This is a genomic window from Bradyrhizobium sp. U531 (genome assembly GCF_051710265.1).
In the GTDB taxonomy this organism is placed as follows: Bacteria; Pseudomonadota; Alphaproteobacteria; order Rhizobiales; family Xanthobacteraceae; genus Bradyrhizobium.
Genome location: NZ_JASVEN010000010.1, coordinates 114,136 through 290,389 on the forward strand (window position 1 = coordinate 114,136; position 176,254 = coordinate 290,389).

The 176,254-nt window shown below is 65.5% G+C and carries 153 protein-coding genes (1 of these 153 cut by a window edge); 84 read left to right on the forward strand and 69 right to left on the reverse strand.

The genetic code is table 11. From position 1 onward, the window contains the following. Together QRQ56_RS32640 and QRQ56_RS32645 are read right to left on the reverse strand one after the other, a co-directional pair. On the reverse strand, positions 1–463 hold the 5' portion of the coding sequence (locus QRQ56_RS32640; RefSeq protein WP_438745522.1) for an IclR family transcriptional regulator. It extends 380 nt beyond the left edge of the window; 463 of the gene's 843 nt are visible here — the first part of the coding sequence; the start codon lies at positions 461–463; the stop codon falls past the left edge of the window. Positions 464–591: 128 nt separating this feature from the next. Then, a complete protein-coding gene (locus QRQ56_RS32645; RefSeq protein WP_438745523.1) occupies positions 592–2,721 on the reverse strand; it encodes an acetate--CoA ligase family protein in 2,130 nt (709 codons plus the stop codon). 350 nt (positions 2,722–3,071) lie between these two features. Here QRQ56_RS32645 and QRQ56_RS32650 point away from each other — a divergent pair, with 350 nt between their 5' ends. The 3 genes from QRQ56_RS32650 (at position 3,072) to frc (ending at position 6,925) form a co-directional block, all read left to right on the forward strand. Further along, positions 3,072–3,767 (forward strand): GntR family transcriptional regulator, encoded by a 696-nt coding sequence (locus QRQ56_RS32650; protein ID WP_438745665.1) that lies wholly within the window; start codon positions 3,072–3,074, stop codon positions 3,765–3,767. An 84-nt stretch (positions 3,768–3,851) separates the two neighbouring features. Beyond that, a complete protein-coding gene (gene oxc, locus QRQ56_RS32655) occupies positions 3,852–5,582 on the forward strand; it encodes an oxalyl-CoA decarboxylase (RefSeq protein ID WP_438745524.1) in 1,731 nt (576 codons plus the stop codon). 65 nt (positions 5,583–5,647) lie between these two features. Beyond that, positions 5,648–6,925, forward strand: coding sequence for a formyl-CoA transferase (frc, locus tag QRQ56_RS32660; RefSeq protein WP_438745525.1), 1,278 nt, complete (start codon positions 5,648–5,650; stop codon positions 6,923–6,925). Positions 6,926–7,232: 307 nt separating this feature from the next. Here frc and QRQ56_RS32665 read toward each other — a convergent pair whose 3' ends face one another. Both QRQ56_RS32665 and QRQ56_RS32670 read right to left on the reverse strand, forming a co-directional pair. Further along, positions 7,233–8,366: an alpha/beta hydrolase family protein gene (locus QRQ56_RS32665; protein ID WP_438745526.1), complete on the reverse strand. Its 1,134-nt coding sequence runs from the start codon at positions 8,364–8,366 to the stop codon at positions 7,233–7,235. Continuing rightward, positions 8,363–9,331 carry an alpha/beta hydrolase family protein gene (locus QRQ56_RS32670; protein WP_438745527.1) on the reverse strand — a complete coding sequence of 323 codons (969 nt, stop codon included), beginning with the start codon at positions 9,329–9,331 and terminating at the stop codon, positions 8,363–8,365. The genes QRQ56_RS32665 and QRQ56_RS32670 overlap by 4 nt, the downstream gene beginning before the upstream one ends. 119 nt (positions 9,332–9,450) lie before the next feature. Between QRQ56_RS32670 and QRQ56_RS32675 the strand changes: the two genes are divergently transcribed. Together QRQ56_RS32675 and QRQ56_RS32680 are read left to right on the forward strand one after the other, a co-directional pair. Further along, the gene (locus tag QRQ56_RS32675; RefSeq protein ID WP_438745528.1) at positions 9,451–10,140 is read left to right on the forward strand and encodes a hypothetical protein; all 690 of its coding nucleotides are present in this window, start codon (positions 9,451–9,453) and stop codon (positions 10,138–10,140) included. A gap of 129 nt (positions 10,141–10,269) precedes the next feature. Then, the gene (locus QRQ56_RS32680; RefSeq protein ID WP_438745529.1) at positions 10,270–10,713 is read left to right on the forward strand and encodes an SRPBCC family protein; all 444 of its coding nucleotides are present in this window, start codon (positions 10,270–10,272) and stop codon (positions 10,711–10,713) included. A gap of 158 nt (positions 10,714–10,871) precedes the next feature. Here QRQ56_RS32680 and QRQ56_RS32685 read toward each other — a convergent pair whose 3' ends face one another. Beyond that, positions 10,872–12,197, reverse strand: coding sequence for an Hsp70 family protein (locus QRQ56_RS32685; protein ID WP_438745530.1), 1,326 nt, complete (start codon positions 12,195–12,197; stop codon positions 10,872–10,874). Between the two features lie 337 nt (positions 12,198–12,534). On the opposite strand from QRQ56_RS32685, the gene QRQ56_RS32690 reads away from it, so the two are divergent. From QRQ56_RS32690 to QRQ56_RS32750, 13 genes are all read left to right on the forward strand, one after another. Further along, positions 12,535–12,672, forward strand: a complete 138-nt coding sequence (locus QRQ56_RS32690) for a hypothetical protein (RefSeq protein WP_174718928.1) — start codon at positions 12,535–12,537, stop codon at positions 12,670–12,672. A 246-nt stretch (positions 12,673–12,918) separates the two neighbouring features. Continuing rightward, entirely contained in the window at positions 12,919–14,208 is a 1,290-nt protein-coding gene (gene oxlT, locus QRQ56_RS32695; protein WP_438745531.1) for an oxalate/formate MFS antiporter, read from the forward strand. A 259-nt stretch (positions 14,209–14,467) separates the two neighbouring features. Next, a complete protein-coding gene (gene oxlT, locus QRQ56_RS32700; RefSeq protein ID WP_438745532.1) occupies positions 14,468–15,790 on the forward strand; it encodes an oxalate/formate MFS antiporter in 1,323 nt (440 codons plus the stop codon). A gap of 180 nt (positions 15,791–15,970) precedes the next feature. Next, the gene (locus QRQ56_RS32705) at positions 15,971–16,399 is read left to right on the forward strand and encodes a CBS domain-containing protein (RefSeq protein WP_438745533.1); all 429 of its coding nucleotides are present in this window, start codon (positions 15,971–15,973) and stop codon (positions 16,397–16,399) included. A 118-nt stretch (positions 16,400–16,517) separates the two neighbouring features. Next, a complete protein-coding gene (locus QRQ56_RS32710) occupies positions 16,518–17,537 on the forward strand; it encodes a 2-dehydropantoate 2-reductase (RefSeq protein WP_438745534.1) in 1,020 nt (339 codons plus the stop codon). Next, positions 17,537–18,322 carry a fumarylacetoacetate hydrolase family protein gene (locus QRQ56_RS32715; RefSeq protein ID WP_438745535.1) on the forward strand — a complete coding sequence of 262 codons (786 nt, stop codon included), beginning with the start codon at positions 17,537–17,539 and terminating at the stop codon, positions 18,320–18,322. Before QRQ56_RS32710 ends, QRQ56_RS32715 begins: the two co-directional genes overlap by 1 nt. A 627-nt stretch (positions 18,323–18,949) precedes the next feature. Then, positions 18,950–20,356 carry a hypothetical protein gene (locus QRQ56_RS32720; RefSeq protein WP_438745536.1) on the forward strand — a complete coding sequence of 469 codons (1,407 nt, stop codon included), beginning with the start codon at positions 18,950–18,952 and terminating at the stop codon, positions 20,354–20,356. A 256-nt stretch (positions 20,357–20,612) separates the two neighbouring features. Then, positions 20,613–20,813, forward strand: a complete 201-nt coding sequence (locus QRQ56_RS32725) for a hypothetical protein (protein WP_438745666.1) — start codon at positions 20,613–20,615, stop codon at positions 20,811–20,813. Positions 20,814–20,867: 54 nt separating this feature from the next. Continuing rightward, positions 20,868–21,515 carry a hypothetical protein gene (locus QRQ56_RS32730; protein ID WP_438745537.1) on the forward strand — a complete coding sequence of 216 codons (648 nt, stop codon included), beginning with the start codon at positions 20,868–20,870 and terminating at the stop codon, positions 21,513–21,515. Positions 21,516–22,013: 498 nt separating this feature from the next. Further along, entirely contained in the window at positions 22,014–23,009 is a 996-nt protein-coding gene (locus QRQ56_RS32735; RefSeq protein WP_438745538.1) for an NAD(P)H-dependent flavin oxidoreductase, read from the forward strand. Positions 23,010–23,034: 25 nt separating this feature from the next. Further along, complete coding sequence (locus QRQ56_RS32740; protein ID WP_438745539.1) at positions 23,035–24,003, forward strand: zinc-binding dehydrogenase; 969 nt, start codon at positions 23,035–23,037, stop codon at positions 24,001–24,003. Positions 24,004–24,185: 182 nt separating this feature from the next. Further along, positions 24,186–25,559, forward strand: coding sequence for a cation-efflux pump (locus QRQ56_RS32745; protein ID WP_438745540.1), 1,374 nt, complete (start codon positions 24,186–24,188; stop codon positions 25,557–25,559). Positions 25,560–25,799: 240 nt separating this feature from the next. After that, the gene (locus QRQ56_RS32750) at positions 25,800–28,127 is read left to right on the forward strand and encodes a PAS domain-containing sensor histidine kinase (RefSeq protein WP_438745541.1); all 2,328 of its coding nucleotides are present in this window, start codon (positions 25,800–25,802) and stop codon (positions 28,125–28,127) included. Between the two features lie 173 nt (positions 28,128–28,300). On the opposite strand, the gene QRQ56_RS32755 is transcribed toward QRQ56_RS32750, so the two are convergent. Continuing rightward, positions 28,301–29,194: a LysR family transcriptional regulator gene (locus tag QRQ56_RS32755; protein WP_438745542.1), complete on the reverse strand. Its 894-nt coding sequence runs from the start codon at positions 29,192–29,194 to the stop codon at positions 28,301–28,303. Between the two features lie 224 nt (positions 29,195–29,418). On the opposite strand from QRQ56_RS32755, the gene QRQ56_RS32760 reads away from it, so the two are divergent. Genes QRQ56_RS32760 through QRQ56_RS32780 form a run of 5 tightly spaced genes read left to right on the forward strand, consistent with a single transcriptional unit; the run spans position 29,419 to position 35,399 of the window. Then, a complete protein-coding gene (locus tag QRQ56_RS32760; protein ID WP_438745543.1) occupies positions 29,419–29,895 on the forward strand; it encodes a formate dehydrogenase subunit gamma in 477 nt (158 codons plus the stop codon). Then, the gene (locus QRQ56_RS32765) at positions 29,892–31,448 is read left to right on the forward strand and encodes a formate dehydrogenase beta subunit (protein WP_438745544.1); all 1,557 of its coding nucleotides are present in this window, start codon (positions 29,892–29,894) and stop codon (positions 31,446–31,448) included. Before QRQ56_RS32760 ends, QRQ56_RS32765 begins: the two co-directional genes overlap by 4 nt. 10 nt (positions 31,449–31,458) lie before the next feature. Then, positions 31,459–34,344, forward strand: a complete 2,886-nt coding sequence (fdhF, locus tag QRQ56_RS32770; protein ID WP_438745545.1) for a formate dehydrogenase subunit alpha — start codon at positions 31,459–31,461, stop codon at positions 34,342–34,344. Positions 34,345–34,348: 4 nt separating this feature from the next. Continuing rightward, the gene (fdhD, locus tag QRQ56_RS32775; protein ID WP_438745546.1) at positions 34,349–35,176 is read left to right on the forward strand and encodes a formate dehydrogenase accessory sulfurtransferase FdhD; all 828 of its coding nucleotides are present in this window, start codon (positions 34,349–34,351) and stop codon (positions 35,174–35,176) included. Further along, on the forward strand, positions 35,166–35,399 hold the full coding sequence (locus QRQ56_RS32780) for a formate dehydrogenase subunit delta (RefSeq protein WP_438745547.1): 234 nt from the start codon (positions 35,166–35,168) through the stop codon (positions 35,397–35,399). The genes fdhD and QRQ56_RS32780 overlap by 11 nt, the downstream gene beginning before the upstream one ends. Here the strand turns inward: QRQ56_RS32780 and QRQ56_RS32785 are convergent. The 14 genes from QRQ56_RS32785 to QRQ56_RS32850 form a co-directional block, all read right to left on the reverse strand. Next, positions 35,374–38,340, reverse strand: a complete 2,967-nt coding sequence (locus tag QRQ56_RS32785) for a bifunctional [glutamine synthetase] adenylyltransferase/[glutamine synthetase]-adenylyl-L-tyrosine phosphorylase (RefSeq protein WP_438745548.1) — start codon at positions 38,338–38,340, stop codon at positions 35,374–35,376. The two genes, QRQ56_RS32780 and QRQ56_RS32785, sit on opposite strands and share 26 nt — an antisense overlap. After that, complete coding sequence (locus tag QRQ56_RS32790; RefSeq protein ID WP_438745549.1) at positions 38,337–39,797, reverse strand: sensor histidine kinase; 1,461 nt, start codon at positions 39,795–39,797, stop codon at positions 38,337–38,339. Before QRQ56_RS32790 ends, QRQ56_RS32785 begins: the two co-directional genes overlap by 4 nt. Then, the gene (locus tag QRQ56_RS32795; protein ID WP_438745550.1) at positions 39,781–40,461 is read right to left on the reverse strand and encodes a winged helix-turn-helix domain-containing protein; all 681 of its coding nucleotides are present in this window, start codon (positions 40,459–40,461) and stop codon (positions 39,781–39,783) included. Before QRQ56_RS32795 ends, QRQ56_RS32790 begins: the two co-directional genes overlap by 17 nt. 274 nt (positions 40,462–40,735) lie before the next feature. Further along, complete coding sequence (locus QRQ56_RS32800) at positions 40,736–42,313, reverse strand: Do family serine endopeptidase (protein WP_438745551.1); 1,578 nt, start codon at positions 42,311–42,313, stop codon at positions 40,736–40,738. A gap of 224 nt (positions 42,314–42,537) precedes the next feature. After that, a complete protein-coding gene (locus QRQ56_RS32805; protein WP_438745552.1) occupies positions 42,538–43,881 on the reverse strand; it encodes a methyl-accepting chemotaxis protein in 1,344 nt (447 codons plus the stop codon). A 126-nt stretch (positions 43,882–44,007) separates the two neighbouring features. Beyond that, positions 44,008–44,490 (reverse strand): cytochrome c-type biogenesis protein, encoded by a 483-nt coding sequence (locus QRQ56_RS32810; protein ID WP_438745553.1) that lies wholly within the window; start codon positions 44,488–44,490, stop codon positions 44,008–44,010. Between the two features lie 4 nt (positions 44,491–44,494). Further along, positions 44,495–46,477 carry a heme lyase CcmF/NrfE family subunit gene (locus QRQ56_RS32815; protein ID WP_438745554.1) on the reverse strand — a complete coding sequence of 661 codons (1,983 nt, stop codon included), beginning with the start codon at positions 46,475–46,477 and terminating at the stop codon, positions 44,495–44,497. Further along, positions 46,474–47,001, reverse strand: a complete 528-nt coding sequence (ccmE, locus tag QRQ56_RS32820) for a cytochrome c maturation protein CcmE (protein ID WP_438745555.1) — start codon at positions 46,999–47,001, stop codon at positions 46,474–46,476. The genes QRQ56_RS32815 and ccmE overlap by 4 nt, the downstream gene beginning before the upstream one ends. A gap of 37 nt (positions 47,002–47,038) precedes the next feature. Then, positions 47,039–48,151, reverse strand: coding sequence for a c-type cytochrome biogenesis protein CcmI (gene ccmI, locus QRQ56_RS32825; RefSeq protein ID WP_438745556.1), 1,113 nt, complete (start codon positions 48,149–48,151; stop codon positions 47,039–47,041). 131 nt (positions 48,152–48,282) lie between these two features. Then, complete coding sequence (locus QRQ56_RS32830; protein WP_438745557.1) at positions 48,283–48,552, reverse strand: hypothetical protein; 270 nt, start codon at positions 48,550–48,552, stop codon at positions 48,283–48,285. 100 nt (positions 48,553–48,652) lie between these two features. Then, positions 48,653–50,053 carry a hypothetical protein gene (locus QRQ56_RS32835; RefSeq protein WP_438745558.1) on the reverse strand — a complete coding sequence of 467 codons (1,401 nt, stop codon included), beginning with the start codon at positions 50,051–50,053 and terminating at the stop codon, positions 48,653–48,655. 161 nt (positions 50,054–50,214) lie between these two features. Next, positions 50,215–51,591 (reverse strand): ATP-binding protein, encoded by a 1,377-nt coding sequence (locus QRQ56_RS32840; protein ID WP_438745559.1) that lies wholly within the window; start codon positions 51,589–51,591, stop codon positions 50,215–50,217. 94 nt (positions 51,592–51,685) lie between these two features. Continuing rightward, on the reverse strand, positions 51,686–52,351 hold the full coding sequence (locus QRQ56_RS32845) for a response regulator transcription factor (RefSeq protein WP_018315821.1): 666 nt from the start codon (positions 52,349–52,351) through the stop codon (positions 51,686–51,688). A 230-nt stretch (positions 52,352–52,581) separates the two neighbouring features. Further along, on the reverse strand, positions 52,582–52,737 hold the full coding sequence (locus QRQ56_RS32850; RefSeq protein WP_438745560.1) for a hypothetical protein: 156 nt from the start codon (positions 52,735–52,737) through the stop codon (positions 52,582–52,584). A gap of 235 nt (positions 52,738–52,972) precedes the next feature. Here QRQ56_RS32850 and QRQ56_RS32855 point away from each other — a divergent pair, with 235 nt between their 5' ends. The 9 genes from QRQ56_RS32855 to QRQ56_RS32895 all read left to right on the forward strand — a co-directional run bounded on the left by QRQ56_RS32855 (position 52,973) and on the right by QRQ56_RS32895 (position 63,801). Further along, positions 52,973–53,950, forward strand: a complete 978-nt coding sequence (locus tag QRQ56_RS32855; protein ID WP_438745561.1) for a Ku protein — start codon at positions 52,973–52,975, stop codon at positions 53,948–53,950. 57 nt (positions 53,951–54,007) lie between these two features. Beyond that, positions 54,008–54,244 carry a hypothetical protein gene (locus tag QRQ56_RS32860; protein WP_438745562.1) on the forward strand — a complete coding sequence of 79 codons (237 nt, stop codon included), beginning with the start codon at positions 54,008–54,010 and terminating at the stop codon, positions 54,242–54,244. Between the two features lie 171 nt (positions 54,245–54,415). Beyond that, positions 54,416–54,598 carry a hypothetical protein gene (locus tag QRQ56_RS32865; RefSeq protein WP_438745563.1) on the forward strand — a complete coding sequence of 61 codons (183 nt, stop codon included), beginning with the start codon at positions 54,416–54,418 and terminating at the stop codon, positions 54,596–54,598. Between the two features lie 187 nt (positions 54,599–54,785). Continuing rightward, on the forward strand, positions 54,786–54,950 hold the full coding sequence (locus tag QRQ56_RS32870; protein WP_438745564.1) for a Flp family type IVb pilin: 165 nt from the start codon (positions 54,786–54,788) through the stop codon (positions 54,948–54,950). A gap of 180 nt (positions 54,951–55,130) precedes the next feature. Then, on the forward strand, positions 55,131–56,672 hold the full coding sequence (locus tag QRQ56_RS32875; RefSeq protein ID WP_438745565.1) for a thymidine phosphorylase family protein: 1,542 nt from the start codon (positions 55,131–55,133) through the stop codon (positions 56,670–56,672). Beyond that, a complete protein-coding gene (locus tag QRQ56_RS32880; RefSeq protein ID WP_438745566.1) occupies positions 56,669–57,589 on the forward strand; it encodes a ribose-phosphate pyrophosphokinase in 921 nt (306 codons plus the stop codon). The genes QRQ56_RS32875 and QRQ56_RS32880 overlap by 4 nt, the downstream gene beginning before the upstream one ends. Then, positions 57,586–59,181 (forward strand): MBL fold metallo-hydrolase, encoded by a 1,596-nt coding sequence (locus tag QRQ56_RS32885; protein ID WP_438745567.1) that lies wholly within the window; start codon positions 57,586–57,588, stop codon positions 59,179–59,181. Before QRQ56_RS32880 ends, QRQ56_RS32885 begins: the two co-directional genes overlap by 4 nt. 1,300 nt (positions 59,182–60,481) lie before the next feature. Continuing rightward, positions 60,482–63,235 (forward strand): beta strand repeat-containing protein, encoded by a 2,754-nt coding sequence (locus QRQ56_RS32890; protein WP_438745568.1) that lies wholly within the window; start codon positions 60,482–60,484, stop codon positions 63,233–63,235. A 161-nt stretch (positions 63,236–63,396) separates the two neighbouring features. Beyond that, complete coding sequence (locus tag QRQ56_RS32895) at positions 63,397–63,801, forward strand: hypothetical protein (RefSeq protein ID WP_438745569.1); 405 nt, start codon at positions 63,397–63,399, stop codon at positions 63,799–63,801. Between the two features lie 4 nt (positions 63,802–63,805). Here QRQ56_RS32895 and QRQ56_RS32900 read toward each other — a convergent pair whose 3' ends face one another. The 4 genes from QRQ56_RS32900 to QRQ56_RS32915 all read right to left on the reverse strand — a co-directional run bounded on the left by QRQ56_RS32900 (position 63,806) and on the right by QRQ56_RS32915 (position 68,071). Beyond that, entirely contained in the window at positions 63,806–64,441 is a 636-nt protein-coding gene (locus QRQ56_RS32900; protein WP_438745570.1) for a hypothetical protein, read from the reverse strand. A gap of 5 nt (positions 64,442–64,446) precedes the next feature. Next, a complete protein-coding gene (locus tag QRQ56_RS32905; protein ID WP_438745571.1) occupies positions 64,447–66,702 on the reverse strand; it encodes a xanthine dehydrogenase family protein molybdopterin-binding subunit in 2,256 nt (751 codons plus the stop codon). Between the two features lies 1 nt (position 66,703). Further along, positions 66,704–67,168: a (2Fe-2S)-binding protein gene (locus tag QRQ56_RS32910; protein ID WP_438745572.1), complete on the reverse strand. Its 465-nt coding sequence runs from the start codon at positions 67,166–67,168 to the stop codon at positions 66,704–66,706. A gap of 264 nt (positions 67,169–67,432) precedes the next feature. Further along, complete coding sequence (locus QRQ56_RS32915; protein ID WP_438745667.1) at positions 67,433–68,071, reverse strand: VOC family protein; 639 nt, start codon at positions 68,069–68,071, stop codon at positions 67,433–67,435. A 208-nt stretch (positions 68,072–68,279) separates the two neighbouring features. On the opposite strand from QRQ56_RS32915, the gene QRQ56_RS32920 reads away from it, so the two are divergent. Continuing rightward, positions 68,280–69,914: a thiamine pyrophosphate-requiring protein gene (locus QRQ56_RS32920; RefSeq protein ID WP_438745573.1), complete on the forward strand. Its 1,635-nt coding sequence runs from the start codon at positions 68,280–68,282 to the stop codon at positions 69,912–69,914. Between the two features lie 6 nt (positions 69,915–69,920). On the opposite strand, the gene QRQ56_RS32925 is transcribed toward QRQ56_RS32920, so the two are convergent. Together QRQ56_RS32925 and QRQ56_RS32930 are read right to left on the reverse strand one after the other, a co-directional pair. Then, on the reverse strand, positions 69,921–71,504 hold the full coding sequence (locus QRQ56_RS32925; protein WP_438745574.1) for an MDR family MFS transporter: 1,584 nt from the start codon (positions 71,502–71,504) through the stop codon (positions 69,921–69,923). Positions 71,505–71,892: 388 nt separating this feature from the next. Next, the gene (locus tag QRQ56_RS32930) at positions 71,893–72,408 is read right to left on the reverse strand and encodes a YcgN family cysteine cluster protein (RefSeq protein ID WP_438745575.1); all 516 of its coding nucleotides are present in this window, start codon (positions 72,406–72,408) and stop codon (positions 71,893–71,895) included. Positions 72,409–72,701: 293 nt separating this feature from the next. Here QRQ56_RS32930 and QRQ56_RS32935 point away from each other — a divergent pair, with 293 nt between their 5' ends. Genes QRQ56_RS32935 through QRQ56_RS32945 form a run of 3 tightly spaced genes read left to right on the forward strand, consistent with a single transcriptional unit; the run spans position 72,702 to position 76,156 of the window. Then, on the forward strand, positions 72,702–74,987 hold the full coding sequence (locus QRQ56_RS32935; protein WP_438745576.1) for a transglycosylase domain-containing protein: 2,286 nt from the start codon (positions 72,702–72,704) through the stop codon (positions 74,985–74,987). 9 nt (positions 74,988–74,996) lie between these two features. Continuing rightward, entirely contained in the window at positions 74,997–75,575 is a 579-nt protein-coding gene (locus QRQ56_RS32940; RefSeq protein ID WP_438745577.1) for a DUF1214 domain-containing protein, read from the forward strand. Next, positions 75,572–76,156: a DUF1254 domain-containing protein gene (locus QRQ56_RS32945; RefSeq protein ID WP_438745578.1), complete on the forward strand. Its 585-nt coding sequence runs from the start codon at positions 75,572–75,574 to the stop codon at positions 76,154–76,156. Before QRQ56_RS32940 ends, QRQ56_RS32945 begins: the two co-directional genes overlap by 4 nt. A 184-nt stretch (positions 76,157–76,340) precedes the next feature. On the opposite strand, the gene QRQ56_RS32950 is transcribed toward QRQ56_RS32945, so the two are convergent. From QRQ56_RS32950 to QRQ56_RS32970, 5 genes are all read right to left on the reverse strand, one after another. Continuing rightward, a complete protein-coding gene (locus QRQ56_RS32950) occupies positions 76,341–77,111 on the reverse strand; it encodes an amino acid ABC transporter ATP-binding protein (protein WP_438745579.1) in 771 nt (256 codons plus the stop codon). A gap of 38 nt (positions 77,112–77,149) precedes the next feature. Next, positions 77,150–77,845, reverse strand: a complete 696-nt coding sequence (locus tag QRQ56_RS32955; protein ID WP_438745580.1) for an amino acid ABC transporter permease — start codon at positions 77,843–77,845, stop codon at positions 77,150–77,152. Next, positions 77,842–78,636, reverse strand: a complete 795-nt coding sequence (locus tag QRQ56_RS32960) for an amino acid ABC transporter permease (protein WP_438745581.1) — start codon at positions 78,634–78,636, stop codon at positions 77,842–77,844. The genes QRQ56_RS32955 and QRQ56_RS32960 overlap by 4 nt, the downstream gene beginning before the upstream one ends. Positions 78,637–78,700: 64 nt before the next feature. Further along, positions 78,701–79,609 (reverse strand): amino acid ABC transporter substrate-binding protein, encoded by a 909-nt coding sequence (locus QRQ56_RS32965; RefSeq protein ID WP_438745582.1) that lies wholly within the window; start codon positions 79,607–79,609, stop codon positions 78,701–78,703. Positions 79,610–79,629: 20 nt separating this feature from the next. After that, entirely contained in the window at positions 79,630–80,787 is a 1,158-nt protein-coding gene (locus QRQ56_RS32970) for an aminotransferase class V-fold PLP-dependent enzyme (protein WP_438745583.1), read from the reverse strand. Positions 80,788–80,962: 175 nt separating this feature from the next. Between QRQ56_RS32970 and QRQ56_RS32975 the strand changes: the two genes are divergently transcribed. Beyond that, a complete protein-coding gene (locus tag QRQ56_RS32975) occupies positions 80,963–81,760 on the forward strand; it encodes an IclR family transcriptional regulator (RefSeq protein ID WP_438745584.1) in 798 nt (265 codons plus the stop codon). 31 nt (positions 81,761–81,791) lie between these two features. On the opposite strand, the gene QRQ56_RS32980 is transcribed toward QRQ56_RS32975, so the two are convergent. The 10 genes from QRQ56_RS32980 to QRQ56_RS33025 all read right to left on the reverse strand — a co-directional run bounded on the left by QRQ56_RS32980 (position 81,792) and on the right by QRQ56_RS33025 (position 92,689). After that, entirely contained in the window at positions 81,792–82,766 is a 975-nt protein-coding gene (locus QRQ56_RS32980; protein WP_438745585.1) for a phosphatase PAP2 family protein, read from the reverse strand. A 205-nt stretch (positions 82,767–82,971) separates the two neighbouring features. Then, the gene (locus QRQ56_RS32985; protein ID WP_438745586.1) at positions 82,972–83,253 is read right to left on the reverse strand and encodes a hypothetical protein; all 282 of its coding nucleotides are present in this window, start codon (positions 83,251–83,253) and stop codon (positions 82,972–82,974) included. Between the two features lie 74 nt (positions 83,254–83,327). After that, positions 83,328–83,753, reverse strand: coding sequence for a hypothetical protein (locus tag QRQ56_RS32990; protein ID WP_438745587.1), 426 nt, complete (start codon positions 83,751–83,753; stop codon positions 83,328–83,330). A gap of 326 nt (positions 83,754–84,079) precedes the next feature. Next, positions 84,080–87,259, reverse strand: a complete 3,180-nt coding sequence (locus QRQ56_RS32995; protein WP_438745588.1) for an efflux RND transporter permease subunit — start codon at positions 87,257–87,259, stop codon at positions 84,080–84,082. Next, positions 87,256–88,644, reverse strand: coding sequence for an efflux RND transporter periplasmic adaptor subunit (locus QRQ56_RS33000; protein ID WP_438745589.1), 1,389 nt, complete (start codon positions 88,642–88,644; stop codon positions 87,256–87,258). Before QRQ56_RS33000 ends, QRQ56_RS32995 begins: the two co-directional genes overlap by 4 nt. A gap of 79 nt (positions 88,645–88,723) precedes the next feature. Then, positions 88,724–89,116 carry a FixH family protein gene (locus QRQ56_RS33005; RefSeq protein ID WP_438745590.1) on the reverse strand — a complete coding sequence of 131 codons (393 nt, stop codon included), beginning with the start codon at positions 89,114–89,116 and terminating at the stop codon, positions 88,724–88,726. Between the two features lie 101 nt (positions 89,117–89,217). Then, positions 89,218–89,583: a hypothetical protein gene (locus QRQ56_RS33010; protein ID WP_438745668.1), complete on the reverse strand. Its 366-nt coding sequence runs from the start codon at positions 89,581–89,583 to the stop codon at positions 89,218–89,220. Between the two features lie 127 nt (positions 89,584–89,710). Then, positions 89,711–90,700 (reverse strand): tripartite tricarboxylate transporter substrate binding protein, encoded by a 990-nt coding sequence (locus QRQ56_RS33015; RefSeq protein ID WP_438745591.1) that lies wholly within the window; start codon positions 90,698–90,700, stop codon positions 89,711–89,713. 74 nt (positions 90,701–90,774) lie between these two features. After that, a complete protein-coding gene (locus tag QRQ56_RS33020) occupies positions 90,775–91,680 on the reverse strand; it encodes a VOC family protein (protein ID WP_438745592.1) in 906 nt (301 codons plus the stop codon). Positions 91,681–91,696: 16 nt separating this feature from the next. Continuing rightward, a complete protein-coding gene (locus tag QRQ56_RS33025; RefSeq protein ID WP_438745593.1) occupies positions 91,697–92,689 on the reverse strand; it encodes a zinc-dependent alcohol dehydrogenase family protein in 993 nt (330 codons plus the stop codon). Positions 92,690–92,794: 105 nt separating this feature from the next. Between QRQ56_RS33025 and QRQ56_RS33030 the strand changes: the two genes are divergently transcribed. From QRQ56_RS33030 to QRQ56_RS33040, 3 genes are all read left to right on the forward strand, one after another. Then, the gene (locus tag QRQ56_RS33030) at positions 92,795–93,496 is read left to right on the forward strand and encodes an FCD domain-containing protein (RefSeq protein ID WP_438745594.1); all 702 of its coding nucleotides are present in this window, start codon (positions 92,795–92,797) and stop codon (positions 93,494–93,496) included. A gap of 93 nt (positions 93,497–93,589) precedes the next feature. Further along, complete coding sequence (locus tag QRQ56_RS33035; RefSeq protein WP_438745595.1) at positions 93,590–94,453, forward strand: fumarylacetoacetate hydrolase family protein; 864 nt, start codon at positions 93,590–93,592, stop codon at positions 94,451–94,453. A 7-nt stretch (positions 94,454–94,460) separates the two neighbouring features. Then, complete coding sequence (locus tag QRQ56_RS33040; protein ID WP_438745596.1) at positions 94,461–95,039, forward strand: amino acid synthesis family protein; 579 nt, start codon at positions 94,461–94,463, stop codon at positions 95,037–95,039. Between the two features lie 9 nt (positions 95,040–95,048). Here the strand turns inward: QRQ56_RS33040 and QRQ56_RS33045 are convergent, their stop codons facing one another. Then, positions 95,049–95,876 (reverse strand): MBL fold metallo-hydrolase, encoded by an 828-nt coding sequence (locus QRQ56_RS33045; RefSeq protein WP_438745597.1) that lies wholly within the window; start codon positions 95,874–95,876, stop codon positions 95,049–95,051. Between the two features lie 94 nt (positions 95,877–95,970). Here QRQ56_RS33045 and QRQ56_RS33050 point away from each other — a divergent pair, with 94 nt between their 5' ends. After that, a complete protein-coding gene (locus QRQ56_RS33050; protein WP_438745598.1) occupies positions 95,971–96,843 on the forward strand; it encodes a LysR family transcriptional regulator in 873 nt (290 codons plus the stop codon). Here QRQ56_RS33050 and QRQ56_RS33055 read toward each other — a convergent pair. Both QRQ56_RS33055 and QRQ56_RS33060 read right to left on the reverse strand, forming a co-directional pair. Next, complete coding sequence (locus QRQ56_RS33055; RefSeq protein WP_438745599.1) at positions 96,827–97,588, reverse strand: hypothetical protein; 762 nt, start codon at positions 97,586–97,588, stop codon at positions 96,827–96,829. The genes QRQ56_RS33050 and QRQ56_RS33055 overlap by 17 nt on opposite strands. A gap of 16 nt (positions 97,589–97,604) precedes the next feature. Beyond that, positions 97,605–97,793 (reverse strand): hypothetical protein, encoded by a 189-nt coding sequence (locus QRQ56_RS33060; RefSeq protein ID WP_128918928.1) that lies wholly within the window; start codon positions 97,791–97,793, stop codon positions 97,605–97,607. A 252-nt stretch (positions 97,794–98,045) separates the two neighbouring features. Here QRQ56_RS33060 and QRQ56_RS33065 point away from each other — a divergent pair, with 252 nt between their 5' ends. After that, a complete protein-coding gene (locus QRQ56_RS33065) occupies positions 98,046–99,029 on the forward strand; it encodes a DUF2336 domain-containing protein (protein WP_438745600.1) in 984 nt (327 codons plus the stop codon). Between the two features lie 68 nt (positions 99,030–99,097). Here the strand turns inward: QRQ56_RS33065 and QRQ56_RS33070 are convergent, their stop codons facing one another. The 4 genes from QRQ56_RS33070 to QRQ56_RS33085 all read right to left on the reverse strand — a co-directional run bounded on the left by QRQ56_RS33070 (position 99,098) and on the right by QRQ56_RS33085 (position 102,435). Beyond that, positions 99,098–99,442, reverse strand: coding sequence for a DUF1491 family protein (locus QRQ56_RS33070; RefSeq protein WP_438745601.1), 345 nt, complete (start codon positions 99,440–99,442; stop codon positions 99,098–99,100). 53 nt (positions 99,443–99,495) lie between these two features. After that, complete coding sequence (locus tag QRQ56_RS33075) at positions 99,496–99,705, reverse strand: hypothetical protein (protein WP_438745602.1); 210 nt, start codon at positions 99,703–99,705, stop codon at positions 99,496–99,498. A 134-nt stretch (positions 99,706–99,839) separates the two neighbouring features. Continuing rightward, positions 99,840–100,562 carry a peptidoglycan-binding protein gene (locus tag QRQ56_RS33080; protein WP_438745603.1) on the reverse strand — a complete coding sequence of 241 codons (723 nt, stop codon included), beginning with the start codon at positions 100,560–100,562 and terminating at the stop codon, positions 99,840–99,842. After that, a complete protein-coding gene (locus QRQ56_RS33085) occupies positions 100,555–102,435 on the reverse strand; it encodes an ATP-binding protein (protein WP_438745604.1) in 1,881 nt (626 codons plus the stop codon). The genes QRQ56_RS33080 and QRQ56_RS33085 overlap by 8 nt, the downstream gene beginning before the upstream one ends. A 411-nt stretch (positions 102,436–102,846) precedes the next feature. Here QRQ56_RS33085 and QRQ56_RS33090 point away from each other — a divergent pair, with 411 nt between their 5' ends. Continuing rightward, the gene (locus QRQ56_RS33090) at positions 102,847–103,281 is read left to right on the forward strand and encodes a DUF5330 domain-containing protein (RefSeq protein ID WP_438745605.1); all 435 of its coding nucleotides are present in this window, start codon (positions 102,847–102,849) and stop codon (positions 103,279–103,281) included. Between the two features lie 70 nt (positions 103,282–103,351). Further along, positions 103,352–103,780, forward strand: a complete 429-nt coding sequence (locus QRQ56_RS33095; protein ID WP_438745606.1) for a SufE family protein — start codon at positions 103,352–103,354, stop codon at positions 103,778–103,780. 114 nt (positions 103,781–103,894) lie between these two features. Here QRQ56_RS33095 and QRQ56_RS33100 read toward each other — a convergent pair whose 3' ends face one another. Both QRQ56_RS33100 and QRQ56_RS33105 read right to left on the reverse strand, forming a co-directional pair. Next, entirely contained in the window at positions 103,895–104,314 is a 420-nt protein-coding gene (locus QRQ56_RS33100) for a MucR family transcriptional regulator (protein WP_298241668.1), read from the reverse strand. Between the two features lie 153 nt (positions 104,315–104,467). Beyond that, positions 104,468–105,343, reverse strand: coding sequence for a DUF308 domain-containing protein (locus tag QRQ56_RS33105; RefSeq protein WP_438745607.1), 876 nt, complete (start codon positions 105,341–105,343; stop codon positions 104,468–104,470). A gap of 309 nt (positions 105,344–105,652) precedes the next feature. Here QRQ56_RS33105 and QRQ56_RS33110 point away from each other — a divergent pair, with 309 nt between their 5' ends. Both QRQ56_RS33110 and QRQ56_RS33115 read left to right on the forward strand, forming a co-directional pair. Then, positions 105,653–107,302 carry a glycosyltransferase family 39 protein gene (locus QRQ56_RS33110; protein WP_438745608.1) on the forward strand — a complete coding sequence of 550 codons (1,650 nt, stop codon included), beginning with the start codon at positions 105,653–105,655 and terminating at the stop codon, positions 107,300–107,302. A gap of 215 nt (positions 107,303–107,517) precedes the next feature. After that, positions 107,518–108,297: a class II aldolase/adducin family protein gene (locus QRQ56_RS33115; protein WP_438745609.1), complete on the forward strand. Its 780-nt coding sequence runs from the start codon at positions 107,518–107,520 to the stop codon at positions 108,295–108,297. Between the two features lie 261 nt (positions 108,298–108,558). Here the strand turns inward: QRQ56_RS33115 and QRQ56_RS33120 are convergent, their stop codons facing one another. From QRQ56_RS33120 to QRQ56_RS33130, 3 genes are all read right to left on the reverse strand, one after another. Beyond that, positions 108,559–109,953, reverse strand: coding sequence for a M20/M25/M40 family metallo-hydrolase (locus tag QRQ56_RS33120; RefSeq protein ID WP_438745610.1), 1,395 nt, complete (start codon positions 109,951–109,953; stop codon positions 108,559–108,561). Positions 109,954–109,977: 24 nt separating this feature from the next. Further along, a complete protein-coding gene (locus QRQ56_RS33125) occupies positions 109,978–111,318 on the reverse strand; it encodes a glycosyltransferase family 87 protein (RefSeq protein ID WP_438745611.1) in 1,341 nt (446 codons plus the stop codon). A gap of 91 nt (positions 111,319–111,409) precedes the next feature. Further along, a complete protein-coding gene (locus QRQ56_RS33130) occupies positions 111,410–113,032 on the reverse strand; it encodes a helicase HerA-like domain-containing protein (RefSeq protein ID WP_438745669.1) in 1,623 nt (540 codons plus the stop codon). 358 nt (positions 113,033–113,390) lie between these two features. Between QRQ56_RS33130 and QRQ56_RS33135 the strand changes: the two genes are divergently transcribed. The 10 genes from QRQ56_RS33135 to QRQ56_RS33180 all read left to right on the forward strand — a co-directional run bounded on the left by QRQ56_RS33135 (position 113,391) and on the right by QRQ56_RS33180 (position 121,988). Further along, a complete protein-coding gene (locus tag QRQ56_RS33135; protein ID WP_438745612.1) occupies positions 113,391–113,756 on the forward strand; it encodes a DUF2267 domain-containing protein in 366 nt (121 codons plus the stop codon). A 26-nt stretch (positions 113,757–113,782) separates the two neighbouring features. Beyond that, positions 113,783–114,190 carry a DUF4332 domain-containing protein gene (locus QRQ56_RS33140; protein ID WP_438745613.1) on the forward strand — a complete coding sequence of 136 codons (408 nt, stop codon included), beginning with the start codon at positions 113,783–113,785 and terminating at the stop codon, positions 114,188–114,190. 343 nt (positions 114,191–114,533) lie between these two features. After that, positions 114,534–115,406: a dihydropteroate synthase gene (gene folP, locus QRQ56_RS33145; protein ID WP_438745670.1), complete on the forward strand. Its 873-nt coding sequence runs from the start codon at positions 114,534–114,536 to the stop codon at positions 115,404–115,406. Then, entirely contained in the window at positions 115,403–115,771 is a 369-nt protein-coding gene (gene folB / locus QRQ56_RS33150; RefSeq protein WP_129269276.1) for a dihydroneopterin aldolase, read from the forward strand. The genes folP and folB overlap by 4 nt, the downstream gene beginning before the upstream one ends. Before the next feature lies 1 nt (position 115,772). Continuing rightward, entirely contained in the window at positions 115,773–116,264 is a 492-nt protein-coding gene (gene folK, locus QRQ56_RS33155; protein WP_438745614.1) for a 2-amino-4-hydroxy-6-hydroxymethyldihydropteridine diphosphokinase, read from the forward strand. A gap of 82 nt (positions 116,265–116,346) precedes the next feature. Continuing rightward, complete coding sequence (locus tag QRQ56_RS33160) at positions 116,347–118,218, forward strand: methylmalonyl-CoA mutase family protein (RefSeq protein WP_438745615.1); 1,872 nt, start codon at positions 116,347–116,349, stop codon at positions 118,216–118,218. Then, positions 118,215–118,679: a GFA family protein gene (locus tag QRQ56_RS33165; protein ID WP_438745616.1), complete on the forward strand. Its 465-nt coding sequence runs from the start codon at positions 118,215–118,217 to the stop codon at positions 118,677–118,679. The genes QRQ56_RS33160 and QRQ56_RS33165 overlap by 4 nt, the downstream gene beginning before the upstream one ends. A 16-nt stretch (positions 118,680–118,695) precedes the next feature. After that, complete coding sequence (gene scpA, locus QRQ56_RS33170) at positions 118,696–120,852, forward strand: methylmalonyl-CoA mutase (RefSeq protein WP_438745617.1); 2,157 nt, start codon at positions 118,696–118,698, stop codon at positions 120,850–120,852. A gap of 37 nt (positions 120,853–120,889) precedes the next feature. Beyond that, complete coding sequence (locus tag QRQ56_RS33175; RefSeq protein WP_438745618.1) at positions 120,890–121,186, forward strand: nucleotidyltransferase family protein; 297 nt, start codon at positions 120,890–120,892, stop codon at positions 121,184–121,186. Positions 121,187–121,217: 31 nt separating this feature from the next. Next, positions 121,218–121,988 carry an RsiV family protein gene (locus QRQ56_RS33180; RefSeq protein WP_438745619.1) on the forward strand — a complete coding sequence of 257 codons (771 nt, stop codon included), beginning with the start codon at positions 121,218–121,220 and terminating at the stop codon, positions 121,986–121,988. A gap of 110 nt (positions 121,989–122,098) precedes the next feature. Here QRQ56_RS33180 and QRQ56_RS33185 read toward each other — a convergent pair whose 3' ends face one another. After that, positions 122,099–122,566, reverse strand: a complete 468-nt coding sequence (locus tag QRQ56_RS33185; protein WP_438745620.1) for an SRPBCC family protein — start codon at positions 122,564–122,566, stop codon at positions 122,099–122,101. Positions 122,567–122,780: 214 nt separating this feature from the next. Between QRQ56_RS33185 and QRQ56_RS33190 the strand changes: the two genes are divergently transcribed. The 6 genes from QRQ56_RS33190 to QRQ56_RS33215 all read left to right on the forward strand — a co-directional run bounded on the left by QRQ56_RS33190 (position 122,781) and on the right by QRQ56_RS33215 (position 129,217). Continuing rightward, positions 122,781–123,773 carry a tripartite tricarboxylate transporter substrate binding protein gene (locus tag QRQ56_RS33190; protein WP_438745621.1) on the forward strand — a complete coding sequence of 331 codons (993 nt, stop codon included), beginning with the start codon at positions 122,781–122,783 and terminating at the stop codon, positions 123,771–123,773. A gap of 192 nt (positions 123,774–123,965) precedes the next feature. After that, entirely contained in the window at positions 123,966–124,457 is a 492-nt protein-coding gene (locus QRQ56_RS33195) for a tripartite tricarboxylate transporter TctB family protein (protein ID WP_438745622.1), read from the forward strand. 6 nt (positions 124,458–124,463) lie between these two features. Next, positions 124,464–125,975, forward strand: coding sequence for a tripartite tricarboxylate transporter permease (locus tag QRQ56_RS33200; protein ID WP_438745623.1), 1,512 nt, complete (start codon positions 124,464–124,466; stop codon positions 125,973–125,975). A gap of 51 nt (positions 125,976–126,026) precedes the next feature. Further along, positions 126,027–127,016 carry a methylmalonyl Co-A mutase-associated GTPase MeaB gene (gene meaB / locus QRQ56_RS33205; protein ID WP_438745624.1) on the forward strand — a complete coding sequence of 330 codons (990 nt, stop codon included), beginning with the start codon at positions 126,027–126,029 and terminating at the stop codon, positions 127,014–127,016. Next, on the forward strand, positions 127,013–127,657 hold the full coding sequence (locus QRQ56_RS33210; protein WP_438745625.1) for a pyroglutamyl-peptidase I: 645 nt from the start codon (positions 127,013–127,015) through the stop codon (positions 127,655–127,657). The genes meaB and QRQ56_RS33210 overlap by 4 nt, the downstream gene beginning before the upstream one ends. A 189-nt stretch (positions 127,658–127,846) precedes the next feature. Then, a complete protein-coding gene (locus QRQ56_RS33215) occupies positions 127,847–129,217 on the forward strand; it encodes a TIGR03808 family TAT-translocated repetitive protein (RefSeq protein ID WP_438745626.1) in 1,371 nt (456 codons plus the stop codon). A gap of 110 nt (positions 129,218–129,327) precedes the next feature. Here the strand turns inward: QRQ56_RS33215 and QRQ56_RS33220 are convergent, their stop codons facing one another. From QRQ56_RS33220 to QRQ56_RS33235, 4 genes are all read right to left on the reverse strand, one after another. After that, the gene (locus QRQ56_RS33220; RefSeq protein WP_438745627.1) at positions 129,328–130,083 is read right to left on the reverse strand and encodes a TIGR03809 family protein; all 756 of its coding nucleotides are present in this window, start codon (positions 130,081–130,083) and stop codon (positions 129,328–129,330) included. Positions 130,084–130,702: 619 nt separating this feature from the next. Beyond that, a complete protein-coding gene (locus tag QRQ56_RS33225) occupies positions 130,703–132,415 on the reverse strand; it encodes a S8 family serine peptidase (protein ID WP_438745628.1) in 1,713 nt (570 codons plus the stop codon). A gap of 14 nt (positions 132,416–132,429) precedes the next feature. Next, on the reverse strand, positions 132,430–133,125 hold the full coding sequence (locus tag QRQ56_RS33230; RefSeq protein ID WP_438745629.1) for a hypothetical protein: 696 nt from the start codon (positions 133,123–133,125) through the stop codon (positions 132,430–132,432). After that, positions 133,122–133,691, reverse strand: coding sequence for a sigma-70 family RNA polymerase sigma factor (locus QRQ56_RS33235; protein WP_438745630.1), 570 nt, complete (start codon positions 133,689–133,691; stop codon positions 133,122–133,124). The genes QRQ56_RS33230 and QRQ56_RS33235 overlap by 4 nt, the downstream gene beginning before the upstream one ends. Positions 133,692–134,131: 440 nt before the next feature. On the opposite strand from QRQ56_RS33235, the gene QRQ56_RS33240 reads away from it, so the two are divergent. After that, positions 134,132–135,289 (forward strand): GGDEF domain-containing protein, encoded by a 1,158-nt coding sequence (locus tag QRQ56_RS33240; RefSeq protein WP_438745631.1) that lies wholly within the window; start codon positions 134,132–134,134, stop codon positions 135,287–135,289. A gap of 63 nt (positions 135,290–135,352) precedes the next feature. Then, the gene (locus tag QRQ56_RS33245) at positions 135,353–136,450 is read left to right on the forward strand and encodes a DUF2336 domain-containing protein (RefSeq protein WP_438745632.1); all 1,098 of its coding nucleotides are present in this window, start codon (positions 135,353–135,355) and stop codon (positions 136,448–136,450) included. A 118-nt stretch (positions 136,451–136,568) separates the two neighbouring features. On the opposite strand, the gene QRQ56_RS33250 is transcribed toward QRQ56_RS33245, so the two are convergent. Both QRQ56_RS33250 and QRQ56_RS33255 read right to left on the reverse strand, forming a co-directional pair. Then, the gene (locus QRQ56_RS33250) at positions 136,569–137,207 is read right to left on the reverse strand and encodes an NrsF family protein (RefSeq protein ID WP_438745633.1); all 639 of its coding nucleotides are present in this window, start codon (positions 137,205–137,207) and stop codon (positions 136,569–136,571) included. Positions 137,208–137,209: 2 nt separating this feature from the next. Further along, positions 137,210–137,755, reverse strand: a complete 546-nt coding sequence (locus QRQ56_RS33255; RefSeq protein ID WP_438745634.1) for a sigma-70 family RNA polymerase sigma factor — start codon at positions 137,753–137,755, stop codon at positions 137,210–137,212. 290 nt (positions 137,756–138,045) lie between these two features. Between QRQ56_RS33255 and QRQ56_RS33260 the strand changes: the two genes are divergently transcribed. The 5 genes from QRQ56_RS33260 to QRQ56_RS33280 all read left to right on the forward strand — a co-directional run bounded on the left by QRQ56_RS33260 (position 138,046) and on the right by QRQ56_RS33280 (position 143,267). Beyond that, positions 138,046–138,759 (forward strand): hypothetical protein, encoded by a 714-nt coding sequence (locus tag QRQ56_RS33260; protein WP_438745635.1) that lies wholly within the window; start codon positions 138,046–138,048, stop codon positions 138,757–138,759. A 160-nt stretch (positions 138,760–138,919) separates the two neighbouring features. Next, positions 138,920–139,699, forward strand: a complete 780-nt coding sequence (locus QRQ56_RS33265) for an enoyl-CoA hydratase (RefSeq protein WP_438745636.1) — start codon at positions 138,920–138,922, stop codon at positions 139,697–139,699. 188 nt (positions 139,700–139,887) lie between these two features. Then, positions 139,888–141,333: a TolC family outer membrane protein gene (locus QRQ56_RS33270; RefSeq protein WP_438745637.1), complete on the forward strand. Its 1,446-nt coding sequence runs from the start codon at positions 139,888–139,890 to the stop codon at positions 141,331–141,333. Positions 141,334–141,475: 142 nt separating this feature from the next. Further along, positions 141,476–142,438 (forward strand): amidohydrolase family protein, encoded by a 963-nt coding sequence (locus QRQ56_RS33275; RefSeq protein WP_438745638.1) that lies wholly within the window; start codon positions 141,476–141,478, stop codon positions 142,436–142,438. 199 nt (positions 142,439–142,637) lie between these two features. Next, positions 142,638–143,267, forward strand: coding sequence for a LysE family translocator (locus QRQ56_RS33280; protein WP_438745671.1), 630 nt, complete (start codon positions 142,638–142,640; stop codon positions 143,265–143,267). Between the two features lie 10 nt (positions 143,268–143,277). Here QRQ56_RS33280 and QRQ56_RS33285 read toward each other — a convergent pair whose 3' ends face one another. The 3 genes from QRQ56_RS33285 to QRQ56_RS33295 form a co-directional block, all read right to left on the reverse strand. Next, positions 143,278–146,394 carry an efflux RND transporter permease subunit gene (locus QRQ56_RS33285; RefSeq protein WP_438745639.1) on the reverse strand — a complete coding sequence of 1,039 codons (3,117 nt, stop codon included), beginning with the start codon at positions 146,392–146,394 and terminating at the stop codon, positions 143,278–143,280. A 37-nt stretch (positions 146,395–146,431) separates the two neighbouring features. Continuing rightward, a complete protein-coding gene (locus QRQ56_RS33290) occupies positions 146,432–147,673 on the reverse strand; it encodes an efflux RND transporter periplasmic adaptor subunit (protein ID WP_438745640.1) in 1,242 nt (413 codons plus the stop codon). Between the two features lie 145 nt (positions 147,674–147,818). Continuing rightward, on the reverse strand, positions 147,819–149,231 hold the full coding sequence (locus tag QRQ56_RS33295) for a CoA transferase (protein ID WP_438745641.1): 1,413 nt from the start codon (positions 149,229–149,231) through the stop codon (positions 147,819–147,821). Between the two features lie 68 nt (positions 149,232–149,299). Here QRQ56_RS33295 and QRQ56_RS33300 point away from each other — a divergent pair, with 68 nt between their 5' ends. Then, positions 149,300–149,587 carry a hypothetical protein gene (locus QRQ56_RS33300; protein WP_438745672.1) on the forward strand — a complete coding sequence of 96 codons (288 nt, stop codon included), beginning with the start codon at positions 149,300–149,302 and terminating at the stop codon, positions 149,585–149,587. A 178-nt stretch (positions 149,588–149,765) separates the two neighbouring features. Further along, entirely contained in the window at positions 149,766–150,536 is a 771-nt protein-coding gene (locus QRQ56_RS33305) for an SDR family NAD(P)-dependent oxidoreductase (RefSeq protein ID WP_438745642.1), read from the forward strand. Between the two features lie 290 nt (positions 150,537–150,826). Here the strand turns inward: QRQ56_RS33305 and QRQ56_RS33310 are convergent, their stop codons facing one another. The 3 genes from QRQ56_RS33310 to QRQ56_RS33320 are packed head-to-tail and all read right to left on the reverse strand — an operon-like array spanning position 150,827 to position 156,556. Then, on the reverse strand, positions 150,827–154,288 hold the full coding sequence (locus QRQ56_RS33310; protein WP_438745643.1) for an error-prone DNA polymerase: 3,462 nt from the start codon (positions 154,286–154,288) through the stop codon (positions 150,827–150,829). Then, positions 154,285–155,871, reverse strand: a complete 1,587-nt coding sequence (locus QRQ56_RS33315) for a Y-family DNA polymerase (protein ID WP_438745644.1) — start codon at positions 155,869–155,871, stop codon at positions 154,285–154,287. The genes QRQ56_RS33310 and QRQ56_RS33315 overlap by 4 nt, the downstream gene beginning before the upstream one ends. Further along, positions 155,774–156,556: an ImuA family protein gene (locus tag QRQ56_RS33320; RefSeq protein ID WP_438745645.1), complete on the reverse strand. Its 783-nt coding sequence runs from the start codon at positions 156,554–156,556 to the stop codon at positions 155,774–155,776. Before QRQ56_RS33320 ends, QRQ56_RS33315 begins: the two co-directional genes overlap by 98 nt. A 164-nt stretch (positions 156,557–156,720) precedes the next feature. On the opposite strand from QRQ56_RS33320, the gene QRQ56_RS33325 reads away from it, so the two are divergent. The 3 genes from QRQ56_RS33325 (at position 156,721) to QRQ56_RS33335 (ending at position 161,122) form a co-directional block, all read left to right on the forward strand. Next, complete coding sequence (locus QRQ56_RS33325) at positions 156,721–157,956, forward strand: putative DNA modification/repair radical SAM protein (RefSeq protein WP_438745646.1); 1,236 nt, start codon at positions 156,721–156,723, stop codon at positions 157,954–157,956. Next, on the forward strand, positions 157,956–159,395 hold the full coding sequence (locus QRQ56_RS33330; RefSeq protein WP_438745647.1) for a UdgX family uracil-DNA binding protein: 1,440 nt from the start codon (positions 157,956–157,958) through the stop codon (positions 159,393–159,395). The genes QRQ56_RS33325 and QRQ56_RS33330 overlap by 1 nt, the downstream gene beginning before the upstream one ends. Positions 159,396–159,493: 98 nt before the next feature. Next, a complete protein-coding gene (locus QRQ56_RS33335) occupies positions 159,494–161,122 on the forward strand; it encodes an inorganic phosphate transporter (protein ID WP_438745648.1) in 1,629 nt (542 codons plus the stop codon). 193 nt (positions 161,123–161,315) lie between these two features. Here the strand turns inward: QRQ56_RS33335 and QRQ56_RS33340 are convergent, their stop codons facing one another. Beyond that, on the reverse strand, positions 161,316–162,488 hold the full coding sequence (locus QRQ56_RS33340; RefSeq protein WP_438745649.1) for a M20 aminoacylase family protein: 1,173 nt from the start codon (positions 162,486–162,488) through the stop codon (positions 161,316–161,318). A gap of 214 nt (positions 162,489–162,702) precedes the next feature. Here QRQ56_RS33340 and QRQ56_RS33345 point away from each other — a divergent pair, with 214 nt between their 5' ends. The 7 genes from QRQ56_RS33345 (at position 162,703) to QRQ56_RS33375 (ending at position 168,482) form a co-directional block, all read left to right on the forward strand. Further along, positions 162,703–164,322 (forward strand): GMC family oxidoreductase, encoded by a 1,620-nt coding sequence (locus QRQ56_RS33345; protein WP_438745650.1) that lies wholly within the window; start codon positions 162,703–162,705, stop codon positions 164,320–164,322. 12 nt (positions 164,323–164,334) lie between these two features. Beyond that, positions 164,335–165,216: an alpha/beta fold hydrolase gene (locus QRQ56_RS33350; RefSeq protein ID WP_438745651.1), complete on the forward strand. Its 882-nt coding sequence runs from the start codon at positions 164,335–164,337 to the stop codon at positions 165,214–165,216. Between the two features lie 237 nt (positions 165,217–165,453). After that, entirely contained in the window at positions 165,454–166,398 is a 945-nt protein-coding gene (locus QRQ56_RS33355) for a metallophosphoesterase family protein (RefSeq protein WP_438745652.1), read from the forward strand. 14 nt (positions 166,399–166,412) lie between these two features. Next, entirely contained in the window at positions 166,413–166,748 is a 336-nt protein-coding gene (locus QRQ56_RS33360) for a cupredoxin domain-containing protein (protein ID WP_438745653.1), read from the forward strand. A gap of 142 nt (positions 166,749–166,890) precedes the next feature. Next, positions 166,891–167,439 (forward strand): sigma-70 family RNA polymerase sigma factor, encoded by a 549-nt coding sequence (locus QRQ56_RS33365; protein ID WP_438745654.1) that lies wholly within the window; start codon positions 166,891–166,893, stop codon positions 167,437–167,439. Beyond that, entirely contained in the window at positions 167,436–168,203 is a 768-nt protein-coding gene (locus tag QRQ56_RS33370; RefSeq protein WP_438745655.1) for an anti-sigma factor family protein, read from the forward strand. Before QRQ56_RS33365 ends, QRQ56_RS33370 begins: the two co-directional genes overlap by 4 nt. Positions 168,204–168,296: 93 nt before the next feature. Beyond that, positions 168,297–168,482 (forward strand): hypothetical protein, encoded by a 186-nt coding sequence (locus QRQ56_RS33375; RefSeq protein ID WP_438745656.1) that lies wholly within the window; start codon positions 168,297–168,299, stop codon positions 168,480–168,482. 37 nt (positions 168,483–168,519) lie between these two features. Here QRQ56_RS33375 and hpnO read toward each other — a convergent pair whose 3' ends face one another. Continuing rightward, positions 168,520–169,911, reverse strand: coding sequence for an aminobacteriohopanetriol synthase HpnO (gene hpnO / locus QRQ56_RS33380; RefSeq protein ID WP_438745657.1), 1,392 nt, complete (start codon positions 169,909–169,911; stop codon positions 168,520–168,522). Positions 169,912–170,052: 141 nt separating this feature from the next. Here hpnO and QRQ56_RS33385 point away from each other — a divergent pair, with 141 nt between their 5' ends. Next, positions 170,053–170,685: a DUF2147 domain-containing protein gene (locus tag QRQ56_RS33385; RefSeq protein WP_438745658.1), complete on the forward strand. Its 633-nt coding sequence runs from the start codon at positions 170,053–170,055 to the stop codon at positions 170,683–170,685. Here QRQ56_RS33385 and QRQ56_RS33390 read toward each other — a convergent pair. Then, a complete protein-coding gene (locus tag QRQ56_RS33390) occupies positions 170,653–173,241 on the reverse strand; it encodes an MMPL family transporter (protein ID WP_438745659.1) in 2,589 nt (862 codons plus the stop codon). The genes QRQ56_RS33385 and QRQ56_RS33390 overlap by 33 nt on opposite strands. Before the next feature lie 461 nt (positions 173,242–173,702). Here QRQ56_RS33390 and ispH point away from each other — a divergent pair, with 461 nt between their 5' ends. Continuing rightward, entirely contained in the window at positions 173,703–174,629 is a 927-nt protein-coding gene (ispH, locus tag QRQ56_RS33395; RefSeq protein WP_438745673.1) for a 4-hydroxy-3-methylbut-2-enyl diphosphate reductase, read from the forward strand. A gap of 36 nt (positions 174,630–174,665) precedes the next feature. After that, complete coding sequence (gene hpnH / locus QRQ56_RS33400) at positions 174,666–175,826, forward strand: adenosyl-hopene transferase HpnH (protein ID WP_438745660.1); 1,161 nt, start codon at positions 174,666–174,668, stop codon at positions 175,824–175,826. Positions 175,827–176,254: the final 428 nt, after the last annotated feature.

The following is a 176,254-nucleotide window of genomic DNA, read 5'->3' on the forward strand; positions in this document are numbered from 1 at the left end:
GGCCCCCGACCTGGGTCAGCGAGCGCATGATCTCGCGGCTCTCCATCCGGGTCAGAACGATGATAAACTCGTCGTCGACGACGGCGAGATTGGCCGTCTCGCGGGTGAGGTCGCGCAGCTTGCGCAAATAGGGAATGGCTTGCGTGGTGAAATTGCGCCGCCGCGCAAACGTCGCGCCGACCGAGAAGGCGCGCGAGCCGACATGCCATTTGGATTGGGCACGATCGAACTGGACGAAACGGCGGCCTTCCAGCGTTGCGAGCAGGCGATGTACGGTCGAGGTGGATAGTCCGGTGCGGATCGCCAGATCGCTGAGGCGATAGCCCTCGTCGTCCTCGGCCAGCGTTGCCAGGATCGACAGCGCGCGATCGACGGATTGCACGCCGCCGTCGCGGGTGTCAGGCTCCTGGTCGACCGCGGATTTCGGCTCGACGGTCCTGCGGCGGATCACGTTTTTCCTCATCGCGACCTGCATATCAGCCAGTCAGACGATTGACGTTCGTGCCGTGAAACTTTCCCGCATCGTGGGAAATGTCGCCCCGGTCTGCACCGGAGCGACGTTTTTTGTTGACGGCTCAGGGCAGGCTCTACTCAGAGCAGCCCTGCCCCGCGCGCCCACTTGTACTTGGCACCGAGCACCTCGACCGGCAGTTCGGTCGAGTAGGCATAGGCCGGGATGCCGTTCTGGTAGAGATATTCGGCGGCTTCCTCGACCTCGACGTCGCCGGCCAGCGAGGCCACGATCGGCTTCACGAAGCCCTTGGCCTCCATCTCCTTCTTCACCTCGACCATGTTGCGGGCGAACACCATCGGCGGCGTGACGATGGTGTGCCAGTAGCCGAGGATCAGCGAGTGGATGCGCTCGTCCGACAGGCCGAGCTTCACCGTGTTGACGTAGGTGATCGGGGGCTCGCCGCCGGTGATGTCCACAGGATTTCCAGCCGCGCCGAACGGCGGAATGAACTTGCGGAAGGCAGCATCCAGATCCGGCGGCATCGACATCAGCGACAGGCCGTTGTCGACGCAGGAATCCGACAGCAGCACGCCCGATCCGCCGGCACCGGTGATGATCAGCACGTTCTCGCCCTTCGGCGTCGGCAGCACCGGCACGCCACGGGCGAACTCGAGCAGCTGCCTCAGGCTGCGGGCGCGGATCACGCCCGACTGCGCCAGCACGTCCTCGTAGATCTTGTCATTACCGGCCAGCGCGCCGGTGTGCGACGAGGCCGCCTTCGCGCCGGCCGAGGTGCGGCCGGCCTTGAGCACGACGACCGGCTTCTTCTTGGAGACGCGCTTGGCGGCTTCCGCGAAGGCGCGGCCGTCCTTCAGGTCTTCGCAATGCTGCGCGATAATCGCCGTGTTCGGATCCTGCTCGAAAAAGGCGAGCAGATCGTCCTCGTCGATATCGGACTTGTTGCCGAGGCCGACGATCGCCGACACGCCCATCTTCGCCGAGCGCGAGAAGCCGATGATCGCCATGCCGATGCCGCCGGACTGCGACGACAGCGCCGCCGAGCCCTTGACGTCGTAGGCGGTGCAGAAGGTCGCGCAGAGATTGGCGGGCGTATAATAGAAGCCGTAGATGTTCGGCCCCATCAGGCGGATGTCGTACTTCTTGCCGACCTCGACGATCTCGGCCTGCAGCTCCGGCGCGCCGGCTTCGGCGAAGCCCGACGGAATCAGCACCGCACCCGGGATTTTCTTCTCGCCGCACTCGGTCAGCGCCGCCGCGACGAACTTGGCGGGAATCGCGAACACGGCCGTGTCGATCACGCCCGGCACGTCCTTGACGCTCTTGTAGGCCTTGTAGCCGAGGATCTCGGAGGCCTTCGGATGGATCGGATAGATGTCGCCCTTGTAGCCGCCGTTGATGAGGTTCTTCATCACGGAGTTGCCGATCTTGCCGTCCTCGGCCGAGGCGCCGACCACGGCAACCGCCTTCGGCTGCATGATGCGGTTCATCGCCGCGACGATCTCTTCGGTCGGGCGGGGCTTGGGCTTCGGCACAAAGGCGAAATCGACGACGATGCGGACGTCGGCGGCGGTCGCGCCCTTCGGGGTCGCGAACACCGGATTGAGATCGAGCTCGACAATCTCAGGGAAATCGGTGACGAGCTGCGAGACCTTGACGATGACGTCGGCGAGCGCCGTACGATTCACCGGCTCGCCGCCCCGCACGCCCTTCAGGATCTCGTGGGCCTGGATGCCGTCGAGCATCGAGAGCGCGTCTTCTTTGGTCGCGGGCGCGAGGCGGAAGGTGATGTCCTTGAGCACTTCGACCAGCACGCCGCCAAGACCGAAGGCGACCAGCTTGCCGAACGAGCCGTCGGTGATCGAGCCGACGATGACTTCGGTGCCCCCGGCCAGCATCTGCTGTACCTGGACGCCCTCGATCTTGGCGTCGGCCTTGTACTTCTTGGCGTTACCAAGAATGGTCTCGTAGGCCTTCTCGGCGTCCTCGGCATTCTTGAGGCCGACGATGACGCCGCCGGCTTCGGTCTTGTGAAGGATGTCCGGCGAGACGATCTTCATCACGACGGGGAAACCCATCGACGAGGCCATCTTGCCGGCCTCGCCTGCCGACTTCGCCACGCCTTCCTTCGGCACCGGAATGCCATAGGCGTCGCAGACCAGCTTGCCTTCCGGGGCCGTCAGGCTGGTGCGGTTGTCCGCCTTGACCAGGTCAAGCACCTTGCGGACGGCATCTTTGGAATTGGACATGTGGCTTCTCCCTTGACCTCAGTTCGTTCTTTTCAAAGCGCGCGCGTGTTTGCGGCTGCCCGTGATGCTTGCCATTCGCCGCGCTCTGCTCCATGTCGCGGGCCGGAGCGGCATAAAGCCTGAGAATACTCCGCCGCCTTGGATCAAAAATGGCTGGCGATGGCATTTGGTATGCCAGAAGCCAACTTGTCAAGCTGCAGCATCGCTTAGAACGCCGCAAAAAATAGCCGCCTTGACATTCTGGCATGTGGTATGCCAAAAACTTTCCCGTTAATAATCCTGTAAAAGACGACTCCCACTGGAGGAGATTCGTCGTGTCACTACGGAAACCAACCAAGGCGTTGCCGAACATGGCCGAGGCAGACATCGCAATCGTTCGCATTGCCCCGGAGAGCAGCTTCAAGAACAAGGCGTATGACGCCTTGAAGGAAGCCATCCTCAAGATGGACATCTATTCGACGCCCGAGCCGGTGATGCTGGACGAGCGGGCGCTGTCCGAGCGCCTGGGTGTGAGCCGCACGCCGATCCGCGAAGCGATCGCGATGCTCGAGCAGGATGGTTTCGTCAAGACGGTTCCACGCCGCGGCATCATGGTGGTGCGAAGGACCAAGAGCGAGATCGTCGACATGATCCGCGCCTGGGCGGCGCTGGAGAGCATGGCGGCGCGCCTGATCACCACCACCGCGCGCAAGAAGGACATCACGGCGCTGCGCGACTTCTTCAAGGATTTCGGCAAGGACCGCCTGCCCGAGGATCACGTCGAGGAATATTCCAAGGCCAACATCGCCTTCCATCAGGCGCTGATCTCGCTGTCGGAATCCCCTGTCCTGGTCGACCTCACCAACGACCTGCTGCTCCACGTCCGCGGCTATCGCCAGCTGACGATCGGGCGCAAGGACCGTACCGCGACCTCGCTGCCCGAGCATCTCGGCATGATCGAAGCGCTGGAAGCACGCGACACCGAGCTCGCCGAGAAGCGCGCCCGCGACCACACCCTTGGCCTTGCCGCTTACGTCGAAGCGCATGGCCAGGAATTGTTCAACTAACTGCTTACGTAACTGTTCACCCAGCAAAGTTCACCAGAAGGGCGAAAAACTCGCCCCAGTATTGAGACCAGGGAGACAAGGCCCATGCTGAACACCGCGACCAAGTCCGAGGCACCGGGCACCGAGCAGGAACTGACGGATGGCTTCCATCTCGTCATCGACGCGCTCAAGCTGAACGGCATCAACACCATCTATAATGTGCCGGGCATCCCGATCACGGATTTGGGCCGCATGGCGCAGGCGGAGGGCATTCGCATGATCTCATTCCGCCACGAGCAGAATGCGGGTTATGCGGCGGGCATCGCCGGCTATCTCACCAAGAAACCCGGCATCTGCCTCACTGTCTCCGCGCCCGGCTTCCTCAACGGTCTCACCGCGCTCGCGCACGCCACCACCAACTGCTATCCGATGATCCTGATCTCGGGCTCCTCCGAGCGCGAGATCGTCGACCTGCAGCAGGGCGACTACGAGGAAATGGATCAGCTCGCGATTGCCAAGCCGCTGTGCAAGGCGGCCTATCGCGTGCTGCACGCCCAGGACATCGGCATCGGCCTTGCCCGCGCCATCCGCGCTGCGGTCTCGGGCCGTCCGGGCGGCGTCTATCTCGACCTGCCGGCAAAGCTGTTCGGCCAGGTGATGAGCGCCGAGGCCGGTCAGAAATCGCTGGTCAAGGTGATCGACGCTGCGCCTGCACAGCTCCCCTCGCCCGCTTCGATCAAGCGCGCGCTCGACGTGCTCAAGAGCGCAAAGCGTCCGCTCATCATCCTCGGCAAGGGTGCGGCCTACGCGCAGGCCGATGAAGAGATCAAGAATTTCGTCGAGAAGAGCGGCGTGCCGTTCCTGCCGATGAGCATGGCCAAGGGCCTCCTCCCCGACACCCATCCGCAGTGCGCCGGCGCAGCCCGCTCGACCGTGCTGAAGGATTCCGACGTCGTCATGCTGATCGGCGCGCGGCTCAACTGGCTGCTCTCGCACGGCAAGGGCAAGAGCTGGGGCGAGACGCCGAAGAAGTTCATCCAGGTCGACATCGAGCCGCGCGAGATGGACTCCAACGTCGAGATCGTCGCGCCCGTCGTGGGCGACATCGGCTCGGTCGTCGCCGCCTTCAACCAGGCCATCGGTACGGGCTGGACCGCGCCCGCCGACTGGACCAAGGCCGTCTCGACCAAGCGCGAAGAGAACGTCGCCAAGATGGCGCCGAAGCTCATGAACAACAAGTCGCCGATGGACTATCACGGCGCGCTCGGCGTGCTGAAGAACGTCATCAAGGAGTACCCCGAGGCGATCCTCGTCAACGAAGGCGCCAACACCCTCGATCTCGCCCGCGGCGTCATCGACATGTACCGCCCGCGCAAGCGTCTCGACGTCGGCACCTGGGGCGTGATGGGCATCGGCATGGGCCAGGCGATCGCCGCCGCGCTCGAAACCGGTCACCCCGTGCTGGCGGTGGAAGGCGACTCCGCCTTCGGCTTCTCCGGCATGGAGGTCGAGACCATCTGCCGCTACAACCTTCCGATCTGCGTCGTCATCTTCAACAATGACGGCATCTATCGCGGCACCGACGTCAACGGCGCGAACGCCGATCCCGCTACGACCGTGTTCGTCAAGGGCGCGCGCTACGACAAGATGATGGAAGCCTTCGGCGGCGTCGGCGTGAACGCCACCTCGCCCGACGAGCTCAAGCGCGCCGTCAACGAAGCCATGAAGTCCGGCAAGCCGACGCTCATCAACGCGGTGATCGATCCGGCCGCCGGCTCTGAGAGCGGCCGCATCGGCAACCTCAATCCGCAGAGCGTTCTGCAGAAGAAGAAGTAAGTCCACCCCTCAACCCTTTATTCCCTGCCGGGTGCAGGGGCAGACACAGAGTACGGAGCAACACCATGACCAAAGCGCTCGAGGGCGTTCGCATTCTCGACTTCACCCACGTTCAATCCGGTCCGACCTGCACGCAGCTGCTCGCCTGGTTCGGCGCCGACGTGATCAAGGTGGAACGCCCGGGCGTGGGTGACATCACCCGCGGCCAGCTGCAGGACATCCCGAACGTGGACAGCCTGTATTTCACCATGCTCAACCACAACAAGCGCTCGATCACGCTCGACACCAAGAACCCCAAGGGCAAGGAAGTCCTCACCGAGCTGATCAAGAAGTGCGACGTGCTGGTCGAGAATTTCGGCCCCGGCGTGCTCGACCGCATGGGCTTCCCCTGGGAGAAGATCCAGGCGATCAACCCGAAGATGATCGTCGCCTCGATCAAGGGCTTCGGCCCCGGACCGTACGAAGACTGCAAGGTCTATGAGAACGTCGCGCAGTGCACCGGCGGCGCCGCTTCCACCACCGGCTTCCGCGACGGCCTGCCGCTCGTCACCGGCGCGCAGATCGGCGATTCCGGCACCGGCCTGCATCTGGCGCTCGGCATCGTCACCGCGCTCTACCAGCGCACGCATTCGGGCAAGGGCCAGAAGGTCACCGCCGCGATGCAGGACGGCGTGCTCAACCTCGCCCGCGTCAAGCTGCGCGACCAGCAGCGCCTCGCCCACGGTCCGCTCAAGGAATACAGCCAGTTCGGCGAAGGCATTCCGTTCGGCGATGCCGTGCCGCGCGCCGGCAACGACTCCGGCGGCGGCCAGCCCGGCCGCATCCTGAAGTGCAAGGGCTGGGAGACCGATCCCAACGCCTACATCTACTTCATCACCCAGGCCCCGGTCTGGGAGAAGATCTGCGACGTGATCGGCGAGCCCACCTGGAAGACCGACCCGAACTATTCCAAGCCGGCCGTCCGCCTGCCGCGCCTCAACGAGATCTTCGCCCGCATCGAGCAGTGGACGATGACCAAGACCAAGTTCGAGGCGATGGAAATCCTCAACAAGGACGACATCCCCTGCGGCCCGATCCTGTCGATGAAGGAGATCGCCGAGGACCAGTCGCTGCGCGCGACCGGCACCGTGGTCGAGGTCGACCACCCCACCCGCGGCAAGTACATCTCGGTCGGCAACCCGATCAAGCTGTCGGACAGCGCGAGCGACGTCACCCGCTCCCCGCTGCTCGGCGAGCACACCGACGAGATCCTGCGCGCCGTGCTCGGCTTCAGCGATCACCAGGTCGCCGAGATCCACAAGTCCGGCGCCCTCGACCCGCCGCAGAAGCAGGCCGCCGAGTAAGCGGAAGCACATCACGTGAAGCGAAAGGGCCGCCCGTTGAGGCGGCCCTTTTTCATGAGAACGCCAACGAGCACAGGTCCAGACTCAAAAACTGAAAAACAACCCCATGCACAGTAGCCAAGTCCTTGGTCTCAAACGTGATTTCTGATGTCCCGAAAAGCAATTCGAGGCGTCATGCAAAACAGGGGTATGATGCCATCATCCGAATAGCGAACGACCTGGCCTGACGATCCAAGCACGAGATCGATTGTTCGTTAAGAACAGCAGCCGGGTTGGCCAGTTCTCAATCCTTTGGAGAGAAACAGCCCTACCCAGGCGCCAGCGCCTGTCCGACCGCGTAGAGCGAGCACTCCTTCCATGCGGCCACGCATTGGCGCAACGCCTCGTTCTTTGCGTCGTCGATCGTCCGCTGGGTGACGGTGACCGAGCTGCAATGCCCGTCACGATTCCAGGCATAGGCTTTGACGTCGGTCCACGCCTTCACGTAAGCTTCGAAATAGCCCGTGCACGCCGCATTGAGCGGCGTCGGCGGCGGAATGGCAGCGGGCGGAGGCAGCTCGACGACCAGCGAGGTCGGCAAGTGCAGACGGTTCAGGAAGCTCTCCACCGGGGGCCACCAGAGGTCGGCGGGGCCCATCGGCAACATGGCATGCCCCTCGACGCCGAAGGGCGGCAATATCTGCAACTGCGCCGGCGCGCCCGAGGCGACGTAGGCGTCGAACATGCGACGGCCCAAAGCCGGCGGGACATAATGATCGTTCTCCGAATAGATCCATAGAGCCGGGATCCGCGCCGTGCGGCCGAAGATGCCGGCATCCGCAACGAGACGATCCGCGCTGCAGGTTCGGCCGGGGACCGAGCCATGAGCCCCCTCGAAATTCAGGACGCCGACGAGTCCGGCAGAATTGCTCGCCGCCGCAGCCGTCACCGCAAAGCCGCCGGTCGAATGCCCCATCAACAGAACCTGATCGGGCTGGACCCAGGGCTCATGCCGGAGCGTGCCGACGGCGCCGATGACGTCTTCAGCCGCGATCCGCCCGACGGTCAGATAGTCCCGATCATCGCATGATCCGGAAAGCGTCTCGGCAAACGGCCCTTCCGACCGTCCGAACCCCCGCCGCATGATCGACGCGGCGGCATAACCATGCTGTGCAAACGCGACGGCGGCATTGAGGAGATCGGCCGGCGATTGTCGCACCGCCGCTGCGCGAAACGCTTGCCCTGTGGCGGGGTTTGTACCGTGAACCAGCAGGATGAGCGGAAAGCGCCCTGGCCGATCCGGGCGGATGACCATGGTCTCGAGCTTGACCTGGCTTCCATCACCAAGCGTGATCGGTATCAGCCGATCTTGCCGAACAAGACCCGGCAAAGCCGGATCGGCCGCGGCGGGCGAAAGCAGGAGCACGAGCAGCGCGACCGTGCAGCCAAGTCGCCTCATCATTGCTCTCCGAGCTGCTCGCGAAGATACTTCACCACCGCCGCGTTGAACTCGCGATGGAAGCCAGCGCGATCGAAGTCCGCCGGCGTGTCCACGCAGATGCGCGGAACGGCTGCGGCCTGCTCCGGCGTGCACGGTGCGAGAAACGCGAAGTGGCCGGCCGGAACCACGTGCGTCTCGGGCTTGCCGGCCAGCCACCCCGCGACGCGCGCCACGGGCGAACCGTCGCCCACGCCGGGACCGCCGAACTGCGATCGCCATAGCTGGAACGGGATCTTGATCGCGGCGAGGTTCTTGCGCGTCAGAACTGCGGGTGCAGGATCGACGATCACTGCCGTGCGGATCCGGGCATCCTGCGGCGGGTCAGGCAGCGTTTCTCCGTTATGGAGTTGGGCGCATACTCCGGTTGTCTCCTTGCAATTTTCCGCAAGCCAGGAGAAATCCGGCCGGGTCCCCATCAGCGCCAGACCGGTATAACCGCCCAGCGAAAAACCAAAGAAGCCGACCTTGGCGGGATCGATCACCGCCCTGTCCTTCCAGTCCGTCAACATGAAGTCGAGCAGGCGCACCATGTCCGCCGGACGCGATCCCCACACCGGCAGCGTATCGCGCCGCGACGAATCGTTGGTGGTGTCACCGGGATGGTTGATGGCGGCGACGATGAAGCCGGCATTGGCCAGCGCCTCCTCGGTGTCATGGTTCGCACCGAACCACCCGCCCCGTCCGTGCGAGAAGATGACGAGCGGCAGCTTCGCCCCCGTAACGGGACAGTCCTTCACACCCTTCAGGTCGAAATCGGCGCCGACCGAGAGACTGCCCAGCGCCACATGGGTCGGCTCCCCCGCGCAGGGATACCAGATCGCGCCTGAAAGCGCCGGATCGGACTGCAGAAGCTGAATGCCTGCCGCCTGCACGGGCGAGCCCAGACAAACAAGGATGGCGGCAAGAGCCCACAGCGTGCTGCGCAACGACAATTCCCCCCGATTTCCCGCAGGAGCTGAACGGGGAACCATAGCGGAATTGTGTCTTGGATTGATCGGGCGCGGCTCCTGAAGCAATCTGCCGGACAACAAAGAGGGAGGTCAGCATGGCACTGCTCGGCAAAGCCGCCGTCGCGATGTGGTGGAGAGTTCGCCCCGAGCAGCGCACCGAGTTCGGCGACTGGCATTCGCATGAGCACTTTCCGGAGCGGATGAGCATTCCGGGCTTTCGGCGCGGCTCGCGCTGGAGCAGCACGACGGACCCGGAAGGCTTCTTCGTGCTCTACGAACTCGCCGAGTACGAGGTTCTCACCTCGAAATTCTATCTCGACCGGCTCAACGCGCCGACGCCATGGTCGACCAAGATGATGCCGCATCATCTCGGCATGGTCCGTAGCCAGTGCCGCGTGATCGAAAGCTTTGGCGGCGGCGTTGCGACCTCGCTCGCAACGATCAGGCTGTCACCGCAGGCCGGACGCGAGGCGGACCTGCAGGCGAACCTTTCGACCACGCTCGGCACATTGGCGCACAAGCCGGGGCTGACCGGCGCTCATCTCTTGCGCACCGACACGCCGCGGACAAGCGCGCCCACAACGGAACAACAGATCCGCGGCAAGGACGGCGCCGCCGACTGGATCGTGCTGCTCTCAGGTTACGATGAAGATGCCGTCGAGGCTGTGATCGCCAGCCCGCTATCGCCAGGGTCGCTCGGCGCTCTGGGCGCGCAGGACAATCCGACGATCGGCCGCTATCGGCTGGCGTTCACGATGACGGCGCAGGATGTCGCAGGGGTCTAGCAACTCTGCCCGGCGACCCGCGAATAATTTGCGATTGCCGTGTCGGATCGGCGAGGTCCCCGTCGTCCTCGTGACATGAATGGGTCAGAGACGTGGAGTCGGCCCGTCAATTCAGAAGGATCAACGAACATGCCCGGCACCGTCCGTCTGCACCGCGTTCTCGCCACCAGCCCGCAGAAGGTCTATCGCGCCTTCGTCGAAGCGGATGCGATGGCGAAATGGCTTCCGCCGAACGGCTTCACCTGCACCGTGCACCATTTCGAGCCGAAGGTCGGCGGCACATTCAAGATGTCGTTCCGGAACTTCACGACGGGCAACGGCCATTCGTTTGGCGGCGAATTTCTCGAGCTCGTGCCCGGCGAACGTCTCCGCTACACCGACAGGTTCGACGACCCCAATCTGCCCGGCGAGATCGAGGTCACCGTGCTCCTGAGGAAGGTCTCGGTCGGGACCGAGATCGACATCACGCAGTCGGGTCTGCCCGACGTCATCCCCGTCGAAGCCTGCTATCTCGGCTGGCAGGAATCGCTACGCAATCTGGCGAAGCTGGTCGAGCCCGAGATCAATCAGTAGCGGCGACGGCGGCGTCGTAGGGTGAGCAAAGGCGCACTTGCGTCGTGCCCATGATCTCTCCGATACGGCGACAGGCGCGTGGGCACGCTTCGCTTTGCCCACCCTACGGCACCGTTCGATTGGACGCACAGATCGCTCGCAACGACGGCGAGCGATCGCTACGCGCTCTTCGCCAGCCCGCCGTCCGCGGTCCACTTGTCCGGATCGGGACTGTGCCCGATCAGCGCAAGGCCGTAGGCGATCGACTCGAACTGGTCGCCGGACATCAGCCGTTCGTTGCCGAACCGGTCGGCGAACAGCTTTCTCACCGCGGGCACGAACGAGGTGCCGCCGGTCAGGAACACCTTCTCCACCTCGCGCGCGGTGATGCCGGCTTCGGCCAACACCTTGTCCACGGTAGCGCCGAGCCGGGCGATATCGTCGGCGATCCAGGCGTCAAAGTTCTTCCGCGTGATGGCCGCGCCGATGTCGACGCCGCCGCCCTTGAAGCGGAAGTCCACCTCGTCGTTGCCCGACAGTGCGACCTTAGCGTCGGACACCGCGCGGTAGAGCGAAAAGCCGAGATCGAAATCGACGATGGTGATGAAGTCCTCGAGCAGCTTCGGCTTCAGCGCAGTCTTGGCGAGGTCGCGAAGCTCGCGCAGGTCGCCGTTGCTCTTCATCATCGCCAACTGATGCCAGCGCGCGAGGTTGGTATAGTGGCCAGTCGGAACGGGGAGTACCTTGTCGAACGAGCGAAAGCTGGAGCCCTTGCCGAGCCGTGGCGAGACCACATGATCGACGATGCGATAGTCGAAGGTGTCGCCGGCGATGCCGATGCCGGCATGCCCGAGCGGCTCGGCGCGCAGGGCGCCGCCGGCGCGCGAAAAGCGCATCACGGAGAAGTCGCTGGTGCCGCCGCCGAAATCGGCCACCAGCACGGTGGCATCGCGCTCCAGCCGGCGGGCAAACGAGAACGCCGCGCCCACGGGCTCATAGACATAGCGCGCGTGACCGGCTCCCAGGCGCTCGAAGGCGGCGCGATAGCGCTGCATCGCCAGCGCCTCGTCCGGATTGCCGCCGGCAAAACGCACGGGCCGGCCGACCGTGATGTTGGAGGTCTCGAAGCCGAACTTCTCGCCGCCATGGCGCGCCAAGGTCCGCAGGAACGCCGCCAGGATGTCCTCGAACTTGAAGCGCTGGCGGAACACCTGGGTGGTTTGGAAGCTGCTGCTGGCGGCAAACGTCTTGAAGGACTGGAGGAAGCGATAGACATGGCGTCCCTCGAGAAACGTCTCGATCGCCCACGGGCCGCCTTCGGCCTGGGCGCCAGCGCCCGGCCGCTCCTCCCAGAAGCACAGGGCGGACACGAAGACGCTATGGCGCTGTCCGCCGTGGTCGAAGCGGATGGCCTCGACCCGGCGGTCGTCTGCCGCCAGGGCGACGACGGTATTGCTGGTCCCAAAATCGATGCCGATCGAGACGGCGGGCGGGGCGCTCGACATGAACCACTCTGACAGATGATTGGAAGGGGGCAGACCACTAGCGGCTTTGACTTGGCCTGCCAAGGCCTCGGTCGTGGCCGCCATTGGTCGGAGATCCACCCGCCCGCTCCCCTGATTCCGCGGGATTTCGAGCCTGAACGGGCTTTCGGGCAGGTTTCGGCTGCTTTTGCGGGGCCATTTTAAGCCCGAAACGGGCGCATTAACCCAGCATTATGCTGCAATGCGGGGTAGCGTATGCTGCTATGCAAACAAATGCGTAGACGCTGGCATCTGGTATACATAGATTGTCCTTCGAAACGAGACACCAGCACTGACCGTCTCGAGAAAAGGATTTCCAATGGCCAAGACCGCTTCCGTCGCTTTCGCTCCCTCCGCCTCGCTGTTCAGCCGCTTCCTGGCTGCGGTCGACCGCTTCCTGATGGCGAGCGCCGAGATCTCGAACCACAACGGCGACCTTCCCCGTTTCGGCCTGTAAGCCGGCTTTCCTGCTCTGACCCGCAACTCGGCGGGGTTTCAGAACAGTGCACATACGACTTTTGATGAATGGCCCCGCACGACGGGGCCATTTCTACTTGTGCTGTCCTGAGTCACAGCCGCGGCCGGGAAACGGCCTGCGGCATTTGCGCACGGTGACCGGACCAGCGCTTGAAGCTTGGCATAATGCATACAAGAATGCCTCTCCAGCGCTCGCTTAAAAATTAGAGGCGCCACGGGAGGCTTTATGACGGACATGGTGCAGGCAACCGCCCCTACAACAGCGCGCGTTAGCGACACGTATCGCTGGGCGCAACTGGCGATCGGTGTAGGCGCGATGGTGATGATCGCAAACTATCAATACGGCTGGACGTTCTTCGTCCCCGACATCCAGAAGAAATTCGGCTGGGATCGCGCGTCGATCCAATGGGCCTTCACGCTATTCGTGCTGTTCGAGACCTGGCTCGTGCCGATCGAAGGATGGTTCGTCGACAAATACGGCCCGCGCCTCGTCGTACTGATCGGCGGCGTGCTCTGCGCCGTCGGCTGGGCGATCAACGCGCAGGCCACCACGCTCAACGGCTTCTATCTCGGCATGATCATCGCGGGCATCGGCGCGGGCGGCGTCTACGGCACCTGCGTCGGCAACGCGCTGAAGTGGTTTCCGGACAAGCGCGGTCTTGCCGCGGGCATCACGGCCGCGGGCTTCGGTGCAGGCTCGGCACTGACCGTCGCGCCGATCCAGGCCATGATCAAGGACAGCGGTTTCCAGACCACCTTCCTCTATTTCGGCCTTGGCCAGGGCATCATCATCTGCATCCTCGCCTTCTTCCTGCTGTCGCCGAAAGCGGGCCAGGTGCCGAACGTCGTTGCGAACGCCAATCTGCTGCAGACGCGCCGTAACTATCAGCCGACCGAAGTTCTGCGTCAGCCGATCTTCTGGCTGATGTACTTCATGTTCGTGATCGTCGGCGCCGGCGGCCTGATGGTGACGGCCAACCTGAAGCCGATCGCGGCCGACTGGAAGGTCGACAACGTGCCGGTCACGCTGATGGCGGTGACGATGACGGCCGTGACCTTCGCGGCGACCATCGACCGCGTGCTCAACGGCCTGACGCGTCCGTTCTTCGGCTGGATCTCCGACATGATCGGCCGCGAGAACACGATGTTCATCGCCTTCGGCATGGAAGGCTTCGGCATCTGGATGCTCTACCTCTGGGGCCACGATCCGATCTGGTTCGTGCTGCTCTCGGGCTTCGTGTTCTTCGCCTGGGGTGAGATCTACTCGCTGTTTCCCTCGACCTGCACCGACACGTTCGGCGCCAAGTTCGCGACAACCAATGCCGGCCTGCTCTACACCGCGAAGGGCACCGCCGCGCTACTGGTACCGATCGCCAACTACATGCAGCAGTCGTCGGGCACGTGGGACAGCGTGTTCATCATCGCAGCCGGCGCCAACATCCTGGCCTCGCTGCTGGCGATCGCGGTGCTCAAGCCCTGGCGCAAGGTCGTGGTCGCGAAATCGACCGTCGCCTGACGCGCCCACAACTCTTCACCAAGCAGACGCCCGGCCTCACGGCCGGGCGTTTTCGTTTTGGCGAGGTTTTGCGAGTGCCCCACCCCATCGAAACGGAACCTCAGAATTTGTGACAATCCGCCGCAGTTAGGACTTGCTTTCTGGAATATGGTATACCAAGCTGCCCTCCGCGCTTGCGACGATAAGCCACAACATTTGCGACACTGGGTCATCTTGCAATCCCAGGTCGTAAGCAATCAGGCGCGTTGGGAGGTTATTGATGATTTCCAGCACGGATGGCGCCGTCACGGCCGCGCCTCTTCGTACCGGCTTCCGTTGGCTCCAGCTCGCCATGGGCATCGTCTGCATGGCGATGATCGCCAACCTGCAATACGGCTGGACGCTGTTCGTCGATCCGATCGATGCCGCCCATCATTGGGGACGCGCCGCGATCCAGCTCGCCTTCACCGTCTTCGTCGTCACCGAGACCTGGCTGGTGCCGGTCGAGGCATGGTTCGTCGACAAATACGGCCCGCGCATCGTCATCATGTTCGGCGGCGTGATGATCGCGCTATCCTGGATCCTCAACTCCTATGCCGACTCGCTCACGCTGCTCTACACGGCGGCGGTCATCGGCGGCATCGGCGCGGGCGCGGTGTATGGCACCTGCGTCGGCAACGCGCTGAAGTGGTTTCCCGATCGCCGCGGCCTTGCCGCCGGCGCGACCGCCGCGGGCTTCGGCGCGGGCGCTGCGCTCACCATCGTGCCGATCGCAGCCATGATCGCGTCCAGCGGCTATCAGCACGCCTTCCTCACCTTCGGCATCGGCCAGGGCGTGATCGTGTTCTTGCTAGCTTTCTTCATCCAGCCGCCGCGGCTCTCGATCCCGCCGAAGAAGAAGCAGCTCAATCTGCCGCAGACCAAGATCGACTTCACCCCGCCGCAAGTGCTGCGGACGCCTATTTTCTGGGTGATGTACCTCGTCTTCGTCATGGTCGCCTCGGGCGGGCTGATGACCGCGGCGCAGATCGCCCCGATCGCGCACGACTTCAAGATCGCGAGCACGCCGGTCACGCTCGCCGGCTTCCAGATGGCGGCGTTGACCTTCGCGATATCGCTCGACCGCATCTTCGACGGTTTCGGCCGCCCGTTCTTCGGCTTCGTCTCCGATACGATCGGCCGCGAGAACACCATGTTCATCGCCTTCGGCACGGCGGCGCTGATGCTGCTGACGCTGTCGGCCTACGGCCACATCCCCGTCGTCTTCGTGCTCGCGACCGCCGTTTATTTCGGCGTGTTCGGCGAGATCTACTCGCTATTCCCCGCAACCTGCGGCGACACGTTCGGCTCGAAATTCGCGACCACCAACAACGGCATGCTCTACACCGCCAAGGGCACCGCTTCCCTGCTCGTCCCGCTCGCCAGCGTGATCTCGGCGGCCTATGGCTGGAAGGCCGTGTTCGTGGTCGCGGTGGCCTTGAACGCGACAGCCGCGCTGATGGCGCTGTTCGTGATCAAGCCGCTGCGCCGCTCCTTCATCCTCGGCAAGGAGGCCGAGAGCGAGGCTACCGCAACCGGCAGCGCCAAGACCGAGACGGCCTAGCCGCCACGGATACATCGCAGGGTTCGGACAGGGGCGCAGCGATGCGCCCCTTTCTTTTTTGGTCGGCCGCAAACGTCAGTATTGCTGTCGCAAGATTTTTCGGATCCGCCAAATGCAGCGCTTGACGATTGGCATTATGTATACCACACTTCCCTCAACGTTCACCCCAGGGAGGTTGCAATGCTGGTCGGAGACATTCTGCGCAAGAAGACGCCGCGCGTTGTCACGGTGCGAATGAACGAAACGGTGGGTATCGCCGCAAAGCTGATGCGCGCCAACAACATCAGCGCGCTGGTGGTCAAGGACGTGGTCCGCTCGGAAGGCAACACCGCCGTCGGCATGTTCACCGAACGCGACGTGGTGCGCGCCGTCGCCGAGCACGGGGCCAACGCCGTCAACGTGAAGGTCTCGCAGCTCGTCCTGGTGCAGCAGCTGGTGTCCTGCACCTCTGCGGACACGATCGAGCATGTCCGCCATCTCATGAACCGGCATCACATCCGCCACCTGCCGGTCATCGACGATTACAGCCTCGTCTCCGTCATCAGCATGCGCGACATCGCAGCTGCCATGGACGAGGCCCTCAACGGCACGCCGCAAGCCGCCGCCTAGACCGTACGACATTTCCCCTGCGACTGCCGGCCCCGGCTCGGATCCTTCCGAGCCGGACCGGATCTTTCGTCCCAAATTTTGGCTTCGGCTCCCATTCGGCTCCCTTGGCGAGGATTCCATGAAGATCTGCATCTACGGCGCCGGCGCGATCGGCGGATATCTCGGAGTTCAGCTCGCGCGCGCAGGCGCCGATGTCAGCCTGATCGCACGCGGCGCACACCTTGCCGCGATGCGCGAGCACGGCCTGACCCTGCTCGCCGGCGACGAAAAGCATACCGTTCGCCCGCGCTCCACCGACGATCCCAACGAGCTCGGGGTGCAGGACTACATCATCATCACGCTGAAGGCGCATTCGATCACCGGCGTGATCGAGAAAATGCAGCCGCTGCTGGGGCCGCATACCCGCATCGTCACCGCGGTCAACGGCATCCCCTATTGGTACTTCTACAAGCACGGCGGCCAATACGAGAACGCGACGCTGGAAAGCATCGATCCCGGCGGGCGGCAATGGCGCGAGATCGGCGCCGAGCGCGCCATCGGATGCATCGTCTATCCCGCCACCGAGATCGAAGCGCCCGGCGTGATCCGTCACGTCTACGGCAATAATTTCCCGCTCGGCGAGCCCTCCGGCGAGATCACGCCCGACGTGCAGCGCCTCGCCGATCTCTTCGTCGCCGCCGGGCTGAAGGCGCCGGTGCTCGACCGCATCCGCGACGAGATCTGGCTGAAGCTCTGGGGCAATGTCTGCTTCAACCCGATCAGCGCCCTGACCCATGCGACGCTCGATGTGATCTGCACCGATCCTTCCACCCGCGCGCTGTCGCGTGCGATCATGATGGAGACGCAGGCGATCGCCGAAACGTTTGGCGTCAAGTTCCGTGTCGACGTCGAGCGCCGCATCGAGGGCGCCCGCAAGGTCGGCGCCCACAAGACCTCGATGCTGCAGGACCTCGAGCGCGGCCGCCCCATGGAGATCGACCCACTCGTCACCGTCGTGCAGGAGATGGGCCGCCTCACCGCCATCCCCACCCCCGCCCTCGACTCGGTGCTGGCGATGGTGACCCAGCGCGCCCGCATCGCCGGGCTCTACGACGGCGTCACGACGCCTGCGGATCCCCGCGCACTGGCGGTGGCGTGATGACGGGCGAAACGAGGAAATGGCTGCGCTTCCGCCACGCCGGAACAACCGGTTTCGGCACGCTGACGCCATCGGGCATCAATGTGCATGAGGGCGAGATGCTCGGCCGCAACGCGGCCACAGGCAAGATTCTGGCGCTGTCGGAGGTCGAGCTGCTCGCCCCGTGCGTGCCCAGCAAGATCATCGCGCTCTGGAATAATTTCCACGCGCTCGCGGCCAAGCTGAACCAGCCCGAGCCGCCGGAGCCGCTCTATCTGCTCAAGGCCACCACCACCATCACGACGCCGGGCGCCGTGATCCGCCGCCCCTCTTATTACGACGGCAAGACCACCTATGAGGGCGAGCTCGGCATCGTCATCGGCAAGACCTGCGCACGGGTCTCGCCTGATGAGGCCGACAGCTTCATCTTCGGCTACACCTGCGTCAACGACATCACCGCCAACGACATCCTGACCAGCGACCCCACCTTCCCGCAATGGGCCCGCGCCAAGGGCATTGACGATTACGGCCCGTTCGGCCCCGTCATCGCGACCGGCCTCGATCCGGCGAAGCTCGTGGTCCGCACGATCCTCAACGGCGCGGAGCGGCAGAACTATCCGATCTCCGACATGATCTTCTCGGCGCAGCAATTGGTCAGCAGGATCTCCCACGACATGACGCTCCTCCCCGGCGACCTCATCGCCGTCGGCACGTCCGTCGGCGTCGGCGTGATGAAGGAGCCGGTGAACACGGTCACCGTCGCCATCGACGGCATCGGCGAGCTCACCAACGAGTTTCGGCTCTAGCCGCGAGCGAGGTGCCGTAGCTCGGGCTCGACCGCCATCGTTGCGGCAGCGCGGCAAAATTGATCTCGCGCAAATCGCGCCGTCCCGGCCGCCACTATCCTTCCTGGCAAAAGATCAATTTCCGTAGCCAGGGAGGACACCATGTCGAATGCCGGTAATGCGCTTTTGTGGACGGCCCTGTACTTTGCTCTCGCGTTCGGTGCGATCTTCGTCATCTGGTTCGCCGACAAGATGCGCTCGAACATCGTCGGCAAATGATGGCGCGCACGCCATAGCCCGGATAAGCGTAGCGACATCCGCGACGGCTCTTCGCGTGGTCCCGCATGTCGCTACGCTCATGCGGGCTACGAGCGCGGCTCGCTCCGTCATGGCTTATCCGAGCCATCCGCATCTTCGTTGACCGCACTGGAATCGTGGATGCCCGGGACAAGCCCCAGCCTGACGCGTGCGTAGGACGACCTGTCCGGGAAAATCCGGCACTCTCCCGCACCGCCTCTCCCCACAGGCTAGACGCAACCAGCCGTGGATCGCGCAGCCCGAAACAGCCCACGAAACGCCCGTCCCCCTTGCGCTCGGTTCCACTCTTCGCGATCATGGCGAAAATGTGCGCAGGCGTGAGGATTCACGATGTGGCTGGCCTTCCTGGGTGCCTGGTTCGTGCTGCTGGCTGCCATCGCGTTTCTCGCCCAGCATACGCTTGGGTACGACATGGCCCACCTGCCCGCATGGTTCGCGGGCCTGCCCATGCCGCAACGCATCACCGCCGGCGCGATCGTGGCGGGGACGCTGGCGCTAATCGGGGCGAGCGTCTGGCGCCTGTCACGGCAGGACAGGCGCCTGGACACCCTGCGTAACCGCCTGAAGAAGACCCGCGAGGACGTCGTCGTCGCCCACGCCCTGCAGAACCATCTCGACGCCACCGTCCAGCATTTGATCGAGAGCGATCCCCGGGAGGCGGTCTCCGCCCTCCACGACAAGCTCGGCGAGACCGAGCAACGCGCGCTGCTCCAGCAGGGCCGCAACGAATCCACCGACATGCATGACCAGCTCGCCGAGATCCGCCGCCGCCAGCAGGCGCTGCGCGAGATGGTCGGCAAAGTCGCCGATCAGCGCCGCGCGGTCGAACCCGTCTTCACCGAGATCCGCGACCGCCAGAACCAGCTCGAACGCTCGCTGCATGATCTCGAGACCGACGACCGCAAGAACAATCTCGCCGACCGCCAGCGAGACATCGCGCGCGACGTGGCGGCGCTGCTGGGGCGGGTGAACGCGGTCCAGGACACGTTCGCGACGCTGAACCAGCACAAGGAGGATCTGGCGAAATCCCACGCTGAGCTAGCGCCGCTGCGCGCCTCGGACGCCGGCATCAATGCCCTGATCGGCGAGCTCAGCCTCAGCCATGACCGCCTCGCCAAGACCATCGAGGAGCTCGAGACCGGCGGCGAGGCGCCGCTGTCCACCCGCGTGGAGACGCTGTCGAAAAACAAGATCGAGATCGAGCAGCGCCTTGCCGGCATCGACGACAGCTTCAACATCCTCAAGACCATCGGGCTCGATTTCGAGGAGCTCGGCCAGCGCCGGGCCCAGCTCGAACGCGCGCTTGCTGACGTCGAGACCGACGCCGACGGCAAGACCCTCGCCGAGCGCCAGAACGCGCTGAACGCGTTCGTCCTGCAGTCGCGCCAGCGCCTCGGCGCCCTGCAGGAGACGCTGGCGACACTGAACGCCTTCAAGACGGAGCTGTCGAAATCGCAGGCCGATCTCGTGCCTCTCAAAGCCCCGGTGTTCGGCATCGAGGCGCTGATCGCCGACGTCGGCGCCACGCGCGATCTCCTCGCCAAGACCGTCAGCGAGATCGAAGCGAATGGCGACGTCACGCTGGCCTCGCGCGTCGAGACGCTGGCCGAAAGCAAGCGCGAGGTTGAAGACCGCCTCGCCCGCATCTTCGAGAATTTCAACGCGCTCGACGCCCTGCGCAAGGACATCGGCGGCATCTTCGCAACGATCCGGAACAGCCTCAACCGGATCGGGTAAGTTGCCGTAGGATGGGTAGAGCGCAGCGAAACCCATCATCTCTCCTCGAGCAAATGCCCCGATGGGTTTCGCTGCGCTCTACCCATCCTACGCACCGAAAGCCCCGAAACATCCAGACACATCACATCTGCGCGCGTCAGAGATATGCCGCTGACATGCCCCGGGCGCGCCGCAACTTGGTCGCATTCGGCCGCCCTTCTGGGAGGCGTGTCTGGGGGCACGGTTCAGCCGTGTTTGGACCAAACCTTCTAGGGGTATCGCTGTGAAGAAGATTGTAATTGCTCTGGGTGCCACGCTTGCTCTGGTGACGGCTGCCAACGCTGCGGATCTGCCGCGTCGCCAGCCCGTGCCGGTCTATTCGGAGCAAGCTCCGATCGGCAAGATGCCGATTGGCAAGAGCCCGGTTGGAAAGGCCCCGATCGGCAAGGCGCCGGGCCCGGTCGCCGCGCGCTACTGAGCGTAGCGACACGCGCAGAGTTTGCGTAAGCGGCCAACAGTCGAGGGGCACAGCGTGACGAACAAACCGGATCGATCGGGACCCTGCATCCTTGCGGGGGTTGCCCTCGCGGCGATGATCGCATGCACGACGCCCTCGGCCTCGGCCCACGAAGCCAACAAGCGCGTTGCCGACGCCAATGCGCTTGCCACCACCGACTCCACGTCGCGGCCGGCGTCGCAATCGCGGCGCTCCGTCGCGCGCGCGGAGAAAGGTCCCTATTACGTCGACTTCCGCGCCCGCACGGCCGCGAGCTGGGGTCACGCCTTCGTCTGGTATGGCAAGACCAGCGAAAAGGCGGTCGAGGTCGCAGGGCTCACGCCGGCCGGCGATACGCTCGCTTACGTGCTCGGCCATGTCACCTTCGTGCCGTCGGAGACCGGCGCCAGCTACGGCGATCTCGATCCGGAATATCTGACCGCGAGCTATCGCGTGTACCTCAACGAAGCCGACGCCAGGCGTGTCTTCGCCTACATCAAGAAGAAGCAGGCGAACTCACCGGTGTGGAACGCCGAGACCATGAACTGCACCGGCTTCATCGGCGACATCGCCGAGTTCATGGGCCTAGAGGTCCCCAACCGCTGGCAGCGCCCGGAAAACTTCGTCAACCGCCTCAAGGAAATGAACGGCGGCCGCCCGATGGTACGGCTGTCGGCGGAATAGCCGACGTCTTTACAGCGGCGACTTTGTAGCCCGGATGGAGCGAAAGCGAAATCCGGGACCGCTGCTGCTTGCCGCACGAGCCCTCAACTCCGCCGTCATTGCGAGGAGCGCAGCGACGAAGCAATCCAGAGTCCCTCCGCGAAAAGATTCTGGATTGCTTCCGCCTTCGCCAAAGGCTTCGGCGGACAAGTCGCTGCGCTCGCAATGACGCTGAGACAGCCGCTGGCCCAAACCACGACCGTCACCCTGAGGTGCGCGCTCAGGGGCGCATCGCGCCGCTGAGCGAGCCTCGAAGGGCGACAGCCCGGCTCTCGCAGCGTCGTCATTCATCCCTCGAGGAGCGATCGCCCAATTGTCCGCCTCGCGGAATCCTCTCACCCGCGCGCATAATCGACCCGCCCTCACCGCAAGCCGATCCAATAGACATTTCCCGACCCGGGCGGCATCCTGCCGCCATCAACCGATAACAGAGCGCCGCAACGGGCGGGGGAAACACATATGCTGCAGACACGGTTCACCAAACTCGTCGGCGTCGAGCATCCAATCGTCCAGGGCGGCATGCAATGGGTCGGCCGCGCCGAGCTGGTTGCCGCCGTTGCCAATGCCGGCGCGCTCGGCTTCATCACGGCGCTGACCCAGCCGACGCCGGAGGACCTCACCAGGGAGATCGCGCGCTGCCGCGACCTCACCGACAAGCCGTTCGGCGTCAACCTCACCATCCTGCCCGCGATCAGGCCGCCGCCTTATGCCGAATACCGCGCCGCCATCATCGAGGCCGGCATCACGGTGGTCGAGACCGCCGGCAACAAGCCGCAGGAGCATGTCGACGAGTTCAAAAAGCACGGCGTCAAGGTCGTGCACAAATGCACCAGCGTCCGCCACGCCCTCTCCGCCGAGCGCATGGGTGTCGACGCGATCTCGATCGACGGCTTCGAATGCGCCGGCCATCCCGGCGAGGACGACACGCCCGGCCTGATCCTGATCCCGGCTGCCGCCAACAAGGTCAAGATTCCCATGATCGCCTCCGGCGGCTTCGCCGACGCCCGCGGCCTCGTGGCGGCGTTGGCGCTCGGTGCCGAGGGCATCAACATGGGCACCCGCTTCATGGCGACCAAGGAGAGCCCGATCCACCAGCTCATCAAGGAGAAGATCGTCGCCAATGACGAGCGCGAGACCGAGCTGATCTTCCGCACTATGCGCAACACTTCCCGCGTCGCCAGGAACGAGATCTCGACCAAGGTCGTCGCCATGGAGAAGGAAGGCGCCAAGTTCGAGGACATCCGCGAGCTCGTCGCAGGCGCCCGCGGCAAGATGGTCTACGCGACCGGCAACTCGGACGAAGGCATCTGGTCGGCCGGCCAGGTGCAGGGCCTGATTCAGGACATCCCGACCTGCGGCGAACTCATCTCGCGCATCGTGCGCGAAGCCGAGGCCATCATCCGCAGCCGGCTCGAAGGCATGATCGCTCAACCGAGCGCGCAAGCCGCCGAATGATCACTGCAAGAAGCGAGAGCAATACATGAAAGCCTACGTCTACGGTCCTGAAGGCGCTCGGATTTCCGACGTCGCTCAACCAAAACCCAAGGGCACGCAGGTCCTCGTCAAGGTGCGGGCCTGCGGCCTCAACCGCGCCGACACCGGCATGCGCAAGGGTCACGCGCATGGTGCAGCCGGCGGCGTCGGCACCGTGCTCGGCATGGAATGGGCCGGCGAGGTCGCCGAGCTCGGACCGGATGCGAAAGGCGTGAAGGTCGGCGATCGCGTCATGGGCTCGGGCGGCGCGGCGTTTGCCGAGTACACGCTGGCCGACCACGGCCGGCTGTTCCACGCGCCCTCGAACATGAACTTCGAGGAAGCCGCGACCCTGCCCGTCGCGCTCGCGACCATGTACAACGCCGTCGTCATGGTCGGCGGCGTGCAGCCGGGCCAGGCCGTGCTGATCCAGGGCGCCAGCTCCGGCGTCGGCCTGATGGCGATGCAGATTGCAAAGCTCAAGGGCGCCAAGCTGGTGATCGGCTCCTCGACCGATGCCTATCGCCGCGGCCGCCTGAAGGAATACGGCGCCGACCTTGCGGTCGACTCTTCCGATCCCAAATGGGTCGACGAGGTGCTGGCGGCGACGAACGGCGAAGGCGTCGACCTCATCGTCGACCAGGTCTCGGGCAAGGTTGCAAACCAGAACCTCGCCGCGACGAAAGTCCTCGGCCGCATCGTCAATGTCGGCCGGCTCGGCGGCACCCATGCCGACTTCAATTTCGACCTGCATGCCGCGCGCCGCATCGACTATGTCGGCGTTACCTTCCGCACCCGCACCCTCGAGGAGGTCCGCGAGATCTTCGCGGGGGTCAGGAAGGACATCTGGGGAGCCGTCGAGTCGCGAAAACTGCAGCTGCCGATCGACAAGGTCTATCCGTTCGACCAGATCGACCAGGCGTTCGAGCACATGGAAGCGAACAAGCACCTCGGGAAGATCGTGGTGACGGTGTAAGCGTCATTCCGGGGCGGTCCGCAGGACCGAGCTCCGGTGCGCCATTGCGCACCTGAGAATCTCGAGATTCCGGGTTCGCCTTCGGCGCCCCGGAATGACTGCTGTTCGCTCCTGCAACTCACTCGCGACTACGGCTGTGGATCGCCGCTTGATGTTCGCGGGCGCCCTGCTAAATCCCCGCCATGACCTCCCATCACGACAAAACCTCGGTCGCGGCCATCTCGATCTTCGCCAGCGGCGGCATGGCGGCGGCCAAATTCGCGGTCGGCATCGCGATCGGCTCGCTCGCGCTGATCTCCGAGGCCCTGCATTCCTCGATCGACCTCGTCGCCACCATCATCACCTGGGCGGTGGTGCGGGTGTCCGACAAGCCGGCGGACGACGAGCACCATTACGGCCATGGCAAGCTAGAGAGCATCTCCGCGCTCGGGGTCACCGCCCTGCTGTACGTGCTCGCCGGCGGCATCCTGGTCGAGTCCTATAGCCGGTTGAGCGAGGGAACCCCGCCGCCGACCATCTCGGCCGTGCCCTTCGTGGTGCTGGTGATCGACATCGTCGTCAATCTCTGGCGCGCCCGCGCCCTGCACCGCGCCGCGCGCGAGACGCGGAGCCAGGCGCTGGCGGCCGACGCGCTGCATTTCGCCTCCGACGTGATGGGCTCGTGCGCCGTGATCGTGGGCCTGATCCTCGCCGGGCTCGGCTTCTGGTGGGGTGACGCCGCAGCGGCCGCCGCGGTCGCCGTGATGATCGCAGGTCTCGGCCTGCGCATGGCCGGCTCGACCGTGCAGACGCTGCTCGACCGTGCCCCGGAGGGCGCGCAGGAAAAGGCCACGGCCGCGATCCGAAGCGTGCCCGGCGTGATCGACGTCGAGCGGCTGCGGGTCCGCATGGTCGGTGCCACCACCTTCATCGACACCATCGCAAAAGTCCCGCGGACCTATCCGATCGACCGCGTCGAGGAGATCAAGCGCAAGGCGCATGCCGCCGTCGACCAGGCATTCGGCGATGCCGACCTTTCCTTCACTCCCGTCCCGGTCGCGCGCGACAACGAGACCGTGCGCGACCGCATCATGGTGATCGCCCGCAATTCGGGCCTCGCGATCCACCATGTCACGGTGCACGATCTGGGCGCCAAGCTGATCGTCAGCATCGACCTCGAGGTCGACGGCGCGATGCAGCTGGAGGCCGCCCACGACATCGCCAACACGCTGGAGCGCAACATCCAGGAGGAGTTCGGCGAGGACGTCGAGGTGGACGTCCATATCGAGCCGCTGGAACCGGAACTTCCCTTCGGCGTCGATGCCGCGCCCGAGCGGGTGCAGACCATCGCGGCCGCGCTGACGGAATATGCCGCCGGCGGCGAGATCCACGACATCCATAATGTGCGCGTCCGGAACACCGATGCCGGCGAGATCGTCAACTTCCACTGCCGCGCGACACCGTCGATGAGCGTGATCAAGGTGCACGAGCAGGTCGACGCGATCGAGCGTGCGTTGCGGCGCGCGTTCCCGAGCGTGAAGCGTGTGATCAGCCACGCCGAACCCCCGCGCGCGTGACGAGGCGAACGCGACGAAGAACGTGCGCGGAGTCACACGTTCTCGTTTCGGACTCCTCCCGCCCGTGCGTTTGCGGACGCGCGATGCACAAACTGCGCGTTGGATAAGAATAAATCCGCGTTAACGATTCGTTGACTCTCGACAGCCCGCGAAAACTGGATTCAAATCGCTGTGATTCGGAAGCGATGTGGGGCTGCTTCCGGACTTCAGTTGCAAGCTGGTTTTCAGGGGGCCGAAGGCATGTCGCGTGCAGACGCCGCGAACGCGTGCGTCCAATCCGATTCGATCAAAGGATTGGCGCAATCGATCGCGAAACCTGCCTATCATCGGCTCTTGATCGCGGAGCCGGCGCTTCGTCGCGCCGTGCCGACGCTCATCATCGCGTTCCTGATCACGATCTGCCTCGGCGCGTTCGTGCAGGTCGTCGATCAGACGCGCCAGAAGCGGCAGGTGATCCGCCACGACATCTCCGCGCTCGCCGATTTCCTGGCCGAACGCATCGACCGCCTCACCTTCGTACGGCAGGAGCGGCTCAAGAACATCGAGAACCTGCCGACGCTGCTGCCGGACCTGATCCCGTCCTGGGGCACGGCCAATGGCCGCCACGTCATCGTCACCTCGGCCGGCATCGACCGCCGCGTCCTCGCCCGCATTCCGGTCGACAACGACCCGGCCGGCAATGATCACCTGCTCGACGCCATCACGACCGCACAATTGCTCGCAGCACCGACGCGCGACGGCAACATCTCCGACATGACATTGCCGAACGGCAACGCCGCGATGGCGACCTCGCGCCAGATCAAGTCGCTGCCCGGCTTCGTCACCGTGATCCAGGAGCGCAACGAGCCGATCTGGGGCTCGGACGCCGCGCTCTCGGTGACGCTGTCGGCGACGACGGGCTTCGTCGTCCTGATCCTCGGCTTCGCCTTCCACTGGCAGTCCACCCGCGCCCGTGAAGGCGACCTCATCAACGACGCCGTGCGCGGCCGGATCGACACCGCGCTGAACCGCGGCCGCTGCGGCCTGTGGGATTGGGACCTGTCGCGCGGCCGGATCTTCTGGTCGCAATCGATGTTCTCGATGCTGGGCCTCGACGGCCGCCACGAGCTCCTCACCTTCGGCGAGGTCAACGCGCTGGTGAAGTCCGACGACATCGACCTGTTCGAGATCGCCGACCAGCTCATCTCCGAGAAGATCGACCACATCGACCAGACCTTCCGCATGCAGCATGTCGACGGCCACTGGATCTGGCTCCGCGTCCGCTGCGAGAAGACCCGCGGCGCGACCGATTCCAGCGTGCACCTGATCGGCATCGCCGTCGACATCACCGAACAGAAGAGCCTCGCCGAGAAGACGGTGGAAGCCGACCTCCGTCTCCGCGACGCGATCGAGACCATTCCGGAAGCCTTCGTGCTTTGGGACGCCAGCGACCGCCTCGTGCTCTGCAACTCGCACTTCCAACGTCTGCACAAGCTGCCCGACACCGCCGTCATTCCCGGCACCTCCTACGAGACCGTGCTCGAAGTCGGCCGCATGCCGGAGGTGCGCACCCGCCACAACGAGACCGCGGCCCAAGGCCCGGGCGCGCGCACCTTCGAGGCCCAGCTCGACGACGGCAGCTGGCTGCACATCAGCGAGCGTCGCACCAAGGACGGCGGCTACGTCTCGGTCGGCACCGACATCACGCGCATCAAGGAGCACGAGCAGAAGCTGGTCGACAACGATCTGCGCCTGCGCGCTACCGTCATCGACCTGAAGCGCTCCCAGGCCGCCCTCGAGCGCCAGACCAACGAGCTCGCCGACCTCGCCGAGAAGTACCAGCGCGAGAAGACCCGCGCCGAGGAAGCCAACCAGACCAAGTCGAAATTCCTCGCCAATATGAGCCACGAGCTGCGCACGCCGCTCAACGCCATCATCGGCTTCTCCGAGATCATGGGCTCGGGCATGTTCGGCGAGCTCGGGAGCGAGAAGTACCAGGAATATTGCAAGGACATCCTGACCAGCGGCCACTATCTGCTCGAGGTCATCAACGACATCCTCGACATGTCCAAGATCGAGGCCGGCCGCATGAAGCTCGACATGGAAGAGCTCGACCTGTCGCGGACGCTGGCGGAATCCCTGCGCGTCGTCACCGGCCGGGCCCAGGACAAGAACATCACGCTCGACGCCGACATCGAAAAATCGATCTCCCTCGTCGCCGACCGCCGCGCCACCAAGCAGATCATCGTCAACCTGCTCTCCAACGCCGTGAAGTTCACCCCGGACGGCGGACGCGTCGTGGTGCGCAGCCGGCAGCTCGACGACCGGATCGTGCTGATGATCGCCGACACCGGCATCGGCATCGCGCCGCATTCGCTGGCGCGGCTCGGCCGGCCGTTCGAGCAGGTCGAGAGCCAGCTCACCAAGACCTATCACGGCTCCGGCCTCGGCCTCGCCATCGCCCGCTCGCTGGCCCAGCTGCACGGCGGCTCGATGCGCCTGCGCTCCAGGCTCGAGGTCGGCACCGTCGTCCGCGTGACCCTGCCGCGCGACGCGATCAAGGCGGCCAAGATATCGGCTGCAGCTTGAGGCGGTGCCAGCTCCGTGCTTGCGGCCATCCTTCGAGACGCCCGCCTGCGGCGGGCCCTCAGGATGAGGGCGGAATGCGTGGCGGCCGCTTCAGCAAACCCCGATGCAACGGAAGCCTCATCCTGGGGAGCGCGCCCTGCGCGCGTCTCGAAGGACGAGGCGCTTGCTCGAATCTACAGCTGCAGCGACGGCGCGACCTCGCGCGCCACGTTGACCAGCGCCGCGATCAGCGGCGTCATGGGGTCGCGCTGCGGGATCACCATGCCGATGCTGTAATTGACCTCGGGGTCGACGATCGGGATCGAGCGCACGGTGTCGGACAGGCCGAGCGTTTCGGCGAGCTTGGCCGGCATCACGCTGGCCCAGCGTCCCGTCTTCACATGCGTGAACAGCACCAGCAGCGAGTTCGAGGTCAGTGTCGGCGTTGCCTCCGCCCCGACCGAGCGCAACGCGCGGTCGATGATGCGGCGGTTCTGCATGTCGGGCGTCAGCAGGCACAGCGGCACCTGCCCGACCTCCGTCCAGGTCACCGTCTCGCGATCGCCGAACATTCCGTCCGGCGACGTCAGCAAACGATAGCTCTCATTGTAGAGCGGAATGGTGCGTACCTTGCCGATCGGCTCGTTCTCGATATAGGTCAACCCCGCATCGACCTCGAGATTTTCGAGCAATCCCAGCACCTCCGACGAGGTCGTCGAGCGGATGCTGAAACGCACCTCGGGATGCCGGGCGCGGAACGGCGTCGTCAGCGCGGCCACCATGCCGAGCACGGTCGGGATCGCCGCAATCCGGATCTCGCCGGAGAGCTGATGCTTCAGCCCGTTGATCTCGTCGCGCATCGCGCGGGCATCGCCGACGATCCGCCGCGCCCAGTCGAGCGCGCGCTCGCCTTCGGGCGTAAAGCCCTGGAAGCGGGACCCGCGCTGGACCAGCATCACGCCGAGGATCTCCTCGAGCTGCTTCAATCCGGTCGACATGGTCGGCTGCGTCACGCCGCAGACCTCCGCCGCGCGTCCGAAATGCCGCTCCTTTGCCAGCGCCAGCAATAGTTCAAGCTTGTCGATCAACCGGTCGTCCCCTCGAATTCTCGTCTGGCATGCAAGCTAGCACGCCGGCCCTGCACCAACACGCAAAAACCGGCAGCCGATCCGGCCTTCATTTCCATTCCGTATCGACCGATTGCGGTTGTAAATCGATCGGAATTCGCAATCGCAGCATGAGACGGCTTTATTGATCTTCGAATGATTCCAATTAGTTTGCGGCCAGGAAACGCTCAGGTTGAGAACGACGAATGACAGCGGTTTTTGAGCCTTGGAACGAGACGCGCGGCGCCGAGATCATCGCCGAACATGCCAACCAGGAGGGCGCGACGCTGGTCATCCTGCATGCGTTGCAGGAGGCGTTCGGTTACGTGCCGGAGGCCGCCATTCCCATGGTGGCGCAAGCGCTCAATCTGTCGCGCGCCGAAGTGCATGGCGTGTTCACATTTTACCATGATTTCCGCCACAAGCCGGCCGGCCGCCATGTGCTGAAGCTGTGCCGCGCGGAGGCCTGCCAGGCCGCAGGCGGTGATGCGCTGGCGGCGCACGCCGAAGCAAAGCTCGGCGTGTCGCTCGGCAACACCACGCCCGACGATCGCGTCACGCTGGAGCCGATCTACTGCCTCGGCCTGTGCGCGACCGCACCGTCCGCGATGCTCGACGGCCGCCTGATCGGACGGCTGGATCAGAAGCGCCTCGACGCCCTCGTTGCGGAGGCACAGCGATGAGCATGCGTCTATTTGTTGCACGTGATGCCGGCGCGATTGCCGTCGGTGCCGATGAGGTTGCGCTGGCGCTGGAGCAGAACGCGGCCAAGCGCGGCATTGCGCTCGATATCGTCAGAACCGGATCGCGCGGGATGTACTGGCTGGAGCCGCTGGTCGAGGTGGCGACGCCGCAAGGCCGCATCGCCTTCGGTCCGGTCACGGAAGCCGACGTGCCTTCCCTGCTCGATGCGCTCGCCAACAACACGCCGCATTTGCTGCGGCTGGGCGCGACCGAGGAGATCCCCTGGCTGAAGCGCCAGACCCGCCTCACCTTCGCCCGCTGCGGCGTGATCGACCCGCGCTCGCTCGACGATTACCGCGCCCATGGCGGCTACAAGGGGCTGGAGCGCGCACTCTCGCTCGGCACGGACGCGATCCTGAACGAAGTCACGGCATCGGGCCTGCGCGGCCGCGGCGGCGCCGGCTTCCCGACCGGGATCAAGTGGAAGACCGTCGCGCAGGCCAAGGCCGACCGCAAATTCGTCGTCTGCAACGCCGACGAGGGCGACAGCGGCACTTTCGCGGATCGCATGATCATGGAAGGCGATCCCTTCCTGGTGATCGAAGGCATGACCATCGCCGGAATCACCGTCGGCGCGACCAAGGGCTACATCTACACCCGCAGCGAATATCCGCACGCCATCGATGCGATGAATGCCGCGATCCTGGCGGCGCGACGCGGCGGCTATCTCGGCAACAATATTGGCGGCTCGACCTACAGCTTCGATCTCGAGGTGCGCGTCGGGGCCGGCGCCTATGTCTGCGGCGAGGAGACCGCGCTGCTGGAGAGCCTCGAAGGCCGCCGCGGCGTCGTGCGCGCCAAGCCGCCGCTGCCGGCGCATCACGGCCTGTTCGGCAAGCCGACCGCCATCAACAACATCCTGTCGCTGGCCGCGATTCCCTTCATCCTGGCCGAAGGTGCCAAGACCTACGCGGATTACGGCATGGGCCGCTCGCGCGGCACGATGCCGATCCAGCTCGCCGGCAATCTCCGCTACGGCGGCCTGTTCGAGACCGCCTTCGGCGTGACGCTCGGCGAACTCGTCGACGACATCGGCGGCGGCACGTTCACGGGCCGCCCGGTCCGCGCCGTGCAGGTCGGTGGCCCCTTGGGGGCCTATTTCCCCCGCGCCCTGTTCGACACGCCGTTCGACTACGAGGCGTTCGCGGCACGCGACGGCCTGATCGGCCATGGCGGCATCGTCGTGTTCGACGACAGCGTCGACATGCGCAGGCAGGCCCGCTTCGCGATGGAGTTCTGCGCGATCGAATCCTGCGGCAAGTGCACGCCCTGCCGGATCGGCTCGACGCGCGGCGCCGAGACCATCGAGAAGATCATCAACGGCGAACGCGTCCATGAAAACATCGCGCTCGTCGAGGACCTCTGCAGCACCATGAAATTCGGCTCGCTCTGCGCACTCGGCGGCTTCACGCCCTACCCCGTGCTCAGCGCATTGAAGCACTTCCGGGAAGACTTCATCCCGGCGCCGACCACGCTTCAGGCCGCGGAATAGGAGAACGACGATGTCTCTGATCGAAGAAATCGACTACGGAACGCCGTGTTCGAAGTCGGAAACGATGGTGACGCTCACCATCGACGGAAACCAGATCTCGGTGCCCGAGGGCACCTCGATCATGCGTGCCGCGATGGACGCCGGTCACCAGATCCCAAAACTCTGCGCGACCGACATGGTCGACGCGTACGGCTCCTGCCGCCTCTGCCTGGTCGAGATCGAGGGCCGCGCCGGTACGCCGGCCTCCTGCACCACGCCGGTCATGAACGGGCTCGTCGTGCACACCCAGACCGAGCGGCTGAAGAAGCTGCGCAAGGGCGTAATGGAGCTCTACATCTCCGACCATCCGCTCGACTGCCTCACCTGCGGCGCCAACGGTGATTGCGAGCTGCAGGACATGGCCGGCGCCGTGGGCCTGCGCGACGTTCGCTACGGTTATGAGGGCGAGAACCATGTTTTCGCCAAGACGCCCGGCAAGTCCCATGGCTGCGACAACGACCACTGGATGCCGAAGGACGAGTCCAACCCGTACTTCACCTACGATCCTTCCAAGTGCATCGTGTGCTCGCGCTGCGTCCGCGCCTGCGAGGAGGTGCAAGGCACCTTCGCGCTGACGATCTCCGGCCGCGGCTTCGACAGCCGCGTCTCGCCCGGCATGAGCGAGAGCTTCCTCGGCTCCGAATGCGTCTCCTGCGGCGCCTGCGTGCAGGCCTGCCCGACCGCGACGCTGACGGAGAAGTCCGTGATCGAGATCGGCCAGCCCGAGCACTCCGTCGTCACCACATGCGCCTATTGCGGCGTCGGCTGCGCCTTCAAGGCGGAGATGCGCGGCGAGGAAGTCGTGCGCATGGTGCCCTACAAGGACGGCAAGGCCAATCGCGGCCATTCCTGCGTCAAGGGCCGCTTTGCCTGGGGCTACACCAACCACAAGGAACGTATCCTCAAGCCGATGATCCGCGACCGGATCGAGGATCCGTGGAAGGAAGTGTCCTGGGACGAGGCGTTCTCCTTCGCCGCGGCCAAAATGCGCGGCATCCAGCAGAAATACGGCCGCGACGCCATCGGCGGCATCACCTCGTCCCGCTGCACCAATGAAGAGACCTATCTGGTACAGAAGCTGATCCGCGGCGGCTTCGGCAACAACAACGTCGACACCTGCGCCCGCGTCTGCCACTCGCCGACCGGCTATGGCCTGTCGCAAACCTTCGGCACCTCGGCCGGCACCCAGGACTTCGACTCGGTCGAGGACACCGACGTCGCCGTCATCATCGGCGCCAATCCGGCTTCTGCTCATCCCGTCTTCGCTTCACGCCTGAAGAAGCGGCTGCGCCAGGGCGCCAAGCTGATCGTGATCGACCCGCGCCGCACCGAGATGGTGGAATCGCCGCATGTGAAGGCGCTGCACCTGCCCCTGATGCCCGGCACCAACGTTGCCGTCGTCACCGCGCTGGCGCATGTCATCGTCACCGAGGGCCTTGCCAACGAAGCCTTTATTCGTGAGCGCTGCGACTGGAGCGAGTTCGAGGAGTGGGCCGCCTTCGTCGCCCAGCCCAAGAACAGCCCCGAAGCAACCGCGATCCTCACCGGCGTCGACCCGAAGGTGCTGCGTGAAGCCGCCCGCGTCTACGCCACCGGCGGCAACGGCGCGATCTATTACGGCCTCGGCGTCACCGAGCACAGCCAGGGCTCGACCACGGTCATCGCGATCGCCAACCTTGCGATGGTAACGGGCAATATCGGCCGTCCCGGCGTCGGCGTGAACCCGCTGCGCGGCCAGAACAACGTGCAGGGCTCGTGCGACATGGGCTCGTTCCCGCACGAGCTGCCCGGCTATCGCCACATCTCGGGTGATGCCGTGCGCGAGCAGTTCGAGGCGCTGTGGGAGGTCAAGCTCAATCCCGAGCCGGGCCTGCGCATTCCCAACATGTTCGATGCCGCGATCGAAGGCACGTTCATGGGGCTCTACGTCCAGGGCGAGGACATCCTGCAGTCCGATCCCAACACCAAGCACGTGGTCGCGGCGCTGTCGGCGATGGAATGCGTCATCGTCCACGACCTCTTCCTGAACGAGACCGCCAACTACGCGCACGTCTTCCTGCCCGGCTCGAGCTTCCTCGAGAAGGACGGCACCTTCACCAACGCCGAACGCCGCATCCAGCGCGTCCGCAAGGTGATGTCGCCGAAGAACGGCATGGCCGACTGGGAAGTCACCATCGCGCTCGCCAAGGCGATGGGCTTCGAGATGAACTACAGCCATCCGTCCGAGATCATGGACGAGATCGCCGCGCTCACGCCGACCTTCACGGGCGTCTCCTACGCCAAGCTCGAGGAGCTCGGCTCGGTGCAGTGGCCCTGCAACGAGAAGGCGCCCGAGGGTACGCCGGTGATGCATATCGGCGGCTTCGTTCGCGGCAAGGGCAAGTTCATCGTCACCGAATACGTCGCGACGGACGAGCGCACCGGCCCCCGCTTCCCGCTGCTGCTCACCACGGGCCGCATTCTCAGCCAGTACAATGTCGGCGCGCAGACGCGTCGCACCGAGAACGTGGTCTGGCATGCCGAGGATCGGCTCGAGATCCATCCGCACGACGCCGAGATGCGCGGCGTGCGCGACGGCGACTGGGTAAGGCTGCAGAGCCGCGCCGGCGAGACCACGCTGCGCGCGGAGATCACCGACCGCGTCTCGCCGGGCGTCGTCTACACAACGTTCCACCATCCGGACACGCAGGCCAACGTGATCACGACCGACTTCTCGGACTGGGCCACCAACTGCCCGGAATACAAGGTCACGGCGGTGCAGATCTCACCGTCGAACGGCCCGTCCGACTGGCAGAAGTCCTACGACGAGCAGGCGCGGCAATCCCGCCGCATCGTGCCGGCCGAAGCCGCGGAGTAACCGCATGCACGTGCCCGTCCAGGCCATCGACCGCGAAATCTGGCGCGACGGCGTCGCGTCGGAAGGCGTGCGGCTGATCCCGGAGGAGACACCGCTGGCGCTGACCTACAATGGCGGCACCTATGCCGTCATGATGGGAACGCCGCAAAATCTGGAAGATTTCGCCGTCGGCTTCAGCCTGGACGAGGGCGTCATCAAGTCGGTCGACGACATCAAGTCGCTCGACGTCGTTCGCCTCGACGACGGCATCGAGCTCAGGATGTGGCTTGCACCGGAAGATGCGGCGCTCATCAGCGAGCGCCGCCGCCATGTCGCCGGCCCCACCGGCTGCGGCATCTGCGGGATCGAATCCATCGCCGAAGCCGTCCGTCCCGCAGCAATCGTGCCGCACGGGCAGACCTTCACGCCCGGGCAGATCATGGCGGCGATGCAGGCCATCGCGCCGCTGCAATCGATCAACCTGCAGACCCGCGCGGTTCACGCCGCCGCGTTCTGGTCCCCTGCCGGCAACATCGTCGCGCTGCGCGAGGACGTCGGCCGCCACAACGCGCTCGACAAGCTCGCCGGCGCGCTCGCGCGCAGCCGCACCGACGCGAGCGGCGGCATGGTTCTGCTGACCAGCCGCGTCTCGGTCGAGATGGTGCAGAAGGCCGCTGCGATCGGCGCGCCTGTCATGGTCGCGGTCTCCGCGCCCACCGCGCTCGCGGTGCGCACCGCGGAAGCCGCCGGCATCACGCTGATCGCCATTGCCCGCCAGGACGGGTTCGAAGTGTTCTCGCATGGTGACCGGGTCGTCCCCCGCCATGCCACGGAGGTTGCCGATGTCGCCTGACCGCCTGATCTACATGGCCAACCAGATCGGCAAGTTCTTCCAGAGCCAGGGCCATGGCAAGGCCGTGCCGGGGATTGCCGACCACATCAAGAAGTTCTGGGATCCCCGGATGAAGCGCGCGATCTTCGCCCATCTCGACGGCGGCGGCGCGGGACTGGAGCCCGACGTGCGCGAGGCGCTCATTTCGCTGAAGCAGACTACGACGCTTCCAGCAGCGCCCTGAACACGCGCCGCACTTCGCCCTGCGTCTCCTTCACGCGTGCCTCCAGCGAGGAGAAGTCCGGCGCATCGCCGGCGCGCGCCATCACGCGCTGCAGGTCCGTGCCGGCGGTTTCCGGCTTGAAACCGTCGCTGACGCACAGCCGCAGGATCTGCGTCAGATCGTGATAGAGCCGCGCGGCGGCACGCAGGATCTCGGTCTCCGATTGCGGCAGCACCCCGAGCCTGCAGGCGTTGTCGAGCACCTGCATGGTGCCGACGTCGAGGATCTCCGGCATCTGGTGCGCGTGCACGAGCTGGAGATATTGCGCGATGAAGTCGATGTCGACCATGCCGCCGGCGGCGTATTTGAGATCCCAGCAATCGCCCTCGCCCTTCTCCTGAGCGATCGCGCGCCGCATGTCGGCGACGTCGTTGGCCGTGATGGCGGGATCGCGATGCCGGGTCAGGACCTCGCGGATGACGCGCTCGATCCGCATCCGGAATTCGGGCGAAGCCGACACCACACGCGCGCGTGTCAGAGCCATGTGCTCCCAGGTCCAGGCCTCGTTGGCCTGGTAGTCCGCGAACGAGAGCAGGCTCGAGGCCACGGGGCCGGCGCGCCCCGAAGGACGCAAGCGCATGTCGATCTCGTAGAGCACGCCGTAATTGGTGCGCGTCGTGAACGCGCTAATCAGGCGCTGGGTCAGGCGGGCGAAGTAATGCGCGCCCTGCAGCGATTTCGGCCCGTCGGAGTCGGGTTCATCGGCGTCGAAATCATAGAGCAGGATCAGGTCGAGATCGGACGAGGCCGTCATCTCGCGGCTGCCGAGCCGGCCCATGGCGATGATCGCGGTCTCCTGGCCCTTGATGCGGCCGTGCTGGGCGGCGAAGCGCTCGGCGACGAGTCCGTGCACGGTGTGGACGATACCCTCAGCGACGTCGGCAAAGGCCGTGCTTGCCTGCTGCGCCGAGACGGTGCCGGACAGGATGCGCGTGCCGATCAGGAACAGGCTCTCCTGCCCGAACAGGCGCAGGCGATCGAGGAACTCCTCGTATGAGCCGGCATCCTGCACGGTCGCGGCCAGCCGTTCCGACAATTCCTGCCGGTCCGGCATGGCGCCGAAGAAGCGCGGATCGATCAAGCCGTCCATGAGCTGCGGCTGCCGCGCCAGCATCTCCCCGAGCCGCGGCGCCGCGCCCAGCACCAGCGCCACCAGCGCGACGAGATCACGGTTCTGGCCGAGCAGCGTGATCAGCCGGCCGCCGCGCTGCAGCGCCTTCAGGAAATCGTCGAAGGCCACGACGGCGCGATCAGGCTCCTCGGCATGGGCCAGCCCGTCGATCAAAGCCGGCACGAATTCGATGAAGGCGTTGCGTGTCGCCTCGACGCGGAACACGCGATAGTCGCCGGTGACCCAGTCGCGCACGGTCTGCGCCACCGCGGCGGGCTTCTTGAAGCCGAGCGTGGTGAGGTACTGCAGCAGCCGCGGATCGTCGGCCCCCGCCCCGTAGTCGAGCGCGGGCAGCTTGGCGGTGCCGGTCGGATCGTCGCCCTCGAACAGCTTTTCGTAGTGGCCCTGCACGATCTTGAGCTGCCGCAGCAGGTCGTTCGCAAAGGCCTCGCGATCCCGATAGCCGAAGAAGCGCGCGAAGCGTTCGACAGCGTCCTTGTCTTCGGGCAGCGTGTGGGTCTGCTCGTCGGCGATCATCTGAATGCGATGCTCGACCCGGCGCAGGAACTCGTAGGCCGTGGTCAGCTCGTCGCGCGCCACTGACGTGATCCAGTTGCTGGCGGCGAGAATGTCGAGCGCGCGAAGCGTCGGCCGCACCCGCAACTCTGGATGGCGACCGCCCGCGATCAGCTGCTGGGTCTGGGCGAAGAACTCGATCTCGCGGATGCCGCCGCGGCCGACCTTGACGTTGTGTCCCTCGACCGCGACCTCGCTCTGGCCGCGATAGGTCTGCATCTGCCGCTTCATGTCGTGGACGTCGGCGAGCGCGGCGAAGTCGAGATGCTTGCGCCAGACGAAGGGCGCGATCTCGGCCAGCAGCGCCTCGCCTGCTTTGGCATCGCCGGCGCAGGCCCGCGCCTTGATCATCGCCGCGCGCTCCCAGGTGCGCCCTTCCCGCTCGTAATAGTTCAGCGCGGCGTCCCTGGAGATCGCCACCTGCGTCGAGGACGGATCGGGCCGCAGGCGCAGATCGACGCGGAACACGTAGCCGTCATAGGTGCGCTGCTGCAGGATGCGCGCCATGCCCTGCGTCACCCGGACGAAGAACGGCTGCGGCTCGATGTCCGGCGCCAGCGTCGTCGCATCGGGATCGAAGAACACGATGAGATCGATGTCGCTGGAATAGTTCAGCTCGCCCGCGCCCATCTTGCCCATCGCGAGCACGATCAGCCCGCAGCCCTCTTCGGGAGCGTCAGGGTTGGGCGGCGAGATCTTGCCGCGTGCGGCTTCCTGCCGCAGCAGGTATTGGAGCGCCGCCTGCACCGAGGACACCGCAACGTCGGTCAGCGCCGCCGTCACCCGCATCACCGGCCAGACCCCGCCGATGTCGCACAGGGCTGTCAGCAGCGCCGCCTCCGCCTTCATGCGGCGAAGCAGCCGCATCACCTCGGCCTCGTCCACCGCCGCGAGCACCGCGCCCCGGGCATCCGCGATCAGGGCCGCCAGATGCGCATCCGGATCGCATTCGAGCAGCCGGACCAGGCGCACGGCATCTGCGCGCACCAGATCGAACAGATAAGGCGAGAATTCCGCGATGCCGGCCAGGATATCCCTCGCGAAGGGATGAACCAGCAGCGCCTCGAGACGGGCCGATTGAGCCGGCTCGAGCTCGCTCAGCCAGCTTTCAAGACGTCGTTCGTCGGTTGTGGAAGCGGCAATATGGGGAGCTTCCGCAAAGCGCGCGGCCAGCCTCTCATGCTTGTCCGCGTTTCCCGGCGCGGAGTGGTTCATGCCACCTTCTGTGGCACATCCTGCATTGGCGGAGCAACCCTGTCGCCGGCGCCGGCGCGCGCGGGAAGCACCAGCGTGGCGACGAGGCCGGGCTGGGCATCACCCAACTTCAGCTCGCCCCCGTGCAAGGTCGCAACCGCCGAGGCGAGGCTGAGACCAAGGCCAGAGCCCGGCAGCGTGCGACTCGCTTCCAGGCGGACGAATCGTTCCACCGCATGCGCCCGGTCGGCCTCGGGGATACCCGGACCGCGATCGGCGACGCTGAGCAGCACCTTGTCGCCGTCGCGCCTGGCCTCGATCAAAATTGGCCGGGCCTCCATGCTGACCACGGTTCCGCTCGTCTGCGCGACCGGCTTGCCATATTTGATCGCATTCTCGACCAGATTGGCGAGCGCCTGGCTGACCAGTTCGCGGTTGGCGTGAACAGGCGTCGGATCGGCCTTGACCTTCAAGGTCATGCCGTCGTCCTCGGCGAGCGGCTCGTAGAGCTCGTGGATGCCATTGGCGACGTCGGCTGCGTCGAAATCATCCATGTTGCCGCGCGCCTGCCCGGACTCGGCGCGCGCGATCATCAGAAGCGCGTTGAAGGTGCGGATCAGACCGTCGGACTCTTCGATGGTCCGCTCCAGCGCCGCCCGGTAGTCGGCCTCGCAGCCGGATTTCGCCAAGGCTTCCTCGGCGCGGTTGCGCAGCCGCGTCAGCGGTGTCTTGAGATCATGGGCGATGTTGTCGGAGACCTCCTTCAGCCCCGCCATCAACGCCTCGATCCGCTCCAGCATCGCATTGAGGTTTTCGGCGAGGCGATCGAGCTCGTCGCCGCTGCGCCCGACCGGCAGACGCCCGCTGAGGTCGCCGGTCATGATGCGCTGCGCGGTCCCGGTCATGGCGTCGATGCGTCTCAGCACACGGCGCGCGACGAAGATGCCGCCGCCGAGACCGAGCACGACGACGATCAGGATCGACCATTGCGCCGCCTTGGCGACGATGCCGAACAGGCGACGCCGCTCGGCGAGGTCGCGGCCGATCAGGAGCCGGAAGCCGTTCTCAAGTTCGGTGACGCGCACCAGCGCGCGATGGTCACGGTCGTCGGCGTCTTCGATGCGGCGGTAGGCGGTCTCCGACCAGCCCCGCGTCGCCATCACGCCGGGCGCGAGCGAGCCGACATTGCCGGCGATCGCCTGCCCGGTCGGCGTGGTCACGAGATAGAGGTTGGCGCCGGGCCGCAACGCGCGGTACTCGATCGCGAGCACCAGGCCGCGCAAGCCGCGTCTGTCGTAGAGATCGGAGATCTCCGAGGTCTCGGCATTGACCGTCTGCGTGATTTCCTCGGTGATCAGCCGCCGCGTGTTCCAGGCGAAATAGGCCAGCAGCGAGGCCGCGAACATCGCGAACAGCAGCAGATAGACCAGCGTCAGCCGGAACGCCGTGGTGCGGACGAGTTTACCGAATGCCGTCACGGATCATGTACCCCGCGCCGCGGATCGTGTGCAGCAGCGGCCGCTCGAATCCCTTGTCGATCTTGGAGCGCAGCCGCGAGATGTGCACATCGATCACGTTGGTCTGCGGATCGAAATGGTAATCCCAGACGTTCTCCAGCAGCATGGTGCGCGTCACCACCTGGCCGGCATGCTTCATGAGATATTCGAGCAGGCGGAATTCGCGCGGCTGCAGCGTCAGCTCGTCCTTGCCCCGGGCGACGCGATGGGAGAGCCGGTCTAGCTCGAGATCGCCGACGCGGTAGAGGGTGTCCTCGGCGGGACCGCCGCGGCGGCGCGACAGCACCTCGACGCGGGCCAGCAGCTCGGCGAAGGAATAGGGTTTTGGCAGATAATCGTCGCCGCCGGCGCGCAGGCCCTTGATGCGGTCGTCGACCTGCCCGAGCGCGGAGAGAATCAGCACCGGCGTGGTGTTGCCCTTGTCGCGCAGCAGGCCGATCAGGGACAGGCCGTCGCGCTTGGGCAGCATGCGGTCCACCACCAGCACGTCGTAATCGCCGCTCTCGGCCATGGCGAGGCCCTCCTCGCCGTCTGCGGCGTGGTCGGCAACGTGTCCGACCTCGCGAAACGCCTTCACGAGGTAGTCGGCGGATTCGCGGTCGTCTTCAATGATGAGGAGGCGCATCGTGCGTTCGGCGGCGGTCAAGGAGGTCAACCTTCTCTAAACATGGCGCGAGCGGCAATCCCATGCAAGCCGAGTGGGAGACGCCGGCATGGAGAAAAAGGGCGGGCGGTGAAGCTGGGGGGACTCCACCGCCCTAGGCCTTCCGACGGAGGGGGGCGTAATTCCACCGGAAGGTAGCAAGGGGAAGCGACGTTACGCTGCTTCCCCGAGGGGCGCCGGCGGCGGGGGCGACTGATGCCGACGACACCCCTCATCTCTTGAGGCCTCCCGAGGCTTACCCCTTGGCGAGGGGCACCGCGACGAAGCGCGACTGGCCGCCGCTCTTCACGCGCATCAGGACGCTGTTCTTGTTGTCGGTCCGCGCCGCGTTGATGGCATCGCGAACCTCGCCGGCGGTGGCCACGCTCTTGCCGCCGACCTCGAGAATCACGTCGCCTTCCTTGAAGCCGCGTTCGGCCGCGGCGCTCTTCGGATCGACTTCGGTGACCACGACGCCTTCCTTGCCGGCGCCGGCCACCGAATTGGCGGGCGCGACGGTCATGCCGAGCTTGGGCACATCGGTGCCCTTGCTGGCACCCTTGCCGCTGTCATTGTCGTTGTCGGCCTTGGCCTCGACCGTGTTCGGCAACTGGCCGAGCGTCATGTTCACGACCTTGTCCTGGCCCTTGTGCAGCACGTTGAGCTTCACGGTCGCGCCGGGAGCCATGCCGCCGATAGTGCGGGCCAGCTCACGGGCGTCCTTGACGGTCTCTCCGTTGACCGCGGTGATCACGTCGCCGGATTCGATGCCGGCCTTGGCGGCCGGACCGTTCGCCTGCGGCTCCGCGACCAGCGCGCCCTCGGCCTTCTTCATGCCGAGGCTGTCGGCGATGTCAGAGGTGACGGGTTGGATCTGCACGCCGATCCAGCCGCGGCTGACCGAGCCCTTGTCCTTGAGCTGGGCGACCACGCTCTTCACCGTGCTCGCGGGAATCGAGAACGCGATGCCGACGCTGCCGCCGGAGGGCGAGTAGATCGCGGTGTTGACGCCCATCACCTCGCCATTGGTGTCGAAGGCCGGACCGCCGGAATTGCCCTTGTTCACGGGCGCGTCGATCTGGATGAAGTCGTCATACGGACCATTGCCGATGTCGCGGCCGCTCGCCGAAACGATGCCCGCGGTCACGGTGCCGCCGAGACCGAAGGGATTGCCGACCGCGAGCACCCAGTCGCCGATCCGCGGCTTGGCGTCAGCGAGCTTGGCGAACGGGAAATTCGAGCTGCCCTCGACCTTGATCAAGGCGAGGTCGGTGCGCTGGTCGGTGCCGATCACCTTGGCGGTATAGGTCTTGCCGTCGTCGGTGGTGACCTCGACCTTGTCGGCGCCGTCGACCACGTGGTTGTTGGTCACGGCAAAGCCGTCGGCCGAGATGAAGAAGCCGGAGCCCTGGCCCTGCACAACGCGGCCGCGGCCGCCCTTCATGCCCGGCATTCCATCCGGACCGCCGAAGCGGCGGAAGAAGCGCTCCATCGGCGAGCCCGGCTGGAACGGCGAGGACGAATCATCGCCGTCGTCGTTGCTCGAGGTCTTCTCCTTGATGTTGACCTTCACCGAGATCACCGACGGCTTCACGCGCTCGACGATGTCGGCGAAGCCGACGGGGCGCTCGACCTTGCGGACCTCGTTGTTGACCTGCGCATGCGCCGGGGTCGAGAACAAATCGGCCGGCGAGGTCGAGGGGCTGAAGCCATAGAGGGCCGCGCCGAGACCGGCGACGACTGAGGCCATCAACGCGAACTTGCGCGCGGAGAACACCGACCGGCGGGGCTGCCGGTAGGACGGAAGGTTCGACAGGTCGATACGGTCGCTCATGCAGAGATCTCCAGGGCCTTGAAATCCTTGTGGTGCCCTAAGGGGACGGCACCTTACGGACCTGAAGATGGGGACTCCCGCCTTACCGCGCGCTGGCGGCGGGGTTAAACTTTTGTAATGAAGGGATGGAGCCGATGCGGCCGTTTAGCGCAGGCCGAAAATTCTGTTTTCACAGGAACTTAAAGCGAGTTCCGTGACGGCGCGGCAGGTGGGTTTTGACGCGCTCAGCTGGCCCTGACGCTGACGATGAATTCGTCGACTTCGCGCTTCAGGGTTTCCGCCTGTTGCGACAGGTCGACCGCGGAATCCCGCGCTTCTGCCGCCATGCGGCCGGTCTCGGCGGAGGTCGAGGTGATCTGCACGATATGGTTGGAGACATCGAGGGTGCCGTGCGCGGCGTCCTGGGCGCTCCGCGTGATCTCCTGCGTCGCGGTGCGCTGCTGGGCGGTGTCGACCTCGATGCCGGACATGATCGACGAGATCTCGGACAGCGTCCTCGAAATGGCGTCGATCGCGCCGCGCGTCTCCGCGGTGATGCCCTGGATGCTGGCGACATGGGAGGTGATCTCCTCCGTCGCCTTGCTGGTCTGATGCGCCAGATTCTTCACCTCAGAGGCGACCACCGCAAAACCCTTGCCGGCTTCGCCGGCCCGCGCCGCCTCGATGGTGGCGTTCAGCGCCAGGAGATTGGTCTGCGATGCGATCGCCTGCACGAGCTGGACGACCTCCCCGATCTTGTCGGCGGCATCGGACAGCGTGTGGATGGTGTCGCGGCTCTTCTCGGCTTGCGACGCCGCACCCTCGGCGCGCTGGGTCGCGTCCGTGACGCGGCGGCTGATCGTGCCGATCGAATTCGTCATCTCCTCGGCCGATCCCGCCACCGTCTGCACGCTGGCGCTGGCCTGGTTCGCGGCGCTCGCCACGGCGTTGGCCTTGCTGCTGGTGTCATTGGCGGTCCGCGACAGCGTCTCGGCGTTGCTCTTCAGATGCACCGCCGACGAGGCCACGCTGTCGACGACGCTGGCGACGAGGTCGTTGAAGCGCTTGATCCGGTCGTCCAGGAATTTCGATCGCTCGGCCTGGTGCTGCGCTTCGTGCAGTTGCTCGTCGGTGAGGCGTCGCCGCTCGAGGCCGTTGGTCTTGAAGACCTCCAGCGCGCCGGCGAGCAGGCCGATCTCGTTGGTGCGGCCGAGTCCCGGCACCTGCGTCTCGAACTTCTGGTTCGCGACCTCGCGCATGGCATGCACGATCGCCGCCAGCGGGCTGAGGATGCCGTTGCGCACGGCGAACCAGGTGGTGACGCAGATTGCGACGGCGACGATTGCGATCACACCGCAGGCAGCCAGGAAGTAGGAGAACGCGGCCTGCGCCTCCCGATAGGTCTGCATGGCATGATCGCGCGCAGGACCGCTCAGCGCGGCGAAGTCCGAGGACAGGCTCGTGATCTCGTTGTTGAGATACAGCACCGCAACGAAGCCGGTGCCGCCGCCGATGCCCAGTAGAAACAATAAAGCAGCGACGACGGCGCCAACCAGGAAGCGGATCGTCAGATTGCTGTTCGCGAACATCAGGAGGACTCGGAGTCTGGAATCAAAGCTCGCGACAAGCTTCCAGACAAAGGTCAAAATACCATGAACCGCGCGGGCCGGCGCGGCAGGCTACGTATGATTACGTAGCCGGACGACGTCGCCTCGCTAGGACGATTTGGCCTCGTCCGACATCAGGGCGCGGAGCTTCGCCTGCTCATCGGGCGTCAGCGGCGACAATGGTACATCGACACCATTCTTCGCACGACGCCGGATCTGCAGCCACAACGCCACGCCGCCGCCGATCAGCAGCAGCGGCCCGAGCAGCCACAACACCAGCGTCTGCAGCTCGAAGCGAGGCTTCAGCAGCACGAACTCGCCATAGCGCGCGACGAGGAAGTCGAGCACCTGCGAGTTGCTGTCGCCGGCGCCGATGCGCTCGCGCACCAGAAGGCGCAGGTCGCGCGCCAGCGGCGCATCGGAATCGTCGATCGACTGGTTTTGGCAGACCATGCAGCGCAGCTCGCGCGACAGCTCGCGCGCACGGGCTTCCTTGGCGGGATCCGCCATGATCTCGTCGGGCTGCACCGCGTGCGCCGCAGGCAAGGCCAGCAGCACCAGCGCGATGAGCGCAACCATCATCCGGCGCATCGGATCACTCCGCCGGCTGGAGGCGCTGCTTGGCCCGCGCCGGCTTCGGCGCGCCGACCCGCAGGCGCCGGTCGGACAGCGACAGCATGCCGCCGAACGCCATCAGCACCGGTCCCCACCAGATCATGAGCACCATCGGCTTGTAATAGATGCGCACGGCGATGGCGCCCTCGGCATTGGCGTCGCCGAGCGAAATGTAGAGCTGGCTGGCGCCGCGCGTCAGCAGCGCCGCTTCGGTGGTCGACGAGCCGCGGGTGGTGAAGCTGCGCTTGGAGGGCGTCATGACGCTGACGGGCTGGCCGTCGCGGCTGACGTTGAACTGGGCGATCATCTCGCGAAAGTTCGGGCCCTGACGCTGCAGCAGTCCGTCGAGCTTGACGTCGAAGCCGGCGATCTGCGCGACGTCATTCTGCTTCATCGTTGCGATATGTTCGCTGTTCCAGGTGGTCTCGCAGACGATCCCGATCAGCGCCACGCCGAGGCCGGCATGCGCGAACGCGGTGCCCCAGGCCGAGCGCGGCAGGCCGCGTGCCCGGTGCAGCACTGTGGCGAACGGCAGCCGCACGAGGCCGGTGCGCTCGACGATGTCGGTGACGGCGCCGGCGATGACGAAGACGCCAAGCCCGATCGCGAGCGGCGCCAGTGTGCTGCCGCCCGTGGCCCAGCCCCAGACGATGGCGACGGCGACGAGCCCGGCAACGCCCGCCGCGAGCAGACGCTGCGTCACGCCGAGCAGATCGCCGCGCTTCCACGCCAGCATCGGGCCGAACGGCACCGCGAGCAGCAGCAGCGTGAACAGCGGCGCAAAGGTCAGATTGTAGAAGGGCGCGCCGACCGACATCTTGAAGTCGGCGAGCATCTCCATCGCCAGCGGATAGAGCGTGCCGAACAGCACGACCGCGCAGGCGACGGTGAGCAGCAGATTGTTCAGGACCAGCGCCCCCTCTCGCGAGATCGGCGCAAACAGGCCGCCCTGCTTCAACGACGTGGCTCTCCCTGCGAACAGCGACAGGCTGCCGCCGATGAACAGGCAGAGGATCATCAGAATGAACACGCCGCGGGTGGGATCGGTTGCGAAGGCGTGCACGGAGGTGATGACACCCGAGCGCACCAGGAACGTGCCGAGCAGCGACAGCGAGAAGGTCAGGATCGAGAGCAGGATGGTCCAGACCTTCAGCGCGTTGCGCTTCTCCATCACGAGAGCCGAATGCAGCAGCGCGGTGCCGGAGAGCCACGGCATCAGCGAAGCGTTCTCGACCGGATCCCAGAACCACCAGCCGCCCCAGCCGAGCTCGTAATAGGCCCAGTAGGAGCCCATGGCGATGCCGAGCGTCAGGAAGATCCAGGCGACCAGCGTCCACGGCCGCACCCAGCGCGCCCAGGCCGCGTCGATGCGGCCCTCCATCAGCGCGGCGATCGCGAAGGAGAACGAGATCGAGAAGCCGACATAGCCGAGATAGAGCATCGGCGGATGCACGGCGAGCCCGATGTCCTGCAGCACCGGATTGAGATCGCGTCCCTCGATCGGCGGGGATGCGATGCGCAGGAACGGATTCGAGGTCACGAGGATGAAGAGATAGAAGGCGCTGGCGACCCAGGCCTGCACGGCCAGCACATGCGCGCGCAGGGAGAGCGGCAGATTGTTGCCGAACGCCGCGACCAGCCCGCCGAACAAAGCGAGGATCGACACCCAGAGCAGCATCGAGCCTTCATGGTTTCCCCACACGCCCGTGATCTTGTAGAGCAGCGGCTTCATCGAGTGGGAGTTCTCGTAGACGTTGGCGACCGAGAAGTCCGAGTTCACGTGCAGCATCACGAGGGCCGTGAACGAGGCGCCGACGAACAGAAGCTGGGCCAGTGCCGCGGAGCGCGCCACGTTCATCAGCGCGGCGTCGCGCAGGCGCGCGCCGATCAGGGGCACGATGGACTGGATCAGTGCGAGCCCCAGCGCCAGCACCAGCGCGTAATGTCCGGATTCTGCGATCACCGCACTGCTCCCACCGGATTGCCCTGCGCGGTCGTCGCCGCGGGCTTGCCTGCATCGGACGTCTTGCCGCCGTCGGCGGGCTTGCCGCCGTAATCGTCCTTCCAATGGCCCTGCTTCTTCAGGGCATCGGCGACGTCCTTTGGCATATAGGTCTCGTCATGCTTGGCAAGCACGGTATCGGCCTTGAAGACACCGTGGGCATCGAGCGCGCCTTCGGCGACGACGCCCTGCCCTTCGCGGAACAGGTCCGGCAGGATGCCCTTGTAAGCCACCGGCAGCTTGGCGTTGCCGTCGGCGACCTCGAAGGTCACCGCGAGATTGTCGCCACGCTGCAGCGAGCCGGGCTGCACCAGCCCGCCGAGGCGAAACCGCTTGCCGGGCTCGACATGCTTCTCGGCGACCATGGACGGGGTCGAGAAGAACACGATGGAGTCGCGAAGTGCGTTGAGCACCAGCGCGGCCGCGAGCGCGAGCACGGCGAGCGAGCCGCCGATGATGGTCATACGTCGCTGCTTGCGCGTCATGGCGTATCCGTTCTCCGCTGCTCTCGTCCCGACATCGTCATCCGCCGAGTCCCAGAGTCTTAAGGCCGTCATTGAGCTGGCGAAGCCGCTCGGCATCGCTGGCAACGGCCTGCCGGGCATCGACCGATGCGCCCATCGCCTTGTCCCGCTCGCCCATCACGAGATAGGCACGCACCAGGCGCAGCCATCCGTCGACGTCTTCGCCGTTCTGCTTCAACCGCGTGGCCAGACGATCGACCATGCCGCGCACCATCGCGTTGCGATCGCCCTCGGCCATGTCCTTGGAAGCCGCAACCGTCTCATCGGACAGCGCCGGCATCGTTCCGCCGCCACCGACCCGCGCCAGCGAGGTCTGCACCAGCGAACGCCACGGCGCATCCGCGGGTGCTTTGCCAAGCAGCGTGCGCCAGATCTTGGCTGCATCGTCATTGCGGCCGTCCTGCTCGGCGGCAAGGCCGAGGAAGTAGTTGGCCTTGGGATCGTCGGCGTCGAGGGCGTACGCGCGCTCGAATTCAGACTTGGCCTCGGCGGTCACGACACCGCCGGCTGCGGCCGATATCGCTTCGCCGAGGTCGGCCCGGCGCTCGGCGCTCTCGCCATTGTAGGTGAGCGAATTGCGATAGGCGCGTACCGCGTCGTCGAAGCGGCCGAGCCGCTGCAGCACAGGCGCGAGCACGTTCCAGCCGCGACCGTCGGTCGGATTCTTTTCCAGATGCTGCTGGACCTGCTCGACCATGTTCTCGAGCGACTGCGCCATATTGGTGTTGGATGCGCGCTCCCGCTGCGCCAGCGGAGCGTCCTGAAGCCGGGGCGAGCCGAGCGGCATGTAGACGGCGATCGCAACGAGCGGCAGACCCGCGAGCGCGAGCACGGCCGCCGCGCGGCGCCATTTGAGATTCGACTGCGGCGCTAGTGCGGGCTCGCTGGCGGCCGCGGCGAGCAGCCGGCGGCTGATCTCGACCCGCGCGGCCTCGGCGTCCGGCGCGGGAATCAGGCCCGCGGCGAGATCACGCTCGACCTCGGCCAGCTGGTCCTTGTAGACCACGACCTCGCTGCCCTGCTCCGGCGCACGCTCCTTACGGCCAAGCGGCCAGAGCACGGCGAAAATCGCCGCGACCGTCATCAGCGCGAACACGAACCATAGCGTCATCTGGCAAGCTTCCGGCAGCGCGCGATCCGCGCCCATAGGTGGCTTTACACCACGGCCGGACGATGCGGCAATTGACAATTGTCAATTTGGCGCGACTGCGCGCAGTCTCGAAACGATGAAAATCCAACGGCTTAGCCGATCTCGAAATCCGCGCTTTGTGCGGCATCCTCGCCGTGGCCGTTGAAGGCCTTCAGGAAATATGTCCCCGATTTGACGGCCTCCGGCAATCGGATGCGCAACGCACCGACCGGAACCGGCGAGGCAACCCTCGTGATCGTCTCGGACAATTGGCGACCGCTTGCCTTCTCGACCAGCACCACCTTGGCGCCGACCATCAGCCTTTGATATTTGGCAACGATGACGCGGTTCTCAATTTCGATGGAGCTGATAACGGGTTTCATGCGCCCACAGGTGGAAGGTCCCCAAACTTGCACCGGGAACCTACGGTGCGGCATGGGCACCGTCAACCACAAATTGTGATCACAAAAATATGCGCTTGAATCAGCTCGCGCGCGACGATTTGCGCTCGCCCGTTTCGGCATTCTGTGCCGCGCGGCTCATCAGCGACGCGTAGTCATCGCCGAACAGCACCTGGCAGAATCGGATTGCTGCCTGCACTTGCTGCTGGCGATAGGTGCGCACCTTGTGATCGGCAGCGCGCAGCGACTGAACCAGCTGCTCGGTCGAGCGTTCGACATATTGCTGTAGGTCGGAATAGGTGCGCAGCGTCACCTCGTTGATCGCAAGCTCGCTCGCATAGTTGCGGCAGGTCGCGACGAAATCGATCAGCGACACCGTCTCTTCCACCTCGGTGCTGTCGATCCGCGCACCCGGCGGGATGTCCTTCTCGGGGCGCTGGCGCAGGATGCGGCGGACGCGCCCCGGCACGCTGTCGATCTCGGATTGCAGCGCATTGGAGATGTCGGCCCGGATCGATGTGAGCTGCTTGCCCCAGGCGGAATCGTTGCGCAGGTCGAGCTCGGTGCGAAGTCCGCGCACGCCGTCGTGCAACGTCTTGAGGTTGCCGGCCACGTTGTCGAAATGCCCGCACTTGATGTCCATGCGCAAGGTGGCGGCCACGCAGGACAGATCGTGCAGCGCCATCGTGACCGCGACGCCATAGGGCGTCGCCGCGACGCGGATCTCGTCGTCGGAGGCGGCGATCTTGATGGCGAGACGAATGATCTGCCACGGCGCCGTCATCCGCTGCACGACGATCGAAAGCGCAAAGGGCAGCATCTGCGGCGTCTGCAGCACCGGAATGTTGAGCGCCTGCGTCACCGACGCGATCTGGGAATCGCCGAAGGCGCGCAAGGTGCGCGGCAGCTTCTCGTTCAGCGCGGCGATGGCTTCGCGGACTTGCAGCACCGCTCCGATCGAGTAGAGGTCCTCGATCACGTTGGGCGGGCCGACCCGGGCGAGCGCACGCGACTTGTCGCCGCCGCCGGGGCCGGTCAGCTCGAAAATGGCATCGGCGGCGACCGCCTGGAGTTTCTGCGCCAGGGCCTCGACCTGTCCGGCGCTGTCGGCCGGCATGCGGGCCAGCGCGGCCTCGAATTCCCTGAGCTTGTCCGGCGCACCGTCGCGGCCGAGCCATTGCCAGACCGGCTGTAGCGAGGCGCGGCGGATCTGGCCGACCCGAATCGGGGCACCCGCTTCGACCAGGAACGGTTCCAGCGCCTGGAACAGCAGCCGGGACAGATCGTCCGTGCGCGGCGGCGGGGCTTCGTCGGCTTCGGTCTTGCGGACGATCTTGCGCAATTGCTCGAGCACGAGGGTCGCCACGGCCGTGTCCTGGCCGCGTTCGAGCGCGCGCTCGAACTCCCGCATCAGCAGCGCCTGCGCCTGCGGCGGGAGCTGCGCGAGATATTCCCTCAGCCGCTCGATCGATGTCTGGCTCATGCGCCCGGGTAATGCACGGTAAAATGGCGGACATGGGATGTGTCCGGCGCGATCATAGGTGGGGCCCACTTAAGAAGCCGTTTAGCAAGTGGCACCAAATGCCCTCCTCCGGGTTTTGGCCGGGCCGCGGCAGGGGCGAAAAGCCTAGCTCCCTCAACGCATTACACCCCCGGAAGGACGAGTTCGGCGCGCAGGCCGCCGGTCGGCGCACCGCCAAGCGACAGGCTGCCGCCATAGAGCGCGGCGAGGTCGGTGACGATGGACAGGCCGAGCCCCGAGCCGGGCTTGGACTCGTCGAGACGCTGGCCGCGCCGGGCGACCTGGGCGCGCTCGGCTTCCGACAGGCCGCTTCCATCGTCGTCCACGATGATCCGCAGCCGGGGGCCGGCACCGGCCTGCTGCGGCGTCTCGACCAGGACCTCGATGAAGACGCGCGAGGCCGCCCATTTGCAGGCATTGTCGACGAGATTGCCGACCATCTCCTCCAGGTCCTGCCGCTCGCCGCGGAATTTGGCCGACGGATCGGCCTTGGCTTCGACCGCGATGCCACGATCGCGATGGATCTTCTCCATGGTCCGCCGCAGCGCCTCGATGGCGGGCGCCACGTCCGTCACGGTCGCGACGATCGAGACGCGCGCCGCGATGCGGGCGCGCTCCAGGTGATGGGCGAGCTGGTCGCGCATCACGTCCGCCTGCTCCATCACCTTGGCCGCGAACGGCTCGGCGGCGTGGCTGCCTGCCTCGTTGACGATGACCGAGAGCGGCGTCTTGATCGCGTGGGCGAGATTGCCGACATGGGTGCGCGCACGCTCGACGATCTCGCGATTGGCGTCGATCAGCGCATTGGTCTCGCGCGCCAGCGGCGCGATCTCGACCGGGAATTCGCCCTCCAGCCGCTCCGCCCGCCCGGAGCGGATGTCGGCAATCGATTCCGAGATGCGCTTGAGCGGCGCAAGGCCGAAGCGGACCTGGAACACGGTCGTCAGCAGCAGGACGATGCCGAGCGCGGTGAAGGTGCCGCCGAGGTAATAGTCGAAGCTGCGCGTCTCGTCGAAAATCTCGGTGTCGTCGCCGGCGACGCTGACCAGGAATTTGCCGTCGGCGCCGAGATCGACCGGACGCTCGACCATGCGCAAATTCTGTCCCTCGGGCCCGTCGACATAAGCGAGCCGGATGCCGGCGGCGGTGAGCTCGGTGCCCTGCTCCTCCAGCTTCGGCAGCTTCTTGTCCCAGAGCGAGCGCGAGGAGCGCACTTCCGGCTTCTCGGTGTCGGTGCGGGTGATCTGCCAGTACCAGCCCGACAGCGGCAGATCGAACAGCGGCTCGCCCAGCGACTGGAACTGGCGGTCCGGCGGCTCGTCGGGGGTGGCGACTTCGGCGATCAGGGTGCGCAGATAGAGGTTGAGCCGGCGATCGAAGGCGCGCTCGGTGGCGTTCTTGTAGACCGACGACAGCACCACGCCGGTGATGGCCAGGATCACCACGAGCCAGGCGGTCGCCGACAGGAACAGTCGGTTGGCAAGTGAGCTAGCGGCCATCGGAACGGTCCCGGGAGGCGCAGGATGGCAAGTCGTCGGAGGTCATGACCGGACCAAGGCCCCTGCCGGGCTGCCCGTCAAGCCCCGGAACGCCTCAAGCGGCCGGCGGTGTCAGGAGATAGCCGAGGCCACGGACGGTCTGGATGATGTCGACGTCGAGCTTCTTGCGGATGCGGCCGACGAACACTTCGATCGTGTTGGAGTCGCGATCGAAGTCCTGGTCGTAGAGGTGCTCGACCAGTTCGGTGCGCGACACCACGCGTCCGGAATGGTGCATGAGGTAGGCCAGAAGCCGATATTCGTGCGAGGTCATCTTGACCGGATTGCCCGACACGCTGACCCGGCCGGTCCTGGTATCGAGCGTGACCGGGCCGCAGGAGAGTTCGCTCTGGGCATGGCCGGTCGAGCGGCGCAGCAGCGCCCGGATGCGCGCCAGCACTTCCTCCAGATGGAACGGCTTTGCGACATAGTCATCGGCGCCGGCGTCGAAGCCCTGCACCTTGTCGCTCCAGCGGTCGCGCGCGGTGAGGATAAGGACCGGCATGGTGCGGCCGTTGCGGCGCCAGGCCTCCAGCACCGAGATGCCGTCCTTCTTGGGTAGGCCGATGTCGAGCACGACGGCATCATACGGCTCGTTGTCGCCGAGATAATGCCCTTCCTCTCCGTCGAAGGCGCGATCGACGACGTAACCGGCGTCGGTCAGCGCCTTGGTGAGCTGGCGATTGAGATCGGGGTCGTCCTCAACAACGAGCAAGCGCACGCTTCTCTCCAGAAATTGGCCGCATCAACACCGCGCCAGATGAGCAATTCCGGCGTGAACTGAATATGAACGCCGGGAACCGGCTGCGTTACTTTTTGGTCATATACGACGTGTTCGCAGCCAACGCGACTGCGCCCGCCCTGCGGCCGGACGAGCCGGCAGCAGGACGGGCGCAATGTGCCGCGTGAAGCGGCGGCTCGGAAGGTCCGCCCTTCCCGTGAGTTCAGCCGTCAGGTCCGGAAGAACACGAACCAGATCACGGCGAGGATCAGGATCGCAAGCCCGGTCGAGATGGCGAGCAGTGCGGCAACGGACGGCCCGGGTTCACCCGCACGCGCCTCGGTTGCCGTTTCGACGATCTGATGCTGCTCTCGCGTGGTTGCCATGATGCCCTCAATCTCTGCGTGTCGCCTCCGGTGACCGCGACTTTCTCGCAGCCGTGCATGTCGAGCCAACGCCCGATCCGAGTTGATGTTCCGGCATTTACGACCCGATCGGGCCGCAACCATGGGCCTCGCGACCGGTTAACGCAGTTGCAGGATCGACGACCGGCCTTGCTATGATTCGCTGTTCCCTGATGGTATCCTCATAAGTCTGTCCTTGTTGCGTTTGGAGTAGCCCATGGCCCCCCGCGCCAATTGGAAGGGTTTTCTGCGTTTGTCGCTCGTGACCTGTCCGGTCGCGCTCTATCCGGCCACTTCGGATACCGAGAAAGTCTCCTTCAACCAGATCAACCGCAAGACCGGCCACCGGATCAAGTACCTCAAGGTCGACGCCGAGACCGGCGACGAGGTCACCTCCGAGGACATCGTCAAGGGCTACAAGGTCGACACCGACACCTATATCGAGGTCACCAAGGACGAGCTCGACGACATCGCGCTCGACTCCACGCACACGATCGAGATCGACGAGTTCGTGCCGAAGGCCGACATCGACAACCGCTATCTGATCCGCCCCTATTATCTCGTGCCTGACGGCAAGGTCGGACACGACGCCTATGCGGTGATCCGCGAGACCATCCGCAGCATGGACAAGGTCGCGATCGGCCGCGTGGTGCTGACCAACCGCGAGCACATCATCGCGCTGGAGCCGCTCGAGACCGGCCTGATGGGCACGCTGCTGCGCTACCCCTACGAGGTCCGCAGCGAGAGCGAATATTTCGACGACATCCAGGACGTGAAGCTGACGAGGGACATGCTCGACCTCGCCAAGCACATCGTCGAGAAGAAGTCCGGCGCGTTCGAGCCCGAGCTGTTCGAGGATCATTACGAGACCGCGCTGATCGATCTCATCAACAAGAAGCGCGCCGGGACGCCGATCGCGGCCAAGTCGACGCCGAAGAGCGGCGGCAACGTCATCAACCTGATGGACGCGCTGAAGAAGAGCATCGCGAACGAGAAGGACACCGCGCCCGCGGCGAAGGTCGCCAATCAGGCCAAGGCCAAGAAGCCGAAGAAGCGCGTCGAGGGCCAGCGCGAGATGCTGCTGCCGATCGCCGGCAAGGGCGGCAAGGAGGCGGCGGCGAAGGCTGCGACCGCGCCCAAGAAGGCCGCCGACAAGCCGGTGCGTGCGCCGGCGCGGGCGAAGAAGGCGGGCTAGCAGCGCAGATCGGCGATCGCACCGTGACGCCTCCCCGCGCCCGCCGGCCGGCCTGACATGCCCTGGTCGGCGGCATTCGACGATCCCATCTCCGTTCGCGGCGGACGCCGGCTGCAGACGCTGCAGCAGGCAGCCGACCACATCATGCACCTGCCCGAGGACGTGCAGCATGCGCGCCACTGGCAGACCGCGATCGAAACGCTGATCAACGCGGCGGAGCAAGGCGGCGGCTGGATGCTGTTTGCCCGCATCGCGATGCTGCGGGCGCTGAACGCCGACGCGGACCGCAAGTGAGCCCGCGTTGCGGCTCCTTAGCCTCAACAATCCGTTAAAGCGCGGCATCGTTTTCCGCAGCGGTCCGCCATCGGCGAGGCGCCGCGTAGTCCTACGGAAGACAAAATTAACTGTCGATTGCCATTGCGCCGACCAAGGTCCCGCCCTCGATTGGACCAGGGTTGGCACGCCATGCAGAAGCAGGACGCCAGGAAGAACTATATCGGCCTCATCAGCGACACGACCGAGGACGAACGCCTCGCCGATGGCGCAGCGCGGTCGCAGCCGCGCGTGATGAGCTATCTGGCCGGCCGCCTCGCCGCCGTGCTGAGGCGCCCCGACAGGACTGCGCCCGACGGCCCGGTTGGGTCCTGAAAAAGACCCCGTCAAATCCGGCCAAATTGAGTGACGAAACCTTAAGTCAACGAATGGCAGCATATAACGCCAGAGGTCGGGGTTAGCGCGCCAGTGCATTGACGCGCCCCGGCGAAGACTTCGTGAATCGATTTTTGCATTTCGCAAACGGCGCCGTATACATTGGACGGACGAACGGGAGTTGACGATGGCATTGCTCAGGTCCTTTCTTGCCGACGAACGAGCCGCCACCGCTATCGAATATTGCCTGATCGCCGCCGGCATCGCGCTCGCGATCGTCACCGTCGTGAACAGCACGGGCGGTGCCCTGCTCAACAACAAGTTCAACTCGATCGACGCCGCCACGAAGTAACCGCCCGGCCCGGCCGCATGCGGCCATCCGGTATCGGCGACATCGCCAAGGGGCACCTTCAAGGCGCACCTTCAAGGCGCGCACCGGCAAGCCGGTCGCGCCGTCCATGATCTGGGTCAACAGGACGGGGACCGCGAGGTCTAAGCATGGAGGCCGAGTTTCCTCCCTGCCGGCGCGTCCATGCATCCAGACCTTCCCCACTCCCAACTGAAGATCCGCCGCGTCCGGCTCGATACCGGACGCGAGAACGTCGTCGTCCTCTCCCGGCAATCGAAAGCGCTGCGCGCCGAGATCTTCCGCGGCTTCAGCCGCGTCGAGCTTCGCCAGGGCGACAAGGTGCTGCTGGCGACGCTGCTGATCACGGACGACGACACGCTGGTCACCCCGGACGAGATCGGCCTCTCCGAACCCGCATTCCACCGCTTCGCCCAAGGCGTCGGCACGTCGGTGACGGTCAGGCCCGCCTCGTCCCCCGAGAGCCTCGAGGCGGTGCGCGCGAAGATCCGCGGCCGAACGCTGAGTCAGGCCGAGATTAGCGCGATCATCGACGACCTCGCGCATTATCGCTACTCCGACATGGAAATCGCCGCCTTCCTGATCGGCTCCGCAAGCTTCATCACCAGCGACGAGCTGCTCGCCCTCACCGGCGCGATGGCCCAGGCCGGCACCCAATTGGTGTGGCCGACGCCCGTCGTCGTCGACAAGCATTGCATCGGCGGCATTCCCGGCAATCGCACCTCGATGGTGGTGGTGCCGATCGTCGCCGCGCACGGCCTGCCGATCCCCAAGACCTCCTCGCGCGCCATCACCTCGCCTGCGGGCACCGCCGACACGATGGAAGTGCTGGCACGGGTGAATGTCGGCGTCGAGGAGATGAAGGCGATCGTCTCGGCTTGCAACGGCTGCCTGATCTGGGGCGGCCACGTCAACCTGTCGCCGGCCGACGACGTGCTGATCTCGGTCGAGCGCCCCTTGAGCCTCGACACCCGTGAGCAGATGGTCGCCTCCATCATGTCCAAGAAGATCGCGGCGGGCTCGACGCATCTTCTGATCGACATTCCGGTCGGGCCGACCGCGAAGGTCAGCAGCGGCGTCGAGGCGATGCGGCTGCGAAAACTGTTCGAATTCGTCGGTGACCGCTTCGGCCGCACCGTCGAGGTGATCATGACCGACGGCAGCCAGCCGATCGGCAACGGCATCGGGCCGGTGCTCGAAGCCAATGACGTGATGGCCGTGCTCGGCAACGACAAGGACGCGCCGCGCGATTTGCGCGAGAAATCGCTGCGGCTCGCCGCCCATCTGCTGGAATACGATCCGAAGCTGCGCGGCGGCGCCGGTTATGCCAGGGCGCGCGAATTGCTCGACAGCGGCGCGGCGCTCAAGCAGATGCAGAAGATCATCGACGCCCAGGGCCCGTCGACCTGCAGCAGCGAGCTCGGCTCGCTCAGCTTCGACGTCAAGGCCTCGCATGACGGCACCGTGTCCGCGATCGACTGCCTGCGCATGAACCGCCTCGCCCGCACCGCCGGGGCGCCGCTCGACAAGGGCGCCGGCATCCGCCTGTTCAAGAAGATCGGCGACCGCGTCGAGCAGGGTGAGCCGCTCTATCGCGTCTACACGTTCGACCGTCCCGAGCATGACCTGGCGGCCGATGCCGCCACCGAGGAGACCGGCTACGTCATCAACGGTCATGGCGCCCCGCAAGGCAAGTCGGCGTCGTGAGCACGATCGCGCTCCAGACATTGTCCGGCGGCAGCGATGCGGCCAAGCGCCTTGCGGCGCGGCTCGGGATGTCCTGCGCCGAGATCGCCGTGCATCGCTTTCCCGACGGCGAGCTGCGCGTCGCCGTTGCACCGGCAGCCGACACAGCGATCCTCTACGCCCCGCTCGATCAGCCCAATGACAAGCTGATCACCCTGCTGTTCGCGGCGGAGGCGCTGCGGCGTGGCGGCACCAAGCGGCTGGTGCTGGTCGCACCCTATCTCTGCTACATGCGGCAGGATGCTGCGTTTCATGCGGGCGAGGCCATCAGCCAGCGCGCCATGGGCGATCTGCTCGCAAGGACCGTAGACCGCGTCGTCACCGTGGATGCGCATCTGCACCGCACCGCCGACATCAGATCGGTCTTTCCAGGCATCGAAGCTGAGAACCTGTCCGCGATGCCGGCCATCGCGAAAGCCCTGGCGACGGACGGCATCGATCCCGCAACAATCGTGATCGGACCCGACATGGAGTCCGAGCCCTGGGTGAGCGACATCGCGCGCCGGCTGCGGCTGCAGCATACGGTGGCGCGAAAGACGCGGCACGGCGATCGTTCGGTTGCCGTCAGCTTTGCCGATCCCGCCCTGCTGACGGGACGCCCGGCGCTGCTGGTGGATGACATCGTTTCCTCGGGGACCACGATGATGGAAGCGGCGAAGGCCCTGACGGCGATGGGGACGACTGCGATCGACGCGGTCGTGACGCATGCGCTGTTTCCACCTGCGATGACCGTCGCATTCGCCGGCGCCGGTATCCGGTCGATCCGCTCGACCGACAGCGTGCCGCATCCGACCAATGCGATCCCCCTCGACGAGAGTCTGGCGGCCGCCCTACGGTCCGAACTGACCACCACACTTCCTCCGGAGACGACGCCATGAGCATCACCGTCCGATTTTGCGGTGCCGCCCGCACCGTGACCGGGTCGAGCTATCTGTTTCAGACCGCAGGCGGCCGCTTCCTGGTCGATTGCGGCCTGTTCCAGGGCCAGAAGACGCTGAAGGAGCTCAACTACGGTGCCTTTCCGTTTCGCCCGGCCGATATCGACGCCGTGCTCCTCACGCACGCCCATATCGACCACAGCGGCCTGTTGCCGAAACTGGTGCGAGGGGGATTCGAGGGACCGATCCTGGCGACGCGCGGCACCATCGACCTCTGCTCCTACATGCTGCCCGACGCCGGCAGCATCCAGGAATCGGAGGTCACCCAGCTCAACAGGCGCAACGCCTCGCGCGGGCGCAAGGAGGTGTACCCGATCTACACGCAGTCGGATGCGATCGCATCGCTGCAATCGTTCCGCGCCGTCGACTATGAACACTGGACCGACGTGATAACAGGCGTCCGCGCCCGCTATTGGAACGCCGGCCATCTGCTCGGCTCCGCCTCGATCGAGCTCGAGATCGCCGAACCGGGCGCGCCACGTCCGATGCGCGTGCTGCTCTCCGGCGATGTGGGCCCGGAAGCCAAGCTGCTGCAGCCCGATCCCGAGGCGCCAACCGATTTCGACTACGTCATCTCGGAATCGACCTATGGCGACCGGTTGCGCGAGGCCACGACACCCGCGCTCCGCCGCAAGCATCTCGCGGCCGAGGTGCGCGAGGCAGCAAGCGCCGGCGGCGCGCTGCTGTTGCCCGCCTTCGCGGTCGAGCGCACCCAGGAGCTGATCGTCGACCTCGTCGACCTCATGGAGCACGGCGAGATTCCCATCGCGCCGATCTTCCTGGATTCCCCGCTCGCGATCCGCGCCACCGAAGTGTTTCGCCGCCATGCCGAAAGCCTCGACCCGTCGGTCGACGCCGCGCGCCTGCTCAACTCGCCGCATCTCAAGTTCACCGAGACCGCGGACGAGAGCAAGGCGATCATGCGCCTGTCCGGCTTCCATATCATCATCGCAGCGAGCGGCATGTGCGATGCCGGCCGCATCCGTCATCATCTGAAGCGCTGGCTGTGGAACGAGCGCGCGACCGTGCTGCTCGCCGGCTTCCAGGCCAACGGCACGCTCGGCCGCTTCCTGCAGAACGGCGCCAGGGCCGTGCGGATCCAGGGCGAGGAGATCAAGGTCGCGGCCCGCATCCGCATGATCGACGAATATTCGGGTCATGCCGACGGCGCCGGCATGGCCGGCTGGATCGCGGCGCGCCGGCCGATCTCGCGCGGGTTGTTCCTGGTCCATGGCGAGGAAGGCGCGATCGCAGGCCTCGCCGGGCGCGTCGCCGAGCGCATCATTCCGGCGGCGAAGGTCTATCAGCCGACACTGGACGACATCTACGAGCTCGCCGCGCCCGAACCGCGTGTACTCGACGTCGATCATCGCCGCCGCCTCGCGCCGGAGGCGGTGACCCGTCTCGACTGGCACAACGAGATGTCCGAGCTCATGCTCGACATCAACGACAGGATCGGCGCCGCCGCCGACGACCGCGCCCGCGGCGTCATCGTCCGCAAGCTGCGACGGGCACTGGAGGAGAAGGCGTAGCGGGGCTGGTCGGTATAGGCATTGGCGTCTCAGCAGACTCCGTCATTGCGAGGAGCCCTTGCGACGAAGCAATCCAGAGTCTTTCCGCTGAGGCAGTCTGGATTGCTTCGCTTCGCTCGCAATGACGGAGTGTGTGGCCACGGCGCGCTCCTCTCGTGTCCCGGACGCGCTGCAGCGTTCTTACGCTGCTGCGCAGAGCCGGGACCCATGTTTCCGATAGGCGCGCGGTGAGACATGGGCCCCGGCTCTGCGCCGCATCACTTCGTGCTGCGTCGCGTCCGGGGCACGAGGGCGTTGCTCGGCGATGGTTCGTAGGATGGGTAGAGCGCAGCGAAACCCATCGATTATCTTCGCGGCGAAGGGTGATGGGTTTCGCTTCGCTCTACCCATCCTACGGCATCGGACACACCTTCGCATCCTCGCGGTGTGTTTCGCCCGAGCTTTGCTGTTCTCTTCCGCCCTCATCGAAAGCAAGGGCGCAGGGAAGGCCGGGCGCCGGCTGGCACCCGAAGTCCCGCGTGTGCGAAAGAACGCGCACGGGGTGGACGACAGGTGATGCCGGTCGCCCGGCCTTCCCTGCGCAGTGGTTTTCACGGTGTCCTTCGTGCTCTCCTCGGGGAGCGTTGCACTATTGCCCCCGTCGCCTTGCAGGATGATCGATGCGCGCACCGGTTGGCCGCGACATCTCCGCCAAGACTTGACGCCAGAACCGCGGGCGTCGGGACCACACGACTTCTCCGTCCGCGCACGTCCCTCGTCCGCATTCCCGGGACTGGCGTGCGCTCGCCGCCGGGACCGAATGAAGGACGCTGTCAGCGCCGTGTCGTATCGCACCTGGTGCTGCTCACGGCTTTGCCGCCCTGCAGCCACCATTGCGCGCCGACGCCGTCGCGGCCACCGCATCCCGGCCCGCGTCTCGTGACGATCGCGAAACGCCCCTCGTGGCGGGCGGGATGTCCAAGCTTGTACGGCAAAACCGAACTTCTGTAAATTCGAATATTTTTACAAGGGTCGATCGACCCAGCGCTGGCGTGTTTTGCCCGTCGGGCAACACAACGGGTTGTAGGTCGGGTCCGCCAATGCCGGCGCGAAACACGGTTGCGTGAACTATCGTTTGCTCCTGCCTTCCCGAAAATCAAGCGGTTCTCAAGAAAAACAGGAGGCGATCCGAAGACTTCAGCCAAGCCGGAACTAACGTCCCGGCCTACAGACGATGCTGTTTGCCGTTCGCCCGGCATCGCGAAACGCGTCACGATACCGCCGCACGGCCTATTTCGATCACGTAGAGCGAGAAGTGAGCATGGCTGTCACAGCAAATTTTTCCACCGGAATTCTCACCGTCCTTGGCAACGGTCACAACAATTCGGTCGTGTTGGGCCGCAATGCGGCGGGGACGATCGTCGTCAACCATGGCGCGGTCCCGATCAAGGGCGGCCCGGCCACGGTCGCCAACACCAAATTGATCCAGGCCTTCGGTCAGGATGGCAACGACATCATCACGATCGACGAGAGCAACGGCGCGATGCCCGCCGCGAACCTGTTCGGCGGTGCCGGCAACGATACGCTGACGGGCGGGTCCGGCGCCGACATGCTGTTCGGCCAATCCGGCAACGACACGCTGTTCGGCAAGGGCGGCAACGACCTCTTGTTCGGCGGCTCCGGCAATGATGTGCTGGTCGGCGGCGACGGCAACGACCAGATGTTCGGTGAAGCCGGCAACGATCGCATGACCTGGAACCCCGGCGACGACAGCGACCTGATGGAAGGCGGCGAAGGCATCGACACCGCCGAGGTCAACGGCGGCAACGGCAGCGAGACGTTCGCCATCACCGCCAACGGCACCCGCGTGCGCTTCGACCGCGTCGATCCCGCACCGTTCTCGCTCGACATCGGCACCACCGAGAACCTCGTGGTCCACGCCGGTGGCGGCGACGACGTGATCACCGCAACAGGCAATCTCGCCGCGCTCATCGCGCTGACGCTCGACGGCGGGGCCGGCAACGACACCATCCTCGGCGGCAACGGCGCGGACCTGCTGCTCGGCGGCGAAGGCAACGACTTCGTCGACGGCAACCAGGGCAACGACACCGCCCTGCTCGGCGCCGGCAACGACACCTTCCAGTGGGATCCCGGCGACGGCAGCGACAAGGTTGACGGACAGGCCGGCACCGACACCCTGCTGTTCAACGGCTCGAACATCGCCGAGACCATTACGCTGTCCGCGGCCAATGGTGGACATACGCTGCTGACCCGCGACGTCGCCAACATCGCGATGGACCTCGATAGCATCGAAACCGTCACCATCAACGCGCGCGGCGGCGGCGACAACATCGTCGTCAACAATCTGGCCGGAACCGACGTCAAGCAGGTCAACATCGATCTCGGGTTGAACGGCACCGGCGACGGCGCGGCCGACACCGTGACGCTGGTCGGCACGAACGGCGGCAATGCCATCGAGATATCCGGCACGGGCACGTCGGTTGCGGTCACGGGACTGCCGGCTGCCGTGGCCATCACCAATACGGAAGGCGCGAACGATGCGCTTCTCGTCGAGGGCCTCGGCGGCAATGACACGATCTCGGCGGCCACGCTGGCCGCAGGCATCGTGCACCTGACCATCGATGGCGGCGCCGGCAACGACACGATCACCGGCAGCGGCGGCAACGACACGCTGATCGGCGGCGACGGCAACGATGTCGTCCTCGGCGGCCGCGGCAACGACGTCGCGCTGCTCGGTGCCGGCACGGACGTCTTCCAGTGGAATCCCGGCGACGGCAGCGACACCGTCGAGGGAGGCACCGGCGTCGACACGCTCAAGTTCTTCGGCGCCAACATTGCGGAAAACATGTCCGTCGTGGCGAACGGCGATCGCGCCCTGCTGACGCGCGACGTCGCCAACATCACGATGGATTTGCACGGGGTCGAGCACGTCGATATCCATGCGCTCGGCGGCAGCGACCATATCGCCGTGGGGGATCTGACCGGGACCGACGTGACGCGGGTGAACATCGACCTCGCGGGGTCCGCGGGAACACCCGACGGCGCCGTCGACACCGTCTCGGTCGATGCCACCCAGGGCGCCGAGACGTTCGGCGTCAGCGGCAATGCCGGCGGAGTGACCGTGTTCGGCCTGCATGCGGCGACCCACCTGACGTCGATGGACGCAACCGATCAACTGACGCTCAACGGCCTTTCCGGCGACGACGTCATCGACGCCAGCGGCCTTGCCGCCGGCGTGCTGCAGCTGACGATCAACGGCGGGATCGGCAACGACACCATCCGCGGCAGCCAGGGCGACGACGTCATCAACGGCGGCGACGGCAACGACGTCGCGCTGATGGGCGCGGGCAACGACACCTTCGTCTGGAACCCCGGCGACGACAACGACACGGTCGAGGGCCAGGCCGGCAGCGACACGCTGCTGTTCAACGGCGCCAACATCGCCGAGAACATCAACATCTTCGCCAATGGCGCGCGCGCCGAGCTGACGCGCGACGTCGCCAACATCACGATGGACACGGGCGGCGTCGAGACGATCGCGTTCAATGCCCGCGGTGGCGCGGACAAGATCACCATCGGCGACATGAGCGGCACTGACGTGACGCAAGTGAAGGTCGACCTCGGCAGCAACCCGGGCACTCCCGGCGGCGACGGCGCGGTCGACAACATCGTGATCAACGGCACGAGCGGCGACGACGTCATCACGCTGTCGCTCAACAGCAACGGCGCGCTGGTGATCGACGGCCTGGCAAGCCAGGTCGTGATCGAGAATTTCGACTTCAACGACACCATCACCATCAACGGCCTCGGCGGCGACGACGTGATCGCGGCGTCGGGCGTCGGTCCCGGCGGCCCGCATCTCGTCTTCGACGGCGGCGCCGGCGCCGACGTGCTCATCGGCAGCGCCGGCAACGACACGCTGCTGGGCGGCCTCGGCGACGACGTGCTGATCGGCGGCGGCGGCCTCGACGTGCTGGACGGAGGGCCCGGCGACAACGTCGTGATCCAGTCGCTGCTGGCCCACGCGAACCTTCACGCGGGCACGCTGGTCTGAGCCGGCAATCGCGACAATCACCGTTCGGGGCCTGGATGGAACGAAACGCCATCCGGGCCCCGACGCTTTAACGGGCTTGGGAGTCCTGATACGCTGCACCGGATCGTGGCCCGGCGAGCCATGCTGACCATCGTGGAACCAATGCTGCCGAGAGGATGCGGATGAGAAGCACGGCGTTCCTGGCTCTCGGCCTCTTGTTTGCAGGCACATGGCCGCACGACAGCGCGAGAGCCCAGACTTCGGTTGCGCCGCCCGTTTCGCTCGCGCCGGCCGATACGTCAGTTGCACGTCCCGGTGCCGCCAAGCCCGCACGCGCGGCGACCAACAGGACTCCGGCGGGCTCCGGACGGGAGACGTCGCCATCCGTCATCGGCATGCCCCAACCGAATCCGGCCGCCGATTATGACGGCTTCAGCGTCGGCAATGATGACGACAATGATGTCTTGCGCCAGGCACCGCCGCCCGTGAGGTCGCGCGCCGCAAGGTCCAGTCCGGATGCGGATGGCCTTGATCAGGAAGACGTGGCCCTGAGGCGAAAGCTGATGATCTGCCAGAACTGCAAGTAGCGCATCAGTTCGGACAGGGCTGCCCCGCCGCGCCCCACATCGCCACGTCCTTGACGTGATCCTCGAAGGTGCCAGGCGGCGTCGAACGCCCGGCGCCGGGCGCCCAGCCGCGCGGAATGAAGCCATTCAGCGAGGCATCGTGCCGCAAATGCTCAACGAGGCCAGCGGCGTTGCGACCGCCGTTGCGCTTGGGATCCTTCATCTGCGCGCAGATCTCGGCGCCGCTCTTGCCGAACCAGATGAATTCGACCGGGGCGAGCTGCCAGTCGATGCCGGCGCGCGGCGGCGCCGGTGCGGGCTCGTTGGCCTGGGTGGAGGTCATGTGACAGGTCGAGCACGGGATCGCTTCGGCGCCGATTCGGCTCTCGCCACCGTGGATGTTCATGCCGTGCACGCGCGGCTTGGTCTCCCCGGCGGGCGTCCAGATCGGAATCGCCTTGGCATCGACGTGGCAGTTGGCGCAGCGCGGATGTGTCACCACGGCTTCGATCCGCTTCCAGGCCGCCAGACCCTCCGCCTGGCTCACGCTTCCCGGCGGCAGGATGTCCTTGGCGGTTTCGTCTTTGGCCGCCACGATCCCCGTGAGGACTGCGATTGACGATGCGGCAAGCACCGTCGCGATCAGAAATCCCTTCATCATCCGCCTCACACGAAATCGATGAACTTGTTGAACGGCATCTCACGGATGCGCTTTCCGGTCGCCGCGAAGATCGCATTGGCGAGCGCGGGCGCAGCGGGCGGCACCGGCGGCTCGCCGACGCCCCTCACCTTCGGATCGTTCTCGAGGCCGCGAACCTCGATGACAGGGCATTGGTAGATCCGCATGGCTTCGTGGTGATTGTAGTTGGTCTGCTGCACCGCGCCCTTGGCGTAAGTGAGCTCGCAATTGATGGCGTGGCCCAGGCCCCAGATGACGCCGCCCTGCACCTGGTTCTCGAAATTGACGGGATCGACGACCTTGCCGACATCGACCGCGACCCAGACCTTGTCGATCCTGATGCCCTGCGGCGTCGCCGTCACCTCGACGACTTCGGCTGCCGGCGTCCCGAACGATTCCACGAACGCGACGCCCCGGCCCCGGCCGTTGCCGAGCGGTCCCTTCCAATCCGACATCTGCGCGACCGTCTCCAGCACCTTGCGATAATGCGGCACGGTGCACATCGCGATCCGCGCCTGCATGGGATCGAGCCCGGCCGCATGGATCAGCTCGTCGATGAAGCTTTCGGTGAAGAAGCCCGACGTCGAGGCGCCGACCGAGCGCCAAGTGGTGCTCGGCGACAGGCCCTGCGCCTCGTAGCTGGTGGCCCGGAAATTGGGGATGTCGTAATAGACGTTCCACAGGCCGGCGGCCAATTGCCCGTCGGGATCCTTCGAGGGCGTGCCCGAACGCTCGAGCAATCCCTTGAGCGGCGTCGTTGAGGCCAGTTGCAGATCGGCCGCGACGATCTTTCCCTTCTCGATGCTGCCGCGATGCCGGGCGATCGCAATCTGCCGCGGAATGTCCTGGAGGAAATCCTCCTCGCGCGAGAACACCAGCTTGATCGGCGTGCCCTTCATCTGGTTGGCGATCTCGGCGAGCACGCGAACGTTCTCGTATTCGAGACGATGGCCGAAACTTCCGCCGCTCCATTGATTGTGGAAGGTGACCTGTTCCGGCTTGAGGCCGATTGCCGTCGCCGCGACCCATTGTACGAAGCGGGGGCTCTGATGACCGACCCAGATCTCCATCCCCTGATCGGTGACGAGGCCGATGCCGTTCAAGGGCTCGAGCGGCTGATGCGCCACGTAAGGCGCGCGATATTCGGCCTCGACGCGCGTGCCCGTCTTCAGCCCGGCTTCGATATCGCCTGTCTTCCGCCACTCCTTGCCGAGGAACTCGGGCTTGAACGAGGACTCCAGAACCTTCCAGTGGTCGGCCTGCTCCGCGGGATAGGCCGACGGCGCCCATTCGCAAACGATGGCGTCGACCGCCTTCATCGCGTACCAGCTGTTGGTGGCGATCACCGCGACGCCGTTCTTGATCTCGAGGATCTTCTTGACCCCAGGCATCGCCCGCGCCTTGCCGGCGTCGTAGGATTTCAGCGGCTGCCCCTTGGCAGGGTTCAGCTTGACGGAGGCGTAGAGCATGCCGTCCGCTTTCAGGTCGATGCCGAACTTCAATTCGCCCATCACCTTGGCGCGGATGTCGAGCCGCGTCATCGGCTTACCCAGCATGCGCCATTTCGAGGGATCGCGCGGCTTGGCATCGAGCACCGGCGGAATCTTCGCGGCGTCCGCGGAGAGATCGACATAAGCGATCTTGCTGCCGTCGGGCAGGATGACATGGCCGGATTGGGTGCGCAGGTCTGCCACCGCGATGCCCGAGCGTTTGGCGGCGGCCGCCTTCAATGTTTCGCGCGCGACCGCGCCGGCAACGCGCAGTTTCTCATAGGTATCCGGCAGCGTGCTCGATCCGCCGGTCATCTGCAGGCCGGCCTGCCGCAGCCATTCGAGCGCCTTGGCGCGCGCTTCCTCGGCGGCCGGGCTCTGGTCCGCCGCGACGAACGGCGCAAACTCGTCAGCGAAGCCGGTGTTGAAATATGCGGGGCTCGGCCCTGCGAAGCGAATCTCGAACTGGCCCGGATCGAGATCCATCTCCTCGGCGATCATGATCGGCTGCACCGAGCCGACGCCCTGGCCGATGTCGGCGTGCTGCGCGATCAGCGTGATCTTGTCCGGGCTGATCTCGACCCAGGGATTGAAGGTCACCGCATTCGGCGGAAGGCCGATCGCGAGCGGATTGCCATCGGCGCTGGGGACTGCCGCCTCAGCGCCGCCATAGGCACCGAAGGCAATGCCGCCGGCGACGGCAGCGGAGCCAAAGACGAAAGCGCGGCGCGACAGCGTCTCGATGTGTCCCATCTCACTTCTCCGCCATCTTCTTCGCCGCCGCCGCGTGGATCGCCGCACGGATGCGCGGATAGGTGCCGCAGCGGCAGAGATTGCCGGACATCACCTGATTGATCTCCTCGTCGCTCGGATTGGAGATCAGGTCGAGCAGCGAGATGGCCTGCATGATCTGGCCGGTCTGGCAGTAGCCGCATTGTGGAACCTGATGCTCGATCCAGGCCTGCAGGACCGGATGCTGCTCCTTCTTCTCCAACCCTTCGAGCGTGACGACCGACTTGCCCGCGACTTCGCCGATATGCGACTGGCAGGAGCGCACGGCGAGGCCGTCGATCTGCACGGTGCAGGCGCCGCATTGCGCAACGCCGCAGCCATATTTCGGACTGGTGATGCCGAGCTCGTCACGCAACACCCACAGCAGCGGCATCTCGGGAACGACGTCAACTCGGTGCTTGGTGCCATTGACGGTGAGCTCGATCATGTCGATGTGTCCCTTCGCAATGTCGAGATCAGCGTGCCTCCGGGGGTTCACGACTGTCAAACCGAATCCCGACAGCATCGGCGCACAGTTTCGAATTCGCACGGCAACGATGATTTCGAAGCGAAGCGGATGCGGTGAATTGCCTATTGCGGCAGCAGTTCCGTAAGACGTGCGATATCTCGTCGCGCGACATCTTGATCAGCGCCGGGACACAAGCGCAGAGAAACGCAAGACCAACGCCGCATGACTGCGGCGCTCAAATACTCACGTCAGCTCTCTTGGTCCGGAGGGCGTTTCGATCCGGGCGCTGTAGCGCAGCTTCGGCCCCGTCATGATGTCGGGCGGCCTGTCGATCGTCAACGCACGATACAGCGTCTCGACCGCGACGGGTTCCGGATGTTCGAGCGTGAAGGATTTGAGCCGCGCGCCGAGATCCGCGATCGCAGCCATCGCGCGAGGCTTGCCGCGCCTATCGATGACCGACGGAGCTGCGCCGTCGAGCGGGAGCGAGCCATCGTTCGGAATGGCGAAGTCGAACGCAGGATCGATCGCGGGAAGCGGAACCCTGGTGCCGAAGATCGTTTCCCGGCCGGCGAGGACAGCGTCGATCACATCGGTCCGCGCGACCCAGCCGCGCAGGCGGCGGCCCTCCTCCCAATCGGACCTGACCCGGTGCTGGTCATCCAGCCCGAACCAGCGCGGACGGCCGGGCGCTGCGGCCTCGGGGTCGAGCGCCACGATTTCCAGATAGACGGTGTCGCCGAGCTGCAGCAGATGATTGTGGGTGCCCATATAGGCGTGGCGCTGCCCGAACGGGACATCGAGATCGAGGCAGTTGCGAACGTGGAGCACACCTTCGGCGAGGCTCGGCGCGATGACCGTGAGATGATCGAGCTTCAGCATCTTCCCGAGAATTCCGCAGCGACGTTGCTGCATCATGCGGTCATCGTCCCCGGCTTGCAACGTCGTCGCCCGTGCACCACGCCGGCAGCGCGTCCTGCATGGCTGACCTGACGCATCCGCGCCGCGCCTCGCTTTACGGTCCGGTCGATTCCTGATCCTCTCTCGACCAGGCCGGATCAACCGGCCAAAGCCTCGAGGGAGAGACGCCATGAAGCTCGGCACCGCCATTGCGGAAATCATGCGGCGCGAGGGGATCGAGATCCTCTGCGGCTATCCCGTCAACCATCTGATCGAGCATGCGGCCAAGGCCGAGATCCGCCCCGTGATGGTGCGGCAGGAGCGCGTCGGCATCCACATGGCGGACGCGATCTCGCGCGTGACGTCGGGGCGCTCGATCGGCGCGTTCTGCATGCAGCACGGACCGGGCGCGGAGAACGCGATGGGCGGCGTTGCGCAGTGCTTCGGCGAATCCGTTCCCGTGCTGGTGCTGCCGATGGGCTATCAGCGCCGGCTCGCGCATATCGAACCGAACTTCAATTCCAGCGAGGCGATGAAGCCTTTCTCGAAATCATCCGAGCCGATCATCCTGGCGGCCGAGGTCGCCAACATCTTCCGCCGCGCCTTCACCAAGCTGAAGAACGGCCGCGGCGGGCCTGTGATCGTCGAGATCCCCTCGGACATGTGGAACGAGGAGGTGCCGGAGCCGCTGAACTACGCGCCGGTGCTGCGCACGCGCTACGGCGCCGACCCCGTGCACGTCAGGGAAGCGGCCAACCTGCTCGTCAATGCGAAACGGCCGGTGATCTATGCCGGCCAGGGCGTGCATTACGCGCAGGCCTGGCCGCAATTGACGCGTCTCGCCGAACGGCTGGCGATTCCCGTCACCACCAGTCTCGGCGGCAAATCCGCGTTTCCCGAGACGCACCCGCTTTCGCTCGGCTCCGGCGGCCTTGCGGTACCGCGCGCGGTACCGAAATTCCTCGCTGAAGCCGACGTCATCTTCGGCATCGGCTGCTCGTTCACGGAGACGAACTTCGGCATCGCGATGCCGAAAGGCAAGACCATCATCCATTCCACGCTCGACCTCAACCATCTCAACAAGGATCTGGAAGCGCAAATCGGCCTCGTCGGCGATGCCGGCCTCGTGCTCGACGCGCTGCTGGAGGAGATCGGCAAGACCGTCACAGCGGACCGGGATGCATCGACCGTCGCGGCCGAGATCGCAGCCTCGCACAAGGAGTGGCTGGCGAAATGGATGCCGAAGCTCACCAGCAACGATGCGCCCCTCAGCCCCTATCGCGTGCTGTGGGACCTGCAGCACACCGTCGACATCGACAACACCATCATCACCCATGATGCCGGCAGCCCGCGCGACCAGCTCTCGCCGTTCTGGAAATCGACAAAGCCCCTCACCTATCTCGGCTGGGGCAAGACGACGCAGCTCGGCTACGGCCTTGGGCTCGCGATGGGCGCCAAGCTCGCGAAACCCGACAAGCTCTGCATCAACGTCTGGGGCGATGCGGCGATCGGCTTCACGGGCATGGATTTCGAGACCGCGGTGCGCGAGCGCATCCCGATCATGTCGATCCTCCTCAACAATTTCTCGATGGCGATCGAGCTGAAGGTGATGCCGATCTCGACGGAAAAATATCGCTCGACCGACATCTCCGGCGACTATGCCGCGATGGCGCGCGCCTTCGGCGGCTATGGCGAGCGGGTGACGAGACCGGAAGACATCATCCCCGCGATCAAACGCGGCATCCAGAAGACGCAGGAAGGCATTCCGGTGCTGCTGGAGTTCATCACCAGCAAGGAAACCGAGGTGTCGCGGCCGGGCACGTGAACGGCCCTACTCCGCCATCTCGACCGGCTGCTTCGCCGACGGGCCTGCCAGCGGCCGCTCTTCCATCGCGATCAGGCACAGCGCGGCCGTGGTCATCAGCGCGGTGGCGGCGCCGAACACGTAGCGGAAGGCGTGGCGCATATCGTCGGTGGGAATGGCGACACTGCCCGCGACGTGGTGCTCGCCGGCGAGCGGGACGTCGATGCCGAGCGCGATGAGCAGGATCGCGGCGAAGGCGGCGACCGTGAACGAGGACATCAGCGAGCGGAAGAAGTTCATCGCGCCGGTGATGGTGCCGACCTGCGGACGCGCGACCGAGTTCTGCAGCGAGACCACGCAGACCGGGAACGTGGTGCCGAGCCCGAGCGCGAACGCCGCCATCAGCGTCAGGAGCCCCCAGAGCGGCAGGGTGGTGAGCGTGAGGGCGAGGCCGCACAGCGCGGCCCAGGACGTACCGATGATGGCGACGCGCTTGTAGTGCTTGGCGCGGGCCATGGTGCGGCCGGCAATCGCCGCGCCGCAGGTCGAGACCGCCGCGAGCGGGATCAGCGCAAGCCCCGCCTCGCTGGCGCTGAGATGATAGACCTGCTCGTAATAGAGCGGCAGCTGCACGGTGAGGCCGGTGATGGCCCCGAGCCCGCAGCCGCCGGCGGTCAGCGCGAACGGCGCCACCGATCCGGTCAGCATCTTCAACGGCAGGAACGGCTCGTCCGCGCGACGCGCGTGCCAGACGAAGCTGACCGCGAGCGCGACGGCGCCGCCCACCATCGCCAGCACGGTCGGCGACAGCCAGGGATAGCGCGAGCCGCCCCAGGTCAGCACCAGCATGAAGACGACGGCGGAGGCCATCAGCAGCACGCCGCCGAGCCAGTCGACCTTGCGCTTGCGGTGGAACACCGGGATCTTCTTCATGTTCGGCAGCAGCAGCACGAGCGCCGCGGCCGTCAGCGGCAGGTTGATCCAGAAGATCATCGACCAGTGCAGATGCTCGGCGAACACGCCGCCGATGACCGGGCCCAGAATGCCGCCGACCATCCAGACGCTGGAGAAATAGGCCTGATACTGGCCGCGTTCGCGCGGGGAGACGACGTCGGAGATCACCGTCTGCACGACCGGCATGATGCCGCCGCCGCCGAGCCCCTGAAGGCCGCGCGCCAGGATCAGCATCGGCATGTTCGGCGCGATCGCGCACAACACCGAGCCCGCGACGAACAGGCTGAGCGAGGTGATGATCATGGCCTTGCGGCCATAGATGTCGCTGAGCGTGCCGAACACCGGCGCGACCGCGGTCGAGGCGAGCAGATAGGCGGTGATCACCCAGGAGAGATTGGAGACGTCCTGGAACTGGCGTCCGATCGTCGGCAGCGCGGTCGCCACGATGGTCTGGTCGAGCGCCGCCAGGAACATCGTCAGCATCAGGCTGATGACGATGGTGCGGACCTCGTCCTGAGACAGCGGCACCGGCGGCGCGATGGACGGAGCATCGTCGACGCTGAGGACTTCGCTCGGAAGCCGCGACAGCTCCTCGGCGATGTCGTCGGGCAAAGCCTGGATGTCGGCAGAATGGCTCTGCCGGTCGAACTTGTTCATCTCGCTCGGACGTCGTGGGGCGGCGCAACGCCGCAAAGGATTCGTTCTATGCAGCCAAATGTAGACAGCAAAGTTCTTCCCTGGCAGGCACCGCGGCGCATGGGTGCATCCCGCCCCCGGGTCATCCCCAGGGCTATCGCATATGGCTTTCGGTGACAGCTGAGCGCACGCCTCGTCCTTCGAGACGACCGCTCCGCGGTCTCCTCAGGATGAGGCTAAGCAGCAGCTTTGCCTTCGAAATAGCTGCCACGCACTCTGTCCTCATCCTGAGGGCCCGCCGGAGGCGGGCGTCTCGAAGGATGGCCGCAAGTGAGCTTCTCGTCACGTTGTGCCCATAGGCGATTGCCCTGGGGTCATCCCGAACAAGTGATCGGAGGCGTGCGGCGGCTCAGTCCTTCGGGCGTCGCTTCAGGCGTGCCCGTTTCGGCAGCTGCGCGGGCCATTGCACGATGTGATTTTCAAGCTCCTCGTCCGGGATGTCCGCTTCGCTGCCCTCGACACGGCCGCGCACGGAGACGCCGGCTTCGTGCACGGTGTTGGGATCACCCGAGACCAGCGGATGCCACCAATAGAGGTCGCGCCCCTCGGCCACGAGCTTGTAGCCGCAGCTCGGCGGCAGCCAGTTGAGGGTACGGACATTGGCCGGCGTCAGGCGGACGCAGTCCGGAACCTTGTCGGACCGATTCGGATAGTCCTTGCAGGCGCAGCTGGTCCCATCGAGCAGCTTGCAGCCGATATGGGTGAAATAGATCTGCCCGGTGTCCTCGTCCTCGAGCTTGTTCAGGCAGCAGCGCCCGCAGCCGTCGCACAGGCTTTCCCATTCGGGCCCCGACATCTCTTCCAACGTCTTGGTTTTCCAGAAGAATCCTTCCTGGCCGGAAGGTCGTTTGGGAGCTGCGGTCATGCGCCTCAACAAGAGTTCGAAAAGGGAACGGCAATGCCATCTAGGGCGTGCGGCCCAGGTGGCGCAAGCAAAGCACCCGTAAGGCCCGTAATGACCCGGGGGCAATTAGGCCTGTTGTTCAAAATCGCGAGCGTGACCATTGGTTTATGGGCGCCGCTCGGTTAGAAGGAACAGCAAGTCCCTCGGATGCTGGCCGGGCGCCTTGGGTTTGCCGCAACATTCCCCCAAGACGTCTCGATGCCGCCCCCGGCCGGGTGCTTGAACGCTTTCGAAGCGAGCCTCAAGGGTTCTAGGTGCGCCAGATCATACCACCGCATTGGAAGCAGAAGATCCGGAATTTCTTCCTGGATCTCGATGCGCGCATCGACTCCTCGCTGTTCTCCTCGGGCAAGGGCATTCGCGAGCTCTACGAGCGCTACTCGACCTTCATGGACCGGTTCTATGTCGGACGCTGGAAGCGCTGGGTGTTCATCGAGCCGCTGTCGGAAGCTGCAACCCTCGGCCTCGGCGGCCTGGTCGTGATGCTCACGCTCGCCATCCCCGCCTTCCGCGAGACCGCGGACGAGGACTGGCTGAAGAAGTCCGATCTCGCGGTGACCTTCCTCGACCGCTACGGCACCCCGATCGGCAGCCGCGGCATCAAGCACAACGACTCGATCCCGCTGGAAGATTTTCCTGATGTGCTGATCAAGGCGACGCTGGCGACCGAAGACCGCCGCTTCTACGAGCATTTCGGCATCGACATCGCTGGTACCGCGCGCGCTCTCGTCACCAACGCGCAGGCCGGCGGCGTCCGCCAGGGCGGCTCCTCGATCACCCAGCAGCTCGCCAAGAACCTGTTCCTGAGCAACGAGCGCACCATCGAGCGCAAGGTCAACGAGGCCTTCCTCGCGGTCTGGCTGGAATGGCGCCTGACCAAGAACGAGATCTTGAAGCTCTATCTTGACCGCGCCTACATGGGCGGCGGCACGTTCGGCGTCGACGGCGCGGCGCATTTCTACTTCAACAAATCCGCGCGCGACGTCACGCTGTCGGAAGCTGCGATGCTCGCCGGCCTGTTCAAAGCGCCGACGAAATACGCACCCCACATCAACCTGCCCGCCGCGCGTGCCCGCGCCAACGTCGTGCTCGACAATCTGGTCGACGCCGGCTTCATGACCGAGGGCCAGGTGTTCGGCGCCCGCCGCAACCCGGCCTTCGCCGTCGACCGCCGCGACGAGGCGTCGCCGAACTACTATCTCGACTACGCCTTCGACGAGATGCGCAAGCTGGTCGACACCTTCCCGAAATCCTACACCGAGCGCGTGTTCGTCGTTCGCCTCGCGATCGACACCAACGTGCAGAAGGCGGCGGAAGACGCCATCGAGAACCAGCTGCGCCAGTTCGGCCGCGACTATCACGCGACACAGGCGGCGACCGTGGTGTCCGATCTCGACGGCGGCATCCGCGCCATGGTCGGCGGCCGCGACTACGGCGCCAGCCAGTTCAACCGCGCCACCGACGCCTACCGCCAGCCCGGCTCGTCGTTCAAGCCTTACGTCTACACCACGGCGCTGCTGAACGGCTTCACGCCGAACTCGATCGTGGTCGACGGCCCGGTCTGCATCGGCAATTGGTGTCCGCAGAACTATGGCCATTCCTATTCCGGTTCGGTGACGCTGACGCAGGCGATCACCCGCTCGATCAACGTCGTGCCGGTGAAGCTGTCGATCGCGATCGGCCAGAGGAACGAGCCCAAGGCGCAGAACCCGGCCAAGGTCGGCCGCGCCAAGATCGTCGAGGTTGCACGCCGCTTCGGCCTCAAGGCCCCCCTGCCCGACACGCCGTCGATGCCGATCGGCTCGGACGAAGTCACCGTGCTCGAGCATGCGGTCGCCTATGTCACCTTCCCGAACCGGGGCCGCTCGGTGACGCCGCACTCCGTGCTGGAGGTGCGCACCGGCGCCGGCGACCTCGTCTGGCGCTGGGACCGCGACGGCCCGAAGCCGAAGCAGGCCATTCCGCCGAACATCGCCGCCGACATGGCGGGCATGATGAGCCACGTCGTCAGCGAAGGCACCGCGCGCCGCGCCGCGCTCGACGGCATTCCGACCGCGGGCAAGACCGGCACGACCAATGCGTATCGCGACGCCTGGTTCGTGGGCTACACCGGCAATTTCAGCTGCGCGGTGTGGTACGGCAATGACGACTATTCGCCGACCAACCGCATGACCGGCGGCTCGCTGCCGGCGCAGACCTGGCACGACATCATGCTCGCGGCCCATCAGGGCGTCGAGGTCCGGGAGATCCCCGGCATCGGCATGGGCCAGAAGCTGCCGCCGCAGCATGTCAGCAACGCGCAGGCCAATGCGGCACCGAAGATCCTGGAGACCAAGCCCGGTCCGCCGCCGGTGCTGACCAAGCGCGGCGCCGACATCCTGGTGCGCGTCGAGAAGCTGCTCGACGACGCCGCCAAGGCCGCAAACAAATCGGCCGCCGACGACAGCAAGTCGGCCAAGCCATCGTCGACGAGCGCGCTCGCCTTCCCGCAGAATTATGCGGAAGAGAATGCGAACGCATCCGCCCCGCGCAAGAACTGATCGAAGCAAGTGCGGCTGATCCTGATCACATTGACGGCGCTTCTGCTCGCGGGCGTGGTCGGCGTCGGCGCGACCTGGATGACGACGACGCGCGGCACCGAGATCGGCGCGCTGACCATCGGCGCCTGGACCGCGCGGCCGCGCACCGGCACCGCCGACGTCGATCCCTATTCGCGCGCCACCATCGTGCGCAACGGCGAGCTGCCGATCGGCACCGGCGACGGCGTCGCCTTCACCGCCACGGCCGACGACAAGAAGAAGGCGCTCGACGGCCGCTGCGACGTGATCGTCTCCGGCGTGACGCCGCCGGCGCGGTTCTGGACGCTGACGCTGTACGACCGCAAGGGCCATCTCGTCGCCAATTCGCTGCAGCGCTACGGCTTCACCAGCCAGGAGATCCTGCGCCAGTCCGACGGATCGTTCGAGATCCGCATCGCCTCGCGCTCGCGCGCCGGCAACTGGCTGCCGACCGGCGGCATCGAGCGCTACGCCCTGATGCTGCGCCTCTACGACACGCCGGTCGGCGTCGCCACCCGCACCCAGCGCGATGCGCCGATGCCCACCATCTCGACAGTGGGCTGCTCATGATCCGCCTGGCGTTCACCATCGTTACCGGGATCGTGCTGGGCCTCGTCGTCCATCTCGTCAGCGTGCTGGCGCTGCCGCGCATCGCGACGCAGGACGCCTATTCGCGGCTGACGCCGATGACGAAGGTGAACGGCGTCACCCAGCTTCCCCTCGCCGACCCCTCGACCTCGCCGATGCCGTTCATGGATCCGGCCTTCGCGCTCGCGATCTGCCGCTACGACCTCACGAGCGGGCCGATCAAGCTGACGGTGCCGGTGAGCCAGGCCTACACCTCGGTGTCGTTCTACACCCGCAACGAGATCGCCTATTACGCCATCAACGACCGCTCGGCCGGCCGCAAGGTGATCGAGCTCGACCTGATGACGGAAGCGCAGCACAACGAACTGCCCGAGGACGAAGAAGTCACCGCGGCCGATCGCCTGATCATCGACTCTCCCAGCGCCACCGGCCTGATCGTGATGAAGGCGCTCGCCGCCGAACCCGGCCTGATGCCGCAGGCACAGGCGACACTGCAGGCCGCCTCCTGCGGCCCGCAGACCGAGCCGCCCGCCAAGGCCGAGGCCCCGCGCGGCCGGCGCTGACGCGCGGCGCACTCAGCAGCCTGACAAAAAGTTCGAAAACAACCCCATGCACAGTAGCGGGGGTGTTGAAATCATTGGGCTCTTCGGTCGTCGATGATGGCGCTGCCGGGCTTAGATGACGTTGCTTTGACGCGTCGGGCAAAACACCGGCAGAATGGCATCGTCACGACGAACGTCGCTCCTATCAATGAATGATCTGACCGAGGAAATCCCGCGCGCGCTCCGTGCGCGGCGCGCGGAAGAAGGTTTCGGGATCGGCTTCCTCGACGATCACTCCGCGGTCCATGAAGACCACGCGGTCGGCGACTTCGCGGGCAAAGCCCATCTCATGCGTGACGCAGACCATGGTCATGCCGTCCCGCGCGAGCTCCACCATGATGTCGAGCACCTCCTTGACCATCTCGGGGTCGAGCGCGGAGGTCGGCTCGTCGAACAGCATGATCTTCGGCTGCATGCAGAGCGCGCGCGCGATGGCGACACGCTGCTGCTGGCCGCCGGAGAGCTGGCCCGGATATTTGTCCGCCTGGTCGTGAATACGCACCTTGCGCAGGAAGCCGAGCGCGCGTGCGTGCGCCTCCGCACGCGACAGGCCGCGCACCTTCATCGGCGCCAGCATGCAGTTCTCGACGATCGACAGATGCGGAAACAGGTTGAAGCTCTGGAACACCATGCCGACTTCGCGGCGAACGCTGTTGATGTCCCCCAGCCGGTCCGTCAGCTCGACGCCGTCGACGACGATCCGGCCGGCGTCGTGCGTCTCGATATGATTGATGCAGCGGATCAGCGTCGACTTGCCCGAGCCCGACGGCCCGCAAAGCACGATCTTCTCCCCTGCCCTCACACTGAGATTGATGTCGTTCAGGGCCGTGAAGCGGCCGAACCGCTTCACCACCCCCTCCACGGCGACGATGGCCGGCGGTCGGCGCGTCTCGTCCACAACGGTCTGCTGCACCATTTTCGTCTCCCAGGAAGCAGAATGTCTCGTCCGATTGCCTATCGACGCGCTCCGGCGATCGCATAGCGCTTGCGCAGCATTGCAACGCCCTGCGAGGCCGCCGAGCTGATCGCGAGGTAGACCACGACGATCACGAGATACATCTCGACGAGACGGCCATTGAGCTGCGCCAGCTTCGAGGCGGCGCCGAGCAGGTCGGTGAGCGAGAGCACGTAGACCAGCGAGGTGTCCTGGAACAGGATGATGGTCTGGCTCAGGATGATCGGGCTCGCCACGCGGAGCACCTGCGGCATGATCACGCTGCGATAGGTCTCGAACGTGGACAAAGCGAGCGCCTGACACGCCTCGAACTGCCCGCGGTTCACGGCGCGCAGGCCGACGCGAATGATCTCGGAATAGTAGGCCGCCTCGAACAGGCCGAAGGTGATGAACGCCGTCCAGGTGGCGCCGATCGGGACCGGCCGCCCGCTTCCGCTGAGATGGCCGAGCACGATCGGCACCAGGAAGAAGAACCAGAACAAGACCAGGATCAGCGGGATCGAGCGGACCAAAGCGATGTAGGCGCGCACGACCTTTCCGATCACGGGCACCTCGAAGTGCTGCAACAGCGCGAAGGCGGTGCCGAGGACCATGCCTACCACGAAGGCGACCGCGGTGAGCGCCAGCGAAAACAGCAATCCGGACCAAAGATAAGGCCACGCCTGCAGAACGATCGAGAAATCGAGGCTGTTCATTTCGCGATCTCCATCCCCGCCGGCAACGAGCCGGCCTGTCGAACGTCCTCGGCGAGGTTCGGCGCGATATCGTCCTCCGTCCGCGCCGTGCCGGGGATGCGCACGGCCCTGTCGATCAGCGCCATCCCCTGATAGGCAATCAGCGCCAGCGCGAGGTAGATCAGCGTTGCGGCGCCGAAGGCGGTGAAGGTCTGGAACGTCGCTTCGCTGATCTGGCGCGCCTGCGCCGTGAGCTCCATCAGACCGATCGTGAGTGCGACCGATGTGTTCTTGTAGATGCCCATCACCTCGCTGGTGAGGCTTGGCACGATCAGGCGCAGCGCCTGCGGCACGATGATGTGGCGATAGGTCAGATACGAGCCGAGCCCGAGCGCGCTCGCCGCCTCGGTCTGCCCCCTCGGCAGGGCCTCGATCCCCGCACGGACCTGCTCGGCGATCCGGGCCGCGGTGTAGAGCCCGAGGCAAATGAGCGCCGGAAAGAACGATCCCCAGGGCGGCGGAATTTGCTTGATCGCGTTTCCAAGCGTCGTGGGAAGGATCTCCGGCAGCACGAAATACCAGAGGAACATCTGCACCAGGACGGGGATGTTGCGGAAGATCTCGACATAGAGCCGCGCCAGCGCCGCGACGGTGCGGTTCTGCACCGTGCGGCCGATGCCGACGACAATCCCGACCGCAAAGGCAATCCACCAGCCGAGGAAAGCCAGCGCCAGGGTCCAGCCGAGGCCCGACAACAGCCAGTCGATATAGCGCTGGCCATCCGCCGTCTGTTCAAGAAGCACTGCGAACATGGCCAACCTCGAAGCTTTCGGATGCGAGAGTGGATCAGCGTACGCGAAAAATTCCTGTTCTCCGCTAGTCGACCGCGTCGCTGGGTTGGGCGATCCGCTGCTGCAGTTCGTCCGTGAGCGGGAAAGCGAGGTTCTCGCCCTTGGGCGGAATCGCCCGGGTGAACCACTTGGCGTAAGTCTTCTCGAACTGGCCCGAGGCCATCTGCTTCGACAGGACGTCGTCGACGAGCGCCTTGAAGGGCGCATCGCCCTTCGTGAACATCAGCCCATAATAGATCTTGGCGTAGCCCTCGGGGAGAAAGATCAGCGCATCCGGTTTCGGAGCGGCGGCCTTGAGGCCGGCGAGAAGGATGTCGTCCTCCATGAAAGCGACAGCGCGGCCGGTATTCAGCATCAGGAAGGATTCGGCGTGGTCCTTCGCCTGGACGATGTTGAAGCCGAGCTGCTCCTTGGCGTTCACGCCCTGTGCGAAGCCGACGGCGTTGGAGCCCTGTGTCACGACGACGGTCTTGCCCTTGAGATCGCCCGCCGTCTTCAGGCCGCTGTCCGCCTTGACCAGCCAGCGCGGCTGGCTGACGAAGGTGGCGACCGAGAACGAGACCTGCTCCTGCCGCTTCTTGTCGTTCGCCGTGCCGCCGCACTCGATGTCGATGGTGCCGCTCTGAATGAGCGGGATCCGGTTGGACGAGTTCACCGGCGTATATTTGACGGCGAGATTGGGCAGGTTCAGCTCCGTCTTGACCCTCTCGACGATCGCCGCGCAGAGATCCAGCGAGAAGCCGATCGGCTTTTGATCGGGACCGAGATAGGAGAACGGGATCGACGCCTCGCGGTGACCGATGGTGATGGCCCCGCTCGACTTGATCCTGGCGAGCGTGGGGCTGTCGGCCGCGATCGACGGCGCGGCAAAGGCGGCGGCGGCCGCGAGGCCGGACAGAACGCCCCAGACACGTGCAAAACCAGTCATGTGCATCTCCCCTTCTGAAAAACGGTCTAGGCGGCCTTTGACGGCCTCACGCCGCGCCGCCTGACGACGTCGATCAGGCGATCGACGTCGTCGAAATCGTTGAACATCCCGAACGACACGCGAATGCCGTCGCGCTCGGGCGACACGCGAATGCCGTTCTCTTCGAAATGGCCGAGCCATTCGGCGGCGGGCAGCGCGATGACATAGATGTGCGGCGCGCGGTGCCGCCGCTCGCGCGGGCCGACGAGGCGAACGTCCAGCGCATCGAGGCCCGCGATGAGATGATCGCCGAGATCGAGACAATGGTTCTGAATGTTCTGCACGCCCAGGGCTTCGATCATGTCGAGCGAGGCGCCGAGCGCGTGGATCGCCGGAAGATTGAAATTGCCGAGCTCGAAGCGGCGCGCGCTCGCGGCCGGCTCCAGCCGGTCAGGCCGGGCGATCAGATCGGTCGGGACCTCCGCAAGGCTGGCGGCGGCAAGATAAGCGGGCTCGAGCTCTGTCCTCGATTTGTCCCAGACCAGCAGGCCGAGACCCTGCGGCACGAGCAGGCCCTTGTGGCTCCCCGACCCGACGAAGGTCGCGCGCATCGTCCTGGCGTCGATCGGCACGATGCCGATCGCCTGCATCACGTCGACGATGAAATTGAGCCCTTTCTCCGCGCAGAGCGCGCCGATGCTTTCGACGTCGAAACGATGGCCGGCGTGGAAGGTCACCTGCGACATCGAGATCGCCCGGGTGTTCTCGCTGATATGCGGACGAAGGCTGTCTGCGTTCACGACCTCCGTCATCGGCGCGAAATCCACCGTCACGCCCTTGCGCCCGAGATTGAGGAACGCATAGGCGTTGTTGGGATGATCGCCGTGGATCATCAGCACCCTGTCGCCGGCGCACAAAGGCAGCGCATTGGCGGCGATGTTCATGCTTTCCGACGTGTTCTTGGTGAAGGCGATCTCATCGGCCGTCACGCCGAGAAACCGCGCCAGCTTCGCGCGAGTCTGCTCGACGCGGTCGAGCCACACGCTTTTCGGGCCAGCCGTCTCAAGACCCTCGCGGAGGAAGAGATCAATCGCCGCCTTGACCGGCCGCGCGAGCGGCGTCTGGAAACCGGAGTCGAGATAGGTGATGCGCTCGACGGCCGGAAATTCCTTCCGCACGGCATCGACGTCGTAATGGCGAGACATCCCGTTCTCCCGATGAACGCACCCGGCGGCGCGCACGCACTGCACAAATCCCGATCACCTGTCGGCAACGCCAACGATATGGGCAATGCGCTTGGACGGTCGAGCATAATTTTCATATTTCAATAGTATTCATTCCGAAAAATGATAATTTAAAGATACGACCTCGGGAGGATAGATGCCGCAGATCAACGCCGATGGACCGCTCGACCGGGCCTTCGCCATCGTGGGCTATGTCGCCGGCCAGGTCAGAGCCGTCTCGGTTGCGGAGATTGCCGGCGCACTGGTCCTCCCGTTGCCGACTGCGCATCGCCTGATCGGCAATCTCGAGCAGCGCGGATTGCTGCAGAAGGCGTTGGGGACCAAGCGCTACGTGGTCGGCAATCAACTGGTCACGCTGTCGGCCAAGGTCATCGGCGCGGCCTTCCGCACCGCGCGCCGGCATGCCGTGCTGCGCGCCGTCGCGGCCGAGATCGGCGAGCAATGCGAGATCGGCGTCGTGCGGGACAACGTCGTTGCCTATGTCGACAGTGTCCGCGTGTCGCAGCCACAGGGGCTGCAGTTCAATCCCGGCGAAGCGGCGCCGCTCCACTGCACCTCGACGGGCAAGATCTATATGAGCCGGCTGCCGGAGCGCGCGCGCGAGAAACTGTGCCGCGCACTCGCACTCACCAAATACACCGAGACCACCATCGTCGATGTCGAAAGCCTGATGAAGGTCCTCGACGAGACCCGCAAACGCGGCTGGGCCAAGACCAACGAAGAATATGTGCGAGGCGTGGTCGGCTGCGCCGTGCCCATCCTGTCTCCGGATCGCCAGCTGATCGCCTGTCTCGGCGTCTCCGTTCCCGTGGCCCGCGTCAGCTTCGCCGAGCTGGACCGGTTCATCGCGCCGCTTCAGAAAGCCGCCGCGCTGCTCTCGGAGACCATTCTCCAGGCTGACGAGGACGCCAGCGAAGCATCAGAGGAGTCTTGAGCTGCGTCCACTGGCGCCGTTCGCGACGAGTTCATCGGATCTCGGATTCCGCGGGGACTGAATAAGCCGGTCTCGGTGCGGGATGCTGGGTCGCGAATTTGCGCCAAACGCTGCGGTCCGTCGCGCAAATGCTCAACGCGGCCAAAGCCACGCCCGCGAAGACGTCGACGAAGTAATGTCCGCCGATCAAAGGTGTTGCGATGAGCATGCCGCCATTGAGGATCAAGGCCAGGGGTCGTAGCCACCAGACCGCCCAGAATCCCCACAGCGCAAGGATCGCCGCAGCGGCGTGAAAGCTGGGAAACGTGACAATGCCGGAAATCTGGGAGAGCTCGAGAATACGCAGCGACCCGTCCCGCGCGAGCGGCAGGCGCTCGAGCTGGATCAGATATCCCATCGCCTTGAAGCTCTCGGAATCGGCGGGCAATCCGTATTGCTGGTACGTGCCGATGGCGGGGACCAGTGCCGACACGACGGCAGTCACGCACACGGTCAAGGTGCAGGCCAGAACGAAGCGCTGTAGCCGGACATAGTTCTTGCTGAACCCGAGAACGATGGGAACGGTGAGCGTCGGCGACAAAATCATCGCGTAGAAAAGGACGGCGTATTGCAGCATCACCGGCCTTGTGACGAAGAACTCGTAATAGGCGGGCCAGTCGAGCCAAAGGAGCTGATCGAGATGAGCGAGACTGGCGTCCTGCAGGGGCAGATTGGCCGAGGCCGCGATGTAGGTCAGCGGAGCTCCGAACAGTCCGAGAACCGTCAGCTGCGCGATGGCGAGGAGGACGAACGCCGATCGCGTTCCCCATGTCCGCGAGATCAGATAGCGACCTGATATCACGAGGCCGGCTGTCACGAGCAAGCTCGTCACCAGATCGGCGTCGATGGCCACCGAGAAGTGCGATAGTGCGAGCGCTCCTGCGAGCATCGCGCCCATCGCCGCCAGCGGGATCCAGTTGGCCCGGTAGAGCCGCCAAGCCTCGCGCTGCTTATCCGCTTCCGCCATTGCAATCCACCCGCATAGCCGCTTTCGCGAAGGTTGTTTTTGTGACGTGTGGCAATCGGTTGTAACAACCCGTATGTACGCGTGAGCGCGTTAAGGGCGACTGAATGCGCTTGGTCGACTTGAATCCAATTGAAGGAAATCTATAGGGGAAGGTCCCGTGCCACGGCCGGGCACGCGCGGCGGCGGCGCCCGGCGTCCGCGGAGGTCAGTGCGCGAATTTGAAGTGAGCGAACGCCGCCGAAGCGAGCGTCAGCAACGCCGCGGCAATCCAGATCGGCACCAGCACAAAAATGGCTATCGCGCCCTGCCCGCAGTTACCGCATCCGAGCTCGAACACGAGGGGAAACAGACAGAGCAGGACGGCGACGGCAAATCCCGCACCGAGCCAAACGCCCTTCGTTCCCCATCGCGCGCCAAAGAGCCATGGCGCGGCGGGAAAGCCGAGGGATAGCCAAGCCAGGAGGTTCACCAGAACGTCGAACATCATCTCTGCCGACCGCGCGCACGGCTGTTGGTCGGGAGCACGCGGCGACTGGTTCAATCGACACGACGATCCGCGCGCTAACGGTCCTCGGTCGGATGCACCCATTTGTAGGGCGTGATGCTGCGCGTCGCGGTCAGCTTGATCATGTGGACGGGCGGCGCGGAGCGTCCCTTTCGGCATGACCGGCACTTCAGCGAGGCCTCCAGCTTCCAGATCGGCGTATCGCGCGGCCGGCGGATCGCATCGAGCGGCAGGCTCGCGCGCGTCTTGCACCTGTTGCACTCGACCTCGAGCCAGCCCATGCCGCCGTTGAGGCATTGGGCGATCGTCGGCGACGGCTGCGAGGGCCCGCCGTAACCTTCCATGCGGACCGACCAGGCTTCGGCCTCCGCCCGGTCGGCCTCGCGGACCGCCTTCCTGGCCTCCTCGCGCGCGTGCTTGGCCGAAATTTCCGCACCCAGAATTCGACCGCTCCAGATGACCTCTCGTGATTTGGTGCTCATCTCGCTATCAAAGCGGCGGCCGACAACGCTGGCAAATTATCGATCGCTGGTAGGTCGAGCGCGTCATCCGATACTGCGGGTCGTGGGTGTGGACAACACTGGATAACCCGCACGGCTCGCGGGCGGCTTATGCCGTGCCGTAGGCGCCCCGTCATTGCGAGCGAAGCGAGTTGTGCGCCGGAGCGTTGGCGAAGGCGGAACCAATCCAGACCGCCCCTTCGCGGCAAGACTCTGGATTGCTTCGTCGCAAGAGTCCTCGCAATGACAGCGGAGAGAGTTTTCCGGAGGAGCCGGCATGGCCCGCTCGGATCTCGCAACCTGTTCCGTTATTCCGCGGCCTGCCGGGCGTCGGCTGCATTTGCTGTCGTGGCATACTGGTCGGCGGGAACCTCGCCGCCGGGCAGTCCCCGTCCCTTCACCAGGCCGAAGATCGCGGGGATCACGATCAGCGTCAGCAGGGTCGACGAGATCATCCCGCCGATCATGGGCAGCGCGATGCGCTGCATGATTTCCGATCCCGCGCCGGTGCTCCACATGATCGGCAGCAGGCCCGCCATGATGGCGACCACCGTCATCATCTTGGGCCGGACGCGCTCGACCGCGCCGACCATGACGGCCTCGTGGAGATCGGTCCGAGTGAAGACGCGGCCCTCGATGCCGCGCTTCGCCTTCATCTCGGCAAGCGCGTGATCCAGGTAGATCAGCATCACGACGCCGGTCTCGGCGGCGACGCCCGCGAGCGCGATGAAGCCGACGGCGACCGCGACCGACAGGTTGAAGCCGAACCACCACATCATCCAGATGCCGCCGACCAGTGCGAACGGCAGCGACAGCATCACGATGAGGGTTTCGGTCAGCGCCCTGAAGTTGAGGTACAGGAGCAGGAAGATGATCGTCAGCGTCACGGGCACCACGATCTTGAGGCGCGCGGCGGCCCGCTGCAGATATTCGTACTGGCCGCTCCAGACCACATAGGTGCCGGCGGGAAACTGGATACTCTCCGTCACGGCGCGCTGCGCATCCGCGACGTAGCTGCCGATGTCACGGTCGCGGATGTCGACATAGATGTAGGTCGAGAGCTGGCCGTTCTCGGTGCGGATCGAGGTCGGCCCGCGCGCCGGCTCGACCTTGGCGACTTCGCCGAGCGGCACGGCGCCGCCCGTCGGCATCGGCACCAGGATATCGCTGGCGATGGCCTTGGGATTGTCGCGGAGGTCGCGCGGATAGCGCATGTTGACCGTGAAGCGCTGGCGGCCTTCCACGGTCGTCGTCACCGTTTGGCCGCCGAGCGCAGCGGCGATGGTGTCCTGCACGTCCTGGATCAGGATGCCGTAGCGCGCGAGCGCCTCGCGGTCCGGGACGATCTCGAGATAGTAGCCGCCGATGCCGCGCTCGGCGTAGGCCGACGAGGTGCCCGGGACGGTCTTGATCACCCGCTCGACCTGCCGCGCCAAATGGTCGATCTCGGCGAGGTCGGTGCCCATGACCTTGACGCCAACGGGCGTGCGGATGCCCGTCGACAGCATGTCGATGCGCGCCTTGATCGGCATGGTCCAGGCGTTGGAGACGCCGGGGAATTGCAGCGCCTTGTCCATCTCCGCGATCAGGCTGTCGATGGTGACGCCCGGACGCCATTGCTCCCTAGGCTTCAGATTGACCACCGTCTCGAACATCTCGGTCGGCGCCGGGTCGGTCGCGGTCGCCGCCCGTCCCGCCTTGCCATAGACAGAGGCGACCTCGGGGAACGACTTGATGATGCGGTCCTGCATCTGCATCAGCTCGGCCGCCTTGGTGACGGAAATACCGGGCAACGTGGTCGGCATGTAGAGCAGCGTGCCCTCGTTCAACGTCGGCATGAACTCGGTGCCGAGCCGGCCTGCCGGCCATGCCGTGACGGCAAGCACTGCGACGGCGGCGAGGATCACCAGCGTCTTGGCGCGGAGCACGCCCTTGATCACGGGACGGTAGATCCAGATCAGGACGCGGTTGATGACGTTCCTGCTCTCCGGCACGATCTTGCCGCGGACGAAGATCACCATCAGCGCCGGCACCAGCGTCACGGACAGCAAGGCCGCAGCAGCCATCGCGAACGTCTTGGTGAAGGCGAGCGGGCTGAACAGCCGCCCCTCCTGCGATTCCAGCGTGAAGATCGGCATGAACGACACGGTGATGATCAAGAGGCTGAAGAACAGCGCCGGCCCGACCTCGGAAGCGGCATCGATCAGGACCTGCACGCGCGACTGGCCGGGCTCGGCGCGTTCGAGATGCTTGTGGGCATTCTCGATCATGACGATGGCGGCATCGACCATGGCGCCGATCGCGATCGCGATGCCGCCGAGACTCATGATGTTGGAGCCGAGGCCGAGCAGCTTCATGGCGCCGAAAGCCATCAGCACGCCGACCGGCAGCATCAGGATCGCCACGAGCGCGCTGCGGACATGCAGCAGGAACACGATGCAAACCAGCCCGACAACGACGCTTTCCTCGAACAGCGTATGCTTGAGCGTGTCGATCGCCGCATAGATCAGGCTGGAGCGGTCGTAGACCGGAACGATCTCGACTGATTTCGGCAGGCTGCTCGCGATCTCCTTGAAGCGCCTCTTCACGTTCTCGATGACGTCGAGGGCGTTGACGCCGAAGCGCTGCAACACGATGCCGCTGGCGACCTCGCCCTCGCCGTTCAGCTCGGTGATGCCCCTGCGCTCGTCCGGCCCGAGCTCGACATGGGCGACGTCGCGGAGCAGCACCGGCGTGCCGCCAGAGGTCTTCAGCACGATGTTGCCGAGGTCGTTGATGCCCTTGATGTAGCCCTTGCCGCGGATGACGTATTCGAACTCGGCGAGCTCGACGGTGCGCCCGCCGACATCGGCGTTGCTGGCGCGGATGGCGTCACGGATCTTCTGCATGCTGATGCCACGATCGCGCATCCGCTGCGGATCGAGCACCACGTTGTACTGCTCGACGAAGCCGCCGATGCCAGCGATTTCAGCGACGCCTTCGGCCTTGGCCAGCGCGAACTTCAGATTCCAGTCCTGGAGGGTGCGGGTATCCGCCAGGTTCAATTCCCTGGACATCACCGCGTATTGGTAGACCCAGCCGACGCCGGTCGCATCGGGCCCGATGGTCGGGCTGGCGCCGGCGGGCAGCCGCGACGCCGCGCCGTTGAGGAATTCCAGGACGCGCGAGCGCGCCCAGTAGATGTCGGTGCCGTCCTCGAAGATCACGTAAACGAAGGAAACGCCGAAGAACGAGAAGCCGCGCACCACCTTCGATTTCGGCACGGTCAGCATCGCCGTCGTCAGGGGATAGGTGATCTGGTCTTCGATCACCTGCGGCGCCTGGCCGGAATATTCGGTGTAGACGATGACTTGCGTGTCCGAGAGATCCGGGATCGCATCCAGCGGGAGATGGACCAGTGCGTAGAGGCCGGCCGCGGTCGCAAAGCCGGCGCCGAACAGCACCAGCAGCAAATTGCGCGCCGACCAGGCGATGATGCGGGCGATCATTTGTGCTCTCCCGCCTCAGCAAAGCCCTTGAGCGCGGCCTTCAGATTGCTTTCGGCATCGATCAGGAAATTGGCGGATGTGACCACCGCCTCGCCGTCGGCAAGACCCTCGCGCACCTCGATATAGCCGCCGCCGCGCCGGCCGAGCTTCACCTCGCGCGGCTCGAACCGCCCCTCGCCCTTGTCGACGAGGACGGCCTGGCGCGCGCCGGTGTCGAGCACCGCGCTGTCCTGGATCGCCAGCACGGGTGCACTATCGGCCGTGTCGATGTCGGCATCGACATACATGTCCGGCAGCAGCGCCGCATCGGGATTGGCGAGCTCGATCCTGACGCGAACCGTCCGTGTGTCACGGTTCACCTGCGGATAGACGATTGCGATCTTGCCGCTGAAGGTGCGGCCGGGATAGCTGCGCGCGCGCACCGCCACGCCCTGCCCGACCGCGATAGTGCCGAGATCGCGCTCGGCGACATCGACCAGCGCCCAGACCTGAGAGATGTCCGCGATCCGGAACAGCACGTCGCCGGGATTGGCGCGCATGCCCTCGATCGCGCTGCGCTCGAGCACGATACCGTCGCGCGGCGCCGACCAATGGACGGTGACGGGCGCGACCCGCGTCCGCTCCATCTCGGCGATGACTTGCTCGGGAACATCGAGATTGACCAGCCGCTGCCGCGAGCCGCGGCCGTAGACCTCGACGCCGCCCACCGTCTTCGAGGTGATCGTCGCGAGATAGTCCGCTGCGGCGGACGCGACCGCCGAACTGTAGATCTCCATCAGCGGCTGGCCCGATGTCACGCGCGTGCCGGTGGTGACGTCGGCGACCTTCTGCACAAAGCTCTCGGCGCGCATCGCGATGACAGAGACGCGGCGCTCGTCGAGCTGGATCGTGCCGGGCGCCTTGACCGCGACACGGATGGCGCGACGCTCCACCGGCTCGGATTTCACGCCGGTGCGCTGGATCTTGCCCGGCGAGAGCTTCACCGCGCCGTCGTCGGCGTCGTCGCCTTCGTAGACGGGAACGTAATTCATCCCCATCGGATCCTTCTTCGGCACCGGCGAGGTGTCGGGGAGGCCCATGGGGTTGCGATAGTAAAGAATCTTTCGCGATGATTCCGCCTGCGCCGGCTTCGAGGCCACCGCGGCCGCCTGATCATCCTCGTAAACCGGCAGATAGTCGCGCCCGCGGTCGTCCTTCCGCGGACCGGCGGACCAGAGCGGCGCACCGCTGGGATCGCGGTAATAGAGAGGAGCTCCATTTGTTTGAGCCGCAACCGGGGTCGCCTCCGCATGAACGGACCAGCGACCGTTGTTCGCGAGCCAATAAGCGCCCAAGGCAAGGCCGCCGCCGAGAGCAAAAGTCGTCAGGAGACGCAGCGTCTTCATGGTGTGTTTTCGCGCGGCAAGCGCGCGTCCATGTGAGTGGAATGGAGAAGGACGGACGCCGCGAGCGGCGTCCGCACGCTCACTTGATCGCCGTGACGATCACCTTGCCGGTGACGGTCTCCGCCTCGCCCTGCACCTTGGCCGACAGCGTGACCTGGTAGCGGCCGGCCATCGGCAGGTCCGTCCTGAAGGCGTAGACGCCCGGCTCCTGCGACGGCAGCGGCGCCACCGCCGATTCCATCTCGGCCATCCCGTCCGGCGCCATGTCGACGCGGGTCTTGAAGATGACGGCGTCCGCCACCGGCTTGCCGGTTTGCTTGTTGGTCAGGCGCACCGAGAGCGTGACGTCGTCGCCCTTCTTCATTTGCGTAGTGACCGGCTCAAAGGCGTAGTCGCCGGCGCCCGCCATCGCGGCGGAAGCGGCAAGCGAAAGGGTGGCGGCGAGCGCCGCTGTGCCGAAATTGGAAAGCATTGTCCTGTCCTCATGATCTGATCTTCCGCCGTGGCGCGTGAAGCGCGCACGTCAGTCCTCGCGCGCAGAGCGTGCCGCACGCGTCTTTGGGCTTGGCGAGATCAGATTCGAGGAGGCCGGAAGGGAGGACTGGCGCCGCGGACAGTGACGACCTGATCCTCAGGGATGGGAAGCGTGCTGGCGACAATGGCAAGGGATTCGAAGGCAACCGGCTTGACATCGGCGAGCGCGATGATCCCGCCGACGCAGCAGAAACCCATCCCGCATTTATCGCCGTCCGTATTGGAGGCCGGCCCCTTCATGTCCGCACAGCAATCGTCCATCGACATCTCGGCGCCGCCGCCCATCTGCATGGTCACCTGCATGTCGTCTTGCGACATGGCAAGATGGGACGCCGACGCGCCAACGGGCAGCATCGCCAGGGACATGGCGATGGCAAATGCCAGGATGGTACGGACGAACCGCATCGATATCGACTTTACCTTTGAGAGGCGGACCGCCTCTTCGGTAACATATACCAATGCCAAAGGCTCTTGTTGATGCGGATCAAGCATTCGTGAGAGAGACGCCGGCTTGCACCGCCGCCTGCCCGGCTCAGATCTTCGGAATCTTCGCCCGCTCGACCACGCCCGTCCATTTGGTGATCTCGGTCTCGATCAGCTTCTTCATCTCCTCCGGCGAGCTGCCGCGGACTTCGCCGCCGACGGCGGTTTCCAGACGCTGCCTCAGCTCGGGATCTCCGAGCGCCTCCAACGTCGCGGCATTGAGCGCGGCGACGATGGTGGGCGGCGTGCTTTTGGGAGCCAGCAGGCCTGCCCAGGTGCGCACGTCATAACCCTTGATGCCGGCCTCCTGCACCGTCGGGACATCCGGCAACAGCGCGGTGCGCGTCGGCGAGGTGACCGCCAGGCCACGGATCGCGCCGCTCTGGATCTGCGGGGCGAGCAGCACCGGCGTGCCGACGATGACGGGAACCTCACCACCGAGCAGCGCGGTGGTCGACTGAGAATCGCCGCGATACGGCACGTGCACGATCTCGACGCCGGCGGTGGCGTTGAGCAGTTCACCCGCGAGATGATGGGTGCTGCCGAAACCGACCGATCCGAAGCTGAGCGAGCCCGGCTTCGCCTTGGCCAGCGCGACGAGCTCGCCGAGCGATTTGGCGGGGTAGTCGTTGCGCACGGCGATGACGAGCGCGTAGTAGACCAGCGTCGAGATCATCTCGAAGCTGTCGGCCGGCTGGTAGGCCAGGCTCTTGTAGGTCGCAGCCGAAATCGCGTGCGCACCGGTGACGAGGCCGAGCGTGTAGCCGTCGGGCACCGCCTTTGCGATCGCATCCGCCGCGATGTTGCCGCCCGCGCCCGGCTTGGCCTCGACGATGATGGGCTGGCCGAGCTTCTTCGACAGCCCGTCGGCGATGATGCGCGACAGCGTGTCGGCCGCGCCGCCGGCGGCAAAGCCGTGCAGCAGGCGGATCGGGCGCGACGGATAATTATCCGCCGATGCAGAGCCGGCCACCAGACAATTGCCAAGAAAGCCGCCAAGCAGAAAAATGGCCGCAGCAAGCCGCTTCATCCCTCGCATGGATGCATCCTCCCTTTGATTGTTATGTCGTTGGCCGCAACGCGTGCGGCGTCGTTTAGATCAAACCGAATTCGCTAGCGCGCAAACTCCGTGCATTCAGGCGACGGCGGCATGCCCCAGACGTCGCGCGGCAGCCCGACCCAGACCTTTGGCCGCTGCGGACGATCGCGATGCCACGGCCGCGGCTCGAAATAGCCGAGCTCCTCGTCCGCCATCCGGTCGAGATCGCAGAACAGCTCGACCAGATGCCCATCGGGATTGCGATGATAGATCGCGGTGTTGTGGCCGGGGCCATGCCGCACCGGCCCCCAGAGCACGGGGAGCTTGTGCCGCGCGAGATGATCACAGGCCCGATGCATGTGCTCGGGACCGCGCAGCTCGAACGCGAAGTGGTGCAGGCCGCGATCGGGAGCGCGGGCAAAATTCAGCGTGTGATGCTCGAAGCCGCTGCGCATGAAGACGAAGCGATCCTCGATCCAGTCGGAAACGCGCAGGCCCATCGCGTTCGCAAAGAAGTCCGAAGCGGCCTTGGGATCGGGCGTGCGCAGCGCGACATGGCCGAGCTTGGCGACGGCGAGCGCACCGATCCGCTCCTGCGCGGGCGTCGGCGTCCAGCCCTGGATCAGTTCGAAGCGTGTTCCTTCGGGATCGGTGAAGGACAATAGCCTGGAAACACCAGGCAGGGGATCGCTCTGGAGTTCGGGCCGCAGATCAGCCTGCTTCAGCGCGGCGCCCAGCGCCTCGATCTGGACGTCGGGAGATATCTCGAAGGCGATGCTTGTCAGCGCGGCGTTGCCGGGCTCGATCACGAGCGAGAGCTGCTCGGAATCGCTCGCGAGGAACAGGCGTTGTCCGTTGCGGGCAACGAGGCCGAGGCCGATCACGCCGCGATAATAGTCGAGCAGCCGCTCCGGATCGGGCGAGGTGAAGGTCGCGTGCCGCAGCCGGGTGAAGCGTGCGATGGGTGCCTGTGTGCTCATCGTGCGGTCCATCCCCTCATGGAATCATGATGATCTTGCCGAGCGCGGAGCCCTGCTCCAGCAGCGTATGCGCCTTCCTGACCTCGTCGAGCTTCAGCACGGCCGAGATCGCCGGCTTGATCGCGTTGCGGCTCAGAGCATCGATCACGCTGCGCATCAGCGCGCGGCGCCCGTCACGATCGTGGTCGTAGATGTGGAAGGAGAAGCAGCGCACGGCCGGGCAGATGTCGAGATGATCGCGCATCGCCGCCATCAGGTTTTCTTCCGGCAATCCGGCGAAGGCGTTGTAGGACAGCAGCGTGCCCCATTTTCCGAGCGCGCCGAGATAGGCGGTGAATTCCGGCCCGCAGACGTGATCGAGCACGAGGCCGACGCCCTCGCCTTTCGTCAGCTCGCGGGTGCGCGCGACCACGTCCTCGCGCCGGTAATAGATGATGTGATCGGCGCCATTGGCCTTCGCAAAGGCGGCCTTCTCTTCGGTGGAGACCGTGCCGATCACGGTCATCCCGGCGAGCTTCGCCAGTTGCACCAGCGCGGTGCCGACGCCGCCGGCCGCGCCGATCACCAGCGCGCTTGCGGGCGCGCGCGGATGACGGCACTCGTGCAGCAGCGCATAAGCAACCTGGTAGTTTGACAGGCACACGGCGGCTTGCAGGTCGACATTATCAGGCAGGGCGTGAACGGCATCCGCGGGCGCGACCACGACATCCGCGTAGCAGCCGCCGCGCTGGGACAGATCGCGCGCGCTGAGCAGCACCTTCTGGCCAATCGTAAAACCTTCGACGCCGGGCCCGAGCGCGGAAATGCGCCCCGCCACGTCGTTGCCGGGATTGGCCGGCAGCGGCGGCATCCATTTGTAGACGCCGCGCCGGATCAGCACGTCGGGCTGGCCCACCCCGAACGCCTCGGCCCGGATCTGCACCTGGCCTTGGCCCGGCTCGGGCACCGGCAGCTCGACCACCTCAAGTGCATCCGGCCCACCCGGCTGACGCACCAGCACTGCCCTCATGTCTCACCCCCCAGACCATATTTTCGAAAATCATACCGTTTACGAAAATTATTGCAAGATGGTCGTTAGAGCGGCATGTTGAGGCATCGATTCATTGGCAGGCCCATGCCCGACAGCGCCATTCGTCCCCGCAAGGAATTCGGCAAGACCATCGCCGCCGACATCACGCATCGGCTGCGCGAGGAGATCATTGCCTGTGCGCTTGCGCCGGGCGAGCCGCTGCGCTTCGACGTGCTGCGCGAGCGCTTCGGCGCAAGCTTCACGACGCTGCGCGAGGCGCTGACCGCGCTTGCCGCAGAGGGTCTCGTCGACGCCCAGGAGCAGCGCGGCTTCCGCGTCGCGCCGGTCAGCCGCCAGGATCTGATCGAGATCACCGACGCAAGGGTGCTGGTCGAGGTGGAATTGATCCGCCGCTCGATCGAGCGCGGCGATGACGACTGGGAAATCGCGGTGATCTCCACACTGCATAGATTGAAGCGAATCGAGCAGCGCGACCCCGAACACCCCTTGCGCGATCCCGAATGGAAGATCGCCCATCGCCAATTCCACGAGGCGCTGGTGTCGGCTTGCGGCTCGGCGACGCTGCTCGCCATCCGTGCCGAGCTGTTCGACCGCGCCGAGCGCTACCGGCACCTGTCGGCCAATTTCCGGCCGCGCCCGCGCGACAAGGCCGGCGAGCACCAGGCCATCATGCAGGCCGCCATCTCGCGCAATGCCGATCTCGCCGTGCAGCTGATCGAGACGCATATCCGCTCGACCGCCGACAACGTCGCGACCTACGCCGCCCACCTGCTCGACACCGAATAGGCACGACGCATTTTTGCGGCGGCGGGCTTGCGTCGCGCACTATTTTCGAAAATAATGTAAAACATCGAAAATCGGAACCCGCGGGGCGGAACCATGAAACTGCTGTCGTTCTTGGACGGAAATCGGGAAAGCTGGGGCGCCGTTGTCGAAAACGGCGTGGTGGATCTCGGCCGTGCCCTGCCCCAATACCCGACGCTGGCGGACTTCCTCGGCAGCGCCGATTACGCTAAGCGCGAGGCCATCGTCGCCGGGCACAAGGCTACGATCGCGCTGAGCGACGTCAAATACCTCCCGGTGATCCCGCGCCCCGAGAAGATCGTCTGCGCCGTGCGCAACTATCTCGATCACCACAACGAAGCCGTGGCGTTCGGCATGAAGCGCGAGATCACGGAGTTTCCGCCGATCTTCCTGCGGGTCTGGCGCTCGCAAGTTGCGCACAACGCGCCGGTGATCCGGCCGAAGGTCTCGGACAATTTCGACTGGGAGGGCGAGCTCGCGGTCGTCATCGGCAAGGGCGGCCGTCACATCCGCCAGGCCGACGCCTGGAATCACGTCGCGGGTTACTCGATCTACAACGACGTCAGCGTGCGCGACTGGCAGCGCCACGCCCAGCAGATCGCTTCGGGCAAGAATTTCGTCGGCACCGGCCCGTTCGGCCCGTGGCTGGTCACACCCGACGAGATCGGCGACCCCACCAAGCTGAAGCTGGAAACGCGCGTCAACGGCGCGACCGTGCAGTCCTCCGACACCTCGATGCTGATCTTCTCGATCCCGCGCCTGATCGAATATTGCTCGACCATCTTCGACCTCGTGCCCGGCGACGTCATCGCGACAGGCACGCCGGCCGGCGTCGGCTTCACCCGCAAGCCGCCGGTTTTCCTGAAGCCCGGCGATATGGTCGAAGTCGAGATCGAGAACATCGGCGTGCTCAGCAATCCCGTCGTGGACGAGGCCTAGCTTCAGCATGGCCTACGACATTCGCAAGACCGCGCTCGGCGTCGAAACCGTCTGGCACGAGCGCGGCCCGCGGCTGGAGACGCCGCTTTTGGTCGGCACCGCCATTGCGGTGATCCGCAATCCCTTCGCCGGCCGCTATGAGTCGGACCTGATGCCGTTCCAGGCGTCCTTGCGCGAGCTCGGGCGCGAGCTCGCGAGCGGATTGATCGCGCAGCTCGGCGGCGCGGCGAAGATCGAAGCCTATGGCAAGGGCATCATCGTCGGCGAGGACGGCGAGCTCGAGCACGGCGCCGTCTGGCACGAAGCCGGCGGCCAGGGCATGCGCGAGGTGCTGGGGCAACCGAAGGCGATCGTTCCGGCCGCGAAGACCATCGGCGGCCCCGGCACGCGTCTGATGGTGCCGCTCGGCCACATCCACGCCGCCTATGTCCGCAGCCATTTCGGCACGGCGGAGATGACGCTGTGGGACGCGCCACGCCGCGACGAGCTCGCCTTCGGCCTCGTGATGGCAACCGGCGGCCGCCCCCACGCACGCATTGGCGGCCTCAAGGCGTCCGACATTTCCGTGCATGACGGGCAGCGCTGACTGGACGCCTCAATGCCCTCCGCAGCGGCAGCGCTCGTAATCGGCGGGGTCGTGGCTGTTGACGATCGTCACGCGGTCGCCGTGATCGCGCTTCAGCGCGCGCAGCCGTTCCTGGTTGGCGATCCGCATGCCGCGGTCCATGTCGCCGCGGCGCTGGAAGTAGCCGAGCATCAACGGCACGCGCGGCGATGCGTCGAGCTGGGCATGATGGAAATAGCTGTCGCCGGCGTGCAGCAGCCAGGTGTCGCCTGATCGCACGGCGATACCGCAATGGCCGAGCGTGTGGCCGGCGAGCGGAATCATCAGAATGTCGGCCTCCTTGTCGCCGAGCGCGCGAACGCCCTTGAAGCCGAACCAGTCCTCTCCGGCTTCGCCATAGAATGACCAATGCGGGCCGTGGCTCCATTGCCCCGTGACATAGCGCCCTTCGGGCGGCGCCGGCTTGCGCAGCACGGCCATGTCGTATTCGGCGCGATGGACGTGGATCGCGGCGTCGGGAAAATCAGGCACGCCGCCGGCATGATCGCGGTCGAGATGCGTCAGCAGCACATGGCGCACGTCCTTGAGGGAATAGCCGAGCGCCCTAACCTGCTCGGCCGCCGTCTCCGCAGGATCGAGCCTCGGCGCGGTCTGTCGCACCCAGCGCCGCCCCAGCCGCCCGGGCGCTGCGATGTCGCCGAGGCCGATGCCGGTGTCGACCAGCGCGAGCCCGTCATTGGTCTCGACCAGCAGGCAATGGCAGACCAGGCGGGCGCGCTGGAACAGGCCGCCGCTGCCATTCACCAGGCGGCGGCCGATCGGGCACATCGTGCCGGTGTTGAGATGGTGGATCTTCATCGCGTGTCCCTGCCGGTTGTGAGCAGGACGTTCTTGTCATCGCGCGATCCATAGGTAAAATATCGACTATTGATATCATCTCTAGGCCAATCCTATGGATATCCGCGAGCTTCGCTACTTCGCCGCCGTCTACCGCGAGCGCAATCTGACGGCCGCCGCGCGGGCCTGCTTCGTGTCGCAGCCCTCGATCTCGACCGCGATCACCCATCTGGAGGCCGAGCTCGGCACCACGCTGTTCGTCCGACACAAGAAGGGCGTCGCGCCGACCGCCTCGGCCGAGCAGTTTCACGCCCACGCCCGCCGCATCATCGACGAGACCGATGCGGCGCGCGGCCTGTTCAGGAAGCCGAGCACGAAGACGACGCTCACGCTCGGCCTGATGCGCACGCTCGACGTGCCCCGAACCATCGCACTGCTCAAGCCGCTGACCGCGCGCAGCGACGTGGCGCTCCGCCTCGTCGGCAGCGACGAGCCCGCCGATGCGCGCATCATCTCCAGGAGCATGCTGCGCAAGGACGAGCAGTTCGTCGCGCTGTGGAGCGAGCGCTATGTCGCCGCGCTGCCGCCGTCGCATCCGCTGACGCTGAAGGAGAAGCTCCGCGCCGCCGATCTCGCCGGCGTGCCGCTGATCGACCGCTGCCATTGCGAGCAGAGCGCGTTCTTCGGCCGGGGCGCTCAGCGACGCCAGACCGCGGCGATCGCGCAGTCGGAAGACTGGGCCATCGCGCTGGTCGCCGCCGGGGTCGGTATCGCCATCGTCCCCGAGGGCGTCGTGCGCGGCAATCCCGACATCGCGGTGCGCGAGATCGAGGTCAAGGTGAAGCGCGAGGTGGGCCTTGCCTACCGCGCCGCGGTCCCGCTGGCGGACGCGCTGAGGGAGTTCGTCGGAAAGCTGCAGAAGCGGCGCGGGGCGGATCGAACCGAGGGCAGCGCTCGCGCGCGCAAGGCGCTCAGCCCTTCGAGATGACCGCGCGGCCGTAAGGCGGTTGGGCCTGGACCGGCGGGTTGGCGGTCTGGGCGGCGAGCTCGCCGATCAGGCGGTCGGCGTCGGCGGCCATGCCGTCGGGCGCCTGGATCACCAGACGCTCCAGCGCCCAGCGATAGGACGAGACGCGCTGCTCGAGGCAGAGCTGCACCCACTGCACAATCAGCGAGTTCTCCTGCATGCGCGCAACCGCGTCCTCCTTCTCCCTCGGCGAGAGGACAGATACGCGCGCCATGCTGGCGTCGCGCTTCCTGTCGAGGTCGATGACGCGGATCGCGGAGGCGAAGAACGGCTCGAAGCGCGTGGTGTCGTTGCGCACGTCCTCGATCAGCTGCGCATAGCGCGAGGAATGGGAGCGGTGCGGCTCGTCGATCAGCGTGCGCCCGTACATGGTGCGGTCGAACACGATCTTCTGCCGCCAGGGCGAGGGCATCGCCTTGTAGTCGCCGAACACGCTCTTCCAGGCCGGCCGCGACAACGGCGGCTCGATCATGGGATAGGCGAGGTCGCGCAGTTGGCGCTCCTCGTCGGTGAGCTGGAATTGCGAAGGCTTCAGGCCGACGCTGCCGGTGGCCTCGGCGCCGAGCCAGCGATGCATGTCGTCGCTACGCATGTCGGCGCGGGTACGACCGAAATCACCGCCGCTGCAGGCGCCAAGGCTTGCGGCGAGCAGTGCGAGCAGGACGGCCGATAGGACGGGCCGGATCTGGCGGATGATGTCCGGCATTGCACGAAGCCGGACGTCAGCGACGGCGACGACGGCGTCCCGGCGCTGTGCCCTGCTCGGGCCCGCGGTCACCGCTGGGTTCGTCCGCCTCGCGCTCGATACGGATCACGGGAAGAATCAAGATCGTTCCCATGTCCGCGCGCGGAGCGACATCCCCCGACGAGCCCACCCGGCGACCGGCCGGAAATTCAATGATGGTCCCCATGTCAGCTCTCTTCAATTGCCGCGCGACCGGCCGCGCCCTTGCAACATGCGCTCATTAAGATCAGTTCATGGTTAACGGGGTGTAAACAGGGCGTCCTGACCGTAGCCGCACGGGCCGGACCGCGGCGTCCCGTTCAGGCACGAGATCGCTACAAAGCGAGCGTTCGGCTTCACGCCTCGTTTTCCTTAACGAGCCTTTAAAGGAGCCTGCGCTAGGCTGGCGGCCAGTATCTTTTCCAGGTCGCGTATCTCCATGACCAAGTCGTTGTTTCCCGGATTCGACGGGCTGATGTCCCTCTCCCGTCGCGAAGGCGTCGATGTTCGGCCGACGCTGCTGCGCGTGCTGACCGACCTCTATGTCCAGACCCGCATCCACAGCGACGACGAGCAGCGCCAGTTCACCGAGCTTGCCACGCGCCTGATCGACCAGGTCGACGATGCGACGCGCGCGGCCATCAAGGCCAAGCTCGCGATCTATCCGCAGACGCCCGTCCCGGTCCTGCAGAAGCTCGGGCTGGTCGCGGCCCAGGAAGGCCGCAGGGTTCCGCTCGCCCGCGAGATTCCGGCCCCCGCCCCTGCGCCTGCGCCTGCGCCGGTCCGCAACCCGACCGACGCCGAGCTGCGCATGGCCGCCAACATGGCGATGCAGCCAAAGGACGCGGCCGAGATCCACGACATGTTCTTCCGCGCCGGGGCATCCGAGCGCGCGCTGATCCTGCACAATCTGGCGCAGACCCCGCTGAAGGCCGCGCCCCGCATTCCGACCGCCCGTGCCAAGCGCGCGATCCAGATCCTGGAGATGGCGGCGATCGCGGGCGACGTCGACAGCTTCGTCCTGGAACTCGGTGACAGCCTGATCCTGCCCTCGCGCGTCGCAGCTCAGATCGTCGACGATGCCGGCGGCGAAGCGCTCGCTGTCGCCGCGCGCGCGCTCGACATGCCGAGCCCGAACTTCCAGCGCATCCTGCTGTTCTTCAAGCCGGAGATCGGCAATTCCGTGAATGAAGTGTACCGGCTGTCGCGGCTCTATGATCGCCTCAGCGAACGTTCGGCGCTGGTGCTGCTGGCGGCCTGGCGCGGCTCGACGCTCGCCGTCACGCGCGCAAAGTACCAGTCGTCACTGCACGACGGCGAACGCCAGCGCGCCCGTGCCGGCGCAAGCCAGACGCGGCCCGGCGTGCAGCCCGGCTCCAGTCCGACCGTTCGCACCGGGACCGGCGGGTCGTCGGAGCGGTAAGGCCGAATGCGACTTGATACGGTCGCTCGCTCCACAAGCCCGGCCATGACGGCGCAATAGCGTCCGGATTAAATCTTCGCCAGTTCCAGGAAATGCCGCCCGGCGCGGTCCTCGGTCTCGACGATCCAGGCGTCCGGATCGAAGCGGACTTCCTTGGTCAGCCGTTCCTCGACGGTGTGCTCCGGCAAGGGTTGCTGCGCCACCGGCACGAAGAACCGATCGACCGGGCGGCCGTCGTCGTAGGAGGTCTGCGGCGCCGGCGCATAGAGCATCGCCTGGCCGTCGAGCAGCGACACTTTCACGAAGACCGCCCCCGCCTCCTCGGCACCGCGACGGCGCACCGCGCCGAACACGCCCTCGGTCTGACACCGGCGCAGATAGGCCGCGACCCATATATTTGATTTCAAACGCATGAGTCGGACGATAGGCCAGCGTGGCGCGCGCCGCCAGTCTCAGCTCGCGCGGGTCAGACGTTGCGCAGGCCCTGCCCGCCGCGGATCTGGCGTGCGACGAAGTATGACAGCGGAATCGCAAGCGCAAATCCCGTGGCCACGGCGCAGGGAATGTTCCGGATGGCGTCGGCGGCGAAACCCGGCACCATCAGCACGACGATCAGGCTGACGCCCGCCAGCGTGGTCCCCAGCATCATCCAGACCAGAACCGAGACCTTGAACATGACATCCTCTCTTCCTCGTTGAAGATGGGCGATCATGGTCCGGGACGTTGCCGGCCGTCATTGATTTCAAGCAAATCCTGCCGCCGGCACGCAATGCAGGGAATTGATCCGCCTCAATGACAGCGGGCGTGTGACTATTCGACGGGATGGCCGATCGCGGCGCCGAGCTCGCGTAGCAGGCGGTCGGACAACTGGCCGGTGACCTGCATCTTGTGCTCGCGCTCGAACTTCTGGATGGCGGACTGGGTCTCGCCGCTCATCGCGCCCGTGATCTTCAAATTGCCGTAGCCATATTCGGACAGCGCGCGCTGCACGCCGGCGATGCGCCGTGCGGCCGGGCTCTGCGCCACCGGAATCGGCGCCGGCGGACGCATGGCGGATTGCGGCGTCGAGGTCGTCGCCTTGACCAGATTGGTCATGGGATCGTTGCTGGCGCGCGACGTCGATGCGGTGGCCTCGACGGGCTTCTCGGGCGACTTCTCGGCGGCCCTCTCTGCCGGCCTCTCAACGGGCTTGGGCTCGGCGCGGAACTCGGTCGCGCGCGGCTCCAGCGGCGAGGTGTCGGCGCCGACGGGGCGCGGGCGCGGCAAGGGATTCGACAACGACATGGATGACGGCGCGGGGAGATTGATCACGGTGCCGAACATCGGCGCCGGATGCCGGCCGGTCTGCAGGAACAGCGCATTGGCGACGATCGCGGCGATCGCGGCGACGGCGACGAGGCCGGCCAGCGTATCCTTGGGGCTGTGCAGCAGCACGCGCATCACGATGTTGCGCTCGGTCTCGACGTCGACAACCGCGGCCTTGGCGCCACGGCGACGCGGAGCGGCTCCGTCCTTGTTCGACTTCCTAGGCACTTTTCTTCACCAGAGCGGGTTGGTCCTGAGATTTGTCACGAGGTTCTTCTCGAGATTCCTGGCGCAGCACCGGCGTCAGGGTCGCAATCTTGCTCTCGCTCGCCTTCTCGTCGGCCGGCTTGGCTTGCGGCGGCGTGTAGACGAGCGGCAGCTTGACCGTGACGGCGGTGCCCTCGCCCAGCTTGCTTTGTACCGTCAATTCGCCGAGATGCAACGCCACGAGGCTCTTCACGATCGAAAGTCCGAGGCCGGTTCCTTCGTGACGGCGCTGATAGGTCTTGCCCGCCTGGAAGAACGGCGCGCCGATGCGCTTGAGGTCCTCCGGCGCGATGCCGACGCCGGTGTCGCTGATGCGCAGCGTCAGCTGCGATCCGCTCGCCGCGGCGATAACGGAGACCTGGCCGCCGCGCTCGGTGAACTTGATGGCGTTGGCGACGAGATTGAGCACGATCTGCTTGAAGGCCCTGGGATCGCCGGTCATGACCGGCAGGTCCTGCGGCGCATCGGTGACGAGGTCGATGCCGTTCTCCCGCGCCTTCAGCGCCAGGAGATTGCAGCAATGCATCAGCGAGGCGCGCGGCGCGAACGGCTCCGACGCGATCTCGAAATTGCCCGACTCCATCTTCGACATGTCGAGGATGCCGTTGACGACCGACAGCAGATGCTGGCCGGAATCGTTGATGAGCTGGGCATATTCCCGGCGCTGGGCCGCGCCCAACATCAGGGTCTGCTCCTGCGCGATCATCTCGGAGAAGCCGATGATGGCGTTCAGCGGCGTCCGCAGCTCGTGGCTCATGGTGGCGAGGAAGCGCGTCTTGGCGGCATCGGCCGCCTCGGCGGCGCTGCGCGCCTGATCCAGCGCAAGCGCGGACAGCTTGTGGTCGGTGACGTCGCGCATCACGGCGACGACTTCGGCCTCGCCCGCGACGCCGCCATGAGAATTCTGGGCCAGATCCGGCTCAAGCGGGCGGCAGCGCATCTCGACCCAGAGAAACTCGACCTGACCGCGCTCCGAACCGTCGGCCTCGCGCCGCAGCCGGAACTCGACGTTGCGCACCTCGCCGCGCGCGGCATCGGACAGCGCGGTGAGATAAGCGGGGCGATCGGCGACATGGACGCGGTCGAACAGGCCATGACCGAGCAGTCGCGCGACAGGCATGCCGATCATGGTCTCGGCGGCCGGCGAGATGAACTGAACGGCGCCGTTGCGCTGATGCCGCGAAATCACATCGCTCATGTTGCGGGCCAGCAGGCGATAACGCTCCTCCTCGCGCGACAGCAGTGCAACGCTGGTGCGCGTGAGCGATTCCGCGCCGAAGGAAAGGCCCGCGGCATAGAGCGTCGCCGAGGCGACGCCGCATGCCATCAACACGCCGCGTTCGGCGGCGCTGGCGTCCGCGGACGGCAGCCAGCCGAACTGGCCGCCGAGGATCAGAAGTCCCGCACAGGACAGCGCCAGCACCGAGGCGAAGGCGGCGACGCGGCGCGAGGCCGAGAGCGCGGCCTCGAGGGGAACCACGACCAGCCAGACCGCGGCGAATGAATCGATGCCGCCCGTCGAGCCCGCGACCGCCATGATCAGGCCGGCAAGCGCCAGCGACGACAGCACATGCGCGCCTTCATAGCGGCCGGTGCGCGACAGGAACCACGACAACAGGATGGGGGCGATCAGCCACGCGAAAGCGGCGACCTCGACCGCGCTCGGTGCGCCGCGCAGGGCGAGATAGACCGGGAATGCAGCGAAGGCGGCCAGGCTGCCGAGCAGCCGCGGGGCCATGAAAGCACGATGACGCGCTCGCATCAGCGCATCGTAACGCGCGGAGGGATGCAGCAGTGCATCGAGACAATCGCGGATGATACTCAAAACTGTCACGGGTCTCGCGCTTCGGCTCAATCGTCTTGATGAAGACGCGCCGCAACGCCTCCTTGTCGTTGAGCCACCGTGTCAGAGCGACCTTAAACGAGTGCTAAGGCGCCGCGGCGCGCCGCCGGACGCCGGGATATCGCGGGGCTTTTTAGACGATTTGGCGACGCCTTCGCTGCGGATGGTGAACACAGGGTTTCACGCGGTCCGCCATGGTTTCGAATTGGTGGACGCGCAAGGCCAGCAGAAACACGGGCGCGCGCGTCAATCGAAAATTTACCGGAATGTCGATCCCGAAGAAATTTCCGTAAATTTTCCGCGAATTAAGCTCAAGGCAATCACTTGCGATTTATCGAGAGTTGCTAGGTCCGACATCCGCGGCGATCGCCGCGAACGGGATCGAACGTACAGGTCGCTAAGATGCGCTTTCTGCTCCGCATCACATTCTGGCTCGGGCTGGTGCTGGTGCTCCTGCCCAGGGACAAGACACCCGAATCGGAGAAGCTGCCGCAGATCGGCGCCGCCGACGCGGTGCAGGCTGCGACCGCGGCCGTCTCCGACATGACCCAGTTCTGCAAGCGCCAGCCGGCGGCCTGCGAGGTCGGCGGACAGGCCGCGACCATCATCGGCCAGCGCGCCCAGGACGGCGCGCGCAAGATCTACCAGATCATCAACGACAAAAAAGACCAGATCGGCAACGAGAAGATCGACAAGAACGACAAGAAGGCGCCCGACCACACCGGCTCGATCGCGATGGCCGGCGAAGGCGAGGCGATCCCGAGCGAAGCGCCGCGCGATACCCTGAGCCAGGACGACCTCGCGCTGGAATGGCGCGGCCCTCAGCCAGCGAATTAGCGCCCAAAACCCTATCGATTTCGGCGTCCCGCATCCCTATATTGCCGGGAAGCGGAACCTTTGGGACAGCATGACGACGATCGACGAAATCAGGGACAATTTCGAGCTTCTGGACGAGTGGGACGACCGCTACCGGTACGTCATCGAGCTCGGCCGTACCCTGGAACCGATGCCCGAGGCCGAGCACTCCGCCGCGAACAAGGTCAACGGCTGCGTCAGCCAGGTCTGGCTGCAGAAGCTGGTCGACCGCGATGGCGGCGCACCGATCCTGAGATATCGCGGCGACAGCGACGCGCATATCGTGCGCGGACTGGTCGCCATCGTGCTCTCGCTCTATTCGGGCCGTACTCCGCGGGAGATTCTCGATACCGACGCGATCGCCGTGTTCAACGAGTTCGGCTTCCGCGATCATCTGACGCCGCAGCGCTCCAACGGCCTGCGCTCGATGGTCGAGCGCATCAAGACCGACGCGAAAGAGGCTCTCGCGGAAGCGTCGTAGGATTCTTCGTAGGGTGGGTTAGGCGAAGCCGTAACCCACCGCTTCTCCATCCGCAGAAGCAGAAATGGTGGGTTACGCTGCGCTAACCCACCCTACGAGACCGAGCGCGCGGCTTTACTTTCCCTTCTTCCGCTGCTGCTGACCCAGACCCATCTGCTTGGCCAGTTGCGAACGCGCCACCGCATAGTTCGGCGCGACCATGGGATAGTCGGCCGGCAGTCCCCATTTCTCGCGGTACTGCTCCGGCGTCATGTTGTACTGCGTGCGCAGATGACGCTTGAGCGACTTAAAGCGCTTGCCGTCTTCGAGACAGACGAGATAGTCGGGCGCGATCGACTTCTTCAGCGACACCGCGGGCTTGGCCGGCTCGAGCGGTGCGCTTTCCGTGCGACCCGACGACACCCGCACCAGGGCGCCATGCACCTGGCTGATCAGGTTCGGAATCTCCGCGGCCGGCGTCGGATTGTTGCTGAGATAGGCCGACACGATGCCCGCCGTCAGCTCGATGAAATTCTTAGCCCCCGCGTCCGACATGGGCCCGCCTCTCTCCACCTTGCGCCTCTCGGGATAGACGACGCTCGACTATTCCGTGTCAACAAATACGTTCGGCTGAAATAAGACGGCCGGCGACGAAGATCCGACAATCGACGACGAAAGTCGTGGTGCGCCGCGATCTTCGCGCCGAGCTCAGTTGCGCTGGTCGAGATGAGTGCGCAGCTCGTCGATCGAGGCGAAGCGCATCATGCCCTCCGGCATCTGCGCTTCGATCGAGCCGTCGGAATAGAGCGAATAGGCCATGCCGTCGACGACGCCCGATTTGAGCACGGTCACGGGGGCCTGCTCGGCCGGTGGCGGCGGAGACAATGGAGGCGGCGGCGGAGGTTCGGGCGCGGGCGGCGGTGCGGCCTCCGCAAAGGTCGACGGCGAGCGCGGCGGCGGACGGCGCGCGGCCGGCGGCTCCGGCGGGCGGCTGCGATCCGGCTTCGGCCAGGCATCGTCAAAGCTTGCAGGCGGAATGTCCGGGACTTCGCTCGGCTCCGGTGGCGACGACGTCTCGGTGCCTTTCGCCTCGGCGCGCTCGCGCTCCTTGCGCGAGGTCGACGCGAACATCAGATTGCGTCGGCGCGGCGCTTCGGGAGCTGCCGGCGGGGTCGGAGCTTCCGGCTCCGGCGATGCCTCGACGCGCGGACCGCGCGCGGCAGCCTCGTTCTGCCAGGGCGGCGGACCTGCGGCGGGCGGTGGCGGCGCCGGCTCCATCCTCGTCTCGATTCGTGCCGCGGCGGCAGGCATCGACTCGGGCGCCGCGCCTGATGCGGCAAGGCCCGGCAGAACGGGCCTGACCCGGACTTCGGACGGCGCACCCGCCAGCCGGCGCGCAATGGCTTTCAGCTCCAGGACCACGACATGGAGACCGACCAGTAACATCCCGGAGCAGACGCCGATGGTGCCTGAGATTATGAGGGGACTGCCAAGGCTGAACTCCCTGACGGAGAAGCCAAAGAGGATCGAAAGGAGACCCGCCACGACGGCGAAAATCCCTGCGATCAACAGTGCCAAGGTCATCGAACTCACCCCCGGCCGCACATCCACACGCGACCCGCTACGCCACGATACCGTCATACGGTGTTCCACGCCAACGGCCAATTGCAAGCAGCGTTCCTAATGGGAAGGAAATCAGGGACTTATTCACATTCCCTTCAGCTACGGCCCGCTACTGCTAGTCCGTGCTCGAAATCCGGAATTGCTGCGTCGCATCAGGAATTTAGCCATAATGCCCAATTACTTGGTAATGGAACTGCGCTATAGGGAGTCCGGGGTTGAGGCCCGCACGCACCAGCAGGGCCAAAAGGGGATTCCGGGGCACCGATAGCCATGACATCCATCACGACTTCGGCGATCGACACGCCTCAGCGGCGCTCGGTCGAACGGACTTGCGACGATCTCGCCATGCTGGTGCTGGCTGCGGTCGCCGTCATCGCAGGCTTGACATTCCGCGACTACGGGCTCGGCTGGGACGACTACACCCACGCCGAATATGCCGACCTGCTGCTGCGCATGTTCGGTTCCGGCTTCAAGGATACCGCGGCGCTCTCCTTCGCCAATCTCTACATGTATGGCGGCGGCTTCGACATGGTCGCGGCCCTCTTGCACAAGATCATTCCGCTCGAACTGTTCGAGACCCGGCGTCTGGTCGGCGCCATCGTCGGGGTGATCGGACTTGCCGTGACCTGGCGCCTCGCCCGCCGCATTGGCGGTCCACTGGCCGGTCTTGCCGCCCTGCTGTTGCTGGCGCTGTGCCCGATCTTCTACGGCCACATGTTCATGAACCCGAAGGATGCGCCCTTCGCGGTCGCCATGATCATCCTGATGCTCGGCCTCGTCCGGCTCGCCGAGGAATATCCTCAGCCGTCGCCGCGCACGATCCTGATCGTCGGCTTGGGCGCCGGGCTTTCGCTCGGCTGCCGCGTTCTCGGCGGGCTCGCGCTGGTCTACGCGATGCTCGGCTTCATTCCGCTGTTCCTGGAGGAGCTGCGCACCGAGGGCGTCCGTGAAGCAGCGCGTCGCTTCGCCCATGTCGTCTATGTACTGCTGCCCGGCCTTGCCTTCGGCTATCTGGTGATGGGCCTGATCTGGCCGTGGTCGATCCTGGAGCCCGGCAATCCCTTCGAGGCGCTGACCTATTTCTCGCATTTCTTCGAGAAGCCCTGGAAGGAGATGTTCGACGGCGCGATCGTGTCGGTGCCGGACATGCCCTGGTCCTATCTGCCGACGCTGTTCGCGCTGCAGCTGCCCGAAGTGATGCTGGTGCTGATGGCCGGTGCCGTGTTCAGCACGTTCGCCATGTTGCCGCGCGGCGACGTTCCGGCGCGACGCAAGACCGTCCTCCTGATGCTGACGCTCGCTGCCACCCTGCCGCTGGCGATCGCGATGGTGAAGCGGCCGGCGCTGTACAACGGCATCCGCCATTTCGTGTTCGTGATTCCGCCGATGGCCGTGCTCGGCGGCGTCGCTTTCGCCTGGGTCATGGAGCGCCTGCGCGCCAATCACCGCACCTGGCAGCCGGTCGTGCTCGCGACGTTCTGCTTCGGCCTTGCGCTCTCGCTCGCCGAGATGATCCGCCTGCATCCCTATCAATACACGCATTTCAACCACATCGCCGGCACCGTGCGCGGCGCCGACGACCGCTTCATGCTGGACTATTGGGGCCTCGCGCTGAAGCAGGCCTCGGATGAGCTGCGCGAGCAGATCGTCGAGCGCCAGGAAGTGCCGCCGGCCGGCCGGAAATGGAAGGTCGCGGTGTGCGGTCCGCAGCGCCCGGCGCAGGTCGCGCTCGGCCCCGACTTCACCATCGGCTGGGATTCCAACGCGGCCGACTTCGCCATGACGCTCGGCGAGTTTTACTGCAAGGGCCTCACCGCGCCCGTGATGGTCGAGATCAAGCGCGACGACGTCGTGTTCGCCCGCGTCTACGACATCCGCGGCCGCAGCATTTCCAGCCTGCTGTCGATCCCCGCGCCGTAGTAATTTTTCCAAGCCGTAGCCCGGATGAGCGAAAGCGACATCCGGGACCTCTTTTGAGCGGCCCCCCGCATATCGCTTCGCTCATGCGGGCTACGCGCTACGGCGGACAAGCATGCGGGCCACGCTTGACTGCCGCGCTTCCGGCGCGCCTTGCCGCTCGCGGTGAGCGGTACTAGGCTCCCTCCCCGCAACAACGATGTTCGGAGAGACCAGCCATGTCGCCAGCGGAAGCGCGCCTGAAGGAAGTGCCGTCAGACATGACGGAGGCCGAGTGGCAACAACGGGTCAATCTTGCCGCCTGTTATCGCCTGGTCGCGCTGTACGGCTGGGATGATCTGGTCGACACCCACATCTCCGCGCGCGTGCCCGGCCCCAACCATCACTTCCTCATCAACCCCTACGGGTTGATGTTCGACGAGATCACCGCATCCAGCCTCGTCAAGGTCGATTTGCACGGCAACCAGCTCAGCGAGAGCGAGTACAGCATCAACCCGGCCGGCTTCACCATCCATTCGGCGATCCACGAGGTGCGCGAGGACGCGATCTGCGTGCTGCATCTCCACACGCTCGACGGCACCGCGGTGTCGAGCAGCGCGGAGGGCCTGCTGCCGCTGAACCAGACCGCCCAGCTCGTCACCCACGATCTCGCGTATCACGACTATGAAGGCATCGCGCTGGATCACGACGAGCGGCCGCGGCTGCAGAAGGATCTCGGCGACCACAACCACATGCTGCTGCGCAATCACGGCACGCTGACGGTCGGCCGCTCGGTCGCCTCGGCCTTCGAGCGCATGTATCACCTCGAACGCGCCTGCTCGATGCAGGTGCGCACGCGCGCGCTCGGCACGCCGGTCTATCCGGTCGAGGAGATCGCGATCGAGAAGAACACCGAGCTGCTCGCCAACCGCGACCGCGCCGAGCTGCGCGCCACCAACCTCGTCTGGCCGCCGCTGCTGCGCAAGCTCGACCGCGAGCTGCCGGGTTACCGGTCTTGAGATTCTCGAAGTTTCGTGTAGGGTAGCTGCCACATACCTCTGCACGTCTTGGAATGAAACGCCGCCCAATTCCGGGCGGCGTTTTTGTTTTGAGGTGACGGCGTTGCGAACGAGGCGACCCTTCGTAGGATGGGTAGAGCGAAGCGAAACCCATCCTGGGTAACACCGGCATCGAAGCGATGGGTTTCGCTGCGCTCTACCCATCCTACGACCTACTGGATTGCTTCGCTGCGCTCGCAATGACGAGAATTGAGCGCCGGTCTACTTCACTTCCGCCAGCGCGGCGAGAATGCGCGCCCACGAGCGGATGCCCTTCTGGAAGCTGCGCAGGTCGTACTTCTCATTCGGCGAGTGGATGTTGTCGTCGTCGAGGCCGAAGCCGACCAGCAGCGAGTCCAGGCCGAGCGTGCGCTTGAAGTCGGCGACGATCGGGATCGAGGCACCGGAGCCCATCAGCACGGTCTGCTTGCCCCATTCCTCCGTCAGCGCCTTGCTGGCGGCGGCGAGCGGCTTCATGTTCCAGTCGAGCGCGACGGCGGGCGCGGCGGAATGGTCGCCGAACTCGACCGTGCAGTCGCCCGGAAGCCGCGCCGTGACGTAGTCGCGGAACGCCTTGCGGATCTTTTGGGGGTCCTGTCCTTCGACCAGCCGGAACGAAACCTTGGCCGAGGCGTGCGAGGGGATCACCGTCTTGGAGCCCTCGCCGATATAGCCGCCCCAGATGCCGTTGACGTCGCAGGTCGGGCGCGAGGAGGCCTGCTCGATCAGGAGGCGTCCCTTCTCGCCCGCCGGGATCGACAGGCCGATCGGCTTCAGGAACATCTCCGGCGTCAGGTTGAGCTTCTTCCACTGCTCCAGGATATCCGGCGGCAGATCCTTCACGCCGTCGTAGAAGCCGGGAATGGTGATGCGGTTGTCGTCGTCGAACAGGCCGCCGAGAATTTTCGTGAGCACCCGGATCGGGTTCATCGCGCTGCCGCCGAACACGCCGGAATGCAAATCGCGATTGGCGGCGGTGATCTTCAGCTCTTCATAGAGCAGGCCGCGCAGCGAGGTCGTGATCGCCGGCGTGTTGCGGTCCCACATGCCGGTGTCGCAGACCAGCACGTAATCGGCCTTGAATTCGTTCTTGTTGGCCTCGATGAAGGGCACGAAGTTCTTCGAGCCGACCTCTTCCTCGCCTTCGATCAGGAAGGTGATGTCGATCGGCAGCGAGCCCGTCACCTTCTTCCAGGCGCGGCAGGCCTCGACGAAGGTCATGACCTGGCCCTTGTCGTCCTCGGCACCGCGCGCGACGATGATCTTGCGGCCATCGGCGTGGTCGGTGACCACGGGCTCGAACGGCGGACGATGCCAGAGATCGAGCGGATCGACCGGCTGCACGTCGTAATGGCCGTAGAAGATCACATGCGGCCGCCCGCCGGCGCTGGTCTTGCCGACGATGGCGGGATGGCCGGCGGTCGGGCGCACCTCGGTGGCGACACCAAGGCTCGCGATGTCCTTGGCGAGATGCTCGGCCGCCGCCTTGCAATCGCCCGCGAAGGCCGGATCCGCAGAGATCGACCTGATCCGCAACAGCGAGAACAGACGCTCCAGGCTGTTGTCGAAATCCTTGTCGATATGATCGAGCACGGATTGGAGCTGCGCATTGGCCATGATGGGATTCCTGACGTTTGAGACTTAGGTCGGCTTCGCGAGATTCCCGGGTTTTAGCCCCGTCGCAAGCTCAGGGCCAGCCGCAACCGGGGGATGGCGGATGTGCCATGCAAGGCTCCCTGCAACGACGGCGGTCGCGACGAGGTTATTGCCCCAGGCCTGCAGGATCGGCGGAAACCACGGCAGCGCCAGCAACATCAGGATGCAGGTCGCACCGAGGGCGAGCCAGGTTCCGAAGCGCACATTGGCCCGCGGGTCGAAGGCCGCGCGATGGACCAGCACCGTCATCGGGAAGAACAGCCACATGAAGTAATATTCCCGCGCTAGCGGCGAAGCCACCGTGATCAGGCAGAGCAGGATGCCGAGCTCCTCGGCATCCGAACGCGCCGTCCGCCGCGCTTGCCGCGGCATGACCGCGAGGAAGCCGAGCCCGAGCAAGGCCGACACCGCCAGCACGATCCAGTTCGCCGTGCTGTAGTCGACGGTGATGACATTCATCGTGCGCGGCGGCGTCCTGGGATTGTCCTGATTGTAGTTGATCGGACGGACCAGCCGGTGCGTGACGGCGATCAGCGACTGGTTGACCCACGACCAGTTCTGCTCGTCGCGCTGGCCGAAGCCTTTCTCCGAGCTCGTTCCGACCATGCCTTGATACCAGACCGCAAGCTCGGCCGCGTTGCGCTCGAAGCCGCGGATCGGCGCCGGCACGAGGTAGAGAAGGATGCCGGTGAAGGCGATCATACCGACGGCGGCCGCCCATTTCCGCCGCCAGAGCAGATAGGGCAGCACCGCGATGGGGAATACCTTGATGACGGTCGCGAGCGCGAACACGAAGCCGGCGAGCCATGACCGCTGATGCCGCAGGCTCCAGAAGGCGAACAGCACCATCGCCAGCAGGACGAGGTTCGGCTGGCCAAGGTCGAACATGTCGAACACGAAGGGCACGGTGACGATCGCGGGCAGCGCTTCCAGCCAGGGACCGGGCTTGCGGTCCGAGCCGGCCATGACCTGCGAGAGCGTGCCGGTGTACCACCACGCCAGGACGTTCAGGATCGACAGGACGACGTAGAGCGGGATCTTGCCGAACCAGCTCGGGATCGCCAGCAGGATCGCCGGAGGCGGCGGATAGATGTAGTCGAAATACTCGATCGGCGTGGCGGGATAGAGCGGCCCACCGTGCAAGACCTGCTGCCCGGCCCAGTACCACAGCGGGTAGTCCTTGGTCTTGCCGCCGCCGAAGACTTCAGGGACGAGCACGTCGGCGGTGAGCAGGACGCAGCAGAGCAGAAACAGCAGGTCCAGCGGCGCGCGCAGCGACAGCCGTCTTGGCGCGTCAGGCTTGGCGAGCGGGGCGAGCAAGGTCACGGACTGGTCCTGTTCGGCGACGAACAGGACGTAGCAGACCGGCGCAGGCTTGGAGAGCCCCTCACCCGAAATTGTAGCGGTGGGGGCCTGCCTACCGCCGCAGCAGACCGCCGAGCGCGCCGCGCACCAGGGTGCGGCCGATCGAGCCGCCAAGCTGGCCGCCGAGCGATTTGCCGACATTGGCCGCCAGCCCGCCGATCACCTGGTTGGTGACCGAGCGCGTCACGTCGCGCGCGATGACCTGGCCGGTCGATAGACGCCCGCGCTTGACGTTGGTGCCGAACACGCTGCCGACAATCGAGCCGATCTGGCCGAGGATGCCGCCACCGTTTCCGCCCGCTGAGCCGTCGGCCGTCGCCGCCGTACCGGCAATGCGCTTCTGGATCATCTCGTAGGCGGACTCGGCATCGACCGCGGTGTCGTATTTGCCCTTCACCGGGCTCGCAGCCATGATCGCCTTGCGCTCGTCCGGCGTGATCGGCCCGATGCGCGCCGATGGCGGCCGGATCATCACGCGCTCGACCATGGCCGGCGTGCCGTTGCCTTCGAGGAAGGACACCAGCGCCTCGCCCTTGCCGAGCTCCATGATCACCTTGGCCGTATCGAGCTTCGGGTTGGGCCGGAAGGTCTGCGCCGCAGCCGCGACCGCCTTCTGGTCGCGCGGGGTGAAGGCGCGCAACGCATGCTGCACACGATTGCCGAGCTGGCCGAGCACGCGATCGGGCACGTCGACCGGATTCTGCGTCACGAAGTAGACGCCGACGCCCTTTGAGCGGATCAGGCGGACCACCTGCTCGATCTTGTCCATCAGCGCCTTGGGCGCATCGTTGAACAACAGATGCGCCTCGTCGAAGAAGAACACCAGCTTCGGCTTCGGAAGGTCACCGGCCTCGGGCAGCTCCTCGAACAGCTCCGACAGCATCCAGAGCAGGAATGTCGCGTAAAGCCTAGGGCTCTGCAGCAGCTGGTCGGCGACCAGGATGTTGACCATGCCGCGGCCGTCGCGGTCGGTCTTCATGAAGTCCTTCAGCGTCAGCGCCGGCTCGCCGAAGAATTTGGTGCCGCCCTGGTTCTCCAGCACCAGAAGCTGGCGCTGGATGGTGCCGACGGTGGCCTTGGTGACGTTGCCGAACCCTTGCGCGGCCTTGCGGATGGCGGCGAGCGGATCCTCCTCCGCATCCGCGCCCTTCTTGCCGCTGTCGGGCACGATGGCGTCGAGCAGCGCGCGCAGATCCTTCATATCGATGAGGGTCAGCCCGGCGTCGTCGGCGACGCGGAAAGCGACGTTGAGCACGCCTTCCTGCACGTCGTTCAGGTCGAGCATGCGCGCGAGCAGAAGCGGCCCCATCTCGGTAACGGTCGCGCGCACCGGATGGCCCTGCTCGCCGAACACGTCCCAGAACACCGTCGAGAACTGGTCGGGCTGGAAATTCAGCCCCATTTCGGTGGCGCGCTTGACGATGAAGTCCTTTGCTTCGCCGACCTCGGAGATGCCGGAGAGGTCGCCCTTGATGTCCGCGGCGAAGACCGGAACACCGGCACGCGCAAATCCTTCCGCCATCACCTGCAGCGTCACCGTCTTGCCGGTTCCGGTTGCACCGGTAACGAGGCCATGGCGATTGGCCAGCGCCAACGTCAGCCAAGCCTGCTCGTCTCCCTTGCCGACGAAGATCTTGTCGTCGGTATCGCCGAGCTTGCTGTCCTGTGCGGTCATCATTCTCTCTGATCTATCTGATCTCTCTGCCGGGTTTCGCGTATCGAAACTCGAATGCAGCAGTTCCGTAGTTTAACGCATGTCGCGCACCGATTAAAACGGTTCAACGCGCTCCAAGCATGCGACATTGTCGGAAACAGACCGACGGCATCAGCCAAAAGTAGGAACGAGCCGTTCGCAACGCGGCAATTTTTCGCCGATTCCATCTCCGCTCTTGCACCGCTGCAACACTTTTTGCGCGTTCGAGGATGAATCGCGACGACGCTTGCGTTCATCGCTTGAATTTCACATCACACCGGCTCAAGATCATTTTCGAAAGAAATACTCCGGCATTCAAACCGGCTGAGGGGCGGGCTTTATGGACGAGCTGATCGGGCGGCTGGCGACAAACGCCAGCATAGATAGTGCTGTCGCTGAAAAGACCGTCGGCATTATCCTGGGCTTCCTCCGCAACGAGGGCCCCTCCGACAGCGTGCAGGCCCTGATCGATCACATCCCCGGAGCCGAAGCCGCCATCGAGGCAACCAGGAGCGGCGGCGGGCTGTCGCGGCTGATGGGCGGCGGCCTGATGGCGGTCGGCACGCGCCTGATGGGCCTTGGGCTCGGCATGTCCGAGATTCAAAACATTGCCCGTGAACTTTTCCGCTACGGCCGAGACAAAATCGGAGCAGATCAGATGGGCAAGATCATTGCGGGGACACCGGGCCTCAGCCAGTTCGCCTGAAGCCGTCGCATTTCATATCGAGTATCATGACATATCCCATCTCCGAGATTGAGGGCCTGTCGGTCTTTGCCGCCAACAAGTTGAAGGCGCAAGGCATCCGCACGACCGATGCGCTGCTCGAGGCGGCCGGCACGGTGAAGGGCCGCAAGGCGCTGTCCGCCAAGACCGGCATCAGCGAGCAATTGCTGCTGGAATGGGCCAACGTGTCCGACTACATGCGCATCCCCGGCATGGGCCGCGCCAAGGTCGGCCTGGTCCGCGCCGCCGGCGTCACCACGGTGCGCGAACTCGCCTATCGGAATCCGGCAAGGCTCGCCCAGAGCATGCGCGACGCCAACGAGAAGAAGAAGCTCCTCCGCATGCTGCCCACGGAGAAGTCGGTCGGCGACATCATCGCCAAGGCGAAGAAGCTGCAGCCGAAGATCACGTATTAGCTCACTTACTCTCTCCGTCATCCTGAGGTGCGAAACACGGGACGCAAAGCGTCCCGTGGAGAGCCTCGAAGGATGCGCAGCCACTGCGACATCCGCACCGAGAGAGCTGGGCCGTCGCCCTTCGAGGCTCGCCGAAGAGGCGAGCACCTCAGGGTGACGGTTAGAGAGCAACGCCGCATCCCAACCTCCGCCGTCATACCCCGCGAAGGCGGGGTATCCAGTACGCCGCGGTCTCTCCGTATCACCGAGCTGCCGCTGGAATACTGGATTGCCCGCTTTCGCGGGCAATGACAGCGGGGCGCTGGCCTTGAACTCGCCCTCCCCGACCGCTAAAGCCACCCGCATGAATGCCTCGCCCTCCCCAACCGTCCCGCCGGCCGGCTCGGCCAGGCCGGATGTGCTGCGGATCCTGCTGGAACGGCCCATCCCGGCGGTGATGGGCGTGCTCAACATCACCCCGGACTCCTTCTCCGACGGCGGCGAGTTCATCGCGCCCGAGCAGGCGCTCGCGCGGGCGCGGGCGATGATCGAGGCCGGCGTCGACATCATCGACATCGGCGCGGAATCCACCCGGCCCTACAAGGGCGCCAAGGCGGTCACGGCGGATGACGAACTCGCCCGTCTGAAGCCGGTGCTGGCAGGAATCGTCGCCCTCGGCGTGCCGGTCTCGATCGACAGCATGAAGGCCGAGGTGGTGGCCTACGCGCTCGACCAGGGCGTGGCCATCGCCAACGACGTCTGGGGCCTGCAACGCGATCCCGCGATGGCGCCGCTGGTGGCCGCACGCGGCGTCCCCGTCATCGTCATGCACAACCGCGACGACGCCGACCCCGCCATCGACATCATCACCGACATGAAGACGTTCTTCCTGCGCTCGCTCGACATCGCCGCCAAGGCCGGCATCGCACGCGACAGGATCGTGCTCGATCCCGGCATCGGCTTCGGCAAGACCGCCGAGCAGAGCATGACCGCGCTGGCGCGCTTGCGCGAATTCGAGATGTTCGGCCTGCCGATCCTGGTCGGCGCCTCGCGAAAGCGCTTCATCGCCTCGGTGTCGCCGTCGGAGCCGAAAGAGCGGCTCGCCGGATCGATCGCCGCGCACCTGATCGCCGCCCAGCGCGGCGCCAGGATCATCCGGACCCATGACGTCGCCGAGACCCTGCAGGCGCTGCTTGTGGCGCACGCAATCGAGAGCAAGCCAGAGAGCAAGCCATGACTGATACGATCTTCGTCACCGGCCTGTCGATCCATGCCCGTCACGGCGTGATGGAGCACGAGACCGAAGTCGGCCAGCGCTTCGTCATCGATCTCGAGCTCTATACCGACCTGTCCGAGCCCTCGCGCAGCGACCGGCTTGCCGACACGGTGTCCTACGCCGAGGTCGTGGCGACCACGACGGCGGCGTTCAAGAACACCAATTACAAGCTGCTGGAGCGCGCGGCCGGCGCAGTCGCCGACGCCATCCTGTCGCATTTTCCGCGCATCCGCGCCGTGAAGATCACCGTGCACAAGCCGCACGCGCCGATCGCAGCGATCTTCGACGACGTCGGCATCATGCTGACGCGCTCGCGGCATCCTTGACATGGCAAGCGTGCTGATCGCGCTCGGTGGCAATGTCGGCGATGTCCGCACGAATTTTCGCAAGGCGATCTCGCATATCTGCGGCATGGCGCAGGCCGCGATGATCGCGCGCTCCTCGGACTACGCAACGCCGCCCTGGGGCGACGAGGACCAGGATCCCTTCATCAATGCCTGCGTCGAGATCGAGACCGACCTCGATCCGCATGCGCTGCTGTTCGTGCTGCAGAAGGTCGAGCAGAAATTCGGCCGCACGCGAGAGAAGGATCGGCGCTGGGGACCGCGTACCCTCGATCTCGACATGATCGCCTATGACGACGTCTCCTTGCAGAAACCGGACCTGACCTTGCCGCATCCGCGCCTGTTCGAGCGCGCCTTCGTGCTGGTGCCGCTGGCCGAAATCGCGCCGGACCGCATGATCTCGGGCATTCGTGTGCGTGACGGGCTCGCCAGCGTCTCGACGCAAGGCATTGAGCGGCTTCCGGATACCGGTTAACCAAAATCGACCGTTTGCAGGGACGGTCCGCCGTGGCAAATTCGCCCCGCGAATAACGATATGTTTGGGAGCCCTTGGCCGTATGACCTCCGTGACTGACGACCTGAAGCTGGCGGCCGATTTTCCCAAGGCGACTGTCGACGACTGGCGCAAGCTGGTCGACGGCGTGCTCAAGGGGGCGCCGTTCGAGAAGCTGGTCGGCAAGACCTATGACGGTTTGAAGATCGATCCGCTTTATCCGCGCGCCACGGCCGTCGCGCCCGTCGTGGGGCGAGCGGCCGCCGCGCCATGGCAGATCATCCAGCGGATCGATCATCCCGACGCGGCGCTCGCGAATGCGCAGGCGTTGCAGGATCTGGAGAACGGTGCGACCGGGCTCGCACTGGTGTTCGCCGGCGCCAATGGCGCGCGCGGTTTCGGCCTGGAACCTTCGGCCGAGGCGGTCGCCAAGGTCCTGAAGGACATTCACCTCGACGCGGGCATCGGCATCGAGCTCGAGATCGGACCGCAATCGCGGATGGCCGCGATCCATGTCGCGGAATATGTGAAGAGCAACGGCCTCGATCCCGCCGCCTGCAACATCCGCTTCGGGCTCGATCCGCTCGCGGCCGGCGCGGTGTGGGGCCACAGCCCATACACGTGGGAGGAGATCGCTCCCGCGATCACCGGCGCCATCAAGGGCCTCGCCGGGCTCGGCTTCAAGGGGCCGTTCGCCTCGGCCGACGGACGCGTGATCCACGATGCCGGCGGCTCCGAGGTGCAGGAGCTCGCCTTCGTGCTCGCCTGCGGCGTCGCTTATCTGCGCGCGATCGAAGGCGCCGGTATTCCGCTGGAGCAGGCGCAGGACATGGTCTATGCGCGGCTCGCCGCGGACGCCGACCAGTTCCTGACCATGGCCAAATTCCGCGCGCTGCGGTTGCTCTGGGCGCGGATCGAGACCGCGTGCGGGCTCACACCCAAACCGCTCTTCATCGCCGCCGACACCGCCTGGCGCATGCTGACGCAGCGCGACCCTTACGTGAACATGCTGCGCGCGACCATCGCGACATTCGGCGCCGGACTTGCCGGCGCCAACGCGATCACCGTGCTGCCGCACACGCTGGCACTCGGCCTGCCCGATCCGTTCGCGCGGCGCGTGGCGCGCAACACGCAACTTCTGCTGCTGGAAGAAAGCAACCTCGCCAAGGTCAGCGATCCCGCGGCGGGCGCCGGCGGCATCGAGACGTTGACCGCGCAACTTTGCGAGGCCGCCTGGGCGCTGTTCCAGGAGAGCGAAAAAGCCGGCGGTGCCTTCGCCGCGCTTCAGCAGAGCCTGTTCCAAAGCAAGGTCGCGGCGGCGCGCAAGGCGCGCGACGCCAACATCGCAAAGCGCCGCGACGTGCTGACCGGCGCCAGCGAGTTTCCGAACCTGCACGAGAGCGAAGCCACCGTGCTGAAGGCGACTCCGGTCGCGCTGGCTCCGTACGGCGAGCAGACATACAAGTTCGAGCCGCTGCCGCCGATCCGGCTCGCGGAACCGTTCGAGGCGCTGCGCGACAAGTCCAATGCAACGCTGAAGGCGCGCGGCTCCCGGCCGAAAGTGTTCTTGGCCAATCTCGGCACGGCCGCCGATTTCACGGCGCGCGCGACCTTTGCCAAGAGCTTCTTCGAGGCCGGCGGCATCGAGGCCACGGGCAGCGAGGGCTTTGCCGATCCGGCCAAGCTCGCGGATGCCTTCAAGGCCTCCGGCGCCGAGCTCGCCTGCCTTTGTTCCAGCGACAAGGTCTACGCCGAGCACGCGGAACCTGCCGCCAAGGCCCTGCAAACCGCGGGCGCCCGACATATCTATCTTGCGGACCGCCCTGCTGATGCCGAGGCGGCGCTGCGGGCCGCCGGCGTCACGGGTTTTGTCTACGCCGGAGGCGATGCGCTTGCCACGCTGCAAGACGCCTACCGACGGATGGAGCAGCCATGAGCGACGCCAGTAAACCCGTTCTCACCGGCGGCTGCCAATGCGGGGCGGTGCGCTTCGGTGTCACGACAGCGCCGAACCGGGTCTCGATCTGCCACTGCCGCATGTGCCAGAAGGCGGCCGGCGCGCCGTTCGCGTCCTTTGCCGACATCAACAAGACGAACTTCACCTGGACCAAGGGGCAGCCGTCGTTCTTCCGCTCCTCCACCATCGCCGAGCGCGGCTTCTGCGCCGCCTGCGGCACCCCGCTGAGCTTCGGCCGGATCGATGGCGACCGGATCGAGATCATGACCGGCGCCTTCGATCGCCCCGACCGGGTGATCCCGACCCGGCAGTTCGGCACCGAATCCCGCCTCGGCTGGGTGGTCGGCATCGCCAACCTTCCGAGCCAGACCACGCAGCAGAACTACGGACCGGAGAAGATGGCGACCATCGTCAGCCATCAGCATCCGGATCATGATTGATGATATGGTAGAAGCCATGAGCCGCATTCCTGATTTCGCAAACGTCGCGTTCGAGCGCGCGACCACCGCAACCCCTGCCGGCAGCGCTGAGCCCTGGCTGACGCCGGAGGGCATCCTGGTAAAGCCCGCCTATGGCGAGGCGGATCTCGCCGGGCTCGATTTCCTCGAGACCTATCCGGGCATCGCGCCGTATCTGCGCGGCCCCTACCCGACCATGTATGTCAACCAGCCCTGGACCGTGCGGCAATATGCCGGCTTCTCCACGGCGGAGGATTCCAACGCGTTCTACCGCCGCAACCTTGCGGCTGGACAAAAGGGCCTCTCGGTCGCCTTCGATCTCGCCACCCATCGCGGCTATGACTCGGATCATCCGCGCGTCGGCGGCGACGTCGGCATGGCCGGTGTCGCCATCGATTCCATCTATGACATGCGCACGCTGTTCGCGGGCATCCCGCTCGACCAGATGAGCGTGTCCATGACCATGAACGGCGCGGTGCTGCCGATCCTCGCGCTCTACGTCGCCGCGGCCGAGGAACAGGGCGTGCCGCCGGAGAAGCTGTCGGGCACCATTCAGAACGACATTCTGAAAGAGTTCATGGTGCGCAACACCTACATCTATCCGCCCGCGCCCTCGATGCGGATCATCTCGGACATCTTCGCCTATACCTCGCAGAAGATGCCGAAATACAACTCGATCTCGATCTCCGGCTATCACATGCAGGAGGCCGGCGCGACGCAGGACCTCGAGCTCGCCTATACGCTCGCCGACGGCGTCGAATATCTCCGCGCCGGTCTTGCCGCGGGTCTCGACGTCGACCGCTTCGCGCCGCGCCTGTCGTTCTTCTGGGCGATCGGCATGAACTTCTTCATGGAGGTCGCCAAGCTGCGCGCCGCGCGGCTGCTCTGGGCGAAGCTCCTGAAGCCGTTCAACCCGAAAGACCCGCGCTCGCTGTCCCTGCGCACGCATAGCCAGACCTCGGGCTGGTCGCTGACCGCGCAGGACGTCTTCAACAATGTGATGCGCACCACCGTCGAGGCGATGGCGGCAACGCAAGGCCACACCCAGTCGCTGCACACCAACGCGCTCGACGAAGCGCTGGCGCTGCCGACCGATTTCTCGGCACGCATCGCCCGTAATACGCAGCTGTTCCTGCAGCAGGAGAGCGGCACCACGCGCATCATCGATCCCTGGGGCGGCTCGTACTATGTCGAGCGGCTGACGCGCGACCTCGCCGCCAAGGCGTGGGGCCACATCCAGGAGGTCGAGGAGCTCGGCGGCATGGCGAAGGCCATCGAGGCCGGCGTGCCCAAGCTGCGCATCGAGGAGGCCTCGGCCAAGACCCAGGCGCGCATCGATGCCGGCAAGCAGGCAGTCATCGGCGTCAACAAGTACAAGCCGACCGACGAGATGCCGATCGACATCCTCAAGGTCGACAACACCAATGTCCGCCGCCTGCAGATCGACAAGCTGACGCGGCTGAAGAGCGAGCGCAGCCAGAAGGACGTCGATGCCGCGCTCGCGGCGATCACGCGCTCGGCCGGCGAAGGCAATGGCAATCTGCTGGCGCTCGCCATCGACGCGGCGCGCGCCAAGGCGACCGTCGGCGAAATCTCGGACGCGATGGAGAAGGTGTTCGGCCGGCACCGCGCCGAGATCAAGTCCATCACCGGCGTCTACAAGCGGGAGGCGTCCAGCATGGGTAACCAGGTCGAGAAGGTTCAGGCGCTGATCGACGCGTTCGAGGAGGCGGAAGGCCGCCGCCCGCGCATCCTCGTCGCCAAGATCGGCCAGGACGGCCACGACCGCGGCCAGAAGGTGATTGCCTCGGCCTTCGCCGACATCGGCTTCGACGTCGATATCGGGCCGCTGTTCGCAACCGCGGATGAGGCCGCGCGGCAGGCGGTCGAGAACGACGTGCACATCCTCGGCGTCTCCTCGCTCGCCGCCGCCCATCTCACCGCCGTGCCGGAGCTGAAGGCCGCGCTGAAGAAGCAGGGCCGCGAAGACATCATGATCATCGTCGGCGGCGTGGTGCCGCCACAGGATTACGATGCGCTCTACGCCTCCGGCGCCGAAGCGATCTTCCCGCCGGGCACAGTGATTGCGGACGCGGCCGAGGAGCTGATCCGCAAGCTGAACACCCGGCTCGGGCATAGCGAGGCGGCGGAGTAGATGATACTCTGGCCGGGTGACCGGCCAGATTGTGTCCATGACACGCGATGAAATCGTTGCAGCGATAGGCAAGAACGCCGATGCCATCAAAGGCAAGGGCGTGTCGAAGCTTGCCCTCCTCGGCTCGCGGGCTGGAGAAGACTACGGCGCCAACAGCGAGATCGACATTCTGATCGAGATCGAACCGGACATCTCCTTTTCGCTGCTCAACCTGATCGATGTCGAACACATCATCGAGGATGCGACGGGCCTGCAGGCGCAAGCCACCGTTCGCCGCTCGATGTCCCCCGGCTTCGTGCCGCACAGTGCAGATGACATTGTCGAAATATTCTGACGCCCACCTGGGAGCCCTATCCTTGAAATTCATGACCCGTTTGAGCGTCGCCCTGGCGCTAAGCGCAACATGCGTGTTTTCCGCCCTCGCCGCCGATCCCAAGCCCGATGCCGTCGTCAAGACCAAGAGCATCGAGGCGCGGCTCTTCCTCGACGACAAGATCAAGGCCGATGCGCCGCTGGCGGCCGATTGCCTGGCCGAAGGCAGGAAATGGCTCGACAAGAATGCCGCGGAAGCTGCCGCCGCGCGCAAGGCCGATCCGCAGTTCTTCAAGGACGCCGGCTGGGATTTCGAGCGCAAATATACGATCCGCTCCATCGTTGCCGACCGCTATGTAAGCGTCCTGCGCAACGACTACATGAACACAAACGGTGCGCATCCCAATTCGGACGTGAACACGATCCTGTGGGACAAGGCGGACAACAAGCGCATCTCGATCCGGCCGTTCTTCACCGAGACCGCCGACAACGGGGCGACCATGAAGGCGATGGTGAAGGCCATCATCGCCTCGCTGAAAGCCGAGAAGAAGAAGCGCGACGCCGGCGAGACCGCCACCGACGAATGGTTCAAGGAGCTGAAACCCAGCCTGCTCAAGATCGGCGCGGTGACGCTCGCACCCTCAACGGAAGCCGGCAAAAGCTCCGGCCTCACTTTCCATTACCCACCCTATGCCGTCGGTCCCTACGCCGAAGGCGAATATGTCGCCTTCGTGCCGTGGGAAACGCTGAAGCCTTACCTGACCGCGGAAGGCACGCGCATCTTCGGCGGCGCGCGGCCGAAGGGCGACGCCGAGGAGCCTTGAGCGGCCGCTAGAGCCTTTTCGGTTCTGATTGAATCAGAACCGAAGCTCTAGAGTCTTGGTTTGACGCGTTTTCTTCACGCGAACCGGTGTCCACTTCGCTCGAAAACGCTTTAGCCGGGCCGCGCCAGCGTCCGCGCAAGCGAATCCGTCCAGTCCGGAATCCAGGACGCGAACAGCGCCTGCCAGCGATCGGCGTCCGCACGCTCGGTCTCGAGGTCGACCGACCATTCGATCAGGGTGCGGTCGCCCTCGACGATCGGGCGCAGATGCATGGTGCCTTGATAACGCGTCGGCGCCGGCTTCTCGTGCCCGTCGTCTTGCGGATACGGCAGCGCTTCGAGACCGGCATAGGTCAGGGTGTGCTGCCGGTCCGAGTGATCGACCAGGCGCTGGCGGATCCAGTTTCCGAGATAGCAGAAGCGTCTGACGGCGCCGACTTCATCGCCGCGCTTGTCGTCTTCGATCGCGCTTTCGCTGACACCGTCGATATAGGCGGGATAATTGTTGAAATCGCGGATCAGCGACCAGACGTCGTCCAACGGGCGGTCCAGCACGGCGCTGTAATAGGCTTGGGTCATCGGCTTGCCTCTGGCTTTCAATTGCGCGCGCAGGTTGGATGTTTGCGTGGACGAAACCCACCCGATTTCCGACTGCCCATCCGATGGGCATGCGGTTTTCACACAACATGTCGATCTCGTTGGTAGCGCTACCTTGCGGCGGCGCTGCAAAGCCGACTAGAATGTCGCCATTGACAAGAGCGCCCGACCTCACGGGCGCCGCTGGGAGGCATTGATGTCCAAGATTTCGCGCCGCACCTTTGCGGCTTCGACCGCCGCAGTCGCGGCATCCGCCGCGTTCGGGTTCAAGCCCGCACTCGCACAAGCCTATCCGGCCCGGCCGGTCACCGTGATCGTGCCCTGGGGCGCGGGTGGCGGCACCGATGCCACCGCGCGCATCGTGGCAGCGCTCCTGGAGAAGGACCTCGGCCAGCCCTTCAACGTGGTCAACCGCACCGGCGGCTCCGGCGTGGTCGGCCATAGCGCGATCGCGACCGCGCAGCCCGACGGCTACACCATCGGCATGCTCACGGTCGAAATCTCCATGATGCATTGGCAGGGCCTGACCGAGCTGACGCCGAAGAGCTACACGCCGCTGGCGCTGATGAACGAGGATCCGCCGGGCATCCAGGTCTCCTCCTCATCGCCCTACAAGACTGTCAAGGAGCTCGCCGACGCGATCAAGGCGGCGCCTCCCGGCAAGTTCAAGGCGTCGGGCACCGGCCAGGGCGGCATCTGGCATCTGGCGCTGGTCGGCTGGATGCAGGCGATGGGCCTGCCCGCCAACCAGGTCGCCTGGGTGCCGTCGAACGGCGCCGCGCCCGCGATGCAGGATCTCGCCGCCGGCGGCCTCGACCTCACCACCTGCTCGGTGCCGGAGGCGCGCGCGATCATCGAGGCTGGCAAGGCGAAGAGCCTCGCCATCATGGCGCCCGCGCGCAATCCGGTCTTCAAGGACGTGCCGACGCTGAAGGAGGCGATGGGCATCGACTACGCGACCGGCGCCTGGCGCGGCATCGGCGCGCCGAAGGGCCTGCCGCCGGAGATCGCAACCAAGCTCACCGCAGCGCTGAAGAAGGTCTACGAATCCGCCGAGTTCAAGGACTTCATGAGCAATCGCGGCTTCGGCACCGTATGGGGCGATGCAACCCAGTTCGCAGGCTTCATGGACAAGGGCGACGCCCAGATGGGCGAGGCGATGAAGGCGGCCGGCCTCAGCAAGGCGTGATCCGGTACCACGGCGCTCCGATCGCCTCTCCCCGCTTGCGGAGAGAGGCCGGAATGCGCGCGAAGCGCGGATTCCGGGTGAGGGGGACTCTCCGCGAGTCCGTCTTTCACCTGCCTCGCGGAGGCTCCCCCTCACCCCAACCCTCTCCCCGCAAGCGGGGCGAGGGAGAAGAACTCTCATAGGACCCTCTCCATGCGTCTTCCCGACTCCGTCACGGGATCGTTTCTCGTCGCACTCGGCGCAGCCGCCGCCTATGGCGGCTACATCTTGCCGCCGGTGCCGGGCCAGCCCGTCGGCCCCAACGTGTTTCCGCTCGTGATCGGCTCGGGGCTCGCGCTGTGCGGGCTCGCGATCGCGTTCGGCATCGGCCACTCCTTCGAGGAGGAGGAAGAGCTGATCCCGCTGGAGAATGGCCAGGCCGCGGCCCCGCCGCCGCAAGGAAAGCTCTACGGCCTTCGCGCGCTGCTGCCGCCGGCGCTGCTGCTGTTCTACGTGTTTGCGGCCGACCGGCTCGGCTTCATCATCACCGCGGCGATCATGGTCTACGTCACCTCGACCGCGCTCGGCGCCAAATGGAAGCTGGCGCTGCCGCTCGCGGCGCTCTCGCCCTTCGCCATTCACCTCATCTTCGGCAAGCTGCTGCGCGTGCCGCTGCCTGCCGGCCTGCTGCCGACGCCCTGGTAATTCCCCATGCTCAAGACCCTGATTGAAGCGTTCGCCCTGATCTCCACCTGGGAGGTCATCATCGCGATGGTCGCAGCCTCCGTGTATGGCCTCGTGATCGGTTCGCTGCCCGGCCTGTCGGCGACGATGGCGACCGCCCTGCTCGTCCCCGTCACCTTCTACCTGTCGCCGATCGCGGCGATCGCGACCATCGTCGCGGCGTCCTCGATGGCGATCTTCTCCGGCGACATCCCCGGCGCGCTGCTGCGCATTCCCGGCACGCCCGCGTCCGCCGCCTATGCCGACGAGGCCTACGCCATGACGCGCAAGGGCCAGGCCGAGCTCGCGCTCGGGGCCGGCGTCTGGTTCTCCGCGGTCGGCGGCATCGCCGGCGTGCTGTCACTGATGATCCTGGCACCGCCGCTCGCCGAGATCGCGCTGTCGTTCTCGACCTTCGAATATTTCTGGCTGGCGCTGCTCGGCCTGATGTGCGCCACGCTGGTGGCACGCTCCTCGCCGGTGAAGGCGATCGCCGGCATGTTCCTCGGCCTGCTGGTGTCCTGCGTCGGCATCGAGAATCCCGGCGGCGTGCCGCGCTTCACCTTTGGGATCACCGATCTGTTCGGCGGCATCGAGCCGATCCCGGCGCTGGTCGGCGTGTTCGCGGTGGCACAGGTGATGCGCGCGATGCTGACGCCGGAGCCGCCTCCCCTGCCGCGCCGAAAATTCGGAAGCATCATGGCCGGCCAGTGGAAGCTGACCAAACAGTATCACTGGCAGATGACGCGCGGAAACATCGTCGGCATCATCATCGGCGTGCTGCCGGGCGCCGGCGCCGACATGGCCGCCTGGGTGTCCTACGCGATGTCCAAGCGCTTCTCCAAGGAGCCGGAAAAGTTCGGCACCGGTCATGTCGAAGGCCTGGTCGAGGCCGGCGCCAGCAACAATGCCAGCATCGCCTCGGGCTGGGTGCCCTCGCTGCTGTTCGGCATTCCCGGCGACACCATCGCCGCGATCGCGATCGGCGTGCTCTACATGAAGGGCCTCAATCCGGGCCCGACGCTGTTCACCGAGAAAGCGTCGAGCATGTACGCGATCTATTTGATGTTCATCATCGCGAACATCCTGATGATCCCGCTCGGCATCGCCATGATCCGGATCGCCGCCTACATCCTGCTGGCGCCCCGCTCTGCCATCATGCCGATCATCATGCTGTGCTGCGCGGTCGGCTCGTTCGCGATCGGCAACAACATGTTCGGCGTCGTCACCGTCGCCGCCTTCGGCGTGATCGGGTACGTCATGGAAGCGAACGGCTATCCCGTCGCCGCCATGGTGCTCGGCATCGTCATGGGCACCATGGTCGAGCAGGCTTTCGTCACCTCGCTGATCAAGTCCGACGGCAGTATCCTGCCGTTCTTCGAGCGCCCGGTCGCCGCCATCCTCGCCGCAATGGCGATCGGCGCGCTGCTATGGCCCGTGATGGTGTGGGTTTGGCGCAAGGTGAAGCCGCCGCAAGCCGCGGCGGCCACGAGCCGGTGATATCGGGCGGGCGGGCCTCGCCTGCTCCGGCTTGGCGTTGTAAGCAGGGGCATGACTGAGAAGAAGGTCCCGCTCGACATCAAGACCCTCGCCAGGGAGCTCCGCGCCGGAAGCCGCGCGGCGCTGGCCCGCGCCATCACGCTGGTGGAGAGCCGCCGCGCCGACCACCAGGCGCTGGCGCGAGAGCTGGTGCAGACGCTGCTGCCGGACACCGGCAAGGCGTTTCGCGTTGGCATCACCGGCTCGCCCGGCGTCGGCAAATCCACCACGATCGACGCGCTCGGAACCTACCTCATCGAGCAGGGCCACAAGGTCGCGGTGCTCGCGGTCGATCCGTCCTCGGCTCGCAGCGGCGGCTCGATCCTCGGCGACAAGACGCGGATGGCACGGCTGTCGGCCTCGGATGATGCCTTCATCCGGCCCTCGCCCTCCTCGGGCACGCTCGGCGGTGTGGCTGCAAAAACGCGCGAGGCGATGCTGCTCTGCGAGGCCGCCGGCTTTGGCGTCGTGCTGGTGGAGACCGTCGGCATCGGCCAGTCCGAGACCGCCGTCTGCGACATGACCGATTTCTTCCTCGCCCTGATGCTGCCGGGCGGCGGCGACGAGTTGCAGGGCATCAAGAAGGGCCTGGTCGAGCTCGCCGACATGATCGCGATCAACAAGGCCGACGGCGACAATCTCAAGCGCGCCAAGATCACAGCCGCCGACTATCGCGGCGCGCTACATATCTTGGCGCCGCGATCCGAGCATTGGCATCCGCCGGTCGAGACCTATTCGGCGCTGACCGGCGACGGCATCGCAAAGATCTGGCAGAAGGTGCTCGACCATCGCAAGGCGATGAACGCCTCCGGCGATTTCGCCGCGCGGCGCCGCGACCAGCAGGTCAAATGGATGTGGTCGATGCTGGAGCAGCGCATGCTGGCGCGGCTGCGCAGCGAGGCATCGGTGCGGACCAAGGTCAGGAAGATCGAGGCGGAGGTCGCCGAGGGCCACCTCACCCCCGCGCTCGCCGCCGAGCAGATCCTGGAGTTGCTGCAATGAGCGACAAGATCCGCATCCTCCTCACCGGCTTCGGCTCTTTCCCCGGCGCGCCCTATAACCCGACCCAGCCGCTGGTGGCGCGGCTGAGGCAATTGCGCCGGCCGGCGCTCGACGATGTCGAACTGTCCAGCCACATCTTCCCCGTCACCTATGCCGCGGTGGATCGGCAATTGCCCGACGTGCTCGCGAAGGTGAAGCCGGACGCGCTGTTGATGTTCGGCCTCGCCGCCCGCACGCCTTACCTGCGCATCGAGACCCGCGCGCGCAACGCCGTCACCATGCTCTGGCCCGATGCCGCCAATACCCGTTCCAGCAAGCGTGGTATCGCAGGCCACGCGGATGCGATGATGTTCGGCCCACACACGGCACGGCTGCTGCGAGCCGCCCGCCTCACCGGCATCGACGCCCGCGCCTCGCGCGACGCCGGCGCCTATCTCTGCAATTATTTGAGCTGGCGCGCGATCGAGAACGTGCGGGCCGGCGGGCCGCAGCTCGCGGCCTTCATCCACATCCCCCTGCTTGCGCGCGGTGGTGCCGTGCGGCGCAAAGGTGCAGCCCGGATCACGCTGGAGGAACTGGTGGATGCCGGCGAGGCCATGCTGATGGAGATGGCGGGGCTAGCGAGGAAGCGGCGGCACTGAGATTTCATAGGGTGGGCAAATGCGCCCTTACGCCGTGCCCACCACTCTCTCGATCGCGGAAAATACGTGGGCACGCTTCGCTTTGCCCACCCTACGACACCTCTGCCGCGGTAAACATTTAACCCTACCGCGAACAATCCCCGCGCCCGCTCCCGCCCTGCGCTACCTAATCCGCGCGGAGGACGCGTCATGGACCTCAATCGCCGCCATCTCATTGGAGCTTCGACCGCAGGCATCGCCGGTGCACTTGCCATGCCGGCTGACGCTGCGCGCGCCGCGCCGCTGACGTCACTGCTCGGCCGCGATGTCACGCAATATGGCGTGCGGCCCGGCAGCAGCGAGGATCAGACCCGCGCGCTGCAACGCGCGATCGATGAGGCCGCGCGGGCGCAGATGCCGCTGGCGTTTCCGCCCGGCATCTATCGCGCGGGGCTGCTGCGACTGCCGAACGGCGCACAATTGATCGGTGTGCGCGGCGCCACGAAATTCATCTTCACCGGCGGCGCCTCGGCGATCCAGAGCGACGGTTCGAACGCCATCGGTCTTACCGGCATCACCTTCGACGGCGGCAGCATTCCATTGGCCGCGCGGCGCGGGCTGATCCATGTCCTCGGCGGTCGCGACGTCCGCATCACCGATTGCGAGATCACGAACTCCGGCGGCAGCGGCATCTGGCTCGAGCAGGTCTCGGGCGACATCTCCGGCAACATCTTCACCGACATCGCCGTGACCGCGGTGGCCTCGTTCGACGCCCTCGGCCTCAGCGTCAGCCGCAACACCATCATTGGCACCAACGACAACGGCATCGAGATCCTGCGCACGGCGATCGGCGACGACGGCACGCTGGTGGCCGACAACCGCATCGAGAACATCAAGGCCGGCCCCGGCGGCTCCGGCCAGTACGGCAACGCCATCAACGCCTTCCGCGCCGGCAACGTCATCGTGCGCGGCAACCGCATCAGGAACTGCGACTACTCGGCGGTGCGCGGCAACTCCGCCTCGAACATCCAGATCACTGGCAACAGCGTCAGCGACGTGCGCGAGGTCGCGCTCTATTCGGAGTTTTCGTTCGAAGCCGCGGTGATCGCCAACAACACGGTCGATGGCGCCGCGGTCGGCGTCTCCGTCTGCAATTTCAACGAAGGCGGCCGCATCGCGGTGGTCCAGGGCAACATCATCCGCAATCTGATTCCGAAGCGGCCGATCGGCACCGCGCCCGACGACGACGCCGGCGTCGGCATCTACGTCGAGGCGGACACCTCGGTGACCGGCAACGTGATCGAGAACGCGCCGTCCTACGGCATCGTCGCCGGCTGGGGTAAATATCTGCGCGACGTCGCCATCACCGGCAACGTGATCCGCAAGGCCCTGGCGGGGATCGGCGTCTCCGTCGTGCCGGGCGCCGGCATCGCGCTGGTCAACAACAACATGATCTCGGAGACCCCGCGCGGCGCCGTCGTCGGCCTCGATCACGCGCGCGCCGTGACCTCGGACCTCTCGGCCGACGGCGCGCAACGATTTGCCCAGGTGGTGCTCGGCGGAAATGCAGTGCGAAGGTAGGCGCGGCCAATAGCCGGGCCGTCCATCCTTCGAGGCTCCGCATGGGACGCGCTGCGTCCCATGCCTCGCACCTCAGGATGACGGGACGCAAATCCCTTGCCGGACGTTCCCTAGAACGCGTTCCTGAGCAGCGGGTACTTGGCTTCGAGGCCGTCGAGGCTGAAGGTGAATTCGACGACGCGCTCGGGGGCTGCGACGATCTCCTCGGCCGGCGGGGCGAATTGCGGCAGGAGCGCTGCCATCACGGCAGGCACGGCCTTCGGCGGCTTCGTGGCAGGCGCCGCGAGCGGCGGCCTCACTTCCGGCGCGGTGAATGGCGCCATTGCGGCAGGTGCCAGCGGCGGCCTCACGGCGGGTGCAACGAACGGCGCCCGCGCGGCGGGAGCCTTCAGCGGCGGCATCTCGGCAGGTGCGATGAACGACGCGATTGCCGCTGACGCCGGTGCGGCGAGCGGCGCGATCGGGGCTTCGGTGATCTCGGCGAGAACGTCCGGCTTGGGATCGAGTCTGACAGGCACGGCGGTCTCGGGAGCGATGTGCACGGCCTTTGGCTGCATGATCTGGGGCTGCAGGGTCTTGGGCTGCAGGGTCTGCGCCTGCGTCTCGCGCGGAAACACACGGGGCATGGTCGCCGGCGACCAGCCGAATGCGGGCGTCACGCTTGCGGCCGCCTCGGCGACGTCGGCGCCGGTTGCGAGCGCGCGCCAGGTCTGGACGGCCCGCTTGGCTTCCTGGATGTTTTCGAGGAACGCGATCTCGGAATGATAACGGCGCCAGCGACCGGTCTCGAACATTTCGGAGAGATGCTGCAGCCGCTGCTCGGCAAGGGCGCACCAGCGCGTCGCAACGTCGTGACCAACGGCCACGGCACGAACGGGCGTGCAGTCAGATTCTTGGCGAAGTGTCATAGACCAGCCCGTCAGGAGAAAACACGGACGCGGGGACGCAACGCACACGAATCAATCTAGAAGCGACATGAATATTTTGTGGAAAAGATTTGACTTGTCCAGCAACGACACCGGATCGGCCCCGAAACACCGTAGTCGTGCGGAGATTCAACGGCTTTTCGAGTCAAGCCTCGCACAAGCATAGCGCGCTTGCGGAGCGCTGCCCGGGGCAGTGGCGTCGGACGTCGGCACGAGCGTTCAACCGAAAGCTGAGCGCACGCGAAGTTTCAAAGAATCCGACACCCGGGGCTTCGCTGTGATGGATCGGAGCCGACGCTGAGGATCTCCGACGCGTGCTCTTCCCGCGAACCGGAATCGACTTCGCTCGGAAGCGCTCTGAAAAGAAAAGACCCGTCCGGGGGGACAACCGGACGGGTCGAGCCATATGGGCGCTTGGGGTGGATGGGCGCTCGCGCCTAATATGACTGATGGGGAGGGATGACCGCTCCCACATAATTTGGTCGTGGCAGCGGGCTGAACGTTCAACGCGATGTTCGCTTTTTTGGTGCCGGCCTTGCGCGCAAGTTTGCCGCAGCCGCTATCGCGTCGCCGGTCTATCCACCTGAGAAATCGTGGATTTATCGTCCGCGCTCGACAGCGAGGGTTGTTCGATCGCGCGGCTGTTGGGTTCGTCGCGGCGCTTCGCGGCATCTTCACGTTTTGTTGTACCGGACGCAGCGGCGACTGGCGTCGCGCCGTCGGCGGGAACGGAGCTGACCGCGGCAAACGCATCGGTCTGGCCGTCGCCGAACAGTTCGTCGCGGCCGGGCGAGCCGAGGTCGCGGGCGGTCTTCGTCAGCGCCGTGCGCAGCGCTTCCGGCTTCAAGGTGTAATTGCGCTCAAGCAGCAACGCCGCGACGCCTGAGACATAGGCGGCCGAGAACGAGGTTCCCGACGTCATCTGGTACTTGCCGTCCGGTGCCGGCACGAAGATGTCGACGCCGGGCGCTGCGACGGCGATGTAATTGCCGCGGTTGGACGCGCTGAACAACCGGTCCTGCTGGTCGGTCGCGCTGACCGCGATCACGTTGGGATTGGCGGCCGGGTAAAGTGGCGGCGATTTCGCGCCGGCATTGCCGGCAGCGGCAATCAGCACCAGGCCGCGCGCGGCGGTCGCCGCGATGGCACGTTCGATCACCGCATCCTTCGGGCCGGCAAAGCTCATATTGACGATCTGCGCGCCGTGCTCGGCGGCATAGCTCAGCGAGCGCAGGATGATGTAGGACGAACTCTCGGCGCTGCCATTGGCGCCGCCGAAGGCACGGATCGCGATGATACGGGCCTCGGGCGCGCTGCCCATCAGACGGCCATGCGCCACGATCGCGCCGGCGATGCCGGTGCCGTGGATGTGCGGCCCCTCGGCGCTGCCGAGCGCATCGAAATTGTCGGAGACCGAGTTGGCAAGCTCGGGATGTCCGGCGTCGATGCCGGAGTCGATCACGGCCACGGTGACATTGGCGCCGTGCGCCAGCGTGTGGGCCTGCGGCAGGCGAAGCTTGGCCAATGCGTATTGCGCGGGATCGCCCTCGCTCAGGGTCGTCGATTTCTGGTCCTGGAGCAGATAGCGGAAGTTCGGCTGGACCGAGCGCACGCTGCCGTCGGCTGCGAATTCGCGCTTCACGGTCTCGTACGGCCGGCCATCCGTGATGCGGAAGAGACCGAAGGTCGCCCCGATCAGCGGGAAGCTCTCCGACGAGATCCGCATCAAGCCGTGCCGGCGGGCGAGCTCGTCGGCATCGCCGGGCGACAGCATGCCATCGATCTCGGCGACGAATTCGTTGGCGAAGCTGCGCGGATTGGCGGCGGTCGGCGTCGCATCGCCGCGGCCCTTGCCGGCGTTCTTCTTGCCGGATTTGACCGAGCCGCCACCGCCTGCATTCGACTGCGCGAGACATTCGCCGTCGGCATCGCGATAGGGCGCGGTGCAGGCCGGATACAGGTTCGGCGAGTAGCGCGCATAGGGCAGCACGGTGATCGGCCGGATGCGCGAGGTCGTGGTATGGGGGATGGCCGCGATCGTGCGCGGGCCGCGATCGACGGACACGACGCGGGCGGACACCGTCGGACTGACGCGCGCGGCGATGCTGGGGGAGATGGTCGGCGTTCGCGAAGGCACGCTGATCGTGGGCGTGCGCATGATCGCCTGGGCCTGCACGACCTCGACGCCGATACAGGTGGCGATCAGAAGCGCGGCGCCGACGGATGAAGCGTAGACCCCGGCGCGCACCCTGCTCTCGGACTTGCCTGTCATCGGCTCAGCGGCGCCTAGGGCGCTGCGACGGCGAGGTTGACGAACTTCTCGCGCTGCATCCTGCCGAGCAGCGAGGCGAGCTCGGTCTGGCTCATGGCCTTGTCGAACTGGAGGCGGAACATGCCGCCTTTGGCATCTCCGATGATCGAGGCCTGGTAGCTGTCGAGCAGCGAGGTGATGTCGGCAACGCGCGCCTCGGGCGTGAAGCGCACCAAGGCGCGTGCGGGGGCCACGGATGATCCGAGCTCGCGCGTGATCGGCGCGCCGGTCGAGAGCGAGGCGGTCTGGAAGGTCGCCGGCTGGTTCTTCATCAGCACGGCGCCGATGATCCCGGCCTGCAGCACCAGCGCGACGGCGCCGAGGCTCGCCGACCAGGCCAGCGTGCGCGGCGACAAGCTCGCAAAGAAGGTCGCGATGCGCGCCGACAGCGGCAGCGAACCGACGGGCCGCGCGGGCTCGGCGTCGATCGCGGCGAACAACTTCTGCATCGCACGCGCCGACGGAGCCCCGAGGCTCTCGTTCAGATGAATGGTCTCTTCGTACTCGCCGCGGATCGCGGCGTACTGCCTGGCGAGCTCCGGATCCCGCGCCAGCGCTTCCTCGACGCGGCGGGCGTCGCGCGCGTTCAGCGTGCCGGCGGCGTGCCAGGGCAGCAGCAGTTCAATTTCACTGGGCTCTTGCTCCAGCATCTTCTTGCTCAATGCCATCATGGCCAGCCTCGCTCAATGCCGGCTGCCTTCAGCAGTTCGGCCAATTTCTTGCGCGCATAGAACAAGCGCGTCTTCACAGTGTTCTCCGGGATGCCGACGATTTCAGCCACCTCTTCCACGGACTTCTCGTGGTAGTAGACGAGATCGACGATTTCCCGATGTTCCGGCGTGAGGCCCGTCAGACACTCCCGCAACGCTTCACTGGTATCCTTCTTCTGCACCACCGTTTCCGGATTGTCGGACGAATCCTCAATCGCGTTCGCGGCGTCTTCGTCCAACTCAAAATCCTTCCTGCGGCGAAGCGCAGACAGGGCCTTGAATCGGGTGATTGCCAGCAGCCAGGTGGAAACGGCGGATCGGCCCTCGAACTTGCCGGCTTGACGCCAGACGTCGAGAAACACCTCGCTGATGAGGTCTTCCGCCGCCTGCTCGTCCCGCACGAGCCTCAGCCCGAAACGATACACCCTGACATGGTGCCGCCCGTACAGCACCTGCATGGCGAGCCGGTCACCTTGAGCGATCCTGGCGATGAGGACCTCGTCCGAAGCCGCCTGGTTCACGCTCAATGGCCGTCTCGCAAAGTTGGTCGGGTCGGCGCGGCGGACGGTTCGACGGGGGGTGCAAAATTGTTCAACCTACCGCAGTCATACGGGTGCCTGTGTGATCCACCCCACATACCCGCATCTTTCTCGTCGTACTCGCGGCCGTCGGCCGCCATGATCCAGATAGGTAACATAATACTGCGAAACTTCCCTGCGGAATGGCCTGTCCGGCACAGGCGGCCCCGGCTTCATCCGGTTCCATAGCAGCCTTGCACGACATATGTCTCGCCAAGCCGGCGTTAGGCTCGATCGCATCGCAACCTAATGCCCGGCCGCCGGCGAATTTCTCCCGCCGGCCCATCATCTTGTTCCGCGCTGCACGGTTCGGATTCGGTTTCAAAGGATACCAAACCTAAAGGCTTGCCACGTAGATTTTTCCGCTGACATCTACCATTGGCGGGACCATGAGCACGGCCGCGACGTCCTTTCCCGAGAGGAATGCTGCTGAGGTCGCGGATCTCGTGCTCGCGCCCGCGGCGGCGGGCCCCGAGGTCCTCGTCCGCCGGGCCCGGCAGCGCCGCCAGATGTATATCGGCCAGGTCGCGAGCTATTCGCTGGGTGCCTCGGTCCTGCTGCTCTACGCCTATGCCGGCGTGGTCGCCATGGCCGTTCCATCGCTGTTCTGGCTCGGCGGCCTCCTGATCATCGGGACGTTCACCGTGCTGTCGGAAGCCGGCTTCGGCGACCGCTTCGAGGACCACTATCTCACCGTCTTCCAGATCTCGGCGCATATGGCGCTGCAACTGGTGTTCCTGCTCGCCGTGCCGACGGTCGGGGTCGCGTTCATCGCTGTGCTGTTTCTGATCTTCGCGTTCGGCACCCTGCGGATGACGTCGCGTCAGGCGATGGTCACCTGGGGCCTCGCCACCGGCGGGCTCTCCCTGGTCTTCCTGGGCTCGGACCTGCCGATCGGACTGCCGGTCGGCACCCGTCTGGAGCGAGCCGCCTCGATGCTCTGCTTCGTGCTGGTGATCGGCCAGTGCGCCTTCCTCGGCCTGTTCGGCGCCACCCTGCGCAAGATCCTGTACCGGCGCAGCATCGAGCTGAAGGCCGCCTATCAGCGCATCGAAGAGCTGGCCGAGCTCGACGAACTCACCGGCTCCTACAACCGCCGCTGCATCATGCGCCTGCTCGACGCCGAGATCGAGAAGGCCCGACAGACATCGGCGCCCTTCGCGATCGCGCTGATCGACCTCGACTGGTTCAAGCGCATCAACGACGCCTACGGCCATCCGGTCGGCGACGAGGTGCTGCGTACCTTCGCGATCACCATTTTCGCCAATGTCCGCCCGGCCGACAGCTTCGGCCGCTACGGCGGCGAGGAATTTCTGCTGCTGCTGCCGGACACCCCGGCCGATGCCGCGCAGCGCATGCTCGACCGCTTGCGCAGCATCGTCGCCGATCTCGACTGGAGCGCATTCTCGCTCAACATGCACGTGACCATTTCCGCGGGCGTCGTGACGCTGCGCGATGCCGATACTGCCGACACGTTTCTCGCGCGCGCCGATTGCGCGCTCTATTCCGCCAAGGCGCAAGGGCGCAACCGCGTTGCAACGGGCTGACCAATCCATTTTCTCCCGGTGCGGCAATAGCCGCTGCCGGACCGAACGCTCCAGGACAGGGCAATGAGATCCAAATCCGCGAAATCATCCGAGAATTTGCTCGAGGAATTGCAGGCCGCGCTCTCGCACGGCACCGTCGCGCGCCGGGTCGAGACACTGCGCCGCGTCACCGATCTTTTCGTCGGCAACGCGGTCGACTATTCCGACGACCATATCCGCGTGTTCGACGACGTGTTCCAGTGCCTGATCGAGCAGATCGAGACGTCGGCCAGGGTGCTGCTCGCCGACCGCCTCGCGCCGATCGCGGCCGCGCCTCCGAAGATCATCCGCACGCTCGCGCTCGACGAAATCATCGAGGTTTCCGGCCCCGTGCTGTCGAAGTCGGAGCGGCTGGACGAGACGACCTTGATCGAGATCGCACGCACGAGGAGCCAGGCGCATCTCAAGGCGATCTCGCTGCGGCGGGTGCTGTCGGAAGCGCTGACCGACGTGCTGGTGACACGCGGCAACGAGGACGTGGTGCAGTCGACCGTCAGCAATCCGGGCGCGGAGCTGTCGGAGGGTAGCCTCTCCGACCTCGTCACCCGCGCCGAACGCGACGACGAGCTTGCCGCCTGTATCGGCCTGCGGGCGGATCTGCCGCGCCATCATTACCTGAGGCTGGTCGCGAAGGCCTCCCTGAACGTGCGCCGGAAGCTCGAGGCCGCGCATCCGGAGCTCGCGGACGAGGTATCGAGCGTGGTCCAGGAGGCGGCCCAGCGGCTCCGCGCCGCCGCCATGACGAAGCAGACCGAGATGGCGCGCGCGCTGGTGCGGTCACTGCACGAGGACGGCCGTCTCAACGAATTCCAGGTCACCACTTTCGCCGAGCAGGGCAAGTTCGACGAAACCAATGCGGGGATCGCCGCGCTCGCCGGCGTCGCCGTCGAGACCGCCGAAGCCATGATGATCGAAGCCCGCACCGAGGGCGTGATGATCCTCGCCAAGGTCGCCGGCATGTCCTGGCCGAGCGTGCGCGCCATCATCGCGATGCGCGAGAAGCTCTCGGGCGGCGCGCGGATCGACATGCTGACGCTGCGCGACACATACGAGGCGCTGCGCTCGTCGACCGCACAACAGGTGCTGCGCTTCCACCGCATGCAACAGAGCGCGACGGCCTGAAGCGCGAGGCGCAGGCTCTAAACCGCGATGAGATCTGGATGAATCGCCATCGCGCTTTAGTTTATTATTCCTGCATGATCTTTCCGGAAACCGCTTCGCACTTTTGCGGGCCATGCCGTCAGTATCTCAGGACTTTCGAACCCGCCAAAGCACCGATCGCCGCCACGAGCGCCGCCGCGAGCGTGTACCAGGTCGCCACGAACAGCGGCGAATCGTCGGTGCAGTGCGAGGCGTAGAGCGTCGCGGCAAGGCCGGCCGAAACCAGGCCTGCGAGCGCGCCGGCAAGCGCGGGATGCGAGGGTGCGCCATGGCGCAGGCCGAACAGCGCGCCCGCGAGCAGCGGCAGCGACATTGCGGGAATCGCGATCAGGCAGACTCTCGAGTTCTTGCCCACCAGCCGCATCGTCATCGGCATGGCCGGCGCCATCATCGCCTCGCTGCCGATCGCAACGGCAAGCAGCCCTACGGGCAGCAGCAGCAGCCAGGCCCAACCGCGCATCAGGGCTTCGGGGCGTGACAGATGCAGGCTGACGATGATCGCGGGGATCGCGAGCGACAGCGTGACCGCGAATTTCATGTCGAAGAACGGATTGTGCATGGCCGTCATCACGTCGGGCCGCACGCCGAGGAAGGTCGCGAAAATGAGGATCGACAGGGGCGCGGCCACCAGCAACGCCATGGTGAGCACGGCACCCACGCGCGGCGCGCGGTGCGCGTTGTCGGCTGTGAGCGAGCGGATCAGTTGATCGGTGTCCATGACTAGTGATCCCGCAGTTTGGCAGTCAGTGCGGCAAGTCCGCGATGCAGTGCAACCCGCACCGCGCCTTCGCTCATCGAAAACTTCGTCGCCGTGTCCTTGATCGAGGCGCTCTCGACCGCGATCGACTGCAGCACGTCGCGCTGGCGCTGCGGCAGCGCGTTGAGCTGGGCTGCGACCTCGCCTGCGGAAGCCGTCTCCTGCGGTGTCTCGCCCGGCAGCGTCTCGGCGAAATCGTCGATATTGACGAAGACGCGCCTGCCGCGCCGCCTGAGCGCATCAATCAGCTTGTTGCGTGCGATCGCAAACAGCCAGGGTGCGAAGGGAGCCTCGCTGTCCCAGGTGTGCCGCTTCAGGTGCACCGCCAACAAAATCTCCTGCACGATATCCTCGGCCTGGTCGGGAGGCTGCCCGGCCCGCGCCAGACCACGCCTCGCCGCGGCGCGCAGCACCGGCGTGATCGCCCTCAACAGGCGATGATACGCAGCATCATCGCCCGCCATGGCCGACCGCATCAGGCCGGTCCACTCGTCCTCACGTCCGCGCACGCGCGCCCCTCACCATGCAATTCGGCGGTTCGGTCAATTTGTTACGCGGACCGGATGTTGATCACGAGTTCGTGATCAATCCCCCCTCCGCGACCGATACGGCCGTCTACGTCTGCGACGGCTCATAACACCGATCGGCTCGCCCCGCACCCGGCGGCCGGGCGTTTGAGGCCGGCTTGCCGCGTTTTTGCCCGGTGTAGCCCGAAGATTCCCACTTTCTGCCCCGCTGTCGTCACGGCCCAGGGTCTCTCTTCGCCCTCGGGACTGGCGGAATTGGGGAGATCATCACCATGATGAAAGCCAGCGGGCGCGCGGCCCTGATCGTTCTGGCCGGGCTTTTGTTGCTGTTCGGAGGCCTCGCACAGGCGGCCCCGAGCTCCGCCACGGGCAAGTCGGACGGCGCCGGCAAGCAGGCCGACACGGCCAGGCCCGGCAAGCACCGGCGCCACGAGTCACGCCGCACCGGCAGCAAGACGGTCCAGAAAGCCGACGACAAGGCCGATGCCTCGGCAAAGGCCGACGAGGCCAAATCCGATAGCAATAAGGCCGATAGCAACAAGTCCGATGACCAGACGGCTGAGAGCAAAACGGCCGACAAGGCCGACGGTGGGATGCCGGCTTCGAGCCAGATGCCGCCGGCGGTCGCCAACGCCAATGCGCAGCTCGCTCCCGCCGATACACCGACGGCGGCCGCAGCCACCGCAATGACGGACCGCGCCAACGACAATGTCCAGGCAGCCGCCGGCGAACCCAATGCCGCGAAGACCGAGAGCCAGGTCGTCGCCCCCGATCAGCTCAACGACATCGATCGCGCCCTGCAGCAGGATACCGCGCCGGCGCAGAAGACGGTCATTGCCGCGGCAGAGGCCCAGCCCCGGCCCGCGCCGGTGATGGCGAGCCAGCAGAGCTCGGCCTGGGACCAGAGCTCCCTGATCGGCAAGATCTTCATCGGCGTCGGCACGCTGCTGACGCTGGCATCCGCCGCGCGCATGTTCATGGCCTGATGGGGGGCCCGATCCCGGCCTGACTTGCTGGCCCAATTCCTGGCTTGAGAGACCCCACGAGAACGCGTGCCTTGCCGCGCGTTCCGGCGGCCTCGAGCCCCCTTGAAGGCATCCGCGCCAGCGGGCACATTGCGCGCCCTATCAAAAGCGCGGGTGAAGCATGAGCACGTTCGAACACATCATCGTTGAAAGCAAAGGCGCAGTCGGCATCATCAAGCTGAACCGGCCGAAAATGCTCAACGCGCTCTCCTTCGGCGTCTTCCGCGAGATCGCCGCGGCGGTCGAGGATCTGGAAGCCGACGACGCCATCGGCTGTATCGTCGTGACCGGCAGCGAGAAGGCCTTTGCCGCGGGCGCCGACATCAAGGAGATGCAGCCGAAGGCCTTCATCGACATGTTCTCCGAGGATTTTGCCGCGATCGGCGGCGACCGCATCGCGCGTTGCCGCAAGCCGACCATTGCCGCGGTCGCCGGTTATGCGCTCGGCGGCGGCTGCGAGCTCGCCATGATGTGCGACTTCATCATCGCCGCCGACACCGCCAAGTTCGGCCAGCCCGAAATCACGCTCGGCACCATCCCGGGGATCGGCGGTACCCAGCGGCTGACGCGCGCGATCGGCAAGGCCAAGGCGATGGACCTCTGCCTCACCGGCCGCATGATGGATGCGGCGGAAGCCGAGCGCTCCGGCCTCGTCAGCCGCATCGTGCCCGCCGACAAGCTGATGGACGAAACCATGGCGGCGGCCGAGAAGATCGCCGCGATGTCGCGCCCCGCCACCGCGATGGCCAAGGAAGCCGTGAACCGCGCCTTCGAGACCACGCTCGCCGAGGGCATGAGCGTCGAGCGCAACCTGTTCCACGCGACCTTCGCGCTGGAAGACCGCTCCGAGGGCATGGCCGCGTTCATCGAGAAGCGCAAGCCGGTGAACAAGAACCGGTAATGTCGGAGAACGGTCAGGCTGGTGTAAGGCTCGGCCGCGTTCCCGCAGAATCCCTGTGACGAAGCTGCAACAAGCACGGATTTCATGGGGGTTTCCCCCGCGGCAGTTTGCCTGCGGGACCTCGGCTGGTTAAACAGTTAAGAGGCCACCGTCGGCGGGGGCGGACAGCCGGGGTTAAGCGGGATTAGATGATTGGGCGTGCCGCCAGAGCTGGTCGCGTGATGACGCGGCATCGATCGGGCGTGGGTCCCGTGCTCGCAACATGGACCACGCTGGCGCTCTGTTGCGCCCTGCCCTCAGTCGCCCTGCCCTCAGCGGCCCGGGCCGAAGCGCTGCCGGAAGCGCTCGCCAAGGCCTACCAGACCAATCCGCAGCTCAATGCTGAACGTGCGCGACAACGCGCCACGGACGAGAACGTGCCGCAGGCCCTCGCCGGTTACCGCCCGCAGATCGTGGCGAGCCTCAGCGCCGGCCTGCAGACGGTTCGCAACCTGCTGCCCGACAACACGGTCCAGACCGGCAATTTGAAGCCATGGATCATCGGCGTCACCGTGACGCAGACCCTGTTCAACGGCTTCCGCACCGCCAACAACGTGCGTGCCGCCGAACTCCAGGTGCAGTCGGGCCGTGAGGCGCTGCGCAATGTCGGCCAGGGCGTGCTGCTGGACGCGGTCACCGCCTATACCAACGTGCTCGCCAACCAGTCGCTGGTCGAGGCGCAGCGCTCCAACGTCGCCTTCCTGCGCGAGACGCTCGCGGTCACCCAGCGCCGCCTCAATGCCGGCGATGTCACGCCGACCGACAGCGCGCAGGCCGAGGCGCGCCTCAATCGCGGCCTTGCCGATCTCAATGCCGCCGAAGTCGCGCTCGCCGTCAGCCAGGCGACCTATGCGCAGGTGATCGGCAACTCGCCGTCGCAGCTTCGGCCCGCTGAGGTCGTCGACCGCTATGTGCCGAAGAGCCGCGAAGACGTCATGACGATGGCGATCCGCCAGCATCCGGCGGTGATGGCCGCCGGCTTCGACGTCGACGTCGCCTCCACCAACATCCGCATCGCCGAAGGCACATTGCTGCCGAGCGCCACCATCCAGGGCAGCGCCAGCAAGAGCCGCAACAACGATCCGACGCTCGGCACCTTCGCCGAGGACCAGGCCTCCATCGTCGCCAACATCACCGCGCCGATCTACGACGGCGGACAAGCCGCCGCGCAGACCCGGCAGGCCAAGGAGATCACGGCGCAGAGCCGGCTCGTGCTCGACCAGGTGCGCAACCAGGCCCGCACGGCAGCGATCAGCGCCTGGGTTACCAATGAGGGTGCCAGGGTCGCCGTCTCCGCCTCGGAGTCCGAGGTGAAGGCCGCAACCGTCGCGCTGCAGGGCGTCCAACGCGAGGCCGCCGGCGGGCAGCGCACGACGGTAGACGTGCTGAACTCGCAGGCCGACCTGATCCAGGCCAAGGCCCGCCTGATCGGCGCGCAGCGCGATCGCGTCATCGCCTCCTACACGCTACTCAGCGCCATCGGCCATCTCGACGTCAAGACGCTGAACCTGAACACGCCGGACTACTTGCCCGAGGTTCACTACCATCAGGTCCGCGACGCCTGGCACGGCCTGCGCACGCCCTCGGGGCAGTAGCTTCAAATCATCGGATTGGCGCATCGGCGGCTCGCGCGCGCTTGCGGTGCTTGTCGAGCAGCCATGCAGCGAAGCGCGGCGGCGGCCGGCGGGCCGATGTGATACCGTTCCGTGCGACCAAAAAAACATCAGGGAGAGAACCGTGCTCAACCGACGCAGTCTTCTGCTTGCCTCCCTCGCCGCCGGAGTAGCCATGACCAACAGAGCCCACGCGCGCGCGGCGCAGCCCGCGACGCCGATCAATTTCGACGTCCCGCCGCATGCCTGCGACTGCCATACCCATATCCATGGCGATCCCGAAAAGTTTCCGTTCTTCGCCGGGCGCGTCTACACGCCCGAGCTGGCCTCGCCCGAGGAAATGGCCGCCCTCCACAAGGCGCTGCATATCGAACGCGTGGTGATCGTGACGCCGAGCGTCTACGGCACCGACAATTCCTCCACCCTGTTCGGCATGAAGGCGCGCGGCGCGAATGCGCGCGGGGTCGCCGTGATCGACGACAAGACGACGGAAGCGCAGCTCGATGCGATGCATCAGGACGGCTTCCGCGGCATTCGCCTCAATCTCGCGACCGGCGGCGTCAACGATCCCAATGTCGGTCGGCCGCGCTTCACCGCGGCCGTTGAACGCATGAAGGCGCGCGGCTGGCACGTGCAGCTCTACACCACGCTTGCGATGATCTCCGCGATCAAGGATCTCGTCGAGGCCGCGCCGGTGCCGGTCGTGTTCGACCATTTCGGCGGGCTCGAAGCGGCACGCGGCCTCGAGCAGCCGGGCTTCTCCGATCTCGTCGCGCTGGTGAAGTCGGGCAAGGCCTATGTGAAGATCTCGGGAGCTTACCGGTCGTCGAAGCTCGCGCCGGATTACCAGGACATGGTGCCGTTCGCCCAAGCGCTGATCGCGGCCAATGCGGATCGCATCGTCTGGGGAACCGACTGGCCGCATCCGGATTCCAGCCGCGTCGAGGGACGCAAGGCCACCGACGTCGCACCGCTCTACCAGATCGACGACGGGCGTCTGCTCAATCAGTTGCCGGTGTGGGCGCCCGATGCCGCCGTGCGCAAGAAGATCCTCGTCGACAACCCGGCGCGGCTCTACGGCTTCTGAGTCGCGACAAGTCCGATAAGGTTCAACGCAACATGACGCGGTTGCACGCCGCGCAGTGGAACCGTTGTCGCGAAAGCACAGGCGCGTTCGATTCACACGAACGTGTTTGTGCTCGCGCCGTATCTTCAACCCTTCGGTTGAGGCAACGATTCAGTTTCATCGATACGCACGCACAGATTTCATTGGTTTGTGCGGTCGCATGTCCTTGTCGCATTATCTCGCCGCGCTTTTGTCCGGCATCGGAATCGGTTTCACCGTCGCCGCTCCCATCGGGCCCATGGGGATGTTGTGCATTCAGCGCACATTGGCGTCGGGCATGGCGACAGGGCTCGCAACCGGCTTCGGTGCAGCGACGGTGCACCTCACCTACAGCGCTTTCGCGGTCCTCGGGCTCGGCGCACTTGCGCAGCCCTGGGTCGAGGCGAATGCGGCGATGTTCGGTATCGTCTCCGCGCTGACGCTGCTGTGGTTCGCGGTTCGCACGCATCGCAACTGCGTCGTGCTGCAACAGACCGGCGAGATCGACAGGGTACGCCTGGCGCGGGCCTATCTCAGCGCAATCGCGCTCGGGTTCACCAATCCGCTGACGGTCATCCTGTTTCTGGCAGCTCTGCACGCGTTCTCCACGCAGGCAGCGGCAGCCCCGCTGATTGCGGGCGTCTTCGTCGGCTCGACTGTCTGGTGGATGATACTCAGCACCATCGTCGCGACCGCACGGTCGCGGCTGACGCCGCAGATGCTGTCATTGAGCAGCCGCTTCGCGAGCCTGTTGCTGCTGGGGCTCGGCACGATGATGCTGCTGCGGATCGCGCAACGGGCGTTGGGTTAGCGCGCGAGCCTCAGCGTGCGCGGCGCGAGAAGAAGGAGATCAGGACCGGCAGGGTCACGAGGATCACCACCGGCGCCAGCATCATGCCGGTGACGACGACGACGGCGAGCGGCTTCTGCACCTGCGAGCCGATGCCCTCCGACAGCGCGGCCGGCAGCAGGCCGACGCCGGCGACGACGCAGGTCATCAGCACCGGCCGGAGCTGCAGCTCGCCGGTGCGCACCACCGCGCTCATGCGGTCCATGCCCTCTTCGATGAGCTGGTTGAACTGCGACAGGATGATGATGCCGTCCATCACCGCGATGCCGAACAGCGCGATGAAGCCGATCGCCGCGGAGACGCTGAACGCGGTGCCGGAGATCAGCAGACCCAACACGCCGCCGAAGATCGCCATCGGGATCACGCTCATGGCGAGCAGCGTGTCGGCCATCGAGCCGAAATTGAACCAGAGCAGCACGCCGATCAGCGCCAGCGAGATCGGCACCACGATCGACAGCCGACGGATCGCGTCCTGGAGATTGCCGAATTCACCGACCCATTCCATGTGCGCGCCGGGCGGCAGCTGCACCTGCTCGGCGATCTTGTCCTGAGCCTCGCGGATCGCGCTGCCGAGGTCGCGCTCGCGCACCGAGAACTTGATCGGCAGATAGCGTTCCTGCTGCTCGCGATAGATGTAGGCCGCGCCCGAGACGAGGCTGATGGTAGCGACCTCGCTGAGGGGAATCTGCGTGACCGTGCCGTTCGGCCCGGGCGCGCCGATCCGCAAATTCTGGATCGCCTCGGCACTGCGGCGATATTCCGGCGCGAGGCGGACGATGATCGGGAAGTGACGGTCGGAGCCGGGCTCGTAGAGATCGCCGGCCGTATCGCCGCCGATCGCGACCTTGATGGTGGCGTTGATGTCACCGGGCGAGAGGCCATAGCGCGCGGCCCTGGCGCGATTGATGTCGATCTGGACGGTCGGCTGCCCGAGCGAAGTGAACACGGCAAGGTCGGTGACGCCCTGCACGGTCGACAGCACCTGCTTGATCTTGTTTGCGGTGTCGGTCAGCGCCTGGAGATCGCTGCCGAACAGCTTGATCGAGTTCTCGCCCTTCACGCCGGAGACGGCCTCGGAGACGTTGTCCTGGAGATATTGCGAGAAGTTGAACTCGACGCCGGGGAAGCGGTCGTCGAGCTGCTTGAGCAGTTGCGCGGTCAGCTCTTCCTTGTCGCGCGTGCCGGGCCATTGGCTGATCGGCTTCAGCGGCGCGAAGAACTCGGCGTTGAAGAAGCCGGCGGCGTCGGTGCCGTCGTCGGGACGGCCATGCTGCGACACCACGGACTCGACCTCGGGCCGGGCGCGGATCACCTTGCGCATCTCGTTGACGTAGGAGTTGCCCTCCTGCAGCGAGATGGTCGGCGGCAGCGTGGCGCGGATCCAGAGATTGCCCTCTTCCAATTTGGGCAGGAACTCGAGGCCGAGCAGCCGGGCGAGCGCAACCGTCATCAGCACGAGGCCGACCCCTCCGCCGAGCACGATGGCGCGATTGGCGACCGCCCATCGCAGCAAAGGCGAGTACAGGCGGTGCAGGATCTGCATGACCCTGGTCTCGGTTTCCTCGACATGCGCGGGCAGGATGATCGCGGACAATGCCGGCGTGACGGTGAACGTCGCGAGCAGCCCGCCGGCCAGCGCATAGGCATAGGTGCGGGCCATCGGCCCGAAGATGTTGCCCTCGACGCCGGACAGCGTGAACAGCGGCAGGAAGGCCGCGATGATGATCGCCGCGGCGAAGAAGATCGAGCGCGAGACGTCGGCGGCCGCGCTGAGGATGGCGTGGCTCTTCATGCCGAACAAGGTCTCGTTGGACATGTGCTCGGATTCGGACATCGGCGTCGTCTGCGTCAGGCGGCGGAAGATCGCCTCCACCATGATGACGGTGGCATCGACGATCAGGCCGAAATCGATCGCGCCGACCGACAGCAGATTGGCGGATTCCCCGCGCAGCACCAGGATGATGACGGCGAAGAACAGCGCGAACGGAATGGTGGCGCCGACGATCAGCGCGCTGCGGAGATCGCCGAGGAAGATCCATTGCAGCAGCACGATCAGGAGAATGCCGACCACCATGTTGTGCAGCACGGTGTGGGTGGTGAGCTCGATCAGATCGCCGCGGTCGTAGATGCGCTCGATGCGCACGCCGGGCGGCAGGATGCTGGAATTGTTGATGACCTGGACGAGGTGGTGGACCCGCTTGATGGTCGGCGAGCTCTGCTCGCCGCGCCGCATCAGGACGATGCCCTGCACGATGTCGTCGGCGTCGTCGAGGCCGGCGATGCCGAGGCGCGGCTTCTGGCCGACGGTGACGGTGGCGACGTCCTTGACCAGCACCGGATTGCCGCCTGTCTGCGCCACCATGGTGTTGGCGAGGTCGTCGATCGAGCGGATCAGGCCGACGCCGCGCACGACCGCCGATTGCTGGCCGATATTGACGGTGTTGCCGCCGACATTGACGTTCGAATTGCCGACCGCCTGCAGCAGTTGCGGCAGCGTCAGGCCGTTGGCGACCAGCTTGTTGAAGTCGACCTGGAGCTCATAGGTCTTGCTCTTGCCGCCCCAGCCCGTGACGTCGATGACCCCCGGCACGGCGCGGAAGCGGCGCTGCAGGATCCAGTCCTGGATGGTCTTGAGATCGAGCACGCTGTAGTTCGGCGGCCCGACGAGACGGTAGCGGAAAATCTCGCCGATCGGGCTGAGCGGCGAGATCTGCGGCTGCACGTTACCGGGCAGTGGCGCGAGCTGCGCCAGGCGGTTCAGCACCTGCTGCAACGCCTCGTCATAGGTGTAGGCAAAGGAGAACTGGATTTTGACGTCGGAGAGACCGTAGAGCGAGATGGTGCGGATGGTCGTGATGTTCTTCAGGCCCGCGACCTGGGTCTCGATCGGGATCGTGATGTAGCGCTCGATCTCTTCCGCAGACAGACCCGGGCTCTGGGTCACGATGTCGACCATCGGCGGGGTCGGATCGGGATAGGCTTCGATGTTGAGCTGGTTGAACGCGATCAGGCCGCCGATCAGCACGGCGACGAACATCCCAACCATCAGAAAGCGCCGGTTGACGGCAAGGGCGACGAGACGATCCATTCAAGCTTCGATTTGTCTTGAGTTCTTGGGTCGTCGATCAGCTACCGGACGCCGCGCGGTCGATGAACAGGCTGCCCTTGACGACGATCTGCTCGCCGGGTCTGAGATTGCTGGTGACCTCGACGAGGTTACCGTTGATGAGGCCGATCTTGATCTCGCGCAGCTCGACCGACTTGTCGTCGCGCGCGACCCAGATGCGGACCTTGTCGGCTTCATAGATCAAGGACTGCTTCGGCACGGCCGGCGCGGCGCGGTCGCCGGCCGAATAGATCGTGACGTTGGCGAACATTTCCGGCTTGAGCAGGCCGTCCTTGTTGTCGATGGTGGCGCGCACCAGCAGGCGGCGCGTGGTGGGGTCGATCGCGGCGGCGACGTAGTTGATCTTGGCCGTCAACGGCCGGCCCGGCAGCGCCATCACGTTGACGGTGATGTCCTGGCCGATGCACACCGCGGCGGCGTCGCTCTCGCGCACGAAGGCGGTGAGCCAGACGGTGGAGAGGTCGCCGATCACGAAGACCGGATCGCTCGCACCGGAATTGACGTACTGGCCGGGGCCGATCTTGCGCTGCACGACAGTGCCGGAGATCGGCGAATAGATCGTGACTTCCGGATTGATGGCGCCCTTGTCCTGGAACGCCTTGATGGTCTCGTCGGTGAAGCCGAGGATGCGCAGCTTGTTGCGTGCGGCTTCGAGCGCGGTTCCGGAGGAACGCATGTCGTTGCGCGCCTGAACCTGGGTCGCCTCGGCCTGCTGATAATCCTTCAGCGGGATGGCGTGGCCCTCATAGAGGTCCTTGGCGCGCTTGAATTGGATGTCGGAGAGCTCGAGCGCCGACTTCGCCTTGTTCTGCGAGGTCATCGCCGCGATGAAATCGTTCTGGGCCTGCACCGTGTCGGCGGCTTCGATTGTGAACAGCGGTTGACCTTGCTTCAGCATCTCGCCCGGCTTGGCCAGCAGCTTGGTGACGCGGCCGGCATAGGGCGAGAACACCGGGGTCGAACGGTCCTCGTCGACGGCGACCTTGCCTTCGGTGACGTATTCGGCGCGGAAGGCCTTGGCCTTGACCGGCTCGATCGTCAGCGTGGCCCATTCGGACGCTGTCGGCGTGAAATTCTGCGCGTTACGGCGCGACTGGCTGGAAATCTCGGAGTGCTTCTTGTCCTTGGCCCCCGAACCGAAGAATCCGTAAGCACCGCCGGCAAGAGCTAGTAAAACTACGGATGTGATCATCCGTTGTTTCGTAAACACCTGCAATCGCTTGGTATTTTCAACTACCATGGAGCCCGGTCGTGTCTGCGACGATCTCGGCAGGTCCCTGCCTTATCGGTTGCGCTAATAGTGCTGAATTGGGATTTCAAACAACCTAAAAAGTGCGGATTGGCTTTCGGTTTGCGTTAAAATATTGCGATGCGTCAGCTTCACGTCAGCTTCGCGACGGCCACTGAGCCGGATGACTGCCGAGCGGCATCGCCGGACGAAGCCAATGCGCCGGTGTCGCCGACAGCACCGCAGAATGGCGAACTGCCTTCAACACGCCGAACCCAGATGGCATGCGCTCGATGAACGCAGCATGTACGGCTTCTCCCGTAAGATCCGGGATAGTCAGTCCGCCGTCCAGCCGGCCGAGATTCCACAGCCAGCGCCCTGTCTGCGCCAGCGACACGCGCACGTGCCAGCTGCCGCCTTCGCGGGCCTGGCGCATCTTCGCCATCATCGCGCCGAACGCCATCAGATAGCCGGTGGCATGGTCGAGCATCTGCGCCGGCAATTCCTTCGGGCCGTCAGTGCCGGCGGCCTTGCCTTCCGCATGGTTGAAACCGGTCGTGGTCTGCACCAGGGAATCGAAGCCGCGCCGCTCCGCCCAGGGACCGGTGTGGCCATAGGCCGACAGCGTGACGTAGACGATGCCGGGATTGATGCGCGCGGCGTCCTCCGGCGAGAAGCCGAGGGCGGCCAGCGCACGCGGACGATAGCCTTGCGAGAAGATGTCGGCGTCTTCCAATAGCCCGCGCAATTGCGCCCTGCCCGCCTCGCTCTTCAACTCGATGAAGCTGGTGAGCTTGCCCCGGCCGGTGTCGATGGTGAGCCAGTCAATGGCGGGCAGTTCCGGCCCCGACACCAGCAGCACGTCGGCGCCGTGCGCAGCGAGCGTGCGGCCGGCGACGGGACCTGCGATGACGCGGGAGAGATCGAGCACGCGAAGGCCTGCGAGCGGACGATCGCTTTTCGTGTCTCCTTGCGGCCACGGCTTCGGCGCGGCCTCGCCGATCTTCTCGATCGAGATCAGCGGCAATTGCGCGAGCGCGTGCGCCTGCGGAAGCACCGACCATTCGTCGTAAGAGCGCATCAGGGCGACGACTCCGCCCGCCGCATAGGCCGCGGTTTCAAAATCTTCGCCCTTCCATTGCATCAGCGCCGCCTGCACCTTGTCGCGCTCGGGCTCGCAAGCCAGCACGCTGCAGACGGCGGCGCGATGGTGCGGGAAGTTGGTGTGACAGCGGACGAAGCGGCCATCGCCGGTGCGGTAGACGCCGGCAATGGCGTCCCAGGCCGGCGGCGGCGGCTTGTCGTCGAGACGCAAATAGCGTTCGGAGCGGCACTCGGCGACAGCATGGCGCATATCGACGGAAACGTCTTGCACCTGCCCGCTGCGCAGCCGCCAGATCTCGGCGGCGGCGAGGCCCGCGGCGGCGATGCTCGTCTGTCCGGCGACGGCGACACGGAACGAGGACGGAATCTGCGGCTCATCGCCGGTCAGCCGCACGCGTTCGAGCGCAGCCCGATCGCCGCCGGCGGAGGTCCAGATGCCTTCGAGAATATCGGCGGGGCTTTGCATGGCCGCTTCTCTCCCTCGTCGTTTGCTGTACTTTTCTCGACCATGTCATGATCGCAGAAAGGAATGCAATGGTCGCCATCGATCCCCTCACCGCCGGTGCCGTGTTCATCGCAACGGCCGCCACCGACGCCGTCTACGTCATGTTCACCTCGGCCGTGATCGCGCGACGACGCGTGCCGGCGGCGAACTGGAGTGCGATCTGGTACCTGCTCTCCTCCTATGCCGTGATCAGCTACACTGAGAACGCCTTCTATGTCGCTTTCGCCGCGATCGGCTCCTGGGCTGGCGCCTATGCTTCGCTGACCTTCCTGCACCGCCCGCCCGGCGGCCCGCCGGTGGGAGCTGCGCCGGAGTGAGGGCGGCCCCGCGTCCCTCCACGTCATTGCGAGGAGCCTTTGCGACGAAGCAATCCAGACAGTTTCCGCAGATGCATTTCTGGATTGCTTCGCTGCGCTCGCAATGACGATGTGGAGGCTTCTGCAGGTCACCTGAAACAGTTACACTCATTGCACCAACAAAAAAGGAAAACCAGCAATGGATCTCGGTCTCAAAGGAAAGAACGCCATCGTGCTCGGCGGCACGCGCGGCATCGGGCGGGCGATCGCGGCAACGCTGGCCGGAGAAGGTGCCAATGTCGCGGTGTGCGCGCGTAATGCCGATCAGGTCGCGGCCACCGTCGCTGAACTGAAGGCGGGCGGCATCAAGGCGACCGGCGGCGCGGTCGACGTCACCGACGGCGCGGCGTTGAAGTCCTGGATCGAGGGCGCCGCCAAGGGGCTCGGCGGCGTCGACATGCTGTTCTCCAATGCCGGCGCGATGGCGCAGGGCCACGATCCCGCATCGTGGGAGCAGAACTTCCGGCTCGACGTGCTCGGCGCGGTGCATGCGTTCGACGCGGCGCGGCCGTTCCTCGAAGCGAGCGGCGCTGGAAGCGGCGACGCCGCCTTCGTGATCATCGCGTCGATCTCGGCGGCGCAAGCCGACACCGCCAGCTCCTACGGTCCGATCAAGGCGTCGCTGATCCACATGGCCAAGGGACTGGCGCGGCAATATGCCAGGAAGAAGATCCGCGTGAACGTCGTCTCGCCCGGCACCGTCTATTTCAAGGGCGGCGTCTGGGAGATGATCGAGCAGAACATGCCCGACCGCTACAACGACGCGATGAAGCGCAATCCCACCGGCCGCATGGCAACGCCGCAAGACATCGCGAGCGCAGCAGTGTTCCTGGCAAGCCCGGTGTCGGGGTTCACGACGGGGTCCAATCTCGTCGTGGACGGCGCGATCTCGAACCGGGTGAATTTCTGAGGGGGCTGGCTTGCCGGGCTCTCTCCTCCGTCATGGCCGGGCTTGACCCGGCCATCCACGCACTGCTGCGCTCGTGGAAAGACGTGGATGCCCGGGTCAAGCCCGGGCATGACGACCGAGGGTGAGGCGCGCGATCGCTTCGACAAACTCGTCATTGCGAGCGCAGCGAAGCAATCCAGGCTGCTTCCGAGAAGGGATTCTGGATTGCTTTGCGGAGCCTGTCATCGGGCCGCGCTTCGCGCGGACCCATTGGCTCGCAATGACGGTGTAGAGGCATCCCTCGCCACCCCTCAATGAAAATCCCGCGACGGCGGCAGGATGCGGACGTTGCGGGGGTGGCGGATTTTCTGCGCGGGCATGTCCGTGAGCGCGCGGGGATCTTCGTTGAGCGGCTCGACCAATGTGGCGCCTGCGGGCACCGGGTGCTTGCGGCTGAGCGCGTCGTTGGCAAGCCCGACCAGATCGTGCGAGCGGTCGATCATGCGCTGGGCGATCAGGTGCGTGACCTTTTCGGGACTGCTCTGGATATAGCCCTGGACCTCGATGAGACGCGCACCCATGACTTCCTTCCGGTACTGCTCCATGACCTTGGGCCAGACCACGACATTGGCGATGCCGGTTTCGTCCTCCAGGGTCATGAACACGACGCCGCTGGCGCTGCCCGGCCGCTGCCGGACCAGCACCACGCCGGCGCAGCGGACGCGCCGCCGCTCATTCTCATGGCTGATCTCCCTGCAGGCGACGATGCGCTCGCGCGACAACATCTCGCGCAAGAATTCCATGGGATGGCCCTTCAGCGAGAGCCGGATGGTCTGGTAGTCCGCGACGACCTGCTCGGGAAGCGGCATCTCGGGCAAGGGCATCGCGTGCTCGTCCGGCTGCTCGCGCGCGGTCGCCGCCTCGAACAGCGGCAGCGGCACGTCGTCAGGCAGCCGCCGCACCTGCCACAGCGCCTCGCGGCGATCGAGCCCGAGCGAGCGGAACGCATCGGCATCAGCGAGCAGGATCAGCGCGCGCTTGGGCAGACCGGTGTCGCGGGCGAAATCCTCGAGCGAGGTGAAGGGACGACGATTGCGGGCGGCGACGATGCGATCGGCCCAGTCTACTTTCTCGTCATTCCGGGGCGCGCCATTTGGCGCGAGCCCGGAATCCATCGAGCCGCGAATACGTGGAGAAATGGATTCCGGGCTCGCGCTGCGCGCGCCCCGGAATGACAGCTGAGAGTGCTTCAACCGCTCCTCATCCTCATCCAGCCAATGAAATCCGTCGATCTGGCGGAAGCCCAGACGCACCGCGCAATATTTTTTGTCAGTATTCTCCAGCGTGTTCTGCGCAAAGCTGTAGGACACGTCGATGTCGCGCACCTCGACGCCGTTCTTGCGGGCATCGCCGACGATCTGCGCCGGGGCGTAAAAGCCCATCGGCTGCGAATTCAGGAGGCCGCAGCAGAAGGCGTCGGGGTGATGATATTTCAGCCATGACGAGATGTAGACGAGCTGCGCAAAGCTTGCGGCATGACTCTCCGGGAAGCCATAGGAGCCAAAACCCTTGATCTGGTCGAAACAGCTTCTGGCGAAATTGGCATCGTAGCCGCGCGCGACCATGTTTCCGATCAGCTTCTCCTCGTATTGGCCGATGGTGCCGACATTGCGGAAGGTCGCCATCGAACGGCGCAGGCCGTTGGCTTCTTCGGAGGTGAACTTTGCCGCCTCGATCGCGATGCGCATCGCCTGCTCCTGGAATAGCGGCACGCCCTTGGTCTTGTGCAGCACCTTGTAGAGCTCGTCCGCAGGGCCGTGCTCGGGTGCTGGCGAGGGATAGGTCACCTTCTCCAGACCGTTTCGCCGGCGCAAGTAAGGATGCACCATGTCGCCCTGGATCGGTCCTGGCCGCACGATCGCGACTTCGATGACGAGATCGTAGAACGTCCGCGGCTTCAGGCGCGGCAGCATGTTCATCTGCGCGCGGCTCTCGACCTGGAAAACGCCGAGCGACTCCCCCCGCTGCAGCATTTGATAGACTTCGTCGTCATCCTCCCCCTTGATGTCCGCCAGCACATAGCGCTTGCCCTTGTGCAGATCGATCAAGTCGAAACACTTCCGGATGCAGGTCAGCATGCCCAGCGCGAGCACGTCGACCTTCATCATGCTGAGCGCATCGACATCATCCTTGTCCCATTCGATGAAGGTGCGGTCGTCCATCGCGGCATTGCCGATGGGGACATAGGTGTCGAGCCGGTCCTGGGTCAGCACATAGCCGCCGACATGCTGGGAGAGATGGCGCGGGAATTCGATCAGCTCGGTCGCAAGCTCGACCGCGAGGTTGATCATGGGATTTTTGGGATCGAGACCGGCCTGCCGGACCTGCATGTCGTTGAGGCCCTTGCCCCAGCTGCCCCAAACGGTGTCGGCGAGCGCGGCAGTGACGTCCTCGGTCAGGCCCAGCGCCTTGCCGACGTCGCGGATGGCGCTGCGCGGACGATAATGGATGACGGTGGCGATGATCGCGGCACGGTGGCGACCGTAGCGGCGATAGACATATTGCATCACCTCCTCGCGCCGCGAATGCTCGAAATCGACATCGATGTCGGGCGGCTCCAACCGCTCCTTGGAGATGAAGCGCTCGAACAAGAGGTCGACCTTGGTCGGATCGACCGAGGTGATGCCGAGCACGTAGCACACGGCCGAATTCGCCGCCGAGCCGCGGCCCTGGCACAAAATGTTCTGGCTGCGCGCGTAGTGGACGATGTCATGCACGGTGAGGAAGTAGTGCGCGTATTTCAGCTCGGCGATCAGCGCGAGCTCTTTCTTCAGCGTTGCGCGCAGCTTGTCGCCGATATTCTCGATGCCGCCGAAATATTTGTCGACGCCCGCCCAGGTCAGATCCTCCAGATGCCCTTGCGCGGTCTTGCCTGGCGGCACCGGCTCATCAGGATATTGGTATTTGAGCTGGTCGAGCGTGAACTCGATCTTCTCGGCAAAGCGCATCGTCTCCCTGATCGCATCGGGAAAATCGCGGAACAGCCGCGCCATCTCTCGCGGCGTCTTCAAGAAGCGCTCGGCATTGGCTTCCAGCCTCCGCCCGACCGCCTCGATCGTGGTCTTTTCCCGGATGCAGGTCAGCACGTCCTGGAGCGGACGGCGGCCGGGATCGTGATAGAGCACCTCGTTGGTCGCGAGCAGCGGCACTTTTGCCTTGGCGGCGAGATCGTCGAGCCGTGCCAGGCGACGGCGGTCGTCACCGCGATAGATCAGGCTTGCCGCCAGCCATACGCCCCCGGCGCGGCTCGCCTTGAGCCTTGCAAGGAGATCCAGCACCTGCCCGGCGTCGAAACGATGCGGCAGCGTTGGGATCAGGAGCTGGCCTTCCGAGAATTCGAGAAGGTCGGCGAACCTGAGATGACACTCGCCCTTCTCGATCCGCGTGATGTCATCGCCGCGCTTGCCCCGGGTCAGGAGCTGGCACAGCCGGCCATAAGCCGCACGATCACGCGGATACACGAAGATATCGGGCGTGCCGTCGACGAAGACGATGCGGGCGCCGATCAGCAGTTTCGGCTTATGCAGCACCTTGTCATTGCCAAGCTCATTCCAGGCCCGCACCACGCCGGCGAGCGTGTTGTGATCGGCGATGCCGATCGCGGCAATGCCGAGCTTGCTCGCCTGATGCACATAGGCGCGCGGATCCGAGCCGCCGCGCAGGAAGGAGAAATTGGTGGTGATGCCGATCTCGGCATAGCCAGGCGTATTCATGCGAAGAGACCGTGCACATACCAATTGGGCGGCGCGGGCTTGCCGTCGGCGTCGAACACCTCGCCTTCGTAGAGACCGTCGCGAAAGATCCAGAAGCGCAGACCCTCGGCATCCTCGATGCGGAAATAATCCCGCGTCAGCTGCTTGCCGTCCTGCCGCCACCATTCCATCGCGATGCGCTCGGGTCCTTCCACCCGCACCACCGCATGTTTTGCGCGCCGCCAGGTGAATTGATGCGGCGGGCCATCGGGCACGGTCGCGAACGGCACGGTGACCGGTTCCGGCTTGTCGAACAGCCGCAAGGGGCGCAGCGGCGGCTCGCTCTCGGCACGTGCAGGCCATTCGGCCTGCATGGCGGCGGCGAGATGATGCTGCGCCGGCGCGGCCAGCACCGCCTGCTCGGGGATATGGGTGTCCTCAGGCAGATGCACGACGACGCGTTTTCCCCCGATGCGCGCGGCGATGCGGTCGATCAGCGCGGAGAGTTCGTCATTGTCGTGGACATGGGCGTCGAGATCGCGTTGCTCCTGCACCACGATCTCGGTGCGGCTCGCCGACAGCCGCACCATGTCGAAGCCGAAGCCGGGATCGAGGGGATCGGCGAGCGCATCGAGCCGCTCGCGGAACAGACGGTCGATCACCGCGCTGCGCGTCACGGGACGTCCGGTCTCGACCACGATCGCGCGCACCGCGCCGTCGGTGCGGAAGAACGCGGCTTCGAGGCGCCGCGCGCCCTTGCCCTGCTTCTCCATGGAGGCGATCAGCGTGCCCGCCAGCCGCGACAGCGTCATCGCGATCATGGTGTCGGTCGCGATCGGTTCGGCGAAGCGCTTCTCGACGATGTAATCGGGCAGCGGCTTGCGCGGGCTGATCGGCGCATCGCCCTGGCCCAGCGCATGCGCGAGCAACGTGGAGAACCGGGCGCCGAACCGCGCCGTGATCTCGCTCGGCGAGCGCGCGGCGACGTCACCGATGGTCTTGAGGCCGGCGCGGCGCAGGCCGGTGGTGACGGCCTCGTCCGCACCGAGCGCGGATACCGGAAACCGGTCGATCGCCGCCGCCTCGCCGCCATCGGCAACGATGCTGCCGGAGGCCTGCCGCGTCAGCGTGCGCGCGCAGACCGAGGTGCCGGCGATCGCTGCACCCACGGCAAAGCCCTGGCGCGCGAGCGCGCGGACCAGCGTCTGCAGCAGCGCCGCCTCACCGCCGAACAGATGCGCGCAGCCGGTGATATCCAGGAACAGCCCGTGCGGCGGATCGAGCGCCACCAACGGCGTGAAGCGGTCGCACCAGTCGGCGATGTCGCTGAGCGTCCTGGCATCGGCCACGGTATCGGCGTCGAACACACGCAAGTCCGGGCACATTGCCCGCGCATTGGCCAGGGGCTGGCCGATATACAGGCCGAGACGTTCGGCGGCCTCGTCCAGCGCATGGATCACCAGCGCATTGTTGTCCTTGATGACGACGATGCTCGGTTCATTAGTCTTATCCAACGCGTTGAAGAACCGCTGGATCCGGTCGATAGGCAGGCGCGGCAGCCACAGGCTGAGAATACGTCGACGGTTCACTGAACTGGCACTCATCACAATTCCATTCCATGATCCACCGGCCGCATTGGCCGTGACGATTACGCAAGAGCTCGGCATCGAAGCGCGGCGCGCCCCAGGCGTCCCATGCTGCGCCAGGCGGCGAATGCGCCGCGCGCAGCATCCATCGCGTCTCCGCGGTCGAGGGCAGCGGCTGTGCCGCCATCCGCAGCATCAGCCCGGTGACGCCGGACGATTGCGCGGCCAGCGTCAGCTTGCGGCTCGCCACGAGATCGAACTGCCTGACATCGCCCCAAAGCTCGAGCACGACGGCGCCGAGCGCGTCGCAGGCCAGCGCATCGGCCGAGCTGCGTAGCGCGCTCTCGACATCGGCGGCGCGCACCATCACCAGGCGGCGCGGATCGAGGCCGAGCTCGGCGAGCCCGCTCATCGACAGCGCGCCGGCTTCCAGTTCCGAAAAATCCTGCCGCACCCACAGCAGCGGCCGCTGCGCCGAGACCCGCCCCGCCAGACCCATGACGAAACCCGTCGCGGCCGTGCCCTGGCGCCCTTCGCAAAACACCTCGTGGATCGCCGCGCGCGCGAGCCCGCCTTTCAGCACGGCGTCGGCCTCGCTGTGGCCGAGCGCGACGCGATGGTGCGGATGCACGACCGCCGCCGTCTCGATGCGCTCGATCTGGCCGCGCAAGGTCGCAAGCGCGCTGATGCGTGCGCCGCTCATGCTCGCCGCTCCTTCGAAAGGTGAGTGCCGAAATTCCTGGAAATAAGAACCTGCGGCTGGCTCATTTGTTCATGATATGTTCTAATATAAAGCTAACGCCGGCCGGTGAGTCAATCGAATTGCGGCTCATCCGGATTCGTCAGCTGAATCAAAGGGATTCCGGGATGGACGTACAACGCAAGCTGGAAATTCTGGCGGATGCCGCCAAGTACGACGCCTCGTGCGCCTCCAGCGGCACCGAGAAGCGGGATTCCAGCGACCGCAAGGGCATGGGCTCGACCGCGCCCGGCATGGGCATCTGCCATTCCTACGCGCCGGACGGGCGCTGCATCTCGCTGCTCAAGGTGCTGCTGACCAACGCCTGCAATTACGACTGCCTCTATTGCGTCAACCGCGCCTCCTCCAACGTGCCGCGCGCCCGCTTCACCGTCGACGAGGTGGTCAAGCTGACGCTCGATTTCTACAGGCGCAATTACATCGAGGGCCTGTTCCTCTCCTCCGGCATCATCCGCAGCCCCGACTACACCATGGAGCAGGTCGTGAGTGTCGCGCGAAAACTGCGCGAGGAGCATCACTTCCGCGGCTACATCCACCTCAAGACCATTCCCGAGGCCGACGACGCGCTGATCGCGGAGGCCGGCAAATATGCCGACCGTCTCTCCATCAACATCGAGATGCCCGAGGAAACGAGCCTGCAGCAATTCGCGCCCGAGAAGGACGTCCGCGCGATCCGTCGCACCATGGGCCGGCTGCGGCTGAAGCTCGACGAAGCCGAGGAGAACCGGGTAGCGAAGACCAAGGCGAGGCCGCAGCGCTTTGCGCCCGCAGGCCAGAGCACGCAGATGATCGTCGGCGCAGATAGCGCCTCCGATCACACCATTCTCCACACCAGTTCAAATCTCTACGGCTCATACAAGTTGAGGCGCGTCTATTACTCCGCCTTCAGCCCGATCCCGGACGCCAGCCGCGCCTTGCCTCTGGTGCAGCCGCCCTTGCAGCGCGAGCACCGGCTCTACCAGGCGGACTGGCTGATGCGGTTCTACGGCTTCGACGTTGCGGAGATCGTCGACGACAACGCCATGCTGCCGCTCGACATCGACCCGAAGCTCGCCTGGGCGCTACGCCACCGCGACCGCTTCCCGCTCGACGTCAACCGCGCCAGCCGCGAGGAGCTGCTGCGCGTGCCGGGCTTCGGCACCAAGGCCGTGGAGCGCATCATCGCAACGCGGCGCACCACCACGATCCGCCTCTCCGACCTGGCGCGGCTGCATGTGCCCAGGCACAAGGCGCTGCCGTTCATCGTCCTCAGCGATCACCGCCCATCCCCGCATCGCCTCGATGCGGCCGGGCTGATCGAACGCTTCAAGCCGAAAGCAACGCAATTGGGATTTGGCTTCTGATGCCCTACATCACCCTCGACACCGAAACCGATTTCGACGGCTGGCGCAAAGCCGCGCGGTCGCTCGTGCTGCGTCACGTCGAACCGCGCGAGGTCACATGGGCCGTGCATGGCGGCGAAGCCGATCTGTTCGCGCCGTCAGCACCGTCTCCGATCCTCGAGGTCAATGACGGCACTTTCAATGTCTCGGCGAAATTCGTCGATCTCGCCAGGGCCGCGATCCTGCATCGCGATCCCGAACGCTTTGCGATTCTCTATCGCCTGCTCTGGCGCCTGAAGGACAATCACGACCTCATCGACGTCGCGACCGATGCCGATGTCGCGCAGGTCGTTGCGATGGCGCGCGCGGTCCATCGCGACGAGCACAAGATGCACGCCTTCGTCCGCTTCCGCGAGATCGGCCGCGAGCGCGCCGCGCATTACGTCGCCTGGTTCGAGCCGGAGCATCACATCGTCGAGCTCGCAGCCCCGTTCTTCGCCAAGCGCTTTGCCGACATGCCCTGGTCGATCCTGACGCCGGACCTCTGCGCGCATTGGGACGGCCATGCGCTGTCGTTCACGCCGGGCGTCAGCAAGAGCGAGGCACCAAGCGAAGACCGGCTGGAGGAAACCTGGCGGCGCTATTACGCCAGCATCTTCAATCCGGCTCGCCTCAAGGTGAAGGCGATGCAGGCCGAGATGCCGAAGAAATACTGGAGGAACCTGCCCGAGGCTTCGATCATTAAGCCGTTGATCGAAGACGCCGAGCGCATGACCGGCGCCATGATCGCCAATGCCGCGACCGATCCGCACAAGCCTCAGAAGCGGCCGGAGGCCCCGATGACACGCAAGACTGCCGCCAACGATCTCGAGGCGCTCCGCGAGGAGGCCGCGCATTGCCGCGCCTGCCCGCTCTACAAGGACGCAACCCAGACCGTGTTCGGCGAGGGCCCGAAGAATGCAACCATCATGCTGGTCGGCGAGCAGCCCGGCGACAAGGAAGATCTCGCCGGCCATCCCTTCGTCGGCCCGGCCGGCCAGATGTTGGACCGCGCGCTGGAGGAAGCCGGCGTCGATCGCCAGAAGGTCTATGTCACCAACGCCGTGAAGCACTTCAAATTCGTGCCGCGCGGCAAGATCCGCCTGCACCAGAAACCGGCAACGCCGGAGATCCGGGCGTGCCGGCAGTGGTATGAGCGGGAAGTCGCGGCGATCCAGCCCGATCTGATCGTGGCGATGGGGGCGACCGCGGCGCAAAGCGTGTTTGGCAAGATCACCCCTGTCGGCAAGACCCGCGGCCGGCTCATCGACCTCGACGGACGCAAGGTGCTGGTGACCGTGCATCCCTCCTATCTGCTGCGGCTGCCCGATCCGGAAGCCAAAGTGCTGGAATATCGGCGCTTTGTCGAAGATCTGAAGATCGCCGCCGGCCTGCAGAGAAAAGCCGCGCGCGCCGCCTGAATAGTGGTGGGAAAACGGCCTTCAACCGCCGCTTGTCATCCAGCCTTCAAATCCATCGCGGACAATGCCCCGAGCTGCAAGTAAAGGGGCGTCCAGACATGACCGATGTTGCATTCGACCGCGCGGTAGCCGATCCCGCGCCAGTCCAGCCGGCCTCGCGGCCGAATCTCGACAAGGGCTTCAATCCGCTGACGATGATCCTGTTCTTCGGCATCCTCGCCGCGGGCCTGCTGTTCGTCGCCTACAGCATCTATGCCGACGTCAATGCGACCGGCACGAAGGTGACGACCTATGTGCCCTACATCCTGCTGCTCGTTGCGCTGCTGATCGCGCTCGGCTTCGAATTCGTCAACGGCTTCCACGACACCGCCAATGCGGTGGCGACCGTGATCTACACCCATTCGCTGCCGGCCGAAGTCGCCGTGATGTGGTCCGGCTTCTTCAACTTCCTCGGCGTGCTGATGTCCTCCGGCGCGGTCGCCTTCGGCATCGTCTCGCTGCTGCCGGTCGAGTTGATCCTCCAGGTCGGCTCCAGCGCCGGCTTCGCCATGGTGTTCGCGCTCTTGATCGCCGCGATCCTGTGGAATCTCGGCACCTGGTTCTTCGGCCTGCCCGCCTCCTCCTCGCACACGCTGATCGGCTCGATCATCGGCGTCGGCATCGCCAACGCCGTCATGCGCGGCCGCGACGGCACCTCGGGCGTGGACTGGAGCAAGGCCACCGAGATCGGCTATGCGCTGCTGCTGTCGCCGCTGGTCGGCTTCGCCTGCGCCGCCGCGCTGCTGCTCGTGCTCAAATTCGTCGTGCGCAACCCGGCCCTGTACGCTGCGCCCGAAGGCAACAAGGCCCCGCCGCTCTGGATACGCGGCCTCCTGATCGCGACCTGCACCGGCGTCAGCTTCGCGCACGGCTCCAATGACGGCCAGAAGGGCATGGGCCTGATCATGCTGATCCTGATCGGCACCGTGCCGACCGCCTACGCGCTCAACCGCGCGCTGCCGGACTCCCAGGTGGTCCAGTTCCAGAAGACCTCGGATGCCGCGTCCAAGGTGATCGCGGCGAAAGGCGCCGGCCACAGCATCATCGGCGATCCCCGCCCCGCCGTGACGCAGTACATCGCGCTGCATCAGATCAACGAGGGCACCTATCCCTCGCTCGCCGTGCTGGTGAAGGATGTCGGTGACCAAGTCGCCAAATACGGCACGCTGAACAAGGTGCCCGCCGAATCCGTCGGCAACACCCGCAACGACATGTACATGACCTCCGAAGCGATCCGTTTCCTGATGAAGGACAAGGAGAACGATCTCAGCAAGGAGGATGTCGCGACCCTGAACGCCTACAAGGGCTCGCTCGATGCCGCCACCAAGTTCATCCCGACCTGGGTGAAGATCGCGGTGGCCATCGCACTCGGCCTCGGCACCATGATCGGCTGGAAGCGCATCGTCGTCACCGTCGGCGAGAAGATCGGCAAGACCCACCTCACCTACGCACAGGGCGCTTCCGCCGAGCTCGTGGCCGCCGCCACGATCGGCGCGGCCGACGTGTTCGGCCTGCCGGTCTCCACCACCCACGTGCTGTCGTCCGGCGTCGCCGGCACCATGGCCGCGAACGGCTCGGGCCTGCAATGGTCCACCATCCGCAACCTGCTGATGGCGTGGGTGCTGACGCTGCCCTGCGCGATCGCGTTGTCGGCCACGCTCTACGTGATCTTCTCGCGGATATTCTGAAGATCTCTCCACTCCCTCTCCCCGTTCTTACGGGGAGAGGGCAATTGCTTTTTTGAACATTCAGCGGACGTCGTCATGCCCGGGCTTGTCCCGGGCATCCACGTTCTCGGTGCTGCGTGGAAAGGCGTGGATGGCCGGGACAAGCCCGGCCATGACGCTGCGGTTACTGGCGGTGCCCCACCACGCTTCATTCCTACGACGCCGCGAGCTGCTCCTCGACCAGCTTCACCCAGTACGACGTACCGTAAACAATCGCCTTGTCGTCGAAATTATAGGCGGGGTGATGCAGGCCGGCGCTGTCGCCGTTGCCGCAGAAGATGAAGGCGCCGGGGCGCGCTTCCAGCATATAGGCGAAATCCTCGCCGCCCATCAGCGGCGGCATCTCGTGCACGTTAGCATCGCCCGCGACCTGCCTGGCGATACGACGCGCCACCTCGGTCTCCGCGGCGTGGTTGTTCACGACGGGGTAGTTGCGTTGATAGCGCAAGTCGATCTTGGCGCCGGTGATCTGCGCGACGCCCGCCACCACTTCGTGCACGCGCTTCTCGACCAGCTTGCGCACCTCGGGCGAGAGCGTGCGAATGGTGCCCTTCAGCGTCGCCGTCTGCGGAATGACGTTGCGGGCGTTGCCGGCGTGGAATTCGCAGATCGAGATCACCGCCGACTCCAGCGGATCGACGCTGCGCGCGACGATCGACTGCAGCGCCGTGATCACCTGCGCGCCGACCAGCACGGAATCGATGCATTTGTGCGGACGCGCGGCATGACCGCCGACGCCTTCGATATTGATGTCGACCTCGTCGGTCGCCGCCATGATCGGGCCCGGCCGGATCGCGAACGAACCGATCGGGATCCCGGGGCCGTTGTGCATGCCGTAGACCTGCTCGATGCCGAAGCGCTCCATCAGGCCGTCCTTGACCATGGCCGCGCCGCCGGCGCCGCCTTCCTCGGCGGGCTGGAAGATCACGATCGCATCGCCGGCGAAGTTGCGGGTTTCGGCGAGGTAACGGGCTGCTCCCAGCAGCATCGCGGTGTGGCCGTCATGGCCGCAGGCGTGCATCTTGCCGGGGGTCTTGGAGGCATAAGGCAGGTTGGTCTGCTCCTCGACCGGCAGCGCGTCCATGTCGGCGCGCAGGCCGATCACCTTGAGCCCGTCACCGGCCGGCTTGTTGCCCTTGATCACGCCGACCACGCCGGTCTGGCCAAGGCCGGTCACGACATCGTCGCAGCCGAACTCGCGCAGCCGGTCGGCCACGAATGCTGCAGTGCGATGAACATCGTACAGCAGCTCCGGATGCTCATGGATGTCCCGGCGCCAGGCCTGAATATCGGGTTGGAGGTCGGCGACGCGGTTCACGATGGGCATGGAGGGTCTCGATCTCTGTTGAAAAGACAGCACTGTCTAACATGCAAGCAGCAGTCCACCCAACTGCCTGAGGGTCCGGGGTAGCTCTGTCCTCTCGTCATGGCCGGGCTCGTCTCCAACTTGTCTTGGCCATCCACGTCTGCCTATTAGGACAGAAAGCGCGTGGATGCCCGGGACACGCCCGGGCATGACGCCTGTTTTGGGTGGAAGCAGAATGCCGAGACGGCTCGAAGGTGAGTTTGACTACATTGTCGTCGGAGCCGGCACGGCCGGCTGCATCGTCGCCAACCGGCTCTCGGCCGTGCCTGGGAATCGCGTGCTCGTCCTCGAAGCCGGCGGCGACGACAACTGGATCTGGTTCCACATCCCCGTCGGCTACCTCTTCGCGATCGGCAATCCGCGCTCGGACTGGATGTTCAAGACCGAGGCCGAGCCGGGCCTGAACGGCCGCGCGCTGTCCTATCCCCGCGGCAAGGTGATCGGCGGCTGCTCGGCAATCAATGCCATGATCTCGATGCGCGGCCAGGCCGCCGATTACGATCATTGGCGTCAGCTCGGCATGACCGGCTGGGGTTATGACGACGTGCTGCCGGCGTTCAAAAAACTCGAAGACCATTTCCTCGGCGCCAGCGAGCATCACGGCGCTGGCGGCGGCTGGCGCATCGAGGCGCCGCGGCTGTCTTGGGACATTCTCGATGCCGTCGGCGATGCCGCGGAAGAAATGGGCGTCAAGCGCATCCCGGATTTCAACACCGGCGACAACGAAGGCACTAGCTATTTCCACGTCAACCAGAAGCGCGGTCGACGCTGGTCGTCGGCGCGCGGCTTCCTCAAGCCGGCGCTGAACCGCCCCAATCTGCGGCTCGAGAAGAATGTGCTGGTCGATCGCCTCGTCATCGAGCAAGGCCGCATCGCGGGCGTGCGCTTCATCCAGAACGGCGAGATGATCGAGGCCCGGGCAAAACGCGAGGTGGTGCTCTCGGCCGGCTCCATCGGCTCGGTGCAGGTGCTGCATCGCTCCGGCATCGGCCCCGCCGACTGGCTGTCGCCGCTCGGCATCGACATCGTCATGGACAAGCCCGGTGTGGGTCGCAACCTGCAGGACCATCTGCAGCAGCGCGCGATCTACAAAGTCGAGGGCGTGCGTACGCTGAACGAGACCTACTACAATCTGTTCCGCCGCGGCCTGATGGGGCTCGACTACGCCTTCCGCCGTCGCGGCCCTCTCACCATGGCGCCGTCGCAGCTCGGCATCTTCACGCGCTCCGACGCGACGCGCGCGAGGGCGAACATCCAGTTCCACGTGCAGCCGCTGTCGCTCGACAAGTTCGGCGATCCCTTGCACCGCTTCCCCGCCATCACCGTCAGCGCCTGCAATCTGCAGCCGACCTCGCGCGGCACCGTGCGGCTGCGCGCGGCGAGCCCTGACGAGAAGCCGATCATCGCGCCGAATTACCTCTCGACCGACGACGACCGCCAGGTCGGTGCCGACGCGATCCGCACCACCCGCCGCCTGATGCAGCAGAAGGCGCTGGCAAAATATCGCCCGAGCGAATACCTGCCCGGCCCCACCGTCGGCGACGACGATACCTCGCTTGCGAAAGCCGCCGGCGACATCGGCACCACCATCTTCCATCCCGTCGGCACGGCGAAGATGGGCGCCGTCAGCGATCCCATGGCAGTGGTGGACGAACGCCTGCGCTTCTACGGCCTCGATGGCCTGCGCATCGTCGATGCCTCGATCATGCCGACCATCACCTCGGGCAATACCAACACGCCGACCGCGATGATCGCCGAGAAGGGCGCGACGATGATCCTGGAGGATGCGAAGTAGCATCGCGTCTTCATGCTCATCCCCCACCGTTTTTCCATCGGCCCCACCGACGCAGAGATCGCCATGCTGCAATGGGGCGAGAGCGGCAAGCCGCCTGCCCTGCTCGTGCACGGCACCGGTTTCGTCGCCGACGTCTGGGACGAGGTCGCGCGCGAGCTTGCATCGACCTACACGGTCTATGCGCTCGACCGCCGCGGCCATGGCGCCAGCCACAAGCCGTCCTCGTATCAATTCCTGGACTTTGCCGAGGATATCCGCCGGGTGATCGAGGCGCTCGATCTGCGCGACGTCTACGGCATTGGCCACAGCGCGGGCGCGACCGATCTTCTGCTCGCGGCGAAACTCCTGCCCGGACGCTTCACACGCCTGTTCGTGGTGGAGCCGACGGCGATGGACCCGCGCGCGGCGCGCGCCGGAAGCTTGGACGAGGACTCCATCGCCCGCGTCGAGGGCGCGTTGCGCCGTCGGGCCGAGTTCGACAGCGCAGACGCCGTTTTCGAGCGCTACCGCACATCGCCGACATTTACTGATTGGACCGAGGCCTCGCTGCGAGCCTATGTGCGCCATGGCTTCGTGCCACTCGGCGATGGCCGGGTGCGGCTCTGCTGCACGCCGGAGATCGAGGCGGCGATGCTGCGCCCGATCTACGAGGCGATGGCGCAGGTCTATGTCGGCGATATCAGGGGCAATCCGTTTGGTTCGCTCGCCGAGATCGACTGCCCGGTGCGCGTTGCGACCAACGCGAAGTCGGGACCGGTCTACAAGGTGATGGCAGCGCGGGCCGTGTCGCTGATTCCTGGGGTCAGCACGATGGTGTTCGAGGGCGCCGGGCATTGCGTGGCGCAGGAGATGCCGGCGGCGGTGGTGAAGGCCGTGAGAGAGTTTGCGAGATAGGTCTCGCGCCCCGGACGCGCTGCAGCGTGCAACGCTGCTGCGCTGAGCCGGGGCCCATCTCACAGCTCGGCGTACGCTTACTGGGTCCCGGCTCTGCGCAGCAACGCTCCGCGTTGCAGCGCGTCCGGGACACGGATGGCCCAACCTCACGAAAACGTCATCACAACCGGGAATAAGCCCCCCGCTCCCCCGATCACCTCCCCGAAGCCCAATTCCGGGCGAAGTGGAGACGTTGCGATGAGCGGACATGATCATGGGGGCGACGGCGTCAGCCGCCGCAAGGTGCTGGAATGCATGACCTGGGCCGGCACCGGCGTGCTCTGGACCGTCACGGGCGGGGTGCCGCGCTCGCTCGGCATCATCGATTCGGCTGAGGCGGCCACCGCAGCCGCGCCCGGCATGAGCTTCCTGCAGATCAGCGACAGCCATGTCGGCTTCGACAAGGCCGCCAATCCCAACGCGCTCGGCACGCTGGAGGAGGCCGTCAACAAGATCAACGCGATGCCGGCCAAGCCGTCCTTCATGATCCACACCGGCGACATCACGCATTTGTCGAAAGCCTCCGAGTTCGACAACGCCGAGCGCATCATCTCGCAAACCAAGCTCGACGTGCACTACGTCCCCGGCGAGCACGACTTCATCGACGAGGAGGTGAAGCTCTATCGCGAGCGCTACGGCCGCGGCACCAAGGGCCACGGCTGGTATTCGTTCGACGCCGGCGGCGTGCACTTCGTCGGCCTCGTCAACGTCGTCGACCTCAAGGCCGGCGGGCTCGGCAATCTCGGCGCAGAGCAACTCGCCTGGCTCGAGGACGATCTGCGCGGCAAGTCGAAATCGACGCCGGTCGTGCTGTTCGCCCACATCCCGCTCTGGACCGTCTATCCCGAATGGGGCTGGGGCACCGAGGATGGCGGCCGCGCGCTCGAATACGTCAAGGGCTTCGGCTCGGTCACCGTGCTCAACGGCCACATCCACCAGGTGATGCAGAAGGTCGAGGGCAACGTCACCTTCCACACCGCGCGCTCCACCGCCTTCCCGCAGCCGGCGCCGGGGGCTGCTCCCTCGCCGGGTCCGATGAAGGTCGAGGACGCCCGGCTCCGAAGCATGCTCGGCGTCGCCAGCATCAACTTCAAGCAGAACGAGCAGCGGCTCGCGATCATCGACACGCCGCTCCAGGGCTAAGGTGGAAGCTGACAATGAAGACTCTCAATCGCCGCGACTTCGGTGTCGATCTCGGTCTCGCCTTGGCCGCGGCTGTCCTGCTGCCCGCAACGGCGGCACGTGCCGACGACCTCGAAGTCCATATCGACAATTTCGTCTTCAAGCCGGCCGAGCTCAAGATCAAGGTCGGAACCACCGTAACCTGGACCAACCGGGACGATATTCCGCACACCGTGGTATCGGCCGGCAAGTTCAGGTCCAAAACCTTGGACACAGACGACAAGTTCTCCTTCACCTTCACCAATGCGGGCGACTACAAATATTTTTGTTCGTTGCACCCGCACATGACGGGGATGATCACGGTTGAGTAACGTCTCCAACCAAGGCATCAACGCCTTGCCCGGCCGGTGGTCCCACGCCGGCCGGGCTCGTCTGCCTTCGGTCACGCAGCCGGACCGGGCGAACAGGGACGAAGCGAAGCCACAAGCAGAACAAGAGGCAAAGCGAGGAGCGATGCCCGCCAACGACGATTTGCAGAAGGCGCAGCGCTTCCGTGAGGCGGCACTCCCCTATCTCGACGACGTCTACACGCTCGCGCGCTATCTGCTGCGCGACGCCTCCGACGCCGAGGACGCGGTGCAGGAGTGCTATCTGCGCGCGCTGAAGCACTTCGACAGCTATCGTGGCCCGGCCATGAAACCCTGGCTGTTCGCGATCCTGCGCAACGTCTGCAACGCCGAATATGCCAGGCGCGCGCATCGACCCAGTGCGATCGAGGATACGCCCGGCGCCGCCGACCAGACGCCGATCTGGCAGGAGAGCGAGGCAAGCCCGGAAACCGAGGTGCTGCGCAGCCGCGATGCCGGCGCCATCCGCAAGCTGATCGACGCGCTCGCCGAGCCGTTCAAGGAAACCTTCGTGCTGCGCGAGATCAACAATTTGTCCTATCGTGAAATCGCCGAGGCCGTCGGCGCCCCCGTCGGCACCGTGATGTCCCGCCTCGCCCGTGCCCGCGCCATGCTGCGCGCGGCCTGGACGGCGGAAGAGGAGCACTCAAGATGACCTGCGACGAAGCAAGGATCATGCTTCACGCGCTGCTCGACGGCGAGCTCGACGCCGGCCATGCGCGCGAGGTCGAAGCCCATATCGCCGGCTGCCCCGGCTGCGCTGCGGAACTGGCCGCACAGCGCGACATGCAGCGCGTGCTTGCCGATACCAATTTGCGTTACACCGCGCCCGCCAGCCTGCGCAGCCGCATCGAGGCCTCGCTGCCGCAGCCACAGCGCCAGCAGCCGACGCGCCGCTCGGTGCTGCGCAGCTTCGCGATGGGCTCGGCCGTCTCTGCCCTCGCCGCCTCCGGCGTCGTCGCCGTGGTGCTGCGCCAGGACGACCAGCAGCGCATCCTGTCGGAGGTCGTCTCCGCGCATCTGCGCTCGCTGCAGGCCGGCCACCTCATCGACGTGGTCTCGACCGACCAGCACACGGTGAAGCCCTGGTTCAACGGCAAGCTCGATGTCGCTCCGCCCGTGATCGATCTCACCGCGCAAGGCTTTACGCTGGTCGGCGGCCGGCTCGATTATATCGACGCGCGCGCCATCGGCGCCGTCGTCTACAAGCGGCGCCAGCACGTCATCAACCTGTTCGTGTCGCAGACGTCGAGCACCGAGCATCGGCCGCCGAAGACGCAGACCATGCAGGGCTTCAACTGCCGCCGCTGGGGCGAGCGCGGCCTTAACTTCTGGGCCGTCAGCGACATCGGCGGTGACGAGCTCGCCGAATTCGTCGACAAGTTCGAGGCGGCGATGAAGGCGAACGTGGAGGGCTAACGAGTCCGCGCCCGCGGGCCGGCCTCCCCGTGACGCGCCTCACTGTTCTCCCGACAGTTCTCCATCAGATTGGAGCTGTCGAGGAGAACGAAAATGGTTGCTTTGATGATCGCTTGCGCCGGCCTGCCGTCGATGTTCGCTACCGCCTGCGCCACCTTGCTGGCGCTGAAGGATCGCAAGCAATGGGTCTGGTTCGCCGGCCTTGCCATACTCGCGGGCTTCGCCGGTCTGACGGTCCTGAATATGCTCGAACTCTGGCGGTACAGCGTGCATGGCTGAACGGCCGACACGGCCCTTCAGCTTTGCGACCGGGTTGTTACGCCGACCTTCGCACCGCGTTGTCCACCAGCGTCTTGCCGAGCGACCAGATCGCGCCGGGGACCTTGTGGCTGCCGGCGATGACGTCGTCGAACGCCTTCTCGATCCAGGTGCAGTCTTCCTCGGTGATGGTGAGCGGCGGCAGCAGCTTGATGGTGTGGCTGCCGTGGCCGGCGACCTGCGTCAGGATCTTGTGGTCCTTGAACAGCGGCACGGTGATGAGCTGGCAGAACAGGCCCTTGTTGGCGGTCTCCAGCACGTTCCACGAGGCGCGCAGGCGCAGCGACTTCGGCGGACCGAACTCGACGCCGATCATCAGACCCTTGCCGCGCACTTCCTTCATCAGCTCGTAGCCGGGCACCATGCGCGTCAGCGCGAGGCGCAGCTCGGCGCCGCGCTTGGCGGCGGACTCGATCAGCTTCTCGGACTCCATGACGTCGAGCGTGGCGATGCCCGCGGCCATCGCAAGGTCGTTCTTGGAGAAAGTCGAACCGTGCACCACGGCGCGGTCCATCTGGTTGAAGATCTTGTCGAAGATGGCCTTGCGCGTCAGCACGGCACCGACCGGCACGTGGCCGCCCGAGAGCGACTTCGACAGCAGCACCATGTCGGGCTCGACGTTCCAGTGCTCGACCGCGAGGAAACGGCCGGTGCGGCCCATGCCGGTCTGGATCTCGTCGGCGACGAACAGCGTGCCGTATTTCTTGCAGAGCGCAGCTGCGCCCGGCAGGAATTCGTCGGTGGGCATGTTGACGCCCTTGCCCTGGATCGGCTCGACGACGAAGGCCGCGACCTCGCGCGAGGCCAGCGCCTTTTCGAGCGCGGCCAGATCGTTGAACGGGATCGAGGTGCAGCCCGGCAGCAGCGGCTCGAAGCCGTTGCGGAAATTCGAATCGCCGGTGAGCGACAGCGCGCCGTAGGTCAGGCCGTGATAGCCGTGGGCGCAATAGACGATGCCTGGACGCCCGGTCGCGCCGCGCGCGAACTTGATCGCGGCTTCGACGCATTCGGCGCCCGAATTGGCGAAGAACACCTTGTCGAGATAGGGGACGTATTTCAGCAGCCGCTCGGCCAGCACGCCGGCGAGCACGGAGACGTCGAACTGGACGAGGTTGGGCAGCTCGGCGTCAAGCACGCTCTTGAGCGCGTCGCGCATGACCGGATGATTGCGGCCGATCGCAAACACGCCAAAGCCGGACAACAGATCGAGATAGCGCGCGCCATCGCGATCGAAGAGATATTGTCCCTGCCCCTTCTGGAAGCCGACATCGTAGCCGATGGTCTTGAGGACCCGAACGAACTGCTCGTTCAGATACCGATTATGCAGGGTGCTGCGCTGGGCCTGACGGTCCGCGAATAGCTGAGACATGTCTGGATTTGGGCTGTGCATCCGTTACATACTTCGGTTGAGGGTCGTGTCGTCAACTGAAAAGGGACCGTGACTGAAAACGGTCTGTGCGGCCTTTTGCCCTTTTTCGGACCATCTTCGCAAGCACAGCTTTAAACCATGTTGCACTGCCGAGGAACTATCATGCGTTTAGCCCTTTACACCGGACTAATACTGGCTGGCGGTTACGCCTGCCTGACACCGGCGCTCGCCGCCGATCCCACCGGCGACTGGCGGGTCGCCGACGGCGTCGCCAACATCCGCGTCGCCCAATGCAATGGCAGCATGTGGGGCGCCGTTTCCTGGGAAAAGCAGGCCGGCGGCCGCGACGAGAACAATCCGGATGCCTCGAAAAAGACCCGGCCGACGCTGGGCATGGCCACGCTGATCGACATGAAGAAGAAACCCGGCGTCGATCAGTGGGAAGGGCAGGTCTACAACGCCCAGGACGGCCAGATCTACAGCGCAACCATTACGCCCACCGGAACCGACCAGCTCGAAATCAAGGGCTGCGTGATGGGCTTCCTCTGCGGAGGCGAGACCTGGACCCGGGTTGGCCCGCCGATTCCCTTGAGCCCCAGCAATGCCATGGCCAAGGGCGGGCCGAAGCCCGCCGGTGCGGCGCCGAAAGCTGCAGGCACGACGGTTGCCGCCGCACCCGCGCCCGCCCCTGCGGCCCCGAAGGCCGCCGGCGCGGCCAAGCCCGGTCAGAAGGCCGCCGCCGACCCGGTCGGCGACATCTGCCTACTCCCTGAGATTGCGGGGTTTGCCCATTAGGGCCGGCTGAAACAGCAGCACGGCCGCGAGCGTCGTCACCAGCGAGAGGGCAAGCAGCTTGCCCATGCTGGATGTGCCTGGATGGCTCGACAGCCACAGGCTGCCGAACGCGGTCGCGGTCGTGAGCGCGCTGAAGAAGATCGCACGCGTCAGGCTGGTTTGCAGCAGGTTCGTCCTGCCCGAGCGCCACGCCACGACATAATAGATCTTGAAGGCGACGCCGACGCCGAGCAGCAGCGGGAATGCGACGATGTTGGCGAAGTTGAGCGGCAGGCCGATCAACACGCAGATCTCGAGCGTCACCGCGCCCGCAACCAGGAGCGGCACCAGCGTCATCAACACGTCGACGAACCGGCGCAGCGTGATCCAGAGCAAGAGGCTGATCACCAGCAACGCATAGATGCCGGCGTGGATGAACGCCCGCACCACGGTATCGCCGGATTTCAGGATCGAGACCGGTCCGCCGATCGCGGTCGGCTCGGCAACGAGCACCGCCGCCGCGAATTTGCGCAGCGTGTCGTTGTCGTTGGGATCGCCCTTGGGCAGCGCCTCGACGCGGATGATGCCGTCCTTGCTCTTCCAGGCGTTGACGAGGTCGGGCGGCAATGACTTCAGGGTGACCGGCTCGGCCTGCATCGCGTTCCTGAGCTGGCCGAACACGATCTTCAAGGGCGTGACGAAGACTTCCTGTGCCTTGTTGCGCGTGGCCTCGTCGCCATTGGCCAGCTTTTCGAGCGCGTCGGCCAGACGGCGCGAGGCGATCGCACCAGGGCCCTTCGCGTCGCCCGCGGTCCGGCGCAGATTATCCACCGACGATTTCAGCGACTCCACGTTTTCCTGATCCGACGGCGCCGCATCGATCTGCTCGGGATTGAGCGCAGGGTTCAGCACCTTGGCGCCCTGCGCGAGCAGCTTCAGCTTCGGCGGCTGGTCCTGCGGCACGAAGCTGTCGAGCGACATCACCCTGAGCACCTCGGGCACCTTCTCGAGCTTCGCCTCGATTTGCCTGGCCTGCTCCTCGGACGTCGCCATCACGTTGATGGCATTGGCGCCGGTGTTGGGATCCTTGCGCAGATCGAGGAAGGTCGCGATCGATTCGGCCTTCGGGTTGCGCAAATTCATCGGGTTGAAGTCGAACTTCATGAAGTAGAGCAGCGGCAGGCCGGCGAGCGCGAGCAGCAGTGTGCCGCCCACGACCAGCACGCGGTGCGTCTCCAGGAAGTTGTCGAGCGGCGCCAGGAAGGCATAGCCGACCGGCTCCTTCTCACCGGGCGGGTTCAGCAGCTTCAGCATGGCCGGCAGAATGGTGATCGACGAGAGGAACGCCACCAGCATGCCGACGCCGGCGATCTGGCCGAGCTCCGCGATACCCTTGTAGTCGGTCGGCATGAAGCAGAGGAAGCCGGCGGCCGTCGCCATCGCCGCGAGCGACAGCGGCACCGCCGAGCGCTTGGCCGCCAGCACCAGCGCACCCGAGAGGTCGTTGTGCTTGTAGCGCTCCGAGCGGTAGCGGACGCTGTACTGGATGCCGAAATCGACGCCGAGGCCGACGAACAGCACCGCGAACGCGATCGACAGCAAATTGAACGATCCGACCATCATCAGGCCGGCCGCGGTCGTGATGGCAAGGCCGACGAAGAGATTGACGAACACGGCGAAGATGATCTTCGACGAATGCAGAGCCAGCCACAGGATGACCAGCACGACGAGAACCGTGCCGACGCCGTTGATGACGGCCCCTTCCTGAACGGTCGCGTATTCCTCGTTGGCGATCGGAATCGGGCCGGTCAGCCGCACCCGCGCCTGGTACTTGTTCGCGAAATCGAGCTCCGCGGCGGCTTTGCGGATCGCGTCGGTGGCATCCTTGCCGGGCTCGAGCGCGTTGTAGTCGAGGATCGGCTTGAACTCGATGAAGGCGCGCTTGTCGGAGTCCTTCAGCGGCTCGTCGCCGACGAGCTCGCGCCAGGAGAAGCTCGCATTGCCCTTGTTGAGCACGGTCTCGACCGTCTGCGCGATCAGGCCGAAGGGCCGCTCGGTGCTGTCGAGCTTGACCTGGCCGCGCTTGACGCCGGCAAGTCCCGTCTCGAGCGCGCCGGTCAGGCCGCGGATCGAGGGGTCGCCGGCCATGATCTCGATCAGGGGAGCTGCGGATTCGAACTGGCCGGTGATCTTGCCGACCTCTTCCGTCGGCAGGAACAACAGGCCGTTCTTCTCGAAGAACTCGCCGCTGCCGAGCTGCTGCATCGACTGGAAGTTGGTCTTGTCGTCCTTCAGCTTGGCGTGGAGCGCGTCTGCCGCCGCGCTCGCCATCTCCGGCGTTCGGGCTTCGACCACGGCAAGGATGAGTTCGTTTTGGTCGAACGCCTTGTCGAATTGCTGGTCACGCTTGCGCCAGTCGAGGTTTTGGGAAATCAGCGAATTGATGTCGGTGTTGATGGCGAAATGCTGGGACGCGTAATAGCCCGCGCCCACCGACAGCAGGAGCCCGAGAATGACGACGAGGGAGGCAAACCGGGTGCAGGCCCTGACGATGGCAACGACGACGCTTTGCAGCACTTCTTTTCTTTCTGCGGTTAACAGCTTGCCGGAAACGCCCGCTCTTTAACGGAGTTCCCGGGCGAAACCTATTGCTGTTTTGGGTAGCTCTCGCCGCGAGAAGGTTCGAGGTAAACGGCGGGAGACCGTGGCAAAACCATGCGGGCGGTTCGTATAGCCGGGGAGATGAGGCGGGAAAGTGACGAAAGCCTGAGCGCAAATGTCGCCATTTGTCCCCGAACAAATTACGTACTATAATACCTGTAAACGTCGGCGTGGCGAGCCGGAGGTTTCATTCGACCTTTCCTTGCTGCCGATTTTTTGACACAAAGTATTGCGCCTCCATGCGCCGGAGCCCCGACGGGGTGGGTGGCTACCGCGTGCGCGAACCAATGGTGCGGATATTGCAACTCATTGGTTGGTATCGGGTGCCGCTGGGGACCTACGAAGCGGATTGGTGCAACTTGCGTGATGGGCGTCCCATGGAAGTTTATCTGGCGCAACCGCGCGGCTTCTGCGCGGGTGTGGTGCGTGCGATCGAGATCGTGGAACGGGCGCTGGAGAAGTACGGCCCGCCCGTCTACGTGCGCCACGAGATCGTGCACAACAAATACGTGGTCGAGAGCCTGAAGGACAAAGGCGCGATCTTCGTCGAGGAGCTGTCCGAGGTTCCTCCGAAGGCGGTGACGGTGTTCAGCGCCCATGGGGTCGCCCGCAGCGTCGAGGAAGAGGCCGCCGCGCGCGACCTTCCGGTGCTCAATGCCACCTGCCCCCTGGTCACGAAAGTTCACAATCAGGGGAAGCGCTACATCGGCACCGGCCGCACCCTGATCCTGATCGGCCATGCCGGGCACCCCGAGGTCGAGGGAACCATGGGCCAGATTCCCGCCCCGGTGCTGCTTGTTCAGAGCGTTCAAGAGGTTAAGGCCCTCACCCTGCCGGCGGATCGGCCAGTGGCCTATATCACCCAGACCACCCTGTCGGTGGACGATACCAAGGATATCATCGCCGCCCTCAAGGCCCGCTTTACAGATATTCAAGGTCCGGATATCCGGGATATCTGCTATGCGACACAGAACCGCCAATCTGCGGTAAGGGACTTGAGCAAGCTGGTCGACGTGATCTTGGTGGTGGGCGCTGCCAACAGCTCGAATTCGAACCGGCTTCGCGAAATCGGCACCGAGGCCGGCGTCGCGAGTTATTTGATTGCGGACGGCAGCGAGCTCAATCCGGCGTGGTTGAAAAGTGCTAGGACCGTCGGCATCACGGCCGGCGCTTCGGCGCCCGAGGTACTCGTGGATGACGTGATCGAAGCGATGCGGCGGATTGGACCGGTGAAGGTCCAGGTGTTGCCGGGCCGCGAGGAAAACATCGAATTCCGGCTTCCGGCCCAATTGGCTGCGAGCTGACCCACCCGAATTCAAAAGCCCAGAAAGAAACTTGTAATGGCTATCCCGTTCTTCAAGGAAATGCGTATCGGCGGCTATTTGCTCAAGCAGAAAATGCTTGGCCGCAAACGCTACCCGCTCGTGCTTATGCTGGAGCCGCTGTTTCGCTGCAACCTTGCCTGCGTCGGCTGCGGCAAGATCGATTATCCGGATGCGATCCTCAACCGCCGCATGACCGCCCAGGAGTGCTGGGATGCGGCCGACGAGTGCGGCGCGCCGATGGTAGCGATTCCCGGCGGCGAGCCGCTGATCCACAAGGAGATCGGCGAGATCGTGCGCGGCCTCGTGGAGCGCAAGAAGTTCGTCTCGCTCTGCACCAACGCGCTGCTGCTCGAGAAGAAGCTCGATCTGTTCGAGCCCTCCCCTTACCTGTTCTTCTCCGTCCATCTCGACGGTCTGAAGGATCATCACGACAAGGCGGTGTCGCAGAAGGGCGTATTCGACCGCGCCGTCTCCGCGATCAAGGCGGCCAAGGCGCGCGGCTTCACCGTCAACGTCAACGCCACCATCTTCGACGGCCACCCGGCCGAGGAGATCGCGAAGTTCCTGGATCTCACCGTCGAGCTCGGCGTCGGCGTCTCGATGTCGCCGGGCTACGCCTATGAGCGCGCGCCGGACCAGGAGCACTTCCTCAACCGCACCAAGACCAAGAAGCTGTTCCGCGACGTCTTCGCGATGGGCAAGGGCAAGAAGTGGAACTTCATGCATTCCGGCCTGTTCCTGGACTTCCTCGCCGGCAACCAGGAATACGAGTGCACGCCCTGGGGCATGCCCGCGCGCAACATCTTCGGCTGGCAGAAGCCCTGCTATTTGCTCGGTGAAGGCTACGCCAAGACCTTCAAGGAGCTGATGGACACCACTGATTGGGAAACCTACGGCACCGGCAAGTACGAGAAGTGCGCCGACTGTATGGCCCATTGCGGCTACGAGCCGACGGCTGCCACGGCCGCGCTCAACAACCCGCTGAAGGCGATGTGGGTGTCGCTGCGCGGCATCAAGACCTCGGGCCCGATGGCGCCGGAGATCGACATGTCGAAGCAGCGCCCGGCGCAGTACATCTTCTCGGCGGAAGTGCAGAAGCGCCTGTCGGAGATCCGCAAGGACGAGGCGGACGCCGCGGCGGAGAAGGCTGCACGGAAGGCTTCGACGGCCGCGTAAACGGACATCAAATTTCACGACGAAGGCCCGGCCGCGATCGCGACCGGGCCTTTTCTTTTGTGGGCCGCTGTGCCGACGGCTCGTGTCCCGGACGCGCTGCAGCGCCCTTGCGCTGCTGCGCAGAGCCGGGACCCAGCGGCCGCGTGCCGCGTCGATGCATGGGCCCCGGCTCTGCAGCGCACCGCGCAAGTGCGCTGCGCTGCGTCCGGGGCACGAGGCGCGAATGTATCGCTCGCTCTCTCCACGTCATTGCGAGCGTGTGGCAAGCGGATCGCATTTCATCGGCTCTCGCAATTGCAGACACGCCTTCCCGTTCTCGCGGCGCCTTTCGCCCGAGCTTTGCTGTTCGTTCGCGCCCATGAAGACCAGAGGGCGCAGGGAAGGCCGGGCGCCGGCGGCACCCGCAATCCGTGCGCAACAGAAATGCA

Bases quoted from the DNA above. Each gene is read 5' to 3' on its own strand.
- QRQ56_RS32645 (WP_438745523.1), bottom strand. From the start codon at position 2,721: ATGTCCAATTCCAAAGATGCCGTCCGCAAGGTGCTTGACCTGGTCAAG.
- QRQ56_RS32650 (WP_438745665.1), top strand. From the start codon at position 3,072: ATGGCCGAGGCAGACATCGCAATCGTTCGCATTGCCCCGGAGAGCAGC.
- oxc (WP_438745524.1), top strand. From the start codon at position 3,852: ATGCTGAACACCGCGACCAAGTCCGAGGCACCGGGCACCGAGCAGGAA.
- frc (WP_438745525.1), top strand. From the start codon at position 5,648: ATGACCAAAGCGCTCGAGGGCGTTCGCATTCTCGACTTCACCCACGTT.
- QRQ56_RS32665 (WP_438745526.1), bottom strand. From the start codon at position 8,366: ATGATGAGGCGACTTGGCTGCACGGTCGCGCTGCTCGTGCTCCTGCTT.
- QRQ56_RS32675 (WP_438745528.1), top strand. From the start codon at position 9,451: ATGGCACTGCTCGGCAAAGCCGCCGTCGCGATGTGGTGGAGAGTTCGC.
- QRQ56_RS32680 (WP_438745529.1), top strand. From the start codon at position 10,270: ATGCCCGGCACCGTCCGTCTGCACCGCGTTCTCGCCACCAGCCCGCAG.
- QRQ56_RS32685 (WP_438745530.1), bottom strand. From the start codon at position 12,197: ATGTCGAGCGCCCCGCCCGCCGTCTCGATCGGCATCGATTTTGGGACC.
- QRQ56_RS32690 (WP_174718928.1), top strand. From the start codon at position 12,535: ATGGCCAAGACCGCTTCCGTCGCTTTCGCTCCCTCCGCCTCGCTGTTC.
- oxlT (WP_438745531.1), top strand. From the start codon at position 12,919: ATGACGGACATGGTGCAGGCAACCGCCCCTACAACAGCGCGCGTTAGC.
- oxlT (WP_438745532.1), top strand. From the start codon at position 14,468: ATGATTTCCAGCACGGATGGCGCCGTCACGGCCGCGCCTCTTCGTACC.
- QRQ56_RS32705 (WP_438745533.1), top strand. From the start codon at position 15,971: ATGCTGGTCGGAGACATTCTGCGCAAGAAGACGCCGCGCGTTGTCACG.
- QRQ56_RS32710 (WP_438745534.1), top strand. From the start codon at position 16,518: ATGAAGATCTGCATCTACGGCGCCGGCGCGATCGGCGGATATCTCGGA.
- QRQ56_RS32715 (WP_438745535.1), top strand. From the start codon at position 17,537: ATGACGGGCGAAACGAGGAAATGGCTGCGCTTCCGCCACGCCGGAACA.
- QRQ56_RS32720 (WP_438745536.1), top strand. From the start codon at position 18,950: ATGTGGCTGGCCTTCCTGGGTGCCTGGTTCGTGCTGCTGGCTGCCATC.
- QRQ56_RS32735 (WP_438745538.1), top strand. From the start codon at position 22,014: ATGCTGCAGACACGGTTCACCAAACTCGTCGGCGTCGAGCATCCAATC.
- QRQ56_RS32740 (WP_438745539.1), top strand. From the start codon at position 23,035: ATGAAAGCCTACGTCTACGGTCCTGAAGGCGCTCGGATTTCCGACGTC.
- QRQ56_RS32745 (WP_438745540.1), top strand. From the start codon at position 24,186: ATGACCTCCCATCACGACAAAACCTCGGTCGCGGCCATCTCGATCTTC.
- QRQ56_RS32750 (WP_438745541.1), top strand. From the start codon at position 25,800: ATGTCGCGTGCAGACGCCGCGAACGCGTGCGTCCAATCCGATTCGATC.
- QRQ56_RS32760 (WP_438745543.1), top strand. From the start codon at position 29,419: ATGACAGCGGTTTTTGAGCCTTGGAACGAGACGCGCGGCGCCGAGATC.
- QRQ56_RS32765 (WP_438745544.1), top strand. From the start codon at position 29,892: ATGAGCATGCGTCTATTTGTTGCACGTGATGCCGGCGCGATTGCCGTC.
- fdhF (WP_438745545.1), top strand. From the start codon at position 31,459: ATGTCTCTGATCGAAGAAATCGACTACGGAACGCCGTGTTCGAAGTCG.
- fdhD (WP_438745546.1), top strand. From the start codon at position 34,349: ATGCACGTGCCCGTCCAGGCCATCGACCGCGAAATCTGGCGCGACGGC.
- QRQ56_RS32780 (WP_438745547.1), top strand. From the start codon at position 35,166: ATGTCGCCTGACCGCCTGATCTACATGGCCAACCAGATCGGCAAGTTC.
- QRQ56_RS32785 (WP_438745548.1), bottom strand. From the start codon at position 38,340: ATGAACCACTCCGCGCCGGGAAACGCGGACAAGCATGAGAGGCTGGCC.
- QRQ56_RS32795 (WP_438745550.1), bottom strand. From the start codon at position 40,461: ATGCGCCTCCTCATCATTGAAGACGACCGCGAATCCGCCGACTACCTC.
- QRQ56_RS32800 (WP_438745551.1), bottom strand. From the start codon at position 42,313: ATGAGCGACCGTATCGACCTGTCGAACCTTCCGTCCTACCGGCAGCCC.
- QRQ56_RS32805 (WP_438745552.1), bottom strand. From the start codon at position 43,881: ATGTTCGCGAACAGCAATCTGACGATCCGCTTCCTGGTTGGCGCCGTC.
- QRQ56_RS32810 (WP_438745553.1), bottom strand. From the start codon at position 44,490: ATGCGCCGGATGATGGTTGCGCTCATCGCGCTGGTGCTGCTGGCCTTG.
- ccmE (WP_438745555.1), bottom strand. From the start codon at position 47,001: ATGACGCGCAAGCAGCGACGTATGACCATCATCGGCGGCTCGCTCGCC.
- ccmI (WP_438745556.1), bottom strand. From the start codon at position 48,151: ATGACGCTATGGTTCGTGTTCGCGCTGATGACGGTCGCGGCGATTTTC.
- QRQ56_RS32830 (WP_438745557.1), bottom strand. From the start codon at position 48,552: ATGAAACCCGTTATCAGCTCCATCGAAATTGAGAACCGCGTCATCGTT.
- QRQ56_RS32835 (WP_438745558.1), bottom strand. From the start codon at position 50,053: ATGAGCCAGACATCGATCGAGCGGCTGAGGGAATATCTCGCGCAGCTC.
- QRQ56_RS32840 (WP_438745559.1), bottom strand. From the start codon at position 51,591: ATGGCCGCTAGCTCACTTGCCAACCGACTGTTCCTGTCGGCGACCGCC.
- QRQ56_RS32850 (WP_438745560.1), bottom strand. From the start codon at position 52,737: ATGGCAACCACGCGAGAGCAGCATCAGATCGTCGAAACGGCAACCGAG.
- QRQ56_RS32855 (WP_438745561.1), top strand. From the start codon at position 52,973: ATGGCCCCCCGCGCCAATTGGAAGGGTTTTCTGCGTTTGTCGCTCGTG.
- QRQ56_RS32860 (WP_438745562.1), top strand. From the start codon at position 54,008: ATGCCCTGGTCGGCGGCATTCGACGATCCCATCTCCGTTCGCGGCGGA.
- QRQ56_RS32865 (WP_438745563.1), top strand. From the start codon at position 54,416: ATGCAGAAGCAGGACGCCAGGAAGAACTATATCGGCCTCATCAGCGAC.
- QRQ56_RS32870 (WP_438745564.1), top strand. From the start codon at position 54,786: ATGGCATTGCTCAGGTCCTTTCTTGCCGACGAACGAGCCGCCACCGCT.
- QRQ56_RS32875 (WP_438745565.1), top strand. From the start codon at position 55,131: ATGCATCCAGACCTTCCCCACTCCCAACTGAAGATCCGCCGCGTCCGG.
- QRQ56_RS32885 (WP_438745567.1), top strand. From the start codon at position 57,586: ATGAGCATCACCGTCCGATTTTGCGGTGCCGCCCGCACCGTGACCGGG.
- QRQ56_RS32890 (WP_438745568.1), top strand. From the start codon at position 60,482: ATGGCTGTCACAGCAAATTTTTCCACCGGAATTCTCACCGTCCTTGGC.
- QRQ56_RS32895 (WP_438745569.1), top strand. From the start codon at position 63,397: ATGAGAAGCACGGCGTTCCTGGCTCTCGGCCTCTTGTTTGCAGGCACA.
- QRQ56_RS32900 (WP_438745570.1), bottom strand. From the start codon at position 64,441: ATGATGAAGGGATTTCTGATCGCGACGGTGCTTGCCGCATCGTCAATC.
- QRQ56_RS32905 (WP_438745571.1), bottom strand. From the start codon at position 66,702: ATGGGACACATCGAGACGCTGTCGCGCCGCGCTTTCGTCTTTGGCTCC.
- QRQ56_RS32910 (WP_438745572.1), bottom strand. From the start codon at position 67,168: ATGATCGAGCTCACCGTCAATGGCACCAAGCACCGAGTTGACGTCGTT.
- QRQ56_RS32915 (WP_438745667.1), bottom strand. From the start codon at position 68,071: ATGCTGAAGCTCGATCATCTCACGGTCATCGCGCCGAGCCTCGCCGAA.
- QRQ56_RS32920 (WP_438745573.1), top strand. From the start codon at position 68,280: ATGAAGCTCGGCACCGCCATTGCGGAAATCATGCGGCGCGAGGGGATC.
- QRQ56_RS32925 (WP_438745574.1), bottom strand. From the start codon at position 71,504: ATGAACAAGTTCGACCGGCAGAGCCATTCTGCCGACATCCAGGCTTTG.
- QRQ56_RS32930 (WP_438745575.1), bottom strand. From the start codon at position 72,408: ATGACCGCAGCTCCCAAACGACCTTCCGGCCAGGAAGGATTCTTCTGG.
- QRQ56_RS32945 (WP_438745578.1), top strand. From the start codon at position 75,572: ATGATCCGCCTGGCGTTCACCATCGTTACCGGGATCGTGCTGGGCCTC.
- QRQ56_RS32950 (WP_438745579.1), bottom strand. From the start codon at position 77,111: ATGGTGCAGCAGACCGTTGTGGACGAGACGCGCCGACCGCCGGCCATC.
- QRQ56_RS32955 (WP_438745580.1), bottom strand. From the start codon at position 77,845: ATGAACAGCCTCGATTTCTCGATCGTTCTGCAGGCGTGGCCTTATCTT.
- QRQ56_RS32960 (WP_438745581.1), bottom strand. From the start codon at position 78,636: ATGTTCGCAGTGCTTCTTGAACAGACGGCGGATGGCCAGCGCTATATC.
- QRQ56_RS32965 (WP_438745582.1), bottom strand. From the start codon at position 79,609: ATGCACATGACTGGTTTTGCACGTGTCTGGGGCGTTCTGTCCGGCCTC.
- QRQ56_RS32970 (WP_438745583.1), bottom strand. From the start codon at position 80,787: ATGTCTCGCCATTACGACGTCGATGCCGTGCGGAAGGAATTTCCGGCC.
- QRQ56_RS32975 (WP_438745584.1), top strand. From the start codon at position 80,963: ATGCCGCAGATCAACGCCGATGGACCGCTCGACCGGGCCTTCGCCATC.
- QRQ56_RS32980 (WP_438745585.1), bottom strand. From the start codon at position 82,766: ATGGCGGAAGCGGATAAGCAGCGCGAGGCTTGGCGGCTCTACCGGGCC.
- QRQ56_RS32985 (WP_438745586.1), bottom strand. From the start codon at position 83,253: ATGATGTTCGACGTTCTGGTGAACCTCCTGGCTTGGCTATCCCTCGGC.
- QRQ56_RS32990 (WP_438745587.1), bottom strand. From the start codon at position 83,753: ATGAGCACCAAATCACGAGAGGTCATCTGGAGCGGTCGAATTCTGGGT.
- QRQ56_RS32995 (WP_438745588.1), bottom strand. From the start codon at position 87,259: ATGATCGCCCGCATCATCGCCTGGTCGGCGCGCAATTTGCTGCTGGTG.
- QRQ56_RS33000 (WP_438745589.1), bottom strand. From the start codon at position 88,644: ATGAAGACGCTGCGTCTCCTGACGACTTTTGCTCTCGGCGGCGGCCTT.
- QRQ56_RS33005 (WP_438745590.1), bottom strand. From the start codon at position 89,116: ATGCTTTCCAATTTCGGCACAGCGGCGCTCGCCGCCACCCTTTCGCTT.
- QRQ56_RS33010 (WP_438745668.1), bottom strand. From the start codon at position 89,583: ATGCGGTTCGTCCGTACCATCCTGGCATTTGCCATCGCCATGTCCCTG.
- QRQ56_RS33015 (WP_438745591.1), bottom strand. From the start codon at position 90,700: ATGCGAGGGATGAAGCGGCTTGCTGCGGCCATTTTTCTGCTTGGCGGC.
- QRQ56_RS33020 (WP_438745592.1), bottom strand. From the start codon at position 91,680: ATGAGCACACAGGCACCCATCGCACGCTTCACCCGGCTGCGGCACGCG.
- QRQ56_RS33025 (WP_438745593.1), bottom strand. From the start codon at position 92,689: ATGAGGGCAGTGCTGGTGCGTCAGCCGGGTGGGCCGGATGCACTTGAG.
- QRQ56_RS33030 (WP_438745594.1), top strand. From the start codon at position 92,795: ATGCCCGACAGCGCCATTCGTCCCCGCAAGGAATTCGGCAAGACCATC.
- QRQ56_RS33035 (WP_438745595.1), top strand. From the start codon at position 93,590: ATGAAACTGCTGTCGTTCTTGGACGGAAATCGGGAAAGCTGGGGCGCC.
- QRQ56_RS33040 (WP_438745596.1), top strand. From the start codon at position 94,461: ATGGCCTACGACATTCGCAAGACCGCGCTCGGCGTCGAAACCGTCTGG.
- QRQ56_RS33045 (WP_438745597.1), bottom strand. From the start codon at position 95,876: ATGAAGATCCACCATCTCAACACCGGCACGATGTGCCCGATCGGCCGC.
- QRQ56_RS33050 (WP_438745598.1), top strand. From the start codon at position 95,971: ATGGATATCCGCGAGCTTCGCTACTTCGCCGCCGTCTACCGCGAGCGC.
- QRQ56_RS33055 (WP_438745599.1), bottom strand. From the start codon at position 97,588: ATGCCGGACATCATCCGCCAGATCCGGCCCGTCCTATCGGCCGTCCTG.
- QRQ56_RS33060 (WP_128918928.1), bottom strand. From the start codon at position 97,793: ATGGGGACCATCATTGAATTTCCGGCCGGTCGCCGGGTGGGCTCGTCG.
- QRQ56_RS33065 (WP_438745600.1), top strand. From the start codon at position 98,046: ATGACCAAGTCGTTGTTTCCCGGATTCGACGGGCTGATGTCCCTCTCC.
- QRQ56_RS33070 (WP_438745601.1), bottom strand. From the start codon at position 99,442: ATGCGTTTGAAATCAAATATATGGGTCGCGGCCTATCTGCGCCGGTGT.
- QRQ56_RS33075 (WP_438745602.1), bottom strand. From the start codon at position 99,705: ATGTTCAAGGTCTCGGTTCTGGTCTGGATGATGCTGGGGACCACGCTG.
- QRQ56_RS33090 (WP_438745605.1), top strand. From the start codon at position 102,847: ATGCGCTTTCTGCTCCGCATCACATTCTGGCTCGGGCTGGTGCTGGTG.
- QRQ56_RS33095 (WP_438745606.1), top strand. From the start codon at position 103,352: ATGACGACGATCGACGAAATCAGGGACAATTTCGAGCTTCTGGACGAG.
- QRQ56_RS33100 (WP_298241668.1), bottom strand. From the start codon at position 104,314: ATGTCGGACGCGGGGGCTAAGAATTTCATCGAGCTGACGGCGGGCATC.
- QRQ56_RS33105 (WP_438745607.1), bottom strand. From the start codon at position 105,343: ATGACCTTGGCACTGTTGATCGCAGGGATTTTCGCCGTCGTGGCGGGT.
- QRQ56_RS33110 (WP_438745608.1), top strand. From the start codon at position 105,653: ATGACATCCATCACGACTTCGGCGATCGACACGCCTCAGCGGCGCTCG.
- QRQ56_RS33115 (WP_438745609.1), top strand. From the start codon at position 107,518: ATGTCGCCAGCGGAAGCGCGCCTGAAGGAAGTGCCGTCAGACATGACG.
- QRQ56_RS33120 (WP_438745610.1), bottom strand. From the start codon at position 109,953: ATGGCCAATGCGCAGCTCCAATCCGTGCTCGATCATATCGACAAGGAT.
- QRQ56_RS33130 (WP_438745669.1), bottom strand. From the start codon at position 113,032: ATGACCGCACAGGACAGCAAGCTCGGCGATACCGACGACAAGATCTTC.
- QRQ56_RS33135 (WP_438745612.1), top strand. From the start codon at position 113,391: ATGGACGAGCTGATCGGGCGGCTGGCGACAAACGCCAGCATAGATAGT.
- QRQ56_RS33140 (WP_438745613.1), top strand. From the start codon at position 113,783: ATGACATATCCCATCTCCGAGATTGAGGGCCTGTCGGTCTTTGCCGCC.
- folP (WP_438745670.1), top strand. From the start codon at position 114,534: ATGAATGCCTCGCCCTCCCCAACCGTCCCGCCGGCCGGCTCGGCCAGG.
- folB (WP_129269276.1), top strand. From the start codon at position 115,403: ATGACTGATACGATCTTCGTCACCGGCCTGTCGATCCATGCCCGTCAC.
- folK (WP_438745614.1), top strand. From the start codon at position 115,773: ATGGCAAGCGTGCTGATCGCGCTCGGTGGCAATGTCGGCGATGTCCGC.
- QRQ56_RS33160 (WP_438745615.1), top strand. From the start codon at position 116,347: ATGACCTCCGTGACTGACGACCTGAAGCTGGCGGCCGATTTTCCCAAG.
- QRQ56_RS33165 (WP_438745616.1), top strand. From the start codon at position 118,215: ATGAGCGACGCCAGTAAACCCGTTCTCACCGGCGGCTGCCAATGCGGG.
- scpA (WP_438745617.1), top strand. From the start codon at position 118,696: ATGAGCCGCATTCCTGATTTCGCAAACGTCGCGTTCGAGCGCGCGACC.
- QRQ56_RS33175 (WP_438745618.1), top strand. From the start codon at position 120,890: ATGACACGCGATGAAATCGTTGCAGCGATAGGCAAGAACGCCGATGCC.
- QRQ56_RS33180 (WP_438745619.1), top strand. From the start codon at position 121,218: ATGACCCGTTTGAGCGTCGCCCTGGCGCTAAGCGCAACATGCGTGTTT.
- QRQ56_RS33185 (WP_438745620.1), bottom strand. From the start codon at position 122,566: ATGACCCAAGCCTATTACAGCGCCGTGCTGGACCGCCCGTTGGACGAC.
- QRQ56_RS33190 (WP_438745621.1), top strand. From the start codon at position 122,781: ATGTCCAAGATTTCGCGCCGCACCTTTGCGGCTTCGACCGCCGCAGTC.
- QRQ56_RS33195 (WP_438745622.1), top strand. From the start codon at position 123,966: ATGCGTCTTCCCGACTCCGTCACGGGATCGTTTCTCGTCGCACTCGGC.
- QRQ56_RS33200 (WP_438745623.1), top strand. From the start codon at position 124,464: ATGCTCAAGACCCTGATTGAAGCGTTCGCCCTGATCTCCACCTGGGAG.
- meaB (WP_438745624.1), top strand. From the start codon at position 126,027: ATGACTGAGAAGAAGGTCCCGCTCGACATCAAGACCCTCGCCAGGGAG.
- QRQ56_RS33210 (WP_438745625.1), top strand. From the start codon at position 127,013: ATGAGCGACAAGATCCGCATCCTCCTCACCGGCTTCGGCTCTTTCCCC.
- QRQ56_RS33215 (WP_438745626.1), top strand. From the start codon at position 127,847: ATGGACCTCAATCGCCGCCATCTCATTGGAGCTTCGACCGCAGGCATC.
- QRQ56_RS33225 (WP_438745628.1), bottom strand. From the start codon at position 132,415: ATGACAGGCAAGTCCGAGAGCAGGGTGCGCGCCGGGGTCTACGCTTCA.
- QRQ56_RS33230 (WP_438745629.1), bottom strand. From the start codon at position 133,125: ATGATGGCATTGAGCAAGAAGATGCTGGAGCAAGAGCCCAGTGAAATT.
- QRQ56_RS33240 (WP_438745631.1), top strand. From the start codon at position 134,132: ATGAGCACGGCCGCGACGTCCTTTCCCGAGAGGAATGCTGCTGAGGTC.
- QRQ56_RS33245 (WP_438745632.1), top strand. From the start codon at position 135,353: ATGAGATCCAAATCCGCGAAATCATCCGAGAATTTGCTCGAGGAATTG.
- QRQ56_RS33250 (WP_438745633.1), bottom strand. From the start codon at position 137,207: ATGGACACCGATCAACTGATCCGCTCGCTCACAGCCGACAACGCGCAC.
- QRQ56_RS33260 (WP_438745635.1), top strand. From the start codon at position 138,046: ATGATGAAAGCCAGCGGGCGCGCGGCCCTGATCGTTCTGGCCGGGCTT.
- QRQ56_RS33265 (WP_438745636.1), top strand. From the start codon at position 138,920: ATGAGCACGTTCGAACACATCATCGTTGAAAGCAAAGGCGCAGTCGGC.
- QRQ56_RS33270 (WP_438745637.1), top strand. From the start codon at position 139,888: ATGATTGGGCGTGCCGCCAGAGCTGGTCGCGTGATGACGCGGCATCGA.
- QRQ56_RS33280 (WP_438745671.1), top strand. From the start codon at position 142,638: ATGTCCTTGTCGCATTATCTCGCCGCGCTTTTGTCCGGCATCGGAATC.
- QRQ56_RS33285 (WP_438745639.1), bottom strand. From the start codon at position 146,394: ATGGATCGTCTCGTCGCCCTTGCCGTCAACCGGCGCTTTCTGATGGTT.
- QRQ56_RS33290 (WP_438745640.1), bottom strand. From the start codon at position 147,673: ATGGTAGTTGAAAATACCAAGCGATTGCAGGTGTTTACGAAACAACGG.
- QRQ56_RS33295 (WP_438745641.1), bottom strand. From the start codon at position 149,231: ATGCAAAGCCCCGCCGATATTCTCGAAGGCATCTGGACCTCCGCCGGC.
- QRQ56_RS33300 (WP_438745672.1), top strand. From the start codon at position 149,300: ATGGTCGCCATCGATCCCCTCACCGCCGGTGCCGTGTTCATCGCAACG.
- QRQ56_RS33305 (WP_438745642.1), top strand. From the start codon at position 149,766: ATGGATCTCGGTCTCAAAGGAAAGAACGCCATCGTGCTCGGCGGCACG.
- QRQ56_RS33310 (WP_438745643.1), bottom strand. From the start codon at position 154,288: ATGAATACGCCTGGCTATGCCGAGATCGGCATCACCACCAATTTCTCC.
- QRQ56_RS33315 (WP_438745644.1), bottom strand. From the start codon at position 155,871: ATGAGTGCCAGTTCAGTGAACCGTCGACGTATTCTCAGCCTGTGGCTG.
- QRQ56_RS33320 (WP_438745645.1), bottom strand. From the start codon at position 156,556: ATGAGCGGCGCACGCATCAGCGCGCTTGCGACCTTGCGCGGCCAGATC.
- QRQ56_RS33325 (WP_438745646.1), top strand. From the start codon at position 156,721: ATGGACGTACAACGCAAGCTGGAAATTCTGGCGGATGCCGCCAAGTAC.
- QRQ56_RS33330 (WP_438745647.1), top strand. From the start codon at position 157,956: ATGCCCTACATCACCCTCGACACCGAAACCGATTTCGACGGCTGGCGC.
- QRQ56_RS33335 (WP_438745648.1), top strand. From the start codon at position 159,494: ATGACCGATGTTGCATTCGACCGCGCGGTAGCCGATCCCGCGCCAGTC.
- QRQ56_RS33340 (WP_438745649.1), bottom strand. From the start codon at position 162,488: ATGCCCATCGTGAACCGCGTCGCCGACCTCCAACCCGATATTCAGGCC.
- QRQ56_RS33345 (WP_438745650.1), top strand. From the start codon at position 162,703: ATGCCGAGACGGCTCGAAGGTGAGTTTGACTACATTGTCGTCGGAGCC.
- QRQ56_RS33350 (WP_438745651.1), top strand. From the start codon at position 164,335: ATGCTCATCCCCCACCGTTTTTCCATCGGCCCCACCGACGCAGAGATC.
- QRQ56_RS33355 (WP_438745652.1), top strand. From the start codon at position 165,454: ATGAGCGGACATGATCATGGGGGCGACGGCGTCAGCCGCCGCAAGGTG.
- QRQ56_RS33360 (WP_438745653.1), top strand. From the start codon at position 166,413: ATGAAGACTCTCAATCGCCGCGACTTCGGTGTCGATCTCGGTCTCGCC.
- QRQ56_RS33365 (WP_438745654.1), top strand. From the start codon at position 166,891: ATGCCCGCCAACGACGATTTGCAGAAGGCGCAGCGCTTCCGTGAGGCG.
- QRQ56_RS33370 (WP_438745655.1), top strand. From the start codon at position 167,436: ATGACCTGCGACGAAGCAAGGATCATGCTTCACGCGCTGCTCGACGGC.
- QRQ56_RS33375 (WP_438745656.1), top strand. From the start codon at position 168,297: ATGGTTGCTTTGATGATCGCTTGCGCCGGCCTGCCGTCGATGTTCGCT.
- hpnO (WP_438745657.1), bottom strand. From the start codon at position 169,911: ATGCACAGCCCAAATCCAGACATGTCTCAGCTATTCGCGGACCGTCAG.
- QRQ56_RS33385 (WP_438745658.1), top strand. From the start codon at position 170,053: ATGCGTTTAGCCCTTTACACCGGACTAATACTGGCTGGCGGTTACGCC.
- ispH (WP_438745673.1), top strand. From the start codon at position 173,703: ATGGAAGTTTATCTGGCGCAACCGCGCGGCTTCTGCGCGGGTGTGGTG.
- hpnH (WP_438745660.1), top strand. From the start codon at position 174,666: ATGGCTATCCCGTTCTTCAAGGAAATGCGTATCGGCGGCTATTTGCTC.